Origin of the sequence: Streptomyces sp. CAI-85, from assembly GCF_013363615.1 — a bacterium.
Taxonomy (GTDB): Bacteria; Actinomycetota; Actinomycetes; order Streptomycetales; family Streptomycetaceae; genus Streptomyces; species Streptomyces antibioticus_B.
Genome location: NZ_JAANNX010000003.1, coordinates 1 through 230,686, shown reverse-complemented (window position 1 = coordinate 230,686; position 230,686 = coordinate 1). Strand labels below are relative to the sequence as shown.

Below are 230,686 nucleotides of genomic sequence, written 5' to 3'. Positions count from 1 at the left end.
TCGTCCTGGCGCTGGCCGCCTGCGACTCGGACACGGAGGCCAAGTCGGGTGCGGCGGACGGCCCTTCGGTGATCGCTCCGGGCATGCCGGGCGAGGCGAACAGCACGCTCTCGGCCGAGGAGGCGGCGGACCGGCGCGCCGAGGACGACACCCCGAACTCGGCCGACGTGGCCTACGCCCGCAAGATGATCGAACACCACGCCCAGGCACTGGAGATGACTCGACTCGTCCCGGACCGGGCCCGGTCGGGGGACGTGAAGCGCCTCGCCCTGCGCATCTCCGCCGCGCAGCAGCCGGAGATCGAGACGATGCGGGGCTGGCTCACGACCCACGGCAAGTCGGAGACCGCCGACGCCCACACCCATGACGCGATGCCCGGCATGGCCACCGCGGCGCAGCTCGAGAAGCTGCGCGCGGCGGAGGGCAAGGCGTTCGACGATCTCTTCCTGACCCTGATGATCGCCCATCACGAGGGCGCGATCACCATGGCCACCGACGTAAAGGCGCAGGGGAACAACCTGCTGATCGAGGAGATGGCGGACGACGTGGTGGCCCAGCAGTCGAGCGAGATCAACCGGATGCGCCGGATGCTGTGACCCGCTCCGGGCCACCGTCTCACCGCCTGGCGTGCCGCGGCGCCAGGTACCCGGCGTCCCGCGCCTGGGCGATCAGCCGCAGCGACCTGCGGCGACTGTGCCCGGTCGCGCACATCACCGCGAGCACGGGGTCGAACCCGTCCTCCTGGGCGGCGCGATACTCCTGCGCGACCAGCCACCGCCCCTGACCCCCACGAGGCCACGCGGGCCGGGCCCGACGGGGGCCGGGGGGTCCAGGGGGCCCAGGAGGTCCGAGCGGCTCGGGGCGCTCGGCGGGTACGGCGGTCACGGCGTCCTCGGCAGGTCCGGCGGGTGCGGGTTCCTCGGCCGGTACGGCGGGCTCGGCGGCGGCGCCCAGATCGGGGATGCCGCCGGGCTCAGCCGGCAGTCCGCACCCGCCGTACCCCTCGGGCCCGCCGGCCTCACCAGCGTCACCGGCCGCCGGAAGGGCCACCTGGGCTTCCACCGCCGCCGGCACGCCCCCGCCGCACCACTCGAACAGCGGTCCCTCGATCCAGTCCGCCAGCTCCGTCAGGTCGATCAGGGAGAGGGCCGGCATGGCGCGGACGTCCTCGATGGAGACATGCCCGTCGGCGACGACGGCCAGCAGCTCGACCCGTGCGCCGTCCGGGAACTCCAGCCGGACATGGGACCAGGACGTGGCACCGGCACCCTCCTGCACCTCCCAGGCGGGCCAGACGGACACCGTGCCGTCCTCGGCGGACCGATCGGAAAGATTAAGAAACGATGCTTCTAGCACACACGCAACGTAACCGCATGATCACTTTCCATACGAACGGACACGCACGGCTCCCGCGGGCACAGCACCCTGTCAGCGGAGCGGCAACGGTGCGATGCTGAAGACACCAGCGATCACCTCCGTCCCCCGTGGGAAGGAGCACCGCCGTGCTGCGTGTCGCCGTGGTCGGATCCGGCCCCAGCGGGGTCTACACCGCCCAGTGCCTGGTCCAGCAGGATCCCGAGGTGCGCGTCGACGTCCTGGACCGGCTGCCGTGCCCGTACGGCCTGGTGCGGTACGGCGTCGCCCCGGACCACGAGAAGATCAAGTCGCTCCAGCGGAACCTGCGGACCGTGCTGGAGCACGAGCGCGTGCGCTTCCTGGGCGGTGTGACGGTCGGGGCGGGCGGGGTGGGCGTCGACCGGCTGCGCGAGCTGTATCACGCGGTCGTGTACTGCGTGGGCGCCTCCGCCGACCGGCGGCTCGGCATTCCCGGCGAGGATCTGCCGGGCAGTTGGTCGGCGACGGAGTTCGTGTCCTGGTACAGCGCCCATCCGGACACGGTCACCGACGGTTTCGTGCGGGGCGCCCGCTCGGCCGTGGTGATCGGCGTGGGGAACGTCGCGGTGGACGTCACCCGGATCCTGGCCCGCGGCGCGGCCGAGCTGAGCCCGACCGACATGCCGGAGGCGGCGCTGACCGCGCTGGCCGGGAGCGGGATCACCGAGATCAGCATGGTGGGCCGGCGCGGCCCCTCCCAGGCCCGCTTCACCACCAAGGAGCTGCGGGAGCTGGGCGCGCTGCCGGACACCGACGTGATCGTGGACGAGGCGGAACTCGCGCTGGATCCGGCGTACCGCGATCCGTCCGGGCTGCCGCCCGCGCAGCGCCGTAACGTCGAGGTGCTGCGCGCCTGGACGGCCCTGCCCCACCGGGACGTACGGCGGCGGATCCGGCTGCGGTTCTTCCTGCGGCCGGTCGAACTCCTCACGGACGGCGGCCGGGTGGGCGCGGTGCGGTTCGAGCGGACCGTGCCGGACGGACACGGCGGGGTGACGGGGACCGGCCGGTTCGAGGACGTCGAGGCGCAGTTGGTGCTGCGGTCCGTGGGCTATCTCGGAGTGCCGCTGGAGGGGCTGCCGTTCGACGCGGAGCGGGGCACGGTGCCGCAGCGGGACGGCAGGGTGCTGCGCGAGGGCGCGGTGGCGCCCGGCGAGTACGTGGCGGGCTGGATCAAGCGCGGTCCGACCGGGGTCATCGGCACCAACCGGCCGTGCGCGAAGGAGACGGCGGCCGCGCTGCTCGCGGACGGTCCGGCGCTCCTCTCCCGGCCGGTGCCGGACGACGCGCTCCCGCTGCTGCGGGAGGCCGGGGTGGAGCCGGTCGGCTGGGACGGCTGGCTGGCGATCGAGCGGGCCGAGGCGGCGCTCGGCGCCTCCCTGGGGCGGGGCGTGGTGAAGCTGCCGGACTGGGCGGCCCTGTGGGCGGCCACGGGTCGCTGAGCGATACACACATCGGCAACACCGGCGAAATCAACAATCTGTTTAACGGCCGTACGGTCTCGTGCTGTCCGGATTCCGCCCCCGCGCTGGAGTACCCATGACCACGAACCCGCCCTCGCCCGCCGCCACTTCTTCCGCTCCGCCTGTTCATCCCGTCGACGAGGTGCCTCCCGTACGGCAGTTGGCCGCGTTCGGGCTTCAGCATGTGCTCGCGATGTACGCGGGCGCCGTGGCCGTGCCGCTGATCGTCGGCGGTGCGATGAAGCTGTCGGCCGCCGACCTGGCGTATCTGATCACCGCCGACCTGCTGGTGTGCGGCATAGCCACGCTGATCCAGTGCGTCGGCTTCTGGCGCTTCGGAGTGCGGCTGCCGATCATGCAGGGCTGTACGTTCGCCGCCGTGTCCCCGATGGTCCTGATCGGGACGACGGGCGGCGGACTCCCCGCGATCTACGGCTCGGTGATCGTGGCGGGCCTCGCGATCGTGCTGCTCGCCCCGGTGTTCGGCCGGCTGTTGCGCTTCTTCCCGCCGCTGGTCACCGGCACCGTCATCCTGATCATCGGCCTCTCGCTGCTGCCGGTGGCGGGCAACTGGGCGGCCGGCGGGGTGGGTTCGGCGGACTTCGGGGCGCCGAAGAACCTGGCGCTCGCCGCGTTCGTGCTGGCGGTGGTGCTCGGAGTGCAGCGGTTCGCGCCGGAGTTCCTGAGCCGGATCGCGGTGCTGGCCGGTATCGCGGTGGGTCTCGCGGTCGCGGTGCCGTTCGGGTTCACGGACTTCGGCGGGGTCGGGGACGCCGACTGGATCGGGGTCAGCACGCCGTTCCACTTCGGCGCTCCCACGTTCGAGGTCTCGGCCGTCGTCTCGATGCTGGTGGTGGCGCTGGTGACGATGACCGAGACGACCGGCGACCTGATCGCGGTGGGCGAGATGACCGACCGCAAGGTCGAGCGGCGCTCGCTCGCGGACGGACTGCGCGCCGACGGTCTCTCCACCGTCCTGGGCGGGGTGTTCAACACCTTCCCCTACACGGCGTACGCGCAGAACGTGGGCCTGGTCGGCATGACCCGGGTGCGCAGCCGCTGGGTGGTCGCGGCGGCGGGCGGCATGCTCGTGGTGCTCGGACTGCTGCCCAAGCTGGGCGCGGTGGTGGCGGCGATCCCGGCGCCGGTGCTCGGCGGTGCGGGGCTGGTGATGTTCGGGACGGTCGCGGCGAGCGGGCTGCGCACCCTGGCCGAGGTCGACTTCAAGGGCAACCACAATCTGACGGTGGTGGCGGTCTCGGTCGCGATGGGCGTCCTGCCGGTGGGGGTGCCGACGGTCTACGCACGGTTCCCGGACTGGTTCCAGACGGTGATGAACAGCGGGATCAGCGCGGGCTGCGTGACCGCGATCGTTCTGAACCTGGTCTTCAACCACCTTCCCGCAAAGGGCCGTTCGGCCGCGAAGCCGCTTTCTGCGGGAGGCGTTGACTAGAAAGCGCTTACCCTCTACGTTCCGTTCAGCAGTGTGACCGAGCCGCTCCTCAGGATCCCCCAAAGGCCGCACTGTCTCAGCAGGTGGTTCAGAGTGACGTACAGCGTTCAGGTACGCGCACACCCCTCCCTCTCAACCCCCACCACAGAAGGAACGGGACATGACTTCTGCTACACGACCACGCGCCCCACGGCGCGCACTGACCGGCTCACTCGCCGCGGCCGGCCTGACCGTCGGCCTGCTCATGACCGGCGGCGGCCTCACCCCGGCGAGCGCGGCCACCTGGCCCGGCGCGACCGGCAGCCAGGCCGTCTCCTCGACCATCTCGGTCTCCGGCACCAAGGACTACGGGATGATCCGCCTCTACGGCACCGGCGACCTGGGCAGCGGCAGCCAGGACGAGGACCAGGGGCCGATCCTGGAGCTGGCGGCCGGTGCCGTCGTCAAGAACGTCATCCTCGGCGCGCCCGCCGCCGACGGCATCCACTGCAAGGGCAGTTGCACGCTCCAGAACGTCTGGTGGGAGGACGTCGGCGAGGACGCCGCCACCTTCCGCGGCTCCTCGTCGTCCAACGTGTACACCGTCTCGGGCGGCGGGGCGCGGTCGGCCAGCGACAAGGTGTTCCAGTTCAACGGCGCCGGCACGCTCAACGTCTCCAACTTCGCGGTGCAGAGCTTCGGCACCTTCGTCCGCTCCTGCGGCAACTGCTCGACGCAGTACAAGCGGACGATCAACCTCGACACCGTCGAAGCGACCTACTCGGGAAGCAAGTTGGTCGGCATCAACACCAACTACGGGGACAGCGCGACCCTCAAGAAGATCACCATCGTGGGCGACAGCGGCAAGAAGATCGTCCCGTGCCAGAAGTACATCGGGAACAACACGGGTAAGGAGCCGTCCACCAACGGCTCCGGCGCGGACGGGACTTACTGCAAGTACACGTCCTCGGACATCACCTACAAGTAGGCCCCGGCCCTTCGGCTCTCTCCCCCCACGGTGAAGGCGGCCGTGCGGAGCGTCCCTCAACGACGCTTCGCACGGCCGCCGTTGCCGTGCGCGCTAACCGCCGCCGAGGGTCGCGGCGGTGAGAGTGCGCCGGTACTCCTCGTACGCGGCGCGCAGGGCGGGGCCCGGCCAGTCGGCGGGCAGCAGCGCGGCGGGCAGCACGGGGTCGGCGAGCAGATGCCGTACGACCGCGGCGACGGCCGTGAAGCGGTCGGCGGGGTGACGCGCGCGTTCGGCGTGGGTCAGCAGTGCCCTGGCGGTGTCCGCCCAGGCGTCCAGCGGCCACAGGTCCGCCGCCAGCTCGACGGCGGGCTCCGCGGGCCGTGCGGTGAAGTGCCGGAGCACCTCGTCGAGGCCGGGGGGCCAGGGGCGGCCCAGGTTGGCGGGGCGCAGCCAGACGCCCTCGCGGAGTTCGGCGAGCCTGAGGGCCGTCAACCGGGTGCGCAGATCGGCGCGTTCCGCGGGGCCGCGGCCGGTCGCGGTGATCACGGCCATCTCCCAGTCGCCGTCCCACGCGCGCGTGTCGGGGCTCACGGCGTCGTCCTGGCGGCGCTGGCGTTCCAGCAGCCGGTCGCTGAGCCGGTAGACGCCGTCGGCGCGCCGCAGATCACCGGCCGCGACCATCCGGCTGAGCGCCGCGCGCACCGTCGAGCCGCCGACGCCGAACGGCTCCACCCCGCGCACCAGGTCCTTCGCCGGAAGCTCGGGCGGGTGGGTGCCGAGCAGCAGGCTGAGCACCACGGACCGCGCGGACAGCGGCCGCAGGTCGACCGCGCCGGGTTCCGCCGAGACGTTCATGCGCATGGGCACGAACTGTACGTCGCTCCGCCCACCCCCCATGATGTTGCACTATTGCTACAGCCGCAGAGAAAGTGCAACATGGTGGGCATGACCTCGACCCCGGTGCAGTCCCCCGCGCAGTCCTTCGCGCAGCTCGTGTCGTCCGCGACGCACGACGTGACCAATCAGGCGCCGCCCCTCGCCCCCTACGACGCCTCCGCCGACACCGCCCTGCTGGAGGGGCTGCGGCGGGAGGGGGCCGGGTGGGCGGAGGCGGACGTCCGCCGGATCGGGCTGCTGGCCGGCGGTGCCGAGGCGCAGGAGTGGGGCGAGCTGGCGAACCGGCACGAGCCGGTGCTGCGCACCCACGACCGCTACGGCCACCGGGTCGACGAGGTCGACTTCCACCCGAGCTGGCACGAGCTGATGCGGGTCGCCGTGGCCGAGGGGCTGGCCGGGGCGCCCTGGGCCGACGACCGGCCCGGCGCGCACGTCGCCCGGACGGCGGGCGGGCTGGTGTGGGGCCACAGCGAGGCCGGGCACGGCTGCCCCACGTCGATGACGTACGCGGCCGTCCCCGCGCTGCGCCGCGAGCCCGGGCTGGCCAAGGTCTACGAGCCGCTGCTGACCAGCCGGGAGTACGACCCGGGGCTGCGGGAGCCGACGTCGAAGCGCGGGCTGCTCGCCGGGATGGGGATGACGGAGAAGCAGGGCGGCTCCGACGTCCGGACGAACACCACGGCGGCCACGCCCACGGCCGAGCCCGGGGTGTACACCCTGCGCGGGCACAAGTGGTTCACCTCGGCGCCGATGTGCGACGTGTTCCTGGTGCTGGCGCAGGCGCCCGGCGGGCTGTCCTGCTTCCTGGTGCCGCGGGTGCTGCCGGACGGCACCCGCAACACGTTCCGCGTCCAGCGGCTGAAGGACAAGCTGGGCAACCGTTCCAACGCGTCCTCCGAGCCGGAGTTCGACGGCACGGTGGCCTGGCTGGTCGGGCCCGAGGGGCAGGGCGTGAAGACCATCATCGAGATGGTCAACTGCACGCGTCTGGACTGCGTGATGGCGTCGGCGACGCTGATGCGCAAGACGCTCGTCGAGGCGGGGCACCATGTCCGGCACCGGGGCGCGTTCGGGGCGCTGCTGATGGACCAGCCGCTGATGCGCAACGTCCTGGCCGACCTGGCGCTGGAGTCGGAGGCGGCGACCACGCTCACGCTGCGGCTGGCCGGGGCCGCGGACCGCGCGGTGCGGGGGGACGCGGGCGAGCAGGCGTTCCGGCGGATCGCGACCGCCGTCGGCAAGTACTGGGTGACCAAGCGTGGCCCCGCCTTCACCGCGGAGGCCCTGGAGTGCCTGGGCGGCAACGGGTACGTGGAGGACTCGGGCATGCCCCGGCACTACCGCGAGGCACCGCTGCTGTCGATCTGGGAGGGCTCGGGCAACGTCAACGCGCTCGACGTGCTGCGCGCCCTGACCCGCGATCCGGCCACCGCGGACGCCCTCTTCGCCGAACTCGCCCTCGCCGAGGGGGCGGACGCCCGCCTCGACGCGGCGGTGACCCGTCTGCGAACCCTGCTGGGCGAGGCGACACCGGCCGGCGCGCGCCGTCTGGTCGAGCAGATGGCCCTCACCCTCCAGGCGTCCCTCCTGGTCCGCCACGCCCCGCCGGCCGTGGCCGACGCCTTCTGCGCGACCCGCCTCTCCGGCGACTGGGGACACGCCTTCGGGACGCTGCCGGGCGGGGCGGACGTCGACGCGATTCTGGAGCGGAGCCTGGGCCTCTGAGAGCTGGGGCGCCCGAGGGGCGGGGCGTCCGAGGGGCGGGGCGTCCGAGGGGCGGGGCGTCCGAGGGGCGGGGCCGCCCCGGCCTCACCCCATCCGCCGCCCCCACACCGCCTCGAACTCGGCCCAGTCCGTGTCCCACTGCCGGATGCGGCGGCGTTCGAGGCGGCTGCGGAGGTAGTGCCCGGCCGCGTAGGGGAAGGTGGCCGCACCAGGGCCGGCGAGGCAGCCGACCAGGACGGCGCGCAGCCGGGCCTGGGCCGGGGTGACCGGCTGGGTGACCAGGCGGCCGCGGCCGTCCGTCCAGAGGGTGACCGGGGTGCCGGCGGGGCTGCCGGAGGCGACGCGGACCTGGCCGGTGTGGGCGGAGCCGTCCGGGCCGGTCCAGCCGACCTCGGCCCACACATGGTCGCCCCGGGCGGAGCCGCCGGTGGACTGGCCGGGCGCCTGTCCGGTCAGCCGGCCGACCAGGGGCCGCCACTCGACGCGTTCCCGGGCCAGGCTCCGTTCGACGGCCCCGATGGCCGCCCATCCCGCCAGCGCCCCGACGAGGAGGGTCAGCGTCCACGCGCCGAGCACGACCCACGCCTCCACCGTGTCGGCGCGGCGCTTGAGCGGGTTGCGCCGCCACCGCCACCACCACACCTTCCGACCGCGGAACGCCATCGAGCGCTTCCTCCTCATGGACATGCGAACTGCCGGGATCGTCCTCCCTTACGGCGCGGGCGGTCCCGCTGCTCACGTCGGCCGTCATCGCCGTGGTGACCTGCGGCGATGCCGTTCCCGGAGGTGACTGTCAGTGGTCGGGTGCAGACTGGCCGGTGTCTGGGACAAGGACGTCGCGGAGGTGATCGGCATGACCGAGGTACTGCTCGCCGTGGGCACCCGAAAGGGCCTGTTCGTCGGGCGTCGGCGCGGTGGCGCCTGGGAGTTCGACGACTCCCCCTGTTTCAACGCGCAGGCGATCTACTCGGTCGCCATCGACACCAGGGGCGAGCGCCCGCGGCTGCTGGCGGGCGGTGACAGCGCGCACTGGGGCCCGTCGGTGTTCCACTCCGACGACCTCGGCCGCACCTGGACCGAACCGGCCGTGCCGGCCGTCAAGTTCCCGCAGGACACCGGTGCCTCGCTGGAGCGGGTCTGGCAGTTGCACCCGGCGGCCGCCGAGCCCGACGTGGTGTACGCGGGCACGGAACCGGCCGCGCTGTACCGCTCCGAGGATCGCGGCGAGTCCTTCGAGCTGGTCCGCCCGCTGTGGGAGCATCCGACGCGCTCGCGCTGGGTGCCGGGCGGCGGCGGTGAGGGCCTGCACACCGTCCTCACCGACACCCGCGACCCGCGCGCGGTGACCGTGGCGGTGTCGACGGCCGGGGTGTTCCGCACGGCCGACGCCGGGGAGAGCTGGGAGCCGTCCAACTCCGGTGTCTCCGCGGTGTTCCTGCCCGATCCGGACCCGGAGTTCGGCCAGTGCGTGCACAAGGTCGCCCGGGACGCGGTGAACCCGGACCGGCTCTATCTCCAGAACCACTGGGGCGTGTACCGCAGCGACGACGCGGGCGCGCACTGGACCGACATCGGCGAGGGTCTGCCGTCCACCTTCGGCTTCGCGATCGCCGCGCACCCGAGCCGGGCCGACACGGCGTACGTCTTCCCGATCAACGCGGACGCGGACCGGGTGCCCGCCGGTCACCGCTGCCGAGTGTTCCGCACCTCGGACGCGGGCCGGAGCTGGGAGCCGCTCACGGCGGGCCTGCCGCAGGAGGACCACTACGGCACGGTGCTGCGGGACGCGCTGACGACGGACGACGCGGACCCGGCGGGCGTGTACTTCGGCAACCGCAACGGCGAGGTGTTCGCCTCGGCCGACGACGGCGACACCTGGCGGCAGCTCCTGTCGCATCTGCCGGACGTGCTGTGCGTACGGGCGGCGGTGATCGGCTGAGCCGGTCCGCGGGGCGCGTCGGTCACCCAGTACGGTGTCAGGGCCTGTGCCGTGACGGGCGGTCCGGCCGACCTTGGAGTGACATGACCGCGTTCGACAGTCCCGCCGCCTCGCCCTGGATACGGCGGTACGCGCCCGCGCCCGACGCGCCGGTCCGGCTGGTGTGTCTGCCGCACGCGGGCGGCTCGGCGGCCTTCTACGCCGGGCTGGCCAGGTCGCTGAGCCCCGGGGTGGACACCCTCGCGGTGCAGTATCCGGGCCGGCTGGACCGGCGGAACGACCCGCTGATCACGGACATGACGGAGCTGGCCGACCGGGTGGTCACCGAGCTGCTGCCGTGGACGGACGGGGGGTTCGCGCTGTTCGGGCACAGCCTGGGCGCGGTGCTCGGCTTCGAGGTGGCCCGGCGGCTGGAGGCGAAGGGCCGTCCGCCGCTGGCCCTGTTCGTCTCCGGGCGCGACGCGCCGTCCCGGCACCGGTCGGAGTCCGCCCATCTGCTGGACGACCGGGCGCTCATCGAGCAGGTGAAGGAGCTGGGCGGTACCGACCCGCAGCTCTTCGAGTACGAGGAGCTGGTGCGTCTCGCGCTGCCGGTGATCCGCGCGGACTACGAGGCGGTGGCCGGCTACCGCTTCGCGCCGGGACCGCCGTTGAGCTGCCCGGTGACCGCGCTGAACGGCACGGACGACCCCAAGGTGTCCCCGGAGCACACCGACGCCTGGCGCGAGCACACCACCGGCGCCTTCGACTCGGTCGTCTTCCCCGGCCGGCACTTCTACCTCGTGGACCGGCACGCGGAGGTCACCGCCGCCCTCGCCCACCGGCTGGCGGCGCTGACCGGTGAGCGCCTGTAGCGCCCTCCCCGCGGCACCGCGCGCCGGACGGGGTCTACGGCAGGCGCCAGTCCACCGGCTCAGCGCCCTGGCGGACCAGGAGGTCGTTGGCCCGGCTGAAGGGGCGGGAGCCGAAGAAGCCCCGGTCCGCCGACATCGGCGACGGATGCGCGGACTCGATCGCCGGGAGGTCGCCCAGGAGCGGGCGCAGATTGCGCGCGTCCCGGCCCCACAGGATGGACACCAGCGGCTTCCCGCGCGCGGCGAGGGCGCGGATGGCCTGCTCGGTGACCTCCTCCCAGCCCTTCCCGCGGTGCGAGTTCGGCTTGCGCGGGGCCACGGTGAGCGATCTGTTGAGCAGCAGCACGCCCTGCTGCGTCCAGGGCGTCAGATCGCCGTTGGACGGCTGGGGCACGCCCAGGTCGGTGGTGAGTTCCCGGTAGATGTTGATGAGGCTGCCGGGCAGGTTCCGCACCTCGGGCGAGACCGCGAAGCTCAGTCCGATGGCCATGCCGGGGGTGGGGTAGGGGTCCTGTCCGACGATCAGGACGCGTACGTCGTCGAAGGGTTGCTGAAAGGCCCGCAGGACGTTCGCCCCGGAGGGGAGGTACGTCCGGCCGGCCGCTATCTCGGCCCGGAGGAAGTCCCCCATGCTCGCGACGCGTTCGGTCACGGGTTCGAGGGCCTTGGCCCAGCCTGCTTCGACGAGTTCGTTCAAAGGTCGAGGTGCCACGAACGTCACTCTAGTGGCAGGCACTGACACCGGACGCGGGCCGCCGAGGAAGATCGAAAGGGAACGGTCCGGAAGCGAACCGGAACGGCCGAAAACCGCTGCACGGCGAAGGAACGGAGCCGCCCCATGACCGACCCGAACGACGTCACCGACCTCACCGGATCGCCAACTGGCTTCCTCGCCGTCGACTCCGGCGGCTCCGGGCTGCGCGTGGCGGTCGGTGCCGTCGGCGGGGGCGCGCCGGCCGTGCGGGCGTCCGGGGTTCCGGTGCGGACCGGCGGGCGGGGGATCGATCCCGACGACCTGATGAGCCGCCTCGTGCCCCTGGTGCGGGCCCTCGCGGCCGAGACCGGCGTCGAGCGGCCCGCCACGGCCGTGGTGGGCGCGGCGGGGCTCGCCACCTTGGGCGACGGCCTGCGCGCCGTGCTGCCGGGCGCCCTGGCGCGGGAGTTCGGGGTCCGGACGACCGCGCTGGCCGCCGACGCCGTCACCGCGTACGTGGGCGCTCTCGGGGTGGGGCCGGGTGCCGTGGTCGCCGCGGGCACCGGACTCGTCGCGATCGGCACGGATCTGACGGCCTGGCACCGGGCCGACGGCTGGGGACATCTGCTGGGCGACTGCGGGGGCGGCGCCTGGATCGGACGGGCGGGTCTGGAGGCGGCGCTGCGCGCCCACGACGGCCGGGCCGGCGGGTCGGCGCCGCTGCTGGCGGCCGCCGAGCGGGAGTTCGGCCCGCCGCAGGGTCTGCCGGGGCACGTCTATCCGCGGCCGGACCGTCCGGCGGTCCTCGCCTCCTTCGCGCCCCGGGTCGCGGAGTGCGCGGCCGGCGGGGACCCGGTGGCGGTGGGGGTGCTGCGCGCGGCGGCCCGGCATCTGGCCGAGTCGGCGGCGGCCGTCTGCCCGGCGGACGGGGAGGCCGTCGTCGCCCTCACCGGGGGCCTGACGAAACTGGGCGACCCGCTGCTCGTCCCGGTGGCGGAGGAGTTCGCGCGGCTGCTGCCGCGGACGCGCCGAGTGCCCGCCCAGGGCGATCCGCTGCACGGCGCGGTGCGGATGGCCACCGCGCTGGCCGACGGGCCGGTCGGACTGCCGGTGGACGGAACGCTGTTCTCGGTGTTCCCCGTGGTGAGAGGCGTGCGGGCGGATCCGGGGCGCGACGCGTAGCCGTACAGGCCCACCCGAAAGGGGGATTGCTCCCTTCGAGGGCAAGTCACCCGGAAAACACGCTGATCACTTCTGATCCGCACGTAACTCATCAGACAAAACCGGACGGATCCCGCTCACCTGCACCCTCCCCGAACAGGGGAGCCCAGGAAACAAGTAACATGCGGCGCCATGAGCTCCCCCACTGGGCCCTCGTCCGGCCTGCCCGTACGAATGCCGCGTCCCCGCCAGCCCGGGCGGCACCGCCGACCCGAGCCGCTGGCAGCTCCCGAGGGCGCGCCCGCGCTCGTCCTCGCGGTGCCTGGCACGCCGAGTGCCGCCACCCGCGGCCTCGCCGAGGAGATCGTGAGCATCGCTCGCTCCGAGCTGCCCGGCCTCGACGCGCGCATCGGTTACCTGGACGGGGACGACGCCGACTTCCCCACGCTCCAGAACGTCCTGTCGTACACCGCCGAGGAGCGCACCGCCCGCTACGAGCAGGCCCGTGCCGCCGGTCTCGAGGTCAAGGAGCCGGACGGCCCGGTCGCCGTCGTCGTGCCCCTGCTGGCCGGCCCCGACGGTTCGCTGCTGCGGCAGGTGCGCCAGGCCGTCATGGAGAGCAAGGTCGCGGCCGACCTGGCCGATGTACTGGGCCCGCACCCGCTGCTCGCCGAGGGTCTGCACGTGCGGCTCTCCGAGGCGGGTCTGGCCCGCGCGGACCGCGCCCGGCTGTTCACCGTGGCGACGGCCGCGGACGGCATCGTGCTGGCCACCGTGGGCGGCGAGGAGGCCGTGCAGGCGGCCGGGATCACCGGCATGCTGCTCGCCGCGCGGCTGGCCGTGCCGGTGATGGCGGCGGCCCTCGACGAGGAGGGTTCCATCGCCTCCGTCGCCGAGCAGCTCCGCTCCTCCGGCTCCCAGCAGCTCGCGCTGGCGCCGTACCTGATCGGCCCGGAGATCGACGCGTCGCTGATCGCGGCGGCCGCCGAGGAGGCCGGCTGCGCCGCGGCGGAGGCCCTCGGCCCCTACCCGGCGATCGGCAAGCTGGCGCTGGCCAAGTACACGTCCGCCCTCGGCATCGCCCCGCCGCAGCCCCAGGGCGCCCCGACGCGCTGACACCTGCCACCACCGAACAGCCCCCGCACGACGCGAAAGGGCCCGCCCCGAGGGGCGGGCCCTTCGCTGTGCCGGGTGGTCGCGCGGGCCGGGCGCCCTCGTCAGCCGAGGACCACGCAGGAGGCGGCCGGGACGGCGACACTGCCCGCGAGGCGCGGGAGGCCGGTGGCCGGGTCCAGGGAGAACCACGTGACGTCGCCGGAGCGCTCGTTGGCGACGTACAGGAAGGCGCCCCGGGCGTCGAGGGCGATGTCGCGGGGCCAGTCGCCCTCGCACGGCACCGTGCCGACCAGCCGCAGCGCCTCTCCCCCGGCCTCCACGGCGAACACCGACAGCACGTCCTCGCCGCGCGTCGCGGTCCACACGAACCGGCCGTCGGGGGCCACGGCGATGCCCGACGGATAGGCGTCCCCCTCGGGCGCGCCCGGCAGGACGGCGGTCTCCGCCAGCGGCTTCAGGGAGCCCTCCGGGGCGTCCCAGCGGCAGACGGTGACGGTCGGGGTGAGTTCGTTGACGACGTACGCGTATCCGCCGCCGGGGTGGAAGGCGAGGTGGCGCGGCCCGGAGCCGGGGCGCAGCGCGTGCTCGCGGTGCACGGTGAGGCCGCCGTCGCGCAGCGCGCACACCCGCACCGAGTCGGTGCCGAGGTCCACGCTCACCGCCCAGCGTCCGCTGGGGTCGGGCTGCACCTGGTGGGCGTGCGGCCGCTGCTGGAAGCGGGGGTGCGGCCCGGAGCCGGTGTGGCGCAGCACCCCGGACGCGGCGCGGGCGAGGGTGCCGTCGGGGCGCACGGGTACGGCGCTGACGCTGCCCGAGCCGTAGTTCGCGGTCAGGACGTGCCCGTCGAAGACGCTGAGGTGCGTGGGACCGCTGCCGTCGACCGGGACGGGCGTCCCGGCGGGTTCGGGTACGTCGCCGTCGACGCGGTACGCGGCCACCGTGCCCTCGGTGGTCTCGCTGACCGCGTACAGGGTGTCGCCGACCGCCGAGAGGGCCAGGTAGGAGGGGTCGGGCAGGCCGTTGAGGCTGCTCAGGACGGTGAGCGCGCCGCTGTCCCGGTCCACGGCGGCGGTCACGATGCCGGGGCCGCCGGCCGCCGTGAAGGAACCGATGAACGCCCGCCGTCCCCGTCCGCCGAGGTCTGCCACCACTGTCCCCTCTCGGTCCGTCCTGTCCGGGGCTGACGGTAGCAGTCGATCAGCCGCGGTCTAGACCAGATCGGGTCATGCAGCGGACCTGCTCGCGAGGGGTTTCGGCGTACCGGAAGGGCCCGCGGACGCGGTGGCGCGACCGCGTCACCGGGCGCGCCGGGTGACGCGGTCGGCGGAGCGCGCGTGGGTGGCTCAGACGCGCGCCGGGACGCGGCCCGAGCTGTTCAGGGGGACGGCCAGTTGGAGGAGGGCCTGTTCCAGGGCGTGGAGGTGGAGCAGGACCGGCTCGGTCTCCGTGACGGCGGACGCCTGCGGGTCGGCGCGCCGTACGCCCGACGGCGGGGCGGTGAGCGCCTCGACGGCCGCCTCCACCCGCCAGCAGGCGGCGGCGAGACGGGCGTCGTGCGAGGCCACCGGGTCGGCGGCGACGGAGGCGAGGCCGCGCACCTCGCGCGCGCAGTCGTCGAGCAGGGCGAGGACGTGCCGCGCGCGTGCCTTGCGGGCCTTCATCGGGGCCAGCGGATGCACCAGCGGCGCCAGGGACAGCCGTACCCGGGCGAGGATCTGCTCCAGCTCGGCCACGCGCGCGGCCGGGTCCGCCGTAGGAGAGCCGGCGAGCCGGGCGGCGGCCTCGGCGGTGCAGGCGTGGACGCAGCGCAGGGCGCGTTCCACCCAGGCGTCGGTCACCGCGTGCGTGGTCACCGGCAGCACCACCAGGACGGCGAGCACGGCGCCCAGCGCCCCCACGGCCGTCTCGGTCGCCCGCAGGGCGAGGAGGGCGGGGTCGAGCAGGCCGAGGAGGCCGTAGAGCATGCTGGCCATGACCGTGACGGCCAGCATCATCCAGGTGTAGGAGACGGCCGCGGTGTAGAAGATGCCGAAGACGCTGACCGCGACGATCACGGCGGTCGCCACCGGTTCCCCGTGCAGCGGCACGGCCACGAGCAGGCCCAGGACGATCCCGATGACCGTTCCGAGGAACCGGCGGAAGCCCCGTACGAGCGTCTCGCCGCGCGAGGTCGTGTTCACGAAGACCCACCAGGTGGCGCCCACGGCCCAGTACCAGCGCTGGTCGGACAGCGCCTGCCCCGCGGCCAGGGCGAACGCCGCGCCCACGGTCGCCTGGACCGCCTGCCGGGTGGTGATCCGCGCCAGCCCCGTCCCGCCGGTCGGTACGGCGACGGCCACCGGTGCGGGCAGCGTCCGCTCGTAGCACCACAGCCCGAACCGCACCGCCGACGACGCGGCCAGCGACAGCAGCACGGCCGCGTACAGCTCCGGGAGCCGGCCCGGGACCGTGTGCAGGAACTGCGCGGCGAAGAAGGTCATGAACGCGAACACCCCGAGGGAGTGGCCGCGCGGCCCCCACCGCCGGGCGTACACCCCGGCGCCCACGACGGCGAGGAACGCCAGGTCACGGGCGGCGGGCAGGGCGTGCAGCCCGGCGGCGAGCGCGAGCACGGGCAGTCCGACGACCGGCAGGAACGCGGTGGTGACGGCCTGGCCGCGCACGGTCGGGTCGGTCACGGTGAACAGGGCGAGCAGCGCGGCCAGGCCACCGGTGATGGTGGCGGCCAGCGAGTGCCCGGCCAGGCCGCACAGCACCACGGCCAGGCCGATGCCGAGCACCGCCCGGGACGCGAAGCGCAGTCGCACGCGCCCCGGGTCCGGCGCGATGAACGCCCTCTTCAGCAAGTTGCCCCACCCTTCCGCACCACGGCATGAGAAAGGCGCCGCGGGGTCCGCAGCGCCATTGACGCGTCTATCTCAACACCTGGACGGATGATGGTTCAAACGCCCTCGCGATCGCTGGACCAATGGCCCAGGCGAAACGGTCACGCGATGGCCGTCCGCGGACCAACGGACCAGCCGACGGACCCCCGCGTCGGATGCGCCGCCTTAGAGTCGTTGACGATCACAAAAGCCGGTGACGCTCCCGCACGGACACCGGCACGGACACGAGGAGGACGGGCGCCATGGCCGTCGACGAACTCGACACCCGCATCCTGCGGCTGCTGCTGGAGCAGCCGCGCACCAGCGTGCGGGAGTACGCCCGGGTCCTCGGGGTCGCGCGCGGCACCCTCCAGGCCCGGCTCGACCGGCTGGAGCGCAACGGGGTCATCACCGGGACCGCTCCGGCCCTCTCCCCCGCCGCGCTCGGCCACCCGGTGCTCGCGTTCGTGCACATCGAGGTCACCCAGGGCCATCTCGACGACGTGGGCGACGCGCTGGCCGCCGTACCGGAGATCGTGGAGGCGTTCTCGATCACCGGCGGGGGCGATCTCCTCACCCGGGTCGTGGCGCGCGACAACGCCCATCTGGAGGACGTCATCCAGAAGCTGATCAGCCTGCCGGGCGTGGTCCGCACCCGGACGGAGGTGGCCCTGCGGGAGCGGGTGCCGCACCGGCTGCTGCCGTTGGTGGAGTCGATCGGACGGGCCGCAGGGCGGTAGCCCTCGGCCGCGCGCCGCGGGCTATGAGCGGCGGCGGGGCTTGCCGCCGCCCGTGGCGCGCCGGGCGCCGCCGCCCTTGGCACCGCCGGACCGCGCGCCCCCGGTCTTGGCGCCCCCGGCCCGCGTACCCCCGGACCTGGTGCCGCCGGCCTTGGCGCCGCCGCTCCTCCCGGACCCGCCGCCGCTCTTCGCCCCGCCGCCGCCCTTGGCGCCCCCCGTGCGTCCGCGACCGCCGCCGTCCCCGTCCCGCGCCTCCGCCGGGGTCTGCCGGCCGCGGGTGCTGTTGACCGTGCGGCCGCGGACGATGCCGATGAAGTCCTCGACCCGGTCGGTGGTCGCCTCCTCCGGCCAGGACAGCGCGATGCTCGACTGCGGGGCGTCCACGACCGTGCGATAGGTGAGGTCACGGCGGTGGTGGAGCCGGGCCAGCGACTGCGGGACGACCAGGACGCCGATGTTCGCCGCGACGAGTTCGACGGCGTCCGCCGTGGTCGCCGGGCGCTCGAAGGCGGCTTCTCCGGGCGGCTCCGCCCAGCCGATGACGTCGTCCAGGGGGTGCAGGACCACCTCGTCGGCAAGGTCGTCGAGGGTGATCTCCTCGGCCGCGGTGATCACATGGTCCTTGGGGACCACGACGACCGTCGTCTCGGTGTAGAGGGGGATCGCGCTGAACACCGTACGGTCGACCGGGAGGCGGACGAAAGCCGCGTCGGCCGCGCCGTCGCGCAGGGCGTCGGCGGCCCCGGCCGGGGTGACCTGGAGCAGGGTGAGCGGGATGCCGGGCAGGCGCTCCTCCCAGATCCGCACCCACTTGGCGGGCGTCACTCCGGGAACGTACGCGAGCCGGAACGAGGGGGAATCCGCCGAGTCGGTCATCCCGCCAGGCTACCGGCTGTGGTCGGAGGTCCCGCCGACGGCCGATACCCTGGACCGTATGAAGTCGCACGCCACCGCCCAGACGATGAAGCCCGCCACCGCGGCGAAGAAGCTGGGTGTGTACCTCCCCGCCACGCCCGCCGAGTTCCAGGAGGGCGTGGTCTCGCGCGCCGAGCTGAACGAGCTCCAGGCGAACCCGCCCGAGTGGCTGCGGACCCTGCGCGAGACCGGCCCGCACCCCCGTCCGGTGGTCGCCGCCAAGCTGGGCGTGTCCATCGCGGGCCTGGCCCGGGGCGGGGTGACGGAGGCGCTGACCACCGAGCAGATCGACGCGCTCAAGGACGCCGCGCCGGAGTGGCTCACCAAGGAGCGGGCGACCCAGGCCGAGGTCCGCAAGGAGACGGCCCGCATCAAGAAGCGCGACGCGGAGCGCGCGGCCGCCGAGAACTGATCCCGGTCCGGTGATTCCCCTCAGCGAGCACGGCTCGGTACCGCCACGCTGAGCGCGTTCGCGCAGACGACGGCCCCGATCGCCGCCCAGTCGACGAGTCCGAGCCGCTGGCCGAGACCGACCCGGCCGACCAGCGCCGCCAGCACCGGATTGACGCTCATGAACAGCCCGAAGGCCGCCGGGGGCACGCTGCGCAGAGTGACCAGGTCGGCGAGGTAGGGCACCGCGGAGGACAGCACCCCGGCGGCGACCGCGTAGCCGACGGCCGCCGCGGTGGGCGGCTCCCGCACCACCACGGCCAGCCCGACCGGCAGGAACGCCAGCGCCGAGACCGCCGCGGCCGCCGCCGGACCCTGCACACCGGGCAGCCGGCGGCCGACGGTCCGGTTGAGCAGGATGTACGACGCCCAGCACCCGGCCGCCAGCAGCCCGAGGCCCATGCCCAGGTAGTCGGCGGCGGGCTGCGGGCGCATCAGCGTGACGGCGCCCGCCCCGGCGATCACCGCGCAGCAGGCGTCGATCCGGCGGCGCGCGGCGGCCAGCGCGATGCCCAGCGGGCCGAGGAACTCCAGGGTGACGGCCAGCCCCAGGCCGATCCGGTCGACGGCCGTGTAGAGGGACAGGTTCATGGTCCCGAAGACCAGCGCGAGCAGCAGGACCGGGCCCCACTGGCGGCGGGTGAACGACCAGGGGCGGGGACGGGCGACGGCGCACAGCACGACCGCGGCCACGTACTGGCGGACCGCGACGACCCCCGTGGGGCCGAGGACCGGGAAGGCGAGGGAGCCGATCGCGGCGCCCGTCTGGTTGGACAGCCCGCTGCCGGCCATGGTGGCGATCCCGACGGCACGCCGGCGCTCCGGCGAAGGGACGGTGGGCGCGGGAACGGCGGCGGCGGAGGTCACGCCCCGGATGCTCCACCCCGCGCGGCCTTGCGCAAAATGCATGCACGGTGCCGTCTATACGCTGGACGCATGGATGCTCCGGGTACGGCGAGTACGGGTGTGGAACTGCGCCAGCTCCGCTGTCTGGTGGCGATCGTCGACGAGGGCGGCTTCACCGACGCCGCCGCCGTGCTCGGCGTCTCCCAGGCGGCCGTCTCCCGCACCCTGGCCGCGCTCGAACAGGCCCTGGGCGTCAGGCTGTTGCGGCGGACCTCGCGGATGGTGACGCCGACCGCGACGGGGCTGCGGGTGGTGGCGCACGCGCGCCGGGTGCTCGGCGAGGTGGACGCGCTGGTGCGGGAGGCCGCCTCGGGGCACACCCGGCTGCGCATCGGATACGCGTGGTCGGCGCTCGGCCGGCACACCCTCGCCTTCCAGCGCCGGTGGGCGGTGGAGCGGCCGGAGACGGAGCTTCAGCTCGTGCGGGTGAACTCCGCGAGCGCCGGACTCGCCGAGGGCGCCTGCGACTTGGCGGTGGTGCGCCGGGCGCCGTCCGACCGGCGGTTCGGCTCGGCGATCGTGGGCCTGGAACGGCGGCTGTGCGCGCTCGCCTCCGACGATCCGCTGGCCCGGCGCCGCTCGGTGCGGCTCGCCGACCTCGGCGAGCGCACCCTGCTGATCGACCGCAGGACCGGGACGACCACCCTCGATCTGTGGCCGCCGGACGCGCGGCCCGCCACCGAGGAGACGCACGACGTCGACGACTGGCTCACCGTCATCGCCACCGGCCGCGGTGTCGGGGTGACCGCCGAGTCGACGGCCCACCAGTACCCGCGGCCCGGGGTCGTCTACCGGCCGGTGCGGGACGCCGAGCCGGTCGCCGTCCGTCTGCTGTGGTGGCGCGACGATCCGCACCCGGCCGTCCAGGACGTGCTGGAACTGCTCACGGGGCTGTACCGGGAGGGGTGAAGGCGGAGGAGCCGGAGGGGCGAAGGCGGAGGAGCGGGAGGGGTGAAGGCGGAGGAGTCGCCCTCGCGCGGCCGGTTTGACTACGATCGGCACAGGTTCACCGACGTGGGTGTTTCGAGGTTGCTGGGGGTTGGGATGGTTGCCGGTCGTGTGGTGCGCTTCGACAGTCAGCGTGGTTACGGGTTCATCGCGCCCGACGACGGCGGGGAGGATGTCTTCCTGCACGTCAACGACATGCTGATGCCCGAGTCGCAGGTGCGGCGGGGCATCGTGGTGGAGTTCGAGATCGAGGACGGCGAGCGGGGTCCGAAGGCGTCCGGTGTGCGCCTCGCGCGCGGGGCGGACGGCAAGCCGCTGGCCGCCGACGACGACGTGCTGTGCGATGTGCTCAGCACGGAGGAGTTCACGCGGGACGTCACGGAGGCGCTGCTGTCGGCGGCGCCCTCGCTCACGGGCGAGCAGATCGTCCAGGTGCGCGGCGGGCTCGCGCAGTTCGCCAAGAACCACGGCTGGGTCGAGGGCTGACCTCGCCGCACACCCGAGACGGCCGTGACGGCCGCGCGCGGCCGTTAGGGTGCCCGGATGGCAGCGATCTTCCGCACCCTGACCGCGGGGTACGTCGGCCCGCGCACCGCGAGCACGGTGAGTCTCGTACGCGACGGTGACACGGTGGTCGTCGTGGATCCCGGCATGGTCGCGGACCGGAAGCTGATCCTCGACCCGCTGGCCGCCGAGGGCGTGGCCCCGGACCGGGTGACGGACGTGGTGTTCAGCCACCACCACCCCGATCACACGCTCAACGCCGCGCTGTTCCCGGCCGCCAGGTTCCACGACCACTGGGCGATCTACCAGGACGACCTGTGGACCGACCGGCCCGCCGACGGCTTCCGGCTGTCGCCGTCGATCCGGCTGGCGGCCACGCCCGGGCACACACCGGAGGACATCAGCACGCTGGTCGACACCGCCGAGGGCCTGGTCGTGTTCACCCACCTGTGGTGGGACGCGGCGGGCCCGGTGGAGGACCCGTACGCCACGGACCCCGAGGCGCTGCACGCCTCCCGCGCCAGGATCCTGGGCCTCTCCCCCGCCCTGATCGTCCCCGGGCACGGCAGCCCCTTCGCACCGGACGCGGGGACGCCGGCCTAGCCCGGGAAGTGCCGTCCGATCCGTCCGTTGTCAGTGGCCTGATCTACAGTTCCGGTCACTTGATCAGTGCGGGTGCGGGGAGGCACACATGGGGTGGGTGTCGGCCGGCGACTACGAAGTCGCCCTCGACGACGGCAAGGTGGTGTGCCGCAACGCGGCCGGGCGGCGGCTGAAGTCCGTGCCGTCCAAGCTCGCCGACCATCCCGCGGTGGTGGGGCTGCGGCAGCTCACGGAGTGGCTGGAACGGCACGAACGGCAGTGCCTGGCCGATGTGGAGCGGTGGATGGTGCGCTCGCTGCCGGTGCCGTTCGCCGTCGTCGTGGGCGTGTGGGCCGACCCGGCCTGGCAGGCCGCCCTGCGCGATCTCGTCGTCACCGGGGCCGACGGCGAGGTGGCCGGTTTCCTGCGGGACGCCGACCCCGAGCGCGGTCTCGGCCTGGTCGACCTCGACGGCGACAGCGTGCGCATCACCCCGGACCTCGTCCGGCTGCCGCACCCGGTCCTCCTCGAAGACCTGGAGGAACTCCGCGAGTTCGCCGCCGAACTCGAGGTGACGCAGCGCGCCCGGCAGCTCTTCCGTGAGGTGTGGCACCGGCCCGCCACGCTCGACGCCGGGGCCGACTCCGTCGAGGAGTACGCGGGCGGCAGGTTCAAGGAACAGCGGTTCCTGCACGGCCGGGCGTCCCAGCTCGGCTACCGCGTGCGCGGCGGCAACGCCGTCTGCTCCGTCCTGGAGGACGACCGCACCGTCGAAGCGCGTGTCTGGGTCGGCGACTACGAGGGCTACGAGGAGTCCGAGACCGGCCCGCTGGTGTTCACGGACGACGCGGGTCGGGTGCTGAAGCTCGGTCAGATCGGGCCGGTGGCCTGGTCGGAGGGCATGCGCATGGCGGCCGCGCTGTACGCGGGACGCGACATCGAGGACGAGGAGCGGGCGGCATGACCACGTACGACGACACCACGGCCGACCGCCGCACCGGCTACGACGACGGCACGGCCGCCGTGCTTCTCGACGCGGGCGCGATCCTGCCCCTCGGCGGCACCGGCCGCGAGGACGCCGACACGCTCACCGTCCGCACGTACACGCATCCGGCGCTGGGCGAGCGGGCCGTCGTCCGGCTGGTGCCGGGCACCCTCGGCGAGGCGGAGGACCTGGCGCTGGACTTCCTCGGCCTGGCCCGCACCCCGGACACCCCCGAGGTGGGCCAGGTGCGCAAGGAGGCGCTCGGCTTCCCCGCGTGGGCGCTGGTCAACGACCCGGCGAACGGCCATCACGCGCTGGCGCTGGTCCGCGACATCGAGCGGCTGGCGCGGCAGGCCAAGTCCCGGCCCGGGATCGCCAAGGAGGGTTTCGAGGAGCTGGGCACCCGGCTCGGCCGGGCGGTGCCGCACTTCCTGCCCACCTTCTACGAGCAGGCCGCCCGTGTCTTCCTCCAGCACGAGAACACCACGTACGCCGCGGCGTTCTTCGGCAAGGCCCGCGAGGCCGAGCGGGTGCACGCGCTGACCGTGGACGAGGAGCGCCAGCGGGCGGTGTTCCTGGAGTTCGCGTTCGCCGGGGCGCTGACGGTCAAGGCGCTCCGGGAGCACGTCAAGGCGCTCACGGTCCGGCTCGACCCCGCCTCGGCCTGGGCGCAGTTCCGGCAGCTCACCGTGGAGCGCTGCGCGGCCGGGATGCCGCCGTACGCCTCGCTACCGCAGGACGCGCGCGGGCTGATCAGGGCGACCGGGCTCGACCGGGTCACCGAGGAGTGCGCACTGGTCGCCGACCTGCTGGCCTCGCCGGCCGCGGTGCGGGCCCCGGCCTCCTTCTGGAACACCTACCGGGCGACGCTCGCCGTCCTCGCCGAACGGCGGCCCGAGGTGCGCCGCCGGCTGCTGGACATCATGCCGGCCGGGCTGGGCCGGACCGTCGAGGACGACGAGTTCTGGCTCGCGCTGCTCGCGGAGTGCGGCGCCGACCTGCTGCTCACCGGCGAGGCGGGGGCGGCGGCCGACGGCGTCGACGCCGCTGACTGGCTGACCCGGTGGGCGCTGCACCGCAAGCACAACGGCAATCTGTGCGGCCGTTCCCCGGCGACGCTCGCGCTGGTGGCGCGGATGGCGCCGCGGCTGCGCGCGCTGGGCCGGCCGGTCGATCTCGTCACGGGCCGCTGGCACGCGGGCGCCGACCTCGATCTGCTCGACCTGTGCGTGGCCGAGGGCGTCCCGCTCGTCCGGCCGCGCGAGAACCAGGTGGTGTTCCTGGGCCTGGACCGCTGGCTGCGCGACACCCGGCCGGGCCGCCGCGATCTGACGGCCTCGGCGGCGTCCCCGTGGGCCCGGCCCCTGCTGCACGCCGAGATCGGCACCCAGGGCCGGCAGCGGCCGCACCGGGACACCCTGGAGGGCCTGGCCGCCCACCCCGCCCTCGGCGATGTCCTGCGCACCTGGCTGGAGGAGGCGGCCGGAGAACTGTCCGCCGCCGTCGGACTGCCCGCCGCGCGGGCCGCGCTGGAGCGGCTGCGCCCGTTCCGTTCGGTCGCCCCGCAAGTCGCCCCGGCCGCCGTCGCCCGGGTCGCCGCCCACGAGGCGGCCCCGCTCCTCGGGCGCACCCTGCGGGCGGGCATCCCGGACGAGCTGGGCTGGCCGGCGCTGGAGGAGGCGATGCGCCGGATCAAGGACGAGACCAAGCCCGACCGCGACGAGGGCGGCGCGCCGCACGTCACCGAGGCATGGCCCGCGCTGATCGTCTCCCGCGGGCACAAGGTGTTCGTGGTCGGCCCGGCGGAGATCCTGCTCGACCACGACCTGCGGCTGCCCGTGACCCCGGACCGGCAGCGCCCGGCGTTCCGCTACGCGGACGGCCAACTGCTGGTGATGTGGCGTCAGGGAAACCAGCAGTTCGGCTACTGGTCGGGCCGGCCGGCCGAGGTGTTCCCGCTGGGCGGCGAACAGCTCCCGCACTACTGGTACGGCCGCGGCGACGCGGGCTCCCCCTCGATCCCGCTGCCCGGCGGCGGCCGCGCCACCGGCGGGCGCACCCTGTACGCGGGCGACACCGCCCTGCCCGCCCGCCGGCCCGTGCTGGGCGACGGCACCACGTACTGGCGCCAGGGCAGGCAGGGCCGGCAGCAGGTGTGGACGGAGTACGACCCGGCGACCGGCGCCCAGGGGCGGGCCTCACTGCCCGCGTTCCTGCGGGACGGCGACCGCGCGGACGCGCCGCTGCTCCCGGCGCACTGCGAGGTGCTGCCGCTCCAGCCCGGCCTGGAGAACAGCCCGTTCGGCACGGACGGCACGATCCTCGGCCGCTGGGTGCGCAGCGACGACACGCACACCCTCGCCGGGACCCCGGACGGCCGGACGGTCACCCTGCCGACCGGCGGCCCCGTCCCGGGCATCGCGCTGGGCGCGCTGCGGCTGCCCGGCGGCGCCGAGCCCGTGGTGGCCGCCGTGCGCCGGCAGCTCGTCCTGTACGCGGCGGACGACACGTCGGCCGCCGGGGAGCTGGGCGCGGTCACGCCGATGGAGCGCGGCGGCGAGTTCGCGGCGGGTACGCCGTTCGTGCCGCCCGTCGCGTTCTGGCACGCGCTGCGGCCGCGCGACGAACGGTCGTCGGCCGCGCTGCGCGCGCTGACCGACGAGCGGGCGGCCGCACTGGTGCGCGCCGCCGCCGAGGCCCTGGCGGAGCGGCAGGCGCGGATCGCGGCGGCCGGGAAGACCACGGCGGGCACGGACGCGTCGGGCACCGGCGCGGGCGCCGAGCCGACCGTGCCGGCCGTACCGACCGCCGACGAGGTGCTCCGGGACCTGGTGGCCCGGGAGCTGCCCGAGCTGCGCGACCGGCGGCTCGTCGCCGGGGTCGCCTCGCTGCTGCGCGCGGTGCTGCGGCTCGTCCAGTCGACGGCGGACTTCGTCGCGCCGCCGCCGGCCGCGACCCCCCGGACCGAACGGCCCCACACCGACGGGGTGTTCGCCATGTACAAGCCCGAGCACGGCGACGACCTGACCCTGCGCGAGGCCACCGGCGGGCTCGCCGACCACCGCTACGGCTGGTACGGCGGCCAGCAGCGCTGGAGCGCGCTCCAGCAGATCCGGGCCGTCAACCACGTCCTGTCCGGGCACCCGGCCGACAGCAGGCCGCTGGAGCAGCGGTGCCGGGACACCGGTGTCGAGGAGGGCTGGCGCAGCGAGGAGTTCAGGATCCCGGGCATCGCCTCGGTGTGGCCGTCGCTGCTGGACGTGCTGCGGCCGCTGGCCTACCGCGCCGCGTCCCCGACCGTGACCGACACGCACCGCGAGGCCCTGCTCCTGCTGTGCGAGTCGATCGCGGCGGGGCCCCTGGCGGCGCCCGGGGGCGCGCTGCGCGAGGTCGTGCTGAGCGAGCCGTACGACAACCGAGGGAAGCCGGAGCGGGTGGGGCAGGTGCTGCGCCGGGCGGGCCGTACGGTCGTCGTGCTCGGCTGCCAGAACCTCGACTCGCGCCATCTGCGGGTGCACTGGCTGGCCCTGGACCACGATCCGTCCGGTGTCTTCGGGGCGGTCGCCCACTTCGCGCTGGAGCGGGAGGCGGCGCATCCGGCGGCGTACCCCGCCGAGGCGCTGACGGCCCTGGTCCGGCTGGTGCGGGACAAGGGCGCGGTGCCCTGGCGGCCGGAGGCACTGGAGGCGCTCATCGCCGCGGCCGGCGGCGGGCTCGGCCCGGTCCAGGCGGCCCTGCTCCTCGCGGGGCGCCCGGCTCAGCTCACCGCCGAGGTGGGCGCGGCCACCGGGCTGAAGCCGCGTCAGAAGGAGTTCGGTGACGGTCTGCTGTCCTCCCTGCCGGCCGGTGACACGGCGGCGCTGGTCGGCGCCCTGCTGCCGGACGACCCGGAGCTGCTGTGGACGGCCGGTCCCGACGTCGACGCGGCCGGCCGGGTGTGGGCCGAGCGGCTCGGCGGGATCGTCCGGCTGCCCGAGGACCTCGTCGCCGACCTGTCCCTCGGCGGGCTGCCCACCGGTTCCGTCGAGGAGGTCCTCAACCCGGGGCGCACCCCGTGGATCAGCCGCACCACCGTCCAGCGGGACCGCGACGGCCATCTGGTCGCGGAGGACCCGAAGGCGCTGCCCGGCCGCTACGACCTGCCCCGCGCCGTCGCCGCCCTGGCGCAGCTCGCCTACTCCCTGCCGTACGGCCATCCGCTGCGGGCCCTGCTGCCGGAGGGGCTGGCCGCGCTGCGCCGCCGTGTCGCGGACCCGGGGCTGCTGATCGATCCGGACGTGGCGTTCACGGCGAAGGGGTCGTCGACCGCCGCCGAACTGCGCACGGCGTACGGGCTGCCCGCCGCCGGCGGTGCGGACGCGGACGGGACGACACCCGTCGGCGGCGCGCTGGCGCTGCGGCCCTGGTACGGCAGTCAGGAGACCGTCCTGGTCCGGACGGGCGCGCTCGACGGCCCGGACGACCCGGTGTTCGCCCTCCTGGAGGGGCTCGTCGGACCGGCCCGGGGCCAGGGGATGCGCGCCCTGCGGACGCTGCTGGCCGACGAGCTGCCCCGCGCGCTCGCGGCCGGTACCGGGCCCGAGGCCCCCGCCGGGTACGCGCAGGACCCGGCGTTCTCGGTGCCCGAACTGGTCGCCGAGGTCGCCGGGGAGCACGGGCTGAGCGAGGACGCGGCGGCGCTCTACCTCCAGTTGCTGGCCCTGCCCGATCCGACGGACCGCAACTGCGTCCGCTGGAGCGGCTGGCGGCCCGCCCGCGCGAAGAAGGCGCGTGCCGAACTCGCGGCGACCGCGCTGGTGGTGGAGGCCAAGCGGCCGCGCGCCGGGCGCACCCTGTTCCTGCCGTGCGGCTGGCTGGACCGGAAGGCGCCCATGCTGCCGGTGGAGATCTGGAAGCAGGGCCTCTACCCGGTCGACGGCCACGCGCGTGCCGTTCCGCTCGTACCGGTGCCCGAGGTGTTCGCCCGGGCCTGGGAGCGGGTCCGGTCCGGCGACGCGCCCGCGTACGAGGAACTGACCACCGCCGCCACCCGCCGGGGGCGCCGCCGATGACCGCCGCGCGACACGTCCGGAACCGGTGCGCTTCCGCCTTCCGTATAGGTCAGGATCTGACCTCTTTCGCTCCTACTGTGGGTCTCGACCTCGGAACGGCACTCACGGAAGAAGAGGACCATGAGCGACTCCACCCCCCTCGGCCAGACCGTCACCGGCGAGCGCGCGGACCTGCTGGCGGCGCTGGCCAAGCAGCGGCACTTCCTGCGGTTCACCACCCGCGACCTCACCGACGAGCAGGCCGGGCAGCGGACCACGGCCAGCGAGCTGTGTCTCGGCGGTCTGATCAAGCATGTGGCCGGGACGGAGCGCGGGTGGGCGGAGTTCATCGTCGAGGGCCCGTCGGCGATGGGTGACTTCGACTCGATGACCGAGGCCGACTTCGCCGCGCGGATCGACGAGTTCAAGATGCTGCCCGGCGAGACCCTCGCCGGGGTGCTCAAGGAGTACGACGAGGTGGCCGCCCGCACGGACGAGCTGGTCGCCTCGCTGCCCAGCCTGGACGCCGACCACCCGCTGCCGGCCGCGCCGTGGTTCGAGCCGGGCGCACGCTGGTCGGCCCGCCGGGTGCTGCTGCACATCATCGCCGAGACCGCCCAGCACGCCGGTCACGCCGACATCATCCGGGAGTCCCTGGACGGGGCGAAGAGCATGGGCTGAGCGGCACCCGATCCTGACGGGGCCCGTCGGTCCGCCGCAGCCGGAAAAGGCGTGGCGGTCCGGCGGGCCCCGTCGTTACGATCACCGCGATGACACTTCACCCCGTTGACGGATGGGGGGACTCGTCCGCGCAAGGTGAGTGCTGATGCCCCTTCAGCAGCTCACTCGGCCGCTCACCCGGCCCGCGACCGACGATTCCCGACTTCTTCTGTGGCTGCGCGTGCGCGAGTTCGCCGTGCCGGCCTCCATGATCGAGACCGCGACGGCCCGGCGTCTGACCGGTGACTGGGCGGGCGCCTGCGCGGCGGCCGCCGTGGACGTCGATCTCCCGTTGCGTTCCGTGGCACGCCGGTACGGCCGGGAGCGGGCGGAGCGGATCCGGTCCGATCTCCGCCATCTCGCTCCCGACCTGCTGCGCTGGCACCTGCCGAGGATCGCCCCCGACGGGCTCCTGCGGCCGGGCCTGACCATCCCCCTCGCCCACTACGACCCACCGGACGACGACGGCGGACCGCCCCTGCGTCTCGTGGTGCGCACGCCACCGAGCGGGGCGGACGCCGCACAGCGCGTCGGCCTGGGGCTGTGGGAGGGGCCGGGGCCGGGCTCCCAGGGACCCGGGCTTGAGGGCCTCGGCTTTGGGGGCACCGGCGGTCGCCATCCGCATCCGCTGCCCAGCCGGCGCTTCCGCCTCGATCTGCACCGCCATCTGTGGGACGCCCGCAGGACGGACGAGCTGCGGCCCCGCTCGGGCGCGGACCTGCCGCCCGGCACGGAGGCTCCCGCTACGGCACCGCGGGACGCGGTGGACCGGTGGGCGGCCGAGGCACGGCTCCTGCTGCGGTCGGACCGGGCGGGCGGGACACCCGGCCGCCCTCACCCCCGTACCGTCGTCGTACGGCTCGGCCGACGGCACCGTCTGGCTCTGGACGTGGAGCCGCGCCCGGTCATCGGGCCGCTGCCCGCCGACGCCGCCGCGTCCGGGCTGCCGTTGCTGCCCGACGCCTCGACCTGGGTGCCGCCCGACCTGGAGCTGCTGCGCGCCGGGCTGATCGACGCCGGCCGGCTGCATCCGCTGGTCGCCGCCGCATTGGCGCCCGGCCACGGGCCACCCTCGCCCGGCGCCGGTCCCGCACCGCCTCCGGGCCTGACGGGGCAGCCCCGGATCGTCGAGTGCCGGGGCGCCCGGCACCGGATCGCCCTGGTGGACGGGGTGCTGGCCGCCCTGGACCACGATCCGGCCGAGATCCGGCGCGAGGAGCTGCTGGCCGCGCTGACCGGCACGCCCCTGCCCTGTCTGCGGTTCATCGACGAGGCGCACCGCCGCCCCGACTGCCTGCCCGACGTCCGTGAACGCCTCCGGCACGGCGATGTCGCCGGTGCGCTGGCCGTCGTCGAGGGTCTGCTGGGCCCCGACGCCGTCCTGCGCGGCGGTCCGCTGCGCGAGGCGCTGGAGACGGCCGCGCGGGGACGGATCGCGTACGGCCTGTTCCGGGCGGGTCTGACCGAGCGGAGACCCGCCCCGCCCCTCATCACGACGAGCGGCCGGGGCCGGGCGAGGCGCTCGCGCCCTCGGCACGCCACCTTCTCCTGACCGTTCCTCCCTTTCCCTCTCCCTCCTCTTCTTCCCTCTCCTCCTCCGGTGTCCCTTCGCGGTGCGGGCGTGTCCGCCTGCCCTGCCGGGACCCGGACACGCACCCCGAAGGTGATCCCACATGACCATGTACGCCCCGTCCCCCACTCCCCAACTCGACGTCGCCGCCGACCTGTTGGCCCTGTTGCGCGACTCGACCACCGAATCGCGCCCCGACGTCCAGTTGGAGGCGCTGACCCTGGCGGTCGCCGCCGATCTCCCGGTGCTCCTGTGGGGCGAGCCGGGCATCGGCAAGACCGCCGCCCTCACCCAGCTCGCCACGGAGCTGGAGCTGCCGCTGACCACGGTGATCGCCAGCGTGCACGAGCCGTCCGACTTCTCCGGTCTGCCGGTCGTCGGCGACGACCCCGCCGAGCAGGGCGTTCCGATGGCCCCGCCGGAGTGGGCGGTACGGCTGGTGCGGGCCGGGCGGGGGCTGCTGTTCCTGGACGAGCTGTCCACCGCGCCGCCCGCCGTGCAGGCCGCGCTGCTCCGCCTGGTGCTGGAGCGGCGGATCGGCTCCCTGCGGCTGCCGCCCGGCGTACGGATCGTGGCCGCCGCCAATCCGCGGTCCTCGGCGGCCGACGGCTGGGAGCTGAGCCCGCCCCTGGCCAACCGGTTCGTCCATCTGCACTGGGCCCACGACCACGAGGTCGTCGTCCGCGGACTCGGCGGCGTCTGGCCGCGTGCCACCCTGCCCCGGCTGGACCCGGACCGGCTGCCGGAGGCCGTGGACTTCGCGCGGCGCGCGGTGTGCGGGCTGCTCGCCGCCCGGCCCACGCTGGTGCACCGGCTGCCCAGTGCCGAGACCCGCCGGGGCGGGCCCTGGCCGTCGCCCCGGAGCTGGGACATGACGCTGTCCCTGATCGCGTTCGCGACGGCGGCCGGTTCGTCCCGCGAGGTGCTGTCGATGCTGGTGCGGGGCACGGTCGGGGACGGTCCGGGGCTGGAGCTGCTGGCGAGCGTGGACCGGATGGACCTGCCGGACCCCGAGTCGGTGCTCGCCGACCCGGCGGGGGCGGAGCTGCCCGAGCGCGGGGATCTGCGCCAGGCCGTCCTGGACGGTGTGGTGGCGGCGGTGCGGGGCCGCCCGGACCGGGCGCGCTGGGACGCGGCGTGGGCGGTGCTGGTGCGGGCGCTGGAGACGGGCGCCCCGGACCTGGTCGTCGTCCCCGCGACCACCCTCGCCTCGCTGCGGCGGGAGGACTGGGACGTCCCCGAGTCGATCGAACGGCTCGCCGGTGTGGTGACGCTGTCCCGGCACGCGGACCAGGCGGCGGCGCGCACCGCGAGCCGCGCGAAGGCGGGCCGATGACCGAGGAGCGGCCCGCGCTGGACCTGGACAAGCTCTTCGCCGCGCGCCTGCACGCCGCGCGGGCCCGCCCCTATCTGGCGACGGCGTTGTTCGCCCTGCACACCGTGGCGTCACGGCAGGTGCCGACGATGGCCGTCGACCGGCACTGGCGGTGCTACGTCTCCCCCGGCTTCGTGGACCGCACGCCCGTGGAGGAACTCGCCGGGGTGTGGGTGCACGAGGTGTCCCATCTGCTGCGCGACCACCACGGGCGCAGCGAGCGGGTCGCGCGCGAACGCGGTCTGACCGGGCCGGCCGAGCGGCTGCGCATGAACATCGCCGCGGACTGCGAGATCAACGACGACGCGTTCGGCGAAGGGCTGCTGCGTCCGCCGGGCGCGGTCGTGCCCGGCCTGCTGAAACTGGCCGCGGGCAAGCTGATGGAGGACTACCTGCGCGAGTTCCGGCTCGGTCCGCACACACAGGGCCTGGCGTGGCTGGACTGCGGCAGCGGCGCCGACGGGCGCGAGCGGGAGTGGGACCTGGGCCCGGACGGGGCGCACGGGCTGAGCGCGCAGGAGCGGGACGCGGTGCGGTTCCGGGTGGCGCAGGGCATCAAGGCGCGGCCGGGCAGCACACCGCAGGGGTGGCAGCGGTGGGCGGAGGAGGCGTTCCATCCGCCGCAGCCGTGGCGGGAGCTGCTGGGCGCGGCGGTGCGCTCGGCGGCCTCCGGGCCCGGTGCGGGCGAGGACTACACGTACGGCCGTCCGTCGCGGCGCTCGACGTCGGTGCCCGGTGCCGTGCTGCCGAGCCTGCGGCGCAGACCGCCGCGGGTCTGCGTGGTCGTCGACACCTCCGCGTCGGTGAGCGACGCCGAGCTGGGCGGCGCGCTCCTGGAGATCGCGGCGATCTCCCGGGCCGTGGGCGGGCGGCGGGACCTGGTGAGCGTGGTGTCGTGCGACGCGGCGGCGCGGACGGTGCATCCGCTGTGCCGGGGCGAGGGCATCGCGCTGGTGGGAGGCGGCGGCACGGATCTGCGGTCCGGATTCACGGCGGCGCTGCGCTCCCGGCCCCGGCCGGACGTGGTCGTGGCGCTCACCGACGGGCAGACCCCGTGGCCAAGCACGCCGCCGCCGTGCCGGACGGTGGTCGGTCTGTTCCCCCGGGACTCGTCGTCGTATCACCACGAGGACGATCCGGACTACGAGCCGGAGACACCGCCGGCCTGGGCGCGGGTGGTGGAGATCGGCTAGATCCCAGGGGGACGTGGGACCGCGTTCCCTGAGCCGCCGTCCGCACTCAGCTCTAGGCTGGAGGTCTCGCCGGTGCGGGAGACCGGGACCGGCCAGGGAGGTCTCGATGACGGACGCATCGAACAACGGCCGGACAGCCGGTGCGCCCCGGGACGGGCGCTGTCTCCCGGTCGCCGAGCACGGGCTGATCGGTGATCTGCGCAGTGTGGCCCTGGTGGGGACGGACGGCACGATCGACTGGTACTGCTGCCCCGCGTTCGACTCGCCGAGCGTCTTCGGCGCGATCCTGGACGCCGAGCGCGGCGGTTCCTTCGCGCTGGCGGCGGCCGTCCCGGGCCGGACCAAGCAGTTCTACTTCCCCGACACCAACGTGCTGATCACCCGGTTCTTCACCGAGGACGGGGTGGGCGAGGTGCAGGACTTCATGCCGCTGGACGGCGGTCCCGGCGACGCGGACCGGCACCGGCTGATCCGGCGGGTGCTGTGCGTGCGCGGCACGGTCCCCTTCACGGCCCGGGTGGCCCCGCGGTTCGACTACGGCGCGCAGCCGCACACCCTGCGCGTCGAGGACGACGTGGCGGTCTTCGCCTCCGCCGGGCTGACCCTGGCGCTGACCGCGACGGTCCCCGTGGAGGCCGAAGGGGCAGACGTGCGCGCCGAGTTCAAGCTCGCCGAGGGCGAGTCGGCGGTGTTCGCGCTGGACCGGGTCGGCGGCGAGGTGACGCCCCGCCGGTGCGCGCGCACCGAGGCGGAGGAGCAGTTCGCGGCCACGGTGTCGTACTGGCGGCGCTGGCTGTCGGCCTCCCGGTACCGGGGGCGCTGGCGGGAGATGGTGCACCGCTCGGCCCTCACCCTCAAGCTGCTGACGTACGCGCCGACCGGGGCGATCGTCGCCGCGCCGACCACGAGTCTGCCCGAGGAGCTGGGCGGGGAGCGGAACTGGGACTACCGGTATGTGTGGGTGCGGGACGCGGCGTTCTGCGTCTACGCGCTGCTGCGGCTGGGCTTCTCCGGTGAGGCCGAGGCGTTCATGGAGTTCGTGACCCGGCACATCGCGCCGGGCGACGGCAAACCGTCGGGACCGTTGCAGATCATGTACGGCATCGACGGCCGCACGGACCTGTCGGAGAGCGAACTCACCCATCTGGAGGGGCACCGGGGGTCGGCACCGGTCCGGGTCGGCAACGCGGCGGCCGATCAGCTCCAACTGGACATCTACGGCGCGCTGATCGACTCGATCTACCTGTACGACAAGTGGGCCAAGCCGGTGTCCAGCGCTCAGTGGGACGACGTGTGCGCGCTGGTCGACTGGGTGTGCGAGCACTGGGACCAGCCCGACGAGGGCGTGTGGGAGACCCGGGGCGGCCGCCGCAACTTCCTGTACTCGCGGCTGATGTGCTGGGTGGCGATCGAGCGGGCGGTGCGGATGGCGAACCGGCGCGGTCTGCCCGCCGATCTGCCGCGCTGGCAGGCCGCCCGCGACCGGATCTACCGGCGGATCCACAGCCGGGGCTGGTCGCCGGAGCGCGGGGCGTTCGTGCAGCACGAGGACGGGGACGTGCTGGACGCGGCGGTGCTGATGATGCCGCTGGCCAAGTTCATCGCCCCGACCGACCCCAAGTGGCTGTCCACGCTGGACGCGCTCACCCGCGAGCTGGTGTCGGACTCCCTGGTCTACCGCTACGACCCGCGCGCCAGCCCCGACGGGCTGCGCGGCGACGAGGGCACGTTCTCCATCTGCTCCTTCTGGTACGTGGAGGCCCTGGTGCACGCCGGCCGGCTGGACGAAGCCCGGCTGGCCTTCGAGAAGATGCTCACCTACGCCAACCATCTCGGCCTGTACGCCGAGGAGATCAGCCACACCGGCGAACAACAGGGCAATTTCCCGCAGGCGTTCACCCATCTCTCCCTGATCAGCGCGGCGTTCAATCTGGACCGCGCCCTGGGCTGACCGGTAGGCAGGGAGGATGACCGTGCAGAACCACCCCGTCGACCGCGAACTCGTCGAGGCCGCGGCCCACGTGGCCCGCACGCGCTGCCGCGGCGACCACCACACCATGGCGGCCGCGGGCCGCGCCCCGGACGGCCGGATCGTCACCGCGGTGAACGCCTACCACTTCACCGGAGGCCCCTGCGCCGAACTGGTCCTCATCGGTACGGCGGCCGCGCAGGGCGTCTACGAACTGGACACGATCGTCGCCGTGGGCGACCGCGACCGGGGAGTCGTACCCCCGTGCGGCCGGTGCCGGCAGGTCCTCCTCGACTACTTCCCCGGCGTCGAGGTGATCGTGGGCGAGGGCGACGGCATTCGGGCGGTGCCGGTCGCCGAGCTGCTGCCCGCGAGCTATGTGTGGGCCGACCACCAGCTCGACACCGAGTGACGGGACGGGGCCGCGTACCCGGTGGCGGGGCGGTCGGCGTCCCGTCATCGGCTCCAGATCGCGCGGTACGCCTCGCGGTAGCCCGGCGGGTCCCAGGTGGTGGCGCCCTCGCTGTTGGCGGCGGTGGTGATGTGCACCGGGGCCGCGTACCCGGTGGCGGGGCGGCCGGCGAAGGCCCGGTTGAACTCGTCGACGATCTGCCACCCCTGCTGGGACAGCGGTTCGGGCACGGTCGCCTGCTGGTACTGCTCGCTGCCGATGCGCTGGAAGGCGGACGGATCGCCGTCCCCGGCCCCGATGTTGTACGGCGGCCCGGTGCCCTGCTCACCGGCCGCGCGGAAGGCGGGCGCGGCGTCGGCGAAGTACAGGTCGTTGATGGCCACGGAGTGCGTCCAGGCGTCGCCGAACCGGGCGAGGAGGGCGGAGATCTCGCGCGGGGTGCGGCTGCTCGCGTCCGGGATCGGGATGTTCTCGTAGGCGAGGATCCGCACCCCGGGGCAGGTGGCGAGCGCGGCGCGGATCAGCTCGGACTTGTTCCGGGCGAACGGGATCGAGGCGTCGGTGATGATCACGGCGCCAGCCCGGCCGCCGGACTCCGCGATGACCCACTGCGCGCTGATCCGGGCCACGTCCTCGACGCGCGTGGTGACGTTGGTGAAGAGCGGGGGCCGGCCGCTGGGGCCGGGGGCGGCGACCGCGTGCCAGCCGACGAGGGGGATGCCCAGCTCACCGGCCCGGGCGACCTGCCGTGACGTGGCGTCGGGGTCGAACCCGCCGATGACGATGCCCGACGGTCTGAGGGCCACGGCCTCGCTCATCGCGGCCTGGATCCCGGCGGGCGTGCCCCCGCCGTCGATGACCCGGACGGTCCATCCGACGACCCGCGCGGCCTGCCGCACACCGTCGGCGGCGCCCGCGACGCCGGGGTTGGTCATGGTCTGGGCGACGTAGACGAGCGTCCGGCCGGACACGGCTGCCGGGCCGGTGGTCGGTCCGTCCCAGGGCGCGTCGGTGGCCTCGGCCGTGGTGACGGCGGCGGCCGCCCGGGCCTGTACGGCGGGACAGCCGGCCCCGCCCGAGACGGTGTCGTCGGGATCCCGGGAGGACCCGCGTTCGCACCCGGCCAGCAGGGCGGCGGAGGCCAGCAGGACGCAGGAGGCGAGCCGCGCGGCGCGGGCGGGGGCGCGGGCGGGGGCGGGGGCGCCTGGAGGGTGACCGGGCACAGGGGCCTCCCTGGGGGACGGTGGAACAGCGGGCGGCGGTGCGGCGATGGGACGGTGTGCGGCGGACCGTGCGGGACGGACGGCAGGCGGCAGGCGTCCGGCGCCCGTCCCGCGAGGCGGCAGGGTCAGGGCGGGGACGGCGGGACGGCGGCAGCCCCTCCCCCCTCCGGTTCCCTCCCGCCGCGCAGTCGGCGGCGCGCCTCGTACCCGGCCAGGCCGACGGCGAGCAGCAGGGTGCCGCCGTAGAACAGCGGGACCGTCCAGAACTCGCCGCCCAGTTGGCCGATGCCGGTGAGGCCGACGGCCAGGACGGCGACCGCCACGACCGTGCCGAGGGCGTTCGGCCGGCCCGGTCTGATCGCCGTGGCGCCGAGGAGGGCGCCGACGAAGGCGGGCAGCAGATAGTCGAGGCCGACGCTCGGGTTGCCGATCTGCTGCTGGGCGGCGAGCAGTACACCGGCGCAGCCCACGATCAGCCCCGAGGCGGTGAACGCATACACCGTGCAGGCACGGACGCCGATGCCGACGAGTTCGGCGGCGCGCGGGTTGGAGCCGACGACGTACAGATACCGGCCGAGCGGGAGCCGCTCCAGGACCACCCAGAGCGCGGCGGCGAGGACGAGCACGTAGAAGGCGGGGACCGGGAGGCCGAGGAAGGTGGAGTCGTAGAGGTCGGTGAAGGCGGGCGGCAGGCCCCCGGGGCCGGGGACGATCCGGCCGCCGTCGGTGACCCATCCGCTGACCGCGTACATCATGCTGCCGGTGCCGAGGGTGGCGATGAAGGAGTCGATCCGGCCGAAGACGACGACGATCCCGTTGAGGACGCCCACCAGCGCGCCGCCCGCGATCACGGTGAGGCAGGCCAGCGGCCAGGGCCAGCCCTCCTCGACGATGAGCTGGAGCACCATCACATGGGCCAGGCCGAGCCCGTAGCCGATGGAGAGGTCGAAGGCGCCGGTCACGACGGGGACGGTCGCGGCGAGCGCGAGGACGGCCGGGATGGACTGGTTGGACAGGATCGAGTCGACGGTGTCCAGGGTGGGGAAGGTGCGGGGCAGGGCGAGCGAGAAGACCAGGACGAGCAGGACGGTGAGGGCGAGCAGCCCGTACGCGCCGATCCAGTGCACACCGGGGCGGCGCGGGCGCGGGGTGGCCGTCATGGGCGGGTCCCGGTCGCGGTGCCGGTCCCGGTCGCGGGTCCGGGGAGGGCGGAGGCGGCCCGGGTGAGCGCGGCGGCCGTGAGGGCCGGTCCGCTCAGCTCGGCGGTGACCGATCCGCGCACCAGGACCAGGGCGCGGCGGCAGACGCTCGCGACCTCCTCGGCGTCGGTGGAGACCAGCAGGACGGCGAGGCCCTGGGCGAGCGCCTCGTCCAGCAGCCGGTGGAGGGCGGCCTTGGCGCCGACGTCGACGCCCGCGGTCGGTTCCTCCAGGACCAGCAGGCGTGGGCCCACCCGCAGCCGGCGTCCGATCATGACCTTCTGCTGGTTCCCGCCGGACAGGGTGGCGAGGACGGCCTCGCCGTCGTCCGGCCGCACCGCGAAGCGTGCGATCAGCCGGGCGGCCTCGGCGCGTTCCCGGCGGGGCCGGATCCAGTGCGGCGCGGACCCGTCGGCGGTCCGGGGCACGGCGAGGAGGTTCTCCCGTACGGTCAAGCTGGCGAGGCAGCCTTCGCGCAGCCGGTCGGCGGGGACCAGGCCGACACCGCGCGCCACGGCCTCGGCCACCGTGCGGGGGCGGTAGGGGCTGCCGTCGAGGAGGACCCCGCCGTCGAGCGGCGGCCGGGCGCCGGCCAGGGCGCGGCCCAGTGCGGCGTGTCCGGCGCCGGTGAGACCGACCAGCCCCAGCGCCTCCCCCGCCCGCAGTTCCAGGCTCACCGGCCCGACGCCGGGGGCGTGGGCGGCGTCGAGCGCGAGGACGACCGGCCCGGTGCGGCCCGCGGTGCCCGGGGGGACCGTCGTGGGCTGCTCCTCGCCGACGATGTCGTGCACCAGGCGGGCGGGGCTGTGGCCGGCCAGCGGGCCGTGGCCGACGAGCCGGCCGTCGCGCAGGACGGCGAAGGTGTCGGCGACCCGGTACACCTCGTCCAGGCGGTGGCTGACGTAGAGGAGGGCGTGGCCGCGGTCGCGCAGGGTGTGCAGGACGTCGAAGAGGCGGGCGCAGTCGGCAGCGGGGAGCCGGGCGGTCGGCTCGTCCAGGACGAGGAGCTTCGCGTCGGCCGCGAGGGCCCGGGCGATGGCGACCTGCGCGCGTTCGGCGGGGGCGAGCCGGGCGATCGGGGTGTCCGGGTCCAGGCCGGCCGCGACGGTCCGCAGGGCGTCGGCGCAGCGCTCGCGGGTCCGCCGCCAGGAGATCAGTCCGGCGCGGCGCGGGTATCCGGTGCCCAGGGCGATGTTCTCGGCGACCGTCATCCACTCCACGAGGCCGAGGTCCTGGTGGATGAACGCCATGGCGCGGGTCGCGGCGTGACTGCCGAGCGGGTGGCCGTCGACCGTGACCTCGCCGGTGTCGGCGCGGTGGACACCGGCGAGGACCTTGATGAGGGTGGACTTGCCGGCCCCGTTGGGCCCGAGGAGGGCGAGGACGCCGCCCGCGCGAACGTCGAGGTCGACGCCGTCCAGGGCGACGGTCCCGCCGAACCGCTTGCCGAGCCCGCGGACGCTCAGCACGGAGTGCGCCGTGGGCGGGTCGGGATCTTCGTGTCGTTTTGACATTGTTTGTGACATTACGTGCCCTCGCGTACGACACTCCGCGCAGCCCGCGTGTCAGGCGGCGTCGAGGCCGCATTCGGCCCAGATGACCTTGCCCTCGGGCAGATGGCGGGTCCCCCAGCTCCGCGCGAGCTGTGCGACGAGGAACAGGCCGCGACCGCCCTCGTCGTGGGAGCCGGCCTGGCGCAGATGCGGGGCCGTGCTGCTGCTGTCGGAGACCTCGCAGATCAGTGAGCGGTGGTGGAGCAGTCGGACCCGGACGGGACCGGAGCCGTGCCGGATCGCGTTGGTGACCAGCTCGCTGAGGATCAGCTCGACGGCGAACGCGGTGTCTTCGAGCCCCCAGTCGGCCAGTTGGCGTGTGGCGCGGGCGCGGATCTCGCCCACGAGGGCCGGGTCGGGAGGCAGGTCCCAGGCGGCGATCCGGGCGGGGTCCAGGGCGTGGGTGCGGGCGACGAGCAGGGCGATGTCGTCGGAGGGGTGGGCGGGGGCGACGCTGTCGAGGATCGCCTCGCAGGTCTCCTCGGGGGAGCGCTCCGGATGGTCGGCGAGGGCACCGCACAACTGGTCGAGGACGAGGTCGACGTCGCGGTGGCGGTCCTCGATGAGCCCGTCGGTGAAGAGCACCAGCCCGCTGTCCGGCGGCACGTCGATCTCGACCGCGTCGAACGGCAGCCCGCCGAGACCCAGCGGCGGTCCTGCGGGCAGTTCGGGGTAGGAGACGGTGCCGTCGGGGCGGACCAGCGCGGGCGGCGGATGCCCGGCGCGGGCCATCACACAGCGCTGCTCGGTCGGGTCGTAGATCACGTACAGGCAGGTCGCGCCGATGATCCCGACGCCCTCGCCGTCGGGGTCGTCGCGGTCGAGGCGGCCCACCAGGTTGTCGAGGTGGCCGAGGACCTCGTCGGGCGGGAAGTCGAGTTCCGCGAAGCTGCGGGCGGCGGTGCGCAGCCGGCCCATGGTGGCGGCGGAGAGCATGCCGTGGCCGACGACATCGCCGACCAGGAGGCCGATCCGGGCCCCGGAGAGCGGGATGACGTCGTACCAGTCCCCGCCGACGTCGGACTCGGCGGGCAGATAGCGGTGGGCAACCTCCACGGCGTCCTGGTCGGGCAGCCCGTGCGGCAGCAGCCGGCGCTGGAGCGCGAGGACCATCCCGCGCTCGCGGGTGTAGCGGCGGGCGTTGTCGGTGGACAGGGCGGCCCGGCTCACCAGCTCCTGCGCCAGCGACCGGTCGTCGTCGCCGAAGGGGGCGGGGTCCTGCGCACGGTAGAAGCCGACGACCCCCAGGACGACACCGCGCGCGAGCAGCGGTACGGCGATGAGGGAGTGGACGTGGGCCAGCAGCCGTCCGGTGTGCTCGGGGTCCTGGGCGAGCCAGCCCGCGGCGACCTTCAGGTCCGGTTCCAGCTCGGCGCGGCCGGTGGTCAGACAGCGCACCTGGGGCGCGGTCGGACCGAACACGATCCGCTGTCCGACGGGCGTGAAGGGGAGGTCGTCGCGGATGCCGTGGACCACGGTGCGCACCAGGTCGGCGAGCGGATCGGCGGACTCCTCGCCGCGGAGCACGGGCTCGGGCAGGTCGACGGTGACGTAGTCGGCGAACCTCGGGACGGCCGTCTCGGCGAGTTCCTCGACGGTTCGGCGCACGTCCAGGGTGGTGCCGATCCGGGCGCCGACCTCGGACAGCAGCTCCAGCCGTCGGCGGGCGGCGACGGCGTAGGCGCCGACGTGGGGTTCGCCGACGAGGAGCAGACCTCGGGTGGAAGGGGGCGGGGTCGCGGGCCCGGCCCGGCCGGTGGGCCCCGTGCGGTCGGACGGCGGAGGGCCGGTGCGGCGGCCGTCGGTCGCCGCACCGCCGGTCGCCGCCGGTGTGGCGGGCGCCGGGCGGGGTGGCGTTGCGGCGGTGAGCCGTGCGAGCCGGGACACGGCGGCGAGGACGGTGGGGGCGGTCGCGAACTCGGGCAGGGCGTCGCTCCGGTGCGGGACGGCGGCCCCGGCGGCCCCGGTCCCTCCGGGCCCGCCGGGGGCGGCCGGTCCGGGGACGACGACCTCGACGGCGAGACCGGCCACCCCCGAGGCGCTCGCCATGGGGCGGCTCACCAGGGTGACCCGCCGGCCGTCGGAGAGGGTCACGGCGACGGCGGCCCGCTGTCCGCGGGAGAGCAGCTCGGCGGCGCGTTCCAGGAGCAGCGCCCGGTCCCGGGGGCGGAGCCCGAGCGCCGGTTCGTCCAGCGCGACACCGCGCCGCGGACCGTCGGCGGTGTCGGCGCCCGTGGCGAGGTACGCCCGCAGCAGCGCGCGCTCACGGGCCGAACTCTCGCCCAGCAGCCGCCGCTCCACGGCCCGCACCGCCCTGCGCAGGACGATGCCCAGCGCCGGGCTGTCGGCTGCGCGCGGATAGCCGAAGCACAGGACGCCTTCGATCCGCCCGTTGAGCGGGTCCCGGACGGGCAGCGCGACACAGGCGTTCTGCTGGGAGCGTTCGGCGAAGTGTTCGGCGCCGTGGACCCGGATGAACCGGCGGTCCGCCAGCGCGAGTCCGATGCCGTTGGTGCCGGCGAACCGTTCGGCGAACATGAAGCCGGGGACACGCTGGAAGGCCGGCAGCCGGGCGACCAGCGACGCCTCCCCGAAGCGGCGCAGCAGGACCGTCCCGGTGGCGTCGGCGACGCTGATGTTGATCTCGGTCCCGGAGTAGCGGGCCTGGAGGCGGTCCAGCACCGGTGCGGCGGCGCGCACGATCCGCCCGTCCGGATCGAAGTCGTCGTGGAAGGGCAGATCGGCCTGGTCAGGGGAGAGCCCGAGGCTCCGGCAGCGCCGCCAGGAGTCGAGGATCGAGCCGCGCACCCCGCCCCGCGCGACGGGCTCCCCCTGGAGGAACCGCTCACGGAGGTGGGCGGCCTCCGTCGGCATCGGTTCCCCGCCGGACCGAACCATGCTTCGCCTCACTCACGCCCGCGACATTCCACCAGCCATGAAGAACGCGACATCGCCGGGTGGCTGGATGGCTGGATGTACGAATACAGCCGAGGATACGGACATACCGGACACTAGTCACGGTGTGTCCGCCCCGTACGGACGTGGACAGGTCAGCCGCGGACGTGGACGGGCCGGCCGCCGACGTGGGCGGGCCGGCCGGTCACAGCACGGCGACCGGGGTGACGGGCGAGCCCGTGCCGCCCGGGATGTTCAGCGGCGCCACGACGATCATGAACGTGTGGCGGCCCGCCCCTGCCGTCGCCCCGGCGAGGGCCTCCAGATCGAGGTTGTCGAGCAACGGCACCCCCAGCGCGGCGACCGCCAGCGCGTGCACCGGCGAATGCACACCCGCCACCGGCGACGGCCGTACGTCGCTGTCGCCGTCGCTGCCGATCAGCGCGACCCCCCGCTCGGCGAGCAGCGGCATCGCGTCCACATGGAAGCCCGCACTGAGCGCGGCGGAGTCCCAGGCGCCGCGTTCCGCGCGACGGCGGACGTGCCCGGTCCGCAGCAGTACGGCGTCGCCCTCGCCGATCGTGACCCCGAGCGCCTGCTCGGCGGCGAGGACGTCCCGCGCCCGCACCGCCTGTCCGGGCTCCAGCCAGGGGACCCCGTGGACGGCGGGCAGGTCGAGCAGCACACCGGTGGTGACCAGGGCGCCGAGCGCCGCGACCGATCCGAAGCGGGCGCCCCCGGCGTCGACGGACTCGTCCGCCGCCCGGCCGTCGTAGAGGCGGCCCCGGTAGGCGATGTGGGACAGCGCGTCGAGATGGGTGACGCTCCGGCCGTGGTAGTCGGCGGCGACGAAGTCCTTGTACGCGGAGGGCTCCGGGCTCTCCACGTCACCGAGGTCGGTCATGTGGTGCAGCACGGGCCGGGGATTGTCGGGTCCGGGCCGGGTGTCCCAGGGCAGCGCCAACGGGACGACCTCCCCGGACCGCACCCCGGCCACGGCCCGCCGCACCTGCTCCGCCCCGACCCGATTCCAGGCGCCCCGGTCGGCGGGGGTCCAGCGGCCCCAGGCGCGTACGGCGTCGAAGAGCGCGTCGAACTCGGTCATCCGCGTCTCCTCCGTGAGGACAGTCCCGAGGGTAACTGGCCTCAGGGCTGTTCCTCGGTATCCGGCCGTCGACCGGTCAGCTCCTTATCCGCTGGGCCCTGTGGGGACGCGCGCCGGCGGGCAGCGCGGCAACGGGCCTCACGGAATCTCGGGCAGTTGCAGCCCGGTGCAGTGCCCGCGCCGGACCTGGTCCTTCGCGAACTCCGCCACGTACTCGCGCAGCAGGACGCGCTGCGCTTGCTTCTCGGCCTCGGTCAGCGGGTGCTTCCTCTCGTCCCTCTCCCGCTCCTCACCGGGGCGGTGGTCGTAGCCCCGGTGCGCGGCGAAGCCGGCGTTCCCGCCGTCGCACCGGGCGACGGCCCATGCCCTGTCCTCGGTCAGTGCGGGCTTCCAGGTACCGGTGCCCATCGGCAGGGGGTCGGGGCCGGAGCCCCACTCGCGTACGTCCGTGCCCCAGTCGCCGCGCCAAGCGGTGAGCTCGACGAGCGGTCGGCCCCGCCGGTCACTGCCGTCATCGCCCTTCGGCGCGTACAGCGTGCAGCGTCCGACGATGCCGCCGTCCGCGACGGCGATGCGCACCTCCCCGTCGCGGCCTTCCGCCGGAACACGGGTGGTGGCGAGGGCGTCGCAGGCCGTGCCCTTCGCGTCCGCGCGGGGCACGAACCGGCCGGTGTCCGGGACCGCGCCGTCGCTCGGCTCGGGGAGCGGCTCGCCGCCACAACCGAGCTTCTCGGTCACCACGTTCGTCATCCGCACGGCGAGCCGCAGCATGGCGGCCTTCTCCTCGCGGCTCTTGGCGAAGTAGGTCCACGTGCTCACGAGCAGACGGTGGTCGTCGCCGCGCGGCTTCTTGATGCCGGTCGGGCACTCGGGCATGAGGAAGACGCGGCTGTACCCGTCCTCGAATCCGGGCAGACCGCCCGGCAGCACGGCGTGCGGCGGATAGGAGGTCCCGGCGAACCGCAACTCCTCGTCGCGGGCCGGTCCCGGCGGATGGCCAGACTCGACAGCCACTTGTGGTGCCTCGACACCCAATCCCCCATGACGTTCCCCCGTTTGTGCCGAACCCGGCTTCCGCAACAGCGCGGCCAGCCTCGCATGTCCCGTGCGCGCCGAGTCCGACGGGGTTCACGACTCCCCCGTCAGCCGCCTACCCGAGGAACGACAGGCGGACCTGGCGCTCCGGGTTGTCCTTGTTGGTGTCCACCAGGCACACCGACTGCCAGGTGCCCAGTTCCAGCCGTCCGCCGATCACCGGCAGGGTGGCGTGCGGCGGGACGAAGGCCGGGAGGACGTGGTCGCGGCCGTGGCCGGGGCTGCCGTGCCGGTGCTGCCAGCGGTCGTCGGCGGGGAGCAGGGTGTGCAGGGAGGTGAGCAGGTCGTCGTCGCTGCCGGCGCCGGTCTCGATGATCGCGATGCCGGCGGTGGCGTGCGGGACGAAGACGTTCAGCAGACCGTCGCGGCCTGCCGCGGCCTCGTCGAGGAACGCCTCGCAGTCCCGGGTCAGGTCGACGACCCGCTCCCGGGTGCCGGACGCGATGTGCAGGACTCGGGTGGTGAACGCGGCTTCCATGAGCCCATCGTGACCCATCCGCCGGGGATACGACGTGTCCGGCGGTACGGCATGTCCGCCGCATCTCCGTCGCATGTCCGCTGCGCGAGACGGCCATTGACCCTGTCCGTGCGCCTGGCTACGTTCCTCGGCATGTTGCGTTCGGCGCTGCTCACCACGCGCGGTCACATCGACCTGCTGCGGGTGGCCTCGGCCGCGTGTCGCCGCTGACGACCTCTCGCTCTCCCTCCCTGCCTGCGCCCGGCTTCCCGGGCCTTCTCGGCGTGCTCGCCGATGTCGTCGTCGGTTCCCCCGAAAGGCTGCCGCTGCCATGGCGAACGACGGTCAGGTGCGGGTGCCGTGGGTCGTGCGCGTCGAGGGGCTGCGGCACGTCCACGGTGGCCGGGCCGTTGTCGACGGTCTCCGTCTCGACGTCCGGCCGGGCGAGTTCGTCGCCCTGATCGGGGGTGGCGGGAGGTCCGCGCTGTTGCGGGTCCTCGCGGGGGTCGACCGCGATGTCGAGGGCACCGTGCTGGTGCCGCGCCGCAGGGCCCTCGTCTCCGGGGCGGCCCGGCCGACGGCGTGGGAGCGGGTGCGGCGGGCGGTGCTGCCGGGCCGCGCCGGGGCCCGGCCCGCCGCCTCGATCCGGGCCCTGGCGCCGGCGCTGGCGGATGAACCCGATCTGCTGCTGCTCGACGACCCGTTCGGCGCGCTGGACGCGCCCGCCCGCGCCAAGGCCCGACGTCTGCTGGACGAGTGGTGGCAGCGGCGCGAGTGCGCGGTGCTGCTGGTCACGGACGACGTCGAGGAGGCCGTCCTGCTCGCCGACCGCGTGCTGGTGATGGACGCCGGGGCCGTCGCCCATGAGCGGAGGATCGGGCTCGGCCGGCCGCGCGACCCCGCCGATCCACGGTTCGCCGTACTGCGCGCCGGGCTTGTGGACCGCCTCCCGCATCCGGCCGGGGGAAGATCCGTGCGGACGGCGGCGTTAGGTGAAACGTGAACGATGTACGCGAGGTCGAGGTGGTCGTCATCGGCGCCGGTCAGGCGGGACTGGCCGCCGCCTACCATCTGCGGCGCACCGGTTTCGAGCCCGAGCGCGACTTCGTGGTGCTGGACCACGCCCCGGGTCCGGGCGGCGCCTGGCGGTTCCGGTGGCCCTCGCTGACGTACGGCAAGGTGCACGGCATGCACGCGCTGCCCGGGATGGAGCTGACGGGCGCGGACCCGGCCCGGCCGTCGTCCGAGGTCATCACCGAGTACTTCGACGCCTACGAGCGGGCCTTCGGCCTGCGGGTGCGGCGGCCCGTGGAGGTGACGGCGGTCCGGGAGGGCGTGGGCGGACGGCTGTCCGTCGAGACCTCCGAAGGCATCTGGTCCGCGCGGGCGCTGATCAATGCCACCGGCACCTGGGACCGGCCGTTCTGGCCGCGCTATCCGGGCCAGGAGACCTTCCGCGGACGGCAGTTGCACACCGCGGGCTATCCGGGGCCCGAGGCGTTCGCCGGGCTGCGGGTGGTCGTGGTGGGCGGCGGCGCGTCCGGTACCCAGCATCTGATGGAGATCGCGCCGTACGCGGCCGCCACCACGTGGGTGACGCGCCGCCCGCCCGTCTTCAGGGAGGGGCCCTTCGACGAGGACGCGGGCCGCGCGGCCGTCGCGCTCGTCGAGGACCGGGTACGGCAGGGGCTGCCGCCGAGGAGCGTGGTGTCCGTGACGGGCCTGCCCCTGAACGACGCGGTCCGGCAGGGGCTGGCGGACGGGGTCCTCGACCGGCTGCCGATGTTCGACCGGATCACCCCGGAGGGGGTGGAGTGGGACGACGGGCGGCGGGTCGCCGCCGACGTCATCCTCTGGGCGACCGGCTTCCGGCCCGCCCTCGACCATCTGGCGCCGCTGCGGCTGCGCGAGCCGGGCGGCGGGATCCGGATGGACGGCACGCGCGTGGCGGCCGACCCGCGGATCCATCTCGTCGGCTACGGGCCGTCCGCCAGCACCATCGGTGCGAACCGGGCCGGCCGGGCGGCGGTACGGGACATCCGGCGACTGCTGGCCCGGGAGACCGGCAAGCCCGCCGCCGCCTGACGGGTTCTGTGAGTTCTGTGGGCTCTGTGGGTTCTACGGTGTCTTCGGGGCAGCCGGGCTCTGCTGCTTCTGGCTCTGCTGGTTCTTGTTGAACTCGGCAACGTTCGCCTGGTGTTCCGAGTAGCTCGCCGTGAAGCGGGTGTCACCGGGCTTGACCGTGACGAAGTACAGCCAGTCGCCCGGTGTGGGGCTGATCGCGGCGCGCAGGGCCTCGTCACCGGGGTTGCCGATCGGCGTCGGCGGCAGTCCCATGCGCTGGTAGGAGTTGTAGGGGCTCTCGATCCGGGTGTCGGCCTGGGTCGTCTTCAACGTCGAGCGGTTGAGCGCGTAGTTGATGGTGGAGTCCATCTGGAGGGGCATCCCGCGCTCCAGCCGGTTGAAGATCACCCGGGCCACCTTGCCCATGTCCGCCTTGGTGGCGGCCTCGGCCTGGACGAGGCTGGCGATGGTGACGGCCTGGTAGACGTTCATGGAGTTGCGCTGGGCACCGGCGGCGATCGGCGCGCCGTTGAACTTCTTGTCGGCGGTGTCGACCATGGCCGTCAGCAGGGACTGGGGCGTCGCCTTCTCCAGCGGGTACGTCGCCGGGAAGAGGTAGCCCTCCGGGTTGCCGTCCGCGTCGTTCGGCAGCTTCAGGCCGGCCTGCGGCAGCGCCTTGCGGGTGGTGCCGGCGGGCAGGGCGAGCGCCTTGTCGACGGCCTCGTAGACGCGGCTCGCGCGCCAGCCCTCCGGGATGACGAGGGTGGTGGGCTTCGGCGGCTCCTCCGGACGGTCCGTGCTCAGCAGCGGCACCGCCACGGCGGTGCCTGCCACGACGGCTCCGGTCGCGATGAGGGCGACCCGGCCCCGGCGCGTCAGTCGAATCGTGCTCCGTGGCGGAGTGTTCATCTGCATGCGGGCACGCTAACCCCCGTATCGCCACAATTCCGGCATCACCGGGCGTATTTTCATCTTGTCGGCTCCATGGTCGGCTCACGTCGGGCGTCCCGACGGAGCAGCGCGGCGTACCGCCCGTCCCGCGCGAGCAGTTCCTCGTGCGTCCCCCGTTCGGCGACCCGCCCGGCGTCGAGGACCACGATCTGGTCGGCGTCGCGGACCGTGGACAGCCGGTGGGCGATGGTGAGCGTGGTGCGGTCGGCCGAGAGCGCGTCGATGGCCTCCTGCACGGCGTGCTCGGTACGGGTGTCCAGCGCGCTGGTCGCCTCGTCCAGGATCAGCACCGGCGGGTCGCGCAGGATGGTGCGGGCGATCGCCAGGCGCTGCTTCTCACCGCCGGAGAAGCGGTGGCCGCGCTCGCCGACGACCGTGTCGTAGCCGTCGGGCAGGGCGGAGATGTGGTCGTGAATCTGCGCCGCGCGGGCCGCCGCGTGCAGCTCCTCGTCGGTGGCGTCCGGCTTGGCGAAGCGCAGGTTGTCGGCGACGGTCGCGTGGAAGAGGTACGTCTCCTGCGAGACCACGCCGACCGCGCGGGCGAGCGTGTCGAAGTCGAGGTCGCGCACGTCGACGCCGTCGAGGGTGACCCGGCCGCCGGTGACGTCGTACAGCCGCGGCACGAGGTGGCCCAGCGTGGACTTGCCCGCGCCGGTGGGGCCGACGACCGCGAGACTGCCGCCGGCCGGGACGGTGAGGTCGATGCCGTCGAGGACGGGGGTGCCCTGGTCGTCGTAGGCGAACGTGGTGTTCTCGAAGCGGACCTCGCCCTTCACCTGGTCGAGGTGGACCGGGTCGGGCCGCTCGGTGATGTCCACGGGCAGGTCGAGGTACTCGAAGATGCGCTGGAAGAGCGCCAGGGAGGTCTGGATCTGCACACCGGTCGCCATCAGGCTCACGGCGGGCCGGAACAGGCCCTGCTGGAGCGAGACGAAGGCGACGATCGTGCCGAGCGAGACGGCGGGGCCACCGAGCTGGAGCGCGAGACCGGCGGTCCAGTAGATGAACGCCGGCATCGCGGCCATCACGATCGTGATCACGGACATGCGCCAGCGTCCGGCCATGTTCGACCGCACCTCGAGGTCGACGAGCCGCTCGGACTCGCCGGCGAACGTGCGGGTGAGGGAGTCGGCGCGGCCCATGGTGCGGCCGAGCAGGATGCCGCTGACCGACAGCGACTCGGTGACCGTGGCGGCCATCGCGGCCATCTGCTTCTGCCGCTCGGTGGTGATCTTCCTGCGCTCGTCGCCGACCCGGCGGCTGATCCAGACGAACACCGGGAGCAGGACCAGGGAGACGACGGTCAGCCGCCAGTCGAGGGCGATCATCGCGACGACGGTGGCGACCACGCTGGTGAAGTTGGAGACCAGGGAGGTGGCCGTGGAGGTGACGGTGGCCTGCATGCCGCCGATGTCGTTGGCGATGCGGGACTGCACCTCGCCGGTGCGGGTGCGGGTGAAGAAGGCCAGCGACATGCGCTGGAGGCGGCCGTAGACGGCGGTGCGCAGATCGTGCATGACGCGCTGGCCGACGGTGGTGGAGATCAGGGTCTGGAGCACGCCGAAGACGCTGCTGAGGACGGCGCTGAGGATCATGCCGAGGGCGAGCAGGCTCAGCAGGCCGGTGCGGCCCTCGGGGATCGCGACGTCGAGGATCTCCCTCAGCAGGAAGGGCGTGGCGACCGAGACCAGCGAGGCGGCGCCGACCAGCAGGCCGACGACCGCGAGCCGGCCGCGGTAGGGACGGAAGAGCCGCAGGATGCGGCGCACCTGGGGATCGGGTTTGTCGGGCTTCATGGGCTCCTACGGGTGGTGTGGGGACGGTTGTCGCATGAGAACGGATTGCATGAGAACGGATCGCATGGGAACAGAGACTTGCGGAGCATAGCTCATTGTTACCTATGCTCACAATGAACGTGGTCCTGATATTGTTCCCGCATGACCACGCCCGATCCCGACGGCCCGCTCGCGGAGCAGTTGCTGCGCTTCACCCGCCGGGTGCACCGGATCCAGAAGCACCACCTCCAGCAGTGCGGTCTGGGCATCACCCCGGCCCAGTCCCGGCTGCTGCGCACGCTGGCCCACTACGACTCGCCGCCGCGGATGGCCGACCTGGCCGAACGGCTCGAAGTCGTCCCGCGCGCCGTGACGACCCTGGTCGACGCCCTGGAGGCCGGCGGGCGGGTGCGCCGGGTGCCGGATCCGACCAACCGCCGGGTGATCCGGATCGAACTGACCCTGTCCGGACACGAGGCCCTGCGCGAACTGCACGGCGCCCGTCGGGCGGCGGCCGCGGAGATCCTCGCCCCCCTGACGGGCGAGCAGCGCGAGGTGCTCGGCGGGCTGCTGGACACGCTGATCGACGGGGGTGCGGCGCGGGGGTGCTGAGCCGGTAGGACGTATCGGGGGAGGTCGGCGAGCTACGCCTTCAATGCCGCCCTGTCCCCCATCAGGACCACCGGGTGCCGGGCCGGGTCGAGCGTGCGCAGCAGGTACTCCATCGCCGGGCGGGGCATGCTGACGCACGCCGACGTACCGCTGCCGTGGTCCAGATGGAGCCAGATCCCGCCACCTTTCTCCTCGCCGGCGGGCCGCTCCGGATCGTCGGGCGGATTGCCCGGGACGCGGTTGTAGTCGATCGCGATGACGTAGTCGAAGTCGTGCCAGTGCGACCGCTCCCACCAGCGCGGCGCCGCGAAGTCGTCCGAGCGGGTGTACGGCAGACGGGTGCCGGGGTCGGCAAGGACACCGCCCGCGTCGCTCAGCGTGAACACCCCGACGGGACTGCGCTCGTCCCCCACATGATGGTCGGGCGTCCAGCCGTTCTTGCCGTTGTGCCCCCGCCAGTCGCGCACCCGCTCCCAGAGACGGCCCCGTTTGGCGTAGAGCACGACGGTCGCCCTCGCGGAGTCCGCGTCGTCGCCGTACACGGCCACGACCTGGCGGGAGTCGGCGGGGATCCGGCTCTGCCAGCGGTCGCCGACGTCCGGGATCCGGGCCGACGCGGCCGTGGCCCGCGCGGCGCCGCCGCTCCCGGCACGTGTGCCCGTCCGGTCCGCGCCGCAGGCTGAGAGCGCCGGGAGAACCGTGAGAAGAAGTGCGCAGGCCGCCGCCCATCCGGCTGCCCCGTGCCGTACACCACCAGGTCGCATCCGCCCATGCTTGCACCACTTTCCAGTCTTTTACGGCAGGTTGAGGGCGGCCGTGCCGCGCCGGAGGACCGCCGGATCCGGTCGGCGCCGCGGAAAACCGGTTGATTTCGACGACGCTGCGACGCGAACCTTTCACGGTTTGCTGTCGAGCCATCTCACCCCTCACTCGCCCTTCTCTCACCCTCCTGACACGAGCCACTGGGACGTCATGCAGATCCAAGACCTTCCGTACCCCGACCCGGGTGTGCCGGACGTACGCTCGGGAGCCCGCTTTCTGTGGTGGCTCGGCCGCAACCAGCTCGGCGGCCAGCTCAAGGCGCTGGCCTGGGGCATGCTGCACTTCGTCGCCGTCTCCGCCCTGCCCTTCTGCGTCGGGTTCGCCATCGAGGCCGTCGTGGACCGCTCCGGCAGCCGGCTGGCCCTCACCGGCGGGCTGATGGTGCTGTGCGGTACCGCCACCGCGATCGGCGACACCTTCCTGCACCGCGCCGCCGTCACCAACTGGATCACCGCCGCCGCCCGCGTGCAGCAACTCCTCGCCCGCAAGGCGTCCCGGCTGGGCTCCGCGCTGACCCGGCGGGTCGCGGCCGGCGAGGTCGTCGCCGTGTCCACCGGGGACGTCGAGAAGATCGGCTGGTTCGTGGAGGCCGTCTCCCGCTTCACCGCCGCGGCCCTCACCGTCGTGCTGGTCGTGATCGGACTCGTCGTCTACCAGCCGGCGCTCGGCGTCGTGGTGGCCGTGGGACTGCCCGTCCTCGCGCTCGCGGTGCTGCCGCTGCTGCCGCCCGCGACCCGCCGCGCCGACTTCCAGCGCGAGAAGGCCGGACGGGCCACCGAACTCGCCTCCGACACCGTCGCCGGCCTGCGGGTGCTGCGCGGCATCGGCGGCGAGGACCTGTTCCTCGACCGCTACCGCGAGGCATCCCAGGAGGTGCGGCACGCCGCCGTGCGCAGCGCCCGCATGTGGGCCCTGATCAGCGCCATCCAGGTCCTGATGCCCGGCCTGCTCCTGATCGCGGTCGTCTGGTACGGCGTCCGGCTGGCCCACGAGGGCCGGATCTCCGTCGGTGAACTGGTCACCGTCTACAGCTCCGTCATGGTCCTCACCTACCCTCTTCGGCACTTCGAGGAGATCGCGATGGCCTACTCCTTCTCCCGCCCTTCGGCACGGCGCGCCGCGCGCGTGCTGTCGCTGGAGCGGGCCACGGACGCCGGCGGATCCCGCACGGCCGACCTGCCCGCCGGAGACCTGTACGACCCGGCCACCGGACTGCTCGCCCCGGCCGGCCGACTGACCGCCGTGGTGTGCGGCGACCCGGACGCGGCGGGCCGGCTGGCGGAACGGCTGGGCGGGCACCCCGCGCAGGACGACGGCCCGTCGGTCCTGCTCGGCGGGGTGCCGCTGGACGAGCTGCCGCTCGACTCCGCGCGCACCGCCGTCCTCGTCCAGGACAAGGACCCGGTGCTGCTGTCCGGTTCCCTGCGCGAGCTGCTCGACGTGCCCGCCTCGGGTGCCGTGGAGCCCGCGGCCGCGCTGGCCGCCGCCCAGTGCGGGGACGTGCTGGACGCGCTCGTCCAGGGCTCGCTGGACGCCGACGATCCGCTGGACGCGCTGATCACCGAGCGCGGCCGCTCGCTCTCCGGCGGCCAGCGGCAGCGCCTCGCCCTGGCCCGGTCGCTGCTCACCGACCCCGAGGTGCTCGTCCTGGACGAACCCACCTCGGCCGTCGACTCGCACACCGAGGCACGGATCGCCGACGGCGTACGGGACCTGCGGGCGGGGCGCACCACGCTGGTGTTCACCTCGTCCCCGCTGCTCCTGGACCGGGCGGACCGGGTGGTCCTGGTGCACGAGGGCGAGGTCGCCGCGGTCGGCGCGCACCGCGAACTGCTGCACACCGAGCCCCGGTACCGGGCCGTCGTGACCCGGGAGACCGACGAGGAGAAGGCGCTCGACGGCACGGAGGCGAGCGCGGAGGCGAGCGCAGACGGGCTCAAGGCGCTCGACGGCACCGGACCGGGCGCGAGCCGGCTCGAGGCGCTCGGCACCTTCGACGCCCTCGGCAAGAAGAACCTGAACGCGCTGGAAGAGATCGAGGAGACGGCATGATCGGCGTGGCACCGCCCGCCTACGACCCGGCGGCACCCACGACGGCGAGCACCCTGCCCGTGGGCGCCCCGGCGACCGTGCGCGGCTACGTGGCCGAGCTGCTCCGCAGGCACCGGCGTGCCTTCCTGGTCCTGCTCGTCGTCAACACGGTCGCCACGGTGGCGTCCATGGTGGGCCCCTGGCTCCTGGGCGACCTCGTGGAACGGCTGTCGGACGGAGCGCGTGAACTCCGTCTGGGGTTCACCACCACCCTGTTCGTGCTCGCCCTCGTCGTGCAGGCGGCCTTCGTGCGCCAGGTGCGGCTGCGCGGCGCGATGCTCGGCGAACGGATGCTGGCCGACCTGCGCGAGGACTTCCTCGTCCGGTCGGTGCGGCTGCCGCCGGGCGTCCTGGAGCGGGCCGGCACGGGTGACCTGCTGTCCCGCATCACCACGGACATCGACCGGCTGGCCAACGCGATGCGCGAGGCCGTACCGCAGCTCACCATCGGTGTGATGTGGGCGGGGCTGCTGCTCGGCGGACTCGTCGTCATGGCACCGCCGCTCGCCCCGGCCGTCCTGTTCGCCGTGCCGCTGCTGGTGGTGGGCTGCCGCTGGTACTTCAAGCGGGCGCCGGCCGGCTACCGTTCCGAGGCCGCCGGTTACGCCGCCGTGGCCGCCGCGCTCGCCGAGACCGTGGATGCCGGGCACACCGTCGAGGCCCACCGCCTCGGGGACCGCCGCATCGCCCTGTCCGAGCTGCGGATCCGGCAGTGGACGGCGTGGGAGCGCTACACCCTGTGGCTGCGGTCGATTCTCTTCCCGGTGATCAACCTGGTGCATGTCACCGTGCTGGGGTCGGTGCTGGTCCTCGGCGGCGTGTTCGTCCTGCACGGCTGGATCGACGTCGGCCAGCTCACCACCGGCGCCCTGCTGGCGCAGATGCTCGTCGACCCGGTCAACCTCATCCTGCGCTGGTACGACGAACTCCAGGTGGCGCAGGTGTCGCTGGCCCGGCTCGTCGGGGTCCGCGACATCGAGCCGGACGGCGGCGACTCCGGGCTGGCGCCGGACGGCCGGGACGTGCTCGCCGACGGGGTCCACTTCGGGTACCGCGAGGGCGTCGACGTGCTGCGCAAGGTGTCCCTGGAGGTCGCGCCCGGCACCCGGCTGGCGCTGGTCGGTCCCTCGGGTGCGGGCAAGTCCACGCTGGGCCGGCTGCTGGCCGGCATCTACGCGCCCCGCGACGGCCGGGTCACCCTCGGCGGCGCCGAACTGTCCCGGATGACCGCCGAACGCGTCCGCTCCCATGTGGCGCTCGTCAACCAGGAGCACCACGTCTTCGTCGGCACCCTCCGCGACAACCTCCGGCTGGCCAGGACCGGCGCCGAGGACGCCGAGCTGTGGGCGGCGCTCGGCGCGGTCGACGCGGACGGCTGGGCCCGCGCCCTGGACGACGGCCTGGACACCGAGGTCGGCTCCGGCGGGGCCACGCTCACCCCGGCGCAGGCCCAGCAGATCGCCCTGGCCCGGCTGGTCCTCGCCGATCCGCACACACTGGTCCTGGACGAGGCGACCTCGCTGCTCGACCCGCGCGCCGCCCGGCACCTCGAACGGTCGCTCGCCCGCGTCCTGGACGGCCGCACTGTCGTCGCCATCGCCCACCGCCTGCACACCGCGCACGACGCCGACGTCATCGCCGTCGTCGAGAACGGCCGCATCAGCGAGCTGGGCAGCCACACGGAGCTGGTGGAGGCGAACGGCGCGTACGCGGCCCTCTGGCGCTCCTGGCACGGGTGACGGGGGAACGGGAGGGGCCGATCCGGGCGCGGTTGGTGGGGGTGGCGGGGGAACGGGCAGACCCGCGCCGGGCCCGGCCGACAGGGCTGGGACGGTAGCGGGCAGACCCGGTCCGGGCCCGGCCGTCCGGGGTTGCGGGGGCGGGTGCTCCGGGGCGGTCGGGCGGGGTGCGCGGGGTGCGGGCGTGGCGTCTGGCGTTGCGCGGTGCCGAAGCGTGATGGAACGCTGGATAACGGCACCCGAGCGGGAGCCGGCCGGAACCCGGCCGACGCGCACCCCGCCCGACCTGTGCCCCGTACGGCGGTGCCGCACCGCCGGCCACGGTGAGAACGGGCCCGTCACCCCCTGGAGGTACCCGTGAACAGCGCCGACGGATGGGGGGACGACGTCTACCAGCCCGACTCCTCCGACGTCCAGGACGACGCCGGACTGCTCGACGCGGAGGACACCCTCGTGAACGACGGTGTCGAGGACCCTCTCGATCGCGGCTGGTCCCCTCCGGAGCGGCCCTGGGCCGTGGAGCACACCGGGGTGACGGCCGCCGAGCGCCGGGAGGGCGAGACGCTGGACCAGCGGCTCTCGGAGGAAGTGCCCGATCTCGCCGTACCGGACGGGGACGGCCTCGGCGACTGCGACGGCACCGACGGGGAACTCCTCGACAACGAGGTGGGCGCGGCCCGCTCCGGCCGTCTCGTGGCGCCCGACGAGGGCACCCACGAGGACGAGGAGAGCGCGCTGGTCGCCACCGACGTGGGGATCGACGGCGCCGCCGCCTCCGCCGAGGAGGCCGCGATGCACATCGTCGACGAGGACGCCCTGTCCGGGTGACCCGGCCGTCCCCGGCCGGACCGTCCGCGTCCCCATTCCGCCGACGGCGCACGTGACGACGCACGAGGAGCATCCATGCCCAAGGACACGCAGCCCGACTACCACCCGGTCGTCTTCCGCGACCGTGCCGCCGGATACGCCTTCCTGACCCGGTCCACCGCGACCAGCGAGCAGACCATCGACTGGGACGACGGCGAGACCTACCCGGTGGTGGACGTGGAGATCTCCTCGGAGAGCCACCCCTTCTACACCGGCAAGGCCCGCACGGTGGACACGGAGGGCCGGATCGCCGCCTTCGAGCGGCGTTACGGCGAGAGCGGCGGCGCCTGAGCCGCCGGTCTCCCCACGTGCGCCGGGCGCGCGCCCGGCGGGCCTCAGATGAAGTTGAGGGCCGCCGCGGCGCCCACGCCGCCGAGCACCATGAACACCGGCATCAGCACCTTCAGCTCGACCCAGCTTCCGGCCCGGAAGCGCATCACCTTGGGCGGGCCGATCGGGTACCAGCGCTTGCGGCCGATCGGGATGGGCCACAGCACCGGGCAGCCCGAGACGGTCAGCGCGTCCCCGATGTCGTGCACCAGGGCGCCCAGCACGATCGGCAGGCCCAGCCACAGGTACTCCTGGCCGGGCTGGGTGAACAGCCAGTCCGAGCCGTTGCCCGGCTTGTCCAGGACGCCGGCCAGGATCCACGCGCTGGTCGCGGCGAGCAGCCACACCAGGACGTCGCTGCTCGAACCCCGCGCCGCCCGCCACAGCAGACCCTCGATCGCCAGCACCATGTGCGCGAAGAGGATGGCGAGGACCGCCCAGCGGCCGCCGGCGATCGCCAGCGCAGAGGCGCCCGCGCCGATCATGACGGCCCACAGCCAGGTGTGCGTCAGGGTGCGGTGGCCGCCGGAACGGCGCGGGTCGCCCTGCTTCCTGGTGGCCTTGTAGACGGCGTAGGACAGCTTGTCCACGACCTCGCAGAGCCAGCGCGAGACGGGTCCGAAGGACCGCGAGATGGTCGCGGCCTTGTGGTCGAGGTCGGGGGCGAGTGCGGCACCCGCGCAGATCAGCGCGCCGACGAGCAGAACGGGCCAGGGCATCGTGTGCCCCGCCGCGGCCGCGGCCGCTCCGACGCCGAGCCAGGCGGCGGCGCCCGACAGTGAGTGTGCTGGTCCCATCATGGCCGTTGCCCGCCCTGTTCCTCGTGTGCCGCTGTCCAGTTGACCGGGTGCGATGACGCTCCGTCGGCGACACAGCGTAGCTCCCGTGATCATCGGTCCGGCAGCCGATTCCCCCATCGAGGGTGCGGACAGGCAAGATGGGGGCGTGACCCTCATCGATCAGTTGCCGCCTACCGCAGATCCCGACGCCCTGTACGAAGCCTTCGAGTCCTGGACGACGGAGCGCGGTCTCACGCTCTACCCCCACCAGGAGGAGGCGCTGATCGAGGTGGTCTCCGGCGCGAACGTGATCGTGTCGACGCCCACCGGCTCCGGGAAGAGCATGATCGCGGCGGCGGCGCACTTCGCGGCCCTCGCCCGTGACGAGGTCACCTTCTACACGGCCCCGATCAAGGCGCTGGTGTCGGAGAAGTTCTTCGAACTGTGCAAGATCTTCGGCACCGAGAACGTCGGGATGCTGACCGGCGACGCGTCCGTCAACTCCGACGCCCCGGTCATCTGCTGCACCGCCGAGGTGCTCGCCTCGATCGCGCTGCGCGACGGCAAGAACGCCGATGTCGGCCAGGTCGTCATGGACGAGTTCCACTTCTACGCCGAGGGCGACCGCGGCTGGGCCTGGCAGATCCCCATCCTGGAGCTGCCGCAGGCGCAGTTCGTCCTCATGTCGGCGACCCTCGGCGACGTGTCCTTCTTCGAGAAGGACCTCACCCGGCGCACCGGCCGCCCGACCGCGGTCGTCCGCTCGGCGACCCGGCCGGTGCCGCTGTCGTACGAGTACCGCTACACCCCGCTGACGGAGACGCTCACCGATCTGCTGGAGACCCGGCAGGCCCCGGTCTACATCGTGCACTTCACGCAGGCGCAGGCGGTGGAGCGGGCGCAGGCGCTGATGAGCATCAACATGTGCTCGCGCGAGGAGAAGGAACAGATCGCCGAACTGATCGGCAACTTCCGCTTCACCACCAAGTTCGGCCGCAATCTGTCGCGGTACGTGCGCCACGGCATCGGCGTGCATCACGCCGGCATGCTGCCCAAGTACCGGCGTCTGGTGGAGAAACTCGCCCAGGCCGGTCTGCTGAAGGTGATCTGCGGTACGGACACCCTCGGCGTCGGCGTCAACGTGCCCATCCGCACCGTGCTGTTCACGGCGCTCACCAAGTACGACGGCAGCCGGGTGCGTACCCTGCGGGCCCGTGAGTTCCACCAGATCGCGGGCCGGGCCGGGCGGGCCGGCTTCGACACGGCGGGTCTGGTGGTCGCGCAGGCGCCCGAGCACGTCATCGAGAACGAGAAGGCGCTCGCGAAGGCGGGCGACGACCCGAAGAAGCGCCGCAAGGTGGTCCGCAAGAAGGCGCCGGAGGGCTTCGTCGGCTGGACGGAGAACACCTTCGAGAAGCTGATCGAGTCGGACCCGGAGCCGCTGACGTCCCGTTTCCGGGTGACGCACACGATGCTGCTGTCGGTGATCGCCCGGCCCGGCAACGCCTTCGCGGCGATGCGTCATCTGCTGGAGGACAACCACGAGCCGCGCCGTCAGCAGTTGCGGCACATCCGGCGGGCCATCGCGATCTACCGTTCGCTGCTGGACGGCGGGATCGTGGAGAAGCTGGACGAGCCGGACGCCACCGGCCGTATCGTGCGGCTCACCGTGGACCTCCAGCAGGACTTCGCGCTGAACCAGCCGCTGTCGACCTTCGCGCTGGCCGCGTTCGAGCTGCTGGACCCGGAGTCGCCGTCGTACGCGCTGGACATGGTCTCCGTGGTGGAGTCCACGCTCGACGACCCGCGGCAGATCCTCGCCGCCCAGCAGAACAAGGCGCGCGGGGAGGCGGTCGCCGCGATGAAGGCGGACGGCGTCGAGTACGAGGAGCGCATGGAGCGGCTCCAGGACATCACGTACCCGAAGCCCCTGGAGGAGCTGCTCTTCCACGCGTACAACACGTACCGCAAGAGCCACCCGTGGGTCGGCGACCATCCGCTGTCGCCGAAGTCCGTCATCCGTGACATGTACGAGCGGGCGATGTCCTTCACGGAGCTGGTGTCCTACTACGAACTGGCCCGCACCGAGGGCATCGTGCTGCGCTACCTGGCCGGCGCCTACAAGGCCCTCGACCACACGGTGCCGGACGACCTCAAGTCCGAGGACCTCCAGGACCTGATCGCGTGGCTCGGCGAGATGGTGCGCCAGGTCGACTCCAGTCTGCTGGACGAGTGGGAGCAGTTGGCCAACCCGGAGGAGCTGACCGCCGAGCAGGCGCAGGAGAAGGCCGACGAGGTCAAGCCTGTCACCGCCAACGCGCGCGCCTTCCGCGTCCTGGTCCGTAACGCGCTGTTCCGCCGCGTCGAACTCGCCGCGCTCGACCAGGTCGACGAGCTGGGCGAGATGGACGCCGAGTCCGGCTGGGACGCCGACGCGTGGGGCGAGGCGATGGACAAGTACTGGGACGAGTACGACGACCTGGGCACCGGCCCGGACGCGCGCGGTCCCAAGCTGCTCATCATCCAGGAGGAGCCGCAGGACCGTCTGTGGCGGGTCCGTCAGATCTTCGACGACCCCGACGACGACCACGACTGGGGCATCAGCGCCGAGATCGATCTCGTGGCCTCCGACGCGGAGGGCCGGGCGGTCGTCCGGGTCACCCAGGTCGGCCAGTTGTGACAACAGCGCGAGGCACAGGAGAAGCACACCGATGACGAACCCGGCCGAGAGGCTCGTCGACCTGCTCGACCTGGAGCAGATCGAGGTCAACATCTTCCGCGGCCGCAGCCCGCAGGAGTCCTTCCAGCGGGTGTTCGGCGGGCAGGTGGCGGGCCAGGCGCTGGTCGCGGCCGGCCGGACCACCGAAGGCGACCGCCCGGTGCACTCGCTGCACGCGTACTTCCTGCGTCCGGGCCGGCCGGGGGTGCCGATCGTGTACCAGGTCGAACGGGTGCGGGACGGGCGGTCGTTCACGACGCGCCGGGTCACCGCGGTGCAGCAGGGCCGCACGATCTTCAATCTCACCGCCTCCTTTCACAAGCCTGAGGAAGGACCCTTCGAGCACCAGTTGCCGCCCGCGCGTGAGGTTCCCGACCCGGAGTCCCTGCCGTCGGTGACGGACGAGATCCGGGAGCATCTGGGCGCGCTGCCCGAGCAGTTGGAGCGGATGGCGCGCCGTCAGCCCTTCGACATCCGGTACGCGGACCGGCTGCGCTGGAGCGCCGAGGAGGTCAAGGACGCCGAGCCGCGCAGCGCGGTGTGGATGCGCGCGGTCGGGCCGCTCGGCGACGATCCGCTCGTGCACACCTGCGCGCTCACCTACGCCAGTGACATGACGCTCCTGGACGCGGTGCGGCTGCCGGTGGAACCGCTGTGGGGTCCGCGCAACTTCGACATGGCGTCGCTGGACCACGCGATGTGGTTCCACCGTCCGTTCCGCGCGGACGAGTGGTTCCTGTACGACCAGGAGTCGCCGATCGCGACGGGCTGCCGCGGGCTGGCCCGTGGCCGCATCTACGACCTTCAGGGGCGGCTGCTGGTGTCGGTCGTGCAGGAGGGCTTGTTCCGCGCGCTGTGACGCCGGTGGTTCACGCGCTTCTGCGGAGGAGTCGGCCGAGGAGACCGCGAGACTTCCGCTCGGGTGTCCGATGCCGGTCCGGCGGGGCCGGGCGGGTGTTTGTGACCGGCGGCGGAACCGCCTCCCCCGGCCGGGGCGTCATGGCGGGCCGTGGCGCGGGGTGATGGGCGCGGGCCTCTTCGAGGGTGCGGGCCAGGTCGGACCTGAGCCAGCCGATCTCGTCGGGGTCGTCGGCCGTCGTGAGCTTCTCGACGAGGTGCGCGGCAGGGGTGCCGGGGGCGCTGTGGCCGACCGGCGCGGGCCGGAACCGGTTCAGGTGCGAGCGTTCGTAGGGGTCCCTGACGATCTCCGCGATCTGGACCGGATCGAGGAACCTCGCCAGGGCTCCGGCGCGCTGCCAGGGGTCGTCGGCCTGGCGGAGCAGGAAGCCCAGGTGGCGTCCCCGCCAGTTCCGGGGGCGCAGGTCCAGCCCGGCGGCCAGCCTGGCCCGCATCGGCTCGGGCGTGCGGGCCGTGAGCAGTGCGGCGCTGCTCTCGTCGGCGGCGAACTGCCGTAGTTCTTCGGCCAGATAGAGCCAGACGACGGCGCGGTAGCGGTTCAGATAGAAGGTGACCGGCACCATCACCCCTTGGCGGGCGAGGCGGGTGAACCGGGTGGCGGGCACTCCCAGGATCGCGGCGGCCTCGCCGGTGCCGACGGCCCGGACGCTCTCCCTCAGTGCCCCGGGGAAGCCGGGCCGGGCGCGCAGCCGGTCGATCTCCGCCGGCAGGACGCGACGGCCCCCTCCCCCTTCGTCGGGCACGGTCCTGATCTGCCCGAGGTGGACCGCGAGGTCGAACTCACGGCGCTTGAGTCCCAGTTCGCGCGCCGCTCGGGTGGGTGTGCGGGACTCGGAGTGCGGTGAGGCGTGCGATGGCGTGACGGTGTTGCCGGACATGGTCGGTCTCCCCCGTGAAGTGAAGTGGAGCAAGGTGACGTGATGCGGTCGGTCCGTCGCTGTGTGCGACGGCGACTCACGGGAAAACCGTAGCCCGGTTCGCGGATCTCGTGGCAAGCCTGTGGATAACTTCGCGGCGAGAGCAATCCGCGAGGAGAAAGCGCAGGTCAGAGGTCAGGGAAGGGGTCGCGGTCGGGTTCTCGGGCGTCCACGGTCAGATGCTCGCCGACCCGGCTGACGAGCAGCGTCATCTCGTAGGCGATCTGGCCCATGTCGGCCTCCACGCCGCTCAGGACGCACAGGCAGCTTCCGGTGCCGGCCGCGGTGACGAACAGCAGGGCGTCGTCGAACTCGATCATGGTCTGGCGGACCTGGCCCGCGCCGAAGTGGCGTCCGGATCCCTTGGCCAGGCTGTGCAGGCCGGACGAGACGGCGGCGAGGTGCTCGGCGTCCTCCTGGCGCAGTCCGCGGCTCTGGCCCGCCACCAGCCCGTCGTTGGACAGGACCAGCGCGTGGCGGACGTGGTCGACCCGCTCGGTCAGGTCGTCCAGCAGCCAGCCCAGTCTCTCTTTCTGCCCCATGTCCCGTCTCCCCCGTGTGAGGTTCCCCTGGTGACGTGTCCCCTGCGTCCTCCGCCGTGCCGGAGGGTCTGTCCGCCACCCTTCCCCAGGTTCGGTGGCGGGGGCAAGGAGTCGGGCGACGCGGCGCGTCCGGAGGGACGTCGTCCGCAGGGGGACGGGGAGGGGCGTGCGCCCGGCGCGCGTCAGCCGACGGAGTCGAGCAGCCGGGCGGTGTGCATGCGCCCGGCGTACTCGACGAGCCGGATGAGCACCTCCTTCCCCGAGGCGCGGTCACGGGCGTCGCACAGGACGACGGGGGTGCCGCCGTCGAGGTCGAGGGCCCGTGACACGTCCTGGGCGCCGTAGGAGCGGGCGCCCTGGAAGCAGTTGACGGCGACCACGAACGGGATGTGCCGGTGCTCGAAGTAGTCGACCGCGGGAAAGCAGTCCTCCAGACGCCGGGTGTCGGCAAGGACGACAGCGCCCAGGGCCCCCTGCGCGAGTTCGTCCCACAGGAACCAGAAGCGGTCCTGGCCGGGGGTGCCGAACAGGTAGAGGGCGAGGCCGGAACGGATGGTGATGCGGCCGAAGTCCATGGCGACGGTCGTGGTGACCTTCCGGTCGACGCCGCCGGTGTCGTCGACCGACCGGCCCGCCTCGCTGAGCAGTTCCTCGGTGCGCAGCGGTTTGATCTCGCTGACCGCGCCGACCAGGGTGGTCTTGCCGACGCCGAATCCGCCGGCGACCAGGATCTTCAGGGCCAGGGGTGTGGTGTCGTCACCGGAGGCGTCGGTGTGCTCGGAGACCATGGATCACTTCTCTCAGGAGAGTCTGTGGTGGTCGTGCGACGTCAGCATCATGGCAACCGAGGGCCCTTTCCATGGGGTTGGACCGCTATCTGGCCGATCTGACTCCGCTGTTGCCTGTTCGGGGTGCGAAGGTGTGCGCGAACCGGTGCGGGGCCGGTCCGTACCCGTCCGCATCGGTCGTCGCGTCCACCGGCGGGGACGGCGTGCCTACAGGGCTCTCAGTCCTTCGATGACCTCGCGCAAAACGCGTTCGTCCGGCAGGTGGGCCGGGGGCACGGGACGGCTGACGGTGACGCAGCCGAGTTCGAGCAGGTCCCCGAGGAGCACTCTGACCACGCCCACCGGGAGGTCGGCGCCCGCCGAGAGTTCGGCGACGGACTGGGTCTCCGCCCGGCACAGGCCGATCAGGGTGCGGTGTTCGGGTCCGAGCGCCGCCGTCGCCTCGGTGCCGGGGGTGCCCGGCTCCAGGGTGACCAGCGCGATCAGGTCGAAGCGCACTCCGCTGGGGCCGGGCCGGGTCCGTCCGCCGGTCATCGCGTACGGGCGGACGAGGGGCCCGGCCTCGCTGTCGTACCACTGGCTGCCCGGGTCCTGCCGGGCGGCGGCGGTCGTGTCCTCGGTCATCCGTGGGGGTCGCTCTCTCGCCTCAGCCGGCGGCGGGCGGGCGCCCGGCGAGGCGAGGCGCGGTGCGGAGGTGCTCGCCGACCCGTTTGACCAGGCGTGCCATCTCGTAGGCGACGAGGCCGATGTCGGCGGTCACGGCGGTGAGGAGGGCGAGGCAGGAGCCGTCGCCCGCGGCGGCCACGAACAGGAACGCGTCGTCCATCTCCACCATCGTCTGGCGCACGCCGCCCGCGCCGAAGTGCCGGCCGGCGCCCTTGGCGAGGCTGTGGAAGCCGGAGGCGACGGCGGCAAGGTGTTCGGCGTCCGCCCGGCGCAGGCCGGTCGACGCGCCGACGGCGATCCCGTCGTTGGACAGGACGACGGCGTGCCGCACCTCGCCCACCCGGGTCACCAGGTCGTCCAGCAGCCAGTCGAGTTCGCCGGACCGCTGGGGCGGCCTGATGCTCGGGTCCTGGATCATGAGAGGTCTCCTTCGCTGCTGTCTGCGCCCGGGGCCGGATCCGGGGTGCTTGCCTGGCCGGGCTGTCTGCCGCCGCCGCGTGCCCAGCCGTCGCGGTAGGCGGCCATGCGGTCCCGTACGAGTTCGGGGGTGCGCCGGTCGTCGTCGGGCGGTGCGGACGCGGGGGCCGGTTCCCCGGGGTGCGGGCGGCGTAGTTGGGGGGCGAGGCTCGCCTGCCGTACCCGACGTGGGAGGTCCTCCGGTCCGGCGGAATCGTCCGGGGGGCGGTGCAGGCGCAAGGTGGTGACTCCGGGAGGTGGTGGGGTGGCGGCGGCCTTCGGCTCGGCGGCGGCCCGGGCGGGGGGTGTGAGCGTGCGGTGGTCGGTGGGGGCGGGGACGGGTCCTTGGTGCCCTTGACGCCGTTCGTCGTGGTCGGGCATACGCGTGTGGGCGCGTTCGGCGGGCCGTGCCGGTGCGGGCTGTGCCGGTCGTGCGGCCTGTTCCGGTACGGCCGGATCCAGTGCGGCCCGGTTCGGTGCGGCGCGGTGCAGTACGGCCGGGTTGTGGGCGGCCGGGGTCGGGGCGGCGGCCGGGTCAGGCGCCGCCTGCTCCCTGGCGGAACGTTCCGGCTGGGCGTTGTGCAGCAGGGCCGTGGGCAGCAGTACGACCGCGGTGGTGCCGCCGTAGGGGGAGGTCCGCAGGTGGACCTTGACGCCGTGCCGGGCGGCGAGCCGGCTGACCACGAACAGGCCGAGTCGGTCGCTGTCGAAGAGGTCGAGGGCCTCGGACCGGTCGATGCGCCGGTTGGCCTCGGCGAGGGTGTCCTTGCCCATGCCCAGGCCGCGGTCCTCGACCTCGACGGCGTATCCGTTGCCCACGGGTTCGCCGGTGACGCGCACGCGTGTGTGCGGGGGTGAGAACTGGGCGGCGTTCTCCACGAGTTCGGCGAGCAGATGGGTGAGGTCGGCGACGGCGGTGCCGACGACGGCCGTCTCGGCGAGCTGACGCACCTCCACGCGCGCGTAGTCCTCGACCTCGGAGACGGCGGCGCGGACCACGTCGGTCAGGGACACCGGTGTGCGCCAGGCGCGGCCGGGTGCGGCGCCGGAGAGGATGATCAGGCTCTCCGCGTGGCGTCGCATGCGGGTGGTGAGGTGGTCGAGCCGGAAGAGGTCGCTCAGTTCGTTCGGGTCGTCGGAGCGGCGTTCCATGCTGTCGAGGAGGCTGAGCTGGCGGTGGACGAGGATCTGGCTGCGCCGGGCGAGGTTGACGAACACTCCGGAGATGCCGTCGGCGAGTTCGGCGCGTTCGACGGCGGCGTGCAGGGCGGCACGGTGGACGGTGGTGAGCGCTTCGGCGACCTGGCCGGTCTCGTCCTCGGCGGGTGGCCCGGGCGGGGCCTCGGCGTGGATGTCGACCTCGTCGCCGGCGCGTAGTCTCCGCATGGCTTCGGGGAGTTTGCGGCGGGCGATGTCCAGGGCGCCGTTGCGCAGGCTGACCAGTTCGACGACGAGTCCGCGGCCGATGCGTACCGAGATGACGAGCGTGGCGGCGACGGCGGCGAGGCCGAACAGGACGGCGGCACCGGCCGGGGTGAGCAGTCCGCGCGTGAACGGGTCGGCGCGGTCGGCGGCTTCGCGGCCGGCGTCGGCCTCGATGGTGCGCATGCCGTTCTGCACACGCGTGTGCGCGGGATCCCAGGTGGCCGCCGGGGCGGCGGCGACGGCCCGTGCGCCGGAACCGCGGGCGGCGAGCACCTTGTCCTCGGTGGCGGTCAGGGTGGCGAAGGCACTGCTCTCGGAGAGGCGTTGCCAGGCGGCGCGTTCGGGTCCGCGCAGATCCGCTGCGGCCGACGCCGTCAGGGCGCGGCGGGTGTCGACGGCGCCGGTGAACCGCCGCAGGCGCTCGCCGTCGAGTCGGCCGGCCGGGCGCGCACTGTCCAGGACGGCGTCCTCCTGGGCGAGTGCCTCTCCCGCGCGGGCGAATTCGAGCAGTACGCGCGCGTCCGAGCCGAGTCCGGCGTCCTGGATGCCGGAGAGCGCGCCGCCGACCGAGAAGGCGGCCGAGATCGTGCCGGTGTAGCGGGCGTAGGTCTCCTCCCAGTCGGCGCGGCCGTCGAGGACCGCGGTCCGCAGGGTGCGCAGTTCTTCGGCCCCGGAGAGGAACGCCTCCAGCCGTTGTCCGACGCCTGGGGGCAGTTCCCGGCCGTCGGCGACGGTTCCGTGCTCGCCGAGGCGGAGCGCCGCCACGGCGGCGTCGGTGCGCTCGGCGAGGGCCTTCAGGTCCCCGTCCCGCCCGGCGGCGGGGGCGGTCGCGTACCGGACGGCGGCCGCCCGTTCGCTCTGGAGGGCGGTGACGGCGGCCGTGACGGGGGTGCGGACCTCGGCGTCCACGCGTTGCGACTGGCGCAGTCGGGAGATGTCCTGGGCGGTGCTGACGGTGGCGTACGCCCACAGGGCCAGCAGGGAGACGACCGGCACCATCAGCAGGCAGACGATCTTGGCGCGCACGGTGCGCGGGCGGATGCGCCGGCGTCCCGCGCGCGTGGGTGCCGGGTCGGCGGGGCCGTCCGTCCACGCGTGCGGCTCCTCGTCGGCGGGTGATCCGGCGTGGGCGCGCCGCCCGCGCACAGGGCGCGGCGCGTCGGCAGCGGCCGCGGGGGTCCTCCGGGGTGTTCGCATGGTCTCCTCGCTCGGCAGGGGTTCCATGGCTTCCTCGCTCGGCGGGGGTTCGGGGGTGGAGTCGTCCGCTTGGGTCACGCGGTCCGGGCCCGCGGACGGGTGGTGGCGCCGTCCGGTGCCTGCTGGGCCAAGGCGGACGCCTCACGCTCCCCGGTGGTGGGTGACAGGGCGACGAAGGCCGAGGTCAGGAAGAGGTAGGACCCGAGGCCGACGGCGAGGGGGAAGATGAACTGCATCGCCGTGGCCCCGGGCAGCGCCGCGCCGGAGGGCGTCACGCGCACGCCCACCGCGAGCATTCCGGTGTAGTGCATGCTGCTGACCGCCGCGCCCATGACGAGGGACGCGACGGTGACCGCGACCGGCGACTTGATGTTGAGCGCCGCCCACAGGGCCGCGGTCGCGGCGACGACCGCGATCAGGACCGACAGCGCGACGAGCATGAGGTCGTAGGTCACCTCACCGTGCAGCCGGACCGCGGCCATGCCGAGGTAGTGCATGCTCGCCACGCCGAGCCCGGTGGTGAGACCGCCCACGAGCAGGGCGCGCGTGCGGTCGCGGCCGTAGCCGACGGCGAAGACACCGGCGCAGACGACGACCATGGCGACGAGCAGGCTGAGCACGGTCAGCGGAACGTCGTAGCGGATGTCGGTGCCGCTGACGGCGAAGCCGAGCATGGCCACGAAGTGCATGGTCCAGATGCCGGTCCCGATCGCCGAGGCCGCGGTGATCAGCCAGTTGCGGCGGGAGCGCCCGGTGGCGCCCAGCGCGCGCACGGTGCAGCGCAGCCCCAGGGCGGCGCCGATGCAGGCCATCGCGTACGACAGCACGGGGGTCAGCCAGCCGAACGCGGCGTGGTCCAGGTGTCCCATGGCCAGGGGACGCTAGTGGGAGCACGGAAGCACACAGGGGGCGCATTTCGAAAGGTGATGGAATCTGACGCCGAAATGCGCCGGTCCGATCGGCTGACGCTCGAACATGTGCGCAGCGACGCCGTCCGTGTCGGTGGGGGACCATACGGACCATGAGCGACCATCACACGCACGTCCAGGAGTTCTTCACCGCGCGCGCGGCGGACTGGGACAGCCGCTTCCCCGACGACGGTCCCGCCTACGCGGCCGCGGTCGCCGGCCTCGGACTGCGGGCCGGGGACCGGGTGCTGGACGCGGGCTGCGGCACCGGGCGGGCCCTGACGCCGCTGCGTGCCGCCGTGGGGCCGACGGGAGTGGTCGTCGGCCTGGATCTGACGCCGGCGATGCTGGAGGCCGCCGTACGGGGCGGACGGGACCGCGACGGGCGGCTGCTGCTCGGCGACGTGGCCGCGCTGCCGCTGCGGTCCGGGGCGTTCGACGCCGTGTTCGGTGCCGGGCTCGTCTCGCATCTGGCCGACCCGACCGGGAATCTGCGGGAGTTGGCGCGAGTGGTGCGCCCCGGCGGCACGCTGGCGCTGTTCCACCCGATCGGCAGGGCGGCGCTCGCGGCCCGCCAGGGCCGCCGGATCACCTCGGACGACCTGCGCGCGGAGCCCAAACTGCGCCCTCTGCTGGCCCGTTCCGGCTGGCGCATGACGTCGTACGTCGACGAGGACACGCGTTTCCTGGCCCTCGCCGCACGCGCGAGCTGAGGTCTCACCCCGTGCCGGCGACCGCCTTCGCGAAAGCGGCGGGGTTGTCGAACATGATGTTGTGACCGGCGTCCGGGACCATCATCACCCGCACTCCGGCCTCCTCCAGGGCGTGCGCGCCGTCGAGTGCGCCGCTGCGGCCGCCCTGGAGGTAGACCCGCTCGACCGGCAGCCCGGTCAGGATCTCCCGCATGACCGGGGCGGAGCCGCGCCGGAGCCCGACCGCGCTGCGGTGCAGGGCACGCGGGTCGGCCAGCCGCATGGTCGCGGCCCACACGAGGCCCACGCGGTCGAGCACACGCGCGTACCCGCCGTCGAGGAACTCCTCCTCGGTCCAGGAGGCGATGCCGCTGCTGCCCGCGGAGGGCGGCGGGAACGCGTCGAGGTTGGCCTCGGTGAGGACGAGTCGGGACACCAGGTCGGGCCGGCGGTGGGCCAGGACGACGGCCACCGAGCCGCCCATGCTGTGCCCCACCAGCTCTGCGCCGCTCACCCCGGCCGCGTCGAGCGCGGCCGCCAGGGCGTCGGCGTGCTCCTCCAGCGTGTAGCCGAAGTCCTCGGGCCGGTCGCTGATGCCGTGCCCGGGGAGGTCGACGAACAGGCTGCGCCGGCCTGCCAGTTCGGGACGGGCCGCCACGTGCGCGTGGTACACCGCCGAGGCGGCGCCCAGGCCGTGCACATACACACGCGCGGGTTCCGCGCCCGGCGTCTCCGTCCAGCGGACACAGCTTCCCGCACTGTCGAACACGGCCTGCCGCATCGTCTCTCCCCCTCGGGTCGCCCACGTCTGCTCTCGGTACACCCCGACCATACATCGGCACCGATGTATTACGTCAACGGAGTATGATGCGGGCATGCTGGAGCTAGCCATCCTCGGCTTCCTGTACGACGCCCCCCTGCACGGCTATGAGCTGCGCAAACGCATCACGGCCCTGACGGGTCACGTGCGTCCGGTCGCCGAGAGCACCCTGTATCCGGCGATCAAGCGCCTCGAGAAGGCGGGCTTCCTGATCCGCGCCACCGAACCCGGCGCGGTGGCCGCACCCCGGCACGTCCTGACACTCACCGACGACGGCCGGAGCGAACTGCGCCGACGCCTCGCCGACCCGGCCGCGCGCGACATCACCGACGAGAACCGCTGGTTCACCGTGCTCGCCTTCCTCCGCCACCTCGACGACCCGGCCGCCCAGGCAGCCGTGCTCCGCCGCCGCCTGGCCTTCCTCCAGGAACCGACGAGCTTCTTCTACGAGGGCGACCGGCCGCTGCGCGCCGAGGAACCGGACGACCCGTTCCGGCGCGGCGTGCTGGCCATCGCGCGGGCCACGTCCCGGGCGGAACTCGACTGGCTGCACGACACGTTGACCTCACTGGGCGACTGATCCCCGCCGCTCCCGCCCCGTAGCGGCCACGCCCTCTTCTCCGGCCTCCGTCGCGTCTCTACGGTGAGGAGAGGGCACGGCACGTCCAGCTCGACGGGGACAACCCCCAGGGGGAAGGTGGCCGGGATGTTCGACGCGGTCCGCAAGGTCTGGGCAGGGCTTCTCGGCGCCACGCGCGCGCCCTCGCGGCAGGGCCGCGAGGAAGGCGGGGAGGTGAAGGCCGGCGGCAAACGTCCGCACAACATTTTCGAGGCGGCCGCCGCGTACGTCTCCGCCTCCATCGAGGACGATCAGGATCGGATCGACGAGGCGTCCGGCTGGGTGTCGCCGGAGGCGCTCTCGTTCGGGGTCAACGAGCTGGCCTGCCGCGCCGTCCTCGCCCTCGCGCGGGAGCGCGACGAGTCGCCGCGGACCGTGGCCCGGGCGCTCCTCGGGCTGCCCGCCGCGTGAGGGGTGCGGCACACCCGAGGGTCGATTCGCCCCGGCAGGTCGGAAAACAGCAGCTCCGAGTATGTCGGGGAGTCGTGACAAGCTGCTTCCGGCCGCACTAGGGTGCGCGCCGTTGGACGAACCGATGGGGAGGCTGGGATGGCAGGGACGGACGAGGACGCCGTCGCCGCCGCGGACGATGCGCTCTATGTGCTCACGGCGGTGCTGCTGACGCCGGCGAAGTTCCCGAGTGTGCTGGGCGACGACTACCCGGAGGCCTGTGCGGCCCTGGGTCTCGCACCGCTGGCCGACGGCTACGGCCTGGTGCTGGGCCAGGACGGCGAGGGCGCCCGCTGGACGGTCGTCATCGACGACGTGTCCCTGGTGGCCGTGGCCATCGCGTCATGGGACTGCGGCATGGAGTACGACTTGTCGCCCGACGAGCGGACGGTCGTGGCCGCTCTGCCCGGCTGGCCCCTCGCGGTGGCCGTCGCGGCGCCCAACGTGCCCGCACCGCACGATCCGGGGCCGGACGTCATCGACATCCCCGCGCTCGCCCCGCCGGACACCACGGTCTGGGGCCCGGCCCAGCGGCGGCTGGGCGCGGACGAGATCGCCCTCCAGTGGGCGGTGTGGCGCGAGCAGATCGACGACTCCGAGTTCGCCCTCCCGCAGGGGAAGGACGCCGACGCCGGCGCAGGCTCCGACGGCGCGGACGGGAGCACCGGGTCGGACGCGTCCCCGAGGGACGGGGACGCGGGCACCGACGCGGCCACGGAGGCGGACGGCGGCGCGGAGTCGGACGCGTCCGGGAAGGACGCGCCGAAGGGCCACAGCGGCATCCGACGCGTCCTCGCCGAGGTACGGGCGTACGTGGACACCCCGCCCCCGCTCGGCCGCGTACGGTCCTCCTTCGCCCCGGGTGACGCGCGCACGCTGCGGGCCGACGGTCCCGGCTGGTCACTGGTGGCGCGGACCGACGACATCGCGTTCGTCCTGCTGGACGACGAGCCCGGCGAGGTGCTGCCGGTCGGACGGGGACCCGAGCTGCCCGGTCTCCTGGAGGCGCTCGACAAGATGGCCGTACGGCCGCTCTGAGCGGGGCCGGACGGGACGCACAGGTTCGGGGGGCGGTGCGGCACGGGGCGTCAGGGCCCGTGCCGCGCTCCCGGTTCCGTCAGCGGCCCAGCTCCTTCCGGGTGACCCTGCGCAGCCTGCGCCGCTGCGCGGGGTCCAGGGTCAGATAGGCCGCCGCCGGTATTCCCACCACGATCAGCAGAGCCGCCCACCAGGGCAGCCAGATCAGCAGGAGGAGCCCGACCGCGACTCCTCCCACGGCGATCTTCGCGTTTCTCGACATCTGCGTCGCCTCCTTCACGGCCATTGCCGCTCTCTGCCATGAAAACGGGTCCGGGCCGCGCACGGTTCCGGAGGCGACCCTGAGACGTCCCTGAGGTCTCCCCCAGGCAACCCTGAGATCACTTCGGTCCGCAATCCTGTACTCTCGACCATCCGTCAGTAGTCAAACTTGAGGAGTAGCTCATCTCTGTCGAGAAGGTTTCCGTGGAAGCACCGTCCCAGTTCTTCGAACCAGCCCGCTGCCGTGCCGTGTTCGTGCCCGGCGACCCGGCCCGGTCCGGCCGGGTCGCCTTCTGGCTGCCCGACGGCGACATGGAAGGCGTGGACTCGGCCGAGGAGCTGTCCGTCGTGGTGCCCGCGGGCAGCGGGATGGCGCTCGCGCGGGTGCCGGCCCTGATGCTGCCGGTGGGACAGGCCCTGCCGGTGCTCGCACGCGCGCGTGTCGCCTCGGAGGGTCACCGGTCCGCCGCGTTCTGGGGCGCGGCCGCCCTGCTGGCGTTGCGATGCGTGGCACGCGGTCTGCTGCTGCCCGGTCTGTCGGCGGGCGACCACGACGCCTGGCGCATCGGCCCGCTGGGGCCGGAGGACCTGGAGGCCGTACGCCGGCTGGCCGCCTCGATGCCGCCCGAGGCCCACGCCGTCCCGGTGGACGACGGGCCGGGCCTGCGCCTGCCCGACCCGGAGCGGCTGCTGCGCGCCTTCCTGGACGCGGTCGCGGACACCCTGCCCCGCTCCCCCGCCGCCCCGCTCCTGACCGGCGGACCGGTCTACGCGGCCGCCGAGCCGCAGCACGTTCCCGGGCTGCGCGCCTGGGCGGGTGACGTGGCCGCCGGGCACGACGCGGGCGTGCGGGTCTCCCTGCGGATCGAGGTGTCGGGGCTGGCGACGGACGGGATCGACACCGCCGGGTCGGACACCGCGCGGGTCGACACCCCGGTGTCCCCCGCCGAGGCGGTCGTCGGCCCCGTGTTCCGGGCCGTGCCGCAGGTGCACAGTGTGAGCGATCCGGGGCTGGTGGCGGACGCCGCCGAGGTCTGGGCGGACTCGGGTGTCGCGCGGGGCGCGTTCGGTCCCCGCACGCGGATGGACGCCCTGCTCGCCCTGCGCCGCGCGGCCCGGGCCTGGCCCGCGCTGACGCCGCTGCTGTCGGCCGGCGTGCCGGACGCCGTCGTCCTGGTCGACGAGGAGGTGGCGGAGCTGCTCGGGGAGGGTTGCCGGGCGTTGGCGGGAGCGGGCGTCGAGGTGCACTGGCCGAGGGAACTGGCCCGCACCCTGACCGCCCGCGCGGTGGTGGGCCCGCCGGACGACGGGACGGACCGGGACCGCCCCGGCACGGCCCTGCCGTCGGCACTGTCGGCGGACACGCCGTCGTTCCTGTCGGCGGACGCGTTGTTGTCGTTCACGTGGTCGTTCGCGCTGGGCGACCAGCGGCTCACGCGGGAGGAGCTGGACCGGCTCGCCGAGGCCAACCGCCCTCTGGTGCGGCTCCGGGACCAGTGGGTCCTGATCGATCCGCAGGAGCTGCGCCGTGCCCGGGCACGGCAGGATCACAAAGTGACCCCCGTCGAGGCGCTGGGCGCCGCCCTGACAGGCTCGACCGAGGTCGACGGCCGCCGGGTCGAGGTGCGGTCCACGGGGTGGCTGGCGGCCCTGCGGGAGCGCCTGACGGCACCCGAGGCGCGGGAGCCGCTGGAACAGCCCGCCGCGCTCCGGGCCACCCTGCGCGACTATCAGCGGCGCGGTCTGGACTGGCTGGCCCGCAACACCTCCCTGGGACTGGGCTGCTGTCTCGCCGACGACATGGGGCTCGGCAAGACCATCACGCTGATCAGCCTGCATCTGCATCGCCAGACCGACCCGTCGTCCGCCGGTCCGACCCTCGTGGTCTGCCCTACCTCGCTGATGGGCAACTGGCAGCGCGAGATCGAGCGGTTCGCCCCCGGTACGCCGGTGCGCCGCTTCCACGGACCGCGACGCGATCTGGACGACCTGGGCGCCGGGGAGTTCGTGCTCACCACGTACGGCACCCTGCGGCTCGACGCGGACCGGCTGGGCCGGGTGCCGTGGGGGCTGGTCGTGGCGGACGAGGCCCAGCATGTGAAGAACCCGTACTCGGCGACCGCGCGGGCGCTGCGCACCATCGGCGCACGCGCACGCGTGGCGCTCACGGGCACGCCCGTGGAGAACAACCTGTCGGAGCTGTGGGCGATCCTGGACTGGACGACCCCAGGACTGCTCGGCCGGCTGGGCACCTTCCGCACGCGGTACGCGCGGGCCGTCGAGAGCGGCGCGGACCCGGCCGCAGCGGAGCGGCTCGCCCGGCTCGTCGGGCCGTTCCTGCTGCGCCGCCGCAAGTCGGATCCGGGCATCGCCCCGGAGCTGCCGCCCAAGACCGAGACCGACCGCCCGGTGTACCTCACCCCGGAGCAGACGGGCCTGTACGAGGCCGTGGTGCGCGAGACCCTCGCGGCGATCGCCGATGCCGACGACATGGCGCGGCGCGGGCTGATCGTGAAGCTCCTCACCGGCCTGAAGCAGATCTGCAACCACCCGGCGCAGTACCTCAAGGAGGAGCGGCCGAGGACCACCGGACGCTCCGGGAAGCTGGAGCTGCTGGACGAACTGCTCGGCACGATCCTCTCCGAGGGGGCGAGCGTGCTGGTCTTCACGCAGTACGTGCACATGGCGCGGCTGCTGGAACGCCATCTGGCCGCACGCGGCGTGCCCACCCAACTCCTGCACGGCGGCACGCCGGTGGCGGAACGCGAGGCGATGGTCGCCCGTTTCCAGAACGGCGAGGTGCCGGTGTTCCTGCTGTCCCTGAAGGCGGCCGGTACGGGGCTCAACCTCACGCGCGCGGAGCATGTCGTGCACTTCGACCGCTGGTGGAACCCGGCCGTCGAGGCGCAGGCCACCGACCGGGCGTACCGCATCGGCCAGACCCGGCCCGTGCAGGTGCACCGGCTGATCGCCGAGGGCACGATCGAGGACCGTATCGCCGACATGCTGCGCCGCAAGCAGGGCCTCGCCGACGCCGTGCTCGGCTCGGGCGAGGCCGCGCTCACGGAACTGACGGACGCCGAACTGGCCGAACTGGTCGAGCTGCGAGGGGGGACGCGATGAACGGATCCGACGACCGTCGGGAGCGTACGGACGACGGGCAGGAGCGCACGTTCGCGGCGTCGCCTCCCGCGCGCGGGCGTGGATTCGCCGGAACGTGGTGGGGGCGGGCCTGGCTGGCAGCGCTGGAGGACGGCGCGCTGGACGGTGAACAGGTGCGTGCGGGACGCCGGTTCGCGCGCGCGGGTGCCGTGGGCGCGGTGTCGGTGCGGCCGGGCCGCATCACGGCGGTCGTCCGGGACCGCGACGGCACCCCGCACCGGGCCGACGTCCTGCTCGGCGTGCTCTCGGACGCCGAGTGGGATCGATTCCTGGGGCTGGCGGCGGAACGGTCCGGGCACGTCGCGGCGCTGCTCGACCGGGAGATGCCGCCCGATCTGGTCGAGGACGCGCAGACGGCCGGCGTCGACCTGCTGCCGGGGCTGGGAGACCTGGAGGCCGAGTGCGGCTGCGGCGCGTGGGACCACTGCGGCCACACCGCGGCGCTCTGCTATCAGGTGGCCCTGCTGCTCGACGAGGACCCGTTCGTGCTCCTGCTGCTCAGGGGGCGCACCGAACAGGCCCTGCTGGACGACCTCCAGGCCCGGGGCACCAACGGGCCCGCCGCCGAGTCGGAGGCGCCGCTGTCGGAGGGGACGGACGCCCGGGAGGCGTACGCGGCCGGGGACGTCCTGCCGCCGCTGCCGGCCCTTCCCGGGCTGCCGGAGGAGCCGGGCGTGCCGCCCTCGCTGGACACCGACGCACCGCCGCCGCCCGGGGTGGATGCGGCGGCGCTGGAAGTCCTGGCCGCGCGGACCGCCGTGGACGCGCGTCTGCTGCTCGCCGAGTTGCTGTACGGCGGCGCGGAAGGGCGTAAGCCCGAGGCGGATTTGACGGTGGCTCAGGATGCCGTGCGGCTCGCGGTGGGTGCTCCCGGTGCCCCGGAGGCCGACGCGGCGTCGATGGGTCGGCTCGCCGCCGGATCGGGCCGCAGCCGGGAGCAACTGGCCTCGGCCGTACGCGCGTGGCGGTACGGGGGCGCCGCCTCCCTGGCGGTGTTCGAGGAGGAGTGGACGGTGGAGGGCGAGGCCCTCGCACGCGCGCGTGCCGCTGTCGACGCGGCCTGGGAGGGTGACGAACGGCCGGAGTTGCGGGCGCGCGGGAACCGGTGGACGGTCGTCGGGTCGCCCTGTCAGGTGCGGCTGGGGCGCGACGGGCGTTGGTGGCCCTACCGCAAGGAGGGCGGCCGCTGGCTGCCGGCCGGTGAGGCGGCCCAGGACCCGGCCACGGCACTGGCGTCGATCCAGTGAGCCGAGCCGGTGGGGCGACTCGGGACGCGACGCGGCGCAAGTGATTCGGCAGGTGGCCCAGTAAGCGCTTACGCCGAGTGCGGGCGAGCAGGGACGAGCAGGGGCGTCGGTCCGACGGGCGGCCGACGCCCCGCGTTCACGCGGATGTGGCGCGGCGTTCGAAAGGAAACCCAACTCTGGCCGCTGTCAGTGAACTTGCCCCTCAGGAGGCCAGATGTCCCCGCACGCCACCGGACGGCGCCGCGTCCACCGTTCCCTCGCGGCCGGAGTCCCGCTCGCCGTGCTGGCCGCCCTCGTCACCACCGGACCGGCCGCTGCCGGCACGCCGTCCGGGCAGGCGCACGTCACCCGGACGGCGACCCTCGGCGACATCCCGCTCGGGGCGTTCAGCAACGCGCTGCTGCGCGGCACGGTGAGCGACGACCGGGGCGTGGACCTCGGCGGCATCGGCAGCGACATCTACCCGACGGGCCGCAAGGGCGAGTTCTGGACGGTCACGGACCGCGGGCCGAACGGTCAGATCAAGGTGGACGGCACCAAGCGCCGTACGTTCCCCGTGCCCGGCTTCGACCCGGCGATCGTGCGGATCCGCGTCAGCGGGAAGACGGTGCGGGTCGTGGACGCGATCCCGGTCACCACCCGGTCCGGGAAGCCGGTCACGGGGCTGTCCAACCAGAAGGGCCGCGACGAGGCGCCGTACACGTACGACGCGAAGACGCCGCTCTCCTACGACCCGAACGGGCTGGACACCGAGGGCATCGTGCGGGCGGCGGATGGGACCTTCTGGCTCGCCGACGAGTACGGGCCCTCGCTGGTGCACGTGTCCGCGCGCGGGAGGGTGCTCACGCGCTATGTGCCCGAGGGCCTGAAGCTGACCGGCACGGACTACCCGGTGGTGGAGGCGCTGCCCTCGGTCCTGCTGCACCGGAAGATCAACCGCGGCTTCGAGGGCCTGGCCCTGCTGCCCGGCGGTGACCTCGTGCTGGCCGTGCAGAGCCCGTTGTCGCTGCCGGACACGGACGCCGGTGAGTCGTCGCTCACCGCGCGGCTGCTGCGTTTCTCACCCCGGAAGAAGGCTGTCACCGCCGAGTACGCGTACCGCTTCGACCCGGTGAACGTGGTCGACCCGAGCGAGGACGACCCCTCGGAGCTGAAGATCTCCTCCGTCGTCGCGGTGGGCGGCGACCGACTGCTGGTCGAGGAGCGCACCGACAAGGCCGCCCGGCTCCAGGTGGTCCGGCTCGGGCGGTCCGCGAACATCCTGGGCAGCCGCTGGGACGACGAGACGACGTCGCCGTCCCTGGAGCAGTTGGCCGACCCGTCCGCCGCCGGGGTGCCGGTGCTGGCCAAGCGGCTCGTGGTGGACCTGGGCAAGGTCGCCGGGGTGCCCGGGAAGATCGAGGGCGTCGCGCGCGTGGACCACGACACGCTCGCTCTGATCAACGACAACGATTTCGGGATGACGGACGGCCCCGACGCCTTCGACGCCCGGGGCAGGCTGGTCGACAGCGGCATCGAGACGACGGTGACGTACGTGCGGCTGCCGCACGGCATCTGACGGCGGGACCGTGCCGACGGGGACGGCCGGGGGTCGGGATACGGCCCCCTTCATCCCCGTCGGTGCGGCGGTCACGCGCGCGTGAGCCTGCTCGGAGCGCACACACGCGCGTGGGGCTACGGCAGCAGCTCTTCCAGGGTCGGGAGCAGGGACTCCAGGTCGCTGGGGAGCTGGGTCGGCAGGGTGGTCGGAAGCGCGGTCGGCAGCTCTGAGGGCAGCTCGCTGGGCAGCCGGGTGGGCAGTTCGCTCGGGAGCCCGCTGGGGAGTCCGCTGGGCAGCTCGATCGGAAGGCTGCGGGACGGCGTGGGTGTGCCGCCGGTCCCCTTGCCCGGCTCGTCGTCCGGTGAGTCGTCGGACGAGAGCGCGAACGCGACGGCGGCGATGACGCCGATGGCGACGACCAGCGCGATCACGGTGAAGAGAGGCGTCCGGCGCCGTCCGGGACCGCCTCCTGGCGTGCCGGAGGGCGGCGTCGGCGGCCCGAAGCCCGATTCCGGCGACCCATGGCTGGGACCGGCAGCGGTCGGGCCGTAGCCCGGATCAGGTGGCCCGGCGCCCGGATCGGTCGGCCCGTAGCCAGGGTCCGGCGGGCTGTAGGCAGGGTCCTGCGGTCCGTATCCGGGGTCCGGCGGGCCGAAGCCGTAGGGCGGTGTTCCGTGGCCGCCGGGAGGCGGCGTGTCGCCCGGCGGTCCGGGCGGCTGGGGCGGTACGGGTGGCATGGCCATACCGTCCAGCGTCCCTGGCCAACGGCCCGGACCGCGACCCCCGTAGGGAAGTTGATACGCAGTCATGCCATGGACCACATGATTCCGGCGTAGCCGGTGCGGACCAGGGCCCAAGTGGAGTCGGCCTCCGCCGACGGCGGCACGCGCGTGTGTGTGCCCGCTCGGGGTACGCACACGCGCGTGCGTGAGATTGCGTGTGCCGCGGGTCAGCCGCGGGCGCCGAGGAGGTGGTCCATGGCGAGCTGGTCGAGCTGCTCGAAGGCCATGCCACGCACGGCGGCCGCCTCCACGTCGAAGTCCTCGAACGCGCTGCGGTCGGCGAGCAGGCTCTCCAGGCCGTCGGCGGCCGTGGCCTGGGCGAGCTGGTCGAGACGGGCGGCGCGCAGGGCCTCCTGGACCTCGGGGTCGGCCCGGAACGCGGCGGCGCGCTCCTTGAGGATCAGGTAGTTGCGCATGCAGCCCGCGGCGGACGCCCAGACGCCGTCGAGGTCCTCGGTGCGCGGCGGCTTGAAGTCGAAGTGCTTCGGGCCCGCGTAGCCGGCGCTCTCCAGCAGGTCGACCAGCCAGAACGCGGAGCGCAGATCGCCGGCGCCGAAGCGCAGGTCCTGGTCGTACTTGATGCCGGACTGGCCGTTGAGGTCGATGTGGAAGAGCTTGCCCGCCCACAGGGCCTGCGCGATGCCGTGCGGGAAGTTCAGCCCGGCCATCTGCTCGTGGCCGACCTCGGGGTTCACGCCGTACAGCTCGGGGCGCTCCAGGCGCTCGATGAAGGCGAGGGCGTGGCCGACAGTGGGCAGCAGGATGTCGCCGCGCGGCTCGTTCGGCTTGGGCTCGATGGCGAAGCGCAGGTCGTAGCCCTGGGAGGTGACGTACTCGCCGAGGAGGTCGAACGCCTCCTTCATACGGTCCAGGGCCACGCGGACGTCCTTGGCGGCACCGGACTCCGCGCCCTCACGGCCGCCCCAGGCGACGTAGGTCTCGGCGCCCAGCTCGGCGGCCAGGTCGATGTTGCGGATCGTCTTGCGCAGGGCGTAGCGGCGCACGTCGCGGTCGTTCGCGGTGAACGCGCCGTCCTTGAAGACGGGGTGCGTGAAGAGGTTGGTGGTGGCCATCGGGACGGTCATGCCGGCGGTGTCCAGGGCCTGGCGGAAGCGCTTGATGTGCTCCTCGCGCTCGCTGTCGGAGGACCCGAACGGGATGAGGTCGTCGTCGTGGAAGGTGACGCCGTGGGCGCCGAGCTCGGCCAGGCGCTGCACGGTCTCGACCGGATCGAGGGCACGCCGCGTGGCGTCGCCGAACGGGTCCCTTCCCTGCCAGCCGACGGTCCACAGGCCGAAGGTGAACCTGTCATCGGGGGTGGGCTGGTAGCTCATGCCACGGCTCCTTGCTGTGAAGACTGCCTTGCCGACTATTTCGTCATGGCCGTTTACAAATTAGTATGCCAGCACGGTTCTGGGAAGACAGATCCCGCGAAGCCGTCGAAAAAACGCGAAAAGATCTTGAGGGAGAGCCCGATGTCAGCAGCCGAGGGTCCGCTCGTCGTCGGCGTGGACTCGTCCACCCAGTCCACGAAGGCGCTGGTCGTCGACGCGTCCACCGGTGAGGTCGTCGCCAGTGGCCAGGCGCCGCACACCGTGTCCTCCGGGGCCGGCCGGGAGAGCGACCCGCGCCAGTGGTGGGACGCCCTGTGCGAGGCGCTGCGCCAGTGCGGCGACGCGGCGCGCGAGGCCGCCGCGGTGTCGGTGGGCGGGCAGCAGCACGGCCTGGTGACGCTGGACGGGCACGGCGCGCCGGTGCGTCCCGCGCTGCTCTGGAACGACGTGCGCTCGGCCCCGCAGGCGCGCCGGCTCACCGAGGAGCTGGGCGGCGCGAAGTTCTGGGCGGAGCGCACGGGGTCCGTGCCGGCCGCCTCCTTCACAGTGACGAAGTGGGCCTGGCTGGCCGAGCACGAGCCGGAGACCCTGCGCGCCACGAAGGCCGTACGGCTCCCCCACGACTACCTGACCGAGCGCCTCACCGGCGAGGGCACCACCGACCGGGGCGACGTCTCCGGCACCGGCTGGTGGGCGTCGGCGACCGAGGCGTACGACGAGGAGATCCTCGCCCACGTGGGCCTCGACCCGGCGCTGCTGCCGCGCGTGGTGCGTCCCGGCGAGGTCGCGGGCACCGTCCGCGACAGCCATGACCTGCCGTTCGCCAAGGGCACCCTGGTCGCCCCCGGCACCGGCGACAACGCCGCGGCGGCCCTGGGCCTCGGGCTGCGCCCCGGCACGCCGGTGCTGAGCCTCGGCACCTCGGGCACGGTGTACGCGGTGGCGAGGACGCGTCCGGCGGACCCGACCGGCACGGTGGCCGGTTTCGCCGACGCGCACGGCGACTGGCTGCCCCTGGCCTGCACCCTGAACTGCACCCTCGCGGTGGACCGGGTCGCGGCGCTGCTGGGCCTGGACCGCGAGGCCGTGGAGCCCACCGCCGAGCTGACCCTGCTGCCGTACCTGGACGGCGAGCGCACCCCGAACCTGCCGAACGCCTCGGGACTGCTGCACGGCCTGCGCCACGACACCACCGCGGGACAGTTCCTCCAGGCCGCCTACGACGGCGCCGTGCACGCGCTGCTCGGCGCGCTCGACCTGGTCCTCGACGCGGACGCCGACCGTTCGGCCCCCCTGCTGCTGATCGGCGGCGGCGCGCGCGGCACGGCCTGGCAGCAGACCGTACGACGGCTGTCCGGCCGGCCCGTGCAGATCCCCGAGGCAAGGGAACTGGTCGCCCTGGGCGCGGCCGCGCAGGCCGCCGGCCTGCTGACCGGAGAGGACCCGGCCGCCGTGGCCCGGCGCTGGAACACCACGCGCGGCCCGGTACTGGACGCCGTGGAACGGGACGAGGCGACGCTGGCGAGGATCTCCGGGGTACTCTCCGACGCGGCGCCACTGCTGGAGCGCGCGCCGCACACCCGCTGAGGATCGCGCCCACCCGCTGAGGACCGCCGCACTTGCCGCACTTCTTGACGCCTTGACTTCTTGACGCTTTGGCTTTCTGGCTTCTTGGCTTCTTGGCTTCCTGAGAACGGCACCGCCTGCAACCGCACTCCCTGAGAACCGGCAGATCGATGAATCGACGAATCGACGGAGGCATGACCGCACCGCTGCACGAGGCCCGCGCCACCGGCCCCGGGCGCGCGCTGCCCGACACCCAGCAGGGCATGCGCCGCCGCAACCTCGCCCGGGTGATGCACGCCGTCAGCGCCGAGGGTTCGCTGTCCCGGGCGGCGGTCGCCTCCCGCATCGGTCTGACCCGGGCGGCGGTGTCCACCCTCGTCGACGAGCTGATACGCACCGGCCTGCTGGAGGAACTGGGACCGGAGCGACCCGGCCGGGTCGGACGGCCCGGCTCGGCGCTGGCCGTCAGCGGACGGGGCCCCGCGGGACTCGGCGCCGAGATCGGCGTCGACCATCTCGCGGTCTGCGTCATCGACCTGCGCGGCGAGGTCCGGGCCCGGATCGAGCGTCACGGCACCAACCGGGGCCGCTCCCCCGAGCCGGTGGTCGAGGAGCTGACCGGCATGGTGCGCCAGGTCGTGGCCGAGGCGGAACGCGAAGGGCTGTGGCCGGCGGGGCTCGCCGTGGCCGTACCCGGCCTGGTCGCCCGCGACGCGCGGACCATCGTCCGCGCACCCAACCTGGACTGGCACGACACCGACCTCGGCGCGCTGCTGCCCGGCGACTTCCCCCTCACGGTGGACAACGAGGCCAACTTCGGCGGCCTGGCCGAACTCTGGCTCCGTCCCGACACCCCCCGCGACTTCCTGCACGTCTCGGCCGAGATCGGCATCGGTGCCGCGCTGGTCGTCGACGGCAGCCTGCTGCGTGGCACCCGGGGCTTCGCCGGCGAACTCGGTCACGTACCGGTCCACCCCGACGGACCGCCCTGCGTGTGCGGTGGTCTCGGCTGCCTGGAGCAGTACGCCGGCGAGGAGGCGGTGCTGCGGGCGGCCGGTCTGGAGCCCGGCGGGGACCGCGTCGGGCTGCTCGCGGGGCTGGCGACGGACGGCGACCCGAACGTACGCCGTGCCCTGCGCGAGGCGGGAACGGCCTTCGGGATCGCGCTGACCGGGGCGCTGAATCTGCTGGACCCGGAGGAAGTCGTGCTCGGCGGCGCCCTGTCCGGGCTGGCGCCCTGGCTTCTTCCGTCGCTGGAGAGCGAGTTGGCCCGGCGTACGGCAGGTCCGCCCTGTCCGGTGTCCGTGTCCCGGCTGGGCCCCGAGGGGCCGTTGCTGGGGGCGGCGCACTCCGTGGTGCGAGCGGTGCTGGACGATCCGGCGGCGGTGGCGGGGCGGGTCTGAGAGCCGCTCGGGCCTGAATTACCCGTTCGAGTGAGCGAGTTGTCCACAATCAGGTGGTCGTCCACCGAAGTCGTCGGCCTTCCGCTGCCACGCCGAACGGCGCCGTAACGTGATCGCATGAACACGCACCGCAGCCTCATCCCGACACGAACCCGATCCCTGCTCGACCGGCGGCGGATCCTGAAGGGCGCTGCCCTCACCGCCGTCCCGTACTCCCTGCTTCCCGACGCGAGGGCCGGGGCGACAGCCCAGCCCGTCGACTACCGGCCGGCCGCGTGGCAGCCCGCGTCCGGCGCCAACTACACGGTCTCGGAACGGCCCGGAGAGCATGCGATCGACCTGGTCGTCATCCACGTCACGCAGACGACCTTCGCCCAGGCACTGGACATCTTCCGGAACCCGAAGAAGAGAGTGTCCGCGCACTACGTCGTGCGCTCGGGCGACGGTCGGGTGGCGCAGTGCGTGCGCGAGTCCGACATCGCCTGGCACGCGGGGAACTGGGAGTACAACACCCGCAGCGTCGGCATCGAGCACGAGGGCTGGGTGGACCGGCCCGCCTACTTCACCGACGCCCTCTACGAGCGGTCGGCGCGTCTGACGGCCTCGGTGTGCGAGCGGTACGGCATCCCCAAGGACCGCGCGCACATCATCGGCCACCACGAGGTACCTGGCACCGATCACACCGACCCGGGCCCGAACTGGGACTGGGCCCGCTATCTGAAGCTCGTCGACTCGGCCTGACCCGCACCGGGTCTCCGCGTCTCCTCGACTCCGTCTTCCGACGACCTCCGTCCAAACGGTTGTCGGCCCGCACACCCGGAGTGACGATGTCCCCAGCCGTAGCTCCTCCGAGGAGGACGATGTGAACGATCCCTGGGTGGCCCTGGAACCAGGGGCCGACCCTACCGAACGGATGCGGATCCTGCGCAGAGCGCACGAGACGTTCACCGTCGCGGGCACCATGCCCCGTCCGGTACGTGCCGTGGTGGCCGACTCCTGGCGGCGTTCGGCGCGGGCCGGCGTGGGTCCGGACGGCACCGCGAGCGTGGAACTGACCGACGGGGACCTCGGCGCCTACCGTGCCGAACATCCGCTGGCCCGGGTGATGCCGCTGTTCCGGGAGTTGATGGGCACGTTCGCGGCCGACGGCGAGCATCTCCTCGCGGTGTGCGACGCGCACGGCAGACTCCTGTGGGTCGAGGGCCACCCGGCGACCCGACGCCAGGCGGGGCGCATGAACTTCGTACCGGGCGCGCGGTGGGCGGAGAGCGCGGTCGGGACGAACGCCCCGGGCACGGCGGTCGCCGTCGACCGCCCGGTTCAGGTGTTCGCGGCCGAGCACTTCATACGGCGGGTGCAGCCGTGGACGTGCGCGGCGGCGCCGGTGCACGACCCACGGACCGGGCGGGTGCTCGGGGCGGTGGACATCACGGGGGGCGACGGGCTGGCGCATCCGCACAGCCTGGGGTTCATTCAGGCGGTGGCACGGGCCGCCGAATCCCAGCTCGCCCTGCTCGACTCGGGCCGACCGGCCACGGGGGCGGCGGAGTTGACGGTGCTGGGCCGCGACGAGGCGCTGCTGCTGGCCCACGGCCGCAAGCTCCGGCTCAGCCGCAGACACAGCGAGATCCTGCTGTTGCTGGCCCGCCACCCGGAGGGGCTGACCGGCGACGAACTGCTCTGCGCGCTGTACGAGGACGAGTCGGTGACACCGGTGACCCTGCGCGCCGAACTGGCCCGGCTGCGCGGGGTCCTCGGCCCCGGCCTGCTCCTGTCGCGCCCGTACCGACTGGCGCTGCCGGTGGAGTCCGACGTCGACGCCGTGGAACGACGCCTGCGCGCCGGAGCGGTGACGGCGGCACTGGCGGCGTACGCGGGCCCGCTGCTGCCGGCCTCCCAGGCACCGGCGGTCGTACGCCTCGGACACCGCCTGTCCGACGGCCTGCGCGCCGCCCTGATCGCCCACGGCGACCCCGACCTCCTGGCGGACTGGGCCCACACGCCATGGGGCGAGGACGACCTGAACGTCTGGAGGGCACTGGCGGCGATACGGCCCACGCCGACGGTACGGGCCCGGTTGTCCGCGCTGGAGGCGGAGCTGGCTGCGCCGTGAGGAGTGAGCGTTGGGAGAGGAAGACGGACCACGGGTGGAGCGCCAACGTCGACGTGCCGAAGCCCGGAACCGCGTCCGTCCACTCCTGTCACGCGTCGAAGACGTCGTCGATCGGTCGGGGATCGCACCTGCTCGGGGCCTGGGCCAGATCACCTCAACGCGCCTTCAGTGACCGGCATTTCGCGGGCGCGGCCCGAGGGCGCGATACAGGTTGGGGGGGAATTGAGTCTGAGTCGGGAGGCCATGTGCCGGGAGGGACGCGGAGCGCCTCGCCCTCCACCAGGTCCTGGTCGAAGCCGACTTGCTAGGTGAGTCTCGGCGATCGAGTCGGACCTGTCACGGCGGCAGCGCGCAACGTCCTCGCAACCTCTGCCTCCCTACCCTCCCGCTCAGAGCCGTCCAACGGCGGGCGGCACTGCTCAGGGAGGCTGACCAGGATGACCCGTTACGCGGCGCCCGGAACCGAGGGCGCGATCGTCTCCTACCAGGCGCGGTACGACCACTTCATCGGGGGCGAGTACGTACCGCCCGCGCGGGGGCAGTACTTCGAGAACCCGTCGCCGGTGAACGGGCAGCCGTTCACGGAGGTGGCACGGGGTACGGCGGAGGATGTGGAGCGGGCGCTGGACGCGGCGCACGCGGCCGCGCCGGGCTGGGGGCGCACGTCGGCGACGGAGCGTTCGGACATCCTGCTGAAGATCGCCGACCGGATGGAGGCGTATCTGGAGCCGCTGGCCGTCGCGGAGACCTGGGAGAACGGCAAGCCGGTCCGGGAGACGCTCGCGGCGGACATCCCGCTGGCCATCGACCACTTCCGCTACTTCGCGGGCGCGGTCCGGGCGCAGGAGGGTGCGCTCAGCGAGGTCGACGACGACACGGTGGCGTATCACTTCCACGAGCCGTTGGGTGTGGTGGCGCAGATCATCCCGTGGAACTTCCCGATCCTGATGGCCGCGTGGAAGCTGGCTCCGGCGCTCGCGGCCGGCAACGCGGTGGTCATCAAGCCGGCCGAGCAGACGCCGGTCTCGCTGCACTACTGGATGAGCCTGGTCGCGGATCTGCTGCCGCCGGGTGTGGTGAACATCGTCAACGGGTTCGGCGAGGAGGCGGGCAAGCCGCTCGCGTCGAGTCCGAGGGTGGCGAAGGTCGCGTTCACGGGTGAGACGTCCACGGGCCGGTTGATCATGCAGTACGCGGCGGAGAACCTGAAGCCCGTCACGCTGGAACTCGGTGGCAAGTCGCCGAACATCTTCTTCGACGACGTGTGGGAGAAGGACGACGACCTGCGCGACAAGGCGCTTGAGGGCTTCACGATGTTCGCGTTGAACCAGGGCGAGGTGTGCACCTGCCCGTCGCGCGGGCTGATCCAGCGCGGCAACTACGGCGACTTCCTCCAGGCCGCCGTCGCCCGCACCGAGTTGATCAAACCCGGTCACCCGCTCGACACCGACACGATGATCGGCGCGCAGGCGTCCGGCGAGCAGCTCTCCAAGATCCTCTCGTACATCGACATCGGCCGGCAGGAGGGCGCCAAGGTGCTCACCGGCGGGGAACGCGCGGAGTACGACGGTGAGTTGAAGGGCGGGTACTACGTCCAGCCGACCATCTTCGAGGGCGACAACAGTATGCGGGTCTTCCAGGAGGAGATCTTCGGTCCGGTGGTCTCCGTGGCGTCGTTCGACGACTTCGACGACGCCATCAAGACCGCCAACGACACGCTCTACGGTCTCGGGGCGGGCGTCTGGACGCGGGACATCAACACGGCGTACCGGGCGGGCCGGGCCATCCAGGCGGGCCGCGTCTGGACGAACTGCTACCACGCCTACCCGGCGCACGCCGCCTTCGGCGGGTACAAGCAGTCGGGGATCGGCCGTGAGACGCACAAGATGATGCTGGAGCACTACCAGCAGACGAAGAATCTTTTGGTGTCGTACTCCCCGAAGAAGCTGGGCTTCTTCTAGACACCGAACGGAAGGGCGCCTGACCGGGGTTCGTCCCGTCAGGCGCCCTTCGTGCGACCGGCCTTCGCCTCGCGCCGGGTGTCAGGCCGCGAGGACCTCCTGTTCGCGGGTGGGTGTCTTGATCTTGGGCTTCTTGTTCGGCAGGGAGAGCCGGAAGACCTTGTGCCACGCGGAGAACACCTGCTTGGGCAGGGGGCCGGTGACGTAGTCCAGCTCGTACTTCTCGAACAGCGCGCGTACCTTCACCGCGACCTCGGCGTAGCGGTTGCTAGGCAGGTCCGGGAACAGGTGGTGTTCGATCTGGTGCGAGAGGTTGCCGGTCATGAAGTGCATGGCCTTGCTGCCGCTGATGTTGGCCGAGCCCATCATCTGGCGGAGGTACCACTGGCCGCGCGTCTCGCCCTTGATCGAGCGGCGCTCGAAGACCTGGACGCCCTCGGGGAAGTGCCCGCACATGATCACCGAGTGGGACCAGAGGTTGCGGACGAGGTTCGCGGTGAAGGTGGCGGCGAGCGTGGGGAGGAAGGACGGGCCCGACAGCAGCGGGTGGATCACGTAGTCCTTGAGCACCTGCTTGCGGATCTTGCGGCCCACGGCCTTGGCCCGCGCGCGGAACTCCGGGTTCTTGCGGCGGCGCTTGTGCAGGTTCTTGCCGAGTTCCAGGTCGTACGCCGCGATGCCGTATTCGAAGAAGCAGGCGTTGAGGAAGTTCCACAGGGGCTGGCCGAGGTGGAACGGGTGCCACTTCTGGTCCTCGTCGACGCGCATGATGCCGTAGCCGAGGTCGTTGTCCTTGCCGATCACGTTGGTGTACTTGTGGTGCAGTTCGTTGTGCGAGTGCTTCCACTGGTCGGACGGCGAGACGTGATCCCATTCCCAGGTGGTGGAGTGGATCTTCGGGTCCCGCATCCAGTCCCACTGGCCGTGCAGGATGTTGTGGCCGATCTCCATGTTGTCCATGATCTTCGCCACGGACAGTCCGGCGGTGCCGAGCACCCACGCGGGCGGGAACATCGAGAACAGCAGCACGCCCCTGCTGGCCAGCTCGAGCTTGCGCTGCGCCGAGATGACCTTGCGGATGTAGGCGGCGTCCTTCTCTCCGCGGCTGGCGAGCACCTCGTCGCGGATCGCGTCCAGCTCGCGGCCGAGCTCCTCGATCTGCTCCGCGGTCAGGTGGGCGGTGGGGTCGATAGCGGTCAAGGTGTTCCTACCGTTCGATGGCGCAGGGGCCCGCCGCGGCGGACACGCAGGTCTGGATGAGGACGCCCGGTTCGGCCTCGGTGATCTCGCCGGTGCGCAGGTCGCGGACGGCGCCCGCCGTGAGGGGCGTGGTGCAGCCGAAGCAGATGCCCATACGGCATCCGGACGGCATGAGCACGCCGGACGCCTCTCCGATGTCGAGCAACGGCGTGGCGCCGTCCGCGTCGACGGTCTTGCCGGTGGTGCTGAAGGTGACCTCACCGCCGTCGCCGGCGACGACGACGGTGGGGCGGAAGCGTTCGGTGTGCAGGCGCTCCGGGACGCCGTGCTCGGTCCAGTGTTTCTCGGCGGCGTCGAGCAGGCCGGCGGGTCCGCAGGCCCAGGTCTCGCGCTCGGCCCAGTCGGGCACGAGTTCGTCGAGGCGGGCGATGTCGAGCATGCCGTCCGTGTCGGTGTGGACCTCGGTGAGCCGCAGTTTGGTGTCCGTGGCCAGGTCGTGCAGTTCGCTGCGGAAGATCACGTCGTGCGGCCGGGGCGCGCAGTGGACCATGACGACGTCGTCGAACTCGGTGTCGCGCAGCATGCCCATGACGGGCGTGATGCCGCTGCCGGCCGTCAGGTAGAGCACCTTGGCGGGCGTGGGCCGCGGCAGCACGAAGTCGCCGGTCGCCTGGTCGAGGTGGATCAGTGTGCCCGGTTTCGCGCGGCGGACCAGGTGGTTGCTGACCTTGCCGTCCGGGATCGCCTTCACGGTGATCGTGATGCGGCCGTCCTGGCGGTTCGTCGGCGAGGTGAGCGAGTAGGCGCGCCACAGGCGCACCCCGTCGACGTCGACTCCGATCCGCACGTACTGACCGGCCGTGTGGCCGCGCCAGCCCCGTCCCGGTCTGATCACGATGGTCGCGGCGTCACCCGTCTCGGGCCGCACGGCCTCGATGCGCCCCCTCAGGTCGGCGCCCGCGCGCAGCGGGCTGACCAGGTCGAGGTAGTCGGACGGCAGCAGGGGCGTCGTGACCATCTCCAGTAGTTTCCACGCCCTGCCGCGGAGGGCTGTACTCGTCATGGCTCCAGCTTGCTGTACCTGAGGGCGTAAAGTCCTGACCGTAGGACGTAAATCTGGTCGGCGGAATTGTTCGCAGGGAATAAGACGTGAGCCATGTGATGCGGAGGGCCAGCGAGCTGACCCTGGACGAGACGACGGTCACGGTGCTTCGGGGCGCGCTGAAGGCCACCGCCGACGAGGTCGTCCAGGCGATCATCGACGAGGTCCCTCCCTACGCCAACGCCCTCTCGGGCCACATGGGTGCCACCATCCGCCGGGCCGTCCGCACCGCCCTGGGGCACTATCTGGACCTCGCGAGCGGGAGCGCCACGGGCGGTGACGGCGGTGACGCGGCCTACGAGCTGGGCCGCGGCGAGGTCCGCGACGGCCGTTCGATGGACGCCCTGCTCAGCGCCTACCGCGTCGGTGCCCGCGTGGCCTGGCGCTGCCTGGCGGCGGGGGCGGTACCCGCGGGTCTGCCGGCCGCCGAGGTCGCCAAGTTCGCCGAGCTGACCTTCGCCTACATCGACGAGCTGTCCGCCGCGAGCGCCGCGGGCCACGCCGACGAGCTGGCCGCACGGGGCAGGGATCAAGAGCGTCACCTGGAGCACCTGGCCCGGGACCTCCTCGCCGGGGCGAGCCCGGACGTGCTGCTGGTCTCCGCCCAGCGGGCCGGGTGGCAGCCTCCGGTTTCGCTGACGGCGGTCCTGCTGCCCGCCGCCCAGGCCCGGCCCGCGTACCGCACGCTCGACCCGGGCACCCTCGTCCTCGACGATCTGCCGGACGCCACGGGTGTGCTGCTCGTCCCCGACGCCGACCGGCCGCATCTCCTGCGACAGCTCACCGAACGCGCCGCCGTGGTCGGCCCGGCCCGGCCATGGGCGCGTGCGTCGGCCTCGTACGCCCGAGCCGTACGCGCGCGCACCCTGTCCTCCGATATTCGCGACACCGAGGACCATCTGCCGGAGCTGGTGCTGAGCGCCGACGCGGACGCGTTCGCCGACCTGCGGGCCCGGGCTCTCGCACCGTTGCGGACCTTGCCGGTCACGACCGCGCGGCGGCTGGAGGAGACGTTGCGGGCGTGGCTGCTGCACCAGGGCAGGCGGGACGAGGTGGCGGCGGCGTTGTTCGTCCACCCTCAGACGGTCCGGTACCGGATGTCGCAGCTACGGGAGCTGTTTCCGGATCTCGCGTCGCCGCACCGGGTCCTCGAACTGACGCTGGCGGTCGGCCTCCGGGTGAGCTGACGCCCCGCGCTCCCCAGGTCGGGGAAGGTTCTGCTCAGGCCGGCCGGCGAGGTGCCGGGAGCTGCGTCAGTTCCTCCGCGACGGCCGGCAGGAGCCGGTCCGCGTATGCCGGGCCCGTGAGTTGTACGCCGATCGGGAGGCCGTTCGGGTCGTGTGCGACGGGGACGATCAGGCTGGGCAGGCCGGTGTGGCTGGTGAGGTTGGTCCAGGCGGTCTGGTCGAAGAAGGGGCGTTCGGCGCCGTCGACCAGGAGGGAGCGGCTGCCGGCGGGGATGGCCGGGGTGGGGGCGGCCGGGGTGACGATGAGGTCGGGCCCGGCGTCGGCGAAGAAGCGGTGCCAGGTCTCCCGTAGTTGGTGGCGTTCCTCGTCGGCGCGGAGCCAGGTGCGGTGGGTCTGGGTCCGGTGGCGGAGGACGGTGGCCCGTGGGCTTGTGTCGTCGTCCTCGAGGGCCTGGGCCGCGGCGAGTTCGGCCGCGGCTGAGGCGTCGTCGGTGGCGGCCGTTGTGGTGGCGTGGAGGAGTTGTTCGAACAGGCGGAGAGAAGCGGCGAAGTCGACCGGTCCCTTTGTGCGGTGGACCGTCGCTCCCGCGGAGGCCAGGGCCTGTTCGACCGTGTCGAGGGCCTGCGCCGTGGCGCTGTCGACGGGGCAGCTCGGGTCGTCCGCCCATACGGCGACGCGGAGTTCGCCGATGGTGCGCTGGGGCGCGGGCAGGCTGACGTGCCAGGGGCTGTTCTCGGCGGGTGCCGGTGTCGTCAGGGCGTGGAGGAGAAGGGCGAGGTCGCGGGGGTGGCGGGCCAGGGGGCCGGGGGTGAGCATGTCGCCGCTGGTGAGCCAGCCCGGCGGGCGGGGGATGTGGCCGCGGGCCGGGACGAGTCCGAGCGTGGGGCGCAGGCCGTGGACGCCGCAGTAGTGGGCGGGGAGCCGGAGTGAACCTGCGAGGTCGCTGCCCAGGTCGGCGGGGGTGAGGTGGGCGGCGACGGCAGCGGCGGGGCCTCCGGAGGAGCCGCCGGTGGTGCGCTCGGGGTCGTGGGGGTTGAGGGTGCGGCCGAAGAGCGGGTTGTCGGTGTGGAGGTCCTGGCAGTACGCGGGCGTGTTGGTCTTGCCCATGATCACGGCCCCTTGGTGACGGAGCCGGGCCACCGCGAGGGCGTCGCGCGCGGGGATGTGATCGGCGAGGTCCTCGGCACCGCACGTGGTGCGCAGCCCTGCCGTCTCGAAGCTGTCCTTGACGGTCATGGGCAGACCGTCGAGGATGCCGGTGCTCGTCCCGGCGGCGCGACGGTCGTCCGCCGCCCGGGCGGCGACGCGGGCCGCGTCGTCGTCGCGGGTGACCACGGCGTTGAGCGGGTCGGCGTCGATCCGGGCGAGGTGGAGGTCGAGCAGCTCACGGCTGGAGATCTCGCCGCGGCGCAGGGCTCGCATCTGGGCGTGGGCGGGTTCGCGGGTCATGTCGGTCGTCATACGGGGATGCGCTCCGGGTGGGTGCCTCGGGAAGCCTCGCGGGCAGGGCGGGTCCGGGTCCCGCCCTGGTGGTCGCCGGTCATACGGCTCCGTCGTTCTCGACGGGGTAGGGCACGAACGTGCTGCTGTTCTGGTCGATGTGCAGGGCGCGGCCCAGTGGGGGTACGGCGCGTTGGGCGCAGCCGAGGCGTTCGCAGACGCGGCAGCCCATGCCGATGGGGGTCGCGGTGGAGGCGTTGGTGAGGTCGAGGCCGTCGGAGTAGACGAGGCGGTGGGCGTGGCGGATCTCGCAGCCGAGGCCGATGGCGTACGTCCGGCCGGGGTCGCCCCAGCCGCCGCGGTGCCGGGTGATGGCGCGGGCCGTCCACAAGTACCGCTGGCTGTCGGGCATTTCGGCGATCTGGACGTGGATGCGGCCGGGTGAGGAGAACGCCTCGTAGACGTTCCACAGGGGGCAGGTGCCGCCGGCGCGGGAGAAGGGGAAGCCGGACGCGGACTGGCGTTTGGAGAGGTTGCCGGCCCGGTCGACGCGTACGAAGGAGAAGGGGACGCCGCGCAGGCGCGGGCGTTGGAGGGTGCTCAGGCGGTGGCAGACGGTCTCGTAGCTGAGGCCGTAGTGGTCGGTGAGGCGTTCGATGTCGTAGCGCGCCTCTTCGGCGGCGGTGTGGAAGGTGGTGTACGGCAGGATCAGCGCGGCCGCGAAGTAGTTGGCGATGCCGATGCGGGCCAGGTCGTGGGGGGTCGAGCCGGGTTCGAAGTCCTCGGTGGCGAGGCGGTCGATGTCCTGTCCGTGTTCCAGCAGGGCGAGTTGGGTGGCCATGCGGAAGGCGCGCTGGCCGGGGCGGAGCCGTGGGGAGAGGTGGAGGGTGCGGGTTCGGTCGGCGTAGTGGTGGAGGTGTTCGGGGTGTTCGCCGGGCTCGGTGGCGAGGCGGATGCCGTGGGTCTCGGCGAGTCGCGTGGTGAGGGCGCCGATGACCTCGCCGGGCCGGATGCCGATCTTCTCGGCGAGGTGCTCGGCGGCGAGGTCGGTGTCGTGGAGGTAGTTCTGGCGGCGGTAGAAGAAGTCCCGGATCTCCTCGTGGGGTGAGAAGACGGTCCCTCTGTCGCGGTCGCGGCTGCCTGTGCCCCTGTCGCGGTCGCGGCTGCCCGTTCCTTGGTCGCGGCTCCCTGTTCCTCGGTCGCGGTCTGCGCCGTCCGCTCCTCTGTTCCGGTCACGGCTGTCCGCCGCTCCGGCGAGCCGTTCGGACAGTCGCTGGTTGCGACGGCCGAGGTCGAGGAGGACCTGGGCGACGCCGGGGTGCCGGGAGGCGAGGTCGGTGAGGTCGGTCGTGGAGATGCGGGACTCCGCGATCTCGCCGGCGAGCGTCTCGCGGAGGTCGGCCACCAGGCGGGTCGCGTCGCGTTCGGAGAAGAAGCCCGGGTCGACGCCGAAGGCTTCGGTGAGGCGGAGCAGGACAGGGACGGTGAGGGGGCGGGAGTCGTGCTCCATCTGGTTCAGATAGCTCGGTGAGATGCCGAGCACGCGGGCCAGTTCGGCCTGGTTCATCCGGCGTTCCTCGCGCAGCCGCCGCAGCCGCGCTCCCGCGTACGTCTTGCTCACCGACCGCTCCTTCGCACCAGGGTCCCGGCTCCGGTCATCGTACGGGAAGAGCCTCCTGGACGACCCTTCGCAAGATTGGCAAAAGGCGGTGTGAAGATTCGCAGAAGTTGGCATTGATCCACAGTTGATGGCACTCAGTGCCAGTGCCAGAGTCGTACTGCGGCCCGCCGGAACCGGTAGGCACCGCCCGGAACCGGGGCACGATTCACTGCCCTGACGTCGGAGATCCCGGCATCCGTGGAGGTGAGCGTCGGCAGCATTGCTCAGCTTCGCCCTTCGGGGCGACGGCGGGCCGCATCTGGAGAACACCCCACGACACGCAGTGCCACTCCCTTGCCCTCTTCCGGGCGGCGGATTGGCAGCAGGTACAGACCGAGGAGACGGTGACAGTCATGGCAGAGGCGAGGACGAGCACGCGGGCGGCCGAGGAGCTGGCGCGGCGCTGGGCCACGGACCCGCGCTGGCAGGGCATCGAGCGCACCTACGGCGCGCAGGACGTGGTGCGGCTGTCCGGCAGTGTGCGGGAGGAGCACACGTTGGCCCGGCGCGGTGCCGAGCGGCTGTGGCGGCAGTTGCACGAGCAGGACTACATCCACGCCCTGGGCGCGCTGACCGGCGGACAGGCCGTGCAGCAGGTCAAGGCCGGCCTCCAGGCCATCTACCTGTCGGGCTGGCAGGTGGCGGCCGACGCCAATCAGGCCGGGCACACCTACCCCGACCAGAGCCTGTACCCGGTCAACTCCGTTCCGCAGGTGGTGCGTCGGATCAACAACGCGCTGCTGCGCGCCGACCAGATCGCCACCGCCGAGGACACCGGGGACACCACCGACTGGCTCGCGCCGATCGTGGCCGACGCGGAGGCCGGGTTCGGCGGCCCGCTGAACGCCTTCGAGCTGACCAAGGCGATGATCGCGGCGGGCGCGGCCGGTATCCACTACGAGGACCAGCTCGCCTCGGAGAAGAAGTGCGGCCACCTCGGCGGGAAGGTGCTGGTGCCGACCTCGCAGCACATCCGTACGCTGAACGCGGCCCGGCTGGCCGCGGACATCGCCGATGTGCCGACCGTGATCGTCGCCCGCACCGACGCCCTCGCCGCGACCCTGCTGACCAGCGATGTGGACGAGCGGGACGCCGAGTTCGTCACCGGTGAGCGCACCGCCGAGGGCTTCTACCGGGTGCGCAACGGCATGGCTCCGGTCATCGCGCGCGGGCTGGCCTACGCCCCGTACGCGGACCTGATCTGGGTGGAGACCGGCACCCCGGACCTGGCGCAGGCACGGGAGTTCGCCGAGGCGATCCACGCGCGGTACCCGGACCAGATGCTCGCCTACAACTGCTCGCCGTCCTTCAACTGGAAGGCGGCGCTGGACGACGACCAGATCGCCAAGTTCCAGCGGGAGTTGGGCGCGATGGGCTACCGCTTCCAGTTCATCACGCTGGCCGGGTTCCACTCCCTCAACCACGGCATGTTCGACCTCGCCCGCGGCTACGCCGAGCACGGCATGACCGCCTATGTCGACCTCCAGGAGCGGGAGTTCGCCGCACAGGCGCAGGGCTTCACCGCCGTCAAGCACCAACGCGAGGTCGGCACGGGGTACTTCGACCTCGTCTCCACCGCCGTCAACCCCGCCTCCTCCACGACGGCGCTGTCCGGCTCCACGGAGGAAGAGCAGTTCCACTAGGCCGCCGTGCCGGACACCCTCCCGCGTCCGGCCCGGCCTTCGGCCGAGCGGAGGGAGGACGACCGTCTCCGTCCCCCTCCGCTCCCACCCCTCAGGAGAGCCCGATGACCACCACCGCCCTCATGCATGACGTCCGTGTCCTCGCCGCGCCCGGTCACCGGCACGACGAGATCCTCACCCCGGCCGCCCTGGACTTCGTCGGCCGGCTGGCCGAGGCATTCGGGCAGCGCCGTCAGGAGCTGCTCAAGGAACGCCGCCGGCAGGCGCTGCGGCTGGCGTCGGGGTCCCCGCTCGACTTCCCCATGGTGACCGCGGCCGTCCGCGACGATCCCGGCTGGCGGGTCGCGCCGCCCGCGCCCGGACTGACCGACCGGCGCGTGGAGATCACCGGTCCCCCGAACCGCCGGATGGCCGTCAACGCGCTCAACTCCGGGGCCCAGGTGTGGATGGCGGACTTCGAGGACGCCACCGCACCCCTGTGGGACAACGTGATCGGCGGTCAGATCAATCTGCTGGACGCCGTCGAGCGCCGGATCGACTTCACCACGCCCGAGGGCAGGGAGTACCGGCTCGGTGAGCAGGTCGCCACCGTCATGGTCCGCCCGCGCGGCTGGCACCTGGACGAGGAGCACCTGGAATACGGCGGCCGGCCCGTGCCCGCCGCGCTCGTCGACTTCGGCCTGTACTTCTTCCACTGCGCCCGGCGCCAGATCGACGCCGGCCGCGGCCCGTACTTCTACCTCCCCAAGCTGGAGAACCGCTACGAGGCCCGGCTGTGGAACGACGTCTTCCTCCTCGCGCAGGAGCTGCTGGGCATCCCGCGCGGCACCGTACGCGCCACCGTCCTCATCGAGACGATCACCGCCGCCTTCGAGATGGAGGAGATCCTCCACGAGCTGCGCGAGCACAGCGCGGGGCTCAACGCGGGCCGCTGGGACTACCTGTTCAGCCTCATCAAGACGTTCGGCCACCGCACCGACTTCCTCCTCCCGGACCGGGCGAAGGTGACGATGACCGCGCCGTTCATGCGGGCCTACACCGAACTCGTCGTCCGTACCTGCCACAAGAGGGGCGCGCACGCCATCGGCGGCATGGCCGCCCAGGTTCCCGGCAAGGACCCGGCCGCCGACGAGGCCGCGCTCGCCACGGTCCGCCTGGACAAGGAACGGGAGGCGGAGGACGGTTTCGACGGCTCGTGGGTCGCGCATCCGGCGCTCGTTCCCGTCTGCCGTACGGCATTTGACGACGTTCTCGGCGGCCGGCCCCACCAACTCGACCGCTCCCGCGACGATGTGGAGGTCACGCCCGCCGAGCTGCTGTCGGTGCGCCGGATCAGCGGTCCGCCCACGGCGGACGGTGTGCGCACCAACGTCCATGTCGCGCTGCGGTACTTCGCCGCCTGGCTGCGCGGTGAGGGCGCCGTCGCCATCGACGGCCTGATGGAGGACGCGGCCACCGCCGAGATCGCCCGTGTGCAGATCTGGCAGTGGCTGCGGCACCGGGTGATCGACCGGGAGACCGTGCGGCGGATCCTGGACGAGGAACTCGCCTCGCTCGGCGCCGCGTATCCGTGGGCGCCCCTGGACGACATCCGGGGTCTGTTCGAACGGACCACGCTGGCCGTCGAGTTGCCGCAGTTCTTCACCTCGGACGCCTACACCCGTCACCTCACGCACCGGACGGAGGTGCGGGCGTGAGCGCGGGCACCGCGGGTGTCACGCGGGTCGGTGTGGTCGGCGGTGGGCAGATGGGCGCCGGGATCGCCGAGGTGTGTGCCCAGGCCGGGGTGGACACCGTCGTCTGCGAGGTGGACGCGGTCGCCGCCCGTGCGGCGCGTGACCGGGTGGCCGCGTCGCTCGACCGGGCGGTCGGGCGCGGCAAGTTGGAGCGTGCGGCGGCTCGGGACGCGCTCGGCCGGCTCGTGTTCACCGGCAGCCTGGACGACCTCGCCGACCGGCAGTTGGTCGTGGAGGCGGTCGTCGAGAACCCGGACGCCAAGACCGAGGTCTTCGCCGCCCTCGACAAGATCGTCGAGGACCCGGCGGCCGTTCTGGCCACCAACACGTCCTCCCTGCCGGTCATGCGCCTGGGCATGGCGACGGCCCGTGCGGACCGGGTGGTGGGGCTGCACTTCTTCAATCCCGTGCCCGTGCTGCCGCTCGTCGAGGTGGTCACCTCGCTGCACACCTCGGCCGAAACCACGGCCGCCGTAACGGACTTCGCGACGCGCACGCTCGGCAAGACGGTCGTCCGGTCCCAGGACCGGGCCGGCTTCGTCGTCAACGCCCTGCTCGTGCCGTACCTTCTCGCCGCCGTCCGGATGGCGGAGTCCGGCTTCGCCAGTGCGGCCGACATCGACGCCGGCATGGAACTGGGCTGCGCGCACCCCATGGGCCCGCTCAGGCTCGCGGATCTGATCGGCCTGGACACGGTCGCCTCGATCGCGGAGTCCCTGTACGACGAGTTCCGGGAGCCGCTCTACGCCCCGCCGCCGCTGCTCCAGCGGATGGTGGAGGCCGGACTCCTCGGCCGCAAGTCCGGCCGCGGATTCCACACCTACGACCAGGGCTGAGGGCCTGGTCCGACGCGGGCTGAGGGGCCCGCGGAGCCGCACGGGGGATGAGGGTCCCCGGTACGGCACGACTGGAGAGGGGCGGGGAGCGTCTGCACAGCGCTTCTCGCCCTCCGGTGTTCCGTGACCGCCGCCTCCCTCTCGATCACGACTCGGGAATCCGGGCTCAGGACGCGGTGCCGCGGTGGCGGTGCAGCAGGGCCGCGAGGGCGCAGCGCAGGCAGTCCGGCTGCCCGGAGTCGGATTCCGTCTCGGCTGTGTCCGTCTTCGCGGTGCTCGCATGGAGGTGGACGCAGTCCGTCGGCGTCGTGCCCGCACCCTCGTGGCAGTGGTCCGGTGGAGCGGCGACCAGCGTCTCCAGGTCCTGCAACAGCCGCTCGGTGCGCCGGACTTGCTGACCGAGTACACGTACCCGGGCGCTCTGGCCGCCGATCTGCCGACGGCTCGCCATCAGCGCCTCGTACTCCTCCACGGTGAGCGCCACGGCCTCGCGCCCTCCGAGGGTGATGCGGCGCGGTTGTGGGTGTCTGGCCACTGGGCTGCTCCTCCGCTCCTCACCGGGGTCGTCGCACTAGAACGCGGAACGCGAGAGGGCCCTCGGATGGTTCCGCGGGCCCTCTCACATGAGCGCATTTCGGTCAGCCGGGGACCGTCCCCGCCGCGACCGGGACGGCCTTCGGCGTGGGGTGCAGGAGCCGCTGGGCCAACTCGCCGAAGACGAGCCCGAATCCGGCCCACAGCGTGGCCTGCATGGCCAGCGCGGAGATCCGGAACCGCCACAGCACGGTGGCCGGGAAGTCACCCGGAACCTCGTTGACCACCGGCAGGAACGCGTACGCCAGCCCGACCGCGAGGGCGAAGGCCGCCACCGCGGCGACGGTGGCGTACCAGTTGCCCAGTCTCGGCGCGAGCCGCCTGCCCAGGAGGGTGGCGGCCACCGCGAGCAGGACGCTGAGGACCATCATCAGGAAGTACAGGGTGGTCCGCTTGCCGATGGTGTCGGGATCCCCGACGGCCGGCGGGTTGGCCGGATACTTCAGGAACGGCACCACGTACACGGCGACCAGTGCGACGCCGGACAGCAGCAGCGCGGTGGCCCGGGGACCGAACCGCCCCACCCGTCCCAGCGCGAAACAGTAGGCCAGCGCGGCGATCCCGCCGAACGCGACCCCGTAGAGCAGCACTCCGGTGGCCAGGCCGGCGGTGGACTGGAGGCCCCTGGAGACGAGTTCGACCTCGTGCTCATGGGCGGGGGCGTGGGACTCCTCAAAGCCGATCGCCCTGTCGACGAGCGGTTCACCGAGGAAGTAGGCGACGAGCAGGGCCAGTACACCGGCGGCGAGGCCGGCGAGCATGCCGCGCACGAGCAGGTTTCTCACAACTGTGGAGTTCATGACGCTTCAGGCTCCCCGGTCTCAGTGGCAGGGGAAGCCGAGCAGATGACGGGCGTCGTGCACCCATTCGTGGACGTTCTCGCCGGACACGACGGCGGTGGCACCCTGTTCGGCGCCGACGAAGTACAGCAGGACCAGCATCAGGATCCCGAAGAACACCGCCCAGGGCACGATCGCGCCGACCGGCAGTTTGCCGGGAACGACGGGGGTGCTGGACGGCGGGGCGACATGCTGCGCCATGGCAGGGCCTCCTCTGGGAGTTCGCGTCCCATCTCGGTGGTGCACATGACGACGGTCACGGGTCTGACTCACCACCCCCGCAGTCCAGGAGTGGCACACAGTGGCGCGACCGTGCCGGATTCCCACCGGCTTCCGCATCGCCGTCGTCGATAACTGGCCGACCGTACCGCTCGAACGGGACATGGCCAATGACCGAACGTCCTCCGGGCCCCCGCTCACACCCAACGCTTACCTGACTGAGGCAGAGGTCGCGTTCGCCGAGCCGGGCCGAGCTTCCCAACACGGTCGACCTTATTGCACACTATTCGCAATAACTAACACTAGGCAGAAAGGGTGCCTCATGGTCTCTCCGATCGTGCTCGGGATCGAGTCGTCGTGCGACGAGACCGGCGCGGGGATCGTCCGGGACGGGGTGCTGCTCGGCCACGCGATCGCGTCGAGCATGGACGAGCACGCCCGCTACGGAGGGGTGGTGCCCGAGATCGCCTCCCGCGCCCATCTGCACGCCCTGCGCCCGGTCGTGCGCCGGGCGCTCGACGAGGCGGGGCTGCGACTGTCGGACGTCGGCGCCGTCGCCGTCACCACCGGACCGGGTCTGTCCGGTGCGCTTCAGGTGGGTCTGGCCGGTGCGAAGGGCATCGCGTACGCGTTGGGGGTGCCGCTGTACGGCGTCCATCATCTGGCCGGGCATGTCGCCGCCGACACGCTGGAGCACGGCCCGCTGCCCGATCCCTGCATGGTGCTGATCGTCTCCGGCGGCCACACCTCGCTGCTGCTCGTCCGTGATCTCGTCCGCGATCCGATCGTCCACCTCGGCGACACCCTGGACGACGCCGCCGGGGAGTGCTTCGACAAGGTGGCGCGGGTGTTCGGGCTGCCGTATCCCGGCGGTCCGGCCGTCGACCGGGCGGCGCGCGAGGGCGATCCGCGCGCCGTGCCGTTCCCGCGCCCGCTTCCGGGGTCGTACGACTTCTCCTTCTCCGGTCTGAAGACGGCGGCGGCGCGCTGGGCCGAGGGGCACGCGGGCCGTGAGCTGCCGGTGGCCGACGGCGCGGCCTCGCTCCAGGAGGCCGTGGCGGACGTACTGACCCGCAAGGCGGTGGCGGCCTGCCGCGAGCACGGGGTCACCACGCTGGTCGTGGTCGGCGGGGTCGCCGCGAACTCGCGGGTGCGGTCGCTGGCGCAGGAGCGGTGCCGGGCCGCCGGGATCACGCTGCGGGTGCCGCCCCTCAAGCTGTGCACGGACAACGGCGCGATGATCGCCGCGGTGGGCGATCTCCTGGTCCGTGCCGGAGCCGAACCGGCTCCGCTGGACGTGTCGATCGACCCGTCGGCGCCCCTGGAGTACGCGGCGCTGCACCCGCGTACGACGGCCGGGCCCGTGGCGGCGGCCTGATGGACATCCGGATCTTCAGGGACGGCATCTCCAAGAGCTGCGACCTCCTGGCCCACGCCTCCGCCCTCCGCTCGGTGTACGCCGACGCCTTCTGCGCCCCGCCGTGGAACGAAGGGGCGGAGCGGGCCGCCGAGTTCGCCGGACGGCTGACGGGGAATGTCCGGCGGCCGGGTTTCACCGCCGCGCTCGCCGTGGAGGGACGGGAGATCGTCGGCTTCGCGACCGCGTGGACGACCCTCGCCCCCTTTCCCACGGACCGCTGCTACCCGCAGGCGGCGGCCGGCCTAGGACCCCGGCGCACGGCGGAGTGGCTGTGCAGCGCCCGTGAGATCGACGAGCTGGCCGTCCGTCCCGTCGCGCGGGGCACGGGGCTGGCCGGTGATCTGCTGGCGGCGGTCACCGAGGGCGCGCCCGGGGACCGTTCATGGCTCCTCACCTCCGTGCGTTCGCCCCGCGCGGTGGCCTTCTACCGGCGCCAGGGCTGGACCCAGGCCACCCACCCCTCCCCCGAGGGCCGCGGCATCGTCGTCTTCCTCGGTCCCCGCCACCCCGCCCGCACCCTCGTGCCGCAACCCCTGTGAGCATCCGGAGTCCCCTGTGCGCACTGCCGAGTCCAGCCGCCGCTCCCCCGGCCAAGTCGCCGTGCACGAAGGGGAGATGGGTCGGCATCCCGACTTCGGTCGCCTGATCCGCGACGAGGCCACGGACACCGTCGTCTGCCATGTCTGCGGGCGGGGTTTCCGCTCGCTGGGGGCGCATGTGCGCGTGCACGACATGACGGCGGCGGAGTACCGGCGGGAGTTCGGGCTGCTGCGCAGCCGGGCGTTGAGCGCGCGGTCCTTCGCACGTGAGCAGTCCCGTGCCCGCCGCGCCGGGTATCTGGCCTCCGAGGACGCCCAAGCGCGCTTCGCCGCGGGCCGGGCGATGGCCCGCTCCGGCGAACTGGCCCGTAAACGCTGGGCCGACACCGACACCGACACCGGCAACCGGGCCGGCACCGGCACCGGCACGCGGGCCGATACCAGCGGGCGGCCAGACCCCGACCCGGCCGAGGCACGACGCGTCCGGCGCGAAAGCCTCGCCGCCGGACGCCGCACCCAGGCCCGCACCGCCGACGAACGCACCGCGGCCGCACTGCGAGCCGCAGGGTTCGCCGACCTCGCCCAAGCCCTGCGCACCCTCTACATCGAGCGTGAGCACAGCGTCGAGGAGACGGCACGCGTCCTCGCCCTCGGCAAGGGCAGGCTCCGACGGCTGCTCGGTGAGCACGGCATCGGGATCCGTCCGTCGGGACAGAACTCCGCCACCGGACGTCACGCGCGCGTCCTGCTCAACGACCGCGCCGCCGCCGAACGCGTCGGCACCGACGACATCGCGGCGTGGCTCCGCGAACGCGCCGTCGAGGGCGCCACGTTGCGGGAACTGGCGGCGGCCACAGGACGCAGCGTCCCCTGGGTGGCCGCGCGGATCGGCCCCCGGTGAGAGCCTCGACGCTCCCCGGCCCCCGTCAGGTCGACGTCGTGATCGCGTCCCGCGTCGTGCCGAGTTTCTTCAACACGCTGGCGACATGGTGCTCGGCGGTGCGGACGGACAGGGCGAGCGCCTGAGCGATGTCCTTGTTGGTCGCCCCGGTGGCCAGGAGATCGGCGACCTGCTGTTCGCGCGGTGACAGATCGGTGCCGTAACTGTGGCGGCTGCGGAGCGTGGGGCGGTGCCGGCCGGCCTCGCGCAGGATGCGCTGGCAGCGGGCGGCGTCCGCGACGGCTTCGAGGCCGGTGAAGGCGTCCAGGGCCTCCTTCACATACCGTGCGGCCACGGCGGGTTCCGCGGCGAGGAGAACCCTGCCGGCGTGCTCGACGGCCTGTGCCGCCTGATAGGGGCGCGGGATCGCCGCGAAGTCGAGACGGGCGCGTTCGAGGAGGTCCGCCGCGGCGCGAGGGTCGCTGTCGGCGGCCAACAGGCCGCGGCACAGCAGGATTTCGGCCTGCGCGGCCGGAGCGTCGCACCCGGCCGCACCGGCCGAGGCCCGCTCGACGAGTTCCTCCGCCTCCGCCCGGTGACCGGTCGCGAGGCCGGCCTGGACCGCGACGGGGACCAGGCCGCTCTGGCGTACCCATACGTTCCGATGCCGCAGGGCGTCGAGCGCGGGTTGCAGGACGCGCCAACCGGCCTCGGGATCGCCCTTCGCGAGGTCGACGCGCGCCACGTCGGCCGTCCCCTCGAAGTAGTCGCCCGCCTCCTGCGGGTCCGTCGTACAGGCGAGGGCATGGCGCCTGGCGTCGGACCAGCGCCCTCGCGCGGTGTCCAACTTGGCCTGCACCAGCATCAGATCGGTCTGGAAGGCCGCGTTGCTGCTGCGCTGGAGCAGGCTGTCGATGTCGTCCGTCAGGCTGTTCCGGCGCCCTTGGGCGATCTCGATGCGGAGCCGCAGCATGCCGCAGTGCCGGGTGGCCTGGTGGTCGCCGATGTGCTCGGCCAGCGCTTCGGTCTTGTCCAGCCACCCGGCGGCCTTGTCGTCGCGGCCCCGCAGGAACGCGTCGAACGCGGCGTTGTGCAGGGCCCGGCAGTGCTGGCGCAGCACCTCCAGGTCGTCGCCGGTGTCCTGGTCGAGGAGTTCATCGAGCAGTCGGTCGCCGTCGGGATCACCGAGGATGCCGAGCAGGGTGATCCGGCTCGCGGAGACGGTGGCGCGGGCGACCGGGTCGTCCGCCCGGCTCAGCAGGTTCACGGCGCGTTCCATGTCCGCGACATCCTGTTCCCGGGTCCGGCCCAGCCAGGAACCCACGCCCAGGGAGGCCAGGGCGATGGCGGCCTTCTCGGGCTGATCGTCCTCCAATTCATCGACCGCGCGGCTCAGTTGCTCGGCGAAGTCAGGACTGTGGTTGTTGATCAGCGCCCTGCCGAGATTGAGGCGGATCTCTCCGCGCACCGCTCGTGGCAGCGCGGGATCGGCGACGATGCGCGCCAGTCTCTCGATGGTGGCGGCGGGATCGGCGCTGCGCGCGGCGATGCGGCTGAGTTCGACGGCGGCCCAGGTGCGCGACTCGGTGGGCAGGCTGGATTCGTGGAGCAGTTGCCGTAGCTGGTCGGCGGCGGTGCCGTCGTCGCCGACCTCTACGGCGTGGCGGGCGGCGCGTTCGGTGTGGGGCAGCCAGAGGGCGGGGTCGCCCAACTGGCGTGCGTGGTAGGCGATCTGGACCAGCGGCGGTGGGTTCTGGGCCTGGAGTGCCTGGATCGCCCTGCGGTGCAGTCGTCGGCGGCGCGGCCCCGAGATCCGTTCGTAGACGGCCTGTCGGGCGAGCGTGTGGTGGAAGGCGTAGCGGTCGGGTCCGCTCTCCTCCAGCACGCTCGCGTCCAGTGCTGCCTCCAGCGCCTCCTCGGCCTGGTCCTCTTCGAGACCCGCCAGTTCGGCGAGCAGGTCCTCCCCGGCGGGTACGGCGAGGACGGCGGCGCCCTGGACGACGGCCACGCCCGGCGGCGGCAGGGTGGCGACCCGGCTGCCGATCGCCTCCTGCAAGGCCCGCGGCACGTCGGCGTCCTCCAGCACGGCGAGGGGTTCGGCGCCGTGGGTGCGGGTGAGCCGGTCGGCGACGACGCGCAGGTCCTCCTCGACCACCAGGGGGAGGCCGCCGCTGCGTTCGAAGAGCTGCGGAGCCAGGGCTTCGGCGTGCCGGGCGCCGATCACGTGCGTGGCCAGCTCGGTGACCTGGGACCGGTCGAGCGGACGGAGGGTCAGGTCGAGTCCATGGGTGCCGATGGGCCGTCGGTAGGGGGCGCCGAGGACATTGCCGTGCGCGGGCAGGTCGTGGCGGCGGTAGGTGAGGACCAGGCGCAGGTCGGCGGGGGTGTTGCGGGCCAGGAGCAGCAGTAGCTCGCGGGTGGCCTCGTCCGCCCAGTGGACGTCCTCGATCGCCAGCAGCACCGGGCCGAGGGCGGCGAGGACCCCGTGAATCGCGTGTGTCAGTCGCGCGCGGGCGTGGTCGGGGGACTCGTCGCCGGGTTCGGGCAGCCATTCCGCCAGCTCGGGGACCTGCGCGGCGAGCAGGGCGGTCGCGGGGCTGAGCGTGGCCGCGCGGTCCTCCGGCGGGCGGGCCTGGCGCAGGGCGTCGATGGCCGGGCCGAACGGCAGCGGTTCCCGCAGGGGGTGGCACCAGCCCCGCAGGATCTGGAGCCCGGTGTCGTCGACGGACGCGGCGGCCTCGTCGAGCAGCCGGGACTTGCCCACGCCCGCCGCACCCTCGATCAGCACCACCGACGGCCCGTGCCGGAGGGCCTCGACGGTGGCGTCCAGTTCCTTCGTCCGACCGGTGAAACCGAGGCTCGTACGCCGGGCCGTGCCGCCCCCGCCCCCCGTGACCCCTGAAGCCTTCATGTCTCACACCCCATCGGCCGCACCGCCACGAACCCGGGACCTCGCCTCCCACCGTACCCACCCCCGCACCGGCCCGCGCCGCCGATGACGAGCCGACCGGAGGCGTGAAACGGCGGCTTTATACGTACCCGGCGACTACCTATCGAATTCGGCGAACCCCACCGCATTTTCTGCTACTGACCTCACAGCAGCGCCGACACTACCCAGGTACTCCCCTTCGGCTACCTAACGCCGCGCAATCAATACCACTCCCGGTCACCGTTCATCGCTTTTCTCACCCTTGGAATGACCCGATTTCCGCTATCTCATGGAAGTGCGGAAGGAAATGCCGAGCAAAGGGCCCGAAAGCGAGGGCCTCGGAAATCGGAAGGTTGATCCAGCGATGAGTGAATCTTTCCATGCGTTCCAGCAGGAGGCGCGCACCGTGGCGGGCTATCTGCGCTGCTACCCCCACGACCAGTGGGGCATGCCGGCCCACCATCGTGTGGTGGAGGTGTACGCGCAGACGATCGGGTACCTCGCGGGCAGTGACGTGTACTTCGACAACGGTGCCGCTTCCTGGGAGGAAAAGGAATCCCTGGATCTGCTGCTCGACGCGATCCGGGCGGGCCAGTACACGTGCGTGGTGGTGCCCGGCCTGTGGGTTTTCTCCATCCATGACGCGGAGGCGCGGGATATTCGCGACCGCATCAATGCGATGGGGTGCGAGGTGGCGGAAGTCCCCCGCGGCAAGGGCAATCACCGGTCGTACACGTAAGCGAGCCGCGAACAGTATGAAACTCGAACTGCGACATCTCGAAGCGCTGTGCTCCATCGCCGAGACGGGGAGCATCCGCAAGGCGGCACGCCACCTGGGCATGAGCCAGCCGGCCCTCACCAATCAGGTGCGGCGTATCGAAGAAGCCCTCGGCGGGAAACTGTTCAGCCGCGATCAGCACGGATGCCGCCCGACGCCCCTGGGGCAGGCCGTGCTGGGCAGAGCGCGCCCGCTGGTGGCGCAGATGGGCACTCTCCTCTCCGAGATCCAGGCCACCGCCGCCAGGACCCCCGAGAACACCCTGCGGATCGGCGCGACGGCGAACCGGGCGCTTCCCGGCTGGCTGCGCAGACTGCGGAGCCGCTTTCCCGGCCGTCCGGTCTCGCTCCATATCGACGCCTCCGCCCAGGCGCTGTCGCAGGACCTGGCCCGCGGGCAGCTCGACATCGTCTTCGTCCACGAGTTCGAGGCCGCCGCGACGCGTATGGCCGGCGGGCTGGGGAGCTGGACGCTCCTGGAACGCGAGCCCCAGTTCATCGCCCTGGCCGTAGATCACCCGGCCGCGGCGTCGCCCGTCGTCGACATCACCTCGCTCGCCCAGGACCATTGGATCATCGACACCGCCGACGACGGTCAACTGGCGGGCGTACAGCGGGCCCTGCTGTCGGCCGGCCTCAACCCCTCGTTGCTGCAAGCCGATCCACATGCCGTCAGCACCGTCGTCGCGACCGGAGGCGCGGTCGCCCTGCACTGTCCCGTCGCGGACCACGGCGACGAGCTGGCCGTCCGCCCCCTTCGCGACGACCCGATCACGGTCAGGCTCCAGGTGTACGGGCGGCCCGGGACGGAGATGACGTCCATCTGCGCCGACCTCAAGTCCGCCTACCGCGAAGCCGCGTTCCGAAGTTCTCTCTACCGCGCGTGGCTCTCCGAGCACGGCAATCCGCTCGATCGACGACACGGCGTGAAATCGTGATCCCCCGTTCGGCGAAAGCCACCGAACGGTGATTCGAGTTCCCCATAAAGTCACGTTATACAGCGCTGCGGAAATACGCCGCCGGAGGGTCGCTCACCTGGCACGACGACACGAAATGCCGACGCAGGCAGATCCGTGTCGCGGCGTTCGAGAGGCAACCGGGGCGCACCGTTCTCTTGTTGCGGCAAATGCTGCTCACTAATCTCACGCGCTATCACGTGAGAACGGGGTTGTCGTTCGACCTCGCGCTCGGAGGTAGCAGTGAACAGTCATCACCATCCACGGCCTGGTGACCGGCCACGGAAATGTCCGTTGAGGAAAGGGGATGTGAATGGAGCGGCGTTCGACCCGTCGGCTGACCACCGTTCAGCTCGACCGGCACGCCCGGACGCTCGAACTGGTCGAGGAGCGCGGCACTGTCGCCATCGATGAACTCGTGGAGAAGTTCGGCATCAGCGCGATGACGGTCCACCGCGATCTCGACGTCCTCGAACGGCTGGGCCTCCTGCGCAAGATCCGTGGTGGAGCGGTGCGCAACGACGTCGGCCAGGTACGGGCGTTCACGCTGGGCGGCGAGGCGAGCTGGAACGAGCGCGCCCGCGCCGCCCTGCGGGAGAAGCAGGCGATCGCCGCACGGGCGGCCGTCCGCATCCGGCGCGACATGACCGTCTTCGTCGACGACAGCACCTCGTGCCTGCCGCTGGTTCCCTACCTCGCCCGCGTGCCCGGCATCACGGTGGTGACCAACTCACTGTCCCTGACCCGTGTCGCCGGGGCCGCGGGCATCGGCGTCGTCATGGTCGGCGGCACCTACCGGGCCGAGTTGGACGCCAATGCCGGACCGCTCGCGCACGACGCCACGAGCCGGCTGCGGTCCGACATCGTCTTCATGTCGAGCCCCGCCGTCCACGAAGGGGGCTGCTACCACCCGGATCAGGACTCGATCCTGGTCAAGCGGGCGGCCATCGCCGGGGCCCGGGAGCGGATCCTGCTCGCGGACTCCTCCAAGTTCACCCGTGTCGCGCCGTACGCCTTCGCCGCCCTGGACGACTTCGACCTCGTGGTGACCGACAGCGCCACTCCGGCTGCCGCCTGCCAAAAGCACCTGCCCGTGCAAAAGTTCGCGGTCGTCGATGTGGCGAAGGGCGACGGCAGGGGGGACGGCTGACCGTTCGCCCTGCTGCCCGCCGGGGCCGCTACGGCGACCTACAACCTCCGCCGGTCCCGTTGCGCGGGGATCCTCGGGCGGCGGGCGGCAGGCGCGGCGGGCGAACACCTCAGATACGCCCAGCGAGTGATCCCGTCCGGCAGCGTGCGCGTGCCGTGCGCCACGGTCAGGCGTGCGACGATCCGGGCGCCACGGCGTCGGTCCACCGGGTCCGCGTTCTCGCCGCCGACCGGGCGAGAGGCGGCGCCGCCGTCGGTCACCTCCACGCGGATCATTCCGGCCGACTCCACCGAGTGCAGGCCGAGGGCCAGCGGTGGGATCCCGTGAGTCAGGGAGTCGGTGACCAGTTCGGACACGACGAGCACGGCCCGTTCGATGTCCTCCGCCGCCAGACCCCATCGGCGCAGCACGACCCGGGTGACACGGCGGGCTCTCCGGGCGGACTCCGTACGGTGCGGCAGGAGCAGCACGCGGCACACCGCCATGGCGCGCCCGGCGTCATGGCCGCCACGCGTCAGTGTTGTCCCGGAGCAAGAACAAGCAGGTCGCAGCATCGCGCCACCTCGGTCGGAGCCAAGGGCTCGGCTGAGGAAGGGGACAGCGCCGCACCGGACGACGAGACAAGGTGACGGCGCTGACCCACAACCGCGCTCGGAAACGGACCCTCAGGGTCGAACCCCGGCAGGCAGACGACTGGACCCACCGGCGATCCGCCACGTACGCCGGAGTGCCCATCCGTCCCGTGCACTTCCTGGATCATGAACCCCGCGCTCCGGTCAGGGGAGATGCCATCCGTCGATAGCCCGCGCACACGGCCGCTGCTTGCATGGGCCACGTAGTCTCGGTGCATGACGACGGACGCAGAGGATTCTCACGATCCCTACACCGCACCGCACTTCGCGACATCCGCTCTCATCACCATCGACGTACAGCGCGACTTCCTCTCCGAGGCGCCCTACGGCGTGCCGGGGACGACCGAGATTCTTCCCACGCTGCGGCGGACCGTGACCGCGTTCCGTGATGCGGGGCGGCCGGTGGTGCACATCGTGAGGCTGTACGAGGAGGGCGGCGGCAACGCCGATCTCGTACGACGACGGCTGCTGGAGTCGGGTGCTCCGATTGTCGCGCCGGGCAGCTCGGGCAGCGAGTTGGCCGATGGGCTGCTTCCCGAGGGCGCACCGCTCCTGGACCCCGCCCTGCTCCTGTCGGGCCGGCCTCAGCGGCTCGGCCCGTACGACTATGCGGTGTTCAAGCCGCGGTGGGGTGCCTTCTACCGCACCTGCCTGGAGGAACTGCTGCGGGACCTGGGCGTCGACACCCTCGTCTTCGCGGGATGCAATCTGCCCAACTGCCCGCGGGCCAGCATCGTCCAGGCGTCGGAGCGGGACTTTCGGGTGGCGTTGGTCCGGGACGCGGTCTCGCGGGTGACGGAGTCGGCGCTGAGTGAACTTGGCGGTATCGGGGTCGAGTTGATCGAGACCGACACTCTCGGCCAGGTACTGGCGGGTCACGGCCACAGCAAGTGGCGTTCCCACCTGGTGTGACGGTCGGGGCGTTCGTAGCGCAGGCGGTTGTGGAGGTGGTCGCTCTGGCGGCCCAGCAGCACTTCGGCGCGGGCGGAGGGTGCTCGGGCCAGGAGATCGGCGGCGCTCTGGTCCGGGGACGCGGGCTCCACCGCACCGCGTACCCTCACCTGCCGGCCCAGGACCGGCCAGTAGAAGGTGAGCGCCGCGCTCGGCCGGACGGCCAACTGGCGGCCCTTGGGACTGCCTGCGTGCACCGCGAACTGCCAGCCGTCCGCGTCCACGTTCTTGAGGATCAGCACCCGGGCGTCCGGGCCGCCGTCCTCCCCGACCGTCGAGAGGGTCATGGCGTGCGCGTCGGGCACCCCCGCCGTGACCGCCTCCCGCAACCAGCTCAGGAACAACTCGGTTGGCTCGGCCGGTGCTTGGGCCGGGTCGAAGTCCGCGAGCGGCCCCGCGAACACCTTCAGGCCGCGCAGCCACTCCCGCACGCTCACGGACTCCGTGGTGTCCGTCCCGGAGGACGCGATCGGTTCGTTCACAGGAGGAAGCCCCTCTCGAAGGGTGCGCGAGTCGTCATACGGTCTTGGCGCAGTCCGTGGCCAGGCGCAGGCTCTCCGCCACCGCCTCCGGGATGTCGGTGACCGGGAACAGCGTGTGTCGTACGGTCCGTTCCGCGTCGAGGATCAGGATGAGGCGCTTGTGGCGCAACCCGCCCGCGCCGTGGAAGGTCGGGAGTCTCAGGGCCGCGGCCAGTCGGTGCGCGGCGTCGGAGAGCAGGGGGTACGGGATGTCCTCCGCTCGAGCGAACTCGGCTTGTTCGTGGACGAGTTGCGTGCTGATACCCCGCACCTCCACGCCCGCCTCTCGGAAGTCGGGCCACGCCTCGCGGAACAGGCGGTTCTCCAGGGTGCAGCCCGCCGATCCGGGGATCTCGCCCCAGTCGATTCCCGTCCCGGGGTAGGTGAACAGCACGGTCGCGGCGGCGTCGGGGGACGCCACGGGCAGGTCGGCGCCCTGGGCGCCGGGGAGTTGGAGGCCGGCGGGGAGCCGGGTTCCCGTCAGCGCGTGGACTCGGGCGTGTTCGGCGCCGTCCTCGGTGGCCGTCGCGGTGAGGGTGCCGTCGCCGAGGACCCAACGGTCGCCCCAGTCCTGCATGGCGACCAGCAGCGGCAGCAGGCCGAGACCGGAATCGGTGAGCAGGTACTCGTAGCGCACCGGTCGCCGCTGATACAGGCTGCGCCGCAGCACGCCGTGCGCGACGAGGCGTCCCAGGCGTTCGGTGAGGACGTTGCGGGAGAGGCCGATCTCGGCGGCCAGCGCGTCGAAACGGACGTGTCCGCGGGCGATCTCCCGCAGCACCAGGACGTTCCACCAGTCCCCCATGACGACGGCGGCCTGGGCGATGCCGCAGGTCTTGTCGGCGTTGTGCTTCCTCATGCGCCCATAGTAGGTTCTTTTTCAGGACTCACTTTGTTTCTGTCTGGAACTAATCGCCCGCCGTTCTGCGGGCCCAGCACGAGGAGCCGCACGTGACCGCCATCAGCCGGGTCGTCGCACGGGAGATCATCGACAGCCGGGGCAATCCGACCGTAGAGGTCGACGTGGAACTCAAGGACGGCTCGCTGGGCCGCGCGGCCGTTCCGTCGGGCGCCTCCACCGGCGCCCGCGAGGCCGTGGAACTGCGCGACGGCGACCCGACCCGCTTTCACGGCAAGGGAGTTCGGCGAGCCGTGGACGCGGTGAACGAGTCCATCGCGGACGCCGTGATCGGGCTCGATGCCGAGAACCAGGCGGCCGTCGACCTCACGATGATCGAACTCGACGGCACGGACACCAAGTCCCGGCTCGGCGCCAACGCGCTGCTGGGTGTCTCGCTGGCCACCGCCAAGGCCGCGGCCGCCGCCCACCGGCTGCCCCTGTACCGCTACGTCGGCGGGGTCGACGCGCGGCTGCTGCCGGTGCCGATGATGAACATCGTCAACGGCGGTGCCCACGCCGACAATCCGCTGGACTTCCAGGAGTTCATGATCGCGCCGATCGGTGCGGCGAACTTCGCCGAGGCCGTCCGGATGGGCTCGGAGGTCTTCCACACCCTGCGCGCCACGCTGCTCGCCGCCGGCCACAACGTCAATGTCGGCGACGAGGGCGGCTTCGCGCCCGACCTGCGCACCGCCGACGAGGCCCTGGAGTTCGTCGTGCGTGCCGTCGAGCAGGCCGGTTACAAGCCGGGCACCGACATCACCCTGGTCATGGACCCGGCCAGCTCGGAGTTCTTCCGCGACGGCGTCTACGACTACGCCGGTGAGGGCGTCCGCCGCACCCCCGCCGAACACGCCGACCTCCTCGCCACGCTCGTCGACCGCTACCCCGTCGCCTCCATCGAGGACCCGATGGCGGAGGACGACCACGACGGCTGGCGTGATCTGACCGCGCGGCTCGGCGCGCGCTGCCAGCTCACCGGCGACGACGTGTTCTGCACCAACGAGAGCCTGCTGCGGGCCGGGATCAAGGACGGCGTCGCCAACTCGATCCTGGTGAAGGTCAACCAGATCGGCACCCTCACGGAGACGCTCGCCACGGTGGCGACGGCGCACCGCGCCGGCTACACCGTCGTCATGTCCCACCGTTCCGGCGAGACCGAGGACACCACGATCGCCGACCTCGCCGTCGCCACCGGCTGCGGGCAGATCAAGACCGGCTCCCTCTCCCGCGCCGACCGCACCGCCAAGTACAACCAACTCGTGCGCATCGAGGATGAATTGGGCGCGCAGGCGCGCTACGCCGGGCGGGAGGCTCTCGGGCTGCGTCGCTGACGGCGGGTCGCGTCCGTCGTCGGAACCGATTCGCTCTCCTCCCCCGTGAGGGGGCGGGCCCCGTAGGTGATGCGGACGACTCCGTCGGAGTGACGGGCGGTGGTGGCGCGGACGCCGAAGACGTCGGCGAGCAGGGCCGGGGTGAGGACCTTCAGGACCGGGCCCGCCGCCGCCACGGTGCCGTGGTGCAGGACGACCAGGTGGTCGCAGAGGCGCGCGGCGAGATCGAGGTCGTGCAGGACGGCGAGCGTGGTGACACCGGTGGCGCGGATCAGGTCCAGGAGTTCGAACCGGGCCCGGATGTCGAGGTGGTTGGTCAGTTCGTCCAGGACGAGGAGTGCGGGACGCTGGGCCAACGCCCGCGCCAGGAGCACGCGTTGGCGTTCGCCTCCGGACAGGGAGGTGTAGGAGCGGTCCGCGAAGGGCCGTACGCCGCAGCGGTCGATCGCGTCGGAGACCGCCTCGTGGTCCTCGGGACCGTCCCGGCCGAGCAGCCCGTGGTGGGGAGAGCGGCCGAGGGCGACGATCTCGCCCACGGTCAGACCGGTGGTGTTGCCCCCGGCGTCCTGGAGGACGGCTGCCGTACGGCGCGCCGCGGCCCGGGCGGACAGCTCCCAGACGTCGTCCTCCCCCACCCTGACCACCCCGCCCGCCGGGCGCAGCGAGCGGTAGACGGTGCGCAACAGGGTGGACTTTCCACTGCCGTTGGGGCCGACGAGTCCGACGACGTCGCCCGCGCGGGCTTCGAGGCTGACGTCGCGCAGGATCAGGGTGCGGTCCAGCGTGACGTGGAGCCGGTCGACGATGAGTTTCATGGGTTTCAGTCCAGGCCCTTGTCGCGGCGCAGCAGCCACAGGAAGAAGGGGGCGCCGAGCAGCGCGGTGAGAATGCCCAGCGGGAGTTCGTTGGGGCGGGTGAGGGTGCGGGAGAGCAGGTCGACGAGGACCAGGTAGACGGCGCCCGACAGGGCGGTCAGGGGCAGCAGTCGGCGGTGGTCGGCGCCGGTGGTCAGGCGTACCAGGTGCGGGATCATCAGGCCGACGAAACCGATGCCGCCCGCGACCGCGATGACCGTTCCGGTCAGCAGCGCGCTCAGGACCAGCAGGACGGCACGCAGCCGGTTGACGTCGACGCCGAGCGCGGTGGCCGACTCGTCACCGGCCAGCAGCACGTTGAGCCGACGGCCGAACAGGGTCAGCAGCGCCGTCGTCAGAAGCACCACGACGGTCACGGTGGGCAGTTGGTCCCAGCGGGCGCCCGCGACGCTGCCCAGCATCCAGAACATCACCGTCCGCAGTTCGGTCGGGGTCGCCTGGAGCTGGACGTAACTGGTCGCGGAGAGGAAGACGTAGCCGACGGCTACACCCGCGAGGACCAGCCGGGTCGGGGCCAGCCGCCCCCGGCGCCGCCCGAGCGCGAAGACCAGGGCACCGGCGGCCACCGCGCCGAGGAACGCCGCCGCCGGCACCCCGAGCCCGGCGAACGCCACACCCCCGCCGAGGGTGATCACCAGGACCGCGCCGAGGGTCGCACCGTAGGAGAAGCCCAACACGACGGGATCGGCGAGGGGGTTGGACACGACGGTCTGGAGGACCGCTCCGGTGACGGCCAGGCCCGCGCCCGCCAGCGCCGCCAGCACCACCCTGGGAGTACGGAAGTTCCACACGATCTGGTCCAGCGCCGGGTCGGAGGGGGCCGGCCCCGCGCCCGTCACGTGATGGAGGACGATCCCCCACACGTCGGCGACCGGGATGTTCACCGCGCCGACGCTGATCGCCACGATCATGGTCGCGATCAGCGCGACGGGGAGGACGGTGAACGCCAGCGGGACCTTGAGCCGGGTCAGACGGCGTCCGGGTGCAGCATCTCCGCGATCTTCCGCACGGCGAGGTCGTTGCTCGGGCCGAGGTACATCGAGTCGGACAGCGTCACGTACGCGTTGTTCCTGGCGGCCGGCCACTGGGGGAACTCCTTGAGCAGTTGCTTGGCGTAGGCCGCCGGGTCGGGGTCGTTGTAGCCGATGACGACGAGGGCGTCCACGTCGGTCGCGGCCACCTTCTCCTTGCTCAGGTCGGCGAAGGACGTCTCGGAGGCGTTCTCGAAGGCGTTGCTTCCGCCCGCCTTGGCGAGGATGTCGTTGTAGATGCCCTTGGCGACGACCGAGCTGAAGTCGTTGCCGCCCATGGTCATGTTGGAGAAGAGCACCATCACGTTCGGCTTCTTCTCGCCCTTCACCTTCTCCGCGACGGCCGCGATGCTCTTCTCGGACGCGGCGATCAACTGCTCGGCCTTGTCAGTGACGTTGAAGACCTTGCCCATGTCGCGCAGGAGTTGATAGCTGTCGGCGACGGTCATCTTGGCGGTGTCCTGGTCGCAGCCCTGCGGGGAGACGTAGCTGTGCGCGCCGACGTCCTCGAGCTGGTCGCGGGTGGCGAAGCCGTTCTTCTCGTCAAAGCCGTACGAGGTGGTGGACAGGACGAGGTCCGGGCGCAGGCCGAGCATGGCCTCCCGGGGGATGTCGTAGGCGTCGTTGAGGGTGACGTCACCGGTGGGCAGCTTCTTGATGGCGGCGGCCCGGCCCGGCACCTCCGACATCCCGTACGTCTGCTGATTGGCGACGATCCTGTCCCCGAGGCCGAGCGCGAGCAGGGTGGACACCTCGGCGACCGACGCGCCGTTCATGACGACGACCCGGCCGGGTGGCTCCTTGAAGGTCACCTTGCGGCCGCAGTTGTCGAGGGTCACGGGGTAGCCGGACGTCGAGGCGCCGGCCGCGGCCTCGGTGCTCCGGCCGCTCGCCTTGCCGTCGGACGACGAGCCGCCGCCGCAGGCCGTGGCGAACAGACAGAGGGTTGCGGCCAGGGCGGCGGCGGTGACGACCGGCCGGTGGCTGGGCATGGGGGCTCCTTGCGTGAGAAATGAACTCATGTGCCGATGTGCTCTGTTGCAGTAGTCGGGGTGAAGTGGCCGTGAGTTCCCGCTTGTTGTGCGGTGGTTCGTGGACGGCTGGGGGCGCCGAGCGTTCCGGCCCGCACGCAGTGATCCAAGTAGCGGAAGAAGAGGGCGCGGTCGATGGGCGGGCAAGTGATGCCGGTGCCCTCAAGACTGGTGCGCACCCGGTCGGCACGGATGTGACCGAGGGTCAGGTCGGTGTCGGTGTCCGGTGAGTCGAGGAAGGCGAGCGTGGTGGCCGCCGCGTCGGACGTACGGGGCATCCTCGCCCGCCAGTGCCGTGGCGGCAGCGGCCGTACGGGATAGCCGTACTCCCGCACCCAGTCGTAGACGTCCGCGAGCCGTACGCGGGGCAGGGTCGCGTGGTTGAAGACCGGGCCGGTCGACGTCGGGTCCAGGTGCAGGGAGAGGTGGACGACGGAGCCCGCGACGAAGTCGACCGGTGTCCAGACCTCGTCTTCGAAGAGCTGAGGGACGATGCCCTCGGGTATGCCCGCGCGCAGCACGCTCCACAGGAAGTCCCGCTCGTTGACGTGCCCCGTACGGGCCGGCCCGACCACGCGGCCCAACCGGTGGACGGTGATGGGGAGTCCGCGTTCCGCCGCCTGTTCCAGGAGCCGTTCGGAGGCCCACTTGGACTGCTGGTAGCCGTGGCGCAGTTGCCCGTGGGGCGGCAGGAACGCCTCAGGCACCTCACGGTGTTGGTCGGCGGGCGGTGCCACGGAGAGGGTGGAGATGTAGTGCAGCGGTGTCGAGTGCACGGCCGCCAGACGGAGGAGTTGGCGCGTGGACTCGGTGTTGACGGCGCGCAGGGTGGCGTAGTCGCGCAGGATGCTGACGCTCGCGGCGTTGTGGAAGATCGCGTCGCAGGTCGCGGCGAGGTCGGTCAAAGTCCTCTGGGTCAGGCCGAGATCGGGAAGGGCGAGGTCGGCGGGCAGGGGCGTCAGGCGGGCCGAGGCGCCGTCGTCGAGCGTGATGCTGTGATGCCGTAGGGCCTCGTGGAGGCGGGCGTCGGCCGCGGGGACGCTCGGTGCGCGTACCGTGCAGACGATCTCGGCCTCCGTGTCTGCCAGCAGCCGCGCCAGCAGATGCGTGCCTACGAAGCCGGTGGCGCCGGTGAGCAGGATGCGGCGCGGGGCGGAGGCGGGCCGAGGGGCGGGGCTGGTGCCGGGGCGGATGTCCGGGTCGAGCCGGGAGTCGGTGAGGAAGGCCGCGGGGCTTGGGGTGTCGTCCGCGCCGCCGTCCGTCAGAAAGCCGGCCAACGCGGCTGCCGTCGGGTGTTGAAAGAGCCAGGCGACCTTGACGTCCCGGCCGAGTGCCACGCCGAGTCGGTTGGCGGCCTGGATCACCTGGAGGGACTGGGCGCCCAGGTCGAACACGTCGTCCTCCACGCCCACGGTGTCCGTGCCGAGGATCTCACGCCAGATGCCCGTGACCGTCCGTTCCAGCGGGCTCCCCGTCGAGGGCGTCCGGTGGAGGCGCGGTTCGGTGAGCGCGGCCCGGTCGATCTTGCCCGTGCCGGTGCGGGGCAGCCGGTCCACGAACTCGACGGCGGAGGGAATCAGCGCGGCGGGAAGCCGCGTCCTCAGGTGCTCCCGCACTTCGGCCGGGGACGGCACCGGGGCCGACGCCACAAGGTGTGCGGCCAGTCGCCGGGTGCCGTCCGGGAGCACCTGTCCGGCGACCGCCGCCTCCCGGATCCTGGGATGGGTGAGCAGCGCGTTCTCGACCTCGGCGGGCTGCACCCGATGTCCGCTGATCTTGAACTCGCTGTCCGCCCGGCCGAGATGACGTAGTTGTCCGTCCTCGCCGATGCGGACCAGGTCGCCGGTGCGGTAGGCGCGGGGACCGTCCGGCAGGGCGGTGAGCGGGGCGAAGCGCGCGCTGTCCGGCACCTCCGGCCGGTAGCCGTCGGCCAGGGTCGGGCCCAGCAGGTACAGCTCGCCGTCGACCACCGCCGCGCTCGTGCCGGGCAGGGGCAGGCCGATGGGGACGTCTCCTGCGGCGAGGCCGGGGGCGTGCAGGTCGGCGACGGTGGCGACCACCGTCGCCTCGGTCGGGCCGTAGGTGTTCAGCAGCGCGACCGAGGTTCCGACGGCCGCCCGCCACCGCTCGACCCGTTCGGGCAGGGCCGGTTCGCCGCCGATGACGACGGTTCGCACATCCCGGGGCAGGGTGGCGGCGCCCGTCGAGACGGCGTAGGCGACTTCGTGCCAGTACGCGGTGGGCAGGTCGAGGACGGTGATCCGGGACCGTGCGCAGGCGTCGAGGAAGCGCGGGACCGACTCGGTCATGTCGTCGGTCCGGATCACCAGGGTGGCCCCGGCGCACAGGGTCAGGAAGATCTCCTCCACGCTGGTGTCGAAGTGCAGGGGCGCGAAGTGCAGGACGCGGTCCTCGGGGCGCAGTCCGTAGCGGTGCGTGGCCGCGGCGACGAAGTGGGCCAGCGCGGCATGCCCGACCGCAACGCCCTTGGGCCGTCCGGTGGAGCCGGAGGTGTGCAGGACGTACGCGAGGTCGGCGGGTCCGGGCGGGGTGGGGGTGACGGCCGACGCGGAGGGCCGCTCCTGGAGCGGGAACACGGTGTGGTCCGCGACATCGCCCGCCGGTCGGGCCGTACTTGAGTCCACGGGGCAGTACGCCGCGCCGGACATCAGCACACCGAGGACGGTCGTGACGGCGTCGGCGCCCCGGGGCAGGTCGACCGCCACCACATCGCCCGGGCCGACGCCCCGCGCCGCCAGGCTGCGGGCGATGTCCGCTGCTCTGGTGCTGAGTTGGGCGTAGGTGAGCGTGTTCCCGGCATGCTCGACGGCGATGGTACTGCCCCGGTGGGCCGCATGGTCGGCGATCAGGCTCAGGACCGGGCGGGCGGGTGCGGGCAGCGGGCCGCCGTCCAGGACGGTGACGGCCCGAAAGGCCCGTGGCTCGCCGAGCGGGCGGTCCGGGTCGGTGAGGGCCTCCTCCAGCAGGGTGAGCAGGCCGTGCCGGAAGGCGGCGGTCTCGGTCTCCGTGTACAGCTCGGGGTTGGCGTCGACGGCGACGCGCAGGCCGGTGCCGTCGCCGCGGTCGTAGACGTTGACCGCGAGGTCGTCGACAGGTCCCGCCGACACGTTGTGGACGGTGCTGGGATGTCCGGCGAAGGTCAGGTCGTAGGCGAACGGCATGATGTTCACGGCCGTTCCGGACAGTCGGCGGCCGCCGCCCACCCGCTTCAGGTCGCGGCGCAACTGCTCGTAGCGGTACCGCTGATGGGGCAATGCGGAGCGCAACTCGCGCGTGACGTCTCCGGCCAGGTCTCGAAGGCTGTCGTCGGGGGTGACGGGTACGCGCAGGGGCAGAATGTTCCGTACCGTGGCGGGCACCCGCAGCGCCGCCGAGCCGAGACGGCCCGTCACCGGCAGGCCGAGGACGATCTCCGGTGCGCCGGTGAGCCGGTGCAGGTGGGCGACGGTCACCGCGAGCAGCACCTCGGACCAGGTCACGGACAACCCGGCCGCGACCGAGTGCAGTTGTCGGACAGCGGCCGGGGCGAGGTCGGTGACCTGGCGGTGGAACGTGCGGGCGGGCAGGGCGGATCGGCCCGCCGGGGTGACCACGGGCGGGTCGTCGTCGTAGCGGTCGGTCCAGTGGGCGCGGTCCGCGGTGTGGCGGGCGGACTCGCGGTAGGCGCGTTCCTCTGCGAGTACGGCGTCCAGGGCGCCGAAGCCGCTCTCCGGTACGGGTTCGCCGGCCATGAGGGCGGTGTAGACCTGGGCGACGCGCCGGGCCACGAGGGAGAGGCCGAAGCCGTCCAGGGCGATGTGGTGGACGCGGTGGTACCAGAGGAACTCCGTCGGTGCGGTGCGCAGAAGGGCGTGGCCGAAGAGCGGGCCGCGGGTGAGGTCGACGGGGCGGGCCATGTCCTGGTCCATCCAGGCCAGGGCGGCGGCGTGCGGGTCGGGTTCGGCGGTCAGGTCGGCGATGTGGGTGCGCCAGCCGTCGGCCGGGGTCGTGATCTGCCGGGGGCGGCCGGTGTCGTCGGTGTGGAAGGTGACGTTGAGCGCCTCGGTCTCGGCGACGACGTGGTGCAGGGCCCGGTCGAGGACGGCCGGGTCCACCGGGCCGGTGATCCGCAGGTACTCGGCGGTGTTGTACGCCGGGCTGTCGGTGTCGAGTTGCTGGCCGGCCCAGATGCCCTCCTGGGCGGCCAGCAGCGGACGGTTCGCGGACGCTGGTGTGGTCGGACTGCTGCGGTCAGGCGTCCGCACCGTGCACCCCTCGGGTGCGTTCGGTCAGGAGCTGCCACCACTGGGCGAAGGAGGTGCGCTCGGCGAGTTCGACGTAGGTGACGTCGGCGCCCGTCGCCCGCCAGCGCTCCAGGAGGGTGGCGATGCGCAGCGAGTCCAGGCCCGCATCCAACGGGCTGTCCTTCAGGTCGACTTCGCCGGGCTCCAGGAACAGGCACTCGGCGAGGTCGGCGCGGAAGCGGTCCAGGGTGAGGGGTTCGGCCATGAGGGGGGCTCTCTCTCGGTGATGCGTCAAGTTGCGAAGAGCGGAGGTCAGTTGACCTTGCGCGCGGTGTCGGCCCAGAAGCGGTCGCGCAGTTCACGGCGGAGGATCTTGCCGCTGGGGTTGCGCGGGACGTGGTCGGTGAACTCGTAGGCGGTGGGCAGCTTGAAGGCGGCCAGGCGCGGGACGAGGAAGGTGTGCAGGTCGCGGGGGCTCGGCCGGGCTCCCGTCGCCGGGACGACAAAGGCGTGCACCTTCTCGCCCCAGCGCTCGTCGGGGATCCCGACCACGACCGCCTCGCGCACCGCGGGGTGGTGTTCGAGGACGTTCTCGATCTCGGCGGGGTAGACGTTCTCCCCGGCGACGAGGATGACGTCCTTGATGCGGTCGTGGATGAAGAGGTGGCCGTCCTCGTCCAGGTAGCCGGCGTCACCGGTGTGGATCCAGCCGTCGACGAGCGTCTGTGCCGTCCTGTCGGGCAGTCCCCAGTACTCGACCATCCGGGCGGGCGTGTGCAGGCACACCTCGCCGACCGTGCCCGGGGGCAGTGTGCGGCCCTGGTCGTCGATCACCTTGACCCGCACGCCCGGGTAGGGGCGTCCGGCGGCCTGCATGAGGGGCCCGCCGGGGACATGGGCGGCCGGGGGGAGACAGACGGCGGTGTTGCCGGTCTCGGTGAGCCCGTAGATCTGGGCGAACTCGCAGTCCAGGACGGCGATGCTCTCCTCCAGCAGGGCTTCGGAGATCGGGGAGCCGCCGTAGACCGTCTTGCGCAGGGTGGCGAAGTCCTGCGCGCCGACTCCGGGTTCGGTGAGCATCATGCGCAGCATGGCCGGGACCACGCAGGCGGTCGTGACGCCGAGGTCGCGGATGAGGTCGACGGCTTGGCGGGCGGCGAAGGCGCGCATCACCACGACTGTCGTTCCGGCGTTGAGGTTCTGGGTGGCCCACCACAGGCCGCCGATGTGGAATCCGGGGATGCCGACGAGCGCGATGTCATCGGCCCGCCAGTCGATCCAGTCCAGTCCCTCGCTCGCGAGTGCGTCACGGATCGCGAAGAAGCTGCGGTGGGCGAGGACGACGCCCTTGGGCAGTCCGGTGGTGCCGCTGGTGTAGAGCTGGGCGACCGGGGTGTCGGTGTCGGCCTCGAACTCCGGCTCGCTGTCGGGTTGTTCGGCACACCAGGCCGCGATCGCGCCGACCGGGACGACGGTGTGCGGTGCCGCGGTCGGCATGCCCCGCACGATCGTGGCGAACTCCTCCTCCAGGAACAGCAGTCGGGTGCCGGAGTCCTGGAGGATGTGGCTCACCTCGGGTGCGGTGAGCCGCCAGTTGATCGGAACCAGCACGGTGCCGGTCTTGGCGCAGGCGAAGAGTGCCTCGTAATAGTGCTCGGACTCCTTGCCCAGGTAGGCCACCCGGTCGCCCTCGCCGAGTCCGACGGCCCGCAGGGCGTGCGCGAGCCGGTTGCTCGCGCGGTGCAGGTCCCCGTAGGTGAGGGTGCGGTTCTCGCAGATCAGCGCCGGGGCGTCGGGCTGACGGGCGGCGTGGATGCGGGTGGTGTGGGCGAGGGTCGTCGGTTCGGGGTGGTGGAGCGGCGTCTCCATCGAGCGGCCTTCCTTAACTCAGGTCGGGTCAGGGAACATTGACGAACGCGAGCGTCACTTCGCCGTCGCACCGGCCGCCTTGGGCGTCCTGGAAGCGGAACGCAGTCCGGGCGTGCAGGAAGGGGCTGCCGGATCCGCCGGGGGCTCGTCGGGTCACGGAGCGGAACTCCATCTCCCCGGTGAATTCGCGCGGGTTCACGGGCCGCCGGAAGCTGGAGGCGAAGCGGGCGATGAGGATGTCCGGGAGCTGGTGGCGCCAGAAGTCTTCGAGGGTCCAGTCCTCGAAGCCGGTCAGCAGCCGTTCCCGGACGGACTTGGCGACCAGGTAGTACATCAACTGGTTGTAGGCGATGTTGACCTCGACCGAGTTCAGATGGCCGGTGTCGTCTATATAGCAGGACTCCTGGATCGCGAACGCGGCCTGTGCGCGGGCGAGTCCGTCGGGGAGGGGCGTGACGTCGACCGACTTGAGGTACGTGCAGTGGGGCTTGTAGGGCGCCAGGACTCCGGTCAGGAGTTCCTCGTCGGTGGGGTACACCCTCATGGCGGGGGCGGGGCTGGTCATGCGGCACGCATCCCCTCGTACAGCCCGCACTCGTCGTGGACGGTGACGCGGTGGGAGACGGCCGGCTCGGGCGTGGTGGTGTGCCGGGCCCGGTGGACGAGGCTGCGGTTGTCCCAGATCAGCAGGTCGCCCTTCTCGAAGGTCTGGAGGTGGATGCCCTCGTGCGCGAAGGTGTCGTCCAGTTGGCCGGTGGCGTCGAAGAGGCGCTTGAGGAGTTCCTCGTCGAGCGGTTCGCCGTGCTCGTCCTCGATGCCGACGGTGAAGCCCTCGCTGAGGTAGAGGACGGTCTCGCCGGTCATCGGGTGGGTGAAGGTGGTGGGTTGGACGACGGGCGGGGTTCTGGTCTCGACCTCCTCGATGACCTCGGAGATCGGGCGGTAGACGTCGTGCGGCCGGATCTTGAAGTACTTGCGCACGGAGTGCCGGCAGCGCGTTCCGGCGATCTCCTTCTTCAACTCCTCGGGCAGCCGCTCGTACGCCGCTCCCATGTCGATGAAGTAGGTGCCGCGGTTCCTCGCCGGGACGACCTGCGGGTGGATCAGGGTGAGGCCGAAGGGGTCCGGCATGAACTGGTAGTCGGCGTGCCAGAACCTGCCCGTCTTCGGCACGCCGATCTGCCGGCCGTTCTCCGGGACGTTGGAGGAGACGAATATCTCCGGGACCTCGGGGTGCTGGTACATCGGCTCGTAGTAGGTCTCGGGGCGGCCGAGGCGCCGGCCGAGTGCCAGGAACTGTTCGGGGGTGAGGTGTTGGCCCTTCAGGACGGCGATCTTCTTCGTGTAGACGGCCTCTTTGAGGGTGCGGACGTCCGCTGCGGAGGCGTTGGCGTGGTCGAAGTCCTCGACGGTGACGCCGAGTCGGGCGCCGGGCTGGTCCTCGATGTGCATGACTGCGGTTCCTCTCGTGGGGTTCGGGGTGCCGCCGGGCAGGGCTGTGCTCCTGGTGGGGCGGGGAATGCGGGCGGCTACGCGGCGGTGAGCGCCGTTCTCCGCAAGGTCAAGGTGAGCGGCGCCGCGCAGGCGAGGCCCGCCGCCACGGCGAACACGGCGGCGCGGATTCCTGCCAACTGGGCTTCGTCCGGCGGGCCATGGGCTCCGGCGCCCGACGACAGCGCGACCAAGAGGGCGAGACCGACCGCGCCGCCCACCTGGAGGGAGGTGGAGGCCATGCCGGAGGCGACGCCCTGGTCCCGGGCGGGGACTCCGGAGGCGGCGGCGATCCACATGCCGGTCCAGGCGGCGCCCTGGCCGAGTCCCAGCAGCACGATGCCGGGCAGCAGCAGGGGGTACGAGCCGTCCCCGGTGAGCGCGAGCCCGAGCGCGGCGGATCCGGCGGCGCCCAGGGCCATGCCGCCGGCCAGCATGCGCCGTACGCCGATCCGGGCGACGGCCCGTTCGCCGGCCTGGGTGCCCAGCGCGGTCACCACCGCGGGGACCAGGAAGGCGAGGCCGGTCGCGAAAGCGCCGTAACCGCGCACGCTTTGGAAGTAGAGGGTCATGAAATAAGGCAGGGAGCTGAAGGTGGCGCTGTAGAGCGCGGTGACCGCCATGGCGGCGATCAGCCCCCGGTGGGCGAACAGCCGCGCGGGTACCAGCGGATCGCGCGAGCGGGTCTCGACGGCCGCGAAGACGGTCAGCAGGGTGACCGCGAGGCCCGCGGCAAGGAGGGCGGACGGGGCGGTCCAGCCCGTCTGCGGCGCGTGGATCAGCACGAACACGAGGAGGGTGATCCCGCAGGTGGCGGCCAGTGCGCCGGTGACGTCGAAGTGCCGGGTGCCGGTGGGCGGGCCGTCCGCCGGGAAGAGCCGACCGCCCGCCCAGGCCAGCGCCACCGCGATCGGGACGTTGACGAAGAACACCGACGGCCAGCCGAACGCCTCCACGAGCACCCCGCCGAGGAGCGACCCGAAGCACAGGCCGCCGGCGCCCGCGGCGCCCCACACCGCGAGTGCGCGGTTCCGAGCGGGTCCCTCCTCGTAGAGCGTGTTGATCAGGGCGAGGGTGGCCGGGAAGAGCAGCGAGCCGCCGATGCCCTGTGCCGCGCGGACGGCGATCAGCACCCCGGCCGACTGGGACAGCCCGCCCACCAGTGAGGACCCCGCGTACACGAGGGCCGCGGCGACGAAGGTCCGGCGTCGGCCCAGCAGATCGGCCGTACGGCCGCCGAGCAGGAGGAAGCCGCCCGTCGTGACGACGTAGGCGCTCACCACCCACTGGAGGTCGTGCGGGGCGAAGCCGAGTCCGGCGCCGATCTCGGGGAGGGCGACGTAGACGATGTTGTAGTCGAGCGCGATGACCAACTGGGCCAGCGCGAGAACAAGAAGGGACAGTCGGGCCCTCATGGATCCGCTCCCTTCTCACTCGTCGAGATTCCTGACCGGCGTGCCGCCGAGTCGGTGTCGCAGTAGTAGTCGGGGGAGGATGACGGTGAGTTCCCGTCCTTTTCCTTGCGTGTGGGGAAAGTTGAACGCGCCTTCGCCGGCCTACCGCAGCGACGCGGACGTGGGCGGCACCACGACGGCCTGCGCCTCCACCTGCCCCGTGTGCCGGAACTCCAGGCTGAACGCCACGAGTTCGCCCGGGCGCCACCCGCCGGACGGCACGGGTACCGTCAGGTCGACGCCGCTCGGCGACATCGCGAGCCGGACACCCGACGGGACCAGGACGGAGTCGAGCGGGGACCGGTAGGCGGCGTTCCCCTGCCGCATACGGTGCTGGGAGAGCGTCACCTCGCCGGGGACGGCCCGTGCCGTGACCCGCACCAAGGTGTCGGCCGAACCGCCCTCGTTCACGATCTCGAAGAACGCGGCCGTCTCCCCCACCCCTGCCGACGGCAGGAGCACTTTCCCGCCCGTGACGGTGATGCGCGCCGGACTTCCGGCCCGGCCCGCGCCGACCCAGGCCGTCAGGCCGGCCAGCGCCAGGCCGCACGCCGTGACGGGTACCAGGGCGGCGAGCGCCCCGTCCCGCAGCCGGTCCGTGAACTCCCTCATCGTGCACCGGCCTTCGCGCCCCGCGTCGCGGCGGCCCGGGAACGCGGGCGGGCGGGTGAGGGCTGCCGGCCGCGCAGCCGCAGGCTGTTGGCCACCACCAGCAGGGAACTCGCCGACATCGCCGCCGCGGCGACCATGGGATCGAGCAGTCCGACCAGGGCGAGGGGCACGGTGACGGCGTTGTAGGCGAACGCCCACACGAGGTTGGCCCGGATCGTGCGCAGAGTGCGCCGGGCGAGCAGGACCGCGTCGACAAGTGACTCGATGTCTCCGCGGGCCAGGGTCAGGTCGGCCGCTCCCACGGCCACATCGGTGCCGCTGCCCATGGCGATGCCCAGGTCGGCGGTGGCGAGGGCCGCGGCGTCGTTCACGCCGTCGCCGACGACCGCCACACGGGCGCCGGACTGCCTCAACTCCTTTACGAGCGTGGCCTTGTCCTCCGGTGTGCAGCGGGCGTGCACCTCGTCGAGGGCGAGCGCGGCCGCGACGGCTTCGGCGGGTGCGTCGCGGTCGCCGGTGGCGAGCACCGGCCGGATCCCGAGCCGGCGCAGCCGCTCCACGGCCTGGTAGCTGCCCGGCCGCAGCACGTCCCCGACGGCGATCAGCGCCTCGGCCCGGCCGTCGACCCGCACCAGAACGGGCGTGTGCGCGGCCGCCTCCGCCCGGGCCAGCGCCTCGGCCAGCTCGCGCGGCAACGCGCCGTCCGGCGCGCCCACTTCGACCGTACGGCCCTCCACCTCACCTCTCACGCCGCGGCCCGGTGTCGCGAGGAAGTCGGCGACGTCTGGCAGCAGTTGGTCCGGGTCCCTGCGGCGAGCGTACGTGGTGACCGCCCGCCCGATCGGATGCTCGGAGCCCTGCTCCACGGCCCCGGCCAGCCGCACCGCCTCGTCCTCCCCGAGCGCGCCGGGCAGGGCGGTGACGCGGGCGACCGTCATGTGGCCCGTGGTCAGGGTGCCGGTCTTGTCGAGGACGACGGTGTCCACGTGCCGCAGCGCCTCCAGCGTGCGCGGTCCGCTCACCAGCACGCCGAGTTGGGCGCCGCGCCCGGTGGCGGCCATGAGGGCGGTCGGGGTCGCCAGGCCCAGCGCGCACGGGCAGGCCACGACCAGGACGGCGACACCTGCGGTCAGCGCGGCCTGTGGGTCGGCTCCGGCACCGAGCCAGAAGCCGAGGGCGGTCACGGCGAGGGCCAGGACGGCGGGCACGAACACCCCGGCGACCTTGTCGGCCAGCCGCTGTGCCCGTGCCTTTCCGGCCTGTGCCTCCGTCACGAGGCGTGTGATGCGGGCGAGTCGGGTGTCGGCGCCGACCGCCGTGGCCTCGACGTGCAGCAGTCCGCCCGCGTTGACGGCCCCTCCGACCAGGGCCGAGCCGGGCGACACCTCCACGGGTTCGCTCTCGCCGGTGACCAGGGACAGGTCCACGGCGGAACTGCCCTGCGTCACCCGCCCGTCGGTGGCGACGCGCTCGCCGGGGCGCACCAGGAAGACCTGGCCGACGCGCAGTTGCTCGACGGGGATGGAGCGTTCACCGTGCTCGTCCCGTACGGACACCTGTTTGGCCGCGAGTTCGGCCAGGGACCGCAGCACCGCTCCCGTGCCTCGGCGGGCGCGGCCCTCCAGGAACCGGCCGGTGAGCACGAACAGCGGTACGGCGACGGCGGCTTCGAGGTACAGGTGTGCCGTGCCCTCCTGCGCGGAGGGCAGCAGGCTGAACGACATCCGCATCCCGGGTTCGCCCGCTCCCCCGAGGAACAGCGCGTACGCCGACCAGGCGAAGGACGCCACGACTCCGAGCGAGACCAGGGTGTCCATGGTGGCCGTGGAGTGCCGCAGCCCCCGCAACGCCCTGACGTGGAACAGCCAGGCGCTCCACACGGCGACCGGGGCGGCCAGCACGAAGCACAGCCACTGCCAGTTGCGGAACTGGAGCGCCGGCACCATCGACAGTTCCAGGACGGGTACGGCCAACAGCGCGGTGATCAGGAGCCGTTCGCGTTCCCGACGGGCCTCGTCGGCCTCGGGTGCGGGCGGCGCGGCCCGGTGATCGACCCGGTGACTGGCCTGGTAGCCGGCTTGTTCGACGGCGGTGACGAGTGCCTCGGGCGTGACGTCGGCCGGATGGCTGACCCGTGCCGTGCCCGTGGCCAGGTTGACCGTGGCCGTGACGCCCGCCAGCCTGCCGAGCTTCTTCTCCACCCGGCGTACGCAGGCCGCGCAGGTCATCCCGCGGACGGTGATGTCCGTGACGACCGAAAGACTCGACGCCGTTTCGTCCACCGTCACTCGCCGCCCCCGTGCTCCATCCCGGGCATGTCCTCCATGCCCCCGCCGGTCCCGGACGTGTCTCCGTCGCCGGTCCCGCCGCTCCCTCCGCCTTCGTGCATGCCGGGTGCCACCGGGCCGACGGCCGAGCCGACGGCGTAGGACACCGCGAACACCAGCACGAGCAGCAGCAGGAAGCCGATCAGCGCCGCAGGGGGCGTCCATCTGCGGGCGGTCCCGTCGGCGGGGCGGGGTGACTGCGGGGTGTCGGACATGCACCAGGAGTCGGGGCGACGGGACACCGAGTTCCGACGGCCGGTCATGGCGTGCGTCACAGCGGGGGCTCAGCGGAACGCGGTCACATGACCGGCGGCCCAGTCGGCGAACAGGGGAACACCCGGGAGGATTCCCCCAACTTTCCCCATACGACGCCCACTTCGGGTCGTATGATCCCGCCGGGAGACCGTTCCTCGCGCGTCAGGGGGCTGCCGCGGGGGCGGTCTGTGGGGCGGGCGCAGGGGGGCACGGCATGGGCCTGGAGATCGACGCGGAGATGACCGCGGGGCCGTTGGGGACGATGATCACCGCCGCGATCGTGAGCGGCGGCGGGGCCGCGGTGCCCCTGGTGGGGCCCGCGCTCGGGGTGGGCAGGCTGGTCAGCGACCATCTCAACCGGCAGCGCATCGCCCTGCTCACCGAGGCCGTCCAGAAGGCCGCCCGCCAGGGTGCCTGGCTGGCCGGGGCAGGGCTGGCGCTCCAGGGCGTCGAAATCGCCCTGAAGTTCTACGAACTCGCCACCTACGAGAAGCGGCTCGACCAGGCCGTCCGCGCCCAGCAGTGGCTGGACGCGCTGCGGTCCGCCCAGGAGACCGCGCTGGCCCGGCTGGAGCACGGCTTCCGGCTCGCCGAGGCCCGCTACGAGGCGGTGCTCGCGTCGTACCCCTTCCACGCCCCGCCCGGCACGCTCGCCGAGGAACTGCTGCTCACGCCCGGCGGCCGCACCCGCCCGGTGCTGCTGATCCCCGCCGACCCGCCGGACGTGCCCGCCCACAGCCCCTGGACGGGCGTGCGCCACCGGACCGTCGGCGAGCTGCGCAAGTACCCGGGCGCGCTGGACGTACGGGCCACCGACCGGGCCTTCGAGTGGCCCCACGCCGAACTCCTCCGCCGTGACCTGGACGCCGTCCCCGCGGTCTACCTCCAGCTCGGCACCACCGGATACGACCTGGAGGTGCGGCTCGGCGGGAGCTCGCTGCTGCCCGGCGAGATCCTCTCCCTGCTGCCCGCCGTCACGCTCCAGCGGGTCGGGTACCGGGAGCCCTGGGAGTGGACGGCGGAGGAACTGACCGCGCTGGGCGCCCCGGCCGGCGGACCGCCGAGCCCCGGCCGCAACGCCGACCTCAACTTCGAACGGGCCGCCCGCGTGGCCGCGTTCACCGCCGTGATGGCCGCCGACGCCCACCAGCTCATGCACCGCCCGGCCTACGACGAGCAGGTGGACGCCGCCGCCGCGCGGGCCGGGCTCACCCTCGCCGCGTGGCCGCCCGGCCTCGGCGTACCGCTGGAACTGGTCGCCGATCCGCCGTACCACCTGCTCCACCAGGCGCTCCGCCACCAGGTCCGCGGCGACGGCGAGACCGCGCTGTTCACGGTCGCCGCCGCGGCGGCCTGGCTGGCCGGTGAGGAGACCGTCCGCCCGAACCGGCTCGCCGACGTGCTGACCCGGGCGGCCGGCTCGGGGCGGATGACCGCCGCGCACGGACGTAAGTTCCGCGAGGTGGTGGCCGCCCTCGGCACCACGGCCCGGCTGCCCGCCCGGCTGCATCGCGCGCTGGACGCCCTCCCGGCGCAGGCTCCCGCGGGGCCTGCGGCCCCGGCCGCCACGAACAACCCCGGCGACGCGCCCGGCCTCTTTCCGCCCGCCGGGCGGCCGCTGCTGTAGCTGGCGCCGTCGTGCCGGTGCGGGCCTCGGGGCCGCCGCCCCCATGAGTCCCGCCGACGGCACGGCGACGACGACAAGCGGACAAGGCGACAAAGAGCCTCGGCGACACCCCTGCCGACGGCAGACGACGACCCGAGGACACCCCAGCCATGAGAACCTCCGCCCCCGCCCCCGGCCCCCGCCTCCTGTTCCTCGGCCTCCCCGGCGACCGGGCCGGTGAGCTGGCCGCCCTCGCGGTGCGGGACGCGCGGCGTGCCGTCCGGCTGCGTACGGTGGCCGGCGGTCCGCCCGTCTCGGAGGCCGCCGTCGGGTCCTGGGAGCTGGTGCGCCGCCGCCCGCGGCAGCCCAGCCCCGAGCCGGGCACGCCCCGGCCCTCGCCGTACAAGAACTTGCGGATCACGGTTCTGCCCGCGCTCACCCCCGACGCCTCGGCGACGGGCGCGCAACCAGCAGGCCACGACGGGCTGGTGGTCGTCACCGGTGCCGGTGAACGGGCCTGGTGGGAGCGGCGGTTGCTGTTCCACCACGTCCAGCGGGCGCTGGCCGACAATCGGGCGCAGCGGATGGTGCTCGCCGTGACCGGGCTCGGGCGGCGCGCCGGGGCGACGGAGCTGGCGGAGGCCGTCCGGCCGTGGGCGTCGTATCTGGGCTCCGGCGCGTCGGCCGGGCGGCTGTACGGCGTGACGGTGCCGGTGCGGTTCCCGGGCGGGGCGCGCGGGACGAGGCCCGGTGTGCCGCTGCTCTGGCATCTGGGCGCGGACTCTGAACTGACGTCACGGCAGCGCCGGTTGACCGACGCCCGGCTGGCCGAGGCCAGGACCCCCGGCGGCGCCTTGGCCCTGCGGGAGTGGGAGCGGGTCGACCGGGTCCTGCATGCCGCTCCGGTGCCGCCCGACCGCACCGTACGGGTCACGGTCGTCGGGGCTCCGGGCGCGGGCCGTACGACCGTCCTCGCCGCCGCGCACCGGGTGCTCGGTCCCGAACGCCCGGGCCTGTGGCTCCACTTGCCCGATCCCGGCGCGCTCCACGACCTGATCACCCGTCGCCGCGCCCGGGAGGAGGGCACCACTCCCAGTACCCCCGGCGCCTCCAGCACCCCCGGCACCCCCGGCCTCGACCGCGAGCACTGGCACTTCCAACTCGCCGACGGCACCGTCCCGGTGATGGACGTGGACTGGCTGGAGGCCGACACCCGCGGGGCCCGTCCCGACCTCGCCGACCGGGTCCGGGACTCCCAGTGCGTGATCGTCGCGGTGGACGCCGGTCTGCTCGACGTCCCCCTCGACGAGGGCCGGACGGCGGAACTGCGGGAGCGCACCGGCGCCGCGACGGCCGACGAACTGATCCAGGCGGCGGCCACGTTCCACCGCGACGCGGACGGACTCCCGCCCCAGGTAGTCCTGTTGCTGACCGGCGTCGAGCGACTCCTGCGCGACGGACGCCCGTTGCGCACCCGTGCCGGCCTGCTGGACGACTTCCGGCGGCTGGTCCCCGCCGCCTTCGCCCCCGGGGTGCTCACCGCGCTCTGTCCCGTGAGCGCGGGCACCGGCGAGACGGACCCGCCGACCGGGGTCGAGGCGCCGTACTGGCTGCTCCTCCTCCAGCAGCTCCGGCGGGAGGCGCACCGGCTCACGGCGGTCGCGGCCGGCGAGGAGGAGAAGGCCGAACGGCTGCGGGAGCGGGCGGAGCGCCGCAAGGAGACCACGAGCAGATGGAACCCGGTCAGCCGGGTCCTCGGCTTCGCCGACGGCAGACGCGCCGACCGGGGTGAGGGCCGGGCCCGGGCCGCCCGCGACGCGGCCGCCGCGAACGGCGAGATCGAGAAGCTCCTCCACCGCGACCTGCGGGACACCACCGTCCTGCTGGGCGGCGAGCCGTACGGCACCGGGAGCACCGCCGGAAGCTAGCCCCCCCTCCCCCGCAGTGATCCGCGCGCGTTGTCAGTGGTGGGTGGCAGCATCGGGAGCATGACGGAGAGCACGGCATTCGACTGGCGGCCCTTCCTGCTCAGGTGGAGCGGGGAGTGGGCGGACTCCCTGCCGGAGGGGGACGAGACGCGGGACGCGGACGACGAGCGCGCGCGGCAGGCGCGCTGGCTGGGATTCCCGGGCGCCTCCGAGGAGGACATCGCGGCCATGGAGGAGCGGCTCGGCCGCCGGATGCCGCCGTCGTACCGGGAGTTTCTCAAGGTCAGCGACGGATGGCGGAACGCCGGCGGGTTCGTGTGGCTGCTGGCGGGCACCTCGGACGCGCGCTGGCACGAGGACGAGTCGGGGCTCGCGGACGTGTTCGAGGAGGACCTCGACGAGGACGCCGGGCCCGAGGAGCGGCAGGGAGTGGACGTCTGGCGGCGCGGGCTTCAGCTCGACGTGGAGTCCGACATCACCCATGTCCTGCTGGATCCCGGGGAGGTGGACGAGGACGGCGAGTGGGCCGTCTACACCTGGGCGAGCTGGCGGGCCGCGCCGCCCGAGCGGTACGCGAACTTCCTTGAGTTCATGAGGGACATGCACCGGGAGTTCCACGGCCTGCGCGCGCGACCGGCCGACGGTGGGCCGGAGTTCGCCAACGACACCACGCGCGAGCTGGACGCCCGGGTGGAGGAGGCCCGGCTGACCGCGCTGCGCGGCGACTGGGAGGGGGCGCGGAAGCCTCTGGACGAGGCGAAGGGGTACGGCCGGCCGCGGGCCGCCGGGCTGGGCGACCAGATACGCCGACTGCTCGGCCAGAGCTACATGGTGTACTTCGACGGCCTGGTGACGGACCCCCGTTACGCGTCCGAACTGCTGCCGCCGCTGGTCGCCGACCACGCGGCGCGCGCGTCCGGGGACGACTCCACGCTGAGGTTCCATCTGCGGGGCGCCGACGACGATCTGGTGTCGCTGGCCCACGCGATGCTGGCGGAGGTGCGCGACCGCACGTTCCGCTACTCGGCGGCGGGACCCTTCGGGGAGGCGGTCGAGCGGGCGCGGGAGCTGGCGCGCTGGGGAGAGACCGACGCCGCGTGGCGGACCCTGATGGACGCCCTGCCCCTGTGGGAGCCCCTGGGACCGGACCACTTGGCGCCGCTGGGCTGGGTGGCCGACCCGCTGCTCGGTCCGCTGCTCACCCCGGAGCGGGGGCGCGAGCTGCTGTCCACACCCCGGGCCGGGCAGAGGGGCGCGGCACCGGGCCCGGCGGCCGGGCTCGACTCCGGCGACCTGACCTGGCTCGCGGATCCGGACCCGGGCAACAACCGCACCTCCTACCGGTTCGTGCTGGTGGAGGGCGTGGAGCCGACCGAGCTGCCCCGACGCCTCGCCGACGAGGACGACGCCGTCCTGCGCGCCCCCGCCACCTCCTGGGAGGCCCGCCACCGTTCGCGACCCGACCGGGTCGAGTCCTCCTCCTACGACGACAGAGCCCTCGTGGCGGTCGGCCGGGCCGGCACTGGCACGAGCACAAGCACCGGCACCGGCACCGGCACCGGCTGGAGCTTCGCCTTCGACGGCGACCCGGCACCGTTCCACCGGCAGCGGTTCGTCTCCCCCGCCGCGTCCGCCGCAGTCGGCACGCGCGCGGTAGTGGTGTGGTGCGGCCTGAGGGCATGGCACGGAGAGCCGTTCTTCCACCTCTCGGTGGCCCGGGACGGCGTCGAGCAGTACGCGTTCACGTACGCGGAGGGAGAGACACAGCGGAGCGGCCCGATACCTCCGGCGCTGGACCCGGACCGTTTCTTCGGCGAAAGCGCGGACTCAGCCGAGGCGGAGCGATCGCTTCTCGACGCCCTGACCAGCGAGTTCGACGTCTCTCTGCCGCGTCACGCACTCGTGAACGGACGGCTGCACACCTTCCTCACCCGTTCATGGACACGGCCGCCGCAGGACGGCGAGACGTACCTGGTGATGCGCCTGCACCGGCCGGCCGCCACCCCCGCGACACAGCCGGACTGATGCGGGGCCCGCCTGGGTAAGCCTCCTATCGCACATGACATGCAAGAGCGATATTGAGGCAACAAGGGTGTGAGGCTGTTCATGACGACGACCCGTCGCATACGAAGGTCCGCCGTCGCGGCGGCGGTTGTGATGGCCGGGGTCGCCGCCTGCTCGGCACCGGGCGGCAGCGGGGACGGCAAGGGCGGGGCCGGTGCGGCCGCCGACTCCGTGGTGATCGGGGTGGGTTCCGAACCGGACACGCTCAGCCCGCTGCTCGGCTACGGCAAGGACGGGAACTCCAAGATCTTCGACGGGCTCCTCGCCCGTGACGCGGACCTGAAGCTGACGCCCGCGCTGGCCGTGGCCCTGCCCGAGGTCACCGAGGACGGTCTCACCTACACGTACACCCTGCGCGACGGCGTCGAGTTCAGCGACGGCGAGCCCCTGACGGCCGAGGACATCGTCTTCACCTACCGGACGGTCCTGGACGAGAGGACGAACAACACGGCCCGCAGCGAACTGGATGCGGTCGAGGAGGTCCGGGCGAGCGGTGACCGCAAGGTCGTCTTCACCCTGAAGTACCCCTACGCGCCGTTCGCCGGACGCACGGTGCTGCCCGTCGTCCCCGAGCACATCGCCGGCGAGCAGGACCCCAACACCGGCTCCTTCAACACCGAACCGGTGGGCACGGGCCCGTACGTGCTCTCCTCGTGGAGCAAGGGCGAGAAGCTCACCTTCAAGGCGAACCCGCGGTACTGGGGCGGCGCGCCGAAGGTGAGGACGTTCACGATGGCGGTCATCGCCGACGACAACGTACGGGCCACCAGGCTGCGTTCCGGTGACCTCGACGGGGCGGTCCTGCCGCCCAACCTCGCGGCCACGTTCAGCAAGGACGGCTCCAGGAAGACGTACGACGCGAAGTCCTACGACTTCCGCACCGTCACCCTGCCCAGCGCGGGCGCGGTCACCGGCGACCGGGCCGTGCGGCAGGCGCTCGACGCCGCCGTGGACCGCGAGGCCATGGTGGACAAGGTGCTCGACGGCGCGGGCCGGCCGGCGTACGGGCCGCTGCCGGTCGACGACCCCTGGTTCGCACGCGGCGTCGAGCGCGACCGGGACCTGGGCCGGGCGCAGCGGATCCTCGACGCGGCGGGCTGGAAGGCCGGCGACGACGGCGTCCGCGCCAAGGGCGGTCAGCGGGCGGCGTTCACGCTGCTCCACCCCTCGGGCGACAAGGTCCGCCAGGATCTCGCCCTGGCCTACGCCTCCGACGCCAAGAAGGCCGGCATCGCGGTGACGGTGGAGAGCGCGACATGGGAGGTCATCGAGCCGCGGATGAAGGACGACGCGGTGCTCGCCGGCTTCGGCAGCACCGGCGACCCCGACTTCGGCCTGTACACCCTGCTGCACTCCTCCCTCGCCGGCGACGGCTTCAACAACATGGCCCGCTACCACGACACGACCGTGGACAAGGCCCTCGACACCGGCCGCCGCAGCTCGGACACGGCGACCCGGCAGGGCGCCTACACCACGCTCCAGCGGGCGCTGGTGAAGAACCCGGGCTACACCTTCCTCACCCACATCGACCACCTGTACGTCCTCGCTGACCGCTGGGACGGTCTGACCACCCAACTGGAGCCGCACGAACACGGGTTCGCCAGCGGGCCCTGGTGGAACATCGAGGACTGGCAGCCGAAGAGGTGACGGCCGCCTCGCCGCCCTGGGGAGCGATGGCGCGGCTGGCGGGACGGCGGACCCTGACCGCCGTCCCCGTCCTCCTCGTCGTCACCTTCGGGGTCTTCGCCATCGCCGCCGCCTCCCCCTTCGACCCCGTCAAGGCGTACGCCGGTACGGCCGCGCTCGGCGCCGACCGGGAGACCCTGGACCGGCTGCGGGACAACCTGGGCGCGGACCGGCCGTTCACCGCCCGCTGGTGGGAGTGGCTGACCTCCGCCGTCGGCGGGGACCTCGGCCACTCGACCGTGCTGCGGCAGCCGGTGGCGCAGGTCATCGGTGAACGCCTGGTGTGGTCCTCGCTGTTGTGCGCGGTCGCGTTCGTCGCGGCCGTGCTCGTCGGCACCCTGCTGGGGGTGCTGGCCGCCCGCCGCCCCGGCTCGTGGCTCGACCGGATCGTCAGCTCGCTCGCCTACACCCTGGAGGCGGCGCCGGTGTTCTGGATCGCCCTGCTGGCCGTCTGGCTGTTCGCCCTCCGACTGGGCGTCCTTCCGGCGGGCGGGCTCACGGACACCGCCAGCGAACAGGTCACCGCAGGGCAGGTCGCCCGTCATCTCGTGCTGCCCGCGGGCGTGTTGGCCGTGTCCCAACTCCCCTGGTTCACGCTCTACGTACGGCAGGGGGTCGCCGACGCGCTGGCGGAGGACCCGGTGCGCGGCGCACGCGCGCGGGGCCTGAGCGAACGCACCGTGCTGCTGGGGCACGCCCTGCGCTCCGGACTCCTGCCGGTGCTCACGCTGATCGGCTCCCGCGTCCCCGAACTCATCACCGGCGCGCTGCTGGTGGAGAGCGTCTTCAGTTGGCCCGGTATCGCCGCGGCCACCGTCGAGGCGGCCACCGCCGTCGACTTCCCCCTGCTGGCCGCGCTCACGACGCTGGCCACCGCCGCCGTCCTCGCCGGCAACCTGCTCGCCGACCTTCTGTACGCGCTGTTCGACCCGAGGGTGAAGCTCAGTGACATGTGACTCCCATGGCTGAGGCCACAATGGACACCGACACCGACACCGACACCGGCAGTGGGAAGCCGTCCGGGACCGTATGGCGCTCCCCCGGCACCGGCCGCCGTTCGACGCGCGCCCTGCGAGTGCGGACCTCGGCCGCGCTGGTGGCCGTGACCGTTCTCGCCGTCCTCCTCGTCCCGCCGCTGGTCCGGCTCGACCAGCAGGCCGTCGACCTGTCCGCCAAACTGCTGCCGCCGTCCTGGGCGCACCCGTTCGGCACCGACGACGTCGGCCGGGACCTGCTGCTGCGCTGTGTCTACGGGCTGCGGGTGTCGCTGCTCGTCGGCGCGGCCGCCGCGCTCACGGCGACGCTGATCGGGACCGCCGTCGGGGCCACCGCCGGGGCCCTGGGGGGCTGGGCGGACCGGGCCCTCATGCGGGTCGTCGACACCGTGTCCTCCGTGCCGCATCTGCTGCTGGGCATCTTCGTCGTCGCGATGTTCCGCCCCGGCGTGTGGCCGGTCGTCGTGTCGGTCGCGCTCACCCACTGGCTGTCGACGGCCCGGATCGTCCGCGCCGAGGTCCTCTCGCTGCGCGCCCGCCCGTACATCGACGCCGCCGTCTCGGGCGGGGCGTCCCGGTGGCGGGTGCTGGTACGGCATCTGCTGCCCGGCGTGCTGCCGCAGGCCGCGCTGGCCGCCGTACTGATGGTGCCGCACGCGATGTGGCACGAGTCCGCGCTGTCCTTCCTCGGGCTGGGCCTGCCCACCCATACGGCGAGCCTCGGCACGCTGATCCAGAGCGCACGGGGTTCGCTGCTGGCCGGCCAGTGGTGGCCGACGCTCTTCCCCGGCCTCTTCATCATCGTCCCCACGCTGGCCGTCGCGGGTCTGGCCGGCGCCTGGCGGGAACGGATCAACCCGCGCCGGCGATCGGAGCTGATGCTGTGACGGAGCGATCACCTCGCCAACAGGGCGAGCGGGAGCCGGTGTTGTCGGTGCGTGGCCTGTCGGTGCGGTTCGGGATGCCGGGTGGGCGCCGGATCGCCGCCGTCACCGACGCCCGCTTCGACGTGGCGCCCGGTGAGTGTCTCGCCCTGATCGGCGAGAGCGGCTGCGGCAAGTCCGTGCTCACGTCGGCCCTGTTGGGGCTGCTGCCCGCCAACGCCGAGACCGCCGGGGAGGCTTGGCTCGGCAGCCTCGACCTGCTCAGCGCCGGCGAACGCACCCTCGCCCGTGCCGTACGGGGGCGCCGGATCGGTCTCGTCCCGCAGAGCCCGGCCGCGCATCTGACGCCGGTCCGTACCGTGCGGGCCCATCTGGAGGAGACGGTCGCCGCGCTGACCGGCGTACGGGGTCGCGGGGCCGTGCGCAAGGCGGCCGAGGCGTGTGCCGCGCGTACGGCGTTCCCCGCGGACCATCTCGACCGGCATCCGCACGAACTGTCCGGCGGCCTCGCCCAGCGCGCCGCGACCGCCCTCGCGCTGGTCGGGGACGCGCCGTTGCTGCTGGCCGACGAGCCGACCACGGGACTGGACCGTGACCTGGTGGAACACACGGTCGACGCGCTGCGGCGCCATGTCGACGACGGCGACCGGGCCCTGCTGCTGATCACCCACGATCTGGCCGCGGCCGAACGGATCGCGAACCGGGTGGCCGTCATGTACGCGGGCCGTATCGTCGAACTCACGGACGCGGAAACCTTCTTCGGCGCCCGCGGCCCCCGACACCCGTACAGCCGGGGCCTCCTCCAGGCCCTCCCCGACCGGGGCTTCACCCCCATCCGCGGCCTGCCTCCCGAACTCGGCGGCCTCCCCGACGGCTGCGCCTTCGCCCCGCGCTGCGACCGCGCCACCGGCCTGTGCACGGCGCTGCCGTCCGGTCCGGTCGCCTGCCACCATCCTTACGTCCCGGAGGACGCCCGTGCTTGAACTGCGCGCCATCACCGCCGGATACGACCGGCACGCGCCCGTGGTGCGCGGCGCGTCCCTGACGGTGGCTGCCGGCGAGGCCGTCGGCCTGCTCGGGCCGAGCGGCTGCGGCAAGTCGACCCTCGCCCGCGTCGCCGCGCTCCTGCACCGCCCCGACGCGGGGGCCGTCCTCCTCGACGGCGCCCCCGTGCGCGGCTGGCGGCACCGCGCCCCGCGCGGACTCCGCACCGCGTTCGGTGTCGTCTTCCAACAGCCCCGGCTCTCCGCGGACCCCCGGCTGCGGCTCGCCGACCTGATCGCGGAACCGCTGCGCGCCACGGGCCGCCGAGACGGGCTGCCCGAGCGGGTGGCCGACCTCGCCGCGACCGTCGGCCTGACCCCGGACCTCCTCCCCCGGCGCCCCCACGAGGTCAGCGACGGCCAGCTCCAGCGCGCCTGCCTCGCCCGCGCCCTGGTGCTACGGCCGCGCTGGCTGATCTGCGACGAGATGACGGCCATGCTCGACGCGTCCACCACCGCCGCGCTCGTCACGGTCGTCGAGGACTACCGCCGCACCAGCGGCGCCGGCCTGCTCGCCGTCGGCCACGACCGGGTCCTCCTGCACCGGTGGTGCGACCGGACGGTCCGGTGGGAGGCGCTGGGCGCCCGCGCCGACGAGGCGGTGGCCGTCTGACCGGCCTGCCGGAATGGCGGCATCGCGGCGCCGCGGCGAAGCTGGGAAGCCGAGGCCAGCGAGGGAGGAACGGTGGGCAACCTTGTCGTCGTAGGCGTGGACGGCTCGGCGTCGAGTCTTGCCGCGGTGAAGGAGGCCGCGCGGGAGGCCGGGCGGCGGCGTGCGGAGCTGCGGGTGGTGCACGCCTTCAGTTGGCCGGTGCGGCCCGTGTACTCGCCGCCGGACCCGGCGCCGCTGGAACGCCTCGTGCACGAGGCGGCGGAACGTGCCCGTGCGGTGGCGCCGGGCCTCGAGGTCACCGAGGCCGTGGAGAAGGGCGACGCGGTGGCGGTGCTGGAGGCCGAGTCGCGGGCCGCGGACCTGGTGGTCGTCGGTCCCCGGGGCGTCGGGGGGTTCATGGGCGTGCTGCTGGGGTCGACGGCGGCGTCCCTGGCCGCCCACAGCCGCTGCCCGGTGCAGGTGGCACGCGAGGAACCGGCCGGCAGCGGGCCCGTCGTCCTGGCCGTCGACGGCTCCCCCGCCGCCGACAAGGCCGTCGAGTTCGCCTTCGCGGAAGCGGCACTGCGTGGCGCCCCGCTCCTGGCCGTCCACGTGTGGCTGCCCGACTACGCCCCGGCGGGTACGGGCCTGGAGAGCGCGGAACGCCTGCTGGCCGAGGCCCTCGCCGGCCACAGCGAGTCCTACCCGGACGTCACGGTCGACCAAGAGGTCCTGAGCGGCGAGACCCGCGAGACCCTGATCGAGGCGAGCCGCACCGCCCAGCTCCTGGTCGTCGGCGCCCGGGGCCGCGGCGGCTTCGCGGGCCTCCTCCTGGGCTCGGTGAGCCAGGCCCTCCTCCACCACGCCCACTGCCCGGTGACGGTCGTCCGCGGCACGGGGTGACCCGTACGGCTCCGACCGTCAGCTCGGCCCCTGCGCCATCCACGCGATGACGTCGAACACCCGCAGGACCCCGATGTCCTCGCCGATCCCCGCCTTGTCCCGCAGACGGACCAACTGGTCGCGCAGGGCGCCGCCGTCCGCCCGCAGGGCCGCCGCCAGGTCGGACCAGAAGGAGTGGTCCGTCGTCGGGCGGCCGAAGAACGCCTTGATACGGCGGTCGTAGACCGGGATCAGGTGCGGACGCTTGCGGGCCAGCAGCTTGCCCGCGATCACCGGGCCGCTTCCGTCCGGCTTCTCGGGCCGACCGACCTCGGCCAGGCGCTCCCACAGCTCCCACGCGGGGCCGCCCTTCGCCGTCAGCGCGTCGCTCGCGGGGTCCTCCAGGCGGGCGTCACGGGGGATGAGCGAGAGCAGGCGCGACCAGTGGCCGTCGGGGTCGGAGAGCAGGGTGACCGCGCCGTGCGGCCTGACGGAGACGCTGAGCAGGGTGATGGCCACCAGGTCGTCGCCGACGAAGCGGTTCGCCACGGGCTCGGCGTCCCCTCCCCCTGCCAGGCGCTCGAAGTGCGCCCCCGAATAGAACACGTCGCCGCGCGCGCGTTCTCGGGTGAAGTACTCGGCCAGCAGGCGAACGGCCTGCTCGTCGTCCCAGTAGACGTCCGGGATCCTCAGTTCGGTCACGGCGAAGCCCCCCAGCTCGGTCGGTTCGTCAGGTCGTCAGATGGCGTTGGAGCCAGTCTGCCGCTGTTCGGCGGTACAGGCGGCGGTTGTCGGCTCGGAGGAAGTCGTGGCCTTCGTCGCGGAGGGTGAGGAGGCGGGCCGGGAGGCCGCGGTCGCGGGCGGCTCGGACGAACTGTTCGGATTCCGCCGGGGGGACGTTGGTGTCGTGTTCGCCGTGGACCGCGAGGACGGGGACGCGCAGGGCGTCGATGCGGGTCATCGGGGAGAGTTCGCGCAGCAGGTCGCGGTCGTGGTCGGGGTGGCCGTACTTGTGGGCGGCGGACTCCGCGAGCCAGGGTTCCGTGCCGGCGAAGAAGGTCGCGAAGTCGGACATGCCGCAGACGGCGACGCCGGTGCGGAACAGGTCCGGGTGGCGGACCAGGGAGGCGAAGGTGAGGTAGCCGCCGTAGGAGCGGCCCATGACGGCGAGGCGGGTCGGGTCGGCGGGGCCCGCGGGGACGGTGTGCGCCGCGCAGTCGGCGACGTCGTCGAGGGCGGCGAACCGGCCGGTGCCGAGGTCGGCGTCGACGAAGCTCCGGCCGTGGCCGGAGGAGCCGCGGACGTCGGGGGCGAAGACGTCGAGGCCGCGGCCGGTCAGCTCGTGGTAGAGCGGGTTGAAGACGGGGCGTTCCTGTTCCTCGGGCCCGCCGTGCAGGTGGATCACGCAGGGCGCCGGTTCGCCGGGGGCGCGGCCGGGCGCGCGGTAGTACCAGCCGCTCAGGGGCAGTCCGTCGCGGGCGGTGAGGCGGAGGAGAACGGGGCGTACGGGCGGGCGGCCGGGCGGGACGGCGTCCTCGTCGCGGGAGGACCAGCGGGTGCGCAGCAAAGTGACGCCCTCCGTCACCGACCAGACGCCGGGGCGGCGCTGGGAGCCCGACAGGGCCGGCAGCAGGTGGCGCGGTCCGGTGACCGTCACTCGGGTGACGACCTCGTGGGGCAGCGGGACGGGTGTCGTAGGCAGGGGGCCGTGCGGGGGGCGGGTGGGGAGGGTGTCGACGAGTTCGAGTTCGCTGGCGCCGCGCGCGTTCCAGGACAGGGCCGCCGTACGGCCGTCGTGGGAGAGCGCGAGGAGGTCGAGGTCGCCGTCCGGCCGTTCGGCGACGACGGTGCGGCCGGGTGAGCGGCCGTCGGCGTCGAGGGTGACGGCGAGGAGGGCGGCGTACTCGCGGTCGTCGTCGCTGCGCAGCCACAGGGTGCGGCCGTCGGGTGAGAAGCGTCCGATCCACGGGTCGCCGTCGGCGACCGGCACGGTGCAGGTGGTCGCCGCGTCGGCGGTGCGCCGGACGACCGCCTCGCGGCGTCCGCGCGGTCCCCGGCGCAGCAGCACGAGCGCGCCGTCGTGGCTGATGTCGCACACGCGCAGGGTCGCGGCGTGGGTCTCGGTGGCGAGCAGGACGGGGGACGCCAGTCCGTCGGGGTCGATCAGATAGGCCGACAGGCCGCCGTCGGAGCGCACCGAGGAGGGGGCGGGCGGGGTCAGTTCGTCGACCACGGTCACGGTCCCGCCGGGCGGGGGCGAGCCGGTGTACGGGGTGCCGCCGAGGAGGGTGGCGCGGCCGCCCCGGTCCTCCCAGTTCGGGGCGGGGGTGCCGTCGGCGGCCGGTGCGGTGAGGGTGACGGCGACGGCCGAGCCGTCGTGCGCCCAGCAGCCCAGGTGGGCGGTGCTGTCGGGGTCTGCTCCGGCGAGGACGCGGCGGCCGGAGCCGTCGGGCCGTACGCACAGCACGCGCGTGTGCTCGCCGCCGCCGGGCGCGGTGGTGTAGGCGATCCAGCGGCCGTCGGGCGACCAGGAGACCTCTTTGACGGGGTCCGGGGAGGAGTCGAGCAGCCGTGCCTCGCCGCCGTCCACGGGGCCGGCCCAGAGCTGGGGGACGCCGCCGCGGTCGCAGATGAACGCGACCCCGGTGCCGTCGGGGTCGGCGGAGGGGTACCAGCAGCCGTGGGCGTGCAGCCGGGTCACGGCGTCGCGCGGACCGCTGGTCACCGGCAGGGCGACGGGCACGGGGGCCGGGGCGGCGCGGCCGTCGCCCGCCACCCGGCCCGGGGCGTCCGCCACCCCGCCCGGGGCGTCCGGCGCGGTGGACACCGTCCCCACCGGGGGCGGCGGGGTACTCCGTTCGCCGGTCGTCACGTGATCCCGTGCGTCTGAAGCCATATCTCCAGCAACGCTACCTGCCACAGCGCGTTCGCTCCCCGTCTGGTCCGGTGCTCGTCGGGTGCCTCCAGGAGCCGGGAGACGTACGGCTCCCGGAAGAGTCCGCGGTGCCTGGCCTCGGGCGCCTCCAGCGCCTCGCGCACCCGTTTCAGGACGGGTCCGGCCATGTGCCGGATGGCGGGGACCGGGAAGTAGCCCTTGGGCCGGTCCACGACGTCGCGGGGCAGCAGCCGGCGCCCCGCCGTCTTCAGGACGCCCTTGCCGCCGTCGGCCAGTTTGAGTCCGGGCGGGCAGGCCGCGGCCAGTTCGACGAGTTCGTGGTCGAGGAACGGCACGCGGGCCTCCAGCCCCCACGCCATGGTCATGTTGTCGACGCGTTTGACCGGGTCGTCGACGAGCATCACGTGCGTGTCCAGGCGCAGGGCCGCGTCCAGGGCGGTCTCGGCGCCGGGGGCGGTCATGTGCTCGCGGACGAAACGGCCGGAGACGTCGTCGTCGGCCAGCATGCCGGGTTCGAGGACGTCGGCGAGGTCGGTGTGCGGCCGGTCGAAGTAGGTGTCGGCGTAGCGTTCGGCGGCGTCCGGGCGGGCGGCCTCGGCGAGCCGCGGGTACCAGTGGTAGCCGGCGAGGACCTCGTCGGCGCCCTGTCCGCTCTGGACGACCTTGACCTCCTTGGACACCTGCTCGGACAGCAGATAGAAGGCGACCGCGTCATGGCTGGTCATGGGCTCGCTCATCGCCGCGACGGCGCCGTCGAGCGCGTCGGAGACCCGGTCGGAGGGGACCATCAGCCGGTGGTGGTCGGTGCCGAACTCCCGGGCCACCAGGTCCGAGTAGGGGAACTCGTCGCCGTCCTCCCCGGCCTCGGACTCGAATCCGACGCTGAACGTCATCAGGTCCCGCTGCCCCTCCTGGGCCAGCAGCGCGACGATCAGGCTGGAGTCGAGACCGCCGGAGAGCAGCACGCCCACGGGGACGTCGGAGACCATACGGCGGCGCACCGCGGTGCGCAGCGCGTCGAGCAGGACGTCGCTCCAGTCGGCGGCGCTCATGTCCGCGTCCTCGGCGCGGCGCGTGTACGACGGCTGCCAGTAGACGTGGTCGCGGTGGGTGCCGTCGGGTTCCACCACGCGCACGGTGGCCGGCGGGAGCTTGCGCACGCCGTTGAGGACGGTGCGCGGGGCGGCGACGGTGGCGTGCCAGCTCAGGTACTGGTGGACGGCGACCGGGTCGAGGGAGGTGTCCACGTCACCGCCGGCGAGCAGCGCGGGCAGGGAGGAGGCGAACCGGAGCCGGTCCGGGGTGCGGGCCAGGTAGAGGGGCTTGATGCCGAGCCGGTCCCGGCCGAGCACGACCCGCCCGGAGCGGTGTTCGACGAGGGCGAAGGCGAACATGCCGTAGAAGCGCTCGACGCAGGCGGTGCCCCACTGGCGGTACGCCTTGAGCACCACCTCGGTGTCGGAGGTGGACACGAACCGGTGGCCCAGGCCGCGCAGTTCGTCGCGCAGCTCGCGGTAGTTGTAGACGCAGCCGTTGAAGACCGCGGTGAGTCCGGCCCCGGCGTCGGTCATGGGCTGGGCCGCGAGGTCCGACAGGTCGATGATCTTCAGTCGCCGGTGTCCGAGGGCCGCCGCGCCGCGGGTCCAGATGCCTCCGTCGTCGGGGCCGCGTTCGGCGAGCCGTTCGCTCATGCGCTCGACGGCGGCGAGGTCGGGACGGTGACCGTCGAAGCGGATCTCCCCGCTCAGACCGCACATGACGGGGCGCCTCCCTCACGGTCGGCAGCGGGGGACGTGAGGTCTCGCGGGAGGGACGGATCGTGGGAGTAAGGGGACGGATCGTGGGTGTCCATGTCATTCACCTGCGGGTCAGCGGCCGTACGGACGGGGCGGGGCCCGTCATGTCGGCGGCGGGAAGGTTCTCACGGGGGGTATCGGTGCCGGCGGTGCCGCGGGGCGCGCGTTCCCCGCGGGTCTCGGCGATCAGCATGTCGACGCAGGCGAGCAGGTCCTCGTCCTGTGCCGTACGGCGGATGCGGCGGGCCGCGCTGCCCTCGGCGAGGGCCGCCTCGGCCAGCGCGCGGACGGTGTCCAGGTCGCCGTGCGCCTCCAGGGCGGGCCGCAGCCGGGCGAGGAGGGTGCGCACGACCTGTGCCGCGGGGGCCTCACGGTGGGTCTCCGGGTCCACCAGGTTGCCTTCGAGTCCGGCGCGGGCGGCGCGCCAGGAGGCGCCGCGCAGCCATTCGTGCCGGCCGTCGCAGTCGGGGGCGCCGCCGTGCGCGCGCCGGTGGTCGAGACGGTCGAGGGCGTCGGTCACCAGGGCGCGGAACAGTCCGGCGACGAGCACGACGGTCTCCGCGCGCGGGCAGGAGTCGCAGACGCGCAGTTCGAGGGTCTTGAGGTGGTCGGACGGGCGGAGGTCGTAGTAGATCATCCCGGCGTCGCTGATGGTGCCGGTCCGCACCAGGTCGCTCACCGTCGCGTCGTACTCGTCGGCGCTCGCGAAGCAGCCGACCGGTCCCGCGGTGGGCCAGCGCTGCCACAGCAGGGTGCGCCAGCTCGCGTAGCCGGTGTCGGTGCCCTGCCAGAACGGCGAGCTGGCGGAGAGGGCGAGCAGGACGGGCACCCAGGGCGAGACCGCGCACATGATCCGTACGGCGGTGTCGCGGTCGGGCACGTCCACATGGACCTGGGCGCCGCAGATGAGCTGTTCGTCGGCGACCGTGCGGTAGTCCTCGACCATGTGGCGGTAGCGCGCGCCGTCGGTGGGGTGCGGGGCGGCGGCGGGGGCGAGCGGGGCGGTGCCGGCGGCGACCACCGCGAGCCCCAGCGAGGCGGCGGCCGCGTCGAGGCGCCGTCTGGTGGTGACGAGGTCGGTGTGGAGGTCGGCGAGGGAGGCGTGCACCTCGCTGTTGGACTCCACCGTGGAACGGTGCAGCTCGGTGGTGAAGGTACGCCGGGGCAGGCGTCGCAGGATCGGGTCGGCGCGTGGCACGAGCAGCCCGCTCTCCACCTCCAGGACGTGGAACTCCTCCTCCACTCCGATACGAACGCTCACGGTCTCTCCTCGGGGCGATACGGAAGGCTGCCCGCTGCCTGTTCGGTACGTCTCGGTACGTCTCGCTACTGCCGAGTCACCAGAACGCCGCATTTCAAGCCCACCCGCCCATGTGGAACACGCAACTCTCAGATGAGCGGTTTCGGGGGGCGCGGGTCTCCGCGGGGCCCGGCATGGCGCCCGGGCCGGGCCGGCCGCCGTGTGATCAGGCGGCGGCGACGGTGACGCAGCGGCCGGGTGGGTCCGTCGTGACGACGTCGTGGTACCGCGCGTCGGTCAATGCCTGCCCCCGATCCTCGGAGCGTGCTCCGGTCCCGCCGGGCACGGGGCGTTCGGCCCGTCCACCAACGTAGCCCCAGGGGTGCCTCCCTGCGACTCGGGCAGGGCCATGACACGTCGCACGGCACGGCGCACAGCACGGCGCACGGCACGGCGCACGCCGAGTTGCCGGTGCCGGGTCCCGCCGGGTTAATGAAGCCGGGGCCCGCCGGGTTGACGAAGGGCGGCCGTGCCGGCGGGCGGGAGGCATCGCTGTGACGGAGGACCAGGTGTTCCGGGGCCTCGGCCTGATCGTCGCGCTGGCGGCCGGCAGCCAGGTCCTGGCGAGCCGGCTGCGGATCCCCGCGCTGATCGTCCTGCTCCCCGTCGGGTTCACCGCCGGCGCGCTGACCGAAGCGGTCAACCCCGAACGGCTGCTCGGCGACGCCTTCTCCCCGCTGGTCTCGCTGGCCGTGGCGGTGATCCTCTACGACGCCGGACTCGGCCTCGACCTGGAACGGTTCCGGGCGCACACCCGGCGGGTCGTGGTGCGGCTGATCTGGCTCGGGACATTGGTCACCCTGGTCTGCGCGACGCTCGTGGCCCGGCCGCTGCTCGGGATGTCCGAGGGGGCGGCCGTGATGCTCGCGGCGATCCTGGTGGTGTCCGGGCCCACGGTCGTCGGTCCGCTGCTCGCCTTCGTGCGGCCCACCGAGCGCTTGCAGCGGATCCTCGTCTGGGAGGGGTCGCTGATCGATCCGGTGGGCGCCGTCCTGGGCGCGCTGGTCTTCCACGCCGTCTCGGCAGGTCAGCGCGCCGGAGTGGGGAGCCAGCTCGCCCACTTCGCGGTGAGCGCGGCGGTGGGTGTGGTGGGCGGGGTCGTCGGGACGGTCCTGGTGACGGCGGCGCTGCGCCGGCTGCGGCTCGGTGAGGTCCTGGGCAGTACCGTGCAGCTCGCGGCGGTCGTCGCGGTGGCGGCGGTCTGCGACGTCGTCCGGGACGACACCGGGCTCATCGCGGCCGTGCTGATGGGGCTGGCGGTGGCGAACCTGCCGGGGTCGGACGCCGCCGCGCGGCGGCCGTTCTTCGAGACCCTGGTGAACCTGATCATCGGGCTGCTGTTCGTCTCCATCTCGGCCACCGTCACCCCGCAGTCCCTGCGGCACGTGGTGCTGCCCGCGCTGGGGCTGGTGGCGGTCCTGGTCCTGGTGGTCCGGCCGCTGATCGCGGCCGCGTCGACGCTCGGGACGGATCTGCCGCCCGGGGAACGGGCGTTCATCGGGTGGATGGCACCGCGCGGAATCGTGGCCGCGGCCACCGCCTCGACGTTCTCCGCGCCGCTGGTCGACAAGGGGGTGGCCGGCGCGGCGAAGATCCTTCCCGCGGTGTTCGTGGTGATCGTCGCCACCGTCACGCTGTACGGGCTGAGCGCGGCACCGGTAGCGCGGCGGCTCGGCGTGCTGCGGTCGGCGCGGTCCCGGCCGCTGCTGGTGGGCGGGGATCCCTGGGTGGTGGACCTGGGGCGGGCGCTGCGCTCGGCGGGGCTCGACGTGATGATGTGGGCGGGGCGGGAGGAGGAGCGTACGGCGATCCGCGCCGCCGGGATCCCGCTGGCGCCGGGGGAACTCTTCGCCGCGGCCACCGGCGCCGGTGCGGAACTGGAGGGCCTGACCGATGTGCTGCTCCTCACCGGCGAGGACGACTTCAACGCGCTGGCGGCCACCAATCTGGAGGGGAGCGTCGAGGGCACGGTCCACCGGCTGGGACCGCCCGCCGGCAGCCAGGGCGTGATCGCGCCCTACGCGAGCGGCGGGGTCCTCTTCACCCCCGACCTGACCGGCCCCGAACTGACCCGCCGCCACGCCGAGGGCGCCGAGATCGTGACACACCGTCTCGCCGACGGCGGCCCCTCGCCGGACCCCCACCGCCTCCTGTTCCTGGTCCGCGACAACGGCCTCCTCCTCCCGGTGACCCGAACCGACACCCCGACCCCGAGACCGGGCGACCTGGCCGTGCTCCTGACCGGCTGACGTGCGCCGGGCGCCGCCCCGGCGGCATGTTCCCGAAAGGATGAATGACCCGGTGGGACGGCGTGTCGCCGAACGGCAGACCGCACGCTTCGTCTCCGGGAACCGCGGAAGCGGGCGGCGGAGTCAGGGGGCAGGTGTGGCACAGCGGCAGCGGCCGACGTCGTTACGGGACCGGGCGCGCTACCTGTTCGACAGGACGCTCGCGCGCAGCACGGGCGCGCTGCTCGGCTGGCTGGCGCTGTGCTGTCTGGCGGTCGTCGTCCCGGTGAGCGCCCTGCTGGTGTGGACGGACCCCGCCGCGCCGCGCTCCCTGTCCGGGCGGCTCACGGCGGTGTGGCGCACCAGCGCGGAGACGCTGCGGCTGGGCGGGGTGACCGGCGCGCCGCTGCGGATGCTGCTGTCGGTGCTGCTCGGGCTGATCACCCTGCTCTGCGTGTCGACGCTGGTCGGGGTGATCACCACGGGACTGGGCGACCGGCTGACGGAGTTGCGCCGGGGCCGTTCGACGGTGCTCGAGCGCGGTCACGCGGTGGTGCTCGGCTGGTCGGACCAGGTGTTCACGGTGGTCGGCGAGCTGATCGCCGCGCGGGCCGAGGAGGGTGGGGGCGTGGTGGCGGTGCTCGCCGACCGGGACACCGCCGAGATGCAGTCGGCGCTCACGCCCGCGCCGGGGACCGCCCCTGGGGTCCGGCTGGTCTGCCGTACCGGCTCGCTGACGGATCCGGCGGCCCTCGCGCTGGTCACCCCGGCCGCGGCGGCCTCGGTGCTGGTGCTGCCGGCCGAGGGGGCCGACGCCGATCTGGAGGTCGTACGGACCCTGCTGGCGCTGCGGGCCGCGCTCGGGGCGCGGACCGGGCCGCCGGTGGTGGCCGCGGTGCGCGACGAGCGGCATCTGCCGGCCGCACGGCTGGCGGCCGGGCCACTGGGGACCGTACTGGAGACCGAGGTGACGACGGCGCGGCTGCTGGCGCAGGCGGCGCGCCGCCCGGGGCTGCCGGGGGCGCTGCGCGACCTGCTGGACTTCGCCGGGGCCGAGTTCCATGTGGTGGACGCGCCGGACCATCTGGTGGGACGGGACTTCGGGGGGATCGCGCTGTGCTTCGAGGCGTCCTGTGTCGTGGGGTTCCTGACCGCGGACGGCCGTGCGCTGCTCGCCCCGGCGCCGGGGACGGTGCTCGCGGCCGGGGATCGGCTCGTGGTCGTCGCCCGGGACGCGGTGGCCGCCGCCTCCGCCGTGGCCGTGGACCGCCGTCCGGCCGTCGACCCCACGGCCATGGCGGAGGGCGGGCCGGAGGAGCGGGAGCCGTCGCGGATGCTGATGCTCGGCTGGAACCGGCGGGCGCCGCTCGTGGTCGACCTGCTGCGCCGCACCGCCGGGCCGGGGTCCCGCCTGGACGTGGTCGCCGGTCCGGACGGTGTGCGGGGCGTGGAGGGCTGTGAGGGCCGGGAGCGGCTCGCCGTGGTGTTCCGGCCAGGGGACCCGGTCCGGGAGGAGACGCTGCGCGGCCTCGACGTGTTCGGCTACGACCGGGTCCTCGTCCTCGCGCCGGATCCGGAGGCCGGTGCCGAGCGGCCCGACGACCGCACGCTGCTGACCCTGCTGGTGCTGCGGTCGCTGGAGGAGGAGGCGGGCCGGGCGCTGCCGGTGGTGGCGGAGCTGTGCGAGCACCACAGCCGGGCGCTGGCGCCGCTGGGACCGGCGTCCGACGCGGTCGTGCGGGGTGAACTCACCGCGCTGCTGATGGCGCAGATCGCGCACGGCCCGGAACTGGCCGCGGTGTTCGAGGAGTTGTTCGCCACCCGGGGCGGGGCGCTCGCGCTGCGTCCGGCCGGGGACCATGTGACGCCGGGCCGTGAGGCGTCCTTCGCCACGGTGGTCGCGGCGGCCCTGGAGCGGGGCGCGTGCGCGATCGGGTACCGCGCGCACGGCGCCGGGGGCCTTCGGCTCTGCCCCCGCAAGGGCGAACGGCGGGTGTGGGGCGCCGACGACGAGATCCTCGTCCTGACGGCGGCACCCGGCGGGAGCGAGGACGCGCGCGTCCCGGACGGCGGACGGGACCGGGTGCCGCGCATGCGGCTGTCCCACGAGGGGGGCGATTCGCCCAGCGGGCTATCCCTTGGGTGAGGCGGGTGCGGGCGACGGTGCCTGCGGTGCGGGCGCGTTCGCGCTCTCGTCCGCCGCCGTCTGCGTCCCCGCGCCGCCCGGATGGCGCAACGCGCACAGGAAACCGATGCCGAGGGCGATCGCCATGCCGTAGAACACCCACTGGTTGGCCTCGGCGAAATCCATCCGGATCGAGGACATCGCGTCGCGCATCGCCGTCGCGGCCGGGCTGTCGCCGGTCGGGGTGCGGGCGTCCGCGTTGCCGGTGACCGCCTCGGTGACGTCCCTGGCCACCGAGTTCGCCGTCGCCGAGGACACCCCGCGGTCCTGGAGGGTGTCCACCACCTTGTCCGTCATGGTGTGCGTCAGCATCGTGCCGAAGACGGCCATGCCGACGCTCGCCGCGTAGTTGCGGACGGTCTGGGTGATGCCGGTGACCTCGCCGTAGGAGGCGTCGATGGCACGGTTGACGGCGTCCGTCGAGGCGGGCGCGAGGATGAAGCCGATGCCCGCGCCGGCCAGCGCCGCGTACGGCCACTGGTCGTGCATGGACAGGTCGGTGAGCTTGCCGGCCCACAGCGCGAAGCCGACGGCACCGACCACACAGCCGGTCTTCATCGCCGGGCGGGCGCCCCGCTTGTCGAGGATCCGGCCGCCCCACTGGGAGGCGATCGCGAACCCCACGAAGAAGTACAGCAGGTACAGGGCCGCCTGGTTGGGCGAGGCGCTCAGGGAGACCTGGGCGTACACCGAGGCGAAGAAGAACAGCGGGACGAACGCCAGCATGGCGAAGAACAGCACCAGCGAGTCCACGGTGAAGGCGCGGTCGCGGAACACCGCGAGGTTGACCAGCGGGTGCCGGGTGCGCAGTTCGTAGCGGCAGAACACGTAGAGCACGGCGAGGCCGCCCACGATGCAGGCCCAGGTGGCCACGCTGTCCCAGCCCCAGGCGGACGCCTGCTGGAAGCCGAGCACGCTGGCGCCCATGCCGACGGCGATGAGGACCGCGCCCTTGACGTCCAGCGACTCCGGGCGCCGCCGGTCGGAGATGTGGGCGACGGCGGTGAGGATCAACGCGATGACCGCGACCGGCACGTTGACCCAGAAGATCGCCCGCCAGGTCCACGACGTCAGCCAGCCGCCGAGCAGCGGGCCCAGCGCGGTGAGGGCGCCGGTGAGTCCGAAGAACAGGGCGAGCGCCCGGCCCCGCCGTTCGACGGGGAACACCGCCACGACCACGGCGAGCGCGGCCGGGAAGAGCATCGCCGCGCCGAGACCCTGGGTCGCCCGGAAGATGATCAGCCAGGTCAGCGCGGCGTCGCCCTTGGGGACGCAGCCGCACAGCACCGAGGAGATCACGAAGACCAGCGTGCCCACGATCACGATACGGCGGGGCCCGAGCAGGTCGGCGAGGCGTCCGCCGAGGGCGAAGAAGGCGGCCAGGGACAGCAGATAGGCGTTGATCACCCATTGCATGCCCGAGCCGGACAGTCCGAGTTCCGAGACGATGTCGGGGGCCGCGATGGACACGATCGTCTGGTCGATGAAGGTCATCGCCACCGCGAACATCATCGCCGCGAGCGCCACCGACTGATTGCCCGCGCTCCGTCCGCCGACCGCGCTCCCGTCGCCTTGTGCATGAGTTCGGCTCACCCGGCCAGTCTGCGCCCGGCGCGGTGGGCCCGCACGCCGAGGATCACGGGCGCCGAGGTGACGTAGGACGGGCTTGTGCCGACGATGGTGCTGACCTGTGGGGCACAACCCCGGGGTGGTGCGCGGAGCCCGCGGCCACGCCGTCGTCCGAGGAGGAGAGCATGGCCCCGTCGAGTACGGCCGCCCAGGACGCCGGGACCGATGCCGATGCCGGTGCCGATGCCGGTGCCGATGCCGGTGCCGGTGCCGCTGCCGGTGCCGCTGCCGATGCCGGTGCCGGTGGCCCGCGCAGGATCGTCCTGGAGGGCGCGGGAGTACGGCTGTCGGCGCTGCTCGCCGAGCCCGTGGACGGCGCGCCCCGGGCGGCGGTCGTCGCCCTGCACGGCAGCGGGATGAACGCCGCGTACTTCCACGCGCGGGCCGATCCCCGGCTGTCGCTGCTGACGCTCGGCCCCCGGCTGGGCTACACCGTCCTCGCGCTGGACCGGCCGGGATACGGGCGGTCGGCGTCGGCCGTGCCGGACGGGCAGCGGCTGGCGGAGCAGACCCGGACCGTGCGGGCCGCGCTCGCGGACTTCGCCGCCCGGCACGGCACCGGGGCGGGCCTGTTCCTGCTCGCTCACTCGTTCGGCGGCAAGGTGGCGCTGACCTCGGCGGCGGACGACGGCGTCCCGGGGCTGCTGGGGCTCGACGTGTCGGGCTGCGGGCACGAGTACGCCGTTCCGCCGGACGCGGTGTCGGACCTGGACGGGCCCGAGCGGCGGCGCCGCAACTGGGGTCCGCTGCGGCTGTATCCGCCGGGGACGTTCGTCGCCGGCGGGGCGTTCGTCGCCACCGTGCCCGCGCGGGAGTTCGCGGACCTGGAGGACTGGCCGCGGGTCCTGGACACCGCGGCGCCCCGGATCCGGGTGCCGGTGCGGTTCACCTTCGCCGAGCACGAGGGCTGGTGGCGGCACGACGACACCCGGCTGCGGAGTCTGCGGGCCCGCTTCACGGCGGCGCCCCGTGTGGTCGTCGAGCGGCGGGCGGACGCCGGACACAACATCAGCCTCGGCTGGGCGGCCCGCTCCTACCATCTGAGCGCCCTGGCGTTCCTGGAGGAGTGCCTGGTGCGCGCCGAGGCGGCGCCGCCCGGGACGCGGGTCTCCTGACCGTGCCCCGGGGCGTCCTGGGCACCGCCTTCCACTCGGCCTTCCACACCGCTTTCCGGTCGGCCTTCCGCTCGCTGTCGGTGCGCAACTTCCGGCTGTTCGCGGCCGGTCAGGTGCTGTCGGTGTCCGGCACCTGGATGATGGTCGTCGGCCAGGACTGGCTGGTGCTGTCCCTCACCGACTCGCCGGGGACGGCGCTGGCGGCGGTGACGGCCGCCCAGTTCACGCCGATGCTGCTGCTGACCCTGTACGGCGGGCGGCTCGCCGACCGCCACGCCAAACGACCCCTGCTGGTCTGGTGCAACGCGGCGTCCGGGGCCGGTGCGCTGGGTCTCGGGGTACTGGTGGCCCTGGACGCGGCCCGGCTGTGGCATCTGCTGCTGTTCGGCTGCTGGCTGGGCACGGTCAACGCGGTGGAGGTGCCCACCCGGATGGCGTTCGTCGGGGAGCTGGTCGGCCCCGAACTGCTGCCGAACGCGTCGGCGTTGAGCGCCGCCTACTTCAACGTGGCCCGGGTGGTGGGTCCTGCGGCGGCCGGTCTGCTGATCGCGGTCGCCGGGGTGGGCCCGCTGATGCTGCTCAACGCCGTGAGCCATGTCGCGGTCGTGGTGGCCCTGCGGCGCATGGACCCCGCCGCGCTGCGGCCGGTCGCGCCGGGGGCACCCGGCCGGATCGCCGACGGGCTGCGGTACGTGCGGGGGCGGCCGGACCTGGTCGTGACGCTGACGCTGGTGGCGTGCGTCGCGCTGTTCGGGATGAACTTCCCGCTCACGCTGCCGCTGCTGGCCAAGACCGTGTTCCACGCGAGCGCGGGCACGTTCGGGCTGCTGACCACGGCGTTCGCGCTGGGCTCGCTGGCCGGCGCGCTCGCCACCACGGCGCGCAGGACCCGCCCGTCGGCCCGGCTGGTGGCGGGCACGGCCCTGGTGTTCGGGGTCCTGGAGACGGCCTCGGGGCGGGCCCCCGGCTACGGCTCGGCGGCCGTGCTGCTCGCCGCGACCGGCTGTGCCGCGATCGTGTTCTCCCAGGCCGCCAACCACCGGGTGCAGTTGGGCAGCGATCCGCGCTACCGCGGCCGGGTGCTGGCCCTGTACACGCTGATCCTCCAGGGTTCGACACCGATCGGGGCGGTGCTCGTCGGCTGGCTCACCACCCGCTTCGACGCGCGCGCCGGTCTGTACGCCGGCGGGCTGCTCTCCCTGGTGTCCGTGCTCGCCGTCGTGTTCGCCGACCGGCTCCGCCGCCGGCGCCGCTCGGCGCGCACGGAGCGTGAGCGCGCCCGGCGGGCCGCGCCCGACCTGCGGTGACCGGCCGGTAGTACGTACCCGCCTACGTAGATCTACGGATGCGGCAGCCCGCCTCCTCGGATTGGCTTGCCGTACGCCGGAGGGAACGCCCCCCGCGCCCCCGCGCGCCCGCGCGTCGCCGGTCCCCGGCGGCCGGAAGGGGCCGCGGGACGGGTGGCCGGGGGCCGTGGGCGGGGGGCCCGGGGCCGATTGTCAGTGGCCGCCGCTAGCGTTTGACCATCGTCGCACCGGTGCCGGGATTCCCCCGGCTGAACTGTGCTTTCTTCTGGTGCTCTTGTGTTCTTGACGCGGAAGGCTGTGGCTCGTGGGTTGGCTGTCGGCGGGTGACGGGTATGAAGTCGCCCTGGTGGAGGGGCGGGTGGCGGCACGCGCCACCTCGGGCCGGGCTGCGGGGCGGCAGTTGAAGTCGCTGCCGCGCGCCCTGAAGGACCATCCGGAGGTGGACCGGCTGCGGCGGTTCGCCGAGTGGCTGGACCGGCACGCCACGGCGTGTGTCGCGCAGACCGACGCCTGGATGGTGTCGTCACTGCCCGTGCCCACCGGTCTGCTGGCCCGGGTGTGGCCGGACGAGGCGTGGCAGCGCGCGCTGCGCGATCTGGCGGTGGTCGGCGACGACCCGGACGAGGTCGGATTCCTGCGCGGCGCCACCGAGTCCGGCGAGCTGCGGATCGTGAACCTCGACGGCGAGACGGTCCGGCTGTCCCCGCGCACGGTGACCCTGCCGCATCCGGTGCTGCTGCCGGACCTGGACGACCTGCGGGAGTTCGCCGCCGAGCTGGGGATCGTGCAGGGCGTCGAGCAGATACACCGGGCGACCTGGCGGCGGCCCGACGACCTGGCCCCGAAGGCCACCGAGGTGCGGGAGTTCGCCGGCGGGTCGTTCCGCTCCCGGTTCGCGCTCGCCGCGCGCGCCTCCTCCCTGGGCTACCGGGTCTCCGGCGGCTACGCCACGGCCCGGGTGCGGGACGGCGGGCGGACCGTGGAGGCGTCCGTGTGGATCGGTGAGCCGTACTGGGACGACCAGGTGGAGACCGGTGCTCTCACCTGGCAGGACCAGGAGGGCCGGGCGCTCGCGCTGCGCGAGGTGGGCCCGGTGGCGTGGTCGGAGGGGATGCGGATGGCGGCGGCACTGTACGCGGGGCGCGAGATCGAGGAGGGCAAGGACGCATGAGCGGGGGGACAGAGGTGTCGAGCGGGGGGACCGGGGTGCCGGGGACCGTGGCGTCGTACGAGGAGCTGCTGACGGCGGGCGGGGTACTGCCGCCGGACACCGGGGGGGCCGGGGAGCGGGCGGTGCCGCTGACCACGCGCTCGTACCGGCATCCGGGGCTCGACGACCGGGTGGTGGTGCGACTGGTCGCGGGCGAGCTGGGCGCCGCGGAGGATCTGGCGGCCGGATATCTGGGCCTGGAGCCGGACGCGGAGCCGGCCGTGGTGGGGCTCGGGCTGCGTCAGTCGCTGGGCTTCCCGGAGTGGGTGCTGGTGCATCATCCGCGGGACGGGCGGCACGCGTTGGGCGTCGTGCCCGATCTGGAGCGGGCGGCCCGGCAGGCCAAGTCCAAGCCGAAGGCGGCCCTGGACGCCTATCTGGAGCTGGGCGCCCGGCTCGCGGCCTCGGTGCCGCACTTCCTGCCGACGTTCTACGAGCAGGCCGGGCGGGTGTTCCTCGCCGAGGAGAACGCCACCTACGCGGCCCAGTTGTTCACCCGGGCCCGCAAGGCCGAGGCGGAGCACGGTCTGGTGGTCGAGGAGGAGCGGCTGGACGCCGTCTTCCTGGAGTTCGCGCTGGCCGGCGCGCTGCCGGTGAAGGTGCTGTCGGGGTACGCGAAGGAACTGGCCGCGCGGGTGCCGGCCGAGGAGGCGCTGCGCCGCTTCACCCGGCTGTGCCTGCGCCGCACGGCGGGCGGTCTGCCGCCGTCCGCGCAGATGGCGACCGATCTGCGCAGGCTGGCCCGGGCGGCCGGCCGGGACGCGGATCTGACGGAGCAGGAGTATCTGGCCGAGCTGCTCGGGCTGCCGGCCACGCTGCGCGCGGCGGCGGGCTGGTGGAAGGGACACCGGGCGGCCCTGGTGGGGCTGGCGGCGCGCGAGCCGCGGGTGCGGGGCGCCCTGCTGGACCTGATCCCGTCCTGCCACGACGACGAGATGCCCGCGCTGTGGCTGGGCGTCCTGGAGGCGTCCGGTGCCGTGGCCGCGCTGTGGGACGGCTCGCTGCCCGAGGAGGAGCGGCCGCGGGACGGCGCGGCGGGCTGGCTGGAGCGGTTCCTGGCGTTCCGGGAGCGGGTGCGGTCCTGGCGCGGCTCCACCCGGATGGCGGAGCTGTATCCGCTGGTGGAGCGGGCCGCCGACCGGCTGCGGGAGGAACTCGCCGCCGCCGGGCGCGGGGTGCGTGTCGAGCACGACATCGACCTGATCGACCTGCTGCTGTCGCTGGACGTGCCGGTGGCCGATCCGGGCCGGGGCGCGCATCTGCCGCTGGTGCCGTGGGCGTCGGGTGAGGGGCACCGTGAGCTGCTGTCGCTGGGGGCCGACCCGCGCTTCCACGACGCGTTCCTGAGCGGCGCCGAGCAGTTCTCGGACAACGAGCACACGCTGCGGGCGATCCGGCTGCTGGCGGTGTCGCCGGGCGGACGGCCGCTGCTCACCGAGTGGGTGCGCCGGGTGGTGCGGCGGTTCACGGCCGTCGGCCTGCCCCAGCTCCCGGACGCGCTGAGCCGGCTGAAGTGGCTGCCCGCCGAGGCGCTGGCGCTGGCGGAGGACGAGGTCCGCGCGGCCGCCGCCACCGATCTCGCGCCGGTGCTGGCGCGCACCCTGCGGGCCGGTCTCTTCGACGAACTGGGCTGGCCCGCCTGGGAGGAGGCGACGGCCGCGCTCGTCCCGAGGAACGACGTCGAGGACGTGATCGTCGCCGACGCCTGGCCCCATCTGATCGTGGCGGGCGCCGCGCAGGCCCGGGTGATCGGCGCCGAGGGCACGGTCCTCACCCACGATCTGCGGATCCCCGCCGACGAGCGGTGGGGCGACCCCGGTTTCCATCATGTGGACGGCGAACTGCTCGTCTACTGGCGCAACCGCGGCGACGGCCTGCGCGGCTACTGGCACACCCGCGCCGACCGTGTCCAGACCATCGAGGGGCCGGGCAGCACGCGGGGCACCGAGATGGACTGGTACCGGGGCGACCTCCCGGTCACGCTGCCGCTGCCCGGCGGCGGCCGCACCACCGGCGCCCGTGTCCTGTACGCCGGGGACACCACGCTGCCCGAGGAGCGCGCGATCATCTCCGACGGTGTCGCGCACTGGGTGTGGCGGTCCGACGGCGACGGCACGTACGGCTGGTTCGAGTACGACCCGGCGACCGGGGAGACCGGCCGGGCGAGCCTGCCCGCGTTCCTGGCGGACGCGCTGCGCGACGCGCCCGCGGGCAGTGTGTTCGAGGGCGGCCGGCTGCGCCCCGCGCCGGTGTCCGGTCCCGGGCCCGCCGCCGCGCCGGTGGACGGTCTGGTCGGGCTGCGCCGGGTGACGCTGCCCGACGGCTCCCGGCGCACCGAGGACCTCGCCGGCCGCTCGGTGACGCTGCCCCAGGGCACGAACTGGCCTGCCGCGCTGGTGGTGTTCCCCGGGGACGACCGGCCGCGTGCCGTCGTCCGCGGGAGCTGGCAGCTCGACCTGGTCGACCCCGAGGGCGTCGTCACCTCGTGGGCCAAGACGGACCGCGCCCCCGGCGTCTTCGGCGAGGGCACGCTGCTGCTGCCCCCGACGCAGTACTGGGAGCACCTGACGGCCCGTGACCCGCGGGGTTCGGTGGCGCTGCGGACCATCGACCGGGACACGTCGGCGGCCCTGCTGGCGGCCGGCGCGCTGGAGGACGAGAAGGCGCTGCCGGCGGCGATCCGGGCCCTGCTGCCCGTCACCCACGACGCGCTGGTCGCGGGCATCGCCGGAGTGGTGCGGCACGCCGCGGGCCAGCAGGCCGTGCTGGACCAGGTGGCCGCGCGGCTGACCCGGGCGCTCGACGGCGGCCTGGAGGAGGAGGGCCCCGCCGGTCCGCCCGACGCCCTGCTGCTGGACGCCGTCAGCGGGCTGTACGCGCCGCGCGGCTACTGGTGGAACCGCGACGAGGAGGCCGACACCGTCTTCCGCTCGCTGCGCGTCCTGACCCGGGCCGCCGGACTCGACGGGGCCGCCGTGCCGGCGGAGCGGACCGCCGCGCTGCACCTGGACGGGCCCGCGCTGCCGTCCGGGAACCCGGACCTGGACACGCTGCTCGACCGGGTCGCCGCCCTGGCGTTCCGCGCGGCGGCCGGCACCACCGCCGAGGAGCACCGCGAGGTGCTGCGCACCCTGCTCGCCCGGTTCGACGCGCTGGGACTGTCGGCGGCCGACGCGTCCGGGCACTGGCGCAGGGTGGTCGTACGGCTGGCGGCGAGTGCGCTGCGCACCCCGGCGGGCGAGTGGCGGGAGGGCGCGTGGACCGGGCTGCTGCCGCTGGGCGGCGGTGCCTTCCTCGCCGTCACCGGACGCCGTTCGACCCAGGACGACGGCTGTGTGTTCACCGGCATCCACCACGACCCGGCCGGACGGTTCGAGACGCCGGACCCCTACACGGTCCTGGAGTCGGCGCCGCTCGGCGAGAGCGCCGGCGCGGGCCGGGCCGGGGCGGTCCTCGCGGAGCTGGCCGCCCGTGGACCGGCGCCCTGGTTCCCGGCGGCCGCCGAGGAGTTCGCCCGGCTCACCGGCGTCACCGACACGATGGCCCGGCTGATCGTGGCCGGACTGCCCGGCGTCGACGCGTACGAGCGGACGTTCCTGTCCGCCGACGCCCGCGCGCTCCTCGGGGTGAAGGTGGCCCCGGCCGCCGTCGCCAAGGACGAACTGCGCGGCGTCGACGGCGACATCCGCGCCGCCGTGGCCGGCGCGCTGGTGCCCGCCGACCCCGCCCGGCTGTGGACCGAGGGCCCCGACGTGACGGCGGCGGCCGAGGTGTGGAACAGCAGGGTGGGCCGGCGCACGGCCGTCCCCGAGGAGCTGCTCAGCGACGCGCTGCGCGCCGTCCGGCACACCCGGTGGGAGGTGCGGGAGGCGCTGCCGGCCCTGCTGCACCCGGCCGGTGAGCCCCGGCTCACCCGCGACCTGGAGTGGGCGGTCTCCGGCGACCGGGTGCGGCCCGTCGGGGAGAACCCGGTCGGGTTCACCGCGGACATCCTGACCGGCTCGGTCGGGCTCACCGCCTGGCTCGCCCACCGGCTGCCCGCCGGCGACCCGTCCCGGGCCGCGCTGCCGCCCGCGCTCACCGCCGTGCGCACCCGGCTGGCCCATCCCGGACTCGTCCTGGACCTCGGGGAGTACATCCGGCTGTCCGCGTTCCGCAAGACCGCGGGCGCCCCGACCGAGACCGGCCAGGGCTACGAGCGGTACGGCGCCCTGATCCTCGCCACGCACGACGACCAGCCGGCCCCGGGCCTGCGGGTCGATCTGCTCGACGAGGCCGGTGAGGACCCGTACCTGCCTGCGGCGCGCACCGGCGACCAGCGGCCCTACCCGGCCGAGATGGCGCTGCGGCTCGCCCGTTCGCCCCGGTTCGCGGCGCTGCTCGCCGACCCCGGCGACCCGGTGGCCGGTGAGCGGGGCAAGGACGGCACCTGGTGGCCGCAGGACCCGAGCCGCTCCGTACCCGACCTGGTCACCCTGGCGGCCAAGGAGCACGGCATCGGCGAGGACGCCGCCACGCTGTATCTGATGCTGCTCGCCATGCCCGACCCCACCGACCGGACGACGGCCCGGTGGACCGGATGGAAGCCGGCCCGGCTCAAGGCCGCCCGCGCCGAACTGGCCGCGACCGACCTCGTGGTGCAGGCCACCCGCACCCGGGCCGGACGCTCGCTCTTCCTGCCCGGCGGCTGGGCCGACCTCGGCGCGCCGCGCGTCCCGCTGGAGCGGTGGAAGCTGCCGCTCTACGACGGCCTGATCAGCGGTGAGCACGCGCAGTTCGGCGTGATCGTCCCGGCCGAACCGGCGGCGGACCTGTACCGCAGAGCCTGGCAGCGGGTCCAGGACGGCGACGGGCCCCGCTTCGAGGAGCTGAAGGTACGACGCGGCGGCCGACGCCGCTGACACCGGGCGGGGACGGGCACCGGGCTCTACGTCCCGGTGCCCGGACCCCGGTGATCGTCCGGCCCCGCCGCCCCACCATCCTGAGCACGACAGACCGGCCCGCCCGGCAAGCCCGAGCACGGCAGACCGACCTACCCAGCAAGGAACCTCCATGCCTCCGACCGACACGGCGACGGCCATCCCGGCCCGGCAGACCCTGCCCGCCGAAGAGCGCCACGCCACCGAACTCGCCTTCCTCGCCGCCCAGGACGAGGGGCCCCGCCCGCCCGGCTGGCGGCTCACGCCGCGCGCCGTGATCACCTTCGTGTGCGGCAGCGGCGGCGAGGCCCTGAAGCTGCCCAAGCCGCACGAGACGCTGCCCGAACGGCTGGTGATCGCGCCCAAGTTCGTCGGCGAACGCGCCCTGGTGGAGCGGTGCGTGGTCACCCTCGCCGGTGAGCGCGGGCTGCTGCTCGTCGGCGAGCCCGGCACCGCCAAGTCGATGCTGTCCGAGCTGCTGTCGGCCGCCGTCAGCGGCACCAGCGCGCTCACCGTGCAGGGCACCGCCGGCACCACCGAGGACGCCCTGCGCTACGGCTGGAACTACGCCCTGCTGCTCGCCCAGGGCCCGACCCCGCAGGCGCTGGTCGACTCTCCGGTGCTCGGCGCGATGCGCACCGGCCGGGTGGCCCGGGTCGAGGAGATCACCCGCTGTCTGCCCGAGGTGCAGGACGCCCTGGTGTCGATCCTGTCCGACCGGCGGATCAGCGTGCCCGAGCTGTCCGGCACCGAGGACGCCCAGGTGGCCGCCGTGCCCGGGTTCACCGTCATCGCCACGGCCAACCTGCGCGACCGCGGTGTCTCGGAGATGTCCGCCGCCCTCAAGCGCCGCTTCAACTTCGAGACGGTGCACCCGATCGCCGACGTCGACGCCGAGACCGCCCTGGTCCGGCGGCAGGCGACGGCGGCCGTCGAGCGGGCGGGCGCGGCCTTCGGGGTGGACGACGCGGTGCTCGACGTGCTCGTCACCGTCTTCCGCGATCTGCGGGCCGGGCGCTCCGCCGAGGGCTGGGACGTGGAGCGTCCGGGCACGGTGATGTCCACCGCGGAGGCCGTGCAGGTCGCCACCTCGCTCGGCGTGGCCACCGCCTATCTGCCCGGCGGGGACGCCCTCGACCTCGTCCCCGGGCATCTGCTCGGCGTGGTCCGCAAGGACGACCCGGCCGACCACGCGCGGCTGCTCGGCTACTGGGACGGTCCGGTGCGCCGCCGTGCCGAGGACGGCTCGGCGACCTGGCGCCGCCTCTGGGACCTGCGGGAGAACCTCCGGTGACCCTCGCTCAGGACCCGCGGGAGGCCGTCGGGGCCCTCGCCGACTCCGCGGCGCCGTATCTGCTGGGGGTACGGCACCACAGCCCGGCGCTGGCCGCGGCGGTGCCCGCCCTGCTCGACGCCTCCGGCGCCGAGGTCGTGTGCGTGGAGCTGCCCGCCGACTTCCAGCCGTGGCTCACCCATCTCGCCGCCCCCGGCACCCTGGCGCCGGTGGCGCTGGCTGGGGCGGTCGAGGGCGGGCGGCTCGGCTTCTACCCGTTCGCCGACTTCTCCCCCGAACTCGCCGCGGTCCGCTGGGCGCGGGAGCGTGGGGTGGAGGTCATGTGCTGCGACCTGCCCATGTCCGACCCGGCGTGGAACGGCGGCGAGCGCCCGGGCCCTGCCGACGACACCGGCCCCGCCGGACACACACGCACCGTCCTCGCCGAGGCGGAGCCGACGGCGGCGCCCGCCGCGCCCACCTTCGCGGACGCGCTCACCGCCGCCGGGACGGGGCGGGACGGCGACGATCTGTGGGACCGCAGCGTGGAGGTGCTCGCGCCGGGCTGCCCGCCCGAGGCGATCCGGCGGGCCGCCCTCGGGGTGGGATGGGCGCTGCGCCGTGACGCCGAGTCGGCCGGCGGGGTGCCGTCGGTCGACCTGGCCCGCGAGCGGCACATGCGCGCCACGATCGCGCACGCCGCAACCGGCGGACGCCGGGTCGCGGCGGTCGTCGGCGCCTTCCACGCACCGGCGTTGACCCCCAGGGCAGGGGGCACCGTCACGGACCCTGGCTCGGATCCGGCGGGCACGACGGCGGGCGCGCCCGCGGCCGCGCCGGCGGACGGTGCCGGGCAGGCCGTCGTCACCTCGCTCGTGCCGTACTCCTTCGATCTGCTGGACTCCCGTTCCGGTTACCCCGCCGGGATCCGCGACCCGCGCTGGCAGCAGGCGGTGTTCACGTCCGGCGGCGACCCCGAGGCGCTGCACGGCGCGGCCGCCCGGGCGATCACCGACGTGTGCCGGGAGCTGCGGGCGGCCGGGCACACCGCGGGCACCGGTGAGGCCGCCGAGACCCTGCGCATGGCCTGCGACCTGGCCGCGGTGCGAGCGCTCGCGGCCCCCGGGCGGGGCGAGGTGCTGGAGGCGCTGACGACCGTCATGGGCCAGGGCGAGCCGCTCGGCCGCGGCCGGGCCCTCGCGCGGGCGCTCGAAGTGGTCCTGGTCGGCACCGACCGGGGCCGGATCGCGCCCGGCACCCCCCGCTCGGGCCTCGGCCCGTCCGTGGAGGCCGAGTTGACCGCGCTCAGACTGCCGGGACCGGACGACCCCGCCGCGCGCGAGCTGCGGCTCGACCCGTTCCGCTCCGCGCTGGACGGCCGCCGCGAGGTCCTGCTCCAGCGGCTCGCGGTGTGCGGCGCGGGCTACGGCGAGGCCGTCGAGGTGGCAGGCACGGGCGACGGCACGGCGCTCACCACCCGCTGGCGGCTGTCGTGGACCCCGGCGGTCCCGGTCCGGCTCGATCTGGCGGGGATCCGGGGCGTGACCGCGGCTCTGGCCGCCGAGGGCACCCTGCGCGAGACGTTCCGCCGGGAGTCGGCGGACGGCGGGCCCACCTGTGCGCTCGTCCTCACCGGCCTGCGCGCGGCCGCCCGCTGCGATCTGCCCGGGCTGGTCGACGAGCGGCTGGCCGACGCCGCCGCCGTCCTGCCGGCCGCGGCCACCCTGCCCGAACTCCTCGAAGCCCTCGACCTGTTGGAGGCGCTGCGCCGCGGCCATCTGCGGGGCACCACCGACGCGAGCCGGCGGACGGCCGCCGAACTGGCCGCCGATCTGCTGGAGACGGCCGTCCGCGCCCTGCCCGGCCTCGCGGGCAGCGACCAGCCCGAGGACGCGGCCGCGCTGATCGCGCTGGCGTCCCGGGCCGGCGACCACCGGCTCGGCCTGCGGATGGACGACGCGCTGGGCGCCCTCGCGCGCACCGGCTCCCCGCTGATCCAGGGCGCCGCGCTCGCCGCCCGGGTGCTGCTCGACCTGGACGACGCCGAGGTGCTCGGCGCGCGGGCCACCGGCTGGATCGACACCGCCACCGGCCCCGACGGACGCCTCGCGCTGGCCCGCCGGCTCGTGGGGCTGCTCACCGGTGCCGCGCCGCTGCTCCAGTCGGCGCCGACCGCGCTCGACCCGCTGCTCGACCGCATCGACACCCTCACCGACCAGGGCTTCCTGGACCGGCTGCCCGCGCTGCGCGGCGGCTTCGACACGCTCAGCCCGGCCGGGCGCGGCCGGCTCCTCGACACCGTCACCGAGCGCCTCGGCGACCGCCTCGACCTGTCGCTCGGCGCCTCACCGGGGCTCCTCGCCCTGTGGACGGCGGCCGACGCGGCGGGCCTGGCGGCGGTGACCTCCCTCGGCCTCCCGACGGGGGCACCGGAGGGGTCCGACGGGGGCGCCGGGAGCGTCGTACCGGACGAGCCCGGTCACGCCGAGGACCCGGCGGGTGCGGAACAGGCACCCCGGGCCCTCTCCCCCGCCGACCGCTGGCGGCTGCTGCTCGGGCGGGAGAGCGAGAAACTGCCCGCCGGCGCACGGCGTTACGCGCACGCGCTGGACGAGCTGTACGGCGGCGGACGTGGCGAGGGCTCCTCGGACCTGAGCCGGGAGAGCGGCGCGGGCGGCGGTCAGGAGGCCGCCTTCCCCACCGCCCGCGAGTGGGCCGAGGAACTGGACGCGCTGTTCGGCGCCGAGGTCCGCGAAGAGGTCCTGGCGCGCGCCGCCGACCGGGGCCGCACCGATGTGCTGGCCGAACTGGACCCGGCGGCGGTGCGTCCCTCGGTCGATCTGCTGACCTCCGTGCTGTCCCTCGCCGGGGGCATGCCGGAGAGCCAACTCGCCAAGCTGCGCCCGCTGGTGCGCCGACTGGTCGAGGAGCTGGCGAAGGAGCTGGCCACCCGGCTGCGCCCGGCCCTGACCGGCCTGGCCACCCCGCGCCCGACCCGGCGTCCCGGCGGCCGCCTCGATCTGCCGCGCACCCTGCGCGCCAACCTCGCGACCACGCACCGCACGGACGACGGCCGGACCGTGGTGGTCCCGGAGAAGCCGGTGTTCAGCACCCGTTCCCGCACGGAGGCGGACTGGCGGCTGATCCTGGTGGTCGACGTGTCCGGGTCGATGGAGGCGTCGGTCGTCTGGTCGGCGCTGACCGCGGCCGTACTGGGCGGGGTGCCCACCCTGTCGACGCACTTCCTGGCGTTCTCGACCGACGTGATCGATCTGACCGACCGGGTCGACGACCCGCTGTCGCTGCTGCTGGAGGTGCGGGTCGGCGGCGGTACGCACATCGCGGCCGGGCTGGCGCACGCCCGGTCCCTGGTGACCGTGCCCAGCCGGACGCTCGTGGTGGTGGTGAGCGACTTCGAGGAGGGCTACCCGCTCGGCGGACTGCTCGGCGAGGTACGGTCCCTGGCCTCCTCCGGGGTGCATCTGATGGGCTGCGCCGCCCTGGACGACACCGGCACCCCGCGCTACTCGGTGCCGGTCGCCCAGCAGCTCGTCGCGGCCGGGATGCCGGTCGCCGCCCTCAGTCCCCTCGCCCTCGCCCGCTGGGTGGGCGACCGCCTCCGCGGAGAGACCCGATGAACGCCGGCCCGATGAACGCCGAACTGCCCCCGGTGGCGCCCGAGGTGGTCGCCGCCGCCGTCGAGAGCCTGACCGCGCGGCTGCGCAAGAAGCTGGACGCGGCGATCGAGTCGTACGCGGCGCTGCCCGTCACCGCCGCCGACGGCGCCGTGCGGGTGCGGTGCGGCGAGGACGCCGAGGTGACCCTCACGCCGGGTCCCTCCGGGGCGGTCACCGACGCCGCGCAGGCGGTGTGCGGCTGTCTGCTGGCGCCCCGGTGCCTGCACCGGGCCGCCGTGCTCGGCGCCTGCCCGGTGGCCGACGCGGAGGCGCTCACCGAACCGGCGGGACCGGCCGAGAAGGACGAGAAGGACGAGCAGAACGGATCGGAGGGACCGGTTCCGGTGGCGTCGGACACCCAGGGCGACCCCGCGCCCGGTTCCGACGAGACGCCCGCGCCCGCCCCTCCCACCCCCGCCCAGGTCACCGCGGCGGCCGGGCTGTGGACGGCCGCGGCGGCGGTGCTCGCCGCCGGGGTGCCCGCCGCGGGCGCCGTGCCGCAGGCGGAGCTGCTGCGGGCCGCGCACACCGCCCGGCTGGCCGGGCTGCACCGCGCCGAGGCCGCGGCCCTGCGCGTGGTGCGCGGACTGCGGGGCGCCCGCGCCCGGCACGACGGCCACCGGCTCGCGGACCTCGTCGCCAATGTGCGCGAACTCCTGCTCACCACCGGCCTGTTGGCGGCGGCGGACCCGGATCCGGCGCTGGTCGGCACCGCCCGCCGCGCCTACCGGCCGGGCGGCGGGCTGCGGGTGCACGGGGTGTGCCGGGAGCCGGTGATCGCGGCGACCGGGTACGGCGGTGTCGTCACGCATCTCGTCTCCGAGGACGGCCGCTGGTTCTCCGTGGCCGACGTGAAGCCGGGCGGCCCGGCGCGGGCGCGAGGCGCGGCCACGGCGAGCGTGGCGCTCGGTTCGGGCACCCTGGACCACGCCCAGCTCTCCCGGGGCGGGCTGCTGATCTCCGGCGCGACGCTCTCCCCGGACGGCCGGCTCGGTTCCGGCAAGGGGGTGCGGGCCACTCCGGTGCCCGGTCTGTCCTGGACGTCGGGTCCGCTCGCCGCGCTCTTCGCCCGTCCCCTGTCGGAGGCCGTCGCGGCCCGGCTGGCCGGTCCCCCGGGGCGGGATCCGGAGCGGTCCGAACAGGCGGCGCGCGAGCTGATCGGCTGTGACCTGATCCTGGTCGGCGCGGCGGGCGACCAGTTGCTGGCCCGCGAGCTGACCCCGGGACGGCCGGACGGCGCGGGCCTGCTGGTCCGGCTGGCCCCCGCCAACGGCCATCCCGACCTCGCCCACACGGCCAACTTCCGCCGGCTGGCGTCCCGGCCGGGGCTGCGGCTGCGGGTGCTCGGCCGGCTGGACCCCGACCGGGCCGCCACGCTCCGCCCGCTCGCGGTGGGCCCGGTGCCGGACGGCGAGGCGACCCTGCGGCTGCCCCCGGAGTGGCAGGGCCACGCCGACCTGGGCTACGACCGGATCCAGGGCGCGCACGTCCCGCCGCCGGAGGAGCTGCCCGCCCTGGGCGGTGTGGGGGCCGTGCCGCCGGACCCGCTGGCGCAGGCTCCGCTGTGGCGGCTGCGGCGGCTGGTCGAGGTCGCCGTGTCCGGCGGCCGCCGGGCCGTCGCCGAACCCGCGCGCGACGGCGGCCGGGGCGACGGCGGGGCGGCCCTGCGGCGCACCGGTTTCCGCGCGGCGGCGGACCTGTCGGCCGCGCTCTCGGCGGAGGCGGACCGGCGCGGCCGGGACGTGTTCGGCCGTACCGCCGAGGCCGACCCGGACCGGTACGCCCGGGCGTGGCTGGCCGCGGCCGTCTATCTGACGGGCACCGAACGGGCGTTGGTGCAGGCCACCTGGGAGCGGGAGGAGGCACACGCGTAGCCGGCCCGGCCGGGGACCCTCGTACGTCTGAGGTTCACGGAGGGGGCGGTGGGGCCGTTCACTGCTGATGACCGGTGATCCGGCGAGCCCGCCGGGGACCGGTGGTGCGGGCCGGGTCCATGAGGATCGGGGGATCCTGGGCCATGTATCCGACAGTCAGAGGCGGTTTCGTCCGGGGCGGTCTCGCGGCCGTCGTCCTGCGGTGGTGTCTGCTGGCCGCCGTCCTGGCCGGCGTGGCGGCAGCGCCCGCCCGCGCGGCCGGGCCGCCGTCCGCCGCACCGCGGACGGCGCGGGCCGCCGCCGATGTGGTGGTCCCGCCGGGGGTGACCGCGGGGGTGGCGGTCTTCGACCGGCAGACCGGGGCCTTCACCGAACAGCTCAACACGCGCACGCAGTTCCGGTCCGCGTCGGTGGTGAAGCTGCTCATCGCGCTCGACCATGTGTGGAACCGCGGCCCCGACTACACCCTGCCGGCCGCCGACCGGGCCCGCTTCGACCGCATGCTGCGTTCCAGCGACGACGACGCCGCCTCCGCCTACTGGCGGGAGAACGGCGGCACCGCGATCGTGACCCGGATGGTCACGCGGCTCGGCCTGGCCGACACCGTGCCGCCGCCGGCCGGCCAGTCCGGGATGTGGGGGTACACCGCGCTGTCGGCGGCCGACACCGTGCGGATCTACCGCCATCTGCTGGACACCGCGCCCGCCCCGGTGCGCACGCTGATCATGGGGGCGCTGCGGCAGTCCACGCGGTGCGGGACGGACGGGTTCGACCAGCGCTTCGGCATCCCGGCCTCCTTCGAACGGCCGTGGGCGGTGAAGCAGGGCTGGTCGGGCTTCGGCGCGAGCGGCACCTGCTCGGACACGGTGGCCGCCGGTGCGGCCGCCGACGTGGACCTGACGCGGCGGGCGCTGCACACCACCGGGACGGTGGGCGCCGGTGACCGGTCGATCGTGGCCGTGTACACGCTCCAGCCGACGAGCACGTCCTTCGGCGCCGCCTACACCAACGTCAACCGGCTGGTCCGGTCGCTGGACGTGCCGGGCGGTGTGCGGCCGGAGGGCACCTGGTTCGGCACCTGGGGGACGGACGTGCGGGTGCGGGCGGAGGCGAACACCTCGTCGGCCACGCTCACCCGGCTCCCGGCCGGGGTGGAGGTGCTGGTCCGCTGCCAGAAGCGGGGCGAGAAGGTGTCGGTGCCGCCGTACGAGAACGACTGGTGGGCCGAACTCCCGCTGTACGGCGGCTATATGACCAACATCTACTTCAGTTCGCCGGACAACGAGCTGCCTGGCGTCCGGCTCTGCTGAGGCACCGGCTCCGCTGACGCCCCGGCTCCGACGCGCCCTCGGCTATCGGTCGCCGCCCGCCTTCTCCCCGACCGTCACGTACACCCAGCCGCCGTAGCGGGTCAGGGTGCGGTGGCGGGCGGCGGCCTCCTCCACCGGCTCCCACGGGTGCCGCTGGACCATGCTGGTGTCGCCGCCGAACGGGGCGATCATCGGGCCGAGGGCGGGGATCAGCCGGTCCGGCCACCAGCGCGGCAGCCGGTAGTCCAGCACCACCCAGCGGCCGCCGGGGCTCAGCGCCTCGTAACCCCGCTCGACGATCTTGGCGTACTCGCCGATCAGGGTCAGCGAGAAGCAGGCGATGATCCCGCGCACGTCCTCCGGGTACTGGTACGTCGTCAGATCGGCCTGGACCAGCTCGACCTGGGAGAGTCCGGCGCGCCGTACCCGGTCCTCGGCCTGTTCGAGCATGGCGTCGGTGAGGTCGACGCCGATCACCCGGCCGGTCGGTCCCACCGCCTCGGCGAGCAGCGGCAGGTTGTGGCCGGTGCCGCAGCCGGCGTCGACGACGGTGTCGCCGGGGCGCAGGGCGAGCTGCTCCAGCGCCAGGTGTTTGTAGGCCATGGTGCGCTGGCCGATGAGGTAGAGGCGGTTGGAGGTGACGTCGTACCGCTTGGCCCGCTTGCGGTAGACCTCCACCATGCGCTGGGACTCGGTCGTCATGGGCGTTCCTCGGGGAGGCGGGCCCCCGCGGCCGGGCCGGGGGACGGGGCGGTCGGGGGCATGGCGGAGGCGGGTGTGGCGGTCCGCGGGCCGCGCAGTACCGAGGCCAGCACCCGGGGCCGCAGCACGACCTGGGGCGGGGCCAGCAGATGCGTCATGTCGAACAGGGCGGTGGCCACGGTCCGGTCGGTGGTCGCCACCTTCAGGAGCCGGTCGGTGTAGCGCTTGCCGAGCCGGGCGGCCAGCGGCAGGGGGCCGTCGGCGGCGCCCGGGTACGCCAGGTCGGCGTTGCCCGAGAGCATCCAGGCGGCGTCCACGCAGCGGGCCACGCCCTTGCGGAGCGGTCCGGTGAGGCCGGCCGGGACGCGGCCGGTGCCGCGGGTCCCGGCGCGTTCCAGGGCCCGGCGCAGCACGAGGGCGCTCATGCCGGCGACGGATATCCCCTGCCCGTAGGCGGGGTTGAAGGCGCCGACGGCGTCGCCGAGGACGAGGAACCGGTCGGGCCAGCGCGTCAGCCGCTCGTAGTGGCGCCGCCGGTTCTCGGTGCGGCCCGACCCGTACACCTCGCCCAAGGGTTTGGCGTCGCGGATCGCGTCGTGGAGGACCGTGCTGCGCAGGCGTTTGGCGAAGTCGACGAAGCCGGCGTGGTCGAGGGGCGGGCGTTCGCCGCCGAGGCCGGCCACGGAGACCATCCAGCGGCCGTTCTCGATGGGGTTGAGGATGCCGGAGCGCGGTTCCTCGGGGGTGGACTGGAGCAGGACGCACTTCCAGTCGGCGGTGTGTCCGGGCGGGGGTTCGAAGACGCAGGTGGCGTAGGCGCAGCCGGCGTCGACGACGGTCTCCTCGGGCGCCTGGTGGCCGAGGCTCTGGAGCCAGGCGGGGGCGCGGGAGCCGCGTCCGGTGGCGTCCACGACGAGGTCGGCCTCGTGTTCGTAGGGCTCGCCCCAGCCGGTGCGGGCCGAGGGGTCGCGGTCGCGCAGCAGGACGCCACGGACCGAGTCGCCGGGTCCGGCGACGAGTCCCACGGCCTCGGTCTCCTCGCGGAACTCCACCGTGGGCAGCTCCCGCAGCCGGCGGCGGACGGCCCAGTCGAGCAGGTCGCGGGAGCCGGACAGGACGGTGTGCGGGCTGTCGAAGCGGTCCACCCAGCCGCCCGCCACCAGGAGCAGCATGTCCTGCGGCATCCGCACCTCGACCATGCCGAGGTCGCGCAGATCGCCGAGCAGGCCGGGCAGGAGCAGTTCGAGGGAGCGCTGTCCGGCGCCGAGCAGGTTGTGGGTGTGGCGGGCCTGGGGCACGCCGCGCCGCCAGCGGGGTTCGTCGGGGTAGCGGTCGCGCTCGACGAGGGTGACGCGGTCGACGTGCGGGGCGAGCGCGGCGGCGGCGCAGAGCCCGGCGAGGCTGCCGCCGAGCACCACGGCGTGGCTGCCGCCCGGCGGGCGGGCACCGGGGTCGGTCATGTCCTGCCCCTTCCTGTCACTCATGGGCGGCGGCCGGGCCCCGGCGGGCCAGCCACTCGTGGGCGGCCGCGTACCAGCTCGGGGCGGTGCGGTGGACGTTGAGGGAGTGGGCGGCGTCGGGGACGACGTACGCCTCCAGGTCGGTGGTGCCGGTGTAGAACTTGCGCTCGTGGGAGACGACGGACGCGGCGTCCTCGGTGGAGACCTCGCCGCCGCCGAAGAGCCGGTCCTCCCGGCCGACCACGAGCAGCACCGGCGCGCGGACCCCGGCGGCCGCCTCCGGCTGATAGATGGCGTCGAGGGTGAAGCCCTCCCCCGCGGTGACGGTGGACTTGGTGTCCTCGTGCCAGGCGGACACGCCGGGGTCGACGCCGGGCGGGTGCTCGTAGAGGGCGGCGCGGCGGCCGGGCAGGGTGGTGAGGTAGTTCTCCGGCGGGCCGGTGGGCGCGAGGAGCGGGTCGGCCGCGGCCGGGTACAGCGCCGGGATCGCCTCCGGGTACAGCGGGCCGACGGCGTGCAGCAGGCCGGTGACGATCAGGGCGTCCAGGTCCTGGTGGCGGGCCGCCTCGATCAGGGCGATGCCGGAGCCGAGGGAGTGGCCGACGGCGACGACATGGCGGAAGGCGGGGATGCCGGGGGCGCCCTCGCGCAGGGCGGTGACGACCTGGTGCACGGCGTCGACGTTGGCGTCCACGGTGACCTGGTCGGCGGGCGGGTGCTCGCTGGTGCCGGTGCCGGGGCGGTCGAGGGCGAGCACGGCGTAGCCCTCGCCGACGGCGTGCCGGGTGTAGTCGAGGGCGCCGGGCGCGGTCCAGTAGCGGCGGTCGTAGGTGAGCCCCGGCAGCAGGAGCTGCACCGTGTCGGGCGGGTCACCGGCCGGGAGGAGGAGTTCCGCGCCGAGCCGCCAGGTGGTGCCGGGGGCGTGGGCGGGGGTGACGTCGAAGCTGACGGTGCTCATACGGAGTGCGCCCTTCTGCTGTGCTGGGTTGACTGCCGGGGGTCAGAGGACGGTGACGTCCGGTTCCCCCGAGGGGACGCCGTCGGCCCGCATCCGCTCGGCGATCTTCAGGGCCTCCTCGATCAGGGTCTCGACGATCTTGGACTCGGGAACGGTCTTGACGACCTCGCCCTTGACGAAGATCTGGCCCTTGCCGTTGCCGGAGGCGACGCCGAGGTCGGCCTCGCGGGCCTCGCCGGGGCCGTTGACGACACAGCCCATGACGGCGACGCGCAGCGGGACCTCCAGGCCGTCGAGCCCGGCGAGGACCCGTTCGGCGAGGGTGTAGACGTCGACCTGGGCGCGGCCGCAGGAGGGGCAGGAGACGATCTCCAGACGGCGCTGGCGCAGGTTGAGGGACTCCAGGATCTGGATGCCGACCTTGACCTCCTCGGCGGGCGGTGCGCTCAGCGAGACCCGGATGGTGTCGCCGATGCCCTCGGAGAGCAGCGCGCCGAAGGCGACGGCGGACTTGATGGTGCCCTGGAAGGCGGGTCCGGCCTCGGTGACGCCGAGGTGGAGGGGGTAGTCGCACTGAGCGGCGAGCTGGCGGTAGGCGTCGACCATGACGACGGGGTCGTTGTGCTTGACGGAGATCTTGATGTCGCGGAAGCCGTGCTCCTCGAACAGCGAGCACTCCCACAGGGCGGACTCCACCAGCGCCTCGGGGGTGGCCTTGCCGTACTTCTTCAGCAGCCGCTGGTCGAGGGAGCCGGCGTTGACGCCGATCCGGATGGGGATGCCCGCGTCGGCGGCGGCCTTGGCGATCTCCTTGACCTTGTCGTCGAAGCGTTTGATGTTGCCGGGGTTGACGCGGACGGCCGCGCAGCCGGCGTCGATCGCGGCGAAGACGTACTTGGGCTGGAAGTGGATGTCGGCGATCACCGGGATCTTCGACTTGCGGGCGATCGCCGGGAGGGCCTCGGCGTCGTCCTGGGAGGGGCAGGCGACGCGGACGATCTGGCAGCCGGAGGCGGTGAGTTCGGCGATCTGCTGGAGGGTGGCGTCCACGTCGGCGGTGAGGGTGGTGGTCATGGACTGCACGGAGACCGGGGCGTCGCCGCCGACCGCGACGGAGCCGACCCGGATCTGCCGGGACGGGCGGCGGGGGGCGAGCCGGGCGGGCACGGCGGGCATGCCGAGCGCGACGGAGGTGGTCATCACACCGCTCCCTTCAGTGGCGGGTGTCCGGCGGCGTCGGTGACCGCGCGGCGGACCTGTTCGGCGATACGGGCGCCCGACAGGCCGCACTCGTCGAGGAGTTCGGCACGCGGGGCGTGCTCCAGGAAGCCGGTGGGCACGCCGAGGGTGCGCAGTTCGCGCGGGACGGTGCGGGCGTCGCGCAGGGCGGCCGCGAGGCTCTCGCCGACGCCGCCGGTGCGCAGGCCGTCCTCGGCGGTGACCACGACGTCGAACCGGCCGGCGAGTTCCACCAGCGCGCGGGGCACGGGTTTGACCCAGCCGGGGTCGACGACCGTGCAGCCGATGCCCAGTTCGGCGAGGTCCTGGGCGGCCGCCAGACAGGCGCCGCCGAGCGCGCCGACGGCGACGAGCAGGGCGTCGTCACCGGTGCGGGCCAGCACGTCGACGGCGGTGGTGCCGTCCGGCCCCGTGATCCGGTCGAGCGCGGGCAGGTCGGGCGGCAGTGTGCCCTTGGGGTAGCGCAGCAGGGTGGGGGCGTCCTCGGTGCCGAGCGCCTCGTCGAGCTGACGGCGCAGGGTGGTCCGGTCGCGGGGGGCGGCGATCCGCAGGCCGGGGACGGCCTGGAGGGCGGCGAGGTCCCAGACCCCGTTGTGGGAGGCGCCGTCGTCGCCGGTGATCCCGGCCCGGTCGAGGACGAAGGTGACCGGCAGCCGGTGCAGGGCCACGTCCATGATGACCTGGTCGAACGCCCGGTTGAGGAAGGTCGCGTAGACGCACACCACCGGGTGCAGTCCGCCCATGGCCATCCCGGCGGCGCAGGTCACCGCGTGCTGTTCGGCGATGCCGACGTCCACCACCCGGGCGGGCAGGGCGCGTTGCAGGGGCAGCAGACCGGCGGGCTCCAGCATGGCGGCGGTCAGCGCGACGACGTCGGGGCGCCGCTCGGCCTGGGCGAGGAGTTCCTCGCCGAAGGCCGCCGTCCAGGTGGGTCCGGAGGATCCCGCGGTCCGGCCGGGTACGGGGGCGGCGCGCACGGCGTGGAAGCGGTCCCGGGTGTCCTCCTCGGCGGGCGCGTAGCCGCGGCCCTTCTCCGTGATGCAGTGCACCACCACCGAGCCGCCGAAGGCGCGGGCCCGGCGCAGGGCCGCCTCGACGGCCTCGCGGTCGTGGCCGTCGACGGGCCCGAGGTACTTCAGGCCGAGGTCCTCGTACAGCGCCTGCGGGGTGAGGAAGTCCTTGAGCCCTTTCTTCGCGCCGTGCAGGGCACGGTAGACGGTGCCGCCGACGGCGGGCACGCCCTGGAGGGTGTACTTGGCGCGCTCCAGGAACTCCTCGTAGCCGCGCGAGGTGCGCAGCGCGGCGAGGTGCTGGGCAAGACCGCCGACGGTGGGGGCGTAGGAGCGGGCGTTGTCGTTGATGACGACGACCAGCGGGCGGCCGGGCGCGGCGGCGATGTTGTTGACGGCCTCCCAGGACATGCCGCCGGTGAGCGCGCCGTCGCCGATGACGGCGACCACATGGCCCGGGTCGCCGCGGGTCTGGCGGGCGTGCGCGAGGCCGTCGGCGTAGGACAGGGCGGTGGAGGCGTGCGAGTTCTCCACCAGGTCGTGTTCGGACTCGGCGCGGCTGGGATAGCCGGACATGCCGCCGCGGGTGCGCAGGGTGGCGAAGTCGGCGGCCCGGCCGGTGAGGAGCTTGTGCACGTACGCCTGGTGGCCGGTGTCCCAGACCAGGCTGTCGCGGGGCGAGTCGAAGACACGGTGCAGGGCGATCGTCAGCTCCACGACGCCCAGGTTGGGGCCGAGATGGCCGCCGTTGCGGGTGACGCGTTCGATGAGCAGGGCCCTGATCTCGTCGGCGAGCCGGTCGAGGTCCAGGGGGTCGAGGCCGCGCAGGTCGGCCGGGGACTTGATGCGTTCCAGCAGTTCCAAGGTCGGCTCCTCGTTCCCGTCCACGGTCAGCTCCTCGTTCCCACGGGCCGCTGCTCGCGCGCCCCGGCCGTGACCTGGCGGAAGGACACCGGGGTCTCCGGGCGCAGGTCCAGGTCGGGGCCCGTCACCAGGGCGTCGACGGCGATCAGCACGTTGTAGTGGTTGGGGAAGTGGCAGGCGTCGAAGCCGAGGACGGTGCCGGCGAGCCGGCCGTCGACCCACACCTCGTCGCCCCGGTCGAGGACGCCCGCGCCCTGGATCTCGGCGAAGCCGAGGAAGCCGACCCGGTCGATGCGGGCGCCGGGCGGGCTGCCGGCCTGGTCGGTGGTGACGAGTTCGTGCACCTCGCCGGCGCGGACGCAGCGGCTGGTGAACTCCTCCAGGCGCATGCCGCGGTCCTCGCGGCGGTGGGTGAGCACCTTGACGACGGTGGCGTGCACGGCGCGTTTGGCGCCGTCCTCACGGGGGTTCACCGCAGGGCTCCTTCCGCGCGGTAGACGGCGTCGACGAGTTCGAGGGCGGCCAGTCCGCCGTCGGCGGTGTCCCGGCCGGCGCGCAGCCGGGTGTCGAAGTCGCCGAGGACGCCGACGTACTCGTGCCAGAGGGAGCCCTTGAACTCGGGGTGCCCGGCGAGCATGTCCGCGGACAGCCGGGTGCCGTCGGTGAGTTCGACGGTGACGTCCTTGACCTCGCCGTCGTAGGACCAGTCGAGTTCGACGCGGGCGCCGGCGCCGGAGGGGGCGCGCAGGGCGATGTCGGCGCGGCGGTCGGTGCCCTGGGCGTCGCGGACGACCTCGGCGCCCGTGAGGTCGACGTCGCCGAGGAACAGCCGTACCAGGTCGAAGGCGTTGGGGCCGTTGTCGGCCACGCAGCCGCCGCCGCAGCGGTCGGCGTCGAGGTACCAGCGGTCGCTGCCCGCGTGGTCCTCGATGCGTTCCAGGTAGCGCACGGTGAGCGCGCGCACGGGGGCGTCGGCCGCCGTGACCTCCTGGAGCAGGCGCAGGACGGCGGAGTTGTAGCGGCGGTGGAAGGAGGTGAAGAGGGTGACGTCCTTGTCGCGGGCGAGCGCGGCCAGGGCGCGGCCGTCCTCGACACGGGTGGCGAGGGGCTTCTCGACGCAGACCGCGACGCCCGCGGCGAGGGCGTCGGCGCACACCGTGGCGTGCGCGTCGTTGGGGACGTTGACGACGACGGCGTCCACGGCGGCGTCGGCCAGCAGGTCCGTGTGGGCGGTGTACGTCTCGGCGGTAGTGCGGAACGGCTCCAGCGCGGCGGGCCGCAGATCGCAGACGGCGGTGAGGTCCACGCCGGGCAGCCGGTCGAAGGCCGCGACGTAGAACTTGGAGATGACGCCGAGGCCGATGAGGCCGATCCGGGTCGGCCGCCCGTCGGGGCGGGTCATCGGGCGACCGCCTCGGGGAAGGCCAGGCCGCGTTCGGCGGCCAGGGCGGTGAGTTCGGCGTGGGCGTCGGCGGACAGCGGGACGCCGTGGGCGCGGCGCTGCTCGGCGGTCAGTTCCTCGGGGCGGCCCGGGTAGTCCACCGGGCGGGCCGGGTCGAGGGGCGGGCAGTCCAGGAGCGCGCCGAAGAGTCCGCCGGCGTCGGCGAGGAAGTCCGGTCCGGAGCGCAGCGCGCCGGGGGCCAGGACGAGGGCGGTCAGGCCGATGTCGTCGTCGCGTCCGGAGGGCCGTCCGTCGCCGGTGAGGGCCTCGGGGGCGGGGCCGAGGCCGGCGCCGGGCACCAGCGCGGCCAGCACCTCGACCATCAGGCCGAGCCCGTAGCCCTTGTAGGCGCCGGTGGCGGGGTCGCCGCCGAGCCAGCGCAGGAAGCCCTCGCCGGTGTCCAGGGCGTGGGGGTCGGTGACCGGGCGGCCGTCGGCGTCCTCCAGCCAGCCGGGCGGGATCGGTTCGCCGGCGCGGGCGGCGGCACGCACCTTGCCGGTCGGCACCACGGTGGTGCTCATGTCCAGCACGTACGGCGGCCGGTCGCCCGCGGGGGCGGCGACGCTGAACGGGTTGGTGCCGAGCATCGCGGCACGGCCGCCCGGCGGGCGGGCGATGCGCTGCCGGCCGCAGTTGGAGGCGAGGACGGCGACCATGCCGCGCCGGGCGATGCGCGCGGTGTGATGGCCGGCGCAGCCGAAGTGGGTGGCGTCGCGCATGGTCACCAGGGCGATCCCGGTCTCCTCGGCGCGGTCGGCGGCCAGCTCCAGCGCCTCGGTCGCCGCCCACAGGCCGAGGGAGCGGCGGCCGTCGAGGAGGACGGCGGCACCGGTGTCGGTGATCTTCTCCGGCTCCGCCCCGGCGTCGATCCGGCCGGCGTCCAGGGCCGGCAGATAGAGCCGGGTCAGATTGGCCAGGCCGTGCGAGGTGAGCCCGGTGAGGTCGCCGTGGACCAGCGCCTCGGCGGCCGTGCGGGCCCGGTGGCCGGGCACCCCGCGGTCGGCGAAGACCTCGGCGGTGAAGGCCACGAGGGCGTCGTGGGCGACGCTCACCCCGTCGTGCGGCGGGGCGTCGGTCGACTGGGTCACTGTCGTGTTCCTCCCGTGGCGGCGTGGTGCCGGGCGGCGAAGCGGACGAGGATCCCGCTCACCGCCCCGGCGAAGGCTTCGAGGTCGGACAGGTCGGCGAACTCCCCCGCCGCGTGGGCGTGGTTGCGGCCGAGGTCGCCGGGGCCTAGGACGGCGGTGTACGCGCCGGGCAGTCCGGCCGCCCACAACGCGTCGCAGGTGAAGGCCGGTTCGTCGGCCGGCCACACGGTCAGCCCGGCGCCGTGCTCCAGCAGGCCGGCGGCCCAGGGGTCGTCGGCGGGCTCGAGCGCGGGCAGACCGCGCTTGTGCCACTCGACGCGGGTGATCGCGGCGGCGTCCGCGGCGGTGCGCGCCAGGTCGCGGTGGGTGCCGTGGGCGCGGCTGAACTCCGCTATCCCGTCCGCGACTTCGCGCTCCAGGTGGCCGGCGAGGGCCCGTCCGGTGGCGGAGTCGGGGTAGGAGCAGTTGAGCAGGAGGCGGCCGGTGCCGTAGACCCGGTTGTGGAGGTGGCCGGTGTGCAGTCCCGCGACACAGACCTGGCCGCCGGCCGCCCGCTCGGGGAGCCGGACGGCGAGCCGCTGGGCGAGGTGGCCGAGCAGGACGGTGGCGTTGTGCCCGGCGGCGGGCCGGTCGTCGATGGCGTCGTCGCCGTCGACCCGGACACAGGCGGTCATCGCGGCGGTGGAGCGCGGCAGCAGCCGCATCCCGGTGGGCTCGCAGAACAGGTTGAGCCGGCCGTGGAAGCCGCGCCGGATCAGCGGTCGGGTGCCGAACACGCCCATGGCGCCGCCCTCTTCACCGGACACGGCCTGGATCAGCACCCGGGTGCCGGCGGCGAGCCCCGGTGCGGCGTCGAGGGCGGCGCGCACCCCGGCGAGCAGGGCGACGGCGGGGCCCTTGGCGTCGATCGCGCCACGCCCGGTGAACCGCTCCCCGTCGAACCCGACCGGTTCGCGGCCCGCGACGGTGTCGAGGTGCACGTTGAACATCACGGTGTCCGCGTGCGGCAGTTCGGGACCGAGGGCCAGCACCAGGGAGGGCTGTACGGCGAGGAAGCCGGGGTCGTCCGCGACGGCCCGGCGCACAGCCAGCGGCACCTGATCGTCCGTCAGCTCGCTGGGGTCGGGCGCCGCGTGGTGCACGACGTCGAAGCCGAGGCGGCGCGCGGCGTCCGCGTAGGCCCGCTGGGCCTCCCACAGCCGGGGTTCCCCGTCGTCCTCCAGGGGCCCGGCGGTGGGCAGTTCCAGCAGGCTCAGCAGCAACTCCCGTTCGACGGCGCTCAGTCGGACGGCGGTCATCGGGCCGCCTCCCGGGTGAGTCCGGCGGCGAGCGTCTCCAGGGCGCGTCCGTAGCGGACGAACTCGGCGACACCGTCCGCGCCGACGTCGGTGCGGCCCTCATGGGGGCGGACCGCCCGGTGCGGTTCGATGGACCAGACGCCGGTGTACCCGTGGTCGAGCAGCAGCCGCAGACAGTCCGCGACCCGGCAACTCCCCTCGCCCGGCAGGGTGTAGACGGGTTCGCCGTCCTCGGCGCGGGCGTCCTTGATCTGCACGTGGTCGACCCGGTCGACGAGTTCGGTGAGCAGGTCGTACGCCTCGTAGCCGTAGGCCACGCCGTTGCCGGTGTCGAAGACCAGCCGCAGCGCCGGGCTGTCGACCTCGGCGAGCAGGCGCAGCGCGCGGGCCGCGTCGGCACCGGCCCAGCCCGCGCAGTTCTCGTGCAGCAGGATCAGTCCGGCGTCCTCGGCCTGCCGGGCCAGGCGCCGCATCCGGTCGACGGTGCGACGGGCCCACTCCGGTTCGTCCAGCGGGGTGCCGGGGTCGTTGGGGTAGGACATCACGCGGAGGTACCGGGTACCGAGCGCGGCGCACCGGGGGGCCAGACGCGCCAGTTCACCGCGGTCCAGCTCGAAGTCGCCGGTGATCGGACGGGCCCAGTTGGCGATCCGGGAGTCCACGCACACGACGTCGAGCCGCGCCTCGCGCAGGGCCTCGGCGAGCCGGTCGAAGGCGGCGTCGTCCAGGTCGGCGAGGGCGGTGCCGTCGATGTCGCGCAGCTCGATCGCGGACCAGCCCAGCAGACGATGGGCGCGGATCTGCCCGGCGAGCCCGGGAGCCGCCTCGTCACCGATACCGGCGAAACGGATGCCGGGGGGCGGGGCGGGGTGGGGGGCGGAGGCGGAGTCGGAGGCGGTGTCAGCTCGCATGGCTCACCCGCCGTACCGGATGCCCCGCGGTCGCCGTCCCAGGCGGCCGGGCCGCCTCCTTGGCGTCGGCGAGCAGCTCCACCACCCGGGTGGCCAGGCGGAGTTGGGGTTCCAGGGCGGTGCCGTCGCGCAGCGCCCGGTAGGTGTCCACGAAGTACGCGGACAGCGCGTCGTCGGGGAACACCTCCCAGGTCTCGGGGCGGCCGGTGCGGCTGAAGCGCAGTTGCGCGTAGTGGTCGTCCTCGGCGCCGGGGTAGTGGGCGACCGCGCGGCCGTCGGTGAACTCCAGTTGGATGCGGCGCTCGCGGACCGGGGCGGTGAGGTCGGAGACGATCCGGCTGGTGGCCTCGCGGTGGCGCAGGACCAGCGCGGCACGGCCCATGCCGGGGACGACGGTGTCGCCGACGCGCATGTCGGCCAGTTCGGCGCCGGTGAGGACGGCGTCCCCGGCGAGCCGCAGGCAGACCCCGAGGGAGTGCGGGGGTTCGACGTCGAACGCGGTGGGATGGCCGCCGTCGGCCAGGGTGCGGCTCATCCGGGGCTTGCTCTGGGTGATGTCGATGGAGCGCAGCTCGCCGAGGTCGCCGTCCACGACGAGCCGGTCCAGGCGGGCGGTGAGCGAACTGGCCAGCCAGGGGGCGACGATCGCCAGGCGCAGCCGCTCGGCGCGGGCCAGGGCGACGATCTCGTGCACGTCCCGGCGTTCGACCGCGAGGGGCTTCTCCACGATGATCCGGCGGAATCCGGCGGCGGCCAGTTCGCGCAGCAGGCCGAGCCGGGCGACGGGCGGGGTGCACAGGTGGACGACGGTCCGCTCGGGGTCCAGCAGGGTGCGGGCCTCGGCGATCGAGGTCACGGGGCGCAGGTCGTCGGCGCGCGCGGGTGCCTCGGGGGCGAGCGGGTCGAAGGTGAGCACGGGGGCCGGGTCGAAGAGGTCGGGGTGCCGGCCGACCGCGCGCAGCCGGCGCAGGACCGCCCCGTGCAGTCCGAGGCCCGCACGTCCGAGCCCGATGATCAGTGTCCGTTCCATGCGGGGTACGGCTCCTCTCAGCGGTCCCGGTAGGCCACGCGTGCGGTGAGGTCCGTCAGCTCGGTGCGCCAGCGGGGGTCCAGGGGCGCGTCGGCGACGGCTCGGCGGGCCTGGCCGACGAGGTGCGCGATGCGCTGTTCGACCTCGTCGGCGACGCCGGTGGTGACGAGCAGCTCGCGCATCCGGGCGGCGCCGTCGGGTCCGGCGGGCGCGGCGGCGAGGTCCCTGATCCGTTCGTCGCGGCGGACGGCGAGGGTGAGCAGATAGCTCATCTTGAAGCGGTCGAAGTCCAGGCCGGCGGGCTTGCCGGTGTCCTCGGAGTCGCCGAAGGCGTCGATGAGGTCGTCGCGCAACTGGAACGCCTCGCCCAGCGGCAGGCCGTACCCCTCGAAGGCGTCGGCGAGGTCGGGCCGTCCGGCGAGGGCGGCGCCGAGCTGGAGGGGGCGGTGGATGGTGTAGCGGCCGGACTTGCAGACGGCGATCCAGCGGGAGAGTTCGGGGTCGGCGACGCCCTCGGCGGCCACGGCGATGTCGAGGTACTGGCCGACGGTGACCTCGACGCGGGTCTCGTCCCAGACGGCGCGGGCGGTGGCGGGCAGCTCGCGGGTGAGCCGGTCGGCGTAGACGTGCGCGAGGTCGGCGGCGAGGTTGGCGACGCCCTCGCCGTAGCGGCGGGGTTCGCCGCGCAGCAGCCGGGCCCGGTGGTCCTTGGCGTGCCGTTCGTGGGCGGTGACGGCGCCCCGGCGCAGCGGTGAGTCGTCGAGGACGTCGTCGCGCAACAGGGCGAAGCTGTGCAGGAGTTCGAGGGCGGCGGCCGCGTCGACGGCGCGCGGGTCGTCGGGGTCGCCGCCGGCGGCGAGGTGGCCGAGGAGGCAGAAGCGGGGGCGCAGCAGCTTGCCCTTGGCGGTGGTGATGGCGGTGACGGTGTCGACGAACGCGGCGCAGCGCGGGTCGACGGCGCTCCAGCGGGTGTTCTCCTCGGTGAGGACGGAGTGGATGCGCCGCTGGACGGCGTCCAGGGACCGGGTGAGGACGTCGTCGTCGCTCATGCCGTGCCTTTCAGTTGGGAAGGCAGCCCGAACACGATGTCCTCGGTGGCGGTCCGTTCGATCTCGACGGTGGCGTAGCCGAGGGCGGCGAGGCGGCGCAGCAGGCCCGAGACCAGGCTGCCGGGGGCGCTGGCGCCGGCGCTGACGCCGACCGAGTCCACTCCGTCGAGCCAGCTCTCGTCCAGGTCGTCCGGGCTGGGGACGAGATGGGCCGGGGTGCCGGCGTCGCGGGCGACCTCCACCATGCGGACGGAGTTGCTGGAGTTGGTGGAGCCGACGACGAGGACCAGTCCGGTGCGGGCGGCGACGGCCTTGACCGCGTTCTGGCGGTTCTGGCTGGCGTAGCAGATGTCGTCGCTGCCGGGGCCGCGCAGATCGTCGAACCGCTCCTCCATCGCCTCGATGATCTCCCTGGTCTCGTCCAGGGCGAGGGTGGTCTGGGTGAGGTAGGCGACGGGCGCGTCCCTGGGCAGGTCGAGGGCGTGCACCTCGTCCACGGTGCCGACGATCAGGGTGCGTTCGGGTGCCTCGCCGTAGGTGCCCTCGACCTCCTCGTGCTCGGCGTGGCCGATGAGGAGGATGGTGCGGCGGTCCTCGGCGAACCGGCGGGACTCCTGGTGCACCTTGGAGACGAGGGGGCAGGTGGCGTCGATGACCTGGAGTTCTCGGTCGGCGGCGCCGCGGCGGACGGCGGGCGAGACTCCGTGCGCGGAGAAGACGCAGACCGCGCCGACCGGCACCTCGTCCTCGGAGTCCACGAACCGCGCGCCGCGGTTCTCGAGGTCGCGCACCACGTGTTCGTTGTGGACGATCTGCTTGCGCACATAGACGGGAGGGCCGAAGCGTTCCAGAGCGGCCTCGACGATGTCGATGGCGCGCTGCACTCCCGCGCAGAAACTGCGGGGTTCGGCAAGAACCACGGTTTTCCCGGGAGTTGGCGTTTCGTCTTCCAGACGTTCGGAATTGTCCAGCGATTTCAAGGAGAGCACATCCTCTGTCACCCACTGACGGACACAGTCACAGGTGGTGCGGCGACGCGACGGCGCTCCGAGAAAACTGCGGTGGGGCGGGTCGGTGTGTCAAGCGCCGGGCGCCGGACGCGGTCGCCGCGGCTGCCGGCCTGCTGTCATGTGACGTCTGTGACCTGCCTGTTCGCGGCGTCTTCGGGGTCGTATGACTGATACTTGCCGGGTCCGTGGGGCCGGTGCTGACAAGGGTTTGCCATTGCCGCCGGGAAAGCGAGCGGCTTAGCTTCGCACATCCATAACTCCGCCCGGTACACGGAGGATTACCGCGTGATCTCCCCCACCCGGAGCACCGAAAGCAGCACCGGGACGGAATCCGGACACCCGGTTCCGTTCTTCACCCAGGCCGGTACGTTCGACGACTGCTGGCCGGACATCGAACGCCATCTGAACGAGATGTTCGACCGTGGAAAGTATTCGCACGGCCGGCAGGTGGCCGAACTGGAAAAGGCGCTCGCCGCGTACACCGGCGCCCGGCACGTGGTGGCGGTGAACAGCGGGACGGACGCGCTCGTGCTGCTGCTGCGGGCCGTCGGTGCCGGCCCCGGCGACGAGGTGATCGTGCCGGCCTTCAGCTTCGTCGCGTCGGCGTCTTCGGTGGCGCTGGCCCGGGCCACCCCGGTCTTCGCCGACATCGACCCGGAGACCTACGCGCTGGACCCGGCGTCCGCCGAGGCGGCCGTCACTCCGCGCACCCGGGCGGTCATGCCGGTGCATCTGTTCTGGCAGTTGGCCGACATGGGGGCGATCGGCGCCCTGGCCGAACGGCACGGTCTGAAGGTGGTGGAGGACAGCGCGGAGGCGATCGGGATGCGCCGCGGCGGTGTCCACGCCGGGCTGCTGGGCGACGGCGGCGTGCTGTCGTTCTTCCCCACCAAGACGCTGGGCGCGCTGGGCGACGCGGGTGCCGTGCTGACGGACGACCCGGAGATCGCGGAGCGGGTGGCGATCCTGCGCCACCACGGCCGGATGGGCCGCACGGTGGACCACATCGCCGGTATCTCCAATCTGTCCGGGGCGTCCGGCACCAACAGCAAGATGGACGACATCCAGGCGTCCGTGCTGCTGGGCAAACTGCCCCGGCTGGACGCGGCGATCGCCCGGCGCGCGGAGCTGGCGGCGGCGTACACCGAGCTGCTGAGCGAGGTGCCGGGGGTGCTGCGGCTGCCCACGGTGAAGGTGCGGGACGTGCCGGCCGATCCGGTGTTCTACGTGTACGTGATCGAGGTGGAGCGGCGGGACGCGCTGGTGGAGCACCTCACCCGTGCGGGCGTGGGCACCGAGGTGTACTACCCGACGCCCCTGCACCTCCAGCCGTGCTTCGCCGAACTCGGCCACCGGCGGGGCGACTTCCCGCACGCGGAGGCCGCCTGTGAGCGCACCGTCGCGCTTCCCTTCCACCCCGACCTCGGCCTCGACGACGTCCAGCGGGTGTGCGAGGCCGTCCGCCGCTTCTACACGGGGGCCGCATCATGAGGACTCTGCCGTTCTTTCCCCCCGACCTGTTCGAGGAGGACCGCGAGGCGCTGCTGTCGGCGGTGCGCGAGCTGGGCACGGGCCCGGGTCAGCGGTTCATCCTCGGGGAGCGCACCGCCGAGCTGGAGGAGGCGCTGCGCGAGGAGACCGGCGCCGCTCATGTCGTCGCGTGTGCCAGCGGCACCGGGGCGCTGGAGCTGTCGGTGCGGGCGCTGGACATCGGGCCGGGCGACGAGGTGATCGTGCCGGCGTTCTGCTGCCAGCCGGTGGCCAGCGCGGTGGCGAACGCGGGCGCCACACCGGTGTTCGCCGATGTCGACCCATGGACCATGGTGCTGGACCCCGACGCGACGAAGTCGCTGATCACCGAGCGCACCAAGGCGCTGCTGCCCGCCCATGTCTTCTCGATCATGGCGGACATGGAGCGGCTCGGGGCGATCGCCCGTGAGCACGGGGTGGCGCTGATCGAGGACGCGGCGGTGGCGCAGGGCGCGGTCCTGGACGGGCGGCCCGCAGGGCGCTGGGGTGACGTCGGGGTCTTCTCCTTCTTCCAGGTCAAGGCGTTCGGCACGGCGGGCGAGGGCGGGGTGGTCCTCACCGACGACCCCGAACTGGCGCGTGCCGCGCGGATGCTGCGCAATCACGGGCAGGACGGTGTGCACCGTTTCCTGCACCACCGGATCGGTCTGAACAACCGGTTCGACGAGGTGCTCGCCGCCTTCCAGCTCCACCGGCTGGGCGGCTTCCCGGACCGGCTGGAGCGCCGGGCGCGGATCGCCGACTACTACACCGAGCGTTTCGAGCCGCTGCGCGAGCGCGGGGTGCTCGCCCCGCCGGCCGGGCGCAACGGCCGCTGCTACTACGTGTATTCGCTGCTGGTGGACCGTCGCGAGGACCTCCGCGCCTATCTGACGGAACATCAGATAGGCAGTCACATCTACTACCCCGTGCCGCTCCCCCGGCAGCCGGCGTTCGCGCCGTGGGCCGACCCGGAGGGCGTCTGGCCGAACGCGGAGCGGGCCTCCGCGCGCAACCTGGCCATCCCGATCTGGCCCCATCTGAGCGACGCCGAGGTGGAGTTCATCGCCGACACGGTCTGCGAGTTCTACGCATGACCGGGCGGGAGCCGTCCGGGGAGACCGTCACCGAGAGCAGTCCAGGGAGTCCGTCATGACGAGCGCGCCCGCACAGCAGCATCCCGTACCGCAGACGCCCGCCCGGCGGACGCAGACCTACGTCTTCGACCCGGTCTGGGAGAAGGAGACCGAGCGGCTGCGCACCAACGAGGCGATCTGGGATCCCGGCACCCTGGAGCGGCTGGCCGCGCTGGGGGTGGGTCCGGGCTGGAACTGCCTGGAGATCGGGGCCGGTTCGGGTTCCGTGGCGCGCTGGCTCGCCGACCGGGTGGGCCCCACGGGCCGGGTGCTGGCCACCGATCTCCAGACCGACCGGCTCGGCGCGCTCGCCGGGCTGGAGCAGGTGGACGTGGTCCGGCACGATCTGCGGGAGGAGGAGCTGCCGGAGGCGGCCTTCGACCTCGTGCACTCGCGGATGGTGCTCCAGCATCTGCCCGACCGGGCGGCCGCGGTGGCCCGGATGGTGCGCGCGCTGCGGCCCGGCGGGGTGCTGTTCCTGGAGGACACCGACTCCTCCACGCTGTTCCGCTCCTTCCTGTCGGAGGACTTCCTCCAGGACGTGCGCGCGGCCGGCTACGGGCTGATGCGCGAGTCGGGCCACGATCCGCGCGGCGGGCACGTCGATCTCCGGCTGGTGCTGGAGGCGGGCCTGGAGGCGACGGCGGAGGGCCGGGCGGTGATGGTGCGCGGCGGCTCCGACCAGGCCCGGCACTACATGCTGTGGCTGGAGTTCATGCGGCCGCGGATCGTGGCCGCCGGGCTGCTGGACGACGCCCGGATCGACGCGGCGCTGGCCGAGATGGCCGATCCGGCGCACCACTGGCTGAGCCAGGTGCTGATCAGCACGGTGGGCCGGCGCCCCGGCGAGGCGGGGCCGGGCCGATGACGGCGACGGCCTCGGCGCCGCCGCGCTCCGGGGTGCGGGAGCGGGCGGGCGCGTACGCGAAGCTGGCGAAGCTGTCCTTCTTCGACTACTACCTGTGCGTCCTGGTGGTCCTGGCGCTGCTGCCGGCCGCCGCCTGGCGGGAGGCGTCCACCTGGTGGGTGCTGGTGCTGTTCGACCTCGGCTGGGTGGGGATCGTGGCGGCCACGGTCGCGCTGGACGACGTCACCGGGCTGCGGGACGGCAGCGACGCCCGCAACTACGACCCGGGCCAGACGCTGCGGGCCCGGGACCGCAAGCCGCTGCTCGACGGCCGGCTCACCCTGCGGCAGGCGCTGCGCTTCGGCTGGGGCTGTGCCGCCGGGGGCACCGCGCTGTGGGCGCTGACCGCGCTGATCGCCCCGCACCGGCCCTGGTGGGCGCTGGCGGCGGCGGCCTTCTCGGTGGTCATCAGCGTGCAGTACTCCTACGGCCTCAAGCTCAGCTACCGGGGCGGGCAGGAGGCGGTCATCTGGCTGAGCACCGGCCTGTGCGTGCTGGTCCCCTTCGCCCTGCTGAACGGGGAGATGACCGGGGCGGCCTGGCTGGAGTGCTTCCTGTTCGGGCTGTGGAGCCTGATGGTGTCGGTCTACTCCAACATCAACGACGTGGACGGCGACCGGGCGGCCGGCCGCCGCAACCTGGCCACCGGCGTGTCCCCCGGCGTCTACCGGGGTTTCATCGCCGCGCTGTCGCTTGCCGAGACCGGTGCGATCGTCCTCGCGGCGGCGGCCGGGGCGGTGCCGTGGTGGTTCTGCGCGTTCCTGCTGCCCGTCGTCGGGATGCGCGCCCGGCAGGCGCACGCCGGGCTCGTCGCGGGTGAGGTGCTGTCGGCCCGCAGGCAAGGCGTCACCATCCACCGCTGGGGCGTCGTCCTCCTGGTCGCGGCGAACCTGCTTCTCGTGCACAACGGCTGAAAGGGCACACCATGTCCCAATCGATGAACGGCGGCGCCCCGCGGCCCACCGGCCGCCGGGTGGCGGTGGTCGGCCAGGGGTACGTGGGCCTGCCGCTGGCCGTACGGGCGGTGGAGGCGGGCCACACGGTCGTGGGCTACGACGTGGACGCCGCCCGGATCTCCCGGCTGCGGGCCGGTGACTCCTATGTGGAGGACGTGGACGAGGGGCGGCTCGCCAAGGCGCTGGAGTCGGGCGCCTACCGCCCCACGACCGACGCGGGCGCGCTCGCCGGCTTCGACGTGGCGGTGGTCACCGTACCCACGCCGCTGCTCGACGACGTACCGGATCTGACCTGCATCGAGGAGGCGGCGCTGACGCTGGCCGGGCATCTGCGGCCGGGCGCGCTGGTCGTCCTGGAGTCCACCACCTATCCGGGCACCACCGAGGACGTGTTCGGGGCGCTGCTGGAGAAGGAGAGCGGGCTGCGGCCCGGCGCGGACTTCCATCTCGGCTACAGCCCCGAGCGCATCGACCCCGGCAACCAGCGCTGGACCCTGGAGACCACCCCGAAGATCGTCTCCGGGGTGGACGCCGCGTCGCTGCGGCAGGTGGCGGAGTTCTACGGGACGGTGGTGGAGCGGACCGTGCCGGTGCGCGACCCCAAGACCGCGGAGCTGGCGAAACTCCTGGAGAACACCTACCGGCACGTCAACATCGCGCTGGTCAACGAGATGGCGGTGATCGCGCGCGAACTCGGCGTGGACGCCTGGGAGGCGATCGACGCGGCCTCCTCCAAGCCGTTCGGTTTCATGCCCTTCACCCCGGGGCCCGGGGTGGGCGGCCACTGCCTGCCGGTCGACCCGCGCTATCTGTCCTGGCGGGTGGAGCGCCAGTTGGGCCGCCGGTTCCGGTTCGTCGACCTCGCCAACGACGTCAACAGCCAGATGCCTCACTACGTGGTGCAGCGGCTCGTCGAGGCGCTCAACCAGCTCCAGCGGCCGGCGAACGGCTCGCGGGTGCTGCTGCTGGGCCTGGCGTACAAGCGCAACAGCGGGGACGCCCGGGAGTCGCCCGCGCTCCGGGTCGCGGAGCTGCTGCTGCGCACCGGCGCCCAGGTGCACGCGGTGGACCCGCACGTCCGGGAGACCGCTCCGCTGGACGCACGGGTGCGCCGGGTGGAGCTGACGGAGGAGGAGGTGACCGCCGCGGACGCGGTGGTGCTGCTCACCGACCACGACGACTTCGACTACGACGTGGTGCTGCGCGGGGCGCGGCACGTGCTGGACTGCCGGCGGCGGCTGCGACCCGCCGCCAACGTCGAGATCCTCTGATGGCGGAGGCCCTCGGCGGCCGGGCCCGGCGGGTGTGGCGGGACGCGTCCCTGTCGGCGGTCGTCGCGGGGGCCGTCGCGGTGGTGGTGTCCTTCGCGGGCCCACTGACCGTCGTGGTGCAGGCCGCGCACGCCGGCTCCCTGGACGAGGCGCGGCTGTCGTCGTGGATCTGGGCGATCGCGGTGGGCAGCGGGGTGACCGGCCTGGTGCTGAGCCTGCGCTACCGGGTGCCGGTCGTGGCGGCCTGGTCGACGCCGGGGGCGGCGCTGCTGGTCACCCAGTTGCACGGGATGCCGTACGCCACGGCGGTCGGGGCGTATCTGGCGGCGGCCGCGCTCACCGTGCTGGTGGGGGTGACGGGCTGGTTCGAGGCGCTGATGCGGCGGATACCGGCCGCCGTCGTCTCCGCCGTGCTGGCCGGGATCCTGCTGCGGTTCGGCCTGGAGGCGCTCCAAGCACTGGAGGAGGCGCCCGCCGTGGCCGGGGTGATGCTCGGCGGGTACGTGGTCCTCCAGCGGGTGGCGCCCCGGTACGCGATCGCGGCGCCGCTCGCCGCGGCCGTCGCGGTGGCCGCCGGCACCGGCACGCTGTCCCTGGGCGGCGTACGGCTGTCCCTGGCCGAGCCGGTGTTCACCGCGCCCGCCTGGCCCGGCCAGGCGCTGGTCAGCCTGACGCTGCCGCTGTTCCTGGTCACCATGTCCGCGCAGAACGCGCCCGGTGTGGGGGCGCTGCGGGAGGCGGGCTACACGGTGCGCCCGGGTCCGCTGGTGCGCGACACCGGCGTGGCGTCCGCCGTCCTCGCGCCGTTCGGGGCGCACGCGCTCAATCTCGGGGCGATCACCGCGGCGATCTGCGCGGGTCCCGACGCCCACGAGGACCGCGACCGCCGCTATGTGGCCGGATTGAGCTGTGGGGCGCTGTACATCGCGGTGGGACTGTTCGGTACGACGGTCGCGGGGCTGTTCGCGGCGCTGCCGCCGGCCCTGATCGCGTCGGCCGCGGGCGTGGCCCTCCTCGGTGCGCTCGGCGGCAGTCTGTCGGGGGCGTTCACCGAGGCACGCGACCGGACCGCCGCGCTCGTCGCGTTTCTCACCACCGCCTCCGGCGTCACCCTGCTGGGACTCGGGGCGGCCTTCTGGGGACTTGTTTTCGGGATGGTCTGCCGGGCGGTCCTGCGGGAGACAAAGCAAAAAGCGAATTCGACCAAGGAACCCGTGCGTCACGAATAAGCCAAACAATTCGGCCGTTAACTGCCCCGCGAACCATGGCCGTATGCTTTGCCTTGCGGTTCACGCAAGGTAACGGACGGGGGATATCGTGCCGAGTACCAGAATTCAATCAGCCCGAAGCAAAACGTACGCGCCAGGGAAATCCCAGTGACGGCCGGGGCGCTCGGCTCCGGCAGGCTGTGCCCGCAACTCATCATCGACTCGCCGTCGCGCGCCCCGGGCCACCGCACCACGCTGGTGGGCCGCGACCTCGAGATCCTCACCCTCTCCGCCCAGCTCGGCCGGGAGGAGCACCGGCTGATCACGCTGACCGGCCCCGGCGGCGTCGGCAAGAGCCGGCTGGCCTGCGCGGCCGTGGGCGACGTGCCGATCGCCCGGGTCGCCTATCTCGACCTGCACGACACCGACGGCGGCGACGGTCTCGCCGACACGCTGGCGCCGCGGCTGCCCGACGAGCCGAGCCTGCTGGTCCTCGACGGCTTCGAGCAGGCGGCAGACGCCACCGCCAACGCCGTCGACACCCTGCTCGGCCGCTTCCCGCGGCTGCGCGTCCTCACCGCCGGCCGGCGCCCGCTGGGCCTGTACGGGGAGCGGCTCTTCCCCGTGCCGCCGCTGCCGACACCGAACCCGCCGTACCGGCAGGACGTCCTCGAACTCCAGGACAACGCCGCGGTGGAGCTGTTCGTGGACCGGGCCCGGGCGATCGACCCGTCGTTCGCGCTGACCGCGCAGAACGCGCAGGCGGTGGCCGAGATCTGCACCCGGATGGACGGTCTGCCGCTGGCGATCGAGCTGGTCGCCGAGAAGCTGCGGCTGTTCCGGGTGGACAGTCTGCTCACCCGGCTGCGCGAGGGCCGCCCGGTGCTCGGCGGCGACCACGCCGCCCGCTCGCCCCGGCACCGCAGCGTCCGCTCGATCACCGAGCACAGCTTCCGGCTGCTCGACGAGGAGCAGCGCGCCCTGCTCACCCGGCTCGCGGTCTTCACCGGCAGCATGAACCTCACCACCGTCGAGGAGTTCTGGGAGCTGCCCACCCATCGCACGGAACAGGTGGTGGAGGCGCTGGTGGGCCGCCATCTGCTGCGGGTGACCCCGGGCGGCGGGGAGCCGCGGTTCACGCTGTTCAACACGGTCCGCGAGTTCTGTCTGGAGCGGCTGACGGCGACCGGCGCGCTCCCCGAGGCCCGGCGCCGGCACGCGGAGCACTTCCTCGCCCTGGCCCTGCGGGCCGAGGAGCGGCTGACCGGACCGCAGCAGGCCCAGTGGTTCCAGCGGCTGGCCCCGCTGCACGAGGACCTGCTGGCCGCGCTGACCCATCTGGAGGCGAGCGGGCGCCGCACGGACGCGGCGCGCGCCGCCCTCGCCCTGCACCGCTTCTGGATGGTGCGCGGCCATCTCGCCCTCGGCGAGCAGTGGCTGGCCAAGGCGTCGAACGCGTTCCTGGCCGCCCCGGGTGATCAGGCGTCGGCCGCGCGGGCCGAGGCGGCGCGCGGCCAGTTCGCGGTGGTCCGGGGCGATCCGCGGCTCGCGGCGGACTGCTTCCGGCACGCGGCCCGCGGCTTCCACGACGCGGGCGACGCCGTGCACGAGCGGGCCGCGCTGGCCCGGCTCGCGGTCAGCCAGCAGCCGGCGGGCCCCTCGGCGGTCCGCAAGGCCGCGGTGCGTCTGCTGCACGCGGCGGTCGACGAGCGGGCGACCGTGGAGGCGGCGTACGCCGCGCTGGCGCTGGCCACCGGCAGCCGGCTCATCGACGCCAAGCTCGCCGCCGATCTGATGGAGGCGGCGAACGGCCTGTTCATGCGGGTCCGGGACGTCCGCGGCGAGGGGCTGGTGCTGGCCCTGCGCGGCGCGCTGGCCGACTCGCGCGGCGACCAGGCGCTCGCGGAGCGGCTGCTGTGGGAGAGCCTGCACCGGCTGCGGGCGGTCGGGGAGCACACCATGCTGCCCACCGTCCTGGAGGGGCACGCGCTGCACGTGTGGCGGCGGCTGCCGCACCAGGGGCACCGGGTGGCCCGGCTGCTGGCCGCCGCGGCCGCCCTGCGGGAGGCCACCGGCGCCCATCCGCTGCTGGTCCCCGGGGACGCGGCGGTCGCGCTGCGCGAGGTCCGCCGGCTGCTGTCCGGCCCGGAGTACGAGGCGGCCCGGCGCGAGGGCCGGGTGCTGTCCGCCGACGCGGCGGCGGGCGAGGCGCTGTCCGTCGGCCCGCCGGCGCCCGAGCCGGTCTCGGCGGTGTCCCGGCCGGTGCAGCTCACGGCGCGCCAGTACGAGGTGGCCATGCTGGTCAGCCAGGGCCTGACGAACCGTCAGATATCGCAGCAGCTACGGCTGTCGGAGTGGACCGTGGTCAATCACGTCCGCCAGGTGATGCGCCGCCTCGACGTGCCCTCCCGCATCCACGTCGCCCAGTGGGTCCTGAACCGCCAGCGCCGCAACGGCGTGGGGACGGCGGTGGAGTGACCCGCTCCGCCCGTCGCCCCGCCCCGCTCAGCGTCCGGCCGGCACCCGCCCCAGCTTCTCGGGGTTGCGCACCGCGCGCACGGCCGTGACCCGGGGCGGGGCGCCGGGCGCGGCGGGCTCGGCGACGTCCACGACGACGACCGCGAACACCCCGGCCGGGGTGGCCAGGACGGCGGCCGGGCTGCCGTCGTACTGCTCGTGCAGCCGCACCACCAGCCCCTGCGGGTAGCGGCCCGCCGTGGACGCGAAGTAGTCGGCGATCGCGGCGGCGCCGTGCAGCGGGACGCGCGGGGTCTCCGCGTGGCCGTTGCCGTCCGCCCACATCGTCACGTCCGGGGCCAGCACCGCCATCAGCGCCTCCACGTCGCCGGAGAGACAGGCGGCCAGGAAGCGTTCGGTGATCTCGCGGGCCTGCCGCCGGTCCGGCTCGAAGCGCCGCCTGCGCAGCCGCACATGGCGCCGGGCCCGGCTGCCGAGCTGCCGTACGGCCTGCTCGGTGCGGTCGACGGCCTCGGCGACCTCGGGGAAGCTGAAGCCGAACACCTCGTGCAGCACGAAGACCGCGCGCTCCAGCGGCGACAGCGTCTCCATCATCACCAGGACCGCCATGCTCAGCGACTCTCCGCGCAGCGAGGACTCCAGCGCGACGTCGGAGGAGACCAGCAGCGGTTCGGGCAGCCAGGGCCCCACGTACTCCTCGCGGCGGGCCCGGCTGCGGCGCATCTGGTCGATGGCGGTGCGGGTGACGGCCCGCACCAGATAGCCGCGCGGATCCGCCACGGCGTCCCGGTCGACGCGCCGCCAGCGCAGCCAGGTCTCCTGGACGACGTCCTCGGCGTCGGCCACCGTGCCGAGCATGCGGTACGAGATACCGAACATGAGCTGCCGGTGCTGTTCGAACGGATCCGAGATCCCGGACCGCTCGGAGACGGCTGTCGCCTCGGCCATGACTCCTCGTTCCCTCGGTTCGCCCGGTTCCCTCAGGGTCGGCGCTCGTCGCGATCGCCCGCCAACTGCCCTGCCGAGTCTACAATCATGGCCTTCAGCCGCTCGTACCGAATCTTGCCGTTCTCGTTGCGCGGCAGCTCCGGGGACACCTCCAGGAGCCGGGTCGGCAGATACCAGGGCGTCATCCCGCGTTCGACGAGGATCCCCACCAGTTCCGCCAGGGTCGGGCAGCGGTCCCCGTCGGCGACCACCACGGCGCACGAGCTCTCGTGCCCCGGCTCGTCCTCGTAGCCGACGAGCACCACCTCGCGCACCCCGGGGTGGCGCAGGATCTCCTGCTCGACCTCGGTCACCGGGATCATGAAGGTGGCGCCGACCCGCCGGCTGGCCCGGCCCGCGAACCGGATGCCGCCCCGGCCGTCCTCGCGGACCAGGTCGCCGGTGTCGAGCCAGCCGTCGTCCCGTCGCCACGTCTCATGGAAGGGCTCCCCCGAGCCGGGCCGCCAGAACCCGACGGCGACCGAGGCACCCCGCACCAGCAGCCGGTGCACCCCGTCGTCGTCGGGGCCCGGCAGCAGCCGCATCTCCAGGCCGGGCATCGGCGAGCCGTCGCTCTTGGCGGCCCAGTCGCAGGGGTCGTCCTCGCGGGTGCGGAACCCCATGCCCGCCTCGGTCATCCCCCAGCAGGCGCGCACCGGCACCTTCAGCTCGTCGTGGATCGCCCGGGCCAGGTCCGCGCGCACCGGGGCGGCGCCGGTCATCACGAACCGCAGCGAGGGCAGCGAGCGGGGGCGCCGGCACTGCTCCTCCAGGAGCTGCTGCACGAAGGAGGGGGCCAGGAAGGTCTGGGTGACCGAGGCCGCCGACAGCAGCTCCAGATACCGTTCCGGCGCCCAGACGTCCTGGTAGGCGCCGGTGCCGCCGGCCAGGATCGGACCCCAGACGCAGTACAGCAGGCCCGCGGGACCGGTGATGGGGTGCGGGGTGCTGAACACCTCGCGCACGGCCCAGCCCCGCTCGACCGTGCTCGCCCCGGCCCCGGTGCCGGCGTACAGGGTGTTCTCGGTGTGCAGCACCGCCTTGCGTTCCCCGGTGGTGCCGGAGGTGAACAGCAGCATGCAGACCCGGTCGAGGGCCGCCCCGGACGGCAGCCGCGGCGGCGCCGTGCGCTCCTCGTGCGGGGTGCGCAGGAAGTGCTCCCGGAAGTCGACCGCCCACGGCGGCACGCGCTCGCCGTGGACGACGGCGTGCCGCAGCCAGGGCAGCCGGGCGGAGATCTCCTCCAGCGCGGCCACGCAGTCGTAGCCCTCCCAGGTGTCCACGACGACGCACACCTGGGCGCGGGCCGCCCGCAGGATGCGCTCCAGCTCCAGGGCGCGCAGGGTGGGCAGCAGCGGGACGGCGATCGCCCCGGTCCAGCAGCAGGCGAGGGTGAGGGCCGCCACCTCCCACCAGTTGGGCAACTGGAACGCCACCCGGTCGCCGCGCCGCACGCCGAGCGCGGTCAGCGCGGCCGTGAACCGGCGGACGTGGAAGGCCAGTTCGGCGTAGCGGACGGTGGTGCTACGGCCGTCCTGCGCGCTGTAGACGACGATCGCCGGGTCGTCGGGGCGCTCGGCGGCGACCCGCAGCAGATCGTGCAGGACGGAGGTGTCCCGCCACCAGCCGCGCTCACGGAACCGCTCGGCGACGTCCCCCGGCACCCGCAGCCCGGCGGCGCCCTCCATGGACCAGGGGCCCTCGACGAGCGGCTGCGTCACGGCCGGTTCCCCTCCCCGGCGGACGGCGCGGCGACGATCTCGGGCGCCGGGTCGACGGCGTCCGTCACGTACGGCACGCCCCAGGCGTCCTTCTGGAGGAAGTGCAGGCTCAGGGTGCTGACCGCGGCGACCTGTTCGACGATCCGGCCGCCCTCAATGCGTACGGTGTGCTGCTCGATGCTCGATCCGCGCTCGCCGGTCGGCTCGTGGCCGAAATACGTTCCGGTGTTGTGCCAGTGCAGCGCGAACCGGAAGGCGGCGCGGGTGCCGTCGGCGCTGGAGAACTCGTCGTGCAGGACGGCCCGGATACCCGGGTGGGCGTGATGGATCTCCTGGCAGAATTTCAGCAGGAATTCCACGCCGGTCACGCCCCAGGCGGTGGGCGCGTAGAGCGTGACGTCCGGTGCGTACAACTTTTCCAGCGCGGCCCAGTCCTGCTCACCGAGGGCGGTGATGTAACGCTGGACGACTGTCTTCTCGGACATGGGAATTACTCCTCGGGAACGGTGTGCCGGGGGGCGGAAATGCGTCGATCCGGGAATCCGGTGGGGGCTAGTCGGCCGCTCGGGCCACGTCCGCCCCGGCGAGCGGTTCCACGGGCGTCTCCGGTTCCGGCCGCGGGGGTGCCGGGGGCAGGAGCAGGGCGATGGCCGCGGCGACGACGGCCACGGCGACCGTCAGGAACAGCCCGTAGCGCACGGCGTCGGTGAGGCCCTCGGCGTACGCCGCGTCCGTGAGCCGGCCCGCCTGCTGCCGTACCTCCTCCGGTACGCCCTCGGCGGCGAGCCGGTTCTGGAGCAGGGCGCCGACCGCCGCCGCGCCGACGACCGCGCCGATCTGGCGGAACGTGGTGAACATGCCGGAGGCGACACCGGTCAGCCGCGGCGGGATCTCCTGCATGGCGAGGGTGCTGGTGGGCGCGAAGACCAGGCCCATGCCGACGCCGAACACGATCTGGCCGGGGATGATCGCCCACACGCTGGAGTCCGCCTGGGCCATGACCGCGGTGAGGGCGATCCCGGCGCCGAAGACCAGCAGACCGGGGACGAGGAGCTTGCGGCCGCCCAGCCTGCCGACCGCGTTGCCGGCGAAGGGCGCCACGAACAGCGACACCAGCGGTCCCGGGACGAGCGCGAGACCGGCCTCGCCCGCGGAGAGCCCGAGGACGGACTGGAGGTAGAGGGTGAGCGGCAGCAGCACGCCGATGGAGCCGAAGAGCAGCATCGCCCCGAGGGTCGCGGACACGGTGAAGCCGCGGCTGCGGAACAGCTCGAACGGCACCAGCGGACGCCGGTCCTGACGGGCGCGCTGGTGCAGGGCGAACAGCCCGAGGAGCGCCACGCCGAGCGCCAGGACCAGGGGGATGCTGAGGAACGACTCGATCGTGCCCCAGTCGTAGCGCTCGCCCTCGATCAGCCCGTACACGATGAGGCTGAGGCCGGCCGTGGACAGGACGGCGCCGGTGAGGTCCAGCGAGGTCCGCTGTCCCGTGCGGACGTCCGGCACCACGAGGAGGGCTCCCGCCAGGGCGGCCGCGCCGATCGGGACGTTGATGAAGAAGATCCAGCGCCAGTCGAGGCCCGAGACCAGCGCGCCGCCGACGGTGGGTCCCGCGACGGTGGCGAGACCCGCGACCGCGGACCACACGCCGAAGGCCGCGCCGCGCCGCTCCGCCGGGAAGACGGCGCTGATCAGCGCCAGGGTCTGCGGCATCATGACCGCCGCGCCGAGGCCCTGGACGGCCCGGGCCGCGATCATCTGCCCCGGGGTGTCCACGAACCCGCACACCGCCGAGGCCGCGGTGAACACCGCGAGCCCGGCGGTGAAGGTCCGCTGGGCGCCGAACCGGTCGCCGAGCCGCCCGGAGAGCAGCAGCAGCGCGGCGAAGACCAGCATGTAGGCGTTGGCGAACCACAGGATGTCGTCCAGCGAGGCGCCGAGGCCCTCGGCCATCTCGGGAATGGCGATCGTGACGATCGTCGTGTCCAGCAGCGTCATGAAGAAGCTCGCGCAGAGGACCGCCAGCACCAGCCAGGGGTTGTGCCGCCGCGCCTGCGGTGATGCGTCCGCGCTCATCCCGTCGCCTCTCGTTCGTCGTAGTGAGCCCTGCAAAGCAGCGCCTCCACCAGGACCGACGCAGCGGGCCCCGGAAACGTGACATGGGTCAGGGGGGCGAACCCGGAAAACCCTGTCGGGGGGCCGTCACTCGAAGACCGGGCCGCCCGCGCGGGTGCGCTTCAGTTCGGCGAAGGACGGGACCGACGCGGCGAGGAGGATCGCGTCCCAGAGGCGGGCGGCCTCCTCGCCCCTCGGGATGGGGGTGACCACGGGGCCGTTGAAGCCGCGCGGTGACCCCGTCGCGTCCGGGACCGCGAGTACCGGGCTGCCCGTCTCCTCGCCCACCGCGGCCTGGGAGCGGGCGTGGGAGGCGCGGACCTCGGTGTCGTAGGTGTCCTTGTCGGCGTACCGGACCAGGTCGGCCGGGAGGCCCGCCGCCGTCAGGGCCGCCTCGATGGTGTCCAGGGTGGGGCTCGGGGTGCCGCCGTCCCGGTGGAAGCGGGTGCCGAGTTCCGTGTAGAGGCGGGCGACCGCGTCGCCGTCGTACCGCTGCTGCGCCGCCACGATCACCCGGACCGGGCGCAGCCCCTTGGGGCCCACCAGGTCGTGGAACTCCTCCGGGATGTGGTCGAGCCGGCCCTCGTTCAGGATGGCCAGGCTCATGACATGCCAGCGGATGGTGAGGTCGCGCGAGCGTGCCGCCTCCAGCAGCCAGCGGGAGGTCATCCAGGTCCACGCGCAGAGCGGGTCGAACCAGAAGTCGACGGGGGTCGGGGCCGCCGTCGGGGACGTCTCCGTGTCGGACATGGGTTCTCCTCCCCTCAGACCGTCGCGACGCCGAGCACCAGCGCCGCCGCTCCGGCGACGAGCAGGGTGGCCGGCAGCGGGACGCCCGCGGTGTCTTTGGCACGCAGATGGGTGAGGACGGCGCCGATGAAGTAGGCGACCATCCCGATGGCGGCGGCGACGCCCAGCGGCCGGTAGAAGATGCCGGCGACCAGACCGAGCGCGGCGGCGATCTCCAGGGCGGACAGCCGGGGGAACCAACTGTCCGGCACGCCGATCTTGTGCATGCCCTCGGTGATCTTCTCGTCCTTGACGAGCTTGGCTCTGCCGGAGGCGAGGAGCACGAGGGCGATCAGGCTCGCCACGGCGATGTAGGCGATGGACACGGGGAACTCTCCTTGAGCGGTTCGAAAGGGGTTGAGGCAAAGGATTGGTGACGTCCCGTCAGCTCCGCGGCACCGGCACCGCCTCCACCACGCTGCTCGGGGAACGGGTGGGCAGGATGCGGGTCAGGGTGAAGCCCGCCGCCGCCAGCAGCCGCTGGAACTCCTCGGCCGTGCGTTCCTGACCGCCGCTGAGCACCATCATGTTGAGGTCGATGATCTTGCTGGGCGAGAAGCCGTCGCCCTCGGGCACGACCGTGTCCACCACGAGCAGCCGCGCGTCGTCGCCCATGACGCGGCGGCAGGACTTGAGGATCTGTACGGCGGAGGCGTCGTCCCAGTCGTGCAGGACCCACTTCATCGTGTAGAGGTCGCCGCCCTCGGGGACCTTCTCGAAGAAGTCGCCGCCCACGAGTTCGCAGCGGTCCGCGAGGCCCGCCGCCTCGATCCGCGGACGTCCGTGCGCCACGACGTGCGGTAGGTCGAGCACCACCCCGTGGGCGCCGGGGTGCGCGGTGAGGATCGAGGCGAGGAAGCCGCCCTCGCCGCCGCCGACGTCCACGATCCGCCGGTGCGGGGCGAAGTCGTAGACGTCGAGCACGGCGTCGGCGACCATCGCGGTGAGCCCGGTCATCGCCTTGCCGAGATGGGCGTTCATGGCGGGCGTGTCCTCGAAGAACTGCCAGATCTTCTTCCCCACCGCCCGCTCGAAGACCGGTTCGCCCGAGCGCACGGAGTCCACCAGCAGCCCCCAGGTGGCGTGGTGGGCCTCGCCCAGCTCCATCTGGACGAAGGACGCGAGGGAGCCGGGTATGTCGGAGCGCAGGGCGTCGCCGAGCGGCGTGGTGGAGTAGCGGCCCTCGGCGTCCGAGCGCAGCACGCCCACCCCGGCGAGGGTGCGCAGCAGCCGGGCCAGGGCACGGGCGTCGGTGCCGGTCGCGGCGGCCAGTTCGGCGGCGGTGCGGGGCTCGGCCGCGAGATGGTCGGGCAGGCCCAGTGCGGTGGCGGCGTGCACCGCCCGCGCCACCCAGAAGCTGGTGACGATCTGGAACATCCCGTCGAAGTCGGGGTGGCTTCCGGTGTCCTCGGGGCGTGCGGTGGCGTCCATGGCGGTCTCCGTACGGCTCGGCGGTGGGTGGCCGGGCGCGGCGGATGTGCCGCGCCCGGCCGGCGGTCGGGTCCTGTCCGGTGGGTCAGACGACGGAGACGGCGATCTTGCCGACGGTGCCCGCGCCGAACGCGCCCACCGCCTCGGCGACCGAGTCGAGCGGGAACGTCCGCGCGATCGGCACCCGGAGCGCGCCGGAGGCGGCGGCCCCGGCGAGCCGGTCCAGGGTGGCCGGGGCCGGGTCGGCCATCACGGAGGTGACGGTGACGCCGGTCCGGCCGGCCTGCTCGGGGCCGAAGCCCAGGGTGGAGGCGAACCGGCCGCCGTCCGCGAGCAGTTCGACGAGCGGTGCGGGGTCGCCGGCCAGATGCACGACGCCCGTGACGCCCTCCGGGGCGAGCGCGCGGACCTGGGCGGCCAGGTCGCCGGTGTGGTCCACCACGTGCGCCGCGCCGAGGCCGCGTACGAACTCCGTCTCCTCGCCCGGCTTCGCGGTGGCGACGACGGTCGCCCCGGCCGCGACGGCGAGCTGGACGGCGTACGCGCCCACACCGCCCGTCGCGCCCACGACCAGGACCGTGTCCCCGGCCTTCGGCGCGATCGCCTCGACGGCGCCGACGGCGGCCGAGCCCGCCAGGCCCAGCGCCCCGGCCTGCTCCAGCTCCAGGCCAGCGGGGACGGCGGCGATGCCGTAGCCCTCGGCGACCACGACGTACTCGGCGAAGGCGCCGTCGGAGACGACGGGCTTCATGACGACGCCGAACACCCGGTCGCCGGCGGCCCGGGTGACGCCCTCGCCGACCGCCTCGACCGTGCCCGCGAAGTCCTTGCCGAGGGTGACCGGGAACTTGTGCTCCAGCATGTCCTTGAACACGCCGTAGATCACCGCGCCGTCGAAGCCGTTGAGCGACGAGGCGTGCACCTTGACCAGGACCTCGCCCGGTCCCGGCTCCGGCCTGGCCACCTCGGTCACCGCGGGGGTGGCGCCGAAGTCGTCGATGGTTACTGCGCGCATGGAGTGTTCTCGCTTTCCTGATGAACAGTCAGATCGGTTCTTGGGATGCCGGTTCCGGGCGCGGGTCTAGCGCACGGCCAGTTCGTACGACGCCTTCATGACGGTGGTGGCGACCTCCAGCTCGTCGGCGTCGCGCGGGGCGTAGAGCATGACGATGCCGCTGGGGAACTCGGGCCGCCGGGAGATCGGGTGCGGTTCGACCCAGCCCAGTTCGGTCAGCGCGTCGAGCGACTCCAGCGGCACGGTGAGGTGCATGAAACCGGAGCGGTGGATGTGCCCGAACTCGTCCACCGAGGGGTGCAGGAAGGCGTCGAAGTCCCGGTCCTGCTTGTCCAGGCGCAGCGCCAGCGACGACGGCTCGGAGACCTGGCTCTGTGTCATGAAGACGCCGGGCAGGGCCTGGGCGCGGGCGATCAGCTCGGCGCGGATCTCCGGCGGGGAGAAGTCCTCCAACTGGTCGTGCGGGATCTCCCGGCCGGTCGTGGCGGGCCGGGGTCCCTTGCGGGGCGGCAGAGCGCTCAGTTCGACGGCCATGACTCTCCTCACTCACGCACGAACAGTGCGCTGGTCACTTCTTGTTCTCGGGGAAATTTTGGGCGATCCTGCTGGGGTGGCAGAAGACGGCACCTCAAAAAGCGCTACGCACATGGATGTTCCTGACCAGGTCAGCGAGGGTCTGGCCACCTGTCGGCTGCGGGACGTGCTGGACCGGGTGGGTGACAAATGGAGCGTGCTGATCATGGCGCTGCTCGGCGGCGGACCCCGGCGCTACTCGGATCTGCGGCGCTCCATCGACGGCATCTCGCAGCGCATGCTCACCCTGACGCTGCGCAGCCTGGAGCGTGACGGCCTGGTCATCCGGACCGTCACCCCGACCACCCCGCCCCGGGTGGACTACGAGCTGACGCCGGTCGGGCACACGCTGTCCAGGGAGGTGAGTTCGCTCATCGAGTGGTCCGAGCGCCACCGGGAGTACATCGGCATGTCCCGCCGCAGTTACGACGCCCGGTAGCCGGCCGGGCGGCCGTCTCCCGCCCGCCGTAAGGCCGTTCACCGGTCCGGGGTGACCGTGCGGTGGTGGCGGATCACCTCGGCGATGATGAAGTGGAGCAGCTTCTCCGCGAACGCCGGGTCCAGCCGGGCGGATTCGGCGATCTCCCGCAGCCGCTCGATCTGCCGGGCCTCGCGGGACGGGTCGGAGGGCGGCAGCCGGTGGACCGCCTTGAGCCGGCCGACGCGCCGGGTGTACTTGAAGCGTTCGGCGATCATGTGCACCACGGCCGCGTCGATGTTGTCGATGCTCTCGCGGAGCAGGTCCAGTTCGGCGCGCACGGCCGCGGCGGCGGCGGTGGCGTCGTCGACGGCGCTCTCGTTCCCGGTCACGGTCATCGATGGTCAACTCCCCTGCACAGAGCCATTCCTGATGTGCCCTCAGCCCGCGAGGCCGTCGAGGGCGGGCCGGGCGTCCTCCAGGAAGCCGGCGACCCGGAAGGCGAGGTCGAGCGACTGGCCGCGGTTGAGCCGGGGGTCGCACGCCGACTCGTAGCGGTGGAACAGATCGGGGAAGCCCAGGTCGTGCCCGCCGCCGAGGCACTCGGTGACGTCGTCGCCGGTGAGTTCCACATGGAGGCCGCCCGGGTGGGTGCCCAGCGCGCGGTGCACCTCGAAGAAGCCGCGGACCTCGCCGAGGATGTCGTCGAAGCGGCGGGTCTTGTGGCCGGAGGGCGCCACCAGGGTGTTGCCGTGCATCGGGTCGCAGGCCCAGACGACGCGGGCGCCGGACGCGGTGACCTTCTCCACCAGCGGGGGCAGCACCTCGCGCACCCGGTCGACGCCGAGCCGGACGACGAAGGTGAGCCGCCCCGGTTCGCGGTCCGGGTCGAGCCGGTCGATCAGCCGCAGCGCGGCGTCGGCGGTGGTGGCCGGGCCCAGCTTCACGCCGATCGGGTTGGCGATCCGGGAGAAGTGTTCGACATGGGCGCCGTCGGCGTCCCGGGTGCGCTCCCCGATCCAGAGCATGTGCCCGGAGGCGGCGTAGGAGCGTCCGGTGCGGTCGTCGCGGCGGGTGAGCGGACCCTCGTAGTCGAGCAGGAGCCCCTCGTGGGAGACGAAGAACTCGGAGTCGTCGAAGTCGCGCGGGCGGGCGCCGGTGGCCCGCATGAAGTGCAGGGCGCGGTCGATGCCGGCGGCGATGGTCTCGTAGCGGGCGCGCAGCGGGGAGCCGGCGATGAAGTCGCGGTTCCACTCGTGGACCTGGCCGAGCCCGGCCCGGCCGCTCGCGGTGAACGCCCGCACGAGGTTCAGGGTGTGGGAGGAGGCGCGGTACGCCCGCAGCAGCCGCTCCGGGTCCGGGACCCGGGCCTGCGGGGTGAACGCGGGGCCGTTGACCGCGTCGCCCCGGTAGACCGGCAGGGTGACGCCGTCCCGGGTCTCGGTGGGCCGTGAGCGCGGTTTCGCGTACTGGCCGGCGAGCCGGCCGACCTTCACCACGGGCATGGCCACCGCGTAGGTGAGGACGGCGGACATCTGCATGAGGGTGGTGAGTTTGCTGTGCACCGCGTGCTCGGAGACCCCGTCGAAGGTCTCGGCGCAGTCGCCTCCCTGGAGCAGCAGCGCCTCCCCGCGGGCGACGGCGGCCAGCCGGTCCTTCAGCCGGTCGCACTCGCCGGGTAAGACGAGCGGCGGCGCGCCCGACAGTTCCTCGGTGACCCGGCGCAGGGCGGCCGGATCGGACCAGGCGGGCTGCTGGCCGGCCGGGAGCGCGCTGTCGGCGGTGGCCGCCGTGTTCGCTGTGTTCATGGCAGAACCTCAGGATTCCGGGGAGGGAAGAGGGTGGTGCGCGGGGCCGTCAGACGCGGACGCGCTGGGCCTGGAGGCGGGCCCCTTCGAGGGCCTGCTTGAGCGAGGTGGCGGCCAGGCCCTGGAACCCTGCGAGCCGGGGCACATGGCCCGACTTGGTCATCTCGGCGTGCAGGAAGGTGAGGTCGTCGGCGAGGGCGACCATGCCGAACGCGGCCTTGAGGTAGGGCTCCTGGAAGTCGTAGGCGTAGCGGGGCGTGCCGGGGCCGTAGGCGCCGCCGCGGGCCGTGATCACCACGACCTGCTTGCCGGAGAGCGGTCCGGTCCCGGTGGCCGGGTCGACCACCAGCGGCGGGATCACCAGGCGGTCGAACCACGCCTTGAAGGTGGCCGGCAGGGAGAAGTTGTGCATGGGCAGCCCGAGGACGAGCGTGTCGGCGGCCCGCACCTCCTCGACGAGGTCCCAGGTGAGCGCCCAGCTCGCCCGCTCCTCGGGGGTGAGGGCGGCGTCGCGGGCCATGTCGAGGTCGCGCACCTCGCCGCTCTCCAGCCGGTGCATGACGGCGATCTGCGCGGCGTCGACATGGGCCACGGGCCGGGCGGCCAGGTCGCGGTGGACATGGGTGCCGTCGGGGTTGGCGGCCCGCCAGGCGGCGGCGAACTCGGCGGTGATGCGCCGGGTCGCCGACTCGATGCGGGGGCTGGTGTCGAGGTGCAGCAGGGTGGGCACGGGTCACGCTCCTGGGTGGGTGGTGGGCCGGGTGGTCTGCGCGGTGCCGGTCAGGCGGGCTGTTCCCGCCGCCGTCCCCAGCGCGGATAGCTGCCCAGGAAGCGGGCGCCCGCGCCCAGTCCGGCGATCGCGGACATCGCCTCGCGGACGGGCGGGTTCTCGATGTGGCCGTCGACGTCGATGAAGTAGCGGTAGCTGCCCAGACGGTCGCCGGTGGGCCAGGAGTGCAGCCGGCTGACCTCGATGTCCCGGGAGGAGAACTCGGCGAGGATGTCGAGCAGCCGGCCGGGTCCGTCGCCCGGGTTCACCATCAGGGAGGTGCGGTCCAGCCGGGTGCGTGCCGCCGGGAACCAGGCCGGGGCGACCACCACGAACCGGGTGACCGCGCCCGCCCGCTGGCCGATGCCGGTGGCCAGGGTGGAGAGCCCGTACAGATCCGCCGCCAGCGGTGCCGCGACCGCGGCGGCCCCCGCCGCCGACGCCGTCCCGGCCACCTCGCGCGCCGCGGCCGCCGTGGAGTCGGCCGGCCGGGTCCGTGCCCCGGGCAGATGCTCCGCCAGCCAGCGCGCGCACTGGGCGAGCGCGTGCGGATGGCTCGACACCTCGGTGACGGACGAGAGGTCGGTGCCTTCCCGCGCCATCAGCGCGAACGTCACCGGCACCTCCACCTCGGCGGTGATGTGCAGCTCCGCCGATACCAGTTGGTCCATGGTGACGGGCACCACGCCCTTCACGGAGTTCTCCAGCGGGACGACGGCCGCCGCGCACTCCCCGCGGCGCACCGCGTCCAGCGCCGCGGGCACCGTGGGGAAGGGACGGCCGGGACCGGCGGGCACGACCCGGCGCAGCGCCGCCTGGGTGAACGTGCCCTCCGGGCCCAGATAGGCGTACGTCATGACGGTCCGTCAGCTCTCTATCAGCCGGTGGAAGAGCACGGTGTCGAAGATGTCCTCCATACGGACCGCCTTGCCGTCCCGGAAGGTCCAGGAGTGCACGAAGTCCAGGGTCTCGGTGTGCCCGGAGTGCGAGGTGACGTCCCGGGTGCCGAAGACCACGATCCGGTCGCCGGAGCGGACGAACTCCATGGGGTGCAGCTTCATGCCGCCCAGCACGGTGGGCACATGGGCGAGGAACCCCTTCACTCCGGCGTGGCCCACCTTGGTGCCGCCGAGGCCGTACTCGCTCATGCCCTCGGGGTGGATCCACTCCACGTCCTCGGACAGGACGGCGAGCAGCGCGTCCACGTCCCGGGTGTGGAACGCCTGGTAGGCCGCCTGGATCAGATGGAGGTTGGTCTCCTGCGCTTTCACCGGACTCGGTCTCCTCGTCGGTTCGTCACGTCGTCACTTCGTGTACTCGGGGTACATGGACTCGACCGTGCGGCGGATGCCCTCGCGCCAGCCGACCTTGCAGGGGCCGGTCAGCCGCCTGCGCAGCGCCGGGTCGAACTGGTAGGTCTCCCGGGTGACCTCGCTCGGCACGAGCTTGGCCTCGACGCCGGTCAGCTCCTCCAGATAGCGGACGCAGTCGGTCATGCCGACCGGTTCGTCGCCGCCCCAGTTGGTGAGGACGGCCGGCACCGACGCGGCCTCCCACAGCTTGGGCACCTGCTCGATCAGGTCGTCGGTGTGGAGGAGGGAGCACCAGTTCTGGCCCTCGACGGGCACCGGGATGGGCTCGCCGGCCAGCATCCGCTTGAAGTACAGCATCGGTACGCCGCCGTAACCGCCGGGCCCGTAGGCGATGTTGAGGCGGGCGATGATCGTCGGCAGGTTCAGGGTGCGGGCGAAGGCGCGGACCGTGCCCTCGGTGGCGATCTTGGCGACGGGGTAGACAGGCAGCCAGTCGGCGACGCCGTCGACCGGGTCGTCCTCGGTGTAGGCGTGGTCGAGGGTCTGGCGGGCGTACAGGGCGCCGGTGGAGACGTACAGGAACGCCTCGGCGGTACGGCAGTGGGTCATCAGCCTGCCGGTGGCGACGGTGTTGACCTCGATCGCGGTGTTGAAGTCGCCGTCCTCGCCGCGCCGTACGGCGGAGTGGATGACATGGGTGAAGTCCTCGGGCAGGCCCTTGAGGGTGTCGTCGCCGGTGTCGTCCATGTCCCAGCGGAACGTGGTGACGCCGTGCCCGGTGAGGGCCTCCTCGGAGCCGGGGGTGCCGAACCGGCCGAGCGCCCAGACCTCGTTGTCCCCCGCGAGGGCCTTGGCGACGGGTCCCGCCACCTGTCCGGTGCCCCCGGTGACGAGGATCTTCTTGCCGTGCATCATGCTCTCCTGCCGTGGTGGGGGTGGGTGTTCAGCCGGCGTCGCCGAGCGCGCGGTCGAGTTCCTTGCGCAGGACCGACTGGAAGACGGCGACGTGGTGCGGGCCCATCAGCGTGTAGTGCTCGCCGGGGACGTCGAGGTAGCGGACGTCGGGGCAGTGCTCGTCCCAGCGGCTCAGCTCGTTGTTGAGCCAGTCCTCCTTGGTGCCGCGCAGCGGGATCGCGTAGAAGACGGACATGGTGCGCACCGAGCCGCTGGGCGCGTAGGTGCGGCCCAGGTCGGTGAGGCCGTCGGCGAGGGTGGCCCAGGCCGTGAACTTCTCCAGGGTGAGGTCGAGTTCGGCGAGCCGGGCGGGCGGCGCGAGGCCGATGAAGTGCGCGAGCTGCTCCTCGCGGGTGAGGTGGCGCAGTTGTCCGGGCAGGTCGAGGGACTGCTTCTTGTCGATGAGGGCGAGGAAGAAGGCCAGGTTGGCGGCGGTCTCGACGAAGTCCAGTTCGTTCATGCGGTACTTGATGTGCGGCGGGAGGTTGAAGCTGCCGACGAAGTCGACGCGCTCGCCCTGGGCCTCCAGGACCTTGGCGATCTCGAAGGCGACGGCTCCGCCGTAGGAGTATCCGGCGACGGCGTAGGGGCCGTGCGGCTGTTTCGCGCGGATCGCGTCGACGTAGGTGGAGACCATCTCCTCGAAGCTCTCGAAGGGCTTCTCCCCCGGGTTGAAGCCGCGGGCCCGCAGGGCGTAGAACGGCCGGTCGCCGACGAAGTACTTGGCGAGGTTGACGAAGACGAGGACCTCGCCGACGCCCGGGTGCACACAGAACAGCGGGGTCTTGTCGCCCACGACCTGCATGGGGACGATCGGGTCGTAGGGGCGTTCGGCGCCGGCGTCCTCGCCGAGCCGGGCGGCGAGTTCACGGACGGTGGGGGCCGTCAGCACGGTGATGATCTGGAGGTCGTGCGCGCCGAGCCGCTGGGCGACCAGGCTGCGCAGCCGCAGGATGTCCAGCGAAGTGCCGCCCAGGTCGAAGAAGTTGGCGGTGGCGCTCAGCTTCTCCGGGTCGGTGTCGAACATCTCGGCGTAGATCCCGGCGAGGATCCGCTCAGTGTCGCCCTCGGGGGCGGTGTATCCGCCGAGGCGGCGCAGGACGAGGTCGGCGACCGCGTCGGTGGTCTCCCGGTAGGCGCCGGCCTCCAGGCGTTTGCGCATCAGGGCGCGCTGGATCTTGCCGAGGCTGGTCTTGGGGAAGGCGTCCTTGGGCAGCGGCAGGATCAGCGCGGGGCGGAAGCCCCAGTGCATGACGACCCCGGAGCGCACCGCCGACAGCACCCGGTACAGGGCGAGTTCGTCGCCGTCGGCGGTCTCCGGGTGGAAGGCCACGACGAGTTGCTCGGTGTCGCTGCCGGGGGCGCGGGTGGGGAAGGCGGCGACGTAGGAGCGGGCGACGCCGTCGAGCTGTTCCAGGACGGTCTCGATGTCATGGCTGAAGTAGTTGACGCCATTGACGATGACGCTGTCCTTGCTGCGGCCGACGAGGGTGAGGCGGCCGTCGTCGAGGCGGCCGAGGTCGCCGCTGCGGAACCAGCCGTCGGCGGTGAAGGCGTCCCGGGTGGCCTGCTCGTTGTTGTGGTAGCCCGGGGTGATCATGGGTCCGACGAGTTGGAGTTCACCGGTCTCGCCCGGGCCCAGTTCGTGGTCGTGCTCGTCGACGACCCGCAGCCGCAGGCCCTCCACCGGGGTGCCGAGGTTGGCGAACTCCTGGCCTTGGTCGAAGGCGGGGAACGTCTGCGAGTAGATGGATCCGGCGCAGGTCTCGGTCATGCCGAAGGCGGGCCACAGGGCGTCGGGGCGCAGTCCGTGGGCGGCGAAGCGGTGCAGGAAGGTCTCGCCGGTGGTGCGGACGACGGCCTCGCCGCCGCTGATGATGTGGCGCAGCCGGGACAGGTCGACCGGGCCGGTCTCCTCCAGCCGGTCGGCGGCGGCGTTCAGCAGCCCCAGCAGGAAGTTGGGGGTGAAGGTCATGGTGACGCCGTGCCGGGAGATCAGCCGCAGGAACTCCAGGGGTTCGCCGAGGACGACGGCGGCCTCGACGTGCAGTTGGGTGGCGCCCGCGTACAGGGGCAGCAGATGGCATTCGAGGAGGGCGGCCACATGGTCGAAGGAGACCCAGTTGAGGGAGACGTCGTCGGGGCCGAGCCGGTGGTGGCCGTTCTTGCCGGCCATGGAGGCGAGCAGGTTGGCGTGGGTGAGGCGGACGGCCTTGGAGTTGCCGGTGGAGCCCGAGGTCAGCACCAGCAGGGCGGTGTCGTCGGGGTCGGCCTCGTGCGGGGCGGCGGCGGGCTCGGTGGCGTACAGGCCGGACAGCGGGGTGACGTCGAGGCCGTCCACCCGCGGGAGTTCGGCGGCGAGGGTCTCGGTGGTGACGACCAGCGGCCGGTCCAGGAGGGTGTTCACATGGCCGAGCTGGGCGGCCCAGCGCTCGGGGTCGCCGCCGAGGGGTGCCATCGGGACGGGCACGAAACCGCCGAGCAGACAGGCCCAGAACGCGGGCAGGAACTCCTGCGGGCGCTCCAGGAGCAGGACGACGTTGTCACGCGGGGCGAGGCCGCGGGCGCGCAGGCCGGTGAGGACCCGGCGGGCCTCGTCGACGAGTTCGGGATAGGGCTGGAGCCATGAGCCGTCCGGTCCGGCGTCGCCCCGAGGGTAGAGGAGGCCGGATCCGGGGTGGTTCTCGGCGGCCCGCAGCAGGAGGTCCGCGATGGTCCGGGTCGATGAAATGGCCATGGTCATATCGATGCCCTTCTCTTCTCGTTCGCGAGGAGACGCGCCCCTGGGGGCGGTGGTCGGGGCGTCGCCGGATGACGCCGGCGGCCGCGGTGACCGGGCGGCCGCGCGCCTGTGGCCGGGAGGATCCGCCGGTGCGAAAGTCGGCGCACAGGGCCTTGACAACTAGCCTCTGCGGGCCGGGTATCCGGTTTCAACAGACCTGGTTTCAGGGCTTCGTCAGGTTTCACAAATCCGCGCGGGTGTGTGCGCCGCGGTGCAGATCCATGTCAGAGGAACGTCAGATGCCCAGGTGAATTCATCCGTTGCCGAGCCTGAACCCCACTCCCCTGATGGTGATGATCCAGTCACTCGCGCCCAGTTTGTTGCGCAGACTGCTGACATGTGTGTCGACGGTCCGCCGCGACCAGGAATCGCCCCATACCTGCTGCATGAGCCGATTTCGCGGAATGACACTTCCCGGGTGGGAGGCGAGCAGATGCAGGAGATCGAATTCCTTCCGGGTGACGACCACGGGCCTTCCGTAGAGGCTCACCTCGCGGGATCCTGCGTCGATCGTGAGGGGCCCGTGCGAAATGACGTCGGCGGTCCGCGGCACGGGCCGGGCCCGCCGCATCACCGCCTGCATCCGCGCCATCAGCTCCCGGAAGCCGTACGGCTTGACCATGTAGTCGTCGGCCCCGGCCTGGAGGCCGAGGACGCGGTCCAGTTCGGTGCCGCGGGCGGTGAGGGCGATGATGGGGATGTCGGAGACGGTCCTGATGGCCCGGCAGACCTCCAGCCCGTCCAGGTCGGGCAGTTCCAGGTCGATGAGGACGAGGTCGGCGTCCCCGTAGACCTGGAGGGCCGTGCCGCCCCGTTCGACCGCGGTCACCTCATGGCCGTGGCGGCGCAATCCATGGATCAAGGACTCCGCGTATTGGACATCGTTTTCCACCACGAGAACCCGCCACGACTTCCCGGCATTCGCCAGAACCGGCAGTTCCGGAGCACGCTGACTCATCGTCTCCCCCAAGACTCGTCTAGCTCTCGAAGAACCCCGCCCGGGCAGGGCCACGGCATGCGGCGAGTCTAAAAACCCGTTCTTCGGACTGTCAAAGATCCATGGCGTAAACGAGCTATGTCGAACGAGTCAAAGGGAGTTCCGTGCTCCGATTGGGGACCCTTGGAAAATAACGGACGAAGGGGAACGCCGGTCTTGTGTGGATCAAGCCATTCCCGATGCCCGCAACCAGCGATTCGTCCCCTCTCGGACTGCCCTCCGGGACGATGTGACGGATACCCGGGGGATCGCCGCACGTCTTCTACATGTACACGATCGAACGGAGTGCGCCTCACCCCCTCCACTGGCCGGAACCAGGTGGTCAACGGCGTATGCGCCCCTCCCGCTCACCCGCCCGCAATGCCCTCGTCATCCCGCGCCCGGCCGTCCGGAAGAGTCGCGTTCCGAGCGCAGGAAGGCCGAAAAGAGGCACGAACACGTATGTTCCCAGCGAACCCGGGAGTTCCCTCGTGCGCGGGAATCCCTCGGAGAGTCTGCAATTTCACGGAACCCGTCGATTCACTTGAGAGAAGAAAATTACGAGCCTTTTACCGCCGGTCGGGAACACGCCGTCAGCCGGCCCGCACCAGCCCCGCGATATGCGCCGTCACCGTCTCCAGGATGTCCGTCCAGGCTTCCTCGTCACCGAGGACGAGGTAGTTCAGGGTCAGTCCGTCGGTCATGGCGGCCAGATAGCGGGCCAGGACGGAGACGGGCACCTGGAGGCGGAGGTCCATGTCCCGCCGGAGCTGCTCGATGAGGTCGGCGTACGCCTCGGCGTAGAGCTCGTACTGACGCCGGGCCAGATGCTCGAAACCGGGCTGGCGCAGGGCGTACTGGGTGAGTTCGTACGTCAGCATGTGCTCGTCGGGATGGGCCCGGACATGGTCCCAGTAGGCCCGGAACCCGGCCGCGACGGTCTCCTCCAGGGTCGCCCCGGGAGCCGGGGCGTCCGTGGGGGCCGGGGCGTCCGTGGGGGCCGGGGCGTCCGTGGGGCGCAGGGCGTCCTTCACCACCGTCACCGAGTGGTCGGTGAGGGTGGTGATGACGGACTCGATCAACGCCTGCTTGGAGTCGAAGCAGTAGTGGAAGACGCTCAGGGACACCTCGGCCTCGGCGGCGATGGACCGGGTCGTCGTCCTCGCGACGCCGTCCCGGGCCATCGCCCTGATCGCGGCTTCGGTGAGCTGCCGGCGCCGTTCGGCCGACGGCATCCGTGCCATGGGGGTCCTCGCTGCTCCTCGCGTGCGGTCAGGCGCTGTGCACGCCCACTTCGTACAGCGAGTATCCCCACTCGGTGCCGCGGCCGAGGCCGTGCACCCGGACGTAGCGGGCCGGGGTGCCGGTGAAGCGGGCGGTGTCCAGCCCGCCGTCACCGGCCGTGGTGGACCAGGCGGTCTGCCAGGTGGTGCCGTCGGTGGACAGCTCCACGCGGTACGACCTGGCGTAGGCGCGCTCCCAGTCGAGGGTGACACGGGAGACCAGGTGGGTGGAGCCGAGGTCGACCTGCCACCACTGGTCGTCGCTCCAGTCGCTGGCCCAGCGGGTTCCGCCGTCGCCGTCGGCGGCGCGTCCCGGCTGGTAGCTGGTGAACAGGCTCCACTCCGAGGAACTCGCCGACGCCGTACGGCCCTTGGCGAGGTTCACCCCGGCCTGGTGCCGCTCGGAGGCGCCCCAGGTGCCGAGATAGGACTCGGCGCCCTTGAAGAGGTCGTCCACCACGCCCTGCCCGGCGACGAGCCGGATGTCCTCGATCCAGTCGGGGATCAGACCGGCGTGCGCGGCGCCGTCGGTGTTGACGTCCCAGGTACGTGAGCCGGTGGTCTGCCGGTCGATGACGGAGCCGCCGTCGACGCTCTTGAAGGGGTACTTCACCGGGTTCGAGGCGGTGGCGCCGCGCGGGGCCGGGTGGTCGCCGACGCCGTTGAAGTCGGTGCCGTAGCCATAGCCGACGCCGTACTTGTCGCGCAGGGCCTCGGTGCGGGCCGCCTCCTGGCCGAAGCCCTCGGAGCCGTGCATGTACTGGGCGACGAAGCCGCCGAGGGCGTAGACCCGCTCGGTCCAGTTGAGGTCCATCCAACTGTGCGAGGAGATCACCCCCGGGTAGGAGGCGGACTCGAAGAGGTCGAGGACCTGGCCGGTGGCCTTGACGCTCATATGGTCGATCTCGAGCATCATCTTGCGCTTCATCATGCCGCGGACGGCGTACTCGCCGAGGTCGGTGAGACCGCGCACGTTGCACTGCGCGCCGGCGGCGTAGTCCGGCACCTCGGTGCCCGCGGGCAGTTGGGCCTCGGCCGTGGAGGCGGCGTCGCCGATGGGGTTGTCGTGCTGCGGGCCGGTGCACTGCTCGGTCTTCCAGAAGGTGCCGGTGGACAGGAACTGGCCGACGTTGATGGCGGTGCCGAGGCCGCCGGAGTCGAAGCGGACGCCGCACAGCGCGTTGTCGAACTTGTGGCACAGGAACATGCTGCGCACGCCGAGGTCGTACAGCTCGTCGAGGCCCTTGTCGATGTCCGCCTTGCTGCACTGGGCGATGTCGAGGATCTGCTTGCAGCCGAACGGCTCGGAGGTCTCCACGCCCAGGATCACGGCGAGTTTGCCCTGTTCGATCACGGAGCGGGCCTGGGCGCTGTCGGTGACGATCCGGAACCAGCCCTTGCCGGTGCCGCCGTACTGCTTGTCGATGAACGCCTGGAGGTCGTAGGTGAGTTTGGCCTGGAGCCGGATCGAGGTCATCTCGTCGCAGCTCCGGTCCTTGAAGAAGTAGACCGAGCAGATCACGCCGTTGGTGACGAGGTCGTTGACGAGCACCCGCTGGCCGCCGCGCCAGGCGCGCTCCACCCAGGCGTAGTAGTCGGCCTGATGGGTCATCGAGTCGTAGGCCGGCCAGTCGGCGAAGGTGGGCCAGCCGACGGGGTCGTGCCGTCCGTCGCCGCCGTGGGTGATGTAGTCGAAGATCGCGAGGGTGCCGTCGGGGTAGTGCTCGGGGCAGTCCTTGAGGGCGTCGGCGATGCCGGCCTCGGAGAACACCTTGCCGCAGATCAGCCGTCCGCCGAACGCCTCGTTGGAGAACAGGTGGTTGTGGGCGTCGACGAATCCCCGCACCTCGCCTGCCGCATCGGTGCCCTTGAAGGGCTCCCCCGTCACGTTGATCTGCGAGTCGGGGGCGGGCCGGGCGGTCGGGTTCCACCAGTCGGTGGCCGCCGAGCTGGGTGTGGGGCCGAGGATCGTGGCCAGGACGAGGAGGAGCAACGCGGCGACGGTGACGTCCCTGCGTCTGCGGTTCGGGCGGCGGGTCCAGGTCACGGGCCACATCCCTCGGTGGTGGGGGGATCGCGCGGTCGTCGACGGGCTTTCGGCGAACTTCAACAGATTGTCATGACCGCGCAATATGTGTGACGAGGATCCCGACTGACGGTTGACGAGTCAAGAGTCCGGGACGCTTGACCTGATGAGCCCTGAGAGGGTTTTGAACGCGTTCAAATAGAGGGTACGCTCCTCGCATCGACGAGGGGAGCGGACGATGAGGATCGTCGTACCGGGCGGGACCGGACAGGTGGGCACGGTGCTGCGGCGCGCCCTGACCGCGGCGGGACACGAGGTCGTGGTGCTGAGCAGACGGCCCTCGGGGCCCGGCGAGCGGGCCTGGGACGGCCGCACCCTGGGCGCCTGGGCCGCGGAGATCGACGGCAGTGACGTCGTGATCAACCTGGCGGGCCGCAGCGTCAGTTGCCGCTACACCCCCGCCAACCTCAAGGCGATGATGGACTCCCGGGTGGAGTCTGCCCGGGTGGTGGGCGAGGCGATCGCCGCCGCCGCGCGGCCTCCGGCGCTCTGGCTCCAGATGAGCACGGCCACGATCTACACCCATCGCTTCGACGCCCCCAACGACGAGGCGACCGGGGAGATCGGCGGCTCCGAGCCCGGTGTCCCCGGCTACTGGAGCTACAGCGTCGACATCGCGACGGCCTGGGAGCGGGAGGTGGAGAAGGCGGACACCCCGCGCACCCGCACGGTGGCGCTGCGGTCCGCCATGGTGATGAGCCCCGACCGGGGCGGGGTGTTCGACGTGCTGTCCCGGCTGGCCCGGCTCGGGCTCGGCGGGCCGGTCGCGGGCGGCGCGCAGTACGTGTCGTGGATCCACGACCACGACTTCGTGCGCGCCGTGGAGTTCCTGATCGCCCGCGAGGACGTGTCGGGCCCGGTGAACCTGGCCGCCCCGGCCCCGGTGCCGCAGCGCGGGTTCATGCGCGCGCTGCGCTCCGCGTGGGGCGTGCCGGTGGGGCTGCCCGCCACCCGCTGGATGGCCGAGGCCGGCGCGTTCGCCCTGCGCTCGGACACCGAACTGCTCCTCAAGAGCCGCCGGGTCGTCCCCGGCCGGCTGCTCGCGGAGGGCTTCGCCTTCGAGCACCCCGAGTGGCCGGAGGCGGCCGGTGACCTCGCGGCCAGGGCACGGCGGCAGCGCAGGTCCTGACCTGCGGTTCCGGTCTCCCGGACCACTGTTAGCCTGCCGCCCATGATCAAGGGGAGCGCGGGCGGCCGCATATCCGGCCTGGAGGAGGGCAGCGGGCCGGAGCGCGTGCTGATCGCCGCCAGTTTCGTCAACCGGGTCGGCAACGGCCTGTTCAACGCCGCGTCGGCGCTCTACTTCACCCTGGTCGTGGGGCTTCCCGCCGCGCACGTCGGCGCCGCCCTCACCATCGCCGGACTGACCGGCCTGCTCGCGGGCATCCCCGGCGGACAGCTCGCCGACCGGCACGGGGCGCGGCGGATCATGACGGCTGCCCTCACCGTCCAGGCGCTGTCGATGGCGGCGCTCGTCCTCGTGGAGAGCTGGGCGGCGCTCACCGTCGTAGCGACGGTCGACCAGGTCGCCGCGGCGGCCGGCGGGGCCGCTTGGGGCGCCCTGGTGGCCCGGGTCGGCGGCGACCGCCCGGCACGGTTCCGGGCGAAGCTGCGCACCTTCGTCAACCTCGGCGTCATCCTCGGCACGGGCGGTGCCGGGGCGGCGGTGGCCCTCGGCACCCGGGCCGCCTATGTCGCGCTGATCCTCGGCAACGCGGCGAGCTTCGCCCTGTGCGCGGCGCTCCTCCTGCTGCTCCCCCGCTATCCGGTGCTCGCGGCACCGGAACGGCGGCGCCGGTGGCTCGCGTTCTCCGACCGGCCGTTCCTGATGTTCACCGCCCTGTTCGGGGCGATGGGGCTCCAGTACCCGGTGGTGTCCCTGCTGCTGCCGATCTGGATCTCCGAGCACACGGAGGCGCCGCGCTGGACCGTGGCGGCGCTGTTCGCCGTCAACTCCGCCTTCTGCATGCTCCTCCAGACCAGGATCGGCTCCCGGGTCGAGACCCTCCGCGACGGCGGCGGCGCCTTCCGCGCCGCGGGCCTGCTCTTCCTGGTGAGCTGCCCGATGATGGCGCTCGCGGCCCACACCCCGGTCTGGGCGGCGGTCGGGCTGGTCGTCGCGGCGGTCTTCGTGCACAGCCTGGGCGAGGTGTGGGAGTCCTCGGCGGGCTTCGCCCTCGGCTTCGGCCTCGCCCCCGACCACGCCCAGGGCCAGTACCAGGGCGTCCTCGGCCTCGGCTTCTCCGCGGGCCAGGCCCTGGCCCCCGTCGTCCTCACCACGGTCGTCCTCGGCCTCGGCACGGCGGGCTGGCTGCTCCTGGCGGTGTTCTTCGCGGCCCTGGGCACGGCGGGCCCGCCTCTGGCCCGCTGGGGCGAGCGGACCCGGCCGACGCCGGGCGTCACCGCGGAGGCGGAGACGACAACGACGAGTTGACGGCGGCCCGGCAACCTACGGCGGCCTTCACGGCTCCGGCGCGCCGCGGGCGGAGAGGAGGACGGCAACGTGACCGCGGCCCTGCGGCTGACGCCGGTCTTCACCGCCCGGCGCGCCGCAGCCTCACCCCTCACCCCTCACCCGCCGGGCACACGGATCCGGCCCCGCCCCGACGGCACCACGGACGCGGAGACGAGGCCACCAAGGTGACGGCGACGCCGTAGACCGGCGGCTCTCTTCGCGGCCCTCGCCGCTGCGCCCCCGGCCCGAGCCGCGCGTCACGGCGGAGGCGGAGCCGAGGACGACAGGATGACCGGGGTCGGTGCCGGGGCGAACGGGGTGCCCGGGACCGCCGCCAGGAGGCGTCGGGTGTAGGGCTCGGTGGGGTGTGCGAAGACCGTGCGGACGTCGCCGGACTCGACCACCGCCCCGTCCTTCATCACCAGGACGCGGTCGCTGATGTGGTGGACCACCCCCAGGTCGTGGGAGATGAACAGCAGTGTCACGCCCGTCTCGCGGCGCAGGTCGTCGAGGAGGTCGAGGATCTGCGCCTGGACGGAGACGTCCAGCGCGGACACCGGTTCGTCGCACACGACGACGTCCGGGGCCGGTGCCAGGGCGCGGGCGATGGCCACGCGCTGGCGCTGTCCGCCCGAGAGTTCCCGGGGGCGCCGGCGCAGCACGGAGGCGGGCAGCCCGACCTGGTCGAGCAGGGCCGCCGCCCTGGCACGCCGTTCGCGCCGCCCCCGTACCGCGGTGAGCGCGATGGCCTCCCCCAGGACGCGTTCGACGTCGTAGCGGGGGTCGAAGGAGCCGAGCGGGTCCTGCTGCACGGCCTGGACGCGCGGGCGCAGCGGCCGGCGCCGCTTCTCGGGCACGCCGGTCCACGGGGTGCCGTGGAAGCGGACGGTTCCCGCGTCCGGTTCGGTCAGGCCGAGCAGGATCCGGGCGACCGTGGTCTTGCCGGAGCCGGACTCCCCGACGATGCCGAGCGTCTCGCCGCCGTGGAGGGTCAAGGACACGTCGCGCACGGCGTCGTAGGCGGTGCCGTCGGGGGCCCGGTAGCGCTTGGTGAGGTGCTCGGCCACCAACAGGGGCGCTCCGAAGGCCCGTTCGGTGCCGGCGGCGGTCGCGGGGGCGAGCTGGAGGAGGGACGTCCGCGGGTGGTGGCAGACGCTGCCGTACGTGTCGCGCTCGGGCAGCGTGGTGCGGCAGTCGTCGTCCGCCCAGGGGCAGCGGGCGGCGTAGGCGCAGCCCTCCGCCTCCGCCGGGGTGCCGGGCGGCCGGGGCGAGGACAGCCGGGTGCCCTTGGTGTGGGTGGCGGGTACGGCGTCCAGCAGGGCGCGGGTGTAGGGGTGGCGCGGGGTGCCCAGGACCCGGGCGGTGGGGCCCTGTTCGACGACGCGTCCGCCGTACATGACGGCCACCCGGTCGGCGAGGCCGGCCACCACCGACAGGTCGTGGCTGATCAGCAGCAGGGAGGTGCCGCGGCCGCGGAGCGTGTCGAGGAGCGCGAGGACCTGGGCCTGCACGGTGACGTCGAGGGCGGTGGTCGGTTCGTCGGCGATCAGCAGGTCGGGTTCGGCGGCGACGGCCGAGGCGATGAGGGCGCGCTGCCGCAGCCCGCCGGAGAGTTCGTGCGGGTACTGCCGGGCCCGTCGGCCGGGCTCGGGGACCCCGACGTCCGCCAGGAGCGACAGGACGCGGCCCGGGACGTCGGCGCGGGGCAGCAGCCGGTGGGTGCGCAGGGGTTCGGCGATCTCGTCGCCGACGCGGCGCAGCGGGTCGAGGGAGCCCAGGGCGTCCTGGAGGACGAGCCCGATGCGCCGCCCGCGCAGCGACCGCCACGCCGGTTCCCGCAGGGTGCGCAGATCGGTGCCGTCGAAGGCGAGACGGCGGGCGCCGACCGCCGCGCCGCGTCCGGCCAGGCCCGCCAGCGCGCGGGCGGTGACGCTCTTGCCGGAGCCCGACTCGCCGACCAGGGCGAGGCATTCGCCGCGGTCGAGGGAGAGGGAGACGTCACGGACGGCGTGCAGGGGGCCGAAGGACACGTGCAGTCCCTCGACGTCGAGGAGGCTCATCGGTCGGTCCTCCGGGTGAAGCGGACCTGCGCCCGCCGTCCCACGACGTTGACGGCGAGGGCGGTGCAGGTGATGGCCGCGCCCGGGAACACCCCGATCCACCAGGCCGTGGAGAGGAAGTTGCGCCCTTCGGAGAGCATGGTCCCCCATTCGGGTGAGGGCGGCTGCGGGCCGAGGCCGAGGAAGCTGAGCCCGGAGGCCGCGATCAGGGACGCGCCGAAGCCGACGGTGGCGAGGACCAGCATCGGCCCGAGGGCGTTGGGCACGATGTGCCGCAGGATCAGCAGGGGGCGGCGCAGACCGAGCACGGTGGCGGACTCGACGTATCCGGAGGTGCGCACGACCAGGGTCTCCGCGCGCACGATGCGGGCGTAGCCGGGTGCGAAGGCGACGGCGATGGCGATCGTGACGTTGACGGAGCCCGGGCCGAGGACGGTCACGGTGAGCAGGGCCAGCAGGATCGGCGGCAGGGCGAGCAGGACGTCCGCCAGCCGCATCAGGGTGCGGTCGGCCCAGCGCCCGCCGAGGGCGGCGGCCAGGCCCAGGGCCGCTCCCCCGGCGACGGCGAGCAGCGTGGAGCCGAGGCCGAGCAGAACGGAGGTGCGGGTGCCGTAGAGGACGCGGGTGAAGAGGTCGCGGCCGAGCTGGTCGGTGCCGAACCAGTGGGCGGCGCCGGGGGCGGTGAGCGCGTGGGCGGGGTCGGTCTCGACGGGTGAGGCGGAGGTGAACAGCGCGGGGTGGGCCGCCGCGAGACCGATCAGGGTCAGGGCGGCCGCGGCGGCCAGGGGCGCCGGCCGGGGCGGGCCCGGCCACGGTCGGCCGCGCGGCGCCCGCCGGGGCGGGGCGGCGCTGGTGGTGGCGACGGTCATGGGTGCAGCGGCCTTTCTCGCCGACGCGGTGGGGGTCACCGGGTCCTGAGCCGGGGGTCGATCACGAGGTAGAGCAGGTCGATCAGGGTGGACAGCAGGACGAACACGAACGCGGACAGCAGCACCAGTCCGATGACGAGCGGGATGTCCTTGTTGGTGGCGGCCTGGAGGGTGAGGGCGCCGATGCCGGGGCGGCCGAACACCGTCTCGACGAGGACCGCCCCGCCGAGCAGCGATCCGGTGAGCCAGCCGGTGAGGGTGACCAGCGGGATCGCCGCGTGCCGCAGCGCGTGCCGCAGCCGTACGGCGGTGGCGCTGAGCCCCCGGGCGCGGGCGGTCACCGCGAACGGCTGGCCGAGCGCCGTCTCCAGCCCCTCGCGCAGGACCTGCGCCAGCACTCCGGCGAGGGACAGGGCGAGGGTCACGGCCGGAAGCACCAGCGACGCGAAGTCCTGGGCCCCCGCCACGGGGAAGATCTGAAGCCGGAAGGAGAACGCCGTCAGCAGCAGGATGCCCGTCCAGTACGACGGGGTGGACACCGCCAGCAGTTCGGCGAAGGAGGCCAGGCCGCGCAGGGCGCGGTTGCGTCCGGCCGTCGCCACGGCCAGGACGAGGGCGGCGGTGACGGCCAGCAGCAGGGCGAACAGGGCGAGTTGGACGGTGGGCCAGAGCTGTTCGCCGATCAGTCCGGCCACCGGCCGCTGGAGCTGGTAGGACTCGCCGAGGTCGCCGGTGAACAGATGGCCGAGGTAGTGCAGGTACTGCACGGCCACCGGCCGGTCCAGGCCGTAGGCGCGGGTGATCTCGGCCCGCACCTCGGGCGAGGCCGCGGTGCCGGGGCCGAGCATCACCGACACCGGGTCGCCGGGGATGAGCTGGAGCGTCAGGAACGCCAGGGTCGCGGCGCCCAGCAGCACGGCCAGCGCGGCCGCCAGGCGCCCGGCGACGGGCCTCAGGAGGGCGGTCGCCCTCACTTGCCGAGCCACGCGTCGTAGAAGCTGATCCAGGTGTTGGGGTCGGTCTTCAGACCGTGCACCGAGGTGGAGACGCCGGCGACGGCCGTACGGACGTACAGCGGGATCTCGGTGGCGAGGTCGACGACCTTCTTCTGGGTGTCCCCGTACAGCTTGCGCCGGGTGTCCTTGTCCAGCGTGGCCTGCGCGTCGTTCGTCCACTTGTCGAGGTCGGCGTCCTTGTAGAACGTCGCGTTCTGGCCGCCCTTGCGGGGGTCGCTGGCGCTGTTGAAGTACAGGCGCAGCACGTCCGGGTCGAAGCGGGCCCAACTGTAGTCGGCGATGCCCTCCTTGCCGGCGTAGACCTTCTCGATGTAGGTGCCGATGTCGAGGCGGGGGCGCTTGATCTCGATGCCGAGCTTCTTGAGGTCGGCCTGGATCGCCTGGCCGAGGGTGTCGCGCTGTTCGCGGATGTACTCCTGCGGCATCAGCGGCCATTCGATGCTGAGGCGCTTGCCGCCCTTGGTGCGGTACCCGTCGGCGTCGCGCTTCGTCCAGCCGGCCTCGTCGAGGTTCCTGTTCGCGAGGGCGGGGTCGTAACCCCAGGTGTTCTCCAGGGACTTGTCGTAGTACGGGGTGGTGGGGCTGATGGGGCTCCAGGCCCGCTTGTACACGCCGAAGTAGACGCTCTTGACGGCGGTGTCGATGTCGATGCCGCGCTGCACGGCCCGGCGGACGCGGATGTCGTCCAGCGGCTTCTGCGTGGTGTTGAGGACCAGGGCGTAATTGGCGCCGGGCGCCTGGGTGGTGAGGGTCTCGAGCTGCTGGTTCGCCTTGACGGTCTTGACGTCGGCGGGCGGGATCGGGTCGGCGATCTGCACCTGGCCGCTGGTGAGGGCGCCGACGCGGGTGGCGTCCTGGGAGAGGAAGCGGATGGTCAGCTTCTCCAGGTAGGCCGGGCCCTTGTGGGCGGCCGTGTCCGGCGCCCAGTCGTAGTCGGGGTTGCGGGTCAGGGTGACGCTCTGGCCCTTGGTGTAGCTCGTGAACTTGAAGGGTCCCGTGCCCACGTCGGCCGCTCCGCCGGCGCTGAGCTTGCCGCCGTACTTCTTGATCGCGGCCGGGGAGTAGAAGCCGAGGTAGGGGGTGCTGGCCGCCTGGAGGAAGGAGGCGACCGGCGAGGAGAACCGCACCGTGACGGTGTGGTCGTCGACGACCGTGGTGCCGGTGTAGGGGCCCAGCAGGCTGGAGGCGTACTGGGACTTGGTGGCGGGGTCGACGATCCGGTCGAAGTTGACCTTGACGGCCTGGGCGTCGAAGGGGGTGCCGTCGGTGAACTTCACGCCCTCGCGCAGATGGAAGGTGAAGGTCTTCAGATCGTCGGACACGGTCCACTTGGTGGCGAGCCACGGGTGGAACTCGCCGTCGGCGTCCTGGTGGACGAGGGAGTCGAAGACGTTGCGCTGGATGGCGCCGGTGATGTCCTGCGGGCTGGCGTGGATGTCGAAGGACACCGGTTCCGTGTCCACGGCGTAGGTGAGCGAGCCGCCGCTGACCGGCTTGCCCGCGGCGTCGCCCTTCCCCGTGCCGGAGGCACCGGAGCAGGCGGCGAGGAACAGCGAGCCGACGGCGGTGAGGACGAGTGCTCTGGAGCGGTCGAGGGGCATGAGGGAACTCCGGTGGGTCTCGGAAGGGCGCGCGGCGGACTGCCGACTGGCGGACGACGTGGGGGAATGACGACGAACGTAATCGCGGGGTCCGGTCCGCACGCCCCTACCGAACCCCTAGCCGACCCGTACGGGGTGGCGGGGCACCGAGCGGCGGTGCGCGATCCGCCAGCCCTTGGGGGTGCGGACCAGGACGTCCACGTAGTCGCCGTTGTGGACGCTGCCGTCGGGCAGCACGGCCAGATAGCGGCTGCGGGCCCGGACCGTGCCGTACGGGTCCTCCGGGTCGACGTCGAAGACCGTGTCCAGGGTGTGGTGGTCGGGCGACCGGTCCCCGAGGGCGGTGTTGAACTCCCGGATGGCTTCCAGGCCGTGGAACTCACGTCCCGGCCCGGCCAGGACGATCACACCGTCGTCGGTGAACACCTCCTCCAGCGCGGCGGTGTCGCCGTTGTCGAAGACGTGCGCGAACCGCGCGAGGAGCTGCCGCAGTTCCTCGAAGTCGGCCGGGGTGAGGACGGAGTACAGGGACAAGGGGACTCCAGGGGGCGGGAGTTACAGATGGGTGTCGACCAACTGCTGGATGATGCCGAGGCGGTCGGGCAGCACGGTGTAGCGCACGACCTGGCCGTCACGGACGGTCAGGGTGCTGATGCTGCGGCCGGTGAAGGGCCTGCCGGACGCCGGGACGCCGAAGATGTTCCCCGCGTGGACGCCCTCGATCGTCCAGAAGACGATCACCCGGTCGCCCTCGGCGACCAGGTCGGTCACGGAGACTCGGAGGTCCTTGACGTTCTCCCACACCCACTGGGCGTGCTGCCGGAAGTCCTCGCGGGTGCCGGTGCCGCCGGGGCCGACCCGGGTCTCGTCGGCGGCGTCCGTGGCGACGATCTCCTCCAGGACGTCGAGCCTGCGGTCGTTGACGAACTCCTCGAAGTAGCGCCGGGCGACGGCCTTGTTGGCCTCGATGTCGTGCTCGTTGCTGCTCATCGCGATTCCTGTTCTGTGCGGGTGCGGGTACGGGTGCGGGTGCGGGTGGACCGGGCTGCCGGCGCGGTGGGTGCGGTGGGTACGGCGGGTGCGGCTCATCTGTCGGCGGGGCCGGGCGGCGGCGGCAGGATGCCCCCGTTGGCGCTCAGTCCGCCGTCGACGGGGACGGTCACGCCGGTGACGTACGAGGCGGCCGGCGAGGTCAGGAACCAGATGACCTCGGCCTGCTCGCGGGGGGACGCCCAGCGGTGCGCCGGGATGCGGCCGGTGATCAGCGCGGAGAAGTGCGGGTCGGCGACCTGGGCGGCGGTCAGCGCGGTCTCGGTGCCGCCGGGCGCGACGGCGTTGATCCGGATGCCCTCGGCCGCGTAGTCGACCGCCGTCCCGCGCACCAGGTTGATGACGGCGGCCTTGGTGGCGTTGTACCCCCAGGTGCCCGGGTCGCCGCGCAGGCCGGAGACGGACGAGGTGGCCACGATCGCTCCCCCGCCGACCGCCCGCAGGGCGGGCACCGCCGCCCGGATGCCGAGGGCGACGGAGCGGACGTTGACGGCGAAGAGCCGGTCGAAACGCTCGACCGCGCCGGGTGACTCCAGGGGTCCGGCGCCGCCGATGCCGGCGTTCAGCACCGCGGCGTCGAGCCGTCCGAAGCGGTCCACGGCGAGCCGTACGGCGGCGGTGTTCGTGGTCTCCTCGGCGACGTCGCCGACCAGGGTGGCCACGCCGTCCAGCTCCTCCAGCGCGACGAGGCCCTCCTTGTCCACGTCCACGGCGACCACCCGGTGCCCCCGTTCCACGAACAGCCGGGCGGTGGCGGCTCCGATGCCGGAGGCGGCCCCGGTGACCAGGGCGACCCGGGGGTCGGGTGCGGTGTCGGACGTCATCGTCAACTCCCTTTCAGTGCGGTGTGCTTGCCGCGGTCGTGGTTCTCCAGCGCGTGGAGTCTGCGCCGTACCGCGGCCGCGGTCGTCGGGGTGTGCTCCTCCAGGAGCGTGAAGTGGTCGCCGGGCACGTCCTCGGTCTCGTGCGGGACGGGCCAGTAGGCGCGCCAGTCGTGCCGCCCCGTCGGGTCGACGACGGTGTGCCGCAGCGGGGTGTCGGCGCGCACGGAGAAGACGGGCGCGGCCAGTGCCTCGGGCCGCCAGGGGGCGAACAGGTTGTTGTAGCCGCCCATCGCGGTGAGGCTGGCGTCGCTCCAGACCATGTCGTAGGTCTCGATGCGGTCGACCATGCCGGTGAGCATGGCCGTCATCCACCATTCCCCCATGCCCTCGCGGACGGCGCTGTCGATGGGGTAGGTGTCGACCAGGACGAGCCCGGCGGGGCCGCGGCCCTGCGCCTCCAGGCGGGCGGCGACGGCACTGGCGAGGCAGCCGCCCATGGACCGGCCGAGGATCACGTACGGCCGGTCCTCGCCGACGGTCTCGCGGACCGTCTCGGCGTGCAGGGCGAGGAAGGTGTCGAGGCTGTCGGGCAGCGGGTCGCCGGGGGCCCAGCCGGGTGAGGGCAGCACGAACAGATCGCGTTCGCCCTGGAATTCATGGGCGAAGCGGGCGTACTCGTGCGGTCCGGAGATGGCGCTGAGCGCGGGGAAGCAGACGACGGCCGTCTCCGCCCCGCCGCGTGCCAGGTGCAGAGGCGGCTTGCGGTGCCGGTCTCGGTCGGCAGCCGCGAACCGGGTGCGCAGCGCGGAGGCGACGCCGATGAGCGCGGAGGCGTCGGTGAACTTCCCCTCGGCGGCCAGCCGCCGGTAGAGCGTGGACAGCGGGTCGTCGGCGCCCTGCCGGGGGGCGTGGACGGCGGCCGGCTCCTCCGGGGGCGCCGCGGCGAGCAGGTCGTCGAGGTGGGCGGCCAGTTCGGCCGGGGTCGGGTGGTCGAAGGTGACCGTGGCGGCGAGGCGCAGCCCGGAGACGGCGGTGAGGCGGTTGCGCAGTTCGACGGCGGCCAGGGAGTCGAGGCCCAGATCGTTGAACGGGGCCTGCGCGCCCACCGATTCGGGCCGGGCGGCCAGGACGGCGGCGGCCTCCTCCCGGACGAGGGCCACCAGGATCTCCCGCCGCTCCTCGCCGCCTTGCCCGGCGAGGCTGGCGGACAGCGCCGGCCCGTCGGCGGCCGCGCGGGCCGTACGGCGAGACGGGCGCACCAGGTCGCGCAGGAGGGCAGGGAGCGGCTGGAGGTCGCCGAGCGCCGCCAGGTCGAGGGGTGCGGGTACCGCGTGGGCGGCCGGGGCGGCGAGCGCCCGGTCGAACAGCGCGGTGCCGCGGTCGGTGGCGATGAGCCGCAGACCGGCCCGCCGGGCGCGGGCGAGGTCGGCGGCGGTGAGATGGCCGGTGATGCCGCTGGCCTGCTCCCACTGGCCCCAGGCCAGGGACTGGGCGGGCAGCCCGTGGGCGCGGCGGTGCGCGGCGAGGGCGTCGAGGAAGGTGTTGGCGGCGGCGTAGGAGCCCTGACCCGGTGAGCCGAGGACCCCGGCCACCGACGAGTACAGGACGAACGCGTCCAGCGGCAGGTGGGCGGTGAGTTCGTGCAGATGCCAGGCGCCGTCCGCCTTCGGGCGCAGCACGGTGTCCAGGCGGTCGGGGGTGAGCGCGGTGGTGATTCCGTCGTCCACGACACCGGCCGTGTGGACCACGGCGGTCAGCGGGTGCGCGTCCGGGATCGCGGCGAGCGTCTCGGCCAGCGCGTCGCGGTCGGCGGTGTCGACGGCCGCGAGGACGACGCCCTCGGCGCCCGATGCGACGAGTTCGGCCCGGAGTTCGGCGGCGCCCGGCGCCTCCGCGCCGCCGCGGGAGGCGAGCAGCAGGTGGCGTACGCCCCTTCGGGCGACCAGGTGACGGGCGATCAGGGCGCCGAGGGTGCCGGTGCCGCCGGTGATCAGGACCGTGCCGTCCGGGTTCCAGCGCTCGGCCGGTGCCTGTGCGGAGTCGGCGGGCGCCAGGCGCGGTACGTGGATGTCGGCGCCGCGCAGGGCGAGTTGGGGTTCCCCGGTGGCCACGGCTGCGGCCAGCGCGGCGGCGGCCTCGGGGCTGCCGTCGGTGTCGACGAGGACGATGCGGCCGGGGTTCTCGGTCTGTGCGGAGCGCAGCAGGCCCCAGACCGCGGCGGCGACCGGATCCGGTGCCTCGCCGGGGTGTACGACGACGGCCGCGCGGGTGACGGCGACGAGCCGCTCGGACGTCGCGCCCTCGAGCCAGTCCTGCACGGTGGTGAGGGCCTGGTCCAGCGCGGCACGGACCCGCTGCGGGGTGCTCGCGCCGTCCGGGACCTCGCCGAGACGCACCTCGGTCCAGTCGAAGGGTTCGGCTCCGCCCGCCGAACTGTCCGCCAGGGACGGCCAGGTGAGGGCGTACAGGCCGTCGGCGGCCGCGCGCACCGGACGGGTGGTGAGGGAGTCCACCGAGACCACGGGCGCGCCGGTCGGATCGGCGGCGAGCAGGCTGAAGGTGTCCGCCGCGGTCGCGGTCAGCCGGACCCGCAGCGCGGTGGCGCCGGTGGCGTGCAGGGCGACACCCCGGTAGGCGAACGGAAGACGCGTGGGTCCCTCGGACTCCCCGTGCAGGCCCGGGAGTTGGAGGGCCGCGTCGAGCAGGGCCGGGTGGATGCCGAACCCGGTGGTCTCCGCGCGCCGCTCCTCGGGGAGGACGACGTCGGCGTAGTAGGTGTCGCCGTCCCGCCATGCCTCGCGCACGCCGCGGAACGCCGGGCCGTACTCCAGGCCGGTGGCGGCCAGGGCCGTGTACACCTCGTCCACGGGGACGGGTTCGGCGTCGGCGGGCGGCCAGACGTCGATGCGGTCGGCGGCGGCTCCCGGCCCCGCTTCGAGGATGCCGGTGGCGTGCCGGACCCAGTCGGCGCCGGGCGCCTGGGAGCGGACGGTGACGGGCCGGTCCCCGGCGGCGTCGGGGGCGTCGACGGCCACCTGGATCTTCACTGCGCCCTGCCGGGGCAGGGTCAGCGGTGTCTCGACCACGAGTTCCCCGAGTCGGCCGGTGCCGGCCGACTCGGCGGCCAGGAAGGCCAGTTCGACCAGGGCGGCGCCGGGCAGCACGGGGGTGCCGAGGACGACGTGGTCGGCGAGCCAGGGGTGGGTGCGCGGCGACAGCGAGCCGCTGAGCACCAGCCCGTCGGTGCCGGGCAGCGGCACGGCGGCCGCGAGCACGGGATGGTCGACACTGCCGAGGCCGAGCGCGTCCGCGTCGGCGGCCGTACCGGGCTCCAGCCAGAACCGGCGGCGCTGGAAGGCGTACGTCGGCAGATCGACGCGCCGGGCCCCGCTGCCCGCGAAGCAGGCGGCCCAGTCCACGGCGTGACCGCGGACGTGGGCGTGCGCGAGCGCGGTGAGCGCGGTCGCCGGCTCGGAACGGTCCCGGCGCAGCGCGGGTACGGCGACGACGTCGGCCGTGGTGCCGGATGTGCCGTCGGTGTCGCCGAGGGTCTGCCGCACCAGGGCGCTCAGGGTGCCGTCGGGGCCGAGTTCGAGGTAGGTCGACACGCCCGCGGCGTCGAGCGCGCGGACCGCGTCGGCCCAGCGGACGGCGTCCCGCACGTGCCGTACCCAGAACTCGGCGGTGGTCAGGTCCCCTTCGGCGGCGATCCGCCCGGTGAGCGCGGACACCACGGGGATCCGCGGCGGCTCGTAGGCCAGGGCGGCGACGACCGTCCGGAAGTCGTCGAGCGCGGCGTCCATGTGCGCGGAGTGGAAGGCGTGGCTGACGGTCAGGTGCCGGGTGCGCCGGCCGCGCTCCGCGAAGGCGGCGGCGAGCGCGTGGACGGCCTCGGTGTCACCGGAGACGACGACCGAGCGGGGTCCGTTCACGGCGGCGACGTCCACGCCGTCGGGCAGTTCGGCCCTGACCTCCTCCTCGGTGGCCTGGACGGCGGCCATGGCGCCCCGGGACGGGAGCGCGCCGATCAGCCGGGCCCGGGCGGCGACCAGCGTGGCCGCGTCCGGCAGCGACAGCACACCGGCGACATGCGCCGCGGTGATCTCGCCCACGGAGTGCCCGGCCACGAAGTCGGGGCGGACGCCCCAGGACGCGTACAGCCGGAACAGGGCGACCTCGACGGCGAACAGGGCCGGCTGGGTGAACACGGTGTCGTCCAGACCGTCCCCGGAGGCGATCACCTCGGCGAGCGGGCGGTCCAGGAGCGGATCGAGGACGGCGGCGACCTCCTCGAAGGCGTCGGCGAACGCCGGATACGTGTCGTACAACTCGCGCCCCATCGAGGCGCGTTGGCTGCCCTGGCCGGTGAAGAGGAAGGCCAGACCGCCCCCTTGGGAGGCCGAACCGGTGATCACGGTCGGCGCGGAGGTGCCGTCGGTCAGGGCGCGCAGACCTTCCGGGTCGCCGACGACCACGGCCCGTTCCTCCAGCGCGGCCCGGGTGGTGGCGAGGGAGAAGGCCACGTCCAGGAGGTCGGGGCGGGAGTCGTGGAGGTGGGCGGTGAGCCGTTCGGCCTGGGCCCGCAGTGCTTCGGAGGTGCGGGCGGAGAGGACCCACGGCAGTACGGCGGGCGCGGTGCCCTGCTCGGGTACCGAGGGCTCGGCGGGCGGGGCTTCGAGGATGACGTGCGCGTTGGTGCCGCTCACCCCGAACGCCGACACCGCCGCACGGCGCGGCCGGTCGACCGAGGGCCAGTCGCGGGCCTCGGTGAGCAGCTCCACCGCGCCGGACGACCAGTCGACGTGCGGGGACGGCTCGTCCACGTGCAGGGTCCTGGGCAGGACCCCGTGCCGGATCGCCTGGATCATCTTGATCACCCCGGCGGCACCGGCGGCGGCCTGCGTGTGCCCGATGTTGGACTTCACCGAGCCGAGCCACAACGGCCGTTCGGCGGGGCGGTCCTTGCCGTACGTCTCGATGAGCGCGTGCGCCTCGATGGGGTCGCCGAGGGTGGTGCCGGTGCCGTGGCCCTCGACGGCGTCGACATCGGCCGGGCCCAGCCCGCCCGCCGCCAGCGCCTGCCGGATCACCCGCTGCTGCGACGGACCACTGGGCGCAGTAAGCCCGTTGGAGGCACCGTCCTGGTTGACGGCCGAACTCCGCACCACCGCAAGCACTTCGTGCCCCAGCCGCCGCGCGTCCGACAACCGCTCCACCAGCAACAGGCCCACACCCTCGGCCCATCCGGTCCCGTCCGCACCCGCCGCATACGCCTTGCACCGGCCGTCCGGTGACATCGCCCGCTGGCGGCTGAACTCCACGAAGACGGTCGGGGTGGACATCACCAGCACACCGCCGGCGACCGCGAGATCGGCCTCCCCCGCCCGCAGCGACTGCGCGGCCAGATGCAGCGCGACCAGCGACGACGAGCAGGCCGTGTCCACCGTCACCGCGGGCCCCTCGAAACCGAAGGTGTACGAGATCCGCCCGGACGCCACGCTGCCCGCCGTGCCGATACCGAGGTAGCCCTCCAGTTCGGCGGGCACGTCCTGGGTGCGGCCCGCGTAGTCGCGGCCGGAGATCCCGGCGAAGACGCCGGTGCGGCTGCCGCGCAGGCCGGTCGGGTCGATGCCCGCCCGTTCGAACAGCTCCCAGGTGGTCTCCAGGAGCAGGCGCTGCTGGGGGTCGATCGCCGGGACCTCGCGCGGAGAGACGCCGAAGAACTCCGGGTCGAAGTCGGCGACCGAGTCGAGGAATCCGCCGTGCCGGGCGTAGGAGGTGCCGGGCTGGTCCGGGTCGGCGCTGTAGAGGCGGTCGAGGTCCCAGCCGCGGTCGGCGGGAAACTCGGTGAGGGCGTCGGTGCCGTCCGTGACCAGGCGCCACAGGTCCTCGGGGGAGAACACTCCGCCGGGGAAGCGGCAGGCCATGCCGACGATCACCACCGGATCGTCGTCCGCGGCCGTGCGCGCCGCCGTGGCCGGGGTGTCCGACTGGGCGGTGTGGCCGGAGAGTTCGGTGACCAGCCAGTCGGTCAGGGCGGCGGGGGTGGGGTGGTCGTAGACGAGGGTGGCGGGGAGCTGTCGGCCCACCGCCCCGGAGACCCGGTTGCGCAACTCGACCGACATCAGGGAGTCGAAGCCGTGGGCGCGGAAGGCCCGGGTCGGGTCGATGGCGTCGGGGGTGGCGTGGCCCTGCACGGCGGCGGCCTGCGCCCTGACGACGGTGAGGAGTTCGCGGCGCAGTTCGGCCGGGCCGAGTCCGGCCCAGCGGTCGGGGCGGACGTCGGTCTCGGTGGTGTTCTCCGCCGACCGGGCCCGGACGCCGGGGAGTTCGGCGGCGAGCGGGTTGGGGTGGCGGCGGAAGAGCGCGGGCCAGTCGGCGTCGGCGACCACGAGGTGCGGTTCGTCGTGGTCGAGGATGCGGCCGAGGACGGTGAGGGCGTCCGCCGGCGGGAGGGAGACCAGTCCGTGCCGGAGCAGGGTCTCCTCGGCGCCGTCGGCGGCGATGCCGTCGCCCGCCCAGTGTCCCCAGGCGATCGAGGTCGCGGGCAGCCCGGCCGCGCGCCGCCGGTCGGCGAGCGCGTCCAGATAGGCGTTGCCGGGGGCGTAGTTGGCCTGGCCGGGGATGCCGCACAGTCCGGCGACGGACGAGAAGAGGACGAACGCCGACAGGTCGGTGTCCCGGGTGAGGTCGTGCAGATTGCGGGCGCCGGTCACCTTGGCGCGCAGGGAGCGGTCGAGGTGGTCGGGGGTCAACTCGCCGATGAGGGCGTCGTGGAGGGCGGCGGCGGTGTGCACGACGGAGGTCAGGGGCAGGTCCGGTGGGACCAGCGCGAGCACGGCGGCGAGTTGCTCGCGGTCGGCGACGTCGGCGGCGGCGATGGTGACGCGGGCGCCCGACTCCTCCAGTTCGGCGGCGAGTTCGGCGGCGCCGGGCGCGTCGAGGCCGCGTCGGCTGACCAGCAGCAGGTGTGCGGCCCCGCGGGCGGCGAGCCAGCGGGCGAGGTGGCCGCCGAGGGCGCCGGATCCGCCGGTGATCAGTGTGGTGCCGGCCGGCGTCCAGCCGTCGCCGGACGCGGGCGCGGGCGGGAAGGGACCGGCGGGCACCAGGCGGCGGGCCAGGAGCCCCGAGGACCGGACGGCGATCTCGCGTTCGTGGCCGGGGCGGCGGTCGGCGAGAAGGGCGACGGTCCGCTCCCAGGCGCGGGCGTCGGGCCGCTCGGGCAGGTCGACGAGGCCGCCGGCGCGGGCGGGGTTCTCGGCGGCGAGGATCGCCCCGAAGCCCCACACCAGGGCCTGTTCGGGGTCGGTCACCGGATCCCCGGCGCCGGTGGAGACGGCGCCCCGGGTCAGGAACCACAGCGGTGCCGCCGTACCGGTGTCGTCCAGGGCCTGCGTCAGGGCGACCTGGGCGGCGTAGGAGCGCGGCAGGGCGGTGTGGCCGTCGAGGGGGCCCTCGGCGAGGCCGAGCAGGGAGACCACGGCGGTGGCGTCGGCGGTGGCCTCGGCGGGCAGGAGTGCGGCGAGCGCGGCACGGTCGGCGTCCGCCGGGACCGGGACCGTGACCGGGCGGGCGCCCGCGGTCTCCAGCGCGGCGGCCAGTGCCGGTACGTCCGGGTGGTCGGTGTGGGTGTCGGGGACGACGAGGATCCAGTCCCCCGCCGGGCGACGGTTCGCGCGGACCGGCCGCCACACCACGCGGTGGCGCCAGCGGTCCAAGGCACCGTCGGCCAGCCGGCGTTCCCGCCAGGACGTCAACGCGGGCAGCAGCGGGGCGAGTTCGGGGGCCGACAGGCCGAGGGTCGCGGCGAGCCGCTCGGGATCCTGTCCGTCGAGGAGGCCCCAGAAGCCGTCGTCGCCGCCGGTGGGCGCGGCGAGTTCGGGCGACCGGGTGGCGTCGAGCCAGTACCGCTCGCGCTGGAAGGCGTAGGTGGGCAGGGGGGCCGGTCCCGCTCGGCGCGGGGCGGGTCCGAAGGCGGCGGACCAGTCGACGCGCACGCCCTGGGTGTGCAGGTCGGCGACCGAGCGCAGCCAGCGGTCGAGTCCGCCCTGTCCGCGGCGCAGGGAGCCGGTGACGACCGGGCGGGCCGGGGTGCGGTGGTGCTCCAGCGTCTCCTGGATCGCGCCGGTCAGCACGGGGTGGGCGCTGACCTCGATGAAGACGGTGTGCCCGGTGTCGGCGAGCCTGCGGGTGGCCTCCTCGAAGCGCACGGTGCGGCGCAGGTTGTCCGCCCAGTAGCCGGCGTCGAGTCCCGCGGTGTCCTGCCAGTCGGCGGTGACGGTGGAGAGCATCGGGATCGTGCCGGTGCGCGGGGCGAGGCCGGCGACGGTGTCGAGCAGCGGGGCGCGCAGGGCGTCGGTCTGCGGGGAGTGGGAGGCGTAGTCGATCGGGATGACGCTGGTGCGCACGCCCTCGGCCGCGTAGACGAGACGCAGTTCGTCCAGGGCGTCCAGGTCGCCGGAGACGGCCACGGCGGAGGGGCCGTTGACGACACCGATGGAGAGCCGTCCGGGCCAGCGTTCGGCGAGCCGGGCGGCGACCTCGGCCTCGGGCAGGGCGACGGCCACCATGCCGCCGCGGCCGGACAGGCTCTCCAGGGCGCGGGCGCGCAGGGCCACGATCCGGGCGGCGTCCTCCAGGCCGAGCCCGCCCGCCACGTACGCGGCGGCCACCTCTCCCTGGCTGTGCCCGACGACGGCGTCCGGGGTGACGCCGTAGGAGCGCCACAGGGCGGCCAGTCCGGCCATCACGGCGAACAAGGCGGTCTGGAGGACGTCGGTGCGGTCGGGGTCGGGGCTGCCCTCGGCGCCGCGCAGCACGTCGGTCAGGGACCAGTCGACGTAGGGGGCGAAAGCGGCCTCGCACTCCTCGATCGCGGCGGCGAACACCGGTGCGGTGTCGAGGAGTTCGGCGGCCATGCCGTGCCACTGGGAGCCCTGTCCCGGGAAGACGAAGACGGTCTTGCCGTCGGTGGCGTCCGGGCGGGCGGTGCCGCGCACCACGTCGGCGGGGTCCTCCCCGCGGGCCAGGGCGCGCAGCGCGGCGGCCGGGTCGGCGGCGACGACCACGGCCCGTTCGTCGAAGGCGGTACGGGTGGCGGTCAGCGCGTGCGCCACGTCCGCCGAGGCTGCCCGGGCGGTGGTGCCGAGGTGGTCGGCGAGCCGGGACGCCTGGGCGCGGAGGGCGTCGTGGGTGCGGGCGTAGATCACCCAGGGCAGGACGGTGGTCACCAGGGCCGCTTCGTCGGCGCTCTCCGGGGCCGGGGGCGTGACGGGCGCGGGCGGGGCTTCGAGGATGACGTGCGCGTTGGTGCCGCTCACCCCGAACGCCGACACCGCCGC

The 230,686-nt window shown here is 73.5% G+C and carries 183 protein-coding genes and 1 riboswitch (1 of these 184 cut by a window edge); of the genes, 85 read left to right on the top strand and 98 right to left on the bottom strand.

Annotated features, from left to right (window positions below):
- Positions 1-596, top strand: partial view of a DUF305 domain-containing protein gene (locus G6W55_RS06580; protein WP_175519833.1) — the 3' portion only. 43 nt of this gene lie to the left of the window's left edge; 596 of the gene's 639 nt are visible here — the last part of the coding sequence; the start codon falls outside the window, past its left edge; its stop codon occupies positions 594-596.
- 19 nt (positions 597-615) lie between these two features.
- Here G6W55_RS06580 and G6W55_RS06575 read toward each other — a convergent pair whose 3' ends face one another.
- Positions 616-1,302, bottom strand: coding sequence for a DUF6214 family protein (locus tag G6W55_RS06575; RefSeq protein WP_175519832.1), 687 nt, complete (start codon positions 1,300-1,302; stop codon positions 616-618).
- Positions 1,303-1,502: 200 nt separating this feature from the next.
- Between G6W55_RS06575 and G6W55_RS06570 the strand changes: the two genes are divergently transcribed.
- The 3 genes from G6W55_RS06570 (at position 1,503) to G6W55_RS06560 (ending at position 5,278) form a co-directional block, all read left to right on the top strand.
- Positions 1,503-2,837 (top strand): FAD-dependent oxidoreductase, encoded by a 1,335-nt coding sequence (locus G6W55_RS06570; RefSeq protein ID WP_175519831.1) that lies wholly within the window; start codon positions 1,503-1,505, stop codon positions 2,835-2,837.
- Between the two features lie 97 nt (positions 2,838-2,934).
- Positions 2,935-4,311, top strand: coding sequence for a nucleobase:cation symporter-2 family protein (locus tag G6W55_RS06565; RefSeq protein ID WP_175519830.1), 1,377 nt, complete (start codon positions 2,935-2,937; stop codon positions 4,309-4,311).
- Between the two features lie 160 nt (positions 4,312-4,471).
- Positions 4,472-5,278 (top strand): pectate lyase, encoded by an 807-nt coding sequence (locus G6W55_RS06560; RefSeq protein WP_175519829.1) that lies wholly within the window; start codon positions 4,472-4,474, stop codon positions 5,276-5,278.
- A 93-nt stretch (positions 5,279-5,371) separates the two neighbouring features.
- Here G6W55_RS06560 and G6W55_RS06555 read toward each other — a convergent pair whose 3' ends face one another.
- Positions 5,372-6,121 carry a PaaX family transcriptional regulator C-terminal domain-containing protein gene (locus G6W55_RS06555; RefSeq protein WP_175519828.1) on the bottom strand — a complete coding sequence of 250 codons (750 nt, stop codon included), beginning with the start codon at positions 6,119-6,121 and terminating at the stop codon, positions 5,372-5,374.
- Positions 6,122-6,205: 84 nt separating this feature from the next.
- On the opposite strand from G6W55_RS06555, the gene G6W55_RS06550 reads away from it, so the two are divergent.
- Positions 6,206-7,882, top strand: coding sequence for an acyl-CoA dehydrogenase family protein (locus tag G6W55_RS06550; RefSeq protein ID WP_175519827.1), 1,677 nt, complete (start codon positions 6,206-6,208; stop codon positions 7,880-7,882).
- An 84-nt stretch (positions 7,883-7,966) separates the two neighbouring features.
- On the opposite strand, the gene G6W55_RS06545 is transcribed toward G6W55_RS06550, so the two are convergent.
- Positions 7,967-8,545, bottom strand: coding sequence for a hypothetical protein (locus tag G6W55_RS06545; protein ID WP_175519826.1), 579 nt, complete (start codon positions 8,543-8,545; stop codon positions 7,967-7,969).
- Positions 8,546-8,678: 133 nt separating this feature from the next.
- Here G6W55_RS06545 and G6W55_RS06540 point away from each other — a divergent pair, with 133 nt between their 5' ends.
- Together G6W55_RS06540 and G6W55_RS06535 are read left to right on the top strand one after the other, a co-directional pair.
- Positions 8,679-9,821 (top strand): WD40/YVTN/BNR-like repeat-containing protein, encoded by a 1,143-nt coding sequence (locus tag G6W55_RS06540; protein WP_375372435.1) that lies wholly within the window; start codon positions 8,679-8,681, stop codon positions 9,819-9,821.
- Positions 9,822-9,904: 83 nt separating this feature from the next.
- The gene (locus G6W55_RS06535; protein WP_175519825.1) at positions 9,905-10,675 is read left to right on the top strand and encodes a thioesterase II family protein; all 771 of its coding nucleotides are present in this window, start codon (positions 9,905-9,907) and stop codon (positions 10,673-10,675) included.
- 34 nt (positions 10,676-10,709) lie between these two features.
- Here G6W55_RS06535 and G6W55_RS06530 read toward each other — a convergent pair whose 3' ends face one another.
- The gene (locus G6W55_RS06530) at positions 10,710-11,387 is read right to left on the bottom strand and encodes a uracil-DNA glycosylase (protein WP_175519824.1); all 678 of its coding nucleotides are present in this window, start codon (positions 11,385-11,387) and stop codon (positions 10,710-10,712) included.
- A 126-nt stretch (positions 11,388-11,513) separates the two neighbouring features.
- Between G6W55_RS06530 and G6W55_RS06525 the strand changes: the two genes are divergently transcribed.
- Positions 11,514-12,551 (top strand): N-acetylglucosamine kinase, encoded by a 1,038-nt coding sequence (locus G6W55_RS06525; protein WP_175519823.1) that lies wholly within the window; start codon positions 11,514-11,516, stop codon positions 12,549-12,551.
- 171 nt (positions 12,552-12,722) lie between these two features.
- A complete protein-coding gene (locus G6W55_RS06520) occupies positions 12,723-13,646 on the top strand; it encodes a sirohydrochlorin chelatase (RefSeq protein ID WP_175519822.1) in 924 nt (307 codons plus the stop codon).
- Positions 13,647-13,747: 101 nt separating this feature from the next.
- Here the strand turns inward: G6W55_RS06520 and G6W55_RS06515 are convergent, their stop codons facing one another.
- Entirely contained in the window at positions 13,748-14,794 is a 1,047-nt protein-coding gene (locus tag G6W55_RS06515) for a lactonase family protein (RefSeq protein WP_175519821.1), read from the bottom strand.
- A 195-nt stretch (positions 14,795-14,989) separates the two neighbouring features.
- Entirely contained in the window at positions 14,990-16,492 is a 1,503-nt protein-coding gene (locus tag G6W55_RS06510) for an FUSC family protein (protein WP_175519820.1), read from the bottom strand.
- A gap of 281 nt (positions 16,493-16,773) precedes the next feature.
- Between G6W55_RS06510 and G6W55_RS06505 the strand changes: the two genes are divergently transcribed.
- Complete coding sequence (locus G6W55_RS06505) at positions 16,774-17,250, top strand: Lrp/AsnC family transcriptional regulator (protein WP_175519819.1); 477 nt, start codon at positions 16,774-16,776, stop codon at positions 17,248-17,250.
- Positions 17,251-17,271: 21 nt separating this feature from the next.
- Here G6W55_RS06505 and G6W55_RS06500 read toward each other — a convergent pair whose 3' ends face one another.
- Positions 17,272-18,126: a LysR family substrate-binding domain-containing protein gene (locus G6W55_RS06500; RefSeq protein WP_175519818.1), complete on the bottom strand. Its 855-nt coding sequence runs from the start codon at positions 18,124-18,126 to the stop codon at positions 17,272-17,274.
- A 58-nt stretch (positions 18,127-18,184) separates the two neighbouring features.
- Between G6W55_RS06500 and G6W55_RS06495 the strand changes: the two genes are divergently transcribed.
- Complete coding sequence (locus G6W55_RS06495; protein ID WP_175519817.1) at positions 18,185-18,577, top strand: DUF5997 family protein; 393 nt, start codon at positions 18,185-18,187, stop codon at positions 18,575-18,577.
- Between the two features lie 20 nt (positions 18,578-18,597).
- On the opposite strand, the gene G6W55_RS06490 is transcribed toward G6W55_RS06495, so the two are convergent.
- A complete protein-coding gene (locus tag G6W55_RS06490) occupies positions 18,598-19,407 on the bottom strand; it encodes a DMT family transporter (protein ID WP_175519967.1) in 810 nt (269 codons plus the stop codon).
- 144 nt (positions 19,408-19,551) lie between these two features.
- Here G6W55_RS06490 and G6W55_RS06485 point away from each other — a divergent pair, with 144 nt between their 5' ends.
- The 11 genes from G6W55_RS06485 to G6W55_RS06435 all read left to right on the top strand — a co-directional run bounded on the left by G6W55_RS06485 (position 19,552) and on the right by G6W55_RS06435 (position 34,809).
- Positions 19,552-20,430: a LysR family transcriptional regulator gene (locus tag G6W55_RS06485; RefSeq protein ID WP_254876129.1), complete on the top strand. Its 879-nt coding sequence runs from the start codon at positions 19,552-19,554 to the stop codon at positions 20,428-20,430.
- A 135-nt stretch (positions 20,431-20,565) separates the two neighbouring features.
- Complete coding sequence (locus G6W55_RS06480) at positions 20,566-20,955, top strand: cold-shock protein (protein ID WP_030786851.1); 390 nt, start codon at positions 20,566-20,568, stop codon at positions 20,953-20,955.
- Between the two features lie 57 nt (positions 20,956-21,012).
- Positions 21,013-21,576: an MBL fold metallo-hydrolase gene (locus G6W55_RS06475; protein ID WP_175519816.1), complete on the top strand. Its 564-nt coding sequence runs from the start codon at positions 21,013-21,015 to the stop codon at positions 21,574-21,576.
- An 88-nt stretch (positions 21,577-21,664) separates the two neighbouring features.
- Positions 21,665-22,519 (top strand): DUF4132 domain-containing protein, encoded by an 855-nt coding sequence (locus G6W55_RS06470; protein WP_175519815.1) that lies wholly within the window; start codon positions 21,665-21,667, stop codon positions 22,517-22,519.
- Positions 22,516-27,591: a hypothetical protein gene (locus G6W55_RS06465; protein ID WP_175519814.1), complete on the top strand. Its 5,076-nt coding sequence runs from the start codon at positions 22,516-22,518 to the stop codon at positions 27,589-27,591. Before G6W55_RS06470 ends, G6W55_RS06465 begins: the two co-directional genes overlap by 4 nt.
- Positions 27,592-27,711: 120 nt before the next feature.
- A complete protein-coding gene (locus tag G6W55_RS06460; RefSeq protein WP_175519813.1) occupies positions 27,712-28,251 on the top strand; it encodes a DinB family protein in 540 nt (179 codons plus the stop codon).
- 145 nt (positions 28,252-28,396) lie between these two features.
- A complete protein-coding gene (locus tag G6W55_RS06455) occupies positions 28,397-29,842 on the top strand; it encodes a hypothetical protein (RefSeq protein ID WP_175519812.1) in 1,446 nt (481 codons plus the stop codon).
- A 121-nt stretch (positions 29,843-29,963) separates the two neighbouring features.
- Positions 29,964-31,196, top strand: a complete 1,233-nt coding sequence (locus tag G6W55_RS06450) for a MoxR family ATPase (protein ID WP_175519811.1) — start codon at positions 29,964-29,966, stop codon at positions 31,194-31,196.
- The gene (locus G6W55_RS06445; protein ID WP_175519810.1) at positions 31,193-32,428 is read left to right on the top strand and encodes a VWA-like domain-containing protein; all 1,236 of its coding nucleotides are present in this window, start codon (positions 31,193-31,195) and stop codon (positions 32,426-32,428) included. Before G6W55_RS06450 ends, G6W55_RS06445 begins: the two co-directional genes overlap by 4 nt.
- Before the next feature lie 106 nt (positions 32,429-32,534).
- Entirely contained in the window at positions 32,535-34,379 is a 1,845-nt protein-coding gene (locus G6W55_RS06440) for a glycoside hydrolase family 15 protein (RefSeq protein WP_175519809.1), read from the top strand.
- A gap of 16 nt (positions 34,380-34,395) precedes the next feature.
- Entirely contained in the window at positions 34,396-34,809 is a 414-nt protein-coding gene (locus G6W55_RS06435; protein ID WP_175519808.1) for a cytidine deaminase, read from the top strand.
- A 44-nt stretch (positions 34,810-34,853) separates the two neighbouring features.
- Here the strand turns inward: G6W55_RS06435 and G6W55_RS06430 are convergent, their stop codons facing one another.
- From G6W55_RS06430 to G6W55_RS06400, 7 genes are all read right to left on the bottom strand, one after another.
- Positions 34,854-35,957, bottom strand: coding sequence for a substrate-binding domain-containing protein (locus G6W55_RS06430; RefSeq protein WP_375372437.1), 1,104 nt, complete (start codon positions 35,955-35,957; stop codon positions 34,854-34,856).
- A 200-nt stretch (positions 35,958-36,157) separates the two neighbouring features.
- Positions 36,158-37,192 (bottom strand): ABC transporter permease, encoded by a 1,035-nt coding sequence (locus tag G6W55_RS06425; RefSeq protein ID WP_175519807.1) that lies wholly within the window; start codon positions 37,190-37,192, stop codon positions 36,158-36,160.
- Complete coding sequence (locus tag G6W55_RS06420; protein WP_254876128.1) at positions 37,189-38,745, bottom strand: sugar ABC transporter ATP-binding protein; 1,557 nt, start codon at positions 38,743-38,745, stop codon at positions 37,189-37,191. Before G6W55_RS06420 ends, G6W55_RS06425 begins: the two co-directional genes overlap by 4 nt.
- 51 nt (positions 38,746-38,796) lie before the next feature.
- Positions 38,797-41,682: a SpoIIE family protein phosphatase gene (locus tag G6W55_RS06415; protein ID WP_175519805.1), complete on the bottom strand. Its 2,886-nt coding sequence runs from the start codon at positions 41,680-41,682 to the stop codon at positions 38,797-38,799.
- A gap of 202 nt (positions 41,683-41,884) precedes the next feature.
- Positions 41,885-42,784 carry a cyclase family protein gene (locus G6W55_RS06410; protein ID WP_175519804.1) on the bottom strand — a complete coding sequence of 300 codons (900 nt, stop codon included), beginning with the start codon at positions 42,782-42,784 and terminating at the stop codon, positions 41,885-41,887.
- 138 nt (positions 42,785-42,922) lie between these two features.
- Complete coding sequence (locus G6W55_RS06405) at positions 42,923-43,798, bottom strand: hypothetical protein (protein ID WP_175519803.1); 876 nt, start codon at positions 43,796-43,798, stop codon at positions 42,923-42,925.
- 136 nt (positions 43,799-43,934) lie between these two features.
- Positions 43,935-44,357, bottom strand: coding sequence for a secondary thiamine-phosphate synthase enzyme YjbQ (locus tag G6W55_RS06400; protein ID WP_175519802.1), 423 nt, complete (start codon positions 44,355-44,357; stop codon positions 43,935-43,937).
- 108 nt (positions 44,358-44,465) lie between these two features.
- Between G6W55_RS06400 and G6W55_RS39515 the strand changes: the two genes are divergently transcribed.
- From G6W55_RS39515 to G6W55_RS06390, 3 genes are all read left to right on the top strand, one after another.
- Positions 44,466-44,567, top strand: a complete 102-nt coding sequence (locus G6W55_RS39515; protein WP_354800156.1) for a putative leader peptide — start codon at positions 44,466-44,468, stop codon at positions 44,565-44,567.
- Between the two features lie 100 nt (positions 44,568-44,667).
- Positions 44,668-45,339, top strand: a complete 672-nt coding sequence (locus G6W55_RS06395) for a sulfonate ABC transporter ATP-binding protein (RefSeq protein ID WP_175519801.1) — start codon at positions 44,668-44,670, stop codon at positions 45,337-45,339.
- The gene (locus tag G6W55_RS06390; protein ID WP_175519800.1) at positions 45,336-46,421 is read left to right on the top strand and encodes an NAD(P)-binding domain-containing protein; all 1,086 of its coding nucleotides are present in this window, start codon (positions 45,336-45,338) and stop codon (positions 46,419-46,421) included. Before G6W55_RS06395 ends, G6W55_RS06390 begins: the two co-directional genes overlap by 4 nt.
- Before the next feature lie 33 nt (positions 46,422-46,454).
- Here the strand turns inward: G6W55_RS06390 and mltG are convergent, their stop codons facing one another.
- Together mltG and G6W55_RS06380 are read right to left on the bottom strand one after the other, a co-directional pair.
- Complete coding sequence (gene mltG, locus G6W55_RS06385; RefSeq protein WP_175519799.1) at positions 46,455-47,315, bottom strand: endolytic transglycosylase MltG; 861 nt, start codon at positions 47,313-47,315, stop codon at positions 46,455-46,457.
- Positions 47,316-47,368: 53 nt separating this feature from the next.
- Entirely contained in the window at positions 47,369-49,147 is a 1,779-nt protein-coding gene (locus G6W55_RS06380) for an ABC transporter ATP-binding protein (protein WP_175519798.1), read from the bottom strand.
- Between the two features lie 141 nt (positions 49,148-49,288).
- On the opposite strand from G6W55_RS06380, the gene G6W55_RS06375 reads away from it, so the two are divergent.
- Positions 49,289-49,738, top strand: a complete 450-nt coding sequence (locus G6W55_RS06375) for a MarR family winged helix-turn-helix transcriptional regulator (RefSeq protein ID WP_175519797.1) — start codon at positions 49,289-49,291, stop codon at positions 49,736-49,738.
- Positions 49,739-49,770: 32 nt separating this feature from the next.
- Here the strand turns inward: G6W55_RS06375 and G6W55_RS06370 are convergent, their stop codons facing one another.
- Positions 49,771-50,502: a L,D-transpeptidase family protein gene (locus tag G6W55_RS06370; RefSeq protein ID WP_175519796.1), complete on the bottom strand. Its 732-nt coding sequence runs from the start codon at positions 50,500-50,502 to the stop codon at positions 49,771-49,773.
- 208 nt (positions 50,503-50,710) lie between these two features.
- Between G6W55_RS06370 and G6W55_RS06365 the strand changes: the two genes are divergently transcribed.
- The 4 genes from G6W55_RS06365 to G6W55_RS06350 all read left to right on the top strand — a co-directional run bounded on the left by G6W55_RS06365 (position 50,711) and on the right by G6W55_RS06350 (position 55,548).
- Positions 50,711-52,612, top strand: coding sequence for an ABC transporter ATP-binding protein (locus G6W55_RS06365; RefSeq protein WP_175519795.1), 1,902 nt, complete (start codon positions 50,711-50,713; stop codon positions 52,610-52,612).
- Positions 52,609-54,390 carry an ABC transporter ATP-binding protein gene (locus G6W55_RS06360; protein WP_175519794.1) on the top strand — a complete coding sequence of 594 codons (1,782 nt, stop codon included), beginning with the start codon at positions 52,609-52,611 and terminating at the stop codon, positions 54,388-54,390. The genes G6W55_RS06365 and G6W55_RS06360 overlap by 4 nt, the downstream gene beginning before the upstream one ends.
- Positions 54,391-54,747: 357 nt before the next feature.
- Positions 54,748-55,218 (top strand): DUF5709 domain-containing protein, encoded by a 471-nt coding sequence (locus G6W55_RS06355; protein ID WP_030786776.1) that lies wholly within the window; start codon positions 54,748-54,750, stop codon positions 55,216-55,218.
- Positions 55,219-55,293: 75 nt separating this feature from the next.
- On the top strand, positions 55,294-55,548 hold the full coding sequence (locus G6W55_RS06350) for a type B 50S ribosomal protein L31 (protein WP_175519793.1): 255 nt from the start codon (positions 55,294-55,296) through the stop codon (positions 55,546-55,548).
- 44 nt (positions 55,549-55,592) lie between these two features.
- Here the strand turns inward: G6W55_RS06350 and G6W55_RS06345 are convergent, their stop codons facing one another.
- Positions 55,593-56,387 carry a metal-dependent hydrolase gene (locus tag G6W55_RS06345; protein WP_175519792.1) on the bottom strand — a complete coding sequence of 265 codons (795 nt, stop codon included), beginning with the start codon at positions 56,385-56,387 and terminating at the stop codon, positions 55,593-55,595.
- Positions 56,388-56,532: 145 nt separating this feature from the next.
- Here G6W55_RS06345 and G6W55_RS06340 point away from each other — a divergent pair, with 145 nt between their 5' ends.
- Both G6W55_RS06340 and G6W55_RS06335 read left to right on the top strand, forming a co-directional pair.
- Complete coding sequence (locus tag G6W55_RS06340) at positions 56,533-59,046, top strand: RNA helicase (RefSeq protein ID WP_175519791.1); 2,514 nt, start codon at positions 56,533-56,535, stop codon at positions 59,044-59,046.
- Positions 59,047-59,077: 31 nt separating this feature from the next.
- The gene (locus tag G6W55_RS06335) at positions 59,078-59,944 is read left to right on the top strand and encodes an acyl-CoA thioesterase II (protein WP_175519790.1); all 867 of its coding nucleotides are present in this window, start codon (positions 59,078-59,080) and stop codon (positions 59,942-59,944) included.
- A gap of 10 nt (positions 59,945-59,954) precedes the next feature.
- Here the strand turns inward: G6W55_RS06335 and G6W55_RS06330 are convergent, their stop codons facing one another.
- From G6W55_RS06330 to G6W55_RS06300, 7 genes are all read right to left on the bottom strand, one after another.
- The gene (locus G6W55_RS06330) at positions 59,955-60,881 is read right to left on the bottom strand and encodes a DUF6397 family protein (protein WP_175519789.1); all 927 of its coding nucleotides are present in this window, start codon (positions 60,879-60,881) and stop codon (positions 59,955-59,957) included.
- Between the two features lie 167 nt (positions 60,882-61,048).
- Positions 61,049-61,462: a roadblock/LC7 domain-containing protein gene (locus tag G6W55_RS06325; RefSeq protein WP_175519788.1), complete on the bottom strand. Its 414-nt coding sequence runs from the start codon at positions 61,460-61,462 to the stop codon at positions 61,049-61,051.
- 182 nt (positions 61,463-61,644) lie between these two features.
- Complete coding sequence (locus G6W55_RS06320; protein WP_175519787.1) at positions 61,645-62,250, bottom strand: ATP/GTP-binding protein; 606 nt, start codon at positions 62,248-62,250, stop codon at positions 61,645-61,647.
- Positions 62,251-62,457: 207 nt separating this feature from the next.
- Positions 62,458-62,874 carry a DUF742 domain-containing protein gene (locus G6W55_RS06315; protein WP_175519786.1) on the bottom strand — a complete coding sequence of 139 codons (417 nt, stop codon included), beginning with the start codon at positions 62,872-62,874 and terminating at the stop codon, positions 62,458-62,460.
- A 22-nt stretch (positions 62,875-62,896) separates the two neighbouring features.
- Entirely contained in the window at positions 62,897-63,334 is a 438-nt protein-coding gene (locus G6W55_RS06310; protein WP_175519785.1) for a roadblock/LC7 domain-containing protein, read from the bottom strand.
- The gene (locus G6W55_RS06305) at positions 63,331-65,994 is read right to left on the bottom strand and encodes a nitrate- and nitrite sensing domain-containing protein (protein WP_175519964.1); all 2,664 of its coding nucleotides are present in this window, start codon (positions 65,992-65,994) and stop codon (positions 63,331-63,333) included. Before G6W55_RS06305 ends, G6W55_RS06310 begins: the two co-directional genes overlap by 4 nt.
- 74 nt (positions 65,995-66,068) lie before the next feature.
- Complete coding sequence (locus G6W55_RS06300; RefSeq protein WP_175519784.1) at positions 66,069-66,863, bottom strand: MHYT domain-containing protein; 795 nt, start codon at positions 66,861-66,863, stop codon at positions 66,069-66,071.
- 152 nt (positions 66,864-67,015) lie between these two features.
- Here G6W55_RS06300 and G6W55_RS06295 point away from each other — a divergent pair, with 152 nt between their 5' ends.
- On the top strand, positions 67,016-67,615 hold the full coding sequence (locus G6W55_RS06295) for a class I SAM-dependent methyltransferase (protein WP_175519783.1): 600 nt from the start codon (positions 67,016-67,018) through the stop codon (positions 67,613-67,615).
- Positions 67,616-67,619: 4 nt separating this feature from the next.
- On the opposite strand, the gene G6W55_RS06290 is transcribed toward G6W55_RS06295, so the two are convergent.
- Positions 67,620-68,375, bottom strand: a complete 756-nt coding sequence (locus G6W55_RS06290) for an alpha/beta fold hydrolase (protein ID WP_175519782.1) — start codon at positions 68,373-68,375, stop codon at positions 67,620-67,622.
- A gap of 94 nt (positions 68,376-68,469) precedes the next feature.
- On the opposite strand from G6W55_RS06290, the gene G6W55_RS06285 reads away from it, so the two are divergent.
- The 3 genes from G6W55_RS06285 (at position 68,470) to G6W55_RS06275 (ending at position 70,521) form a co-directional block, all read left to right on the top strand.
- Complete coding sequence (locus G6W55_RS06285) at positions 68,470-68,994, top strand: PadR family transcriptional regulator (protein ID WP_175519781.1); 525 nt, start codon at positions 68,470-68,472, stop codon at positions 68,992-68,994.
- A gap of 126 nt (positions 68,995-69,120) precedes the next feature.
- On the top strand, positions 69,121-69,444 hold the full coding sequence (locus G6W55_RS06280) for a hypothetical protein (RefSeq protein ID WP_175519780.1): 324 nt from the start codon (positions 69,121-69,123) through the stop codon (positions 69,442-69,444).
- A gap of 138 nt (positions 69,445-69,582) precedes the next feature.
- Entirely contained in the window at positions 69,583-70,521 is a 939-nt protein-coding gene (locus G6W55_RS06275; protein ID WP_175519779.1) for a hypothetical protein, read from the top strand.
- A 79-nt stretch (positions 70,522-70,600) separates the two neighbouring features.
- Here the strand turns inward: G6W55_RS06275 and G6W55_RS06270 are convergent, their stop codons facing one another.
- Entirely contained in the window at positions 70,601-70,783 is a 183-nt protein-coding gene (locus tag G6W55_RS06270) for a hypothetical protein (protein WP_030786723.1), read from the bottom strand.
- Between the two features lie 203 nt (positions 70,784-70,986).
- Between G6W55_RS06270 and G6W55_RS06265 the strand changes: the two genes are divergently transcribed.
- From G6W55_RS06265 to G6W55_RS06255, 3 genes are all read left to right on the top strand, one after another.
- Positions 70,987-73,905: a DEAD/DEAH box helicase gene (locus tag G6W55_RS06265; protein ID WP_375372434.1), complete on the top strand. Its 2,919-nt coding sequence runs from the start codon at positions 70,987-70,989 to the stop codon at positions 73,903-73,905.
- A complete protein-coding gene (locus G6W55_RS06260) occupies positions 73,902-75,191 on the top strand; it encodes an SWF or SNF family helicase (RefSeq protein WP_175519778.1) in 1,290 nt (429 codons plus the stop codon). Before G6W55_RS06265 ends, G6W55_RS06260 begins: the two co-directional genes overlap by 4 nt.
- Positions 75,192-75,405: 214 nt before the next feature.
- Positions 75,406-76,749, top strand: coding sequence for an esterase-like activity of phytase family protein (locus G6W55_RS06255; RefSeq protein WP_175519777.1), 1,344 nt, complete (start codon positions 75,406-75,408; stop codon positions 76,747-76,749).
- Between the two features lie 116 nt (positions 76,750-76,865).
- Here G6W55_RS06255 and G6W55_RS38295 read toward each other — a convergent pair whose 3' ends face one another.
- Both G6W55_RS38295 and xylA read right to left on the bottom strand, forming a co-directional pair.
- Positions 76,866-77,162, bottom strand: coding sequence for a hypothetical protein (locus tag G6W55_RS38295; protein WP_309243648.1), 297 nt, complete (start codon positions 77,160-77,162; stop codon positions 76,866-76,868).
- Positions 77,163-77,680: 518 nt separating this feature from the next.
- On the bottom strand, positions 77,681-78,847 hold the full coding sequence (xylA, locus tag G6W55_RS06245) for a xylose isomerase (RefSeq protein WP_175519775.1): 1,167 nt from the start codon (positions 78,845-78,847) through the stop codon (positions 77,681-77,683).
- Positions 78,848-78,988: 141 nt separating this feature from the next.
- Between xylA and xylB the strand changes: the two genes are divergently transcribed.
- The 5 genes from xylB to G6W55_RS06220 all read left to right on the top strand — a co-directional run bounded on the left by xylB (position 78,989) and on the right by G6W55_RS06220 (position 85,890).
- Complete coding sequence (gene xylB, locus G6W55_RS06240; RefSeq protein ID WP_175519774.1) at positions 78,989-80,434, top strand: xylulokinase; 1,446 nt, start codon at positions 78,989-78,991, stop codon at positions 80,432-80,434.
- Positions 80,435-80,607: 173 nt separating this feature from the next.
- Positions 80,608-81,816 (top strand): ROK family transcriptional regulator, encoded by a 1,209-nt coding sequence (locus G6W55_RS06235; protein WP_175519773.1) that lies wholly within the window; start codon positions 80,608-80,610, stop codon positions 81,814-81,816.
- A 117-nt stretch (positions 81,817-81,933) separates the two neighbouring features.
- The gene (locus G6W55_RS06230) at positions 81,934-82,557 is read left to right on the top strand and encodes an N-acetylmuramoyl-L-alanine amidase (RefSeq protein WP_175519772.1); all 624 of its coding nucleotides are present in this window, start codon (positions 81,934-81,936) and stop codon (positions 82,555-82,557) included.
- Positions 82,558-82,678: 121 nt separating this feature from the next.
- Positions 82,679-83,929 (top strand): GAF domain-containing protein, encoded by a 1,251-nt coding sequence (locus G6W55_RS06225; RefSeq protein ID WP_175519771.1) that lies wholly within the window; start codon positions 82,679-82,681, stop codon positions 83,927-83,929.
- Between the two features lie 437 nt (positions 83,930-84,366).
- Positions 84,367-85,890 carry an aldehyde dehydrogenase family protein gene (locus tag G6W55_RS06220; protein WP_030786690.1) on the top strand — a complete coding sequence of 508 codons (1,524 nt, stop codon included), beginning with the start codon at positions 84,367-84,369 and terminating at the stop codon, positions 85,888-85,890.
- An 81-nt stretch (positions 85,891-85,971) separates the two neighbouring features.
- On the opposite strand, the gene G6W55_RS06215 is transcribed toward G6W55_RS06220, so the two are convergent.
- Together G6W55_RS06215 and G6W55_RS06210 are read right to left on the bottom strand one after the other, a co-directional pair.
- Positions 85,972-87,090 carry an acyl-CoA desaturase gene (locus G6W55_RS06215; protein WP_175519770.1) on the bottom strand — a complete coding sequence of 373 codons (1,119 nt, stop codon included), beginning with the start codon at positions 87,088-87,090 and terminating at the stop codon, positions 85,972-85,974.
- A 7-nt stretch (positions 87,091-87,097) separates the two neighbouring features.
- Positions 87,098-88,153, bottom strand: coding sequence for a ferredoxin reductase (locus G6W55_RS06210; protein ID WP_175519769.1), 1,056 nt, complete (start codon positions 88,151-88,153; stop codon positions 87,098-87,100).
- An 86-nt stretch (positions 88,154-88,239) separates the two neighbouring features.
- Here G6W55_RS06210 and G6W55_RS06205 point away from each other — a divergent pair, with 86 nt between their 5' ends.
- Positions 88,240-89,379: a CdaR family transcriptional regulator gene (locus G6W55_RS06205; RefSeq protein WP_175519768.1), complete on the top strand. Its 1,140-nt coding sequence runs from the start codon at positions 88,240-88,242 to the stop codon at positions 89,377-89,379.
- A 34-nt stretch (positions 89,380-89,413) separates the two neighbouring features.
- On the opposite strand, the gene G6W55_RS06200 is transcribed toward G6W55_RS06205, so the two are convergent.
- Both G6W55_RS06200 and G6W55_RS06195 read right to left on the bottom strand, forming a co-directional pair.
- Positions 89,414-90,829 carry an amidase family protein gene (locus G6W55_RS06200; RefSeq protein ID WP_254876127.1) on the bottom strand — a complete coding sequence of 472 codons (1,416 nt, stop codon included), beginning with the start codon at positions 90,827-90,829 and terminating at the stop codon, positions 89,414-89,416.
- A gap of 91 nt (positions 90,830-90,920) precedes the next feature.
- Positions 90,921-92,441, bottom strand: a complete 1,521-nt coding sequence (locus tag G6W55_RS06195) for a short-chain fatty acyl-CoA regulator family protein (RefSeq protein ID WP_175519766.1) — start codon at positions 92,439-92,441, stop codon at positions 90,921-90,923.
- 392 nt (positions 92,442-92,833) lie between these two features.
- Here G6W55_RS06195 and aceA point away from each other — a divergent pair, with 392 nt between their 5' ends.
- The 3 genes from aceA (at position 92,834) to G6W55_RS06180 (ending at position 96,695) form a co-directional block, all read left to right on the top strand.
- On the top strand, positions 92,834-94,123 hold the full coding sequence (gene aceA, locus G6W55_RS06190) for an isocitrate lyase (protein ID WP_175519765.1): 1,290 nt from the start codon (positions 92,834-92,836) through the stop codon (positions 94,121-94,123).
- 104 nt (positions 94,124-94,227) lie between these two features.
- Positions 94,228-95,820 carry a malate synthase A gene (aceB, locus tag G6W55_RS06185; protein WP_175519764.1) on the top strand — a complete coding sequence of 531 codons (1,593 nt, stop codon included), beginning with the start codon at positions 94,228-94,230 and terminating at the stop codon, positions 95,818-95,820.
- The gene (locus G6W55_RS06180; protein WP_175519763.1) at positions 95,817-96,695 is read left to right on the top strand and encodes a 3-hydroxybutyryl-CoA dehydrogenase; all 879 of its coding nucleotides are present in this window, start codon (positions 95,817-95,819) and stop codon (positions 96,693-96,695) included. The genes aceB and G6W55_RS06180 overlap by 4 nt, the downstream gene beginning before the upstream one ends.
- 166 nt (positions 96,696-96,861) lie before the next feature.
- Here the strand turns inward: G6W55_RS06180 and G6W55_RS06175 are convergent, their stop codons facing one another.
- The 3 genes from G6W55_RS06175 to G6W55_RS06165 all read right to left on the bottom strand — a co-directional run bounded on the left by G6W55_RS06175 (position 96,862) and on the right by G6W55_RS06165 (position 98,329).
- Positions 96,862-97,230, bottom strand: coding sequence for a hypothetical protein (locus G6W55_RS06175; protein WP_175519762.1), 369 nt, complete (start codon positions 97,228-97,230; stop codon positions 96,862-96,864).
- Positions 97,231-97,333: 103 nt separating this feature from the next.
- Complete coding sequence (locus G6W55_RS06170; protein ID WP_175519761.1) at positions 97,334-98,089, bottom strand: CbtA family protein; 756 nt, start codon at positions 98,087-98,089, stop codon at positions 97,334-97,336.
- 21 nt (positions 98,090-98,110) lie between these two features.
- The gene (locus tag G6W55_RS06165; protein WP_030786650.1) at positions 98,111-98,329 is read right to left on the bottom strand and encodes a CbtB-domain containing protein; all 219 of its coding nucleotides are present in this window, start codon (positions 98,327-98,329) and stop codon (positions 98,111-98,113) included.
- A gap of 36 nt (positions 98,330-98,365) precedes the next feature.
- A riboswitch (cobalamin riboswitch) is annotated at positions 98,366-98,509 on the bottom strand.
- Between the two features lie 160 nt (positions 98,510-98,669).
- Here G6W55_RS06165 and tsaD point away from each other — a divergent pair.
- Genes tsaD through G6W55_RS06150 form a run of 3 tightly spaced genes read left to right on the top strand, consistent with a single transcriptional unit; the run spans position 98,670 to position 101,207 of the window.
- Positions 98,670-99,725, top strand: a complete 1,056-nt coding sequence (gene tsaD / locus G6W55_RS06160) for a tRNA (adenosine(37)-N6)-threonylcarbamoyltransferase complex transferase subunit TsaD (RefSeq protein ID WP_175519760.1) — start codon at positions 98,670-98,672, stop codon at positions 99,723-99,725.
- The gene (locus G6W55_RS06155; protein WP_175519759.1) at positions 99,725-100,306 is read left to right on the top strand and encodes a GNAT family N-acetyltransferase; all 582 of its coding nucleotides are present in this window, start codon (positions 99,725-99,727) and stop codon (positions 100,304-100,306) included. The genes tsaD and G6W55_RS06155 overlap by 1 nt, the downstream gene beginning before the upstream one ends.
- A 16-nt stretch (positions 100,307-100,322) precedes the next feature.
- Complete coding sequence (locus G6W55_RS06150) at positions 100,323-101,207, top strand: MucR family transcriptional regulator (protein WP_175519758.1); 885 nt, start codon at positions 100,323-100,325, stop codon at positions 101,205-101,207.
- Between the two features lie 25 nt (positions 101,208-101,232).
- Here the strand turns inward: G6W55_RS06150 and G6W55_RS06145 are convergent, their stop codons facing one another.
- A complete protein-coding gene (locus tag G6W55_RS06145; protein WP_175519757.1) occupies positions 101,233-104,097 on the bottom strand; it encodes an AAA family ATPase in 2,865 nt (954 codons plus the stop codon).
- Between the two features lie 382 nt (positions 104,098-104,479).
- Between G6W55_RS06145 and G6W55_RS06140 the strand changes: the two genes are divergently transcribed.
- The 3 genes from G6W55_RS06140 (at position 104,480) to G6W55_RS06130 (ending at position 106,998) form a co-directional block, all read left to right on the top strand.
- Positions 104,480-104,854 carry a hypothetical protein gene (locus G6W55_RS06140; RefSeq protein ID WP_175519756.1) on the top strand — a complete coding sequence of 125 codons (375 nt, stop codon included), beginning with the start codon at positions 104,480-104,482 and terminating at the stop codon, positions 104,852-104,854.
- 16 nt (positions 104,855-104,870) lie between these two features.
- On the top strand, positions 104,871-105,830 hold the full coding sequence (locus G6W55_RS06135) for a LysR family transcriptional regulator (RefSeq protein WP_175519755.1): 960 nt from the start codon (positions 104,871-104,873) through the stop codon (positions 105,828-105,830).
- A 331-nt stretch (positions 105,831-106,161) separates the two neighbouring features.
- The gene (locus tag G6W55_RS06130) at positions 106,162-106,998 is read left to right on the top strand and encodes a DeoR/GlpR family DNA-binding transcription regulator (RefSeq protein WP_175519754.1); all 837 of its coding nucleotides are present in this window, start codon (positions 106,162-106,164) and stop codon (positions 106,996-106,998) included.
- A 38-nt stretch (positions 106,999-107,036) separates the two neighbouring features.
- Here the strand turns inward: G6W55_RS06130 and G6W55_RS06125 are convergent, their stop codons facing one another.
- Positions 107,037-107,468 carry an ATP-binding protein gene (locus G6W55_RS06125; RefSeq protein WP_175519753.1) on the bottom strand — a complete coding sequence of 144 codons (432 nt, stop codon included), beginning with the start codon at positions 107,466-107,468 and terminating at the stop codon, positions 107,037-107,039.
- Positions 107,469-107,846: 378 nt separating this feature from the next.
- On the opposite strand from G6W55_RS06125, the gene G6W55_RS06120 reads away from it, so the two are divergent.
- A complete protein-coding gene (locus tag G6W55_RS06120; protein WP_175519752.1) occupies positions 107,847-108,542 on the top strand; it encodes a cysteine hydrolase family protein in 696 nt (231 codons plus the stop codon).
- Here the strand turns inward: G6W55_RS06120 and G6W55_RS06115 are convergent.
- Both G6W55_RS06115 and G6W55_RS06110 read right to left on the bottom strand, forming a co-directional pair.
- Positions 108,506-109,063 (bottom strand): pyridoxamine 5'-phosphate oxidase family protein, encoded by a 558-nt coding sequence (locus tag G6W55_RS06115; protein WP_309243647.1) that lies wholly within the window; start codon positions 109,061-109,063, stop codon positions 108,506-108,508. The two genes, G6W55_RS06120 and G6W55_RS06115, sit on opposite strands and share 37 nt — an antisense overlap.
- 34 nt (positions 109,064-109,097) lie before the next feature.
- The gene (locus tag G6W55_RS06110) at positions 109,098-109,961 is read right to left on the bottom strand and encodes a winged helix-turn-helix transcriptional regulator (protein WP_175519751.1); all 864 of its coding nucleotides are present in this window, start codon (positions 109,959-109,961) and stop codon (positions 109,098-109,100) included.
- 92 nt (positions 109,962-110,053) lie between these two features.
- Between G6W55_RS06110 and eno the strand changes: the two genes are divergently transcribed.
- Positions 110,054-111,337, top strand: a complete 1,284-nt coding sequence (gene eno / locus G6W55_RS06105) for a phosphopyruvate hydratase (RefSeq protein ID WP_175519750.1) — start codon at positions 110,054-110,056, stop codon at positions 111,335-111,337.
- Here eno and G6W55_RS06100 read toward each other — a convergent pair.
- From G6W55_RS06100 to G6W55_RS06045, 12 genes are all read right to left on the bottom strand, one after another.
- A complete protein-coding gene (locus tag G6W55_RS06100) occupies positions 111,301-112,152 on the bottom strand; it encodes an ABC transporter ATP-binding protein (RefSeq protein WP_175519749.1) in 852 nt (283 codons plus the stop codon). The two genes, eno and G6W55_RS06100, sit on opposite strands and share 37 nt — an antisense overlap.
- A 5-nt stretch (positions 112,153-112,157) precedes the next feature.
- Positions 112,158-113,123, bottom strand: coding sequence for an iron ABC transporter permease (locus tag G6W55_RS06095; RefSeq protein WP_175519748.1), 966 nt, complete (start codon positions 113,121-113,123; stop codon positions 112,158-112,160).
- A gap of 56 nt (positions 113,124-113,179) precedes the next feature.
- Positions 113,180-114,235 carry an ABC transporter substrate-binding protein gene (locus G6W55_RS06090; RefSeq protein WP_175519747.1) on the bottom strand — a complete coding sequence of 352 codons (1,056 nt, stop codon included), beginning with the start codon at positions 114,233-114,235 and terminating at the stop codon, positions 113,180-113,182.
- 26 nt (positions 114,236-114,261) lie between these two features.
- Positions 114,262-118,539 (bottom strand): thioester reductase domain-containing protein, encoded by a 4,278-nt coding sequence (locus G6W55_RS06085; protein WP_175519746.1) that lies wholly within the window; start codon positions 118,537-118,539, stop codon positions 114,262-114,264.
- Entirely contained in the window at positions 118,526-118,783 is a 258-nt protein-coding gene (locus G6W55_RS06080) for a phosphopantetheine attachment domain protein (RefSeq protein ID WP_175519745.1), read from the bottom strand. Before G6W55_RS06080 ends, G6W55_RS06085 begins: the two co-directional genes overlap by 14 nt.
- A gap of 47 nt (positions 118,784-118,830) precedes the next feature.
- On the bottom strand, positions 118,831-120,387 hold the full coding sequence (locus G6W55_RS06075) for a fatty acid--CoA ligase (RefSeq protein WP_175519744.1): 1,557 nt from the start codon (positions 120,385-120,387) through the stop codon (positions 118,831-118,833).
- 28 nt (positions 120,388-120,415) lie between these two features.
- Positions 120,416-120,952: an FcoT family thioesterase gene (locus tag G6W55_RS06070; protein ID WP_175519743.1), complete on the bottom strand. Its 537-nt coding sequence runs from the start codon at positions 120,950-120,952 to the stop codon at positions 120,416-120,418.
- Positions 120,949-121,839 (bottom strand): TauD/TfdA family dioxygenase, encoded by an 891-nt coding sequence (locus tag G6W55_RS06065; protein WP_175519742.1) that lies wholly within the window; start codon positions 121,837-121,839, stop codon positions 120,949-120,951. The genes G6W55_RS06070 and G6W55_RS06065 overlap by 4 nt, the downstream gene beginning before the upstream one ends.
- Positions 121,840-121,916: 77 nt before the next feature.
- Positions 121,917-123,293 (bottom strand): MFS transporter, encoded by a 1,377-nt coding sequence (locus G6W55_RS06060; RefSeq protein ID WP_175519741.1) that lies wholly within the window; start codon positions 123,291-123,293, stop codon positions 121,917-121,919.
- Between the two features lie 141 nt (positions 123,294-123,434).
- A complete protein-coding gene (locus G6W55_RS06055) occupies positions 123,435-123,944 on the bottom strand; it encodes a copper chaperone PCu(A)C (RefSeq protein ID WP_175519740.1) in 510 nt (169 codons plus the stop codon).
- Positions 123,941-126,172 (bottom strand): heavy metal translocating P-type ATPase, encoded by a 2,232-nt coding sequence (locus G6W55_RS06050; protein WP_175519961.1) that lies wholly within the window; start codon positions 126,170-126,172, stop codon positions 123,941-123,943. Before G6W55_RS06050 ends, G6W55_RS06055 begins: the two co-directional genes overlap by 4 nt.
- Before the next feature lie 56 nt (positions 126,173-126,228).
- The gene (locus G6W55_RS06045) at positions 126,229-126,486 is read right to left on the bottom strand and encodes a hypothetical protein (RefSeq protein ID WP_175519739.1); all 258 of its coding nucleotides are present in this window, start codon (positions 126,484-126,486) and stop codon (positions 126,229-126,231) included.
- Between the two features lie 254 nt (positions 126,487-126,740).
- Between G6W55_RS06045 and G6W55_RS06040 the strand changes: the two genes are divergently transcribed.
- The 9 genes from G6W55_RS06040 to G6W55_RS06000 all read left to right on the top strand — a co-directional run bounded on the left by G6W55_RS06040 (position 126,741) and on the right by G6W55_RS06000 (position 138,227).
- Positions 126,741-128,153, top strand: a complete 1,413-nt coding sequence (locus tag G6W55_RS06040; protein ID WP_175519738.1) for a hypothetical protein — start codon at positions 126,741-126,743, stop codon at positions 128,151-128,153.
- A gap of 149 nt (positions 128,154-128,302) precedes the next feature.
- Positions 128,303-130,060, top strand: a complete 1,758-nt coding sequence (locus G6W55_RS06035; RefSeq protein ID WP_175519737.1) for a hypothetical protein — start codon at positions 128,303-128,305, stop codon at positions 130,058-130,060.
- Between the two features lie 60 nt (positions 130,061-130,120).
- Positions 130,121-132,085, top strand: a complete 1,965-nt coding sequence (locus tag G6W55_RS06030; RefSeq protein ID WP_175519736.1) for an SMI1/KNR4 family protein — start codon at positions 130,121-130,123, stop codon at positions 132,083-132,085.
- An 81-nt stretch (positions 132,086-132,166) separates the two neighbouring features.
- A complete protein-coding gene (locus G6W55_RS06025) occupies positions 132,167-133,771 on the top strand; it encodes an ABC transporter substrate-binding protein (protein WP_175519735.1) in 1,605 nt (534 codons plus the stop codon).
- Positions 133,772-133,797: 26 nt separating this feature from the next.
- Complete coding sequence (locus G6W55_RS06020; protein WP_175519960.1) at positions 133,798-134,766, top strand: ABC transporter permease; 969 nt, start codon at positions 133,798-133,800, stop codon at positions 134,764-134,766.
- Positions 134,767-134,786: 20 nt separating this feature from the next.
- Positions 134,787-135,692, top strand: a complete 906-nt coding sequence (locus G6W55_RS06015) for an ABC transporter permease (protein ID WP_175519959.1) — start codon at positions 134,787-134,789, stop codon at positions 135,690-135,692.
- Positions 135,693-135,766: 74 nt separating this feature from the next.
- Entirely contained in the window at positions 135,767-136,672 is a 906-nt protein-coding gene (locus tag G6W55_RS06010; protein WP_175519958.1) for an ABC transporter ATP-binding protein, read from the top strand.
- Positions 136,665-137,345, top strand: coding sequence for an ATP-binding cassette domain-containing protein (locus G6W55_RS06005; protein ID WP_175519734.1), 681 nt, complete (start codon positions 136,665-136,667; stop codon positions 137,343-137,345). Before G6W55_RS06010 ends, G6W55_RS06005 begins: the two co-directional genes overlap by 8 nt.
- 72 nt (positions 137,346-137,417) lie before the next feature.
- Entirely contained in the window at positions 137,418-138,227 is an 810-nt protein-coding gene (locus tag G6W55_RS06000) for a universal stress protein (RefSeq protein ID WP_175519733.1), read from the top strand.
- An 18-nt stretch (positions 138,228-138,245) separates the two neighbouring features.
- On the opposite strand, the gene G6W55_RS05995 is transcribed toward G6W55_RS06000, so the two are convergent.
- The 4 genes from G6W55_RS05995 to G6W55_RS05980 form a co-directional block, all read right to left on the bottom strand.
- Positions 138,246-138,908: a DUF6308 family protein gene (locus G6W55_RS05995; protein ID WP_175519732.1), complete on the bottom strand. Its 663-nt coding sequence runs from the start codon at positions 138,906-138,908 to the stop codon at positions 138,246-138,248.
- Between the two features lie 28 nt (positions 138,909-138,936).
- Positions 138,937-141,102: a prolyl oligopeptidase family serine peptidase gene (locus G6W55_RS05990; protein WP_175519731.1), complete on the bottom strand. Its 2,166-nt coding sequence runs from the start codon at positions 141,100-141,102 to the stop codon at positions 138,937-138,939.
- Positions 141,075-142,859 carry an N-acetylglutaminylglutamine amidotransferase gene (locus tag G6W55_RS05985; protein ID WP_175519730.1) on the bottom strand — a complete coding sequence of 595 codons (1,785 nt, stop codon included), beginning with the start codon at positions 142,857-142,859 and terminating at the stop codon, positions 141,075-141,077. Before G6W55_RS05985 ends, G6W55_RS05990 begins: the two co-directional genes overlap by 28 nt.
- 100 nt (positions 142,860-142,959) lie before the next feature.
- Positions 142,960-144,159, bottom strand: coding sequence for a glutamate--cysteine ligase (locus tag G6W55_RS05980; protein ID WP_309243645.1), 1,200 nt, complete (start codon positions 144,157-144,159; stop codon positions 142,960-142,962).
- A 533-nt stretch (positions 144,160-144,692) separates the two neighbouring features.
- Here G6W55_RS05980 and G6W55_RS05975 point away from each other — a divergent pair.
- Entirely contained in the window at positions 144,693-146,447 is a 1,755-nt protein-coding gene (locus G6W55_RS05975; RefSeq protein ID WP_175519728.1) for a sodium:proton antiporter, read from the top strand.
- Positions 146,448-146,583: 136 nt separating this feature from the next.
- Positions 146,584-148,572 (top strand): NAD-binding lipoprotein, encoded by a 1,989-nt coding sequence (locus G6W55_RS05970; RefSeq protein ID WP_309243644.1) that lies wholly within the window; start codon positions 146,584-146,586, stop codon positions 148,570-148,572.
- Here G6W55_RS05970 and G6W55_RS05965 read toward each other — a convergent pair.
- Complete coding sequence (locus tag G6W55_RS05965; protein ID WP_175519957.1) at positions 148,558-150,123, bottom strand: MFS transporter; 1,566 nt, start codon at positions 150,121-150,123, stop codon at positions 148,558-148,560. The two genes, G6W55_RS05970 and G6W55_RS05965, sit on opposite strands and share 15 nt — an antisense overlap.
- Before the next feature lie 242 nt (positions 150,124-150,365).
- Between G6W55_RS05965 and G6W55_RS05960 the strand changes: the two genes are divergently transcribed.
- The 8 genes from G6W55_RS05960 (at position 150,366) to G6W55_RS05925 (ending at position 166,925) form a co-directional block, all read left to right on the top strand.
- Positions 150,366-151,355: an alpha/beta fold hydrolase gene (locus G6W55_RS05960; protein ID WP_175519726.1), complete on the top strand. Its 990-nt coding sequence runs from the start codon at positions 150,366-150,368 to the stop codon at positions 151,353-151,355.
- Positions 151,307-152,662: an MFS transporter gene (locus G6W55_RS05955; protein WP_309243643.1), complete on the top strand. Its 1,356-nt coding sequence runs from the start codon at positions 151,307-151,309 to the stop codon at positions 152,660-152,662. Before G6W55_RS05960 ends, G6W55_RS05955 begins: the two co-directional genes overlap by 49 nt.
- A 304-nt stretch (positions 152,663-152,966) precedes the next feature.
- The gene (locus G6W55_RS05950; protein ID WP_175519725.1) at positions 152,967-153,833 is read left to right on the top strand and encodes a DUF4132 domain-containing protein; all 867 of its coding nucleotides are present in this window, start codon (positions 152,967-152,969) and stop codon (positions 153,831-153,833) included.
- Positions 153,830-158,773 (top strand): DNA-binding protein, encoded by a 4,944-nt coding sequence (locus G6W55_RS05945; RefSeq protein ID WP_175519724.1) that lies wholly within the window; start codon positions 153,830-153,832, stop codon positions 158,771-158,773. The genes G6W55_RS05950 and G6W55_RS05945 overlap by 4 nt, the downstream gene beginning before the upstream one ends.
- A 151-nt stretch (positions 158,774-158,924) precedes the next feature.
- Entirely contained in the window at positions 158,925-160,085 is a 1,161-nt protein-coding gene (locus tag G6W55_RS05940; protein ID WP_175519722.1) for an AAA family ATPase, read from the top strand.
- Entirely contained in the window at positions 160,082-163,702 is a 3,621-nt protein-coding gene (locus G6W55_RS05935; protein ID WP_175519720.1) for a DUF5682 family protein, read from the top strand. The genes G6W55_RS05940 and G6W55_RS05935 overlap by 4 nt, the downstream gene beginning before the upstream one ends.
- 11 nt (positions 163,703-163,713) lie before the next feature.
- Positions 163,714-165,615, top strand: a complete 1,902-nt coding sequence (locus G6W55_RS05930) for a hypothetical protein (RefSeq protein WP_175519955.1) — start codon at positions 163,714-163,716, stop codon at positions 165,613-165,615.
- Positions 165,616-165,758: 143 nt separating this feature from the next.
- A complete protein-coding gene (locus G6W55_RS05925; protein WP_175519719.1) occupies positions 165,759-166,925 on the top strand; it encodes a hypothetical protein in 1,167 nt (388 codons plus the stop codon).
- 42 nt (positions 166,926-166,967) lie between these two features.
- Here the strand turns inward: G6W55_RS05925 and G6W55_RS05920 are convergent, their stop codons facing one another.
- The 13 genes from G6W55_RS05920 to ispH are packed head-to-tail and all read right to left on the bottom strand — an operon-like array spanning position 166,968 to position 180,895.
- Positions 166,968-167,627, bottom strand: a complete 660-nt coding sequence (locus G6W55_RS05920) for a class I SAM-dependent methyltransferase (protein ID WP_051780449.1) — start codon at positions 167,625-167,627, stop codon at positions 166,968-166,970.
- Positions 167,624-169,087, bottom strand: coding sequence for an NAD(P)/FAD-dependent oxidoreductase (locus G6W55_RS05915; RefSeq protein ID WP_175519718.1), 1,464 nt, complete (start codon positions 169,085-169,087; stop codon positions 167,624-167,626). The genes G6W55_RS05920 and G6W55_RS05915 overlap by 4 nt, the downstream gene beginning before the upstream one ends.
- A gap of 16 nt (positions 169,088-169,103) precedes the next feature.
- Complete coding sequence (locus G6W55_RS05910; RefSeq protein ID WP_175519716.1) at positions 169,104-170,045, bottom strand: alpha/beta hydrolase; 942 nt, start codon at positions 170,043-170,045, stop codon at positions 169,104-169,106.
- Between the two features lie 42 nt (positions 170,046-170,087).
- Positions 170,088-171,245, bottom strand: coding sequence for a flavodoxin-dependent (E)-4-hydroxy-3-methylbut-2-enyl-diphosphate synthase (gene ispG, locus G6W55_RS05905; RefSeq protein ID WP_175519715.1), 1,158 nt, complete (start codon positions 171,243-171,245; stop codon positions 170,088-170,090).
- The gene (gene dxs, locus G6W55_RS05900) at positions 171,245-173,158 is read right to left on the bottom strand and encodes a 1-deoxy-D-xylulose-5-phosphate synthase (RefSeq protein ID WP_175519954.1); all 1,914 of its coding nucleotides are present in this window, start codon (positions 173,156-173,158) and stop codon (positions 171,245-171,247) included. The genes ispG and dxs overlap by 1 nt, the downstream gene beginning before the upstream one ends.
- 26 nt (positions 173,159-173,184) lie before the next feature.
- Positions 173,185-173,631 carry a DUF6917 domain-containing protein gene (locus G6W55_RS05895; protein WP_175519714.1) on the bottom strand — a complete coding sequence of 149 codons (447 nt, stop codon included), beginning with the start codon at positions 173,629-173,631 and terminating at the stop codon, positions 173,185-173,187.
- The gene (locus tag G6W55_RS05890) at positions 173,628-174,560 is read right to left on the bottom strand and encodes a Gfo/Idh/MocA family protein (RefSeq protein ID WP_175519713.1); all 933 of its coding nucleotides are present in this window, start codon (positions 174,558-174,560) and stop codon (positions 173,628-173,630) included. Before G6W55_RS05890 ends, G6W55_RS05895 begins: the two co-directional genes overlap by 4 nt.
- Positions 174,557-175,687: an Ldh family oxidoreductase gene (locus tag G6W55_RS05885; protein ID WP_175519712.1), complete on the bottom strand. Its 1,131-nt coding sequence runs from the start codon at positions 175,685-175,687 to the stop codon at positions 174,557-174,559. The genes G6W55_RS05890 and G6W55_RS05885 overlap by 4 nt, the downstream gene beginning before the upstream one ends.
- On the bottom strand, positions 175,684-176,985 hold the full coding sequence (locus G6W55_RS05880) for a M20/M25/M40 family metallo-hydrolase (RefSeq protein ID WP_175519711.1): 1,302 nt from the start codon (positions 176,983-176,985) through the stop codon (positions 175,684-175,686). Before G6W55_RS05880 ends, G6W55_RS05885 begins: the two co-directional genes overlap by 4 nt.
- Entirely contained in the window at positions 176,982-177,896 is a 915-nt protein-coding gene (locus G6W55_RS05875) for a sugar phosphate isomerase/epimerase (protein WP_175519709.1), read from the bottom strand. The genes G6W55_RS05880 and G6W55_RS05875 overlap by 4 nt, the downstream gene beginning before the upstream one ends.
- Positions 177,886-178,926, bottom strand: a complete 1,041-nt coding sequence (locus tag G6W55_RS05870; protein ID WP_175519708.1) for a Gfo/Idh/MocA family oxidoreductase — start codon at positions 178,924-178,926, stop codon at positions 177,886-177,888. The genes G6W55_RS05875 and G6W55_RS05870 overlap by 11 nt, the downstream gene beginning before the upstream one ends.
- A gap of 17 nt (positions 178,927-178,943) precedes the next feature.
- A complete protein-coding gene (locus G6W55_RS05865; RefSeq protein ID WP_175519706.1) occupies positions 178,944-179,975 on the bottom strand; it encodes a polyprenyl synthetase family protein in 1,032 nt (343 codons plus the stop codon).
- Positions 179,972-180,895 carry a 4-hydroxy-3-methylbut-2-enyl diphosphate reductase gene (gene ispH / locus G6W55_RS05860; protein WP_175519705.1) on the bottom strand — a complete coding sequence of 308 codons (924 nt, stop codon included), beginning with the start codon at positions 180,893-180,895 and terminating at the stop codon, positions 179,972-179,974. Before ispH ends, G6W55_RS05865 begins: the two co-directional genes overlap by 4 nt.
- 375 nt (positions 180,896-181,270) lie before the next feature.
- Here ispH and G6W55_RS05855 point away from each other — a divergent pair, with 375 nt between their 5' ends.
- The 7 genes from G6W55_RS05855 to G6W55_RS39370 all read left to right on the top strand — a co-directional run bounded on the left by G6W55_RS05855 (position 181,271) and on the right by G6W55_RS39370 (position 190,450).
- Positions 181,271-182,476 carry a DegT/DnrJ/EryC1/StrS aminotransferase family protein gene (locus tag G6W55_RS05855; RefSeq protein WP_175519703.1) on the top strand — a complete coding sequence of 402 codons (1,206 nt, stop codon included), beginning with the start codon at positions 181,271-181,273 and terminating at the stop codon, positions 182,474-182,476.
- A complete protein-coding gene (locus G6W55_RS05850) occupies positions 182,473-183,591 on the top strand; it encodes a DegT/DnrJ/EryC1/StrS aminotransferase family protein (protein ID WP_175519702.1) in 1,119 nt (372 codons plus the stop codon). The genes G6W55_RS05855 and G6W55_RS05850 overlap by 4 nt, the downstream gene beginning before the upstream one ends.
- Before the next feature lie 55 nt (positions 183,592-183,646).
- The gene (locus tag G6W55_RS05845) at positions 183,647-184,498 is read left to right on the top strand and encodes a class I SAM-dependent methyltransferase (RefSeq protein WP_175519697.1); all 852 of its coding nucleotides are present in this window, start codon (positions 183,647-183,649) and stop codon (positions 184,496-184,498) included.
- Entirely contained in the window at positions 184,495-185,451 is a 957-nt protein-coding gene (locus G6W55_RS05840; RefSeq protein WP_175519696.1) for a UbiA family prenyltransferase, read from the top strand. The genes G6W55_RS05845 and G6W55_RS05840 overlap by 4 nt, the downstream gene beginning before the upstream one ends.
- Before the next feature lie 11 nt (positions 185,452-185,462).
- A complete protein-coding gene (locus G6W55_RS05835; RefSeq protein WP_244369503.1) occupies positions 185,463-186,764 on the top strand; it encodes a nucleotide sugar dehydrogenase in 1,302 nt (433 codons plus the stop codon).
- Complete coding sequence (locus G6W55_RS05830; RefSeq protein ID WP_244369505.1) at positions 186,764-187,993, top strand: benzoate/H(+) symporter BenE family transporter; 1,230 nt, start codon at positions 186,764-186,766, stop codon at positions 187,991-187,993. Before G6W55_RS05835 ends, G6W55_RS05830 begins: the two co-directional genes overlap by 1 nt.
- Positions 187,994-188,140: 147 nt before the next feature.
- Positions 188,141-190,450: a LuxR C-terminal-related transcriptional regulator gene (locus G6W55_RS39370; protein ID WP_175519695.1), complete on the top strand. Its 2,310-nt coding sequence runs from the start codon at positions 188,141-188,143 to the stop codon at positions 190,448-190,450.
- Positions 190,451-190,477: 27 nt separating this feature from the next.
- On the opposite strand, the gene sigJ is transcribed toward G6W55_RS39370, so the two are convergent.
- The 9 genes from sigJ to G6W55_RS05780 all read right to left on the bottom strand — a co-directional run bounded on the left by sigJ (position 190,478) and on the right by G6W55_RS05780 (position 199,042).
- Complete coding sequence (gene sigJ / locus G6W55_RS05820; protein ID WP_175519694.1) at positions 190,478-191,398, bottom strand: RNA polymerase sigma factor SigJ; 921 nt, start codon at positions 191,396-191,398, stop codon at positions 190,478-190,480.
- 32 nt (positions 191,399-191,430) lie between these two features.
- Complete coding sequence (locus G6W55_RS05815; protein ID WP_175519693.1) at positions 191,431-193,158, bottom strand: AMP-binding protein; 1,728 nt, start codon at positions 193,156-193,158, stop codon at positions 191,431-191,433.
- Positions 193,155-193,643 (bottom strand): ester cyclase, encoded by a 489-nt coding sequence (locus G6W55_RS05810; protein ID WP_175519692.1) that lies wholly within the window; start codon positions 193,641-193,643, stop codon positions 193,155-193,157. The genes G6W55_RS05815 and G6W55_RS05810 overlap by 4 nt, the downstream gene beginning before the upstream one ends.
- Before the next feature lie 67 nt (positions 193,644-193,710).
- Entirely contained in the window at positions 193,711-195,234 is a 1,524-nt protein-coding gene (locus G6W55_RS05805; RefSeq protein ID WP_175519691.1) for an MFS transporter, read from the bottom strand.
- 126 nt (positions 195,235-195,360) lie between these two features.
- Complete coding sequence (locus G6W55_RS05800) at positions 195,361-196,023, bottom strand: disulfide bond formation protein DsbA (protein ID WP_175519690.1); 663 nt, start codon at positions 196,021-196,023, stop codon at positions 195,361-195,363.
- 14 nt (positions 196,024-196,037) lie between these two features.
- Positions 196,038-196,388, bottom strand: coding sequence for a DoxX family protein (locus G6W55_RS05795; RefSeq protein WP_205072303.1), 351 nt, complete (start codon positions 196,386-196,388; stop codon positions 196,038-196,040).
- Positions 196,389-196,446: 58 nt separating this feature from the next.
- Complete coding sequence (locus tag G6W55_RS05790) at positions 196,447-197,493, bottom strand: methyltransferase (protein ID WP_217686587.1); 1,047 nt, start codon at positions 197,491-197,493, stop codon at positions 196,447-196,449.
- A gap of 85 nt (positions 197,494-197,578) precedes the next feature.
- Positions 197,579-198,508 carry an NADP-dependent oxidoreductase gene (locus G6W55_RS05785; protein ID WP_175519689.1) on the bottom strand — a complete coding sequence of 310 codons (930 nt, stop codon included), beginning with the start codon at positions 198,506-198,508 and terminating at the stop codon, positions 197,579-197,581.
- A gap of 66 nt (positions 198,509-198,574) precedes the next feature.
- Positions 198,575-199,042, bottom strand: a complete 468-nt coding sequence (locus G6W55_RS05780; RefSeq protein ID WP_175519688.1) for a luciferase family protein — start codon at positions 199,040-199,042, stop codon at positions 198,575-198,577.
- A gap of 112 nt (positions 199,043-199,154) precedes the next feature.
- Between G6W55_RS05780 and G6W55_RS05775 the strand changes: the two genes are divergently transcribed.
- Entirely contained in the window at positions 199,155-199,520 is a 366-nt protein-coding gene (locus G6W55_RS05775) for a helix-turn-helix domain-containing protein (RefSeq protein WP_037875142.1), read from the top strand.
- 38 nt (positions 199,521-199,558) lie between these two features.
- Here the strand turns inward: G6W55_RS05775 and G6W55_RS05770 are convergent, their stop codons facing one another.
- From G6W55_RS05770 to G6W55_RS05725, 10 genes are all read right to left on the bottom strand, one after another.
- On the bottom strand, positions 199,559-199,897 hold the full coding sequence (locus tag G6W55_RS05770) for a chorismate mutase (RefSeq protein WP_175519687.1): 339 nt from the start codon (positions 199,895-199,897) through the stop codon (positions 199,559-199,561).
- Between the two features lie 42 nt (positions 199,898-199,939).
- Positions 199,940-201,307: a class II 3-deoxy-7-phosphoheptulonate synthase gene (locus G6W55_RS05765; RefSeq protein ID WP_175519686.1), complete on the bottom strand. Its 1,368-nt coding sequence runs from the start codon at positions 201,305-201,307 to the stop codon at positions 199,940-199,942.
- Positions 201,308-201,356: 49 nt separating this feature from the next.
- Entirely contained in the window at positions 201,357-202,037 is a 681-nt protein-coding gene (locus tag G6W55_RS05760) for an NAD(P)H-dependent oxidoreductase (RefSeq protein WP_175519685.1), read from the bottom strand.
- 50 nt (positions 202,038-202,087) lie between these two features.
- Positions 202,088-202,933 (bottom strand): prephenate dehydratase, encoded by an 846-nt coding sequence (pheA, locus tag G6W55_RS05755; RefSeq protein WP_175519684.1) that lies wholly within the window; start codon positions 202,931-202,933, stop codon positions 202,088-202,090.
- A gap of 9 nt (positions 202,934-202,942) precedes the next feature.
- Complete coding sequence (locus G6W55_RS05750; protein ID WP_175519683.1) at positions 202,943-203,347, bottom strand: nuclear transport factor 2 family protein; 405 nt, start codon at positions 203,345-203,347, stop codon at positions 202,943-202,945.
- 33 nt (positions 203,348-203,380) lie between these two features.
- Positions 203,381-204,301 carry an NAD(P)-dependent oxidoreductase gene (locus tag G6W55_RS05745; protein ID WP_175519682.1) on the bottom strand — a complete coding sequence of 307 codons (921 nt, stop codon included), beginning with the start codon at positions 204,299-204,301 and terminating at the stop codon, positions 203,381-203,383.
- A gap of 31 nt (positions 204,302-204,332) precedes the next feature.
- On the bottom strand, positions 204,333-207,080 hold the full coding sequence (locus tag G6W55_RS05740; RefSeq protein ID WP_175519681.1) for a non-ribosomal peptide synthetase: 2,748 nt from the start codon (positions 207,078-207,080) through the stop codon (positions 204,333-204,335).
- Positions 207,081-207,378: 298 nt separating this feature from the next.
- Positions 207,379-208,083 (bottom strand): response regulator transcription factor, encoded by a 705-nt coding sequence (locus G6W55_RS05735; protein ID WP_175519680.1) that lies wholly within the window; start codon positions 208,081-208,083, stop codon positions 207,379-207,381.
- Between the two features lie 611 nt (positions 208,084-208,694).
- A complete protein-coding gene (locus tag G6W55_RS05730) occupies positions 208,695-209,345 on the bottom strand; it encodes a TetR/AcrR family transcriptional regulator (RefSeq protein ID WP_175519679.1) in 651 nt (216 codons plus the stop codon).
- A gap of 28 nt (positions 209,346-209,373) precedes the next feature.
- Positions 209,374-211,440: a discoidin domain-containing protein gene (locus G6W55_RS05725; RefSeq protein WP_175519678.1), complete on the bottom strand. Its 2,067-nt coding sequence runs from the start codon at positions 211,438-211,440 to the stop codon at positions 209,374-209,376.
- Positions 211,441-211,648: 208 nt separating this feature from the next.
- Here G6W55_RS05725 and G6W55_RS05720 point away from each other — a divergent pair, with 208 nt between their 5' ends.
- Together G6W55_RS05720 and G6W55_RS05715 are read left to right on the top strand one after the other, a co-directional pair.
- Positions 211,649-212,599 (top strand): TIGR01777 family oxidoreductase, encoded by a 951-nt coding sequence (locus tag G6W55_RS05720; RefSeq protein WP_175519677.1) that lies wholly within the window; start codon positions 211,649-211,651, stop codon positions 212,597-212,599.
- Positions 212,600-212,641: 42 nt separating this feature from the next.
- Positions 212,642-213,904: an MFS transporter gene (locus G6W55_RS05715; protein WP_175519676.1), complete on the top strand. Its 1,263-nt coding sequence runs from the start codon at positions 212,642-212,644 to the stop codon at positions 213,902-213,904.
- 278 nt (positions 213,905-214,182) lie between these two features.
- On the opposite strand, the gene G6W55_RS05710 is transcribed toward G6W55_RS05715, so the two are convergent.
- The 8 genes from G6W55_RS05710 to G6W55_RS05680 form a co-directional block, all read right to left on the bottom strand.
- Positions 214,183-215,985: an ABC transporter ATP-binding protein gene (locus G6W55_RS05710; protein ID WP_175519675.1), complete on the bottom strand. Its 1,803-nt coding sequence runs from the start codon at positions 215,983-215,985 to the stop codon at positions 214,183-214,185.
- Entirely contained in the window at positions 215,982-216,854 is an 873-nt protein-coding gene (locus G6W55_RS05705) for an ABC transporter permease (RefSeq protein WP_175519674.1), read from the bottom strand. Before G6W55_RS05705 ends, G6W55_RS05710 begins: the two co-directional genes overlap by 4 nt.
- A gap of 35 nt (positions 216,855-216,889) precedes the next feature.
- The gene (locus G6W55_RS05700; protein WP_309243642.1) at positions 216,890-217,828 is read right to left on the bottom strand and encodes an ABC transporter permease; all 939 of its coding nucleotides are present in this window, start codon (positions 217,826-217,828) and stop codon (positions 216,890-216,892) included.
- On the bottom strand, positions 217,825-219,471 hold the full coding sequence (locus G6W55_RS38290) for an ABC transporter substrate-binding protein (RefSeq protein ID WP_217686586.1): 1,647 nt from the start codon (positions 219,469-219,471) through the stop codon (positions 217,825-217,827). The genes G6W55_RS05700 and G6W55_RS38290 overlap by 4 nt, the downstream gene beginning before the upstream one ends.
- A gap of 117 nt (positions 219,472-219,588) precedes the next feature.
- A complete protein-coding gene (locus tag G6W55_RS05695) occupies positions 219,589-220,005 on the bottom strand; it encodes a nuclear transport factor 2 family protein (RefSeq protein ID WP_175519672.1) in 417 nt (138 codons plus the stop codon).
- A 21-nt stretch (positions 220,006-220,026) separates the two neighbouring features.
- Positions 220,027-220,461 carry an ester cyclase gene (locus G6W55_RS05690; RefSeq protein ID WP_085209693.1) on the bottom strand — a complete coding sequence of 145 codons (435 nt, stop codon included), beginning with the start codon at positions 220,459-220,461 and terminating at the stop codon, positions 220,027-220,029.
- Between the two features lie 95 nt (positions 220,462-220,556).
- Positions 220,557-221,345, bottom strand: a complete 789-nt coding sequence (locus G6W55_RS05685) for an SDR family NAD(P)-dependent oxidoreductase (protein WP_175519671.1) — start codon at positions 221,343-221,345, stop codon at positions 220,557-220,559.
- A gap of 2 nt (positions 221,346-221,347) precedes the next feature.
- Positions 221,348-230,680 (bottom strand): SDR family NAD(P)-dependent oxidoreductase, encoded by a 9,333-nt coding sequence (locus tag G6W55_RS05680; RefSeq protein WP_309243641.1) that lies wholly within the window; start codon positions 230,678-230,680, stop codon positions 221,348-221,350.
- Between the last annotated feature and the right edge of the window lie 6 nt (positions 230,681-230,686).

Excerpts from the sequence above, each read along its gene's own strand:
- G6W55_RS06565 (WP_175519830.1), top strand. The coding sequence starts at position 2,935 with ATGACCACGAACCCGCCCTCGCCCGCCGCCACTTCTTCCGCTCCGCCT.
- G6W55_RS06560 (WP_175519829.1), top strand. The coding sequence starts at position 4,472 with ATGACTTCTGCTACACGACCACGCGCCCCACGGCGCGCACTGACCGGC.
- G6W55_RS06555 (WP_175519828.1), bottom strand. The coding sequence starts at position 6,121 with ATGCGCATGAACGTCTCGGCGGAACCCGGCGCGGTCGACCTGCGGCCG.
- G6W55_RS06550 (WP_175519827.1), top strand. The coding sequence starts at position 6,206 with ATGACCTCGACCCCGGTGCAGTCCCCCGCGCAGTCCTTCGCGCAGCTC.
- G6W55_RS06545 (WP_175519826.1), bottom strand. The coding sequence starts at position 8,545 with ATGGCGTTCCGCGGTCGGAAGGTGTGGTGGTGGCGGTGGCGGCGCAAC.
- G6W55_RS06535 (WP_175519825.1), top strand. The coding sequence starts at position 9,905 with ATGACCGCGTTCGACAGTCCCGCCGCCTCGCCCTGGATACGGCGGTAC.
- G6W55_RS06525 (WP_175519823.1), top strand. The coding sequence starts at position 11,514 with ATGACCGACCCGAACGACGTCACCGACCTCACCGGATCGCCAACTGGC.
- G6W55_RS06520 (WP_175519822.1), top strand. The coding sequence starts at position 12,723 with ATGAGCTCCCCCACTGGGCCCTCGTCCGGCCTGCCCGTACGAATGCCG.
- G6W55_RS06505 (WP_175519819.1), top strand. The coding sequence starts at position 16,774 with ATGGCCGTCGACGAACTCGACACCCGCATCCTGCGGCTGCTGCTGGAG.
- G6W55_RS06500 (WP_175519818.1), bottom strand. The coding sequence starts at position 18,126 with ATGACCGACTCGGCGGATTCCCCCTCGTTCCGGCTCGCGTACGTTCCC.
- G6W55_RS06495 (WP_175519817.1), top strand. The coding sequence starts at position 18,185 with ATGAAGTCGCACGCCACCGCCCAGACGATGAAGCCCGCCACCGCGGCG.
- G6W55_RS06490 (WP_175519967.1), bottom strand. The coding sequence starts at position 19,407 with ATGGCCGGCAGCGGGCTGTCCAACCAGACGGGCGCCGCGATCGGCTCC.
- G6W55_RS06485 (WP_254876129.1), top strand. The coding sequence starts at position 19,552 with ATGGATGCTCCGGGTACGGCGAGTACGGGTGTGGAACTGCGCCAGCTC.
- G6W55_RS06480 (WP_030786851.1), top strand. The coding sequence starts at position 20,566 with ATGGTTGCCGGTCGTGTGGTGCGCTTCGACAGTCAGCGTGGTTACGGG.
- G6W55_RS06475 (WP_175519816.1), top strand. The coding sequence starts at position 21,013 with ATGGCAGCGATCTTCCGCACCCTGACCGCGGGGTACGTCGGCCCGCGC.
- G6W55_RS06470 (WP_175519815.1), top strand. The coding sequence starts at position 21,665 with ATGGGGTGGGTGTCGGCCGGCGACTACGAAGTCGCCCTCGACGACGGC.
- G6W55_RS06465 (WP_175519814.1), top strand. The coding sequence starts at position 22,516 with ATGACCACGTACGACGACACCACGGCCGACCGCCGCACCGGCTACGAC.
- G6W55_RS06460 (WP_175519813.1), top strand. The coding sequence starts at position 27,712 with ATGAGCGACTCCACCCCCCTCGGCCAGACCGTCACCGGCGAGCGCGCG.
- G6W55_RS06455 (WP_175519812.1), top strand. The coding sequence starts at position 28,397 with ATGCCCCTTCAGCAGCTCACTCGGCCGCTCACCCGGCCCGCGACCGAC.
- G6W55_RS06450 (WP_175519811.1), top strand. The coding sequence starts at position 29,964 with ATGACCATGTACGCCCCGTCCCCCACTCCCCAACTCGACGTCGCCGCC.
- G6W55_RS06445 (WP_175519810.1), top strand. The coding sequence starts at position 31,193 with ATGACCGAGGAGCGGCCCGCGCTGGACCTGGACAAGCTCTTCGCCGCG.
- G6W55_RS06440 (WP_175519809.1), top strand. The coding sequence starts at position 32,535 with ATGACGGACGCATCGAACAACGGCCGGACAGCCGGTGCGCCCCGGGAC.
- G6W55_RS06435 (WP_175519808.1), top strand. The coding sequence starts at position 34,396 with ATGACCGTGCAGAACCACCCCGTCGACCGCGAACTCGTCGAGGCCGCG.
- G6W55_RS06425 (WP_175519807.1), bottom strand. The coding sequence starts at position 37,192 with ATGACGGCCACCCCGCGCCCGCGCCGCCCCGGTGTGCACTGGATCGGC.
- G6W55_RS06420 (WP_254876128.1), bottom strand. The coding sequence starts at position 38,745 with ATGTCAAAACGACACGAAGATCCCGACCCGCCCACGGCGCACTCCGTG.
- G6W55_RS06415 (WP_175519805.1), bottom strand. The coding sequence starts at position 41,682 with ATGGTTCGGTCCGGCGGGGAACCGATGCCGACGGAGGCCGCCCACCTC.
- G6W55_RS06410 (WP_175519804.1), bottom strand. The coding sequence starts at position 42,784 with ATGACCGAGTTCGACGCGCTCTTCGACGCCGTACGCGCCTGGGGCCGC.
- G6W55_RS06400 (WP_175519802.1), bottom strand. The coding sequence starts at position 44,357 with ATGGAAGCCGCGTTCACCACCCGAGTCCTGCACATCGCGTCCGGCACC.
- G6W55_RS06395 (WP_175519801.1), top strand. The coding sequence starts at position 44,668 with ATGGCGAACGACGGTCAGGTGCGGGTGCCGTGGGTCGTGCGCGTCGAG.
- mltG (WP_175519799.1), bottom strand. The coding sequence starts at position 47,315 with ATGCAGATGAACACTCCGCCACGGAGCACGATTCGACTGACGCGCCGG.
- G6W55_RS06380 (WP_175519798.1), bottom strand. The coding sequence starts at position 49,147 with ATGAAGCCCGACAAACCCGATCCCCAGGTGCGCCGCATCCTGCGGCTC.
- G6W55_RS06375 (WP_175519797.1), top strand. The coding sequence starts at position 49,289 with ATGACCACGCCCGATCCCGACGGCCCGCTCGCGGAGCAGTTGCTGCGC.
- G6W55_RS06370 (WP_175519796.1), bottom strand. The coding sequence starts at position 50,502 with ATGCGACCTGGTGGTGTACGGCACGGGGCAGCCGGATGGGCGGCGGCC.
- G6W55_RS06365 (WP_175519795.1), top strand. The coding sequence starts at position 50,711 with ATGCAGATCCAAGACCTTCCGTACCCCGACCCGGGTGTGCCGGACGTA.
- G6W55_RS06360 (WP_175519794.1), top strand. The coding sequence starts at position 52,609 with ATGATCGGCGTGGCACCGCCCGCCTACGACCCGGCGGCACCCACGACG.
- G6W55_RS06350 (WP_175519793.1), top strand. The coding sequence starts at position 55,294 with ATGCCCAAGGACACGCAGCCCGACTACCACCCGGTCGTCTTCCGCGAC.
- G6W55_RS06345 (WP_175519792.1), bottom strand. The coding sequence starts at position 56,387 with ATGATGGGACCAGCACACTCACTGTCGGGCGCCGCCGCCTGGCTCGGC.
- G6W55_RS06335 (WP_175519790.1), top strand. The coding sequence starts at position 59,078 with ATGACGAACCCGGCCGAGAGGCTCGTCGACCTGCTCGACCTGGAGCAG.
- G6W55_RS06330 (WP_175519789.1), bottom strand. The coding sequence starts at position 60,881 with ATGTCCGGCAACACCGTCACGCCATCGCACGCCTCACCGCACTCCGAG.
- G6W55_RS06325 (WP_175519788.1), bottom strand. The coding sequence starts at position 61,462 with ATGGGGCAGAAAGAGAGACTGGGCTGGCTGCTGGACGACCTGACCGAG.
- G6W55_RS06320 (WP_175519787.1), bottom strand. The coding sequence starts at position 62,250 with ATGGTCTCCGAGCACACCGACGCCTCCGGTGACGACACCACACCCCTG.
- G6W55_RS06315 (WP_175519786.1), bottom strand. The coding sequence starts at position 62,874 with ATGACCGAGGACACGACCGCCGCCGCCCGGCAGGACCCGGGCAGCCAG.
- G6W55_RS06310 (WP_175519785.1), bottom strand. The coding sequence starts at position 63,334 with ATGATCCAGGACCCGAGCATCAGGCCGCCCCAGCGGTCCGGCGAACTC.
- G6W55_RS06305 (WP_175519964.1), bottom strand. The coding sequence starts at position 65,994 with ATGCGAACACCCCGGAGGACCCCCGCGGCCGCTGCCGACGCGCCGCGC.
- G6W55_RS06300 (WP_175519784.1), bottom strand. The coding sequence starts at position 66,863 with ATGGGACACCTGGACCACGCCGCGTTCGGCTGGCTGACCCCCGTGCTG.
- G6W55_RS06295 (WP_175519783.1), top strand. The coding sequence starts at position 67,016 with ATGAGCGACCATCACACGCACGTCCAGGAGTTCTTCACCGCGCGCGCG.
- G6W55_RS06290 (WP_175519782.1), bottom strand. The coding sequence starts at position 68,375 with ATGCGGCAGGCCGTGTTCGACAGTGCGGGAAGCTGTGTCCGCTGGACG.
- G6W55_RS06285 (WP_175519781.1), top strand. The coding sequence starts at position 68,470 with ATGCTGGAGCTAGCCATCCTCGGCTTCCTGTACGACGCCCCCCTGCAC.
- G6W55_RS06280 (WP_175519780.1), top strand. The coding sequence starts at position 69,121 with ATGTTCGACGCGGTCCGCAAGGTCTGGGCAGGGCTTCTCGGCGCCACG.
- G6W55_RS06275 (WP_175519779.1), top strand. The coding sequence starts at position 69,583 with ATGGCAGGGACGGACGAGGACGCCGTCGCCGCCGCGGACGATGCGCTC.
- G6W55_RS06270 (WP_030786723.1), bottom strand. The coding sequence starts at position 70,783 with ATGTCGAGAAACGCGAAGATCGCCGTGGGAGGAGTCGCGGTCGGGCTC.
- G6W55_RS06260 (WP_175519778.1), top strand. The coding sequence starts at position 73,902 with ATGAACGGATCCGACGACCGTCGGGAGCGTACGGACGACGGGCAGGAG.
- G6W55_RS06255 (WP_175519777.1), top strand. The coding sequence starts at position 75,406 with ATGTCCCCGCACGCCACCGGACGGCGCCGCGTCCACCGTTCCCTCGCG.
- xylA (WP_175519775.1), bottom strand. The coding sequence starts at position 78,847 with ATGAGCTACCAGCCCACCCCCGATGACAGGTTCACCTTCGGCCTGTGG.
- xylB (WP_175519774.1), top strand. The coding sequence starts at position 78,989 with ATGTCAGCAGCCGAGGGTCCGCTCGTCGTCGGCGTGGACTCGTCCACC.
- G6W55_RS06235 (WP_175519773.1), top strand. The coding sequence starts at position 80,608 with ATGACCGCACCGCTGCACGAGGCCCGCGCCACCGGCCCCGGGCGCGCG.
- G6W55_RS06230 (WP_175519772.1), top strand. The coding sequence starts at position 81,934 with ATGAACACGCACCGCAGCCTCATCCCGACACGAACCCGATCCCTGCTC.
- G6W55_RS06220 (WP_030786690.1), top strand. The coding sequence starts at position 84,367 with ATGACCCGTTACGCGGCGCCCGGAACCGAGGGCGCGATCGTCTCCTAC.
- G6W55_RS06210 (WP_175519769.1), bottom strand. The coding sequence starts at position 88,153 with ATGACGAGTACAGCCCTCCGCGGCAGGGCGTGGAAACTACTGGAGATG.
- G6W55_RS06200 (WP_254876127.1), bottom strand. The coding sequence starts at position 90,829 with ATGACCCGCGAACCCGCCCACGCCCAGATGCGAGCCCTGCGCCGCGGC.
- aceA (WP_175519765.1), top strand. The coding sequence starts at position 92,834 with ATGGCAGAGGCGAGGACGAGCACGCGGGCGGCCGAGGAGCTGGCGCGG.
- aceB (WP_175519764.1), top strand. The coding sequence starts at position 94,228 with ATGACCACCACCGCCCTCATGCATGACGTCCGTGTCCTCGCCGCGCCC.
- G6W55_RS06170 (WP_175519761.1), bottom strand. The coding sequence starts at position 98,089 with ATGAACTCCACAGTTGTGAGAAACCTGCTCGTGCGCGGCATGCTCGCC.
- G6W55_RS06165 (WP_030786650.1), bottom strand. The coding sequence starts at position 98,329 with ATGGCGCAGCATGTCGCCCCGCCGTCCAGCACCCCCGTCGTTCCCGGC.
- tsaD (WP_175519760.1), top strand. The coding sequence starts at position 98,670 with ATGGTCTCTCCGATCGTGCTCGGGATCGAGTCGTCGTGCGACGAGACC.
- G6W55_RS06155 (WP_175519759.1), top strand. The coding sequence starts at position 99,725 with ATGGACATCCGGATCTTCAGGGACGGCATCTCCAAGAGCTGCGACCTC.
- G6W55_RS06145 (WP_175519757.1), bottom strand. The coding sequence starts at position 104,097 with ATGAAGGCTTCAGGGGTCACGGGGGGCGGGGGCGGCACGGCCCGGCGT.
- G6W55_RS06140 (WP_175519756.1), top strand. The coding sequence starts at position 104,480 with ATGAGTGAATCTTTCCATGCGTTCCAGCAGGAGGCGCGCACCGTGGCG.
- G6W55_RS06135 (WP_175519755.1), top strand. The coding sequence starts at position 104,871 with ATGAAACTCGAACTGCGACATCTCGAAGCGCTGTGCTCCATCGCCGAG.
- G6W55_RS06130 (WP_175519754.1), top strand. The coding sequence starts at position 106,162 with ATGGAGCGGCGTTCGACCCGTCGGCTGACCACCGTTCAGCTCGACCGG.
- G6W55_RS06120 (WP_175519752.1), top strand. The coding sequence starts at position 107,847 with ATGACGACGGACGCAGAGGATTCTCACGATCCCTACACCGCACCGCAC.
- G6W55_RS06110 (WP_175519751.1), bottom strand. The coding sequence starts at position 109,961 with ATGAGGAAGCACAACGCCGACAAGACCTGCGGCATCGCCCAGGCCGCC.
- G6W55_RS06100 (WP_175519749.1), bottom strand. The coding sequence starts at position 112,152 with ATGAAACTCATCGTCGACCGGCTCCACGTCACGCTGGACCGCACCCTG.
- G6W55_RS06095 (WP_175519748.1), bottom strand. The coding sequence starts at position 113,123 with ATGATCGTGGCGATCAGCGTCGGCGCGGTGAACATCCCGGTCGCCGAC.
- G6W55_RS06090 (WP_175519747.1), bottom strand. The coding sequence starts at position 114,235 with ATGCCCAGCCACCGGCCGGTCGTCACCGCCGCCGCCCTGGCCGCAACC.
- G6W55_RS06080 (WP_175519745.1), bottom strand. The coding sequence starts at position 118,783 with ATGGCCGAACCCCTCACCCTGGACCGCTTCCGCGCCGACCTCGCCGAG.
- G6W55_RS06075 (WP_175519744.1), bottom strand. The coding sequence starts at position 120,387 with ATGGAGACGCCGCTCCACCACCCCGAACCGACGACCCTCGCCCACACC.
- G6W55_RS06070 (WP_175519743.1), bottom strand. The coding sequence starts at position 120,952 with ATGACCAGCCCCGCCCCCGCCATGAGGGTGTACCCCACCGACGAGGAA.
- G6W55_RS06065 (WP_175519742.1), bottom strand. The coding sequence starts at position 121,839 with ATGCACATCGAGGACCAGCCCGGCGCCCGACTCGGCGTCACCGTCGAG.
- G6W55_RS06060 (WP_175519741.1), bottom strand. The coding sequence starts at position 123,293 with ATGAGGGCCCGACTGTCCCTTCTTGTTCTCGCGCTGGCCCAGTTGGTC.
- G6W55_RS06055 (WP_175519740.1), bottom strand. The coding sequence starts at position 123,944 with ATGAGGGAGTTCACGGACCGGCTGCGGGACGGGGCGCTCGCCGCCCTG.
- G6W55_RS06050 (WP_175519961.1), bottom strand. The coding sequence starts at position 126,172 with ATGACCTGCGCGGCCTGCGTACGCCGGGTGGAGAAGAAGCTCGGCAGG.
- G6W55_RS06045 (WP_175519739.1), bottom strand. The coding sequence starts at position 126,486 with ATGTCCGACACCCCGCAGTCACCCCGCCCCGCCGACGGGACCGCCCGC.
- G6W55_RS06040 (WP_175519738.1), top strand. The coding sequence starts at position 126,741 with ATGGGCCTGGAGATCGACGCGGAGATGACCGCGGGGCCGTTGGGGACG.
- G6W55_RS06035 (WP_175519737.1), top strand. The coding sequence starts at position 128,303 with ATGAGAACCTCCGCCCCCGCCCCCGGCCCCCGCCTCCTGTTCCTCGGC.
- G6W55_RS06030 (WP_175519736.1), top strand. The coding sequence starts at position 130,121 with ATGACGGAGAGCACGGCATTCGACTGGCGGCCCTTCCTGCTCAGGTGG.
- G6W55_RS06025 (WP_175519735.1), top strand. The coding sequence starts at position 132,167 with ATGACGACGACCCGTCGCATACGAAGGTCCGCCGTCGCGGCGGCGGTT.
- G6W55_RS06020 (WP_175519960.1), top strand. The coding sequence starts at position 133,798 with ATGGCGCGGCTGGCGGGACGGCGGACCCTGACCGCCGTCCCCGTCCTC.
- G6W55_RS06015 (WP_175519959.1), top strand. The coding sequence starts at position 134,787 with ATGGACACCGACACCGACACCGACACCGGCAGTGGGAAGCCGTCCGGG.
- G6W55_RS06010 (WP_175519958.1), top strand. The coding sequence starts at position 135,767 with ATGCCGGGTGGGCGCCGGATCGCCGCCGTCACCGACGCCCGCTTCGAC.
- G6W55_RS05990 (WP_175519731.1), bottom strand. The coding sequence starts at position 141,102 with ATGGCTTCAGACGCACGGGATCACGTGACGACCGGCGAACGGAGTACC.
- G6W55_RS05985 (WP_175519730.1), bottom strand. The coding sequence starts at position 142,859 with ATGTGCGGTCTGAGCGGGGAGATCCGCTTCGACGGTCACCGTCCCGAC.
- G6W55_RS05965 (WP_175519957.1), bottom strand. The coding sequence starts at position 150,123 with ATGATGTTCGCGGTGGCGATGACCTTCATCGACCAGACGATCGTGTCC.
- G6W55_RS05960 (WP_175519726.1), top strand. The coding sequence starts at position 150,366 with ATGGCCCCGTCGAGTACGGCCGCCCAGGACGCCGGGACCGATGCCGAT.
- G6W55_RS05945 (WP_175519724.1), top strand. The coding sequence starts at position 153,830 with ATGAGCGGGGGGACAGAGGTGTCGAGCGGGGGGACCGGGGTGCCGGGG.
- G6W55_RS05940 (WP_175519722.1), top strand. The coding sequence starts at position 158,925 with ATGCCTCCGACCGACACGGCGACGGCCATCCCGGCCCGGCAGACCCTG.
- G6W55_RS05930 (WP_175519955.1), top strand. The coding sequence starts at position 163,714 with ATGAACGCCGAACTGCCCCCGGTGGCGCCCGAGGTGGTCGCCGCCGCC.
- G6W55_RS05925 (WP_175519719.1), top strand. The coding sequence starts at position 165,759 with ATGTATCCGACAGTCAGAGGCGGTTTCGTCCGGGGCGGTCTCGCGGCC.
- G6W55_RS05920 (WP_051780449.1), bottom strand. The coding sequence starts at position 167,627 with ATGACGACCGAGTCCCAGCGCATGGTGGAGGTCTACCGCAAGCGGGCC.
- G6W55_RS05915 (WP_175519718.1), bottom strand. The coding sequence starts at position 169,087 with ATGACCGACCCCGGTGCCCGCCCGCCGGGCGGCAGCCACGCCGTGGTG.
- G6W55_RS05910 (WP_175519716.1), bottom strand. The coding sequence starts at position 170,045 with ATGAGCACCGTCAGCTTCGACGTCACCCCCGCCCACGCCCCCGGCACC.
- ispG (WP_175519715.1), bottom strand. The coding sequence starts at position 171,245 with ATGACCACCTCCGTCGCGCTCGGCATGCCCGCCGTGCCCGCCCGGCTC.
- G6W55_RS05890 (WP_175519713.1), bottom strand. The coding sequence starts at position 174,560 with ATGACCCGCCCCGACGGGCGGCCGACCCGGATCGGCCTCATCGGCCTC.
- G6W55_RS05880 (WP_175519711.1), bottom strand. The coding sequence starts at position 176,985 with ATGACCGCCGTCCGACTGAGCGCCGTCGAACGGGAGTTGCTGCTGAGC.
- G6W55_RS05875 (WP_175519709.1), bottom strand. The coding sequence starts at position 177,896 with ATGCGAGCTGACACCGCCTCCGACTCCGCCTCCGCCCCCCACCCCGCC.
- G6W55_RS05870 (WP_175519708.1), bottom strand. The coding sequence starts at position 178,926 with ATGGAACGGACACTGATCATCGGGCTCGGACGTGCGGGCCTCGGACTG.
- G6W55_RS05865 (WP_175519706.1), bottom strand. The coding sequence starts at position 179,975 with ATGAGCGACGACGACGTCCTCACCCGGTCCCTGGACGCCGTCCAGCGG.
- G6W55_RS05850 (WP_175519702.1), top strand. The coding sequence starts at position 182,473 with ATGAGGACTCTGCCGTTCTTTCCCCCCGACCTGTTCGAGGAGGACCGC.
- G6W55_RS05845 (WP_175519697.1), top strand. The coding sequence starts at position 183,647 with ATGACGAGCGCGCCCGCACAGCAGCATCCCGTACCGCAGACGCCCGCC.
- G6W55_RS05840 (WP_175519696.1), top strand. The coding sequence starts at position 184,495 with ATGACGGCGACGGCCTCGGCGCCGCCGCGCTCCGGGGTGCGGGAGCGG.
- G6W55_RS05835 (WP_244369503.1), top strand. The coding sequence starts at position 185,463 with ATGTCCCAATCGATGAACGGCGGCGCCCCGCGGCCCACCGGCCGCCGG.
- G6W55_RS05830 (WP_244369505.1), top strand. The coding sequence starts at position 186,764 with ATGGCGGAGGCCCTCGGCGGCCGGGCCCGGCGGGTGTGGCGGGACGCG.
- sigJ (WP_175519694.1), bottom strand. The coding sequence starts at position 191,398 with ATGGCCGAGGCGACAGCCGTCTCCGAGCGGTCCGGGATCTCGGATCCG.
- G6W55_RS05810 (WP_175519692.1), bottom strand. The coding sequence starts at position 193,643 with ATGTCCGAGAAGACAGTCGTCCAGCGTTACATCACCGCCCTCGGTGAG.
- G6W55_RS05805 (WP_175519691.1), bottom strand. The coding sequence starts at position 195,234 with ATGAGCGCGGACGCATCACCGCAGGCGCGGCGGCACAACCCCTGGCTG.
- G6W55_RS05800 (WP_175519690.1), bottom strand. The coding sequence starts at position 196,023 with ATGTCCGACACGGAGACGTCCCCGACGGCGGCCCCGACCCCCGTCGAC.
- G6W55_RS05790 (WP_217686587.1), bottom strand. The coding sequence starts at position 197,493 with ATGGACGCCACCGCACGCCCCGAGGACACCGGAAGCCACCCCGACTTC.
- G6W55_RS05785 (WP_175519689.1), bottom strand. The coding sequence starts at position 198,508 with ATGCGCGCAGTAACCATCGACGACTTCGGCGCCACCCCCGCGGTGACC.
- G6W55_RS05780 (WP_175519688.1), bottom strand. The coding sequence starts at position 199,042 with ATGGCCGTCGAACTGAGCGCTCTGCCGCCCCGCAAGGGACCCCGGCCC.
- G6W55_RS05775 (WP_037875142.1), top strand. The coding sequence starts at position 199,155 with ATGGATGTTCCTGACCAGGTCAGCGAGGGTCTGGCCACCTGTCGGCTG.
- G6W55_RS05770 (WP_175519687.1), bottom strand. The coding sequence starts at position 199,897 with ATGACCGTGACCGGGAACGAGAGCGCCGTCGACGACGCCACCGCCGCC.
- G6W55_RS05765 (WP_175519686.1), bottom strand. The coding sequence starts at position 201,307 with ATGAACACAGCGAACACGGCGGCCACCGCCGACAGCGCGCTCCCGGCC.
- pheA (WP_175519684.1), bottom strand. The coding sequence starts at position 202,933 with ATGACGTACGCCTATCTGGGCCCGGAGGGCACGTTCACCCAGGCGGCG.
- G6W55_RS05745 (WP_175519682.1), bottom strand. The coding sequence starts at position 204,301 with ATGCACGGCAAGAAGATCCTCGTCACCGGGGGCACCGGACAGGTGGCG.
- G6W55_RS05740 (WP_175519681.1), bottom strand. The coding sequence starts at position 207,080 with ATGGCCATTTCATCGACCCGGACCATCGCGGACCTCCTGCTGCGGGCC.
- G6W55_RS05735 (WP_175519680.1), bottom strand. The coding sequence starts at position 208,083 with ATGAGTCAGCGTGCTCCGGAACTGCCGGTTCTGGCGAATGCCGGGAAG.
- G6W55_RS05730 (WP_175519679.1), bottom strand. The coding sequence starts at position 209,345 with ATGGCACGGATGCCGTCGGCCGAACGGCGCCGGCAGCTCACCGAAGCC.
- G6W55_RS05725 (WP_175519678.1), bottom strand. The coding sequence starts at position 211,440 with ATGTGGCCCGTGACCTGGACCCGCCGCCCGAACCGCAGACGCAGGGAC.
- G6W55_RS05720 (WP_175519677.1), top strand. The coding sequence starts at position 211,649 with ATGAGGATCGTCGTACCGGGCGGGACCGGACAGGTGGGCACGGTGCTG.
- G6W55_RS05715 (WP_175519676.1), top strand. The coding sequence starts at position 212,642 with ATGATCAAGGGGAGCGCGGGCGGCCGCATATCCGGCCTGGAGGAGGGC.
- G6W55_RS05710 (WP_175519675.1), bottom strand. The coding sequence starts at position 215,985 with ATGAGCCTCCTCGACGTCGAGGGACTGCACGTGTCCTTCGGCCCCCTG.
- G6W55_RS05705 (WP_175519674.1), bottom strand. The coding sequence starts at position 216,854 with ATGACCGTCGCCACCACCAGCGCCGCCCCGCCCCGGCGGGCGCCGCGC.
- G6W55_RS38290 (WP_217686586.1), bottom strand. The coding sequence starts at position 219,471 with ATGCCCCTCGACCGCTCCAGAGCACTCGTCCTCACCGCCGTCGGCTCG.
- G6W55_RS05690 (WP_085209693.1), bottom strand. The coding sequence starts at position 220,461 with ATGAGCAGCAACGAGCACGACATCGAGGCCAACAAGGCCGTCGCCCGG.
- G6W55_RS05685 (WP_175519671.1), bottom strand. The coding sequence starts at position 221,345 with ATGACGTCCGACACCGCACCCGACCCCCGGGTCGCCCTGGTCACCGGG.